Genomic DNA, 230,686 nt, shown 5'->3' with positions numbered 1-230,686 from the left:
GTTCCGTTCGAGCAGGATGCCAGCATCCTGATGATCGGTGAGCGCACCAACTCCAACGGGTCCAAGGCATTTCGCGACGCGATGCTCGCCGAGGACTACGAGAAGTGCCTCGACATCGCCAAGGACCAGACCCGCGACGGCGCGCACATGCTCGACCTCAACGTCGACTACGTCGGCCGCGACGGCGCCGCGGACATGGCCGCGTTGGCCAGCCGACTGGCGACGGCGTCGACCCTGCCGATCATGCTCGACTCCACCGAACCTGCCGTTCTCGAAGCAGGTTTGGAGCACCTCGGTGGCCGCAGCGCGGTCAACTCGGTCAACTACGAGGACGGCGACGGACCCGACTCGCGATTCCAGAAGATCATGCGTCTGGTCAAGGAGCACGGCGCCGCCGTCGTTGCGCTGACCATCGACGAAGAGGGACAGGCACGTACGGCCGAATGGAAGGTGCGCGTCGCAGACCGGTTGATCACCGACATCACCGAGAACTGGGGCCTGCGCCACGAGGACATCATCGTCGACACCCTCACTTTCCCGATCTCGACGGGCCAGGAAGAGGTGCGACGCGACGGCATCGAGACCATCGAGGCGATCCGGCAGCTCAAGGAGAAGTACCCGAAGGTGCACACCACCCTCGGGCTGTCGAACATCTCGTTCGGCCTCAATCCCGCTGCACGCCAGGTGCTGAACTCGGTGTTCCTGCACGAGTGCACACAGGCCGGCCTCGACACCGCCATCGTGCACGCGTCGAAGATCCTGCCGATGAACAAGATTCCCGACGAGCAGCGCGAGACGGCCCTCGATCTGGTGTACGACCGCCGCAGCGAGGGCTACGACCCGCTGCAGAAGCTCATGCAGCTCTTCGAGGGGGTCTCCGCAGCGTCGGCGCGGGAATCTCGCGCGGAAGAACTCGGCCGTTTGCCGCTGTTCGAGCGACTCGAACGACGCATCGTCGACGGCGAACGCAACGGCCTCGACGCCGATCTCGACGCCGCGATGGCCGAGAAGCCGCCGCTGGAAATCATCAACGAGACTTTGCTCTCGGGGATGAAGACCGTGGGCGAGCTGTTCGGCTCAGGTCAGATGCAGCTGCCGTTCGTGCTCGCCTCCGCCGAGGTGATGAAGGCTGCTGTGGCGTATCTCGAACCGCACATGGAAGCAACCGACGACGACGGCAAGGGTCGCATCGTGCTCGGTACCGTCAAGGGCGACGTGCACGACATCGGTAAGAACCTCGTCGACATCATCCTGAGCAACAACGGGTACGAGGTGGTCAATCTCGGTATCAAGCAACCGATTTCGACCATTCTGGAAGCCGCGATCGACAAGCGCGCCGACGTGATCGGCATGTCCGGGCTACTGGTCAAGTCCACCGTGGTCATGAAGGACAACCTCATCGAACTCAACTCGAAGGGTGTCGCCGAGCAATTCCCGGTTCTGCTGGGCGGAGCGGCCCTGACCCGGTCGTATGTCGAGAACGACTTGCAGGACGTCTACGAGGGCGACGTGCACTATGCGCGTGATGCATTCGAGGGCCTTCGCCTGATGGACACCATCATGACCACCAAGCGCGGTGGCGGACCGGCCCCGGACAGCCCCGAGGCACTCGCTGCGAAGGCCAAGACGGCCGAGCGCAAGGAACGCCACGAGCGGTCCAAGCGCATCGCCGAGAAGCGCAAGGCCGCCGAAGCGCCGGTGGTCGTGCCCGAACGATCCGATGTCGCTGCCGACATCGACATCCCGGTGCCGCCGTTCTGGGGCACGCGCATCGTCAAGGGCGTGTCACTGTCGGAGTACTCGGGACTGCTCGACGAGCGGGCCCTGTTCCTGGGGCAATGGGGTCTGCGCGGTGCCCGCAAGGGCGAAGGTGCCACGTACGAGGACCTGGTGGAATCGGAAGGCAAACCGCGCCTGCGGTATTGGCTCGATCGACTGAGCACCGACGGCATCCTCGCACACGCGGCATTGGTGTACGGGTACTTCCCGGCGGTCTCGGAGGGCGACGACGTCGTCGTGCTCACCGAACCCGAACCCGATGCGCCCGAACGCTTTCGGTTCACGTTCCCACGGCAGCACCGCGACCGCTTCCTCTGCATATCGGACTTCGTTCGGTCGCGTTCGGCGGCACGGGAATCGGGCAAGGTCGATGTTCTGCCGATGAACCTGGTGACGATGGGCCAGCCCATCGCGGACTTCGCCAACGAGCTGTTCGCCGCCGACTCGTACCGTGACTACCTCGAGGTCCACGGAATCGGCGTTCAGCTCACCGAAGCCCTGGCCGAGTACTGGCACCGCCGGGTACGCGAGGAACTGAAGCTCTCCGACGGCAATTCCGTCGCCTCCGAGGATCCCACCGAGGCCGAGGGCTTCTTCAAACTCGAATATCGCGGTGCGCGTTACTCGTTCGGTTACGGCGCGTGCCCCGATCTCGAGGACCGCATCAAGCTCGCCGCGCTTCTCGAACCCGAGCGAATCGGCGTGAAGCTCTCCGAGGAACTGCAGCTGCACCCCGAACAGTCGACCGATGCGTTCGTACTTCATCACCCGGAGGCCAAGTACTTCAATGTCTAGAACCCACCTGCAGGGTGTCCTGTGGGACATGGACGGCACACTGCTCGACTCGGAGAAGATCTGGGACGTCGCCATCGGTGAGTACTCCCGCACACTGGGAACCGAACTCAGCGCGGAGGTGCGTGAGAGCACCCTCGGCAACTCGATGTGGGACGCACTGCGCAAGGTCTTGGCGAATGCCGGGGTCGAGGTCACCGACGAGCATCTGGTCCAGGGCCGAGAGTGGCTGACGGCCCGAGTCGGAGACCTGTTCGCGGAGGGCATTCCTTGGCGACCCGGTGCCAAGGACGCTCTTGCGCTCGTGCGCGAGATGGGTCTGTCCACCGGGTTGGTCACCAACACCGAGCGGGGTCTGGTCGAGCGGGCTCTGGACACCCTGGGGCGCGAGTACTTCGACATCACGGTCACCGGCGACGAGGTCGAGGCAGGCAAACCGCACCCGGCCCCGTACCTGCGCGGTGCAGCGTTGCTCGGACTCGACGCCGCTTCGTGCCTTGCGGTCGAGGATTCGCCCACCGGCTCGTTGTCGGCGCACACCGCCGGTTGTCCGGTGCTGGTGGTTCCGTCCGAAATCGCGGTGCAGGCCGCACCGGGGTACACCATCCGCGATGGTCTCGTCGGATTGACCGCCGACGAGGTGCGGCGAGCCTGGGCATCCTGATCTCGACCGATTTATACCCCCGAGCGACGACGTGAAAGAATATCCATCCGTGAAGACTTTCGATTCGCTGTTCGCCGAGCTCACCGACCGCTCGAAGACCCGACCCGAGGGTTCGGGCACCGTAGCAGCGTTGGACGCGGGAGTTCATTTCCAGGGCAAGAAGGTCCTCGAAGAAGCCGGTGAAGTGTGGATCGCCGCCGAGCACGAGAGCGACGAAGCACTCGCCGAGGAGATCTCGCAGCTGCTCTACTGGGTCCAGGTGATGATGGTGGGTAGAGGCCTCGAACTCGAGGACGTCTACAAACATCTGTGAGTTCGATCCGCATGTCGCTCACGAACTCGTCGAACAAGGAAAACTCCATGCTGCGCGTAGCCGTACCCAACAAGGGCGCTCTCTCCGAGTCCGCCGCCGAAATTCTCAGTGAAGCCGGCTACCGACGCCGAAGCGATTCCAAGGACCTGACTGTTCTCGATCCGGCGAACGGCGTCGAATTCTTCTTTCTGCGCCCCAAGGACATCGCGATCTACGTCGGATCCGGGCAACTGGATCTGGGCATCACCGGACGCGACCTGGCTCTCGATTCCGGTGCTGCTGTCGAAGAGCGGTTGGCACTCGGATTCGGCCGATCGACTTTCCGCTATGCCGCACCCGCGGGCAAGGAGTGGGCACCAGAGGATCTGGGCGGATTGCGGATCGCGACGTCCTATCCCAACCTGGTGCGCAAGGATCTGGCCGCACGAGGACTCGAAGCAACGGTCATTCGCCTCGACGGTGCAGTGGAGATCTCCATCCAGCTCGGGGTCGCCGACGCGATCGCCGACGTCGTGGAGTCGGGTCGCTCGCTGCGTCAGAACAACCTCGTGGCATTCGGCGAATCTCTCTGCGATTCCGAGGGCGTCTTGATCGAACGAGCAGGCACACCGGGCACCGACTCCGCACGCAAGCAACTCATCGCCCGCGTACAGGGCGTCGTCTTCGCACAGCAGTACCTGATGCTCGATTACGACTGCCCCAAGTCGATCCTCGACGAGGCCGTCAAGATCACTCCTGGAATCGAATCGCCCACCCTGGCGCCGATGGTCGACGACAACTGGGTTGCCGTGCGCGCCATGGTCTCTCGTAAGGTCCACAACAACGTCATGGACCAGCTCGCCGATCTCGGTGCCAAGGCGATCCTCGCCTCCGACATCAGGTCCTGCCGCGCGTTCTGAATCCGAATTCACGTCGTCACAGCGCTGACGTCTCGATCGGACGAGACGTCAGCTGCGACGTCTAACCAACACCGTCTGAGCGATGCGACCGACAGGTCCTCGTTCGTCGCTGAGGGTGCCCGCGCACATTGCGATTCCGTCCGGCCCGGTGGAGGTCTCGGCGGACACCCCGATCCAATCTCCCTGCGGCACGCGGAACACGTGCACGGTCAGATCGGTGTTCAGGAACGTCCATTCGTCGATCGGGAGCTTGGCTCCGATTCCGTTGGCGATGTCGGCAATAGAGAACAGTCTCTCCAACGGAGTCATCGATTCACCCTGCACCAGAACGGGTCTGGGCCTCGCCCACACCTGGCCCGGCCCCGGCTCGCCGAGTCCGGTGAGAGTCCTGAACTCGACGGCGTCGAGATAACCCGACGACCAGGTGCCACCGAAGGTGTAATCGACTCCGTCGCTCACCGGTCGCATCACCGGATCCCCGGAGTGTGCAACGTCGTCGGTCGGCGTGGTGCGCAATCGCCATGCGCTGCCGCGGGCCACCGCCCGCGCAGTTCCCGACGTGCCGTCCGCCCAGAGTTCCGCGACGACGAGCTCGATATTGGCACCGGGACGCTCCGTCCATGACCGGATCTCGATGTCCCCGACCGGAACCGGTCCGAGGATGTCGACGGCCACGCGACTGATACGGGTGTCCTCCCTGGCGTCGACTCGCTCGAGCGCCCGGACCAACAGGGCCGACGGCGGAGCGCCGTGTTGCATCGTCGGTGCCCACAGACTGACGGTGTGCTCGGTAGCGGTGACCCGCTCGTGGCCTTCGCTGCCGACACCGGCGGGAACGAAGAAGGCGTTCGGCAGTGCCTTCGCGGTGAGGGTCACAGCTCGGCCCCCGCCGGATCGGCAGCGGCCGTGGGCCAACCCGGATACGCCGGGGGAGTACCACCGAATTCCGGACACAGCGCCTGGTGGTCGCACCACTTGCACAACGCGCCCCGTTTGGCGCGGAAATCGCCGGTCTCGCCCGCAGCCAGAATCGCTTTCCAGATGGCCGAGAGCATGCGCTCGAACCTCCGCAACTCGCCCTCGTCCGGGGTGTAGGTCAGCTCCTGCTTGTCGGAGAGGTACATCAACTTCAGTTGTGCCGGAACGACTCCGCGCATCCGCATGATCATCAGCGCGTAGAACTTCATCTGGAACAGCGCCTTGGACTCGGTGAACTCTCGCGGTGCCCGACCGGTCTTGTAATCGACGACGCGGATCATCCCGTTCGGTGCCACGTCGATCCGATCGATGAATCCGCGCAGCGGCGTACCGTCGTCCAGCACTACCTCCACGCGCTGTTCGCAGGACTCGGGCTCGAACCGAGTGGGGTCTTCGAGCTCGTAGTACCCGGCGACCAGCGCGCGAGCCCGGTCGAGAAACGCCGGTCTTTCGTCCGCCGGAACCAGACTCTCGATGTCGGGTGACCGAGCGACCACTCGCTCCCACGCCGGATCGACGAGTTCTCGCGCAGTGGCCGGAACACGATCCTGTGCGGGCAACGCGTACAGGGCCTCCAATGCGGCATGCACCACAGTTCCCTTCACCTGAGCTTCGGTGGAGACCTCGGGAATCCGGTCGACGGCACGCAGGCGATAGAGGAGTGGGCACTGCTTGAAATCACCTGCGCGCGAAGGCGACAACGCCGGTGTACTGCGGGAGCCGGACGTCGCCGGCGACGTCTGCTCGCTGTCGCCGAGATCGAGTAGAGGCAAGTCGACGGGCGTCGACGCGGAAATACTCACGACTGCGACCCTATGCCGTTGGTCCGACATCTTCGGTCAAGGCCGTAGTCTGGCACGTCGAGTCGTCCCAGGTGCCGGACCGCAACAGGTCGGGCACCGAACAGAGCAACGAAAGCAGGTTCCGCTGTGCCGTCCGGTGATGCTGTGTCCTTCGGTGATTCCGCGTCCGCGTCGACCGACGGGCCCGAGGTCGACGCGATCGTCGATGCCCCGGTCATCGGTGCGGACGAAGTGGTCACCGCAACTGTCGACGAAATCGAACTCGACGAAGCTCTCGCGACCGATGACGACGTGCCGGTCGAGCCGGTACCGACCGGACCCGCACGCAGCGGACCGTTCCGCGTCGGAGATCGAGTCCAGCTCACCGACGGTAAGGGCCGCCACTACACGGTGGTGCTCGAGGCGGGCAAGGAGTTCCACACCCACCGGGGCGGAATCACCCACGACAAACTGCTCGGCGCCGACGAGGGCAGCGTCGTCACGTCCGTCAACGGCACCCCTTACCTCGCACTGCGGCCGCTGCTGACCGACTACGTGCTGTCGATGCCGCGTGGCGCGCAGGTCATCTACCCCAAGGACGCAGCCCAGATCGTGCACGAGGGCGACATGTTCCCCGGCGCGCGAGTGCTCGAGGCCGGTGCCGGATCGGGCGCGCTGACGTGCTCGCTGCTGCGTGCCGTCGGTACCGCAGGAACGGTCATCTCCTACGAGATCCGCCAGGACCATGCCGACTACGCGATCAAGAACGTCGAGACGTTCTTCGGCGAGCGGCCGTCCAACTGGCACCTGACGGTGGCCGACGTGGATCAGTTCGGTGTCGATCGTCCCGGCGAGCAGGTCGACCGCGTCGTCCTCGACATGCTCGCGCCATGGGACGCACTGCCTGCCGTATCGAAGGCTCTCGTCCCCGGCGGCGTGCTGCTGGTCTACGTCGCTACGGTGACGCAGTTGTCCAAGGTCGTCGAAGCCCTTCGCGCGCAGGAGTGCTGGACCGAACCCCGCTCGTGGGAGTCGATGGTGCGCGGGTGGCACGTCGTCGGATTGGCGGTTCGTCCCGAGCATCGGATGCAGGGGCACACGGCATTCCTCGTCAGTGTCCGACGCCTCGCCGAGGGCACCGTCACGCCGAAGCCTCAGCGTCGGTCCGGCAAGGGCTGACGATCCCAGCGGCGTCGCCTAGGATTCCCGGCCTCTAGGCGCAGGGTGCCTGCCCCATGGCGAGAATCTGGCAGGTACTGGCATCGGAGAGCTTCCAGTCGCCGTCGATCAGCACCCAGGTCTGCGGGGACGGGGCTGCCGTTCCCCGCGGAGTGGCGATCGCGACGTCGGCGGTGGACGTCTGGCCCTCGACCGTCGGTTCGGCAACCTCGAATGTGATGGCGCCGTAATTCGCCAGAGCCGCGGTCATCGTTTCGAGGTTGGTCAGGCGTGCCTGCCCGTTCTCGACCGAAGCCGCCTTCGTCGCCGCGTCTACGTCCGGTGCCACCAGTTGCAGCAGAGATGCTTCGAGTTCAGCCGCGGTAGGTGCTGCGACGGTGGGTGCATCGGTTGCGGGATCGCTGATTTCGGCGGCCGCCGTCGAATTGTGATCGGTGTGATCGGAATCGTCGGCCGAACTGCAGCCGGCCACCGAAATCATCGCTGCCGCGAGCGCGACACCTGCCGAGAAAATGCGCATCTTCACTGGTGAAGCCCCTGATTCCATGGTTGGTCCGCTGCTTGGTCAGGTGAGGCTAACATGAACTCGACCGACGCTCGGGTGCGGTCGAGACACACTGCTTCTCCGTCCCGATCGTGGTGTCGGTCCGCACATTCGGGCCGGTGCCGGTAGCGTTGATAGATCGTCACTGGGAGGAGTCGCTCATGAGCTCAACAGACAATCCGGATGTGGCCGCGGCCAGAGCCGAACTGGACGCCGTGCGAGCCGAAGCTGCTTCACTGCGCCGTCAACTGGGGGAGTCCCCCGAACAGGTACGCGAACTCGAAGGACGCGTCGATTCTCTGTCGCTGCGCAACGCGAAGTTGATGGACACCCTGAAAGAGGCCAGGCAACAGCTCATCGCACTTCGCGAGGAAGTGGACCGCCTCGGCCAACCGCCGAGCGGCTACGGCGTTCTGCTGAGCGTCTTCGACGACGGCACGGTGGACGTGTTCACCTCCGGACGCAAGATGAGGCTGACGTGTTCACCCAACATCGAGGCGGACTCACTGGCACCGGGACAGACGGTGCGCCTGAACGAAGCGCTCACCATCGTCGAGGCCTGCACCTTCGACCAGGTCGGCGAAATCAGCACTCTGCGTGAGCTTCTGGGCGACGGATCCCGAGCACTCGTCGTCGGTCACGCCGACGAGGAACGAGTGGTGTGGCTGGCCAAGCCGTTGATCGACATGGTCAACGACGAGGGCCCCATCGACCCGGACGAACCGTCCCGCAAACTCCGTCCCGGCGACTCCCTGCTCGTCGACACCAAGGCCGGCTACGCCTTCGAGCGTGTCCCCAAGGCCGAGGTCGAGGACCTGGTCCTCGAGGAGGTGCCCGACGTCGGATACGAGGACATCGGTGGTCTCGGTCGGCAGATCGAGCAGATTCGCGACGCCGTCGAACTCCCGTTCCTGCACAAGGATCTGTTTCGCGAGTACTCCTTGCGTCCGCCCAAGGGTGTGCTGCTCTACGGCCCTCCCGGCTGCGGAAAGACGTTGATCGCCAAGGCGGTTGCCAACTCGTTGGCCAAGAAGATCGCCGAGGCCCGCGGCCAGGACGCCAAGGAAGCGAAGTCGTTCTTCCTCAACATCAAGGGCCCCGAGCTGCTCAACAAGTTCGTCGGCGAGACCGAGCGTCACATCCGCATGATCTTCCAGCGTGCACGGGAGAAGGCGTCCGAGGGCACCCCGGTCATCGTGTTCTTCGACGAGATGGACTCGATCTTCCGCACCCGTGGTTCGGGCGTCTCGTCCGACGTCGAGACGACGGTGGTCCCGCAGCTGCTCGCCGAGATCGACGGCGTGGAGGGGCTGGAGAACGTCATCGTGATCGGTGCCTCCAACCGTGAAGACATGATCGACCCCGCGATCCTGCGGCCCGGTCGCCTGGACGTGAAGATCAAGATCGAGCGGCCGGACGCCGAATCGGCGCAGGACATCTTCTCCAAGTACCTGACCGACTCGCTGCCGGTCAACGCCGACGATGTCGCAGAGTTCGGCGGAGATCGCGCTGCCTGCATCCGAGGGATGATCGACCGCGTCGTCGAGCGCATGTACGCCGAAAGCGACGACAACCGCTTCCTCGAGGTGACGTATGCCAACGGAGACAAGGAAGTTCTGTACTTCAAGGACTTCAATTCCGGTGCCATGATCCAGAACATCGTCGACCGCGCCAAGAAGTACGCCATCAAGTCGGTACTCGAGACCGGCAACGGCGGGCTGCGCATTCAACACCTTTTCGACTCCATCGTCGACGAATTCGCCGAGAACGAGGACCTACCGAACACCACGAATCCGGACGACTGGGCTCGAATCTCCGGCAAGAAGGGCGAGCGGATCGTCTACATCCGCACGCTGGTCACCGGCAAGAACGCCAGCGCGAGCCGGGCGATCGACACCGAGGCCAACACCGGCCAGTATCTGTAGCTTCGTCGAACACCACTTTCGGGGCGCGTCCGCACAGGGCGCGCCCCGAAAGCGCTCTGCGGCCGACGTCTAGGCTCGACATATGCAGCGCATCATCGGTATCGAGGTCGAGTACGGCATATCTTCGCCCACCGAACCCACCGCCAACCCGATCCTGACATCGACCCAGGCAGTGCTCGCCTACGCGGCAGCCGCCGGGGTACCCCGGGCCAAGCGCACACGCTGGGACTACGAGGTCGAGTCGCCGCTGCGTGATGCCCGCGGATTCGACCTCGGGCGCTTCAGCGGCCCGGCACCGGTGATCGACGCCGACGAGATCGGCGCGGCCAACATGATTCTCACCAACGGTGCCCGCCTGTACGTCGACCACGCGCACCCCGAGTACTCCGCCCCGGAGGTACGCGATCCGTTGGACGCAGTGATCTGGGACAAGGCCGGCGAGCGCGTCATGGAGGCCGCCGCTCGCCACGCCTCGAGTGTGCCCGGTGCCCCGCGCCTGCAGCTCTACAAGAACAACGTCGACGGTAAGGGCGCGTCGTACGGCACCCACGAGAACTACCTGATGTCGCGCGAGACGCCGTTCTCGGCGGTCATCGCCGGTCTGTCTCCGTTCTTCGCCTCCAGGCAGGTCATCACCGGATCGGGACGCGTCGGAATCGGCCAGTCCGGTGACGAAGCGGGCTTCCAACTCTCGCAGCGGGCGGATTACATCGAGGTGGAGGTGGGCCTCGAGACCACCCTGAAGCGCGGCATCATCAACACGCGCGACGAACCACACGCGGACGCGGACAAGTACCGCCGCCTGCATTGCATCATCGGCGACGCCAATCTCGCCGAGATGTCGACCTACCTCAAGGTCGGCACCACCGCGCTCGTGCTCGATCTCATCGAAGCAGGGGTCGATCTGTCCGATCTGCAGCTGGCCAGGCCGGTGACCGCAGTCCATCAGATCAGCCACGATCCGACGCTGCGTAAGGCCGTCGCGCTCGCCGACGGCCGCGAGCTGACCGGGCTTGCGCTGCAGCGGATCTACCACCAGCGTGCTGCGAAGTTCGTGGCCGCCGAGGGCAGCGACGACGCGCGCGCTCTGGATGTGCTCGACAAGTGGGCGATGGTCCTCGACCTTCTCGAACGCGATCCGATGGAGTGCGCCCATCTGTTGGACTGGCCCGCGAAATTGCGCCTGCTCGAAGGGTTCCGCCAGCGGGAGGGGCTCGGGTGGTCGGCTCCTCGGCTGCATCTGGTGGACCTGCAGTATTCCGATGTTCGCCTGGACAAAGGCCTGTACAACCGGCTGGTTGCTCGTGGGTCGATGGATCGACTGGTCACCGAGCAGCAGGTGCTCGATGCCGTCGGCACGCCGCCGGATGATACGAGGGCGTACTTCCGCGGTGAGTGCCTGCGCAAGTTCGGTGCCGACATCGCCGCCGCGAGCTGGGACTCGGTCATCTTCGATCTCGGCGGCGACTCCCTTGTCCGCATCCCGACCCTCGAGCCGCTTCGAGGCACGAAATCGCACGTCGGTGCGCTGCTCGAGTCGGTCGACAGTGCCGCCGAACTCGTCGATCAGCTCACCAACTGACGCGCCCGACGACCGGTACCGACTATTCGCGGTGTCTTGCCGACCGACGGAGTCGGTCTGTCGGTAGGGTAAAGGTCCGTGCACTTTCGGCGGAACGTTCGGTTGCACTTGCACATCCACGACGGTGCACCTCGGATCGACCGGTGAGAGTGCAGTAGATCTGTTTTCTCGATACACGGAGGAGGTCGGCGACTATGGCACAGGAGCAGACACGGCGCTCTGGCGGCGGCGACGACGATGAGGTTCCAGGCGACACCGGAGCCGGTGGTCAGGAACGACGCGAGAAGCTGGCCGAGGAGACCGACGACCTTCTCGACGAGATCGACGACGTGCTCGAGGAAAACGCCGAGGACTTCGTGCGCGCCTACGTTCAGAAGGGCGGCCAGTGACGGTGGATCGTTCGGACCCACGGTCGGCCGGCGACGGAACGGCGATTCCGTTCGGGTCGAGCAGCTCGTCGTTCTCCGATTATCTTCGTCAGCACGCCCCTCATCTGTTGCCCGAGAGCGGTATCGCAGCGGACCTGGCGTCCCACACCGCGAACGGCGGGTCGGACAAGTCCGGTATTGCCCCGCACGGGACGACGATCGTCGCGCTGACCTACGCGGGCGGCGTTCTGATCGCGGGTGACCGGCGAGCCACGCAGGGCAATCTGATCGCCAATCGCGACATGCAGAAGGTCTACGTCACCGACGATTACTCCGCAGCGGGTATCGCCGGAACTGCCGGCATAGCGATCGAACTGGTGCGGCTCTTCGCCGTCGAACTCGAGCACTACGAGAAGATCGAGGGCGTGCCGCTCACATTCAACGGCAAGGCCAACAAGCTGTCGTCGATGGTCCGAAGCAATCTCGGTGCCGCGATGCAAGGGCTCGCCGCGGTCCCGCTGTTGGTCGGATTCGACATCGACATCTCGGATCCGGATCGTGCCGGACGAATTGTGTCCTACGACGTGGTCGGCGGGCGATACGAGGAGCGTTCGGGCTACCACGCGGTGGGATCGGGATCGCTGTTCGCCAAGTCCGCGCTCAAGAAGCTCTATCGCCCCGGAATGACCGAGGAGGAGGCGATTCGCGCAGCGGTGGAATCGCTGTACGACGCCGCCGACGACGACTCGGCCACCGGTGGTCCTGACGTCACCCGCGGGATCTACCCGACGGCTGTCGCCATCACCAGCGTCGGTGCGGACGATGTTGCGCACGACAGGATTTCGGCCGCGGCTCGGTCCGTCCTCGCGGAGCGGACCGAGAGCGCCGCACATTCCGGCGGTGCCGAGCATCACACCCGGGCCGGTCAGCAAGTGAGCGAAGGGGGTAGCGCACCATGACGATGCCGTACTACGCATCTGCCGAACAGATCATGCGCGATCGTTCGGAGTTGGCGCGCAAGGGAATCGGCCGCGGCCGCAGCGTCATCGTGCTGACGTACGCGGACGGGGTGCTCTTCGTGGCCGAGAACCGTTCGACCGCGTTGCACAAGGTGAGCGAACTGTACGACCGGATCGGTTTCGCGGCCGTGGGCAAGTACAACGAGTTCGAGAACCTGCGCAAGGCCGGAATTCAGCACGCCGACATCAAGGGATACACCTACGATCGGCGTGACGTGACCGGCCGTTCGCTCGCCAAGACGTACGCCCAAGCACTCGGCACGATCTTCACCGAGCAGCTCAAGCCGTACGAGGTCGAGATCTGTGTCGCGGAGGTCTCGCATCAGGACGAGCCGATCGCGACCCAGCTCTACCGCATCACCTACGACGGATCCATCGTCGACGAGCAGGATTTCGTCGTCATGGGCGGAACGACCGAGCCGATCGTGGCTGCGCTCAAGGACACGTACCGTTCCGGACTCGACCTGGCCGACGCGGTCCGTGTCGCCGTCGACGCACTCACGGCAGGTCCGGCGACGCCGCCTGCGGCGGGCGGTGAGCCGGAGAAGAAGGTTCTCGAAGTATCGGCGCTCGAGGTTGCGGTGCTGGACCAGGGTCGGCCGAGGCGAGCGTTCCGACGCATAGCCGGAGCTGCGCTCGAGGACATGTTGCCGACGCCGTCTGCGGCGGCCGAGGCAGTGACCGATACCGAAGCGGCACCGCCCTCCTGATCGGTGGCCCCGATTTTCCCACGGTCTCGCGCTCTATCGCTTCCGATAGAGCGCGAGACCGTTCTCGTCACTGGTGAACTCGAACCACGTTCCGTCGCCCACCACTTCGCCGTCGGCCGCCAGCGCAACCGGGGTGCCCTCCACCTCGACGGTCAGTTTCTTCACCGCTCGACGGACGTAGGCGGGTGACGAGCCGAGGGTGCCGGTCAACGTTGCCCACAGCAGTCTGGTTCTCGATGCCTTCGGCTCCGACGGTAGAAACCTGACATCGAGGGTTCCGGTGTGAATGCTGCTGCGAGACATAGGAACTTGATCTGCCGGTACGTAGTTGCCGTTGCCCACGAACAGCATCCAGACCGAATGCCTGGTGCCGTCGAGCCCGATGTTCAGTGGTTCCGCAGCCGCCAGCACCCTCGTCATCGCAATGGCGGCGGCCGGCCATTTGCCGATTCGGCGCTGCAACTTCTGACGCAGCCGCACCGAGTCGGGGTAGCCACCGAAAGTAGCGGTGTTGACGAACGACACGCTGCGGCCGTCGACGGACACCTCGGCGATGTCGACCAGTTCCGCGGTGCCCGCTTCCACAGCGGCAGCGGTGTCCTCCACGACGGTCAGCCCGGTGTCGCGAGCGAAGTGGTTGAGGGTGCCGCCCGGAAATGCTGCGAGCGGCAACCCGTTGCGTACCGCCGACGCGGCGACGCTGACCACTGTTCCGTCGCCGCCGCAGACACCGAGCGCACGCGGGGAGGTGCTCCGAATTCGCTGCTCGAGTTGCTCGTTGAAGTCCCGGTCGGGATCGGGGACGAACAGATCTGCGTCGGGAAGTGCTCGACGGATCGAGTCGAGCACGGCTTCCGAGTCGTCGCCCGAACCCGGATTGACGAGCACCAGCAGCCCCCGGCCGCCCGGCAGCGGCTCGACGTCGACCGGCGAGCCCAGATCGGCGGGCTTGCCCGACCGCACGGCCCACCAGCGACGGGTGGACAACGCGATGGCCGAGCCGAGAGCGGCACCGGCGATGACGTCTGTCGGCCAGTGCACCCCGACGTGGACCCGCGAGTAACACACCGCAGCCGCAACGGGCGCCAGCAGCACACCCGCTACCGGGGATTCGATTGCCACCGCCGTGACGAACGCAGCCGCCGACGCCGAATGACCGGAGGGGAACGACGACGACACCGGTGGAGCCAGCACCTGACGCAGGACGGGAACCGACTCGGAATCCGGACGAGTTCGCGGAAACAACGGTTTGAGCAGGCCGTTCGCGACCGAGCTCGCACCTGCCAGAGCGACGAGACCCCGAACGCCCCCGCGTCGGGCCGGGCCACCTGCAGCCACGAGAAGCGCAGCCGCACCGAGCCACAGACGACCGTGATCGGCGGCGTTGCTCAGCGCGCGCAGGCCGCCGTCCGCCCGGCTCTGCCGCAGAGCGGCACTTCGTGCCACCAGGGACAGATCCCACGCGTGAACGGCCGTCGAGATCGAGGTGCGCGTGGAAGTCATGACGCCCAGCCTAAGCACGTGCGACGACATCCTCACCGACAGACGACATCGGGGCGCTCCGACACATCGTTTCGAGGGTTGCGTTGTAGTGTCGAAGTGTGCAGCGACGAATTATGGGCATCGAGACAGAGTTCGGTGTCACATGTACTTTCCACGGACATCGACGCCTGAGTCCGGACGAAGTGGCTCGCTATCTGTTCCGCCGAGTCGTCTCGTGGGGTCGCAGCTCGAATGTGTTCCTTCGCAACGGTGCCCGCCTGTACCTCGATGTGGGCTCGCACCCCGAGTACGCCACCGCCGAGTGCGACAGTCTGCTGCAGTTGGTCACCCACGACCGCGCCGGCGAACGGGTACTGGAAGACCTGCTGATCGATGCCGAGCAGCGCCTGGCAGAGGAGGGCATCGGCGGCGATATCTACCTGTTCAAGAACAACACCGACTCGGCCGGCAACTCGTACGGCTGCCACGAGAACTTCCTGGTCCAGCGAGCGGGGGAGTTCTCCCGAATCTCGGACGTTCTGCTGCCGTTCCTGGTCACGCGTCAATTGATCTGCGGCGCAGGCAAGGTACTGCAGACGCCGAAGGCTGCGACGTTCTGCCTGTCGCAGCGCGCCGAGCACATCTGGGAGGGCGTCTCCTCGGCCACCACTCGTTCGCGGCCGATCATCAACACTCGCGACGAGCCGCACGCCGACGCCGAGAAGTACCGCCGGCTGCACGTCATCGTGGGCGACTCCAACATGGCCGAGACCTCGACGATGCTCAAGGTCGGAACGGCGGCCCTCGTTCTCGAGATGATCGAAGCGGGAGTGTCCTTCCGAGACTTCGCACTGGACAATCCGATTCGCGCCATTCGGGAGGTCAGCCACGATCTCACCGGACGCCGTCCCGTTCGACTCGCCGGCGGACGACAGGCCAGCGCCCTCGACATTCAGCGTGAGTACTACGCGCGAGCCGTCGAGCATCTCAAGACACGCGAGCCGAACACTCAGGTGGAGCAGGTCGTCGATCTGTGGGGACGCACGCTCGACGCCATCGAGACACAGGATTTCGCGAAGGTCGACACCGAGATCGACTGGGTCATCAAGCGCAAGCTGTTCCAGCGTTACCAGGACCGGTACTCGATGGAGCTGTCCGATCCCAAGATCGCACAGTTGGACCTGGCGTACCACGACATCAAGCGTGGCCGGGGGGTCTTCGACCTGTTGCAGCGCAAGGGTCTTGCGAAGAGAGTCACCGAGGACGAGCAGATCGACGAGGCCGTCGATCTACCGCCTCAGACCACCCGAGCCAAGCTGCGCGGAGAATTCATCACGGCCGCCCAGGAGGCAGGTCGCGACTTCACGGTCGACTGGGTGCACCTCAAGCTCAACGATCAGGCTCAGCGAACCGTGCTCTGCAAGGACCCGTTCCGCTCGGTCGACGAGCGGGTCGAGCGGTTGATCGCGTCGATGTAGCCAGGTGGACCTCCGGTAGCTCGGGTCGCTACCGCTCGGTCCTCCGATGAGCAACTAGGCTCGACTGTCGTGGCCACCACCAAAGTCGAACGCCTGATGAACCTGGTCATCTGTCTGTTGTCGACACGTCAGTTCCTGACCGCGGAGTGGATCCGCGAGAGCGTTGCCGGGTACGACGACTCCACCAGCCACGAGGCGTTCAGCCGGATGTTCGAGCGGGACAAGAACGAACTGCGTGACCTCGGAGTCCCGTTGGAGACCGGCACTGCCACCAGGTTCGGGGGCGTCGAGGGCTATCGCATCAACCGCGACGCGTACGAACTGCCCGACATCGACCTCACCAGCGCGGAATCGGCCGCCGTCGCGGTCGCCGTCAAACTGTGGGAATCACCGGAGCTCACCTCCGCGGCGCAGAGCGCGCTGCTCAAACTTCGAGCGGCGGGAATCCAGGTCGACCAGAGCGAGTCCGCTGCGGCGGTGACCGCGGTTCCCGCACGCACCCGGGGCTCGGAACCTGCGCTGGGTGCCTTGCTGGCCGCGATCGACGACGGTAGATCGGTACGTTTCCAACACCGACCCTCGCTGACCGAGCCGTTCACCACCAGAACCGTCCAGCCGTGGGGTGTCGTGACGTTTCGCGGCCGCTGGTATCTGGTGGGACACGACGTGGATCGCAACGACACCCGCACGTTCCGCCTCTCCCGAATCGGCGACGACGTCAAACCGTTCGGCACCGCGCAGAGCGTGCGCAAGCCCGACGGCATCGACCTGCAGGACATCGTCCGCCGAGTGGCGGGCACGTCCTCGGTCTCGGGCACGGCCCGGGTATGGCTGCACGACGGCAAGGCGCTGGAACTACGCAGGATGGGAACGGTGGTGGGTGTGCAGAGTCTCGGTGCCCGCAGCGGCACCGTCGTGGAGGTTCCCGTGCGGTCCTGGGACTGGATCTCGCGGTTGATAGCAGGTCACGGCGCGGATGCGGTGGTACTCGAACCCGCCGAACTGCGCGCCGACGTGATCTCGACACTGCGGACAGCGGCCGATGTGGAGAACGAGCGATGAGCGCGCGACTGTCGGTTCGGCTGGCCAGGTTGCTCAACATGGTGCCGTTCTTCATGGCCAATCCCGGGTTGAGCGCCGAGGAGGCCGCCCAGGAGCTGGGGGTGTCGACGGCGACGCTGATGGCCGATCTCAATCAGCTCTGGATGTGCGGTCTACCCGGCTACGGCCCGGGTGATCTCATCGATCTGTCGTTCTCCGAGGAGAGCATCGACGTGACGTTCTCGGCCGGCATCGATCGACCGCTGCGCCTGACGTCGACCGAGGCGACGGCCCTGCTGGTTGCACTTCGATCTCTGACGTCGATGCCAGGGATGGTCGACCCGTCCGCCGCTCAGCGCGCGATCGCGAAGATCGAGACCGCGGCAGGATCGGCGGCGGCCAACGTGCCACTCTCGTCCGATCACGACGGCACGGATACGGAGGAGGGACCGGTCCCTGCCACCGTCCGATCCGCATTGCGGCACCGGCACGCTCTGGAACTGACGTATTACTCCGCGTCGCGGGACGTCCTGACCGAGCGGACCGTGGACCCGATCAGGACGGTGGTCGTCGACGACAACAGCTATGTCCAGGCGTGGTGCCGAAGCGCCGAGGGTGTTCGGCTGTTCCGGTTCGACCGCATCGACTCGGCAACCGAACTCGACGAACCGTCCGCGCCGCCGGAATCGGTGCAGGACGAGGACGCCTTCGAGATCTTCAACGACGATCCCTCGCTGTCGCAGGCGCGGCTGAAGGTCTCACCTGCATTCACCTGGATCCTGGACTACTACCCGATGACACAGGTCGCGGCGGATGCGGACGGGTCGATCGTGGTCACGATGCGATTCGCCACGCTGCAGTGGATGACACGGTTGACGTTGGGCTTCGGCGGCGGAGTCACGGTACTGGCACCTGAATCCTTGGTGAACTCCGTCCGCGACCGAGCACGTTCGGCCCTGGACGCGTACGCAGAGTTCGACGCGACCAGCGCAGACGGTCCCGTCGCCACATGAACACCTGGCAAACCCGGACCCGCCGCTGCCGAAGTCGGCACCCGTGGTCGGGTACGCTCGATTCATCTGATCTGTAGGAGGTTCACATGGGATTCACCAGTCCCTGGCACTGGGCCATCGTTGCGGTGGTCGTCATCATTCTGTTCGGTTCCAAGAAGCTGCCCGAGGCTGCTCGCGGACTCGGCCGGTCGTTGCGCATCTTCAAGAGCGAGGTGAAGGAGATGCAGAACGACGGCAAGTCCGACACCGACACCGCTCCCGCTCAGCAGCCCGTCGCTCCCGCTCAGCTGCCCTCGCCCGCCCCGGTCGCGCAGCCGAACACCGAGACCCAGCACGACGCGAAGTCTGCCTGAGCGCACGGCCGCTCAGCACACCTTCGGTGCCAGTTCGGCACCGAAGGTTCACTGCTGTCGGTGACGGCTTCTCGCTGTCGTCCGACCGACGAAGGCTGACCGTAGAACACCATGCGCATTCCGTTCGATCCGCGGCGAAGCAAGCGCCGAATCAATCCCGACGGCACCATGTCGTTGGTCGATCATCTGTACGAGCTGCGAACCCGGCTCCTGTGGTCGCTGGTAGCAGTCGCAGTGACGACTGCCTTCGGGTTCTTCTGGTACTCGCACACCATCTTCGGCGTCGAGAGCCTCGGCGACCTCCTACGCGGTCCCTACTGCACGCTCGACCCGAGTCTGCGCGCGAATCTGAGCAACGACGATCAGTGTCGTCTGCTCGCCACCGGACCGTTCGATCAGTTCCTTTTGCGATTCAAGGTCGCGTTCACCGCCGGTGTCGTACTGGCCTGCCCCATCTGGCTGTACCAGATCTGGGCTTTCATCACCCCGGGTCTGTACGCCAACGAACGGCGACATGCGGTCTCGTTCGTCTCCGGAGCGGCTGCGCTGTTCGTCGCCGGAGCCGTCCTGGCCTACTTCGTGGTCGCCAAAGGCCTGCACTTCCTGCTCTCCATCGGCGACAACGTGCAGATCACCGCGCTGAGCGGTGATCAGTACTTCGGATTCCTGATCAACCTCCTCATCATCTTCGGCGTCAGCTTCGAGATTCCGTTGCTGGTCGTTGCCTTGAATTTCGTCGGCGTACTCACCTACGAGCGACTCAAGGCGTGGCGTCGAGGTCTCATCTTCGGATTGTTCGTCTTCGCGGCCATCGCAACTCCTGGCCAGGACCCGTTCTCCATGCTGGCCTTGGCCTTGGCGTTGACGGTGCTCTTCGAGATGGCAGTGCAGATTGCGCGAATTCACGACAAGCGTAAGTTGCGCAAGAGAAGAGACGAATGGGGTGATGTGTCAGATGACGAAGCAACGCGCATCGACGGCGCAAGTTCGATCGAATCACCGGATGCTGTCGCTCCGACACCGCCGTCCAGCGGTCTCGGTACCGCGACCCGAGTACAGGCGCAGTACGACGACACGATCTGACATCGACCGGCCCGTAGGGTCGAAAGCATGACCGAGACGGTTCTCGATACGGGGACGAGCCCCCGACCCACCCAGCTGCAACGATTCTCCGCCGAGCTCGGCTTTCCCCTCGACCGGTTCCAGGTGGATGCCTGCACAGCGCTGGAGAACGGTCACGGGGTACTGGTCTGTGCCCCCACCGGTGCGGGCAAGACGGTCATCGGCGAGTTCGCGGTGCACCTTGCGCTCGCCGCGGGACGTAAGTGCTTCTACACCACCCCGATCAAGGCGCTGAGCAACCAGAAGTTCGCGGAGCTGACCGCACGGTACGGGCGCGACACGGTCGGGCTGCTGACCGGAGATTCGTCGATCAACCCCGACGCGCCCATCGTCATCATGACGACCGAAGTGCTGCGCAACATGCTGTACGCATCCTCGGATGCATTGCGAGGACTCTCGCACGTCGTCATGGACGAGGTGCACTATCTCGCCGACCGTTTCCGCGGGGCGGTGTGGGAAGAAGTCATCCTGCACCTGTCCGACGACGTTCGATTGGTCAGCCTGTCGGCAACGGTGAGCAACGCCGAGGAGTTCGGTGCCTGGATGAGCACGGTTCGCGGTGACACCGCGGTCGTGGTGGACGAGAACCGTCCGGTGCCCCTTTCGCAGCACATCATGGTCGGTCGCCGACTGTTCGATCTGTTCGACACGCGAGCCCAGTCGGCCGACGGCAGTCAGAAGATCGTCGTCGACCGTGAACTCGTCCGACACGTCAAACAACGCCAGTCCCTCGACTCGATGGACCGCTGGCACGCGCCACACAGCAGGGGCCGCGGCGGACGTTCGGGTGGCGGAGGTCGCGGTGGCGGTCAGGGCAGCGGAGCCAACAACAGACCACTGGCCAGACCCGATGTGATCGCCAAACTCGACGAAGAGGGTCTGCTCCCGGCCATCACATTCATCTTCAGCCGTGCCGGGTGCGACGGCGCGCTGACCCAGTGCATGCGTTCGCGGCTGGTGTTGACCACGCCCGAGCAGGCCGAGGAGATCCGGTACATCGTCGAGAAACACACCTCGGAGCTGCCGCGCGAGGACCTCGAAGTTCTGGGCTTCTGGGAGTGGCGCGACGCACTGGAACGGGGATTCGCCGCCCACCACGCCGGGATGTTGCCGGTCTTCCGGCACACCGTCGAGGAATTGTTCGTCAAGGGTCTCGTCCGAGCGGTGTTCGCCACCGAGACCTTGGCTCTCGGGATCAACATGCCGGCCCGAACCGTCGTGCTCGAGAAGTTGGTCAAGTTCAACGGTGAGACACACGCCGAATTGACGCCGGGGGAGTACACCCAGCTGACCGGCCGGGCCGGACGCCGCGGCATCGACGTCGAAGGGCATGCCGTCGTGCTGTGGCAGCCCGGCACGGAGCCGACCGAGGTCGCGGGGCTGGCGTCGACGCGTACGTTCCCGCTGCGCAGTTCGTTCGCGCCGGCATACAACATGTCGATCAACCTCATCGAACAGTTCGGTGCGGCCGATTCGCGTCTGCTGCTCGAGCGGTCGTTCGCGCAGTTCCAGGCGGACCGCTCCGTCGTCGGGATGGTTCGCGGTATCGAGAAGAACATGCAGACGTTGGAGGCACTCGGTGCACGCCTCGGTGGCCCCGAGGGCGAGTACTTCGAGTATGCGCGGCTGCGCGAGCGATTGAAGGATCGGGAGAAGACCCTCGAACGCCAGAGCAGGTCCGATCGGCGGGACAAGGCCGTCGATTCGCTGCGTGCCCTGCGCCGCGGCGACGTGATCTCGGTGCCGACCGGTCGCCGCAGCGGTCTTGCCGTGGTTCTCGAGCCCGACGACGACCGGGCCGATCCGCGTCCGCTGGTGCTCACCGAGGACAAGTGGGCCGGCCGGCTCTCGGCAGCGGACTTCCCATCGCCCGCAACGTCTCTGGGAACGATGCGACTGCCGCGATTCGTCGACCACCGCACCGCGAAGACCCGACGCGATCTCGCGGCGGCCCTGGTCACCCGCGGAATATCGCAGCCGTCGGACCGTATCCGACGCAAGTCGACGGCGGCGGACGACAAGGAGCTCGCCACCCTTCGGCGAGCAATCCGCTCGCATCCGGTGCACGCTCGCCCGGACCGCGACGAGCTCGGTCGCACCGGTAAACGCTACAACCGGTTGGCGCGAGAGACCGAAACGATGCGCCAGAAGGTGTCGGCCACGACGAACTCCCTGGCCCGAACATTCGACCGCATCCTGGCTTTGCTCGCCGACCGCGGTTACGTGACGGCAGGCAAGGATCCGAAGGTCACCGAGGACGGCGCCAGGCTGAGCCGAATCTATTCCGAGTCCGATCTGCTGGTTGCCGAATGCTTGCGCGGCGGCCTGTGGCAGGGGCTTTCTCCGGCAGAGTTGGCGGCGGTGGTCTCGGCGGTGGTCTACGAGTCCAGATCGGAGGGTGACATCACCCCGCACGGACCGACGGGTCCGATTCGGCATGCACTGACCGAGACCGTCCGGGTGTGGCACGAGCTGCGGTCCGACGAAGTGCGACACAAGCTGCCGCCGACAAGAGAACCCGACATGGGCTTCGTGAAGGCGATCTACAAGTGGGCGTCGAACCACTCGTTGGTCGATGCGCTCGTCACCGCGGGTGACAACGGCAAAGCCCTCTCGGGTGGAGACTTCGTGCGCTGGTGTCGGCAGGTGATCGACCTGTTGGACCAGGTTCGGCTCGCGGCCCCGGAGCCGGAACTGTCGCGAACTGCGGCGCGCGCGATCACGGCTCTGCGCCGCGGCGTGGTCGCCGTCGATGCCGCATGACAGCACCGAATCGGACTGCCGGGTCGGTACAGCGGAGAGTCGTACAGCCGGGTTACTGTACCCCCGACGAATCCGAATTTTCAGTGGAGGCGAGATGAGCGGCCCATACGGTCCGACCGATCCGGACAACAGCTGGTCGCGCACGCCCGATCAGCAGGACAGTGCCGCGAACGACACACCGGACACTCAGCCTGCTCCCTCCGCCGAGTCACAGACTCCGACGCCGTCGGCGTGGGGTCAGTACGGACAGCCGCAGGCCACGCCGTACGGCGAACCCGGACAGAGCTACGGGCAGAGCCCGCAACAACCCGGCGGCCAATACCCGCAGGGCCAGTACCCGCACGGGCAATATCCTCAGGGTCAGTACCCACAGGGCCAGTACCCCCAGGCCCAGTACCCCCAAGGTCAGTACCCACCTGCCGGCTATCCGCAGGGGCAGTACCCCTCGGCCCCGAATGCACAGGGCGGCTACCCCCAGGGACAGAACCCCACCGCGCACTACCCCGCCGGTCAGCAGTACGGCGCGCCTGCATCGGGCGATTCGGCGTACCAGAATCCTTACGCACCACAGCAATTCGGTGGTGGGCAATACGGGCCGGGTCCGTACGGCCAGCAACCACAGCAGCCATGGAGTCCCAACCAGCAGTATCCCAACCAGCAGTATCCGAATCAGCAGGGGCCAGGGCAGGCCGGGGCTCGATCGAAGAAGCCCCTGATCATCGCGGGTGCCGTGGTAGCAGTCCTCGCCGTGATCGCTGTGGTGTCGTTCTTCGCTTTCGGTCGAACGACCACCCTCGATACTGCGGCGGCCGAGGAGGGTGTTCGCACGGTCGTCACCGAGTCCTACGGTGCGTCCGACGTCTCCGGTGTGTCCTGTCCCCAGGACATCGAGGTCGTGGCCCAGACCAGTGTCGAGTGCACCCTGACTGTCGACGGTGCGTTCAAGACCGTGACTCTGACCTTCCTCGACGACGACGCCAACTACGAAGTCTCCCTGCCCGAGTAGACCCGCTCAGGTCGCACGATCAGGTCGTCGACGCCGTGGCCGCCATCGCGGCGACGAGGCGTGCCACGGCGTTCTCGATGCCGAGAGTCTCGGCGAGCGAGTTCAGTGCATCGGCATCGGCGGGCTCGGCGGGAATCTCGTCTGACTTCGACAGGACGACGTCGGCGTCGGTGACGACTCGGACAACCGGCAGCGCCGCGTCCAGGTAGTCGCTCGCATTGGCCAGCTTCGCCCGGATGCCCTTGGCCATGTCCGATGCCGGGTCGAGTGCAGCAGCGCGCAACGCAGCGACGGATTCGTACTGCATCATCAGCGTCGACGCTGTCTTCTCCCCGATGCCCTTAACTCCGGGCAGACCGTCCGAGGCATCGCCGCGCAGCAAGGCGAGTTCCGCGTACGCCGCACCCGCTCGATGAAGTGGCACCCCGTAGCGCTCGGAAACCAGTGCGGGATCGAACAATTCGGCTTTGGCCAGCCCACGTCCCACGTACAGAACGCGCACCTCGTTCGGCTCGTCGGCGGCAACCTGAAGCAGGTCTCGGTCTCCACTGACCACGACCACGGGGTCCTGACGCTCACGCGCGGCCAGGGTTCCCAGGACGTCGTCGGCTTCGAGACCGTCTGCGCCTGCGGTCGCGATCCCCAACGCGGCGAGCACATCCATGATCATGTCCACCTGTGGTGTCAGCGTTTCCGGAACTTCTTCGCTCTCGGCGACGTCCGGGGCACCCTCGGCCACACGGTGCGCCTTGTAGGACGGCACGAGGTCGACGCGGAACTGTGGCCGCCAGTCCAGATCGAGACACACGGCCAGTCGGCCGGGTTCGGTGCGCGCGATCAACGCCGAGATCATGTCGAGGAAGCCGCGAACGGCATTGACGGGTCGCCCGTCTGGGGCCGTAATCGACTCGGGCAGTGCGTAGTAAGCCCTGAACCACAGGCTCGCACCGTCGAGGAGCAGCAACGGAGACTTTCCGGGGGCGGTCATGGCGCTCATCTTGCCGTACGGCATTAGCCTGAAGGTATGAGTGTCGATTCTTCGGTCAGTTCCTCACGTTTCTCCAGCGATGTCTATGCGTCCAGGCTCGCCCGCGCGGCTCGCCTGACGTCGGATGCAGGCCTGGATGCCCTGCTGATCACCCCGGGGCCGGATCTGCAGTACCTGATCGGGTCGAAGGCCAGCTCGTTCGAGCGGCTCATCGCGCTGGTCGTTCCGGCGGACGGTAGCACCCCCACGGTCGTCGTTCCGCGGCTCGAGCTCGCCGCACTGGGCGACTCCGCAGCGCAGGAACTGTCTCTGACTCTCGTCGACTGGGTCGACGGTGTGGATCCGTACGCACTGGTGGCAGCAGCGGTTCCCGGCGGAACGAGAACAGCCGTTGCCGACGCCATGCCCGCCCTGCATTTCGTGCCGCTGGCGGGTGTCTTCGGCACGATCCCGGTTCTGGCCACCGACGTGCTTCGCGAACTCCGAATGGTCAAGGATGCGGCCGAGATCGACGCGTTGCGGCGAGCCGGGTATGCCATCGATCGCGTGCACGCCCGGATGGGCGAATGGCTTCGGGTGGGCCGAACGGAAGCGCAGATCGCCGCGGACATCGCTGCCGCGATCGTCGAAGAAGGCCACACTGCACCGGAATTCATCATCGTCGGTTCCGGGCCCCACGGTGCCGATCCACACCACGAGGTATCCGATCGAGTCGTCGAGACAGGAGACATCGTGGTGATCGACATCGGCGGACCCGTCGCACCGGGATACAACTCCGACTCGACCCGCACCTACAGTCTCGGCGAACCGTCGGCGGAGATCGCCGAGCAGTACGCGGTACTCGAGCGGGCGCAGCAGGCGGCTGTCGACGCGGTGGTGCCCGGTGTCACGGCGCAGTCCATCGATGCGGCGGCTCGCGACGTCCTGGTCGACGCCGGTCTCGGCGAGGCGTTCCTGCACCGCACCGGTCACGGGATCGGCCTGTCGGTGCACGAGGAGCCGTACATCGTTGCGGGCAACGACATCACGCTGACCGAAGGGATGGCGTTCAGCATCGAGCCGGGAATCTATTTCCGCGGGCAGTGGGGTGCACGCATCGAGGACATCGTCGTGGTCACCGCAGACGGGTGCGAATCGGTCAACCTCAGGCCTCACGCTCTGGCCGTCCTGCCGGTGTGACGCGTCCGGGCGAGGACGAGTTCGTCTCGGTCGTCAGGTCCAATCCGGCCGTCGCCGAAATACTGGGGCGCGCGCCGCAACTCGGGCTTCCCGGGTGGTATCTGACGGCAGGTGGCCTCTTCCAGACGGTCTGGAACCACCTGGACGGCCGGGACCTGTGTGCCGGCATCCGGGACTACGACTTCTTCTATTTCGACGACTCCGATCTGTCCTACGACGCGGAGAACGAGGTCATCGAGCGCGCGGCCTCGGTGTTCGACGACCTCGGGGTGGACGTCGAAGTGCGCAACGAGGCGCGCGTACACCTGTGGTACGAACAGCATTTCGGCACTCCGATCGCGCCGTACCGAAGTACCGAGGATGCGATCGATCATTTCGTGTCCACCACGTGCTGCTTCGGCATGACCACCGACCAGGGCGGAACCGATGTCGTGTACGCACCGCACGGATTCGACGATCTGTTCGGGGGAATAGTGCGGCCGAACCCACGGCTGCCGATGCGACACGTGTACGAGGCCAAGGCTGCCCGGTGGACGACGGAGTGGCCGGACCTGACGGTTCTGCCGTGGCCGACGGAGCCGACGACGCGCTAGCGGTTCAGCAGGGAACGGCTACCCAGTACACGCTGCACCTGTATCTCGATGACGACTCGGGTCGGGTTCTCTCTGGGTACGCGGTAGCGCTGCGCATAGCGGTTCTCCGCATCGACGACCGATGCACGGTCGTCTCGGACCGACGCGGGCCCTTCCAACGTCAGCCAGCGGGCACCGTCGATCTGAGTGACGGCGGCGTAGGCACCGCGGCCGGCGTTGATCGCCTTCTGCGACACGTCGTTGGTGATGACCCGAGCACACCGGGCCTCGGCGTCGTAGGTGAAGCCGACGGCGACGACGTGCGGGGTTCCGTCGGGTCGCAGTGTCGTCAGAGTGGCGAGGTGTCGCTCGGCAAGGAACTCGAGTGCTTCGTCGGCGAGGGCAGTCGCGTCTGCGGGGATGGCGGCCATGCCCCGACTGTAGTGAATGCGATTTCATCGGCAAGACTGGTCGTCGTGAGCAGACGAGCAGAACCCGCGGCCGGAACGCTGTTGCTGTTGGGCGGGCGCAGCGAGATCGGACTCGAGGTCGCCACCCGACTCGCCTCGGGGCGAACCGTCGTACTGGCAGCTCGGCGCAGTACCGACCTCGATGCTCAGCAACGACGAGTGCAGCAGGCAGGCGCGGACGCCGTTCACACCGTCGAGTTCGACGCGAACGAGATGGACACTCACGCCGAGCTTCTGAGCCGGGTGGCCGAGCGATACGGCCCGATCGGGATCGTGGTGCTGGCGTTCGGGATCCTCGGGGATCAAGGGCGCGCCGAGGACGACGCGCAGCACGCTCTCGACGTCATCACCACCGACTTCCTGGCTCAGGTTTCGGTGCTGACGCACGCATCGAAGATCCTCCGAGCACAGGGGAGCGGCGACCTGGTCGTGTTCTCGTCGGTCGCGGGGATTCGCGTGCGGCGCGCCAACTACGTGTACGGATCCGCGAAGGCCGGTCTCGACGGCTTCGCCAGCGGACTGAGCGACTCACTGCACGGCAGCGGAGTGCACCTCCTGCTCGTTCGTCCCGGATTCGTCATCGGTTCGATGACCGAGGGGATGACCCCGGCACCCATGTCGAGTACGCCGGATCAGGTGGCCGACGGCGTCGTCGCTGCGCTGCGCACGCGTCGGGCCACCGTGTGGATCCCCGGCACACTGCGACCGTTGTTCTTCGCCATGCGTCTACTGCCGCAGTGGCTCTGGCGCAGGATGCCGCGCTGATGGTGGCACCCGTGCCCACTCCGATCGTGGTCGTGGGAATCGGTGCGGACGGCTGGGACGGACTGCCTCTCGCGTCGCGCAGGGCCGTCGAGCAAGCAGATGTGGTGTTCGGCTCCGCCCGCCAGGTCGCTGGAGTACGGGAGCACTGCAGCGAGACCAGGACATGGCCCAGCCCGTTGGTGCCGAATCTGCGGCCGATGATCGACGCCTACGCCGATTCTCGCGTGTGCGTACTGGCCAGCGGCGATCCCATGTTCCACGGCATCGGGGTGACGTTGGCGCGGGAGTTCGGCGCCGAGCGCTTGCGGGTGCACCCGGCCCCGTCTTCGGTGTCGTTGGCATGCGCTCGCTTGGGTTGGGCGCTGCACCACACCACGACGGTGTCGCTGGTGAACAGCCCGGCCGAGACGGTGTTGCCCGAGTTGGCCGACGGTCGTCGGATACTGGTGTTGAGCCAGGGCAGCAGCACTCCTGGTGAGATCGCGGTGGTGTTGTCCGCCAACGGTTTCGGTGCGAGTGAGATGACGGTCCTCGAGCAGCTCGGCGGACCGGCGGAGCGGGTCGTCGGCGGGATTGCGTCGAAGTCGACGTTCGAGGGCGTCGACCCACTCAATGTCGTTGCGCTGCTGTGTGTCCGAGATCCCGACGCTGCCCGCTACACCCGCATTCCCGGCCTGGCCGATTCCGCGTACACCGGAGACGGTCAGATGACCAAGCGGGAGGTTCGCGCACTGACGCTCAGCGCGTTGGCACCGGTGCCAGGAGAGCTGTTGTGGGACATCGGGGGCGGATCGGGAACCATTGCCATCGAATGGATGCGGACCGACGAATCCTGTCGTGCAGTGACGTTCGAGAGTTCGCAGGTGCGCCGTGAGCAGATCGAGACCAATGCACGGCTTCTGGGAGTTCCGAGCCTCGTCGTCCACGGCGGCGCTCCGGAAAGTTTCGCGGCGGTCTCGGACGCCGTACCCGATGCAGTGTTCATCGGTGGCGGGTTGACCGGTGCCGACATGCTCGAGGCCTGCTGGGATGCGGTGCGCACCGGCGGGCGAGTGGTCGCGAATTCGGTGACGGCCGAATCGGATTCGTTGTTGCTGACCGCCGCGGCGAAGTACGGCGGCGAGCTCCGCAGGTTCCAGATCTACCGCGGCGAACCGCTGGGCGCGTTCACGACGTGGAGACCGCAGCTGCCGGTCACACAATGGAGTGCGACCAAACGGTGAAGGTCCTGATTCTCGGTGGTACGACGGAGTCGAGGGCACTCGCGGCCGCTCTGGACACGGTGCAGGGGATCGAGACGATCACCTCGCTAGCCGGCCGGGTCGCCGAGCCGATGTTGCCCGTCGGCGAGACTCGAATCGGCGGATTCGGAGGTCCGGATGCCCTTGCAGTGTGGCTGCGAGACAACGCAATCGACGTGGTGGTGGACGCGACGCACCCGTTCGCCTCCACCATCGCCGCACACGCCGAGCAGGCCACTCAGGCAACGTCGGTCGCGCTCCTGGTGCTGACGCGGCCACCGTGGACCGCGGGCGAGGGTGATCGATGGACCTCGGTTGCCTCACTGCCCGACGCGGCGTCGGCGATCACCCCCGGCAGCCGGGTGTTCCTCACGACAGGCAGGCAGGGTGTTCACCATTTCGCGAGTGTCGATCACTCGTGGTTTCTGGTCCGGGCGATCGACCCTCCGACCGGTGCGGTGCCGCCGCACATGACGCTGCAACTGAGCCGTGGCCCCTTCGACGTCGACCACGAGTCGATGATGCTGGCAGAGAACCGAATAGACCTGCTGATCACCAAGAACAGCGGCGGCGACATGACGCGAGCCAAGCTCGATGCCGCCCGAGCGGCATCGATTCCGGTTCTCATGGTCGACCGTCCCACGCGAACCGGCTCGGCACCGACGGTGTTCGACGTCGCAGCCGCCGTGGACCGGTTGACGGATCGCTAAGAACTGCCTGCCGACGGATAACGCCTGGAGGTGAACACCTTCGGCCCGCTTCCCGTCTCGACCACCGTCGTCATCGACGATCCGATGATGAGCAGGCATCGCATGTCGATCGACTCGGGGTCGAGTTCGCCCAGCGCCACGGTGCGAACGGATTCCTGCGGGCTGCCCACCGCGCGTCCGATGACCACGGGGGTCTGTGGCGAACGATGCTCGAGCAGAATCTCTTTCGTTGCGGCAACCTGCCAGGTCCGCGACTTCGACGCGGGGTTGTAGATCGCGATCGCCATATCGGCTCCGGCGACCGCCGAGAGCCGCGCTGCCACGACGTTCCAGGGCTTGAGGCGGTCGGACAGAGAGATGACGGCGTAGTCGTGTCCGAGCGGTGCGCCCACCCGACTGGCGACGGCGTTGGCTGCCGTCATCCCGGGCACCACCCGCACCGGGACCGAGCTCCACTGCTCCTCGGCCGCGACCTCGATGACCGCGGTTGCCATCGCGAACACACCAGGATCGCCCGAGGAGACCACGGCGACGCGGCGACCCTGTTTGGCGAGATCGAGAGCGAACGCCGCACGTTCCGACTCGACCTTGTTGTCGCTCGCGTGCCGGATCTGACCGGGGCGCTGCGGTACCCGATCGATGTAGGTGACATAGCCGACCAGATCGGTGGCGGCGGCGAGTTCGGCGCGCACTTCGTCGGTCGTCCATGCGTCGTCGCCTGGTCCGAGGCCGACGACCACCACTTCACCGGCGCAAGTTGGTGTTTGGGTTCGATTGGAGGGGCTCGGTACGACGATCATCGAGAAGTAGGGAACGTTGTCTGCGTCGACGGCGTCGAGCACCCGCTGCTCGGGTGTGCTGGCCCGTTCCACGTAGCGCGCTTCACTCAGCCGGCCGGAACGCTCCAGGGCCTCGAGCACCGTCGGGTAGGTCCGGCCCAGTTTCATGATGACGGCCGCGTCGGTGCCGCGCAGTCGGCGCGTGAGTTCGTCTGCCGGCAGTGTGCCGGGAAGCACGGTGAACACTTCGTCTCGCTCCACGAGCGGAGTTGCCAGCGCGGCCGAGGCGGCACTGACCGACGTCACGCCGGGCACGACCTCGACCTCGAACCGGTCGGCCAACCGTTTGTGCATGTGCATGTAGGAGCTGTAGAACAGCGGATCGCCCTCGGCGAGAAGTACTACGGAGCGCCCCGCGTCCAGATGGGTAGCCAGCCGTGCGGCAGCGGACTCGTAGAACTCGTCGATCGCACCCTGATATCCGCCGGGGTGCGCCGTGGCCTCGGTGGTCACCGGGTAGACCAGATGTTCCTCGAGCTGCCCGCTCCGCATGTACCCGGCCGCCAGTCCGCGGGAGATGCTGCGACCGTGCTGTGCACTGTGGAAAGCAACCACATCGGCCTCGGCGATCACGCGAGCGGCCTTGACGGTCAACAACTCCGGATCGCCGGGACCGACTCCAACTCCCCACAGTTTTCCGGTGCCGGTCATTCTTGTTCGCTCGCAATGGCATTGACGGCGGCGACGGTGATGGGGCTGCCACCACGCCTACCGCGAACCACCAGGTACTCGACGCCGAGGCCCGCGGCGATCAGATCTTCCTTCGACTCCGCCGCCCCGATGAATCCGACCGGGCCGCCGACGATCGCTGCGGGTTTCGGTGCCCCTGCCTCCAGCATCTCCATCAGGTGGAACAGAGCGGTCGGAGCGTTTCCGATGGCGACGACGGCACCGCCGAGCTTGTCGCCCCACAACTCCAGGGCGGCAGCGGTTCTCGTGGTGTTCATACTTCGAGCCAAATCCGGTACCCGAGGATCGGACAGGGTGCACAGCACCTCGTTGTCGGCCGGAAGACGGCGACGAGTGATGCCGGCGGCGACCATGTTGGCGTCGCACAGAATCGGCGCGCCCGAGTTCAGTGCCGCGCGAGCGGAGGTCACGACTGCTGGGGTGTAGCCGATGGTCTCGGTCAGATCGATCTCTCCGACCGCGTGAATCATGCGCACGACGACCTGTGCGACGTCCGGTGCGAATCGAGACAGATCTGCTTCGGCTCGGATGGTCGCGAACGATTGTCGGTAGATCTCCGCGCCGTCGCGGACGTAGTCGTGCATGCGTGTCACGATAGGGGAGAGGGGCCCCTCAGCCGGAAGCCGGTCTGGGTCCCCTCACTCGACGCGGTAGCCGATTCCCGTTGCGATGACGTCGGTCACTTCGCCCTTGGGTCGTCCGCAACGCCGTTCGCACCCGGACCAGTGTTGCCGTTCGTCGCGCGGGGTCATCCGGGCATCGACTGCCGCGGAGAGGTCGGCTCGCACGTCGGCCAGCGACTTCTCGCACCCCGGCGATCCGGTGCACGCACTCACCCGAATCCACGGAGATGCTGCGTCGAAGATCAGTCCCATCGGGGCGAGCACGCGGACGACCTGTTCGGCCGGTTCCTCGTCCAGGTCGCACACGATCAGCGATCGCCACGGCGTCATGATCAACGGACGGTCGATGGCGGCGAGGAACTCGGCGAGCCGCGCCCCGAGAACACCGTTGGCCAAGCCCGCGGCCAGCGCCACCAGACCGTCGTCCTGGTCGAGCCATCCGATCGGTGGCACCTCCACGGGTGCGGGCAACGTCAGGGCGGGGCCGGCCGAGAGCCCGAGACGGTCGATGATCTGCGCCGGGCCGTCATCCAGTTCGGCCACCCGCCACTGGGACTGCCGCAGTTCCACGAAGGCACCGGCGCAGTCCAGCAGCGTCGAGACGACCTTGTCGCGGTCCACGCGAACGCCGCTGTCCCGGCCCGCCAGCAGCACAGCGAACGAACCGTCGGGCTGGGCGTAGGCACCGAAGTCCGGTTCCAGTCCGCACAGGTCGCCGCGGCCGTCGTCGAGCGCGAAGAGCGTTCGCCCCGGCAGTTCGGCCAGGTCGGCTCGTGCGCGCAGGCCTTCGTCCAGCGCGCCGATCAGCGCACGCACATCGGTGAGGCGGCCCACCCGGCCCGACAGTGGAGAGGCGAGTATGTTGCGGACCCTCTCGTGCGTCGAGGACGGAAGCAATCCTGCGTCGGCCAGCCTGCTCGCGAAGCCGTCCGGATCCGACACCGCGCGCACCTGGATGTTGCCCCGCGAGGTCAGTTCCAATGTGCCGTCACCCAGCTCTGCAGCGGCCTGCGCCAGCACCTGCATCTGCCCCGGCGACACGACTCCGCCCGGCAGCCGAACTCGTGCCAGCGGCCCGTCAGCGGCCAGATGGGTCGTCAGCGCTCCGGGGCAGCCGTCGGGCACCGACCTCTCTGGCGAACTCATGGTCACCAGGCTACAAGCGCAGCGGGTGGCTCGATTCCATGCTCGCCCCGGTAGCATTCGATGTCCACGGCTAAGGCCGAGAGGAAACCGGCGAGAATCCGGTACGGTCGCGCCACTGTGACGCCCCATCCAGTCCCTCGGGACGGGGCAGGAGTCAGACCCTCTCGCCGACGAGCCGAAGACCGACACACCGATTTCCAGGGGCGCGAAACCCCCGAGGAGGGCGTTACCCGTGTTCTTGCTGCTGTCCACATCGGACACCGATCTGCTCAGTGCCCGTGCCAGTGGAGCCGACTTCACCTGGGGAAACCCTTCTCGCCTTCTCGCCGAGGACATACCGGCGATGGCTGCGACGGCAGAGCTGATCATCGTGCGCATCCTGGGGTCTCGTCGATCCTGGGAGTCGGGGATCGACGCCGTCCTCGCCACCGGACTGCCCGTCGTCGTACTCGGCGGCGAGCAGGCACCCGACGCCGACCTGATGGAGATCTCGACGGTCCCCGCGAACGTCGCCGCGCAGGCGCACAACTATCTGGCCGAAGGTGGGTCCGACAACCTGCGTCAGCTGTACAACTTTCTCTCCGACACCGTGTTGCTGACCGGGCACGGTTTCGACGCCCCACGACACCTCCCGACGTGGGGTCACCTCGAGCGACACTCCGCCGCGAGCTCCGACGGTCCGACGGTGGCCATCCTCTACTACCGCGCCCAACATCTGGCCGGTAACACCACGTACATCGACGCTCTCGCCACCGCGGTCGAGAACGCCGGTGCCACCGCGCTCCCGATCTACTGCGCGTCGCTGCGCACCGCGGAAGCCGACCTGCTCGACACGCTGAAGTCGGCGGATGCCCTGATCGTCACCGTTCTCGCCGCGGGAGGCACCAAACCGGCCGGAGCGTCGGCAGGCGGGGACGACGAGGCCTGGGACGTCGCCGAACTCGCTGCCCTCGACGTCCCGATCCTCCAGGGACTGTGTCTGACGAGTTCGCGCGCGACGTGGTCCGAGAACGACGACGGACTCTCCCCGCTGGACGTGGCCACGCAGGTCGCCGTCCCGGAGTTCGACGGCCGGCTCATCACGGTTCCGTTCTCGTTCAAGGAGATCGACGACGACGGGTTGACCACGTACGTTCCGGACCACGAGCGTGCTGCTCGGGTGGCGGGCATCGCGGTGCGGCACGCCCGGCTGCGGCATATTCCCGCTGCCGACCGCCGCATCGCGCTGATGTTCTCGGCCTATCCCACCAAACATGCGCGGATCGGCAACGCCGTCGGTCTCGACACTCCGGCGAGCGCGATCGCGCTGATGTCGGACATGCGCGCCGCCGGCTACAACCTCGGACCGCTCGACGGCCCGGATTCGGTGCCCGGTCTGGCTGCTCGCGACGGTGACGCACTCATTCACGCGTTGATCGCCCGCGGCGGCCAGGATCCCAACTGGCTCACCGACGCCCAACTCGAGGGCAATCCCATTCGCATCTCGGCCGCGCAGTACGGCCGGTGGTTCGAGCAGCTTCCCGCAGATCTGCGCGACGGCGTGATCGAGCACTGGGGCCCGGCGCCGGGCGATCTCTACGTCGATCGGTCTGCCGATCCGGACGGTGAAATCGTCATTGCAGCAATGCAATTCGGCAACGTGGTGATCATGGTGCAGCCACCTCGGGGATTCGGCGAGAAGCCGGTTGCGATCTATCACGACCCGGACCTGCCGCCGAGCCATCACTATCTGGCGGCCTACCGGTGGATCTCGGCCACCGAGGCCGACGGCGGCTTCGGTGCGGACGCCATGGTCCACCTGGGCAAGCACGGCAACCTGGAATGGCTGCCGGGCAAGACACTCGGTATGTCCGCCTCCTGCGGAACCGATGCGGCGTTGGGCGACCTGCCGTTGATCTACCCGTTCCTCGTCAACGATCCGGGGGAGGGCACGCAGGCCAAGCGTCGCGCGCACGCCACTCTCGTCGATCACCTGATTCCGCCGATGGCGCGTGCGGAGAGCTACGGTGACATCTCCCGGCTCGAGCAATTGCTCGACGAGCACGCGAACATCTCGGCACTCGATCCGGCCAAGCTGCCTGCCATCCGCCAGCAGATCTGGACGCTGATGACCGCGGCGCAGATGCACAAGGACCTCGGACTGGAGGAGCGCCCCGACGAGGAAGTGTTCGACGACATGCTGTTGCACGTCGACGGCTGGCTGTGCGAGATCAAGGATGTGCAGATCCGCGACGGCCTGCACATTCTCGGCCAGGAACCCGTCGGCGATGCCGAAGTCGAGTTGGTTCTGGCCATGCTGCGTGCTCGACAGATGTGGGGCGGGGAGCAGACGGTTCCAGGTCTGCGCGAGGCGCTGGGTCTGAGCGAGGACGGAGACGAGGATCGCACCCGCGTCGACAGTATCGAGGCCGTCGCCCACGGATTGGTCGCGGCCATGCAGGCAACTCAGTGGGATCCCGCAGCGGCCGCGCGAGTGGCGGGCGAGCACGGCGGCGTGGTTGCACAGATTCTCGAGTTCGCCGCAGCCGAGGTCGTTCCGAGACTGCGCGGGACCTCACGCGAGATCGCCCAGGTACTGCACGCGCTCGACGGCGGTTTCATCGCGGCAGGGCCCAGCGGTTCACCGCTGCGCGGGCTGATCAACGTTCTGCCCACCGGCCGCAACTTCTACTCCGTCGATCCGAAGGCCGTGCCGTCGAAGTTGGCGTGGGAGACCGGTCAGGCGATGGCGGAGTCACTGCTCGCTCGCTACCGCCAGGACCACGGCGAGTGGCCGAAATCGGTCGGGCTGTCGGTGTGGGGCACGTCGGCCATGCGGACCTCCGGCGACGACATCGCCGAAGTCTTCGCACTGTTGGGCGTGTCACCGGTGTGGGACGAGGCGTCGCGCCGAGTCACTCGGCTCGAGGTGATCGATCTCGTCGAGCTCGGCCGACCCCGCATCGACGTGACGGTCCGCATCAGCGGGTTCTTCCGTGACGCATTTCCTCATGTGCTCGCATTGCTCGACGATGCGGTTCGGATGGTCGCCGCGTTGGACGAGCCGGCCGATCAGAACTACGTTCGAGCGCATGCGCAGGCCGATCTCGCCGAGCACGGTGACGAAAGGCGTTCCACCACACGCATTTTCGGATCGAAGCCGGGGACGTACGGTGCCGGGTTGCTGCAGCTGATCGACAGCAAGACCTGGCGCAGCGACGACGACCTGGCGCAGGTCTACACCACCTGGGGCGGCTTCGCGTACGGCCGTGGTCTCGACGGCGTTCCCGCCTCGGACGACATGCGCACCGCCTACAAGCGCATTGCCGTTGCCGCCAAGAACACCGATACGCGTGAGCACGACATCGCCGATTCCGACGACTACTTCCAGTACCACGGAGGCATGGTCGCAACCGTGCGTGCGTTGACCGGGAAGTCGCCCGAGGCGTACATCGGTGACAGCACGCGGCCGGAATCGGTTCGCACGCGCACGCTCTCGGAAGAGACCGCGAGAGTGTTCCGCGCCCGGGTGGTGAACCCGCGGTGGCTCGAGGCGATGCGCAGGCACGGGTACAAGGGCGCGTTCGAGATGGCGGCGACCGTGGACTATCTGTTCGGCTACGACGCGACGACCGACGTGGTGCAGGACTGGATGTACGAGAAGCTGGCCGAGACGTACGTGCTCGACGAGCAGAACCAGAAGTTCATGCAACAGTCCAATCCGTGGGCGCTGCACGGTATCGCGGAGCGGCTGCTCGAAGCGGCCGAACGGAAGATGTGGGCCGAGCCGGACAAGCAGGTTCTCGACGGGTTGCGCAAGGTGTATCTGGAAACCGAGGGCGAGCTCGAGGGCGAATAGCGACGTATTCTGAGCAGTATGGCTGCCACCTTCGAAGACATTGCCAAAGGCAAATACGTACTGCTGACGACGTTCAAGAAAGACGGCACAGGGGTTCCGACTCCGCTGTGGGGTGCCCTCGACGGGAATCGGCTGCTGGTCTGGACGGTGGCCGATTCGTGGAAGGTGAAACGGATTCGCCGCAACCCCGCAGTCACGCTGGCACCGTGCGACATGCGCGGTAACCCTCAGGGCGACGCGGTCGACGCACGGGCCGAGATTCTCGACGCGGCCGAGACGGAGAAGGCTCGCTCGGCGATCGCGTCGAAGTACGGACTCATCGGATGGCTCACGGTCAAGGGAAGTGTGCTGCGACGGGGCAAGAGCGGTTCCGTCGGATTGGCGATCACCGCCACCTGAGTTGCGAGCGGTGCCATCGTTCGCATGCGCGGTTCCGAATGCTTCGTGAGGCAGCTTCCCCTGCTGCCGGAATGGAGCACCACGTGCCAATCGCAGTGACCGATTACAACCATGTTCGCCTCACCGTCAGTGACATCGAACGGTCCCGGTCGTTCTACGACTCGGTGTTCGGCTTCGACGTCGCGTACGCCTGGGACCCCGACGCGGACGAAGAGACCAAGAAGGCGCTGTGGTTCCTCTTCGGCGGCGTCATCTACAAATTCGGTGGTGGCCTGCTCGGTCTGCGCCCGGTCGCACCGAGCGACGACACATTCGCCGAGGACCGTTGCGGACTCGATCACCTCAGTTTCACCGTCGACACCCGCGCCGCCCTCGAGGACGCCGTGAAGACACTCGACGAGTTGGGTATCGCGCACGAGGGCATCAAGGACGCCGGGCCCGGACTGTCCATCGTGGAGTTCCGCGACCCCGACAACATCGCACTCGAGCTCTCCGGCCCCGACAAGTAGGTCGCGCTACCGAGCCCTACTGCGCGGCGCTCACCGACGACATGTGAAAGTCGGGGATGCGTAGCGGCGGCATCGCCGTGCGAGTGAACCAGTCCTTCCACTCGCGCGGCAGTGTCGCCTCCGTTGCGCCTGCCTCGGTGACGCGTCGCAACAGATCGAGCGGGCTCTCGTTGAAGCGAAAGTTGTTCACTGCGCCGGTGATCCGACCGTCCTCGATGGCGTAGACCCCGTCTCTGGTCAGCCCGGTGAGCAGCAGCGAGGTGGGATCGACCTCTCGGATGTACCAGAGAGTGGTCAGCAGCAGGCCCCGCTCGGTTGCGGCAACCATCTCGGCCAGCCGAGTATCGGTGCCGCCGGTCATGACGAGATTGTTGCCCGGCACCGCGACGGGTGCGCCGAACTTCTGCGCGGCGGCACGCGGGTAGGACAGGGCCGCGACCGAACCGTCGCGCACCCAGTCGACCCGCTCGATGTCCATGCCGTTGTCGAACACCGATACCGCATCACTCGACGAGCCGGCGATCACGAACGGCGCGTACTCGAGTCCGGATGCGCGTGGGTCGGAGTACAGCGTCAGCGGCAGGTCGGTGAGTTTCTCACCGACTCTCGTTCCCCCGGCCCGCGAGAGAGCGGTGCGGCCTTCCTGCGCTCCACGGCCTTCCATGGTCCACATCAGGTAGATCATCAGGTCTGCCACCGCCGACGGGGGCAGCACAGTCTCATAGCGACCGGCGGGCAGTTCGATGGTGTTCCGGGCCCAGCCGAGCCGGGTGGACAGCTCCGCCAACATCGACTCGGCCGACACGTTCTGGAAGTCGGTGGTTCCGGTGCCCACCCAGGCGCTCGCACCGGATCGCTTTCCATTGATCTCGACCGATCCGGTGGGCTGTGTGAAAGTACGACGCACCCCGGTCGAGGTTCCGAGCCAGACGTTGTCGACGGTGTGCTGCGCGAATCCGTACAGCGCGTCCTCACCATCGAATCCGACGTTCAATTCCGTTGCCAGCGAGCCGAACACGTCGACCGACGTATGTTGTGCTCGGCGGTCCCAGTCGTGCGGGTCCGAGACCGACTCGCGAGGCAGCAAGGGCATCGCGTCCTCGGCGGGCTCTGCCGATCGCGCCGCCGCCTCGCTGGCCCGAACCACTGCCTCGATGTCGTCCGGATCGACACTCGTCGACGACACGGTGCCGACTCGAACGGTCGTTCCGCCGGCTCCACTCCTGCCCCGAACGACGTCGGCCTCTCGCACGATCGAGATCACCTCCCAGCGCCGGGAGGTGGCAATTCCGTTGGTGGTCATGGAGTTTCCGGCCCACCGCAGTGTTGCATCGCTGGAGTCGGTGACGATCACGATGGTGTCGTCGACACTCGCGCAGGCGAGTGCACGTTCGATCACGAGCTGCGGCGCGATCATCGACCTGCCTCCGATCGGGTGTTGAGGACGTTGACGCCGCGGAACAACGCGACGGGGCACCCGTGGCTTACGGCGGCCACCTGCCCGGGTTGGGCCTTGCCGCAGTTGAATGCGCCGCCGAGTCGCCACGTGGACGGTCCGCCGAGCAGTTCCATCGAGCCCCAGAATTCGGTGGTCGTCGCCTGGTACGCCACGTCACGCACCTGGCCGTCGAGCACGCCGTTGCGGATTCGGTAGAAGCGTTGGCCGGTGAACTGAAAGTTGTAGCGCTGCATGTCGATCGACCAGGACTTGTCTCCGACGACGTAGATGCCGTCCTCCACCTCACCGATGACGTCGGCGGTGGAACGATCGACATCGGGGTCGGGCTGCAGCGATACGTTCGCCATCCGCTGGATCGGAACATGATGCGGAGAATCGGCGTACGAACATCCGTTGGACCGCTCCAGACCGAGTTTGGGGGCGAACACTCGATCGAGTTGGTAGCCCACCAGTGTGCCGTCGCGGACCAGGTCCCATCTCTGCGACGCCACTCCGTCGTCGTCCCAACCGATGCTGGCCAGGCCGTTGATCTCGGTCCGGTCGGCGGTGACGTGCATGATGGGCGATCCGTAGCGCAACGTCCCCAACTGGTCCGGGGTCGCGAACGACGTGCCGGCGTAGGCGGCCTCGTAGCCGATGGCACGGTCGTATTCCGTTGCGTGCCCGATCGACTCGTGAATGGTGAGCCACAGGTTGGTCGGATCGATGACGAGATCCGTTGGGCCTGCCACGACGGACGGTGCCTTCACCTTCTCGGCCAGCCATTCGGGGATCCGGGCCAGCTCGTCGGCCCAGTCCCACGTGCTGTGCTCGCCCAGGTACTCCCAGCCTCGTCCGACGGGTGGCGCGAGGGTGCGCATGGTCTCGAATGCACCGGCGGATCGATCCACCGTGGTGGCCTCGAACTGGGGATGCAGTCGCACCCGCTGCTGCGTGATGCCGCTGCCGGCCAGATCCGCGTAGAACGACTGCTCCTTGACCTGCAGAACCGAGGCGGTGACGTGATCGACGCCGTCCGACGCCGCCAGCCGGGACGAATACTCCGCCAGCAGTGCCACCTTCTCGGCGGTGGGTACCTCGAACGGGTCGATGTCGTACTCCGACACCCACGTCGCATTCGAGTACACCGGCTCGGAGGCGAGTTCGACGCGTTCGCGATTGAGCGTGCGCAGCGCTGTGGCCACCTCGACCGCACTGCGGGCCGTGGCTGCGGCTGCGTCGGTGCCGAGTTCGGCGTGCGATGCAAAACCCCAGGTGCCGTCGACCACGACCCGTACGGCGAGGCCGATCTCCCCGGCGTCGATTGCGGATTGGACGGAGCCGTCGCGCAGCGATATCGACTGAGTCGTCAAGCGCTGCACGCGAACATCTGCATGCGTTGCCCCGGCCGAGCGGGCCGCGCTCAGGGCGGCGTCCGCGAGGGCCTGCAGGGGCAGAGCAAGGAAGTCGGCGTCGACCGATCGATCCGATTGTCTCGTCACGCCTGAAGACGCTAGCCGAATTGTTGCCATCCGAGTCGGACCACCATGCCCACGACCACGACGAGCAGGACGATTCTCACGAATCCGGCACCGCGGGCGACCGCCGTTCTTGACCCGAGGACGGCACCGAACACGTTGCACACCGCCATGGCCGCTCCGAGCTGCCAGTAGACACTGCCGGTGATGGCGAAGAAGGTGAGGGCACCGACGTTGGACCCGACGTTGATCACCTTGGCCATCGCGGCGCTGCGCACGAACTCGGTTCCGAGCATCGTGGCGAAGACGATGATCAGGAACGTTCCGGTACCGGGCCCGAGAATGCCGTCGTAGAAGCCGATTCCGGCGGCTGCGCACCCGATGACGACCAGAACTTTGCGATGGGTGGGCGGCGACGATGCCGCGCTCAGACCGATGGTCGGACGGCAGGTGACCAGTACGGCCACACCCACGAGAACGACCATGATGATCGGGATGAACAGCTCGCGATCGATCAACGACACCGCAGCAGCACCGGCTGCCGAGGCCACGGCGGCGAGAACGCCGGCCGGAACCAGCACCGCCCAATTCAGCGAGACCTTCCGCGCGAAGGTGACGACGGCGGCGACCGTACCGAATACGGCAGTCGCCTTGTTCGTCGCCAGCGCTGCCTGCTGCGTGAGCTGAGGTGCCACGAGAAGGATCGCCGGCAGCAGGATGAGGCCACCTCCGCCCACCACGGCGTCGACCCAACCGGCGGCCGTGGCCGCGACCATCAGCAATCCCCAGTCGGCAGCAGTCATACGGCAAACTCAATCACATGCGTCGATTCAGTCTGTGGCTCCGTGGGCAGCCGTTCGTGGCCGATGCCCTGCTGGCCGTCGGGCTGTTCGTCGTCGACATTCTGGTGTTCGTCAGCTCGGTCGACGGTCTGAACGGGCCGTTGTTCCTGGTCTTCTCGGTCGTGCTGACCATTCCCGTCGCGTGGCGGCGGCGTCTGCCCCGCACGATCGCAGCACTGACTCTCGTCACCACGCTCGGCTCCGACATAGCGGGCAGCCTGGTGGGCGATGCGTACAACGGTCACCCGGCAGCGCTCGCCCTGCCGATCATGCTCTACACGCTGGTCGCGTACGTCGGTCGAGTTCAGGGCGGCGTCTATGCCGCCGCACTCGCCGTGTACACCGCCGCGAACCTGCTTCTGTTCGCCCAACCGGTGTTCACGACACTGCTGTTCAGCGCGCTGATGTACGCCCTGTCGTGGGTTGCGGCGGAATTTCTCGGTGCCCGCCGGGCGTACGACGAAGCGACTCAGGCCCGACTCGTCGTGGCCGAGTACGACAGGGACCGACGCGCCGAAGAGGCCGTGCTCACCGAGCGCACTCGCATTGCACGCGAACTGCACGACGTCATCGCCCACAGCGTCAGTGTCATGGTGGTGCAGGCCGACGGCGCCTCGTACGCTATCAGGCGCAATCCCGATCGCGCAGAGCAGGCCGTGGCCAACATCTCCGCAACGGGCCGTTCGGCATTGGCCGAGCTGCGTCGAACGGTCGCGTTGCTGCGGACCTCGCCCGACTCGGACGACATGCCCCAGTACGGCACCGCCGGTCTGGCCCGTGTCGTGGAGATGATGGGTCGCGCCGGATTGAACGTCGAGCTCGAACAGACCGGAAACCTGGACGACATCAGTCCGGCGATCAGCCTGGGAGTGCACCGGTTGGTGCAGGAATCGCTGACCAACGTCCTCCGCCACGCCGGTCACGCGCCACGCGCTGTCGTCAAGGTGGTTCGCGGAGAAGATGCGGTCACCGTCGAGATCTCCGACAACGGCTCCGGCGCACCACCGTCCGAGGACGGTGGTGGACACGGACTTCTCGGAATGCGCGAGCGAGTAGCGGTGCTTCGAGGCACCCTGCACGCCGGGCGGACGCCGCACGGCAATTGGCTCGTGCGGGCAACGCTGCCGATCGAGTGAGGGCTAGGTTGGGTCGGTGCCGATCACCGTTGTCGTCGTGGACGACCAGGAACTCATGCGCATGGGATTGAACATGGTGCTCGAGGCGCAGGACGACATCGAGGTGGTGGGGGAGGCCTCGGACGGGGCGGGTGCCGTCGAGGCCGTCGCCAGACTGGCACCGGCGGTAGTGCTGATGGACGTCCGCATGCCCGGCATCGACGGCGTCGCCGCCACCCGCAGCATCACCGAATCGGGTTCGGACGCCAAGGTTCTGGTGATGACGACCTTCGATCTCGACGAACACGTCCTCGGGGCACTCCGGGCAGGGGCCAGTGGATTCCTGCTCAAGGACACTCCACCCGAGGACCTGGTCTCCGCGATTCGCAGCGTGGCCGCAGGCGATGCCGTCGTCTCGCCGAAGGTCACCAAGCGTTTGCTGTCGAGGTTCGTCGAGCAGTCCGTGTCGACCACCGATGCCGCCGTTCTCGATGCGCTCACCGGACGCGAGCGCGAGGTGCTGGTGCACTTGGCTACCGGCTTGTCCAACGCCGAGATTGCGGCCGCCCTGCATCTGTCCGAGGCGACGATCAAGACTCACATCGGCCGAATCCTGACGAAGTTGGACGTCCGCGATCGAGTCCAGGCCGTCGTCGTGGCGTACGAAACCGGCCTCGTCCGGCCGGGTTCCTGAGAATCTGCCGACAAATACGGCAAGTCGGGAGCTATTTCGATGCCCCGCGCGTTGTACCGGTGAAGCGAAGAAAGGACCGTCATGCTCGCTCTGTTCGTACTCTATATCGTGGTCGAGGTCGCAGCGCTGGTCGCCGTAGGAAGCGCGCTCGGTGTGCTCTGGACCGTCGTGCTGCTGATCGGTGGATCGCTGGTCGGGTCACTCCTCGTGCGATCGCAGGGCAGACGTGTGTTGGACGGTCTGCAGCGGGCATCGCGAGGCGAGCGATCGGCCGGCGGTGCCGTGGCCGACGGCGCTCTCTTCGCCGCAGGGTCGGTCGCGATGTTCGTGCCCGGCCTGGTGACCACGGTGATCGGGTTGCTGCTGTTGATCCCGCCGACCAGGTGGCTACTGCGCCCAGCAGTGATGTGGGCCGCCGCGCGCTGGTTGCCACAGGTCGCTACCGCCACCCGGCGCATGCGCCCCACCGTCATCGACGGTGAGATCCTCGACGACAGCACGCGAGCACCGAATGCATCCGGTTCTGCGCCGATACTCGAGGGACAGGTGATCGAGGCCGACCGCTTCGATCCCGCAGCCGGGGATTTCCGGAAGCCACACCGGTAGGGGCAGACTGGTCGTTCGTGACCACCGAATTGTTCTGCGGCGGACGGATCTACAGTCCGATGGCCTCCGACGCCACCGCCATGGCCGTGACCGATGGAATCGTCAGCTGGATCGGTGAGGACCGCACCGGGCGAGCGCTGCATCCAGGAGTCCGCATCACCGACTTGGCGGGCTCCTTCGTGGCACCGGCGTTCGTCGACACTCACGTGCACGTCACCGATCTGGGTCTGTCGCTGATCGGACTCGATCTGTCCGGCTGCACTTCGCTCGAACACTGCCTGCGGGTGCTTGCCGAACACGCATCATCGTCCTCGGACGCACTGATCTGGGGACACGGCTGGGACGAAACCGGGTGGCCCGAACATCGTGCACCGTCCACAGCCGACCTCGATGCGGCAGCTCCTGGTCGTCCGGTGTACCTCACTCGCATCGATTCGCATTCCGCCGCCGTCTCGACGCCGTTGCGCGTCGCCGCGACCGGTATCGAATCCGTCACCGGCTTCTCGGAGCAGTCCCCGCTCACCGCTGCCGCGCATCACCTCGCGCGGCAGACAGCGCGGTCGATGATCACGCCCGGTACCCGCGCTCTGGCTCGAACAGCTGCGCTCGACAGTGCTGCGGCGCAGGGAATCGTCGCAGTCCACGAATGTGCCGGTCCGATCGTGTCGGGTATCGACGACTTCCGTGAACTGATGGCCGCCGAACACGGGGTGGAGGTTCGCGGATACTGGGGCGAGCTGGTCGAGACGGTCGAGCAGGCGCGGCAGCTGCTCGGCGACACCGGTGCCCACGGACTGGCCGGCGACATCTTCGTCGACGGCTCGCTGGGGTCGCGGACCGCGTGGCTGTCGTCGCCCTACGCCGACGGCGCCGGATCGGGTGCCCCGTACGAGGACGTCGATGCGATCGCCGCACACATCTCGGCGTGCACGACCGCCGGGATACAGGCGGGTTTCCACGTCATCGGCGACGCGGCTGTGTCGGCTGCCGTCACAGCGTTCGAGCGGGTGGTGGCCGAGCTCGGAACTCCTGCCGTCGCCGCGTGCGGGCATCGGCTCGAACATCTGGCGATGGTCGCACCCGAACAGGCCGAAAAATTGGCCTCGTGGGGCACCATAGCCAGCATGCAACCGATGTTCGATGCCCTGTGGGGCGGTTCGGACGGGCTGTACTCGGCGCGACTCGGCGCAGGTCGTGCGTCGGCGCTCCATCCGTTCGCGCGCCTGGCGTCGGCGGGGGTGGCGCTCGCATTCGGTTCGGATGCGCCGGTCACCCGACTCGATCCGTGGGCGACGATCAGAGCCGCGGTCAACCACCGCACGCCGGGCAGTGCCATCTCGCCTCGGGCCGCTTTCTCTGCCGGTACCCGCGGAGCCTGGCGTGCGGGCGGAGTCCGAGACGGATTGGCGGGAACGTTGGTGCCGGGAGCGCCCGCGTCCTTCGCGGTGTGGGAGGTCGACGAACTCGTCGTCCGAGCGCCCAAGGACAGCGTGCAACGCTGGTCGACGGACCCCCGTGCGGGGGTATCTCCGTTGCCGGGTCTCGACCCGTCGTCCACGAGCCCACAGTGCTCGATGACCGTCCATCGTGGGCAGGTCATCCATGAGAACTGAGTCCACCTCGGGTGTCGAGGCCGGGGCCTCGTCGGCGGGGCGACTACGACGAGCCTCGATGTCCACTGCACTCTCCGTTGCCGGTGGTGCCCTGATATTCGCGAGCTTTCCTCCGCGAACCCTGTGGTTTCTGGCACCGCTCGGAATCGCGCTGCTGGCCCTCGTCCTGACCGGCTTCGGCGGCCGACGTCCGTTGTCGCTGAAAGCGGGATTCGGCTACGGCTGTGCCGCCGGACTCGGATTCTTCGTTCCACTGCTCCCGTGGATCGGTGTCTACGTGGGACCGATGCCCTGGCTGGCGCTCGCCGTCGCCGAGTCCGTCTTCGTCGGCTTGTTCGGAGTGCTCGGTGTGGTCGCAGCACGGAGTGCCTGGTGGCCCGTGTCGATGGCATTGGCCTGGAGCCTGACCGAGTGGCTCAGATCCAGTGTTCCTTTCGGCGGTTTCCCGTGGGGCCGGTTGGGGTTCGGACAACCCGAGGGCTGGCTGCTTCCCTTGGCGAGCATCGGGGGTGCACCGTTGCTCAGTTTCGGTGTGGCACTGACCGGAACCGGAACGGCCGCGCTGCTGGTCGCGAGCAGTCGGCGCGACGGAGTGCGTTCGTTCCTCGGGCCGGTCGCCGCCACGACGGTCGCGTCCATAGCGGCCGTGGCGCTGCTACCCACGCTGCACAGCAACGACGCACCGGAAGGCGACGAACGGACCGTGACGATCGCAGCCGTCCAAGGAAGCGTTCCGCGTCTGGGTCTGGACTTCAACGCACAGCGGCGAGCGGTGCTGGACAATCACGTCCGTGAAACGATGAGTTTGGCCGCCGACGTCGAGGCAGGCAGGCAACCTGCCCCGGATCTCGTCGTGTGGCCCGAGAATGCGTCCGACATAGATCCATTGAGAAATGCCGATGCCGCAACTCTCATCACACAGGCGTCCGTGGCTGTGGGGGCTCCGATTCTCGTCGGGACCGTACTCGTCAATGCCGATGGCACGAACACGAATTCGGTAATTGCGTGGAACGGTACGGACGGGCCCGGTGAGCGGCACGACAAGAAGATAATTCAACCGTTCGGCGAATACTTGCCATTCCGAAGTTTTTTTCGATTGTTCTCGGAATATGCCGACCGAGCGGGTTATTTCGTTCCCGGTAACGGAAACGGAGTTGTCCGCACCGGGGGAATAGCAGCCGGAATAGCGACCTGCTACGAAGTCGCATTCGACCGTGCCCTCGAGGAATCGGTCCGATCGGGCGCGGAGTTCATCGCAATTCCAACCAACAACGCGACCTTCGGCGACACCGAAATGACCTACCAACAACTCGCGATGTCCAGGGTGCGCGCCGTCGAGCACGGAAGAACTGTCGTGGTGGCCGCGACGAGTGGTGTGAGCGCGATCGTGGCACCGGACGGAGAGGTTCTGCAGGATTCGCCACTCTTCACTCCCGACGTGCTGGTTTCCAGTGTTGTACTGCGACAATCCCTCACCGTCGCGACACGACTCGGCTTCGGATCGGAACTGGTGTTGTGTCTGGCAGCAGTCGCAGCCCTCGGCGCGACGCTCGTGGTCGGGCGCCGCCGCTCCGCCTCCTGAAACAATCGTCGAGTCGGTAAACGGCGGGTCGATCAGAACGACAGGTCCGATACGGGTCGGACAATGCTGTGCGACGCGGCGTGAGCAGTCATTCGTTCGACCGAATAGCGCCTGTTCGGGTGGCACTCGGGGTCACTTCTGTAACAGGCTGGAGTCGGCGATCGATGGTTCTTATGATTACTGCACAAAAGAATCCTGCCGATGTTGTATCTTTGAAAGCCGCTGGGATGCTCGACGCGGAATTTCGGGTCGGCTTTCGGCGGTTGGCCGACGGTCTCGTGTGTGTATGTGAGTGCAGCACGAACGCCGACGTGGTCGAACGTGTCGTACGCCTGGTGGGGAGGGGAGTTCATGTCGGACAGGACGTCGAATTCGAGAGTCACCACGCACTCGGTTTGCGAACTCGAGGTTGGTTCTCCTCGGTAGAACCGTACCCTTTCCCTGTTTCAATCCAGTGGGCCGTGCGCGACGAATCGATACGACGGCATATCACCACCGAACGTGTGTGAATCGACACGAACGCAGACCAGAACGGAAGCCAGAATTGCTCAATCGCGCGCACAGGCCGCCGCGGCTCGACAGTCCGAACCGAACCGAGGTCTCCGGGTCCACCGACCCGATGTCGGCCATCGTGACCGTGCCGTCGAAGGGCAAGTGAATGCGCGCAGCAATTTCCGGTGGATCTCAGACGCCCCCGACCGGCCCCGGCTTCGAGAACGGTTTCCCGCTGTCGTCCGCTCAGCGTGGCATGTGGTTCGCTCAGCAGCTTGCCCCTGACGTCCCGGTCTGTATCGCACAATATGTCGACCTTCGCGGCAACCTCGACATCGGCGTTCTGCAAGAGGCCTCGGCTCAGGCCGGACACGAGTTCCAGTCCGCATATCTCCGACTGGCCGAGGTGGACGGCGAACCCGTACAGCTGGTCGATCACTCCATCGACCAGTCGGTGCACTACCTCGATCTGCGTGATGCCGAGGACCCGATGGCGTCGGCGCTGAGGTGGATCGACGAGAACTACGTCAAGCCCGTCGACATGGAACACGACCCCCTCGTCGACAGTTGGATCATTCAGGTCGAGGACGATCGCAACCTCTGGTATAGCAAGATTCACCACGTCGCACTCGACGGCTACGGTGCCATGACTCTCGTCAACCGAACCGCCGCGCTGTACACGGCGGCCGTCGAACACGTCGAGCCTGCTCCCAACAAGGCGGCCGAGCTTCGCCGACTCTACGAGCTCGATCAGGAATACCGGACGTCGTCGCGCTTCGAGTCCGACAAGGCGTACTGGACTGCTCGCGCCGCGGACATCCAGGACGGAGCTTCTCTGTCCAACACGGCCGGTCGCACGATCGCTGCCAGCAAGTTGCGCAGCGTCGCTCTCCCCGAGGACGTCGTCGCCGAGCTCGAGGCGTCCGACGCGACCAAGGGTGGAACCGCGGCTGCGGTGTTCATCGCCGCTTTCGGCTGCTACCTCTCGCGAATGACCGGGCGAGAAGACGTCTCGGTCAACATCCCGGTGTCCGCGCGCACCACCGCGTTGCTTCGCCGATCCGGTGGAATGCTCGTCAACGTCGCCCCCATTTCGATCCACGTGCCCCAGGACGCGACCGTCGGCGAGCTGGTTCAGCAGGTGCAGCTCGAACTGATGGGAGCGCTGCGGCACCAGCGCTTCAGCATCGAGGACATTCGGCGCGAGCTGGCGGCCTCGGGTAGTGACAAGCAGCTGTCCGGCCCGATGGTCAACATGATGCTGTTCCATCAGCAGATCGAACTCGGGTCGATCGTCGGCGAGTTCAACATCGTGACCTCGGGTCCGGTCGAGGACCTCCTGGTCAACGTCTATCAAAGCGGATCTCCGGCCCGGACGTTCGTCGATTTCAGGGCCAACCCCAACCGGTACGACGACGACGACCTCACCGCGCACCACTCGAGCTTCGTCGACATGGTGGAAGCCTTCATCGCGGCCGGGCCCGAGACCGCTGTTCTGGACGTCCATCCGGTCAGCGCACGCGAGGGCCAGCGCCGGCGGCGCGCGGCAGCCCAGCTCGCCTACTGGACCGAACGGCTCGCCGACGCCCCCGATCTCCTCGATCTTCCGACCGACCGCTCGCGCGCCTCGCACATCGGACACGTTCGCGCATCCCACGAGGTGACGATCGGATCCGAAACGTGGTCCGGAGTGACTCGATTGGCGGCAGAACGGTCCACGACGCCGTTCGTGGTTCTCGAATCTGCTCTCGCCGTGCTGCTTTCGCGACTGGCGAACACCGACGACCTGGTGATAGCCGTACCCGCGGGTCACGGAAACACCGTCGCGCTACGAAACCGACCCGACGTTCGGCAGTCGTTCACCGAATTCGTCGATGCGTCCGCAGCCGACTTCGATGCGGCGATGGCACACGGTGACACGTCGTTCGACGACGTCGTTCAGGCCTTGAATCTGCCTCGAACGGAATCGCACAGCCCCCTCGCTCAGGTTGCGCTCCGGTTCGGTCCGTCCGCACTGCCGCGTGACGGAGTCGGCATGGATCTGGTCGTCACCGTCGACGAGTCCGATTCTGTCACCGTCGTTTTCGATTACGCCACAGAACTGTTCGATGCCGCGAGCACGGCTCAACTCGCCCGTCGCCTCGTCCGCGTTCTCGACACATCGACCAACGAGCCCGATCTGCCGATAGGCGATGTGGATCTGCTGTCCACCGCCGAGCGAGCGCGCCTGGCTCCGGTTCGTGGTCCGCGGTCTGTGGTGGGTGTGGTGTTGCCGGAGTTGTTGGCCGGTGCGGTGGGTGTTGCTGGTGTCGGTGGAGTTGCGGTGGTGTCGGGGTCGCGGTCTGTTTCGTATGGTGAGTTGGATGCGGCGTCGTCGCGGTTGGCGCGGATGTTGATGTCGTGTGGGGTGGGTCCGGGGTCGTTCGTGGCGTTGGCGTTGTCGCGGTCGGTGGAGTCTGTGGTGGCGGTGTGGGCGGTGGCGAAGGCCGGTGGTGCGTTCTTGCCGGTGGATCCGAATTATCCGGTGGATCGGATCGAGCACATGTTGGTCGATTCGGGTGCTGTGGTGGGTGTGACGTTGGGTGCGGATGTGGGTGCGCTCTCGGGTGTGGGTGGGGTGTCGTGGGTGGTGCTCGATGATCCGGATGTGATGGCGGATCTGGCGTTTCGGTCGTCTGCTCCGGTGTTGGATGTGGAGCGTTCGGGTGTGTTGCGGCTCGATGATGCGGCGTATCTGATTTACACGTCGGGCTCGACGGGTGTGCCCAAGGGTGTGGTGGTCACGCATCGTGGTGTGGGGAACTTGGCTGCCGAGGAGCGGGTTCGGTTCGGTGTGGGTCCGTCGTCGCGGGTGTTGGCGTTCGCGTCGCCGAGTTTCGATGCCTCGATTCTCGAGTTCGTGTTGGCGTTCTCGGGTGGGGCGACGATGGTGATCGCTCCGCCGTTGGTGTTCGGTGGGGTGGAGTTGGCGTCGTTGCTGGCCGAGGAGCGGGTTTCGCATGCGTTCGTCACGCCTGCGGCGTTGGCGTCGGTGGATCCGGTGGGGTTGGAGTCGGTCGAGGTGGTGGTGACCGGTGGTGATGTGTGTGCGCCGGAGTTGGTGGCGCGGTGGGCGCCGGGTCGGCGGATGTTCAATGCGTACGGTCCGACGGAGGCGACGATTTTTTCGTCGATCTCGTCGGCGTTGGTGGTGGGGGAGTCGGTCGATATCGGTTCGCCGACGATCGGTTTCGCCGAGGTGGTGTTGGATTCGCGGTTGAATCCGGTGCCCGTGGGTGTGGTGGGTGAGTTGTATCTGGCGGGTCCGGCGTTGGCTCGTGGGTATCACGCGCGGTTGGGTTTGACGGCGGAGCGGTTCGTGGCCGATCCGTTCGGTGGTGCGGGTTCGCGGATGTATCGCACCGGTGATGTGGTGCGGTGGAATGCCTCGGGTGCGTTGGAGTATGTGGGGCGTAGCGATTTTCAGGTGAAGGTGCGTGGTTTCCGGATCGAGTTGGGTGAGATCGATTCGGTGTTGGCTGCGGTGTCGGGTGTCGATTTCGTGGTCACCATCGGACGTGAGTCTGCTGCCGGGGCAACGGTGTTGGTCTCGTATGTGTTGCCGGTGGCCGGTACGGTCCTCGAGGTCGATGCGTTGCGTGAGCATGCCGGTTCGATGCTGCCTGCGCACATGGTGCCCTCTGCGTTCGTGATGTTGGAGTCCATTCCTCTGACTCCGGCAGGCAAACTCGACCGCACCGCACTCCCCGAACCCGAACTCGGTTCACAGGGTGCATTCGAGGCCGCGGAAACGGAATACGAGGCCGCGGTGGCGTCCGTGTTCTGCGACGTTCTCGAGGTCGATCGAGTCGGTGTCACCGACAGCTTCTTCGATCTCGGCGGAAACTCCCTCGTGGCCACGCGTTTGATCGCACGGGTCAATTCGGCTCTCGGAACCGATCTGAAGGTACTGGATCTGTTCGAGGCGTCGACGGTTCGGACTCTGGCGGAACGTGCCGAAGCCAAGGGCGCGTCGCTGCATCGCCGCCCGGCACTCGTCCCCGTCGACCGCCCCGATTCGATCCCGCTGTCTCTCGCGCAGCAGCGGATGTGGTTCATCAACCAGTTCGACGTGTCCTCGCCCGCGTACAACATCCCGCTCACCGTGCGCCTGACCGGCCGTCTGGACGTGAGTGCGATGGCTGCTGCCGTCGGCGACGTCCTGTCCCGGCACGAGTCGCTCCGCACGGTGTTCCCGACTGTGGGCGATCTGCCGATTCAGGTCATCGCACCCGTCGAGGACGTCACCGGATCGAAGCTCCCCCTCGACGTGGTCGACGTCGACGCCGGTTCGGTCGATGAGCTCGTACGTGCAGCTGCGACAACAGGATTCGACGTCACGGTCGATCTTCCGTTCCGCGCGGTGCTGTACCGGACCGGCCCGGAGAGCTTCGTGCTCTCCATCGTCGTCCACCACATTGCGGCCGACGGTGCCTCGATGGCACCGCTGGCCCGAGACGTGATGGTCGCCTACGGCGCCCGCTCCGCCGGCTCGATTCCGGCGTGGGAGCCACTCACCGTTCAGTACGCGGACTTCGCACTGTGGCAGCACGCCGTTCTCGGCGACGAGAGCGACTCCACCTCGGTGGCGTCGCGGCAGATCGAGTTCTGGCAGACGGCTCTGGCAGACCTGCCGGACGTGCTGCCGATGCCACTCGATCGCCCGCGGCCCACCCGGCAGTCGATGCGTGGCAGCGTCACCCCGTTCACGATTCCCGCCGATGTCGCCGCTCGGTTGAATTCGGTTGCTGCCGAACACGACTCGACGCTGTTCATGGTCGTCCATTCTGCGCTTGCATTGCTGCTCGCGCGCCTGAGCGGCACCCAGGACATCGCTGTCGGTACTCCGATCGCGGGTCGCGGCGACGCGGCCCTCGACGACCTCGTGGGCATGTTCGTCGGGACCCTGGTGCTGCGAACGCAGGTCGAGCCTCGAGCCACCTTCGCCGAACTGCTCGCCGACACTCGTCGCTCCGACCTCGCCGCCTTCGACAACACAGACATCCCGTTCGAGCGACTGGTCGATGTACTCGATCCGGCCAGGTCCACCGACCACTCGCCGCTGTTCCAGGTTCTCCTCGAATTCCAGAACAATGCAGCTGTCACGTTGGAACTACCCGATCTCACCGTCGGTTTCGAGGAGATCAGCACCGACACAGCCAAATTCGATCTGCAGCTGCGCGTGGATCAGGAGCCCGTGGATCCGTCCGGGGCACTGTCGGCCTCGTTCACCTACGCCACAGATCTGTTCGATCCCGAAACCATCGACAGGTTCGTCGATCGCTTCCTGCGGATCGTGTCGACCATCGGGGCGTCGACGGACGTACGCACCGGCGACATAGACATCCTGTCCGCCGCAGAGCGGGAACTCGTCCTGTTCGAGTGGAACGACACTGCACGGCTGATCGAACCTCCGGTCCACCAGCACATCCCGGCCGGCGACGTCGACATGACGCTCAGCAGTCTGTTCGACCGACAGGTGCAGCGCAGCCCGTACTCGACCGCGTTGGTGTTCGAGGACGAGCACGTCACCTATCTCGAACTGGACGAACGTGCGAATCAGCTCGCGCGACATCTCATCTCGCTCGGCGTGACGACCGAATCGCACGTCGGCCTCGCGATCCGACGGTCGATCGACCTGCTCGTCGGCATGTACGCGATCGTCAAGGCCGGTGGTGCCTATGTGCCGATCGACCCGGACCATCCGGTCGAGCGTTCGTCCTACGTCCTCTCCAGCGCCCAGCCTGTGTGCATCCTCACCACGAGCCGCGACTGGATCAACATCCCGGTCGCAACTCCGGTCCTCGCCGTCGATCTGCTCGACGTGTCCGATCGCGACCACACCTCTGTCACCGATTCGGATCGACTGGGAAGACTGCACGGCTCCAACACCGCGTACGTCATCTACACCTCCGGTTCGACCGGTCGACCCAAGGGTGTTGCAGTCACGCACTCGGCCATCGTGAATCGGTTGCTGTGGATGCAGCACGAGTATCACCTCGAGCCTGCGGACACCGTTCTGCAGAAGACACCGGCCACGTTCGACGTCTCGGTGTGGGAATTCTTCTGGCCCCTGCAGGTCGGTGCCAAGCTCGTCGTGGCCGAACCCGACGGACACCGCGATCCGGTCTACCTGTCCCGCATCATCGCGGACGAGCACATCACCACCGCGCACTTCGTACCGTCCATGCTCGCGGTGTTCGCGGCAGGTGGACGAGCTGCGGAATGTGTCTCGCTCCGACTCGTCTTCTGCAGTGGCGAGGCACTTCCGCCTGCCACCGCAGCACAGTTCGCGCAGTTCTCCAACGCAGAACTGCACAACCTCTACGGTCCGACCGAAGCGGCCGTCGACGTCAGCTACTACCACGTGACCGGCCGCGACGCCGTCTCGATCCCCATCGGCGCACCGGTGTGGAACACACGCTTGTACGTGCTCGACGCCTCGTTGCGACCGGCTCCCATCGGTGCTCCCGGCGAGCTGTATCTCGCCGGCGTGCAACTCGCTCGTGGGTACGTCGGTCGCGGCGATCTCACAGCGGATCGCTTCGTCGCGGATCCGTTCGGCGAGCCCGGCGAGAGGCTCTATCGCACAGGCGATCTGGTGCGCTGGCGCGCCGACGGCGAACTCGAGTACATCGGCCGAACGGACTTCCAGGTCAAGCTGCGCGGCCTGCGCATCGAACTGCCCGAGATCGAATCGGTTCTCCTTCGATCCGAGTCGGTCGCACAGGCGGTCGCGTTGGTGCACAAGGACCCGAACACCGGTGAGACCCTCGTGGCCTACGTGGTCGGTGCACCCGGCTCCGCCGTCGACCCCGCACAGCTGACGGCCGAGGCCGCGCGCCGCCTGCCGGGGTACATGGTGCCCTCACACGTGGTCGTACTGGACTCGCTGCCGGTCAACGCCAGTGGCAAACTCGATCGCAAGGCATTGCCTGCGCCGGAATTCACCGTTGCCGCGTCGGAGTTCTTCGGCCCCGAGAACCCGGTCGAAGAGATCGTCGCCGGTGTCTTCGGTGATCTACTCGGTATCGCTCAGGTCAGTGTCACGTCGAGTTTCTTCGAGATCGGTGGCAACTCGCTGATCGCGATGCGTTTGGTCGCGCGCGTCAACGCGGCCCTCGGAACGGACATCGGCATCAGGGATCTGTTCGACGCCCCCACGGTGCGAGCGTTGTCGGCAGGTATCGACATCGGCGAGCACGACGTTGCGGCTGCCCCTCGACTGGTCCCGCAGGAGCGCCCGGATGTGGTGCCGCTGTCGCTCGCGCAGCAGCGAATGTGGTTCATCAATCAGTACGACACCGAGTCGGCTGCCTACAACGTCGCATTCGCCATGCGCCTGAGTGGTGTGCTCGATGTCGACGCGATGCACTCGGCCATCGGTGACGTGTTGAGCCGGCACGAGTCGCTGCGCACGATGTTCCCGCTGACCGACGACGTTCCCGCGCAGTCCATCCTCGACGTGGCATCGGCACTGCCGGATCTGACTCCGATTCACGCGAACGACGAGCGTCACGTCCTCGAGTTGATCGCCGACGTCGCCGGCTCGGGTTTCGACGTCGTGGCGGATGTTCCGCTGCGGGTCCGACTGGTTCGGGTGCGCGAGAACGAACACGTGCTCGTGATGGTGGTGCACCACATCTCCTCCGACGGGTTCTCCAGCGCTCCGCTGGCCCGTGACTTGATGGTGTCCTACAGCGCCCGCGCCGCAGGACACGCACCGAGCCAGGAACCGTTGCCGGTGCAGTACGCCGATTACGCGCTGTGGCAGCGCCGGTTCCTCGGTGCGGAGTCCGATCCCGAGTCGATGATGGCCAAGCAGCTCGCCTACTGGGTCGACACACTGTCCGGTAGCCCCGAGGTCCTGGCGTTGCCGACCGATCGCCCGCGTCCCGCGGTCGCATCCCTGCGCGGCGACAGCGTCTCCTTCGAGATCGACGCCGCAATCCATGCTCGTCTTGGTGCTGTTGCCGCCGAGCACAATTCCAGCGCGTTCATGATCGTGCACGCGGCTCTGGCCGTCCTTCTGGCCCGACTCTCGGGCACCGAGGACATCTCGGTCGGAACGCCGATCTCGGGCCGAGGAGACGCCGCACTCGACGAGCTCGTCGGCATGTTCGTCAACACCCTCGTTCTGCGCACCAAGGTGCCCGGCTCGACACGGTTCGAGGACCTGCTCTCGGACGTTCGCTCGGTCGACCTCGCCGCGTTCACTCATTCGGATGTCCCGTTCGAGCGAGTGGTCGATGCGGTCGATCCCGCGAGGTCGACTGCCCATGCGCCGTTGTTCCAGGTGATGCTCGAGTTCCAGCAGACAGACCGACCGACGGTGACGTTGCCCGGACTGTCGATCGAGAGCATCGAGCTACCCAACGACATTTCCAACTTCGACCTGCAGTTGACGGTCTCGGAAGAATTCGACAGTTCCGGCGCACCGGTCGGCATGGAAGCCGGATTCCGCTACGCCACAGAACTGTTCGATGCAGACACCGTCCGGGTTCTCGCCGATCGCCTCGTACGGATCCTCGACGCCGTGACGGCAACGCCGTCCATCCGAGTCGGTGACATCGAGATTCTCTCTGCCAACGAGTACGACTCGTTGGCTCCGGTTCGTGGTCCGCGGTCTGTGGTGGGTGTGGTGTTGCCGGAGTTGTTGGCTGGTGCGGTGGGTGTTGCTGGTGTCGGTGGTGTTGCGGTGGTGTCGGGGTCGCGGTCTGTTTCGTATGGTGAGTTGGATGCGGCGTCGTCGCGGTTGGCGCGGATGTTGATGTCGTGTGGGGTGGGTCCGGGGTCGTTCGTGGCGTTGGCGTTGTCGCGGTCGGTGGAGTCTGTGGTGGCGGTGTGGGCGGTGGCGAAGGCCGGTGGTGCGTTCTTGCCGGTGGATCCGAATTATCCGGTGGATCGGATCGAGCACATGTTGGTCGATTCGGGTGCTGTGGTGGGTGTGACGTTGGGTGCGGATGTGGGTGCGCTCTCGGGTGTGGGTGGGGTGTCGTGGGTGGTGCTCGATGATCCGGATGTGGTGGCGGATCTGGCGTTTCGGTCGTCTGCTCCGGTGTTGGATGTGGAGCGTTCGGGTGTGTTGCGGCTCGATGATGCGGCGTATCTGATTTACACGTCGGGGTCGACGGGTGTGCCCAAGGGTGTGGTGGTCACTCATCGTGGTGTGGGGAACTTGGCTGCCGAGGAGCGGGTTCGGTTCGGTGTGGGTCCGTCGTCGCGGGTGTTGGCGTTCGCGTCGCCGAGTTTCGATGCGTCGATTCTCGAGTTCGTGTTGGCGTTCTCGGGTGGGGCGACGATGGTGATTGCTCCGCCGTTGGTGTTCGGTGGGGTGGAGTTGGCGTCGTTGCTCGCCGAGGAGCGGGTTTCGCATGCGTTCGTCACGCCTGCGGCGTTGGCGTCGGTGGATCCGGTGGGGTTGGAGTCGGTCGAGGTGGTGGTGACCGGTGGTGATGTGTGTGCGCCGGAGTTGGTGGCGCGGTGGGCGCCGGGTCGGCGGATGTTCAATGCGTACGGTCCGACGGAGGCGACGATTTTCTCGTCGATCTCGTCGGCGTTGGTGGTGGGGGAGTCGGTCGATATCGGTTCGCCGACGATCGGTTTCGCTGAGGTGGTGTTGGATTCGCGGTTGAATCCGGTGCCCGTCGGTGTGGTGGGTGAGTTGTATCTGGCGGGTCCGGCGTTGGCTCGTGGGTATCACGCGCGGTTGGGTTTGACGGCGGAGCGGTTCGTGGCCGATCCGTTCGGTGCTGCGGGTTCGCGGATGTATCGCACCGGTGATGTGGTGCGGTGGAATGCCTCGGGTGCGTTGGAGTATGTGGGGCGTAGCGATTTTCAGGTGAAGGTGCGTGGTTTCCGGATCGAGTTGGGTGAGATCGATTCGGTGTTGGCTGCGGTGTCGGGTGTCGATTTCGTGGTCACCATCGGGCGTGAGAGTGCTGCCGGCAGTACGGTGTTGGTCTCGTATGTGTTGCCGGTGGCCGGTACGGTCCTCGAGGTCGATGCGCTGCGTGAGCATGCCGGTTCGATGCTCCCTGCGCACATGGTGCCCTCTGCGTTCGTGATGTTGGAGTCCATTCCTCTGACTCCGGCAGGCAAACTCGACCGCACCGCACTCCCCGAACCCGATTGGTCCGCTCAGGTCACGTCCGGTCGCGACGCGGACAATGCGGTCGAGAAGACGTTGGCCGGACTGTTCGCCGAGGTGCTTCGACTGGACCGTGTCGGCGTCGACGATTCGTTCTTCGCTCTCGGCGGCGACAGCATCATGTCGATTCAGTTGGTCTCGCGCGCCAAGGCGGCCGGACTGTCTCTGTCGCCACGAGATGTCTTCGAGCACAAGACGGTTGCGGCGCTCGCCGAGGTGGTCGCGTCCTCGGACGGCACCGCACCTCTCGTACTGGACGAGTTGCCCGGCGGCGGCGTGGGCGAGGTACCTCTGACTCCGATCGTGGCGTGGATGCTCGATCGGACGGAGGTTCTCGACAAGCACACGCAGACGGCGGTTCTCACACTTCCGGTCGACATCGAACTCGATGTGCTCGAAGCCACCGTCCAGACGGTCCTCGATCACCACGACATGCTTCGCGGTGTCCTGCACCGGGGTGAGCACCCCGCGATGGAGGTCCTTCCCGTCGGATCGGTCTCGGCGAACTCGGTCGTGCACCGCGTGACCTCGACAACCGTTCGGGGACAGGAGTTCTCGGAGCAGGCAAACGCCGAGGCAGAAGCAGCAGTCGGCCGGCTGGCACCCGATGCCGGTGTCATGATCCAGATGGTGTGGTTCGACGCCGGCTCCGAGGGGAGCCGTCTGCTCGTCGTCGCCCACCACCTGGTCGTCGACGGCGTCTCCTGGAGAATCCTGGTTCCCGACCTGGCGTCGGCGTGGGCTCAGATCATCGGTGGAAGCACCCCCGAGCTTGCTTCGGTCGGCACCTCCATGCGTCGTTGGTCGCACGGTTTGCGTGAGGTCACAGCCACCCGCGGCGACGAACTGGCGATCTGGCGCGACGTTCTGGCACAACCGGATCCACTCATCGGATCACGAGCACTCGATCGCGAGATCGACGTCTACCGAACAGTGGACAAGGTCGAAATGACACTGTCCACCGACGTCACCGAGGGGCTACTGACGGCACTGCCCGACGCATTCCACGGCAGCGTCAACGACGGCCTGCTCGCGGCTCTCGCCCTCGCCACGGCGGTATGGCGACGTGGTCGGGGAGTGGTCGTCGACGACGCTCTCATCTCGCTCGAGGGTCACGGCCGCGAGGACCACGTGGTGCCCGGTGCAGATCTCGGCCGGACCGTCGGTTGGTTCACCACGATCTACCCGCTCAGGCTGACCCTCGCCGATCTGGATCTGGACGACGCACTCGCAGGCGGCGTCGACGCAGCGCGGCTGATCAAGTCGGTCAAGGAGCAGCTGCTGGCCGTTCCGGACCACGGTATCGGCTACGGCATGCTCCGCTACCTGGACGAGGACGGTGCCGCTGCACTGCGTGACTTCCCGGCTCCCCAGATCAGTTTCAACTATCTCGGGCGCTACAGCACCGACGTTCCCGACGAGCTTCGCGGACACGGGTGGCTGCCGGTCGACGACTCCGGTGTCGGCGATTCGCAGGACGAGGATCTGCCGGTCGCAGCCGTTCTCGACATCAATGCCGTCACCACCGCGACGCCGACCGGCCCGCGGCTCGAGGCGACGTTCGCTTTCCCCACCGGCGTGCTCGACGCGGACGAGGTCACCGAGCTGGCGGAGCTGTGGCGTCAGGCTCTCACCGCGCTGACGCAGCTGGCCCAGCGACCGGGGGCCGGTGGCTTCACGCCCTCCGACCTCGATCTGGTGCGGCTCGATCAGAGTTCCATCGACGACCTCGAACGGGTTTATCCCACGCTGGACGACATCTGGTCGATGACGCCGCTGCAGGCCGGATTGCTCTTTCACGCCGAGCTGTCGGATCAGTCCGTCGACGCCTACATCGTCCAACTGGTGCTGGAGTTGCGCGGAAGCGTCGACGAGGCGCGGTTCCGGCGTGCTGCTCGGGGGCTGCTGCGTCGACACGCGAACATGCGGACCGCTTTCGTGCACAACAGCGACGGCGAGTCGATTCAGATCGTCCACCACGACGTGGATGCCCCCTGGTCGTCGATCGACCTGACCGCACTGGATCCGGAGGATCGAGCCCTCGAGCTCGATCGCATCGAACACGAGGACCGTGCCACTCGATTCAACATGGCACAGGCACCTCTGTTGCGCTTCATGCTCATCACCGTGGCACCGGGCGAGTGGCGCCTGGTGATGACCAACCACCACATCCTGCTCGACGGCTGGTCCACGCCGCTGTTGCTCAAGGACCTGCTGACGCTCTACGTGGTCGACGGTGACGAGACCGTGCTCCCACGAGTTCCGGCCTACCGCGACTACCTGTCGTGGCTGGCCAAGCGTGATCGCTCGTCGGCTCTCGAAGCGTGGACGAGCGCTCTCGCCGGTTTGTCCGAGCCGACGCTGTTGACGCCGGTCGAGAGCCGACGCCAGGAATCGACGTTGGCGGGCCGCTCGTTGGTCTCACTCGATGTGGAGCAGACGAACCGCTTGCGCAGCGTCGCTCGCGCCCGTGGCGTGACGATCAACTCCATGGTCCAGGCGTCCTGGGCGCTGGTTCTCGGCACTCTGACCGGACGCTCCGACGTCGTGTTCGGTGCCACCGTGTCCGGACGCCCGCCGGAGGTCTCCGACATCGAGTCGATGGTCGGGTTGTTCATCAACACTCTGCCGGTCCGGATCGTGCTCGATCCGTCGGAGACACTCGGCGAGTACCTCGAACGGGTGCAGTCCGAACAGGCCGCGCTACTCGATCACCACTACCTCGGCCTCACCGACATTCAGCGAGCAGTCGGACCGGCCGTCTCCTTCGACACCCTGACGGTGTTCGAGTCGTACCCGATGGACCGCGCGGGGTTGTCGGCGGAAACCGACCTCGCCGGAATGCGGGTGCACGACGTACACGACGGAAGCGACACGGCGCAGTATCCTCTGACCTTGGTCGCCATGGTCGACGACCGGCTGCACATCGAGGCGAAGTACCTGCCGGAGTTGTTCGAGCACAGCGTCGTTGCGGCGACGGTCGACAGAATCGTGCGTGTTCTCGAGGCCATCGCAACCGACACCGGTCGACGCGTCGGATCGCTCTCGTTGCTGTCCGAGGACGAATTGCGCCAGCTGGCACCGGTTCGTGGACCGGCGTCGTCGGATACTCGACTGCTTCCCGATATCTTCACCGACGCTGCCGCAGTCGACCCGCAGGGCACCGCTCTGTGGAGCGACGGCCGCACCGTGGACTATGCCGAACTGGACGCGCAATCGTCTGCTCTCGCAAGAACTTTGATCGCTCGCGGTGCCGGCCCGGAAACTGTCGTTGCACTGGCTCTGCCACGGTCCGTCGAATCCGTACTCGGTATCTGGGCAGTCGCCAAGACCGGGGCGGCGTTCCTGCCGATCGATCCGAGCTACCCGCGCGATCGCGTCGAACACATGCTCGTCGACTCGAACGCGTCGATCGGTCTGACCCTGTCGGAGCACGAGGCCGATGTCTCCGGTCTCGGCTCTGCTCGGTGGACCGTGCTCGACCACGACGCCACGCGCACCGAACTCGCCGGTCACTCGACCGCCCCGGTTCGCGACGTCGACCGAATTCGCCCGATGCACATCGATCAGCTCGCCTACCTGATCTACACCTCGGGCTCGACGGGTGTTCCCAAGGGCGTCACCGTCACCCACCGCGGGCTGGCCAATCTGGCCGAAGAGGAGCGGACTCGTTTCGAGGTGACCCCGGGCGCTCGGGTTCTCGCGTTCGCGTCCCCGAGCTTCGATGCCTCCATCCTGGAACTGCTGATGGTGTTCTCCGGTGCCGCGACCATGGTCATCGCGCCGACCTCCGTCTACGGCGGCGCCGAGTTGGCCGAACTGCTCGCAGCACAGCACGTCACGCACGCGTTCGTCACGCCCGCCGCGCTGGCATCGGTGGATCCGGACGGCCTGACCGAGTTGGCCGTGGTGGCCACCGGTGGCGACGTGTGTCCGCCCGAGCTCGTGGCTCGCTGGGCACCGGGCCGTCGGATGTTCAACGCGTACGGTCCCACCGAGGCGACGATCTTCTCGTCCATCAGTGATCGACTCGACGTCGACTCCACCATCGACATCGGTTCTCCGACAATCGGTTTCAGCGAGGTGGTCCTCGACGCACGACTGCATCCCGTTCCGGTCGGGGTCGTGGGTGAGCTCTATCTCGCCGGCCCGGCACTGGCTCGTGGCTACCATTGCCGATTCGGTTTGACCGCAGACCGTTTCGTCGCGAATCCCTTCGGCGAGAGCGGCGCCAGGATGTACCGCACCGGCGACGTGGTGCGATGGACCGAGTCGGGAACGCTCGAGTACGTCGGACGCAGCGATTTCCAGGTCAAGGTGCGCGGCTTCCGCATCGAACTGGGCGAGATCGACGCCGTCCTGACCGACCATCCGATGGTCGAGTTCGCCACCACCGTGGGTGTCGACGGTCCGACGGGCAACACCATTCTGGTTGCCTACGTCCTCCCGAGGTCCGGCGAGCAGGTCGATGCAGCAGCTCTGCGCACTCATGTCTCGAGTTCGCTACCGACCCACATGATCCCGACGGCCTTCGTCGCACTGGAGTCGATTCCGCTGACACCGGCAGGCAAGTTGGACCGCAATGCCCTGCCTGCACCCGATCTCCATCTCGGGGGCGACTCGCGTGCACCGCGGAACGACACCGAGCAGGTCATCGCCGATATCTTCGGCGAGGTACTGGGGATCGACGGCGTCGGAATCGATTCGAGCTTCTTCGATCTGGGTGGCGACTCGCTCAGTGCCACCAGACTCACTGCGCGCGTCAACTCCGCCCTCGGCACCACGGTCAGCGTCCGCGCATTGTTCGAGGCTCCCACCGTCGAGTCACTCGCGGTGCGAGTGCTCAGCAACCCGGTCGGTACCCTTCGCCGTCCCGCACTCGTGGCGAAGCCGCGCCCGGATTCGATTCCGTTGTCGCTTGCGCAGCAACGAATGTGGTTCATCAACCAGTTCGACGTGACCTCGGCGGCGTACAACATCCCGCTTGCGGTGAGACTGACGGGTCGACTCGACATCGCCGCGATGAGCGCGGCCGTCGGGGACGTTCTGGAACGTCACGAGTCGCTGCGCACGGTGTTCCCCACCCGCGGGGATCGTCCTGAGCAGAAGATCCTCGACGTGCAGGCGGCGAGAACCGAACTCGCCGTCGTCGAGCTGGACGCCACCGAGGTCGTTGCGGCCATCTCGGCCGCTGCCGCAACAGGATTCGATGTCTCGACCGATCTACCGTTCCGCGCGGTCCTGTACCGGATCGCACCGGACGAGTTCGTGCTCTCGATCGTCGTGCATCACATTGCTGCCGACGGCGCATCCATGGCACCCCTGGCGCGAGATGTCATGGTCGCCTACGGCTCTCGCGCGGCTGCCGGCGCTCCGAAGTGGACACCGCTCGACGTTCAGTACGCGGACTTCGCACTCTGGCAACGCACCGTCCTCGGCGACGAGTCCGATCCCGCGTCCCTCGCCGCGCAGCAGTTGGACTTCTGGAAGACCGCCCTGGCGGATCTTCCCGATGTTCTGCCGCTACCGCTCGATCACCCGCGGCCCGCTCGACAGTCCATGCGCGGCAACAGTGTTCGGTTCGAGATCGACCGCACCACTCATGCCGGACTGGTCGACCTCGCACGTGCCAACGAGGCAACCGTCTTCATGGCCGTCCACGCGGCGTGGTCGATCCTGATGGCGCGCATCAGCGGCACCGAGGACATCGCTGTCGGAACGCCGATCGCCGGACGAGGTGACGCTGCACTCGACGATCTGGTCGGCATGTTCGTCGGCACCCTGGTTCTGCGCACGGAGGTGGCACCGCAGCTTTCGTTCACCGATCTGCTTCGGGCCACGCGTACAGCCGATCTCGCGGCGTTCGAGAACACCGATGTGCCGTTCGAGCGGTTGGTCGACGTTCTCGACCCCGCTCGTTCGACCGACCGCTCGCCGTTGTTCCAGGTGCTTCTCGAGTTCCAGAACAACACGTCCGCGACGCTCGAACTGCCGGACCTCACGGTCGAGGCCGTCGACATCGATGCTCACATCGCGAAGTTCGACCTGCAACTGACCGTCGCCGAGGAGTTCGACGAGGCCGGTGCACCGGCCGGGATGACCGCCGCGATCACCTACGCGACCGACTTGTTCGAGGCATCGTCCGTCGAGGAGTTCTCGGCACGATTCGGTGCCGTGCTCGCCTCCGTGACGAGCGATCCCGAGCGCGCAGTCGGCGATATCGATGTGCTCCTGCCGGGCGAGCTCGACGCCATGACGCATGACTGGAACCACGCTGGCCGGGTGGCATCCGATGCGACGCTGGCCGATCGATTCGCTGCTGCCGCCGCGCGATTCCCCGATTCGCGCGCCGTCGTCTTCGGAGATCACACGCTGACCTACGCCGAGCTCGACGACCGCTCCAGCCGACTCGCACGGCTTCTCGTACAGCGCGGTGTGACGTCGGAATCGCTGGTAGCGGTCGCGATGCCTCGCAACGAGGAGCTGATCGTCGCGCTGCTCGCGGTGATCAAGTCCGGTGGCGGCTACCTTCCGATCGACGTGTCCTACCCAGCGGACCGGCTGGCGTTCATGCTCGAAGACGCTTCGCCCGTCTGCGTGATCTCCACTGTTGCCGACAGTGCGGCGGTGCCCGCCTCGGATCTCGATGTCCTCGAGATCGATTCGCCCGAGCTGATCGCGGAGCTGGCCGGCATGTCGGGTGCCCCGCTGACCGACGCGGACCGTTCGGGTGGCACCAGCGCCGATTCCATCGCGTACGTGATCTACACCTCGGGCAGCACCGGTCGCCCCAAGGGCGTGCAGATCGCGCACCGCAACGTGGCGACGCTGTTCGCGAACACCGCTGATCTCTTCGACTTCGACGATCGTGACGTCTGGACGATGTTCCACTCGTACGCGTTCGACTTCTCGGTGTGGGAGCTGTGGGGACCGCTGCTGCACGGTGGAACACTCGTGGTCGTCGACTACTACACGGCACGCTCTCCGGAGCTGTTCCGCGAGTTGCTCGTTCGCGAGCGGGTCACGGTGCTCAACCAGACACCGACGGCGTTCTACCAGTTCGCGGAAGCCGATCGTGTGGCCACCGGAAACCTCGCCGGCACCACGGACTCCGATCTCTCGCTGCGCTACGTGATCTTCGGCGGCGAGGCACTCGATCTCGGGCAGTTGGCTCGCTGGTACGCCCGGCACGACGAGTCCGCCCCGACTCTGGTCAACATGTACGGCATCACCGAGACGACAGTCCACGTGAGCCACCTGGCCTTGACCGAGCAGTTCGCGGCATCGGCCTCGGCCAGCGTCATCGGTCAGGCCATCCCCGCACTGCGCGTCGCCGTTCTCGACACGCGTCTCAATCCGGTACCACCCGGCGTCACCGGTGAAATGTACGTCTCCGGGGCACAGCTCTCTCGCGGATACCTGGGCCGGGCCGGCCTGTCGGCCACCCGTTTCGTGGCAGATCCGGCCGGAGACGCCGGTGCCCGGATGTACCGCACCGGTGACACCGCACGGTGGAATCGTGACGGCGCGCTCGAGTACCTGGGCCGCAGCGACATGCAGGTGCAGCTGCACGGCTTCCGTATCGAACTCGGCGAGATCGAAAGCGCGCTGTTGGCGTTCGACGGCGTCGCGGCGTCCGTGGTCTCGGTTCGAGACGACGGATTCGGTGATCGACTGATCGGATACGTCGTCGCCGAGGCGGGCCGAACACTCGACCACTCCGCCGTTCTCGAATTCGTCGGACACTCACTGACGTCGTACATGGTTCCGGCCGCTTTGATCGTGCTGGACGAGCTGCCGCTCACCGCCAACGGAAAGCTCGACCGCCGGGCTTTGCCGGCTCCGGACTTCTCCGCCAATGTCACCGAGAGCCGTTTGCCGGCAACCGAAGTCGAGTCCATTCTCGCCGGATTGTTCGCCGACGTCCTCGGCCTCGACACCGTCGGCGTCGACGACTCGTTCTTCGCGCTCGGCGGCGACAGCATCATGTCCATCCAGCTGGTCTCACGCGCCAAGGCGGCCGGTCTGGTTCTGGCTCCGCGCGACATCTTCGAGCGCAAGACCGTCGCAGCGTTGGCCGAGGTCGTGGTCCTCGGAGGCGACGTCGTCGTACTGGAAGAACTCGACGGTGGGGGAGTCGGCCCGCTGCCCCTCACTCCGGTCGTGCGTTGGATGTTGGAGCGCAGCACCGACTTCGGGCGCTACACCCAGACGGCACTGCTTCAGCTCCCGGTCGGCATCGAGAGCGTCACGCTCGAGCGCACCGTGCAGGCCGTGCTCGATCGTCACGACATGCTGCGATCGCGACTGTTCCAGGACGCGGACGGAATCTGGCACGAGGAAGTAGCTCCGATCGGCACTGTGTCCGCCGCGTCGGTGATCCACGCGGTCTCGGTCGATTCCGTGGACGGTCCCGAATTCTCCTCCCGTGCCGCAACGGAACTCGACGCTGCAGCAGATCGACTGGTCCCCGCCGACGGGGTCATGGTGCAGATGGTGTGGTTCCAGGCCCCGAACGGGTCCGGCCGACTGCTCGTCGTCGCACATCACCTCGTGATCGACGGCGTGTCGTGGCGCATCCTCGTCCCGGATCTGGCGACGGCCTGGAGCCAGATAGTCGCGGGCGACACACCTGCGCTGGCACCGATCGGCACATCGATGCGACGGTGGTCCACCGGTTTGACCGAGGTCACCGCGAGCCGCGCCGACGAAATCGGCCTGTGGCAGCGCATTCTGAACGGTGACGATCCGACGATGGGTTCGCGACCACTGGACAAGCGCGTCGATGTAGACGCGACCGTGCAGCGCATCCGTACATCGCTCCCGGTCCAGGTGACCGAGCGACTGCTGACAGCGGTGCCGAATGCCTTCCGCGGCAGCGTCAACGACGGTCTCCTGGCCGGGCTTGCATTGGCACTGACGGCGTGGCGTCGCGAACGGGGAGCCTCGGTTCGCAGTGCGTTGATCACACTCGAAGGCCATGGCCGTGAAGACGCCGTGGTGCCCGGAGCCGATCTCGGCAGAACCGTCGGCTGGTTCACCACGATCTTCCCGGTTCGACTCGATCTCGGCTCGCTGGACATCGCCGACGCGTTGTCCGGTGGCGACTCCGCCGGAGCCTTGATCAAGGCCGTGAAGGAGCAGCTGCTCGAGATCCCCGATCACGGAATCGGCTACGGCATGCTGCGGTACCTGGACTCCGACGGGACCGAGGCACTGTCCGGTTACGCCGCCCCGCAGGTCAGCTTCAACTACCTCGGGCGCTTCTCGACCGGATCGTCCGAGGGCATGGAAGACGTGGGCTGGATTCCTGTGGCCGACGCCGAACTGGGCGACGCACAGAACCCGGACATGCCGGTACCGGCCGCGCTGGACATCAACGCCGTCACCACCTCGACACCCGACGGGCCCCAGCTCGACGCCACCTTCGCGTTCCCGGCCGGCATCCTGGATGCGGACGAGGTCGATCGGTTGATCGAACTGTGGACGCAGGCACTGACCGCGATCACCGAGCACGCCTCGACCGAGGGCGCGGGCGGCTTCACCCCGTCCGACCTCGAGCTCGTGGACATCGATCAGCGTTCCATCGAGGTGCTCGAGAAGCAGTTCCCCGATCTCGACGATGTGTGGTCGATGTCGCCGCTGCAGGCCGGACTGCTCTTCCACGCCCGTCTCGCAGGCGAGGTCGGCAGCGACAGTGCGGGAGTCGACGCCTACATGGTGCAGCTCGGTCTGGAGCTGCGCGGCGTCGTCGATGCCGAGCGGATGCATTCCGCCGTGAACAAGCTAGTCTCTCGTCATCCGAACTTGCGAGCAGCGTTCGTGCACAACAGCACCGGCGAATCTCTGCAGATCGTGCAGAGTTCGGTCACGGTGCCGTGGTCCGAGGTCGATCTCCGCGGTGAAGCCGATGTCGAGGCAGCACTGGAAGCCGTACTCGAGGCCGATCGCGGCGTGCGATTCGAGATGGACTCGGCACCGCTGCTTCGGTTCACGCTGATCACCCTCGCCGACGATCACTGGCGACTGCTGCTGACCAATCACCACATCCTGCTCGACGGCTGGTCGACGCCGCTGGTGGTCAAGGAACTGATCACCCTCTACGTCACCGAGTCCGACGATTCGATGCTGCCGCGAGTTCCCGCGTATCGGGACTACCTCGCGTGGATGCGGCAACGCGACGTCGCCATCTCCACCGCGCAGTGGGTCAGTGCGATGGCCGGCGTCGAGGAGCCGACACTGCTCGTCACCGGTGACCGGGGTCGTCAGTTGTCCACTGTCTCGAGCGAGACCGAGCGGTCGTTGTCGATCGAGACCACAGCGGCGTTGCGCGATTTCGCGGCGCGCCGCGGGTCCACTCTGAACACACTCGTTCAGACTGCGTGGGGCATCGTGCTCGCCACTCTGACCGGTCGCGAGGACGTCGTCTTCGGTGCCACGGTGTCGGGTCGTCCGCCCGAGGTTCCGGGCATCGAAGGCATGATCGGGCTCTTCATCAACACGCTTCCCGTTCGGGTCACGCTCGATCGGGCCGAGACACTCGGCGCACTGGTCGATCGTGTGCAGGCCGAACAGGCAGCGCTGCTCGATCACCATTACCTCGGTCTGACCGACATCCAGCGCGCGGCCGGAGCCGGCGTCGCATTCGACACGCTGACGGTGTTCGAGTCCTACCCGGTCGATCGCGCCGGAGCCTCTGCTGCAACGGATTTCGCAGGTATGCAGGTGACGGACATCCTCGGCACCGACGCGGCGCACTATCCGCTGACACTGGTGTCTTCGGTCGACGAGCGCCTGAACCTCAAGGCCAAGTACCTGCCCGAACTCTTCGAGCTCCAAGACGTGCACGCCATCGTCGATCGGGTCGAGCGGGTGCTCGACGCAGTGCTGGCCGACGAGCAGCAGCCACTGGCTCGGCTGCGATTGCTGGCCGACACCGAATTCGCTTCTCTGGCTCCGGTATTCGGCCTCGAAGGCCGATCGACTCGGCTGCTACCGGAGATCTTCTCAGACGCAGCTGCCGTCGACCCGGACGCCATCGCGGTGCGCAGCGTCGACGGCGAGTTGACGTACCGAGAGCTGGATCGACAGTCGAACCGGCTCGCTCGCATTCTGATCGGCCGCGGTGTCCGCACCGAGACGTTCGTCGCACTCGGGATCGCACGATCCATCGAGTCGGTGCTGACCGTCTGGGCCGTCGCGAAGTCCGGTGCCGCCTTCGTACCGGTCGATCCGAACTACCCGGCCGATCGCATCGAGCACATGCTGGCCGACTCCGGAGCAACCTTCGGTGTCACCACCCGCACTCACCTCGACGACCTGCCGTCGACCGTGCCGTGGATCGTCCTGGACGACCTCGCCACCGACGGTCCGAACGCGGTGAGCGACGAGCCCGTCGCCGACGACGAACGCCGTGGTCGCGTCACCCTGTCGAGTGCGGCGTACACGATCTACACGTCGGGTTCGACGGGTGTACCGAAGGGGGTCGTGGTCACCCACTCCGGCCTCGACAACTTCGCGACCGAGCAGCGCGAGCGCTATCGAGTCACGAAGGACTCACGCACGCTTCATGTTTCGTCACCCAGCTTCGACGCGTCCGTACTCGAGTACCTGCTCGCGTTCGGCGTCGGTGCCACGATGGTGATCGTTCCACCCACGGTGTACGGCGGAGCCGAGCTGGCGTCGTTGCTGGCCGAGGAATCGGTCACTCACGGCTTCATCACCCCGTCCGCCCTCGCCTCGGTCGATCCGGCCGGTCTCGACACGTTCGCCGATGTCGTGGTCGGCGGCGAGGCCGTTCCGTCCGAGTTGGTCACCAAGTGGGCTCCCGGTCGCAACCTGTTCAACGGGTACGGACCGACCGAGGCCACGATCATGTCCAACATCAGTGCACCGATGGTCGCCGGCGAGCCGGTGTCGATCGGTGGGCCGGTGCGGGGTGTGTACGAGGTGGTTCTCGACTCGCGACTGCAGCCGGTTCCCGTCGGGGTCGCGGGTGAGCTCTATCTCGCAGGCGTCGGCCTGGCCCGCGGCTACCACGATCGGATGGGGCTGACGGCCGAACGATTCGTCGCCGACCCGTTCGGTGCTCCCGGTGCCCGCATGTACCGCACCGGAGATGTGGTGCGCTGGTCGCCGGATCTGGCCATCGAATATGTCGGTCGCAGCGACTCGCAGGTCAAGGTCCGCGGCTTCCGCATCGAACTCGGCGAGATCGACGCCGCGCTCTCGGCACATCCCGCGGTGGATTTCGCAGCCACCTTCGGAACTCCCGGGCCGTCCGGTGCCACTGTTCTCGTGGCGTACGTGCGCCTGACGGGGGACAACCCGGCACACGCGGTCGACACCTTCGACACTGCGGTTCTGCGTGACCATCTTGCCGCCGCGCTGCCGTCGCACATGGTGCCCAGCGCCATCGTCGTGGTCGAGTCGATTCCTCTCACTCCGGTGGGCAAGCTCGATCGCGCCGCACTGCCCGTACCGGCGTTCGGCTCGGCCACCTCGTACCGAGAGCCGAGCACGCCGGCCGAGCTGACGGTCGCGGCGGTCTTCGCCGAGATCCTCGAGGTGGATCGAGTCGGTGCCGACGACGGATTCTTCGAGCTCGGTGGTGACTCGCTCAGCGCAACGCGGGTGATCGCTCGCGTCAACGCCGAGTTCGGTACCTCGATCGGTGTCCGCACGATCTTCGAGACCCCGACGGTGTCGGGACTGGCGAGCGCAGTCGGCACTGCCGACACTCGCGCGCAGCGCCCGGCTCTCGTTGCGGCGGCACGTCCAGAGAACATTCCGCTCTCGCTCGCTCAGCAGCGGATGTGGTTCATCAACCAGTTCGACACCTCGTCGGCCGCGTACAACGTGCCGCTGGTCGTCAAACTGACCGGGCGGCTCGACACCGCTGCTCTGGCCGCCGCGGTGGTCGATGTTCTGGGACGCCACGAATCTCTGCGCACGACCTTCCCCGACGGTCCGGAATTCCCGGTGCAGCTCGTGCACCCGGCTGCCGAGGTCGCACCTGCGGTCGAATCCGAACGGATCGATGCCGCTGTTCTGGCCGATCGCGTCGCTCTGTTGGCCGGTCGAGGATTCGACGTGACCACCGAGATCCCGGTGCACGTCGAGCTGTTCGAGGTGCTCGATGCCGGCGTCGACGCGTCCGAGGATCCTGTCTTCGTACTCGCCATGGTGGTGCACCACATCGCCGCCGACGGCGCGTCGATGGCACCGCTCGCTCGCGACGTCGTGCTCGCGTACTCGGCGCGCAGTGTAGGTCAGGCACCGAACTGGCAGCCGCTGCCCGTCCAGTACGCCGACTACACGATCTGGCAGCGTTCGCTGCTCGGAGACGAGCAGGACCCGTCGAGCGTGGCCGCGGCCCAGCTCGAGCACTGGTCCACCGCGCTCGCGGGTCTTCCCGACCTGCTGCCGTTGCCGACGGACCGACCGAGGCCGACCACGCAGGACTTCCACGGTGGCCGAGTTCGCTTCACGGTCGATGTCGACATCCATCGGACGCTCGTCGACATCACTCGGGAACAGAACGTCAGCATGTTCATGGTGCTGCACGCGGCGTTCGCGGTCGTTCTGGCTCGTTTGAGCGGCACCGACGACATCGCGATCACCACTCCGGTGGCCGGGCGCGGGGACGCGGCGCTCGACGACCTCGTGGGTATGTTCGTCAACACGCTCGTGCTGCGCAGCCGAGTCGACGAGTCCGCGACGTTCGACGATCTGCTGAACCAGGTCAAGGCACACGATCTCGACGCGTTCGATCACACCGAGATGCCCTTCGAGAGAATCGTCGAGGTTCTCAATCCCACCCGTTCGACGGCATACGCTCCGCTGTCACAGGTCGCGCTGTCGTTCCAGAACAACGAGAAGGCCTCGCTCGAGCTTCCGAACCTCCGCGTCGAAGGCTTCGACTTCGACGTTCCGGTAGCCAAGCAGGATCTTCAGCTGCTGCTGTCCGAGACCTTCGACGAGGCGGGACGTCCGTCCGGCTTCGAGGCCGCATTCGACTACGCCACCTCGCTGTTCGACGCGGCCAGCGTCGAGGCCATCGCGGCGCGACTGATTCGAGTTCTCGACGCCGTCGGACGCGACCGGCACGCGGTGGTCGGAGACATCGAAATTCTGGGCGCCGACGAGCAGCGCGCGTTGGCGCCGGCGCGAGGAAACCCGGACGCAGCAGTCCGGACGTGGCCGGAGTTGCTCGCGGCGGCGGTCGCGCTCGACCCGTACGCAGTGGCCGTCACCTACCGAGGCATCAGCCTTTCCTACGCCGATCTGGACAGCTGGTCCAACCGAATCGCTCGAATGCTGATCGACTACGGCGTCGGGCCCGAGACGTTCGTCGCGTTGGCGCTGCCTCGATCGATCGAGTCGGTGCTGTCGGTGTGGGCCGTGGCCAAGACCGGTGCTGCATTCCTGCCCGTCGATCCGAACTACCCGGCGGACCGAATCGCGCACATGCTCGAAGATTCCCATGCCGCAATGGGTCTGACCGACATCGACAGCAGGGGATCGCTGCCCGACACCGTCCCGTGGCTGGTTCTGGACGATCCGGAAATTTCCGCGGAGTTGTCTCGCTACCCGGCGGACGCGGTGACCGACGTCGAGCGTACGGCGACCCTGCACATCGACCACCCCGCCTACCTGATCTACACATCGGGTTCGACCGGTCGCCCGAAGGGCGTTGCAGTGCGGCACCGTGGCTTGGCCAACCTCCAGGCCGAGGTGCTCGAGCGATTCCGCCCCACTCGGGATTCGCGTGTTTCGCACATCGCGTCACCGAGTTTCGACGCATCGATCTACGAGCTGACGATGGCGTTCGGCGTCGGTGCCACCGTCGTGATCGTGCCGCCGGGAGTCTTCGGCGGCGGCGACTTGGCCGACCTGCTCGAATCCGAACACGTCACGCACGCGTTCCTGACGCCCGCGGCGCTGTCGTCGATCGACGAGACACGTCTGGGCAACGTTCGGGTCCTCGCCGTCGGAGGTGAGGCCTGTACTCCGGAGTTGGTGGCGAAATGGGCACCGGGCCGCCAGATGTTCAACGGCTACGGTCCGACCGAGACCACCATCCAGGCGAGTGTCGGTGGTCCGCTGGTGCCCGGTGGCACGGTGGACGTCGGCAGGCCTGGAACCGGATTCCGGTTCCAGGTGCTCGACGCACGACTGCGGCCGGTTCCGGCCGGAGTGTCGGGCGAGCTCTACATCGCCGGTCCCGGTACCGCCCGTGGATACCTCGGGCGTTTCGGGCTGACATCCGAGCGCTTCGTCGCCGATCCGTTCGGTACTCCTGGCGACCGGATGTATCGAACCGGTGACGTCGTGCGCTGGGGAAGTGCCGGAGCCGTCGAGTTCGTCGGACGCAGTGACTTCCAGGTCAAGGTGCGCGGTTTCCGCATCGAACTCGGCGAGATCGACTCCGCACTCACCGAGAACGAGCAGGTCGGATTCGCCGCCACGATCGGGCACACGGCGGCGTCGGGTGACACCGTTCTCGTGTCCTACGTTCTCGCGGCCGACGGCGAATCGGTCGACACCGAAGCACTTCGAGACCGAGTCGCCAAAGTGCTTCCGCGTCATATGGTTCCGTCGGCGATCATCGAGCTGGACGACATTCCGCTGACGCCTGTGGGCAAGCTCGATCGGCGGGCCCTGCCGGTTCCGGAGCTGACGACGTCGACCACTCCGTACCGGGCACCGGCCACCGACGTGGAAGCTGCGATCGCCGATGCGTTCGCGCAGGTTCTCGGAGTCGATCGGGTCGGCATGGACGACAACTTCTTCGAGCTGGGCGGGACGTCGCTGGTGGCCACGAAGATCGTGCCTGCCATCGAGAACGCCATCGGAGTGCGGGTGCCGCTGCAAGCGCTGTTCGTCGATCCGACACCGTCGGGGTTGGCAGCGCGGGTCGCCGCGGATGCCGACGCTGGGGGCGCGGATCTCGATTCGGTGTTCGGAGTCGTGATTCCGCTGCGCGGCAGCGGGTCCAAGGCACCGTTGTTCTGCGTCCACCCGGGAATCGGGTTGTCGTGGGGCTACGCCGGTCTCGTCTCGCATCTGAGCGACGACCGTCCCGTGTACGGCCTACAGCTGCCGAGCATCGTCGAAGGGTCGACGTTCGGGTCCATTCGCGATCTCGCGCACCGCTACGCCGACGAGATTCGCGCTGTTCAGCCGGTGGGTCCGTACCACCTGCTCGGGTGGTCGCTCGGCGGCTCGCTCGCTCATGCGATAGCGGTGGAACTGCGCAGCACCGGCAGCGATGTTCGCACCCTCGCACTGTTGGACAGCTACGTCGACGGGCACGACGGCGAAGCGGTCGAGGGAGCGTTGAGCGTCGAGAACCTGCTTGCGGGATTGGGGCTCGATCTGACTGCTCAGCCCTCGACCGAGCCGTTGACCTACGAACGGGGCGTCGAACTACTCGACGAGTCGTTGGGACAGACGACCGGCGTTTCCGCCGATCATCTGCGACGTATCAATGCGGGATTCGAGAACTCGACTCGAATAATGGCCGAGTTCATCCCGGACGTGTTCGACGGAGATGTTTTGTTCTTCTCCGCAACGAAGGGTGCGAGCGATGGAATTGTTCGATCTCCGCAGGAATGGCGGCCGTATGTGACAGGAGATATCGTCATCCACGATGTCGACGTTTTCCACAACGAGATGACCAATGCAGATGCGGCCACTGTGATCGGGCCGGTCGTCGATTCTCATCTCGGGAATACACCTGAATAACAATTGATGTGTTCTTCACATCGCAGGGCACATCTACGAATACCATCGGCACTCGAGACGAATGCCGTCGAATACGAATCACTACCACCAGGGGACAGAAGTGAAACTGATCAGAACAGCAACGGTAGCGGTGGCGTTGACCGCTGCGGTGGCCACCGGAGCAGGCCATGCTGTGGCAGACCCGTCGTCGGACCCGGTGAATTACGAGACTTCGGTCAACCCGGACGGCACGGTCACCACCATCCTCGATGCCGGGCTGTTCCGGGTCGACGCCACGAGCGAGAACGTGTCCGTCATCGACCAGGCCGGTGCCACGCTCGCAACCGTTCCGCTGGAATACACCATCAACGGCACCGTCTACTCGATCGCACCGCTGATCGGTGCCGAGGGTCGCGAACTGACGTTGACTCCGCAGACGGTTCCCGTCGCCGAGGTCGCAGGTCCGCGGACCAAGCAGCAGGCATTCGACAACATGGTCAACCAGCTCGCAATCGGCTGGAACAACGGTGGCGGTGTCGGCACGGCGATCGGCGCAGGCCTCGGCTTCGCCATCGGCTGTGTATCGATCTTCCCGAACTTCATCTCCGGGTGCATCATCGGAACCGTCATCGGTACGGTTGCCGGCGCGGTCATCGGTACGTCCAACGGAAACCCGCAGGCTCAGCCTGCCGTGTTCGAGTACTTCACCACTCCGTAAGGCAGAACGGCCCCGAGCCGACGGAGGTCCGAACAGCGGGTGGAGCGCGTGCGCTCTACCCGCTGTTCGCTGTCCGCCCGGTCAACGCCCGGCGCATCGACACGGCTTTGACCATCGTCTCCTCGAACTCCTCGTCGGGATCCGACAGTGCCACGATTGCACCACCCACTCCGTACGTCACTTCGTGCTCGGTGGCCACGATCGTGCGAATGACGATCGAGAAGTCTGCGGTGCCGGTGATCGAGAAGTAACCGATGGCACCCGAGTACACCCCGCGCGGTCCGTCTTCGAGCTTGTCGATGATCGCCATCGTGCGGATCTTCGGGGCTCCTGTCATCGAACCACCGGGAAACGCGGCACGGATACAGTCCGCCGCGGATGCGTCCTCGCGCAGGCGGCCACGAACGGTCGAGACCAATTGGTGCACGGGAGCATAGGTTTCGACATCGAACAGCTTCGGTACGTGAACCGACCCCGGCACGCAGACCTGGGCGAGGTCGTTGCGCACCAGATCCACGATCATCAGATTCTCGGCCTTGTCCTTCTCGTTCGCGACGAGATCGGCCTTGAGCGCGTTGTCTTCTTCCGCCGTGGCTCCGCGGGGACGCGTCCCCTTGATCGGCTTGGACTCGACTACGCGGTCGGCGTCGATGCGCAAGAAGCGTTCCGGAGACGCACTCAACACCGACAGCTCGGGAAACTTCAGCAGCGCACTGTACGGAGTGGGGTTGATTTCACGCATGTACGAGTAGGTGGCGGTCGCGTCGATGGAACCGGCTACGGTCGCCGTGTTGGTCAAACAGACCTCGTACGTCTCACCGGAGCGAATCTCGGCGAGGCACTGGGAAATCAGATCGAGGTAGTGGGCACGGTCGTGGCGTAGACGGGGCTCGAGCGATCGATCTGCTCCGAGCAGGGGAGTGCCCGACGCTGGCGCATCCGCGTGGTCGTTCGGGACTGCCTTTCGAGACAAGCCACGCAGGGTCTCGGTGACAGAGTCGAACCACTGCGCCAACACAGGATCCCCGGGGGTGGTGGCCAACCCCATCAGATACAGGGTGCCGGCTTCATGGTCGAACACCAGCGCGCGATCTGCGAAGACCATCGACGCGTCGGGAGTCGAGGCCGTGTGAACCAGTTGGCCACCGGTATCGGCCTTGAGCTCGTATCCCAGATACCCCACGTAGCCGAGTCCGAATGCAAACGGTAGGTCGTGTCGAGGGGGAGTGGACCGCTCTCGCAATCGCTCGTCGATGTAGTCGAAGAATGTCGAGTGGATGCGCTCGGTCGTACCGTCGGCACCTTGCACGGTCACCGTGGTCTCGGCAACCGAGTAGGTCACGTACTCCGCATGAGGACCCGAGCAGTCGCCCATGACGGTGAATCTGCAGTCGGGTTCGAGAGCCGCGCTACCGTCCAGCCAGAAACTCTTCGAGCCGTCCGCGAAAAGAGCGTCGAATACCTGCTCGGAGTCGAAAGCCTCGTCGAGCGAACGTGTTTCGATGGTGAAGATCGAATCCTGAGTCCGTGCGGCGCTCGATGCGGCCGATTGAGCCAGTGTCAGATCGCGGAAGTTGGCGAGTAGTTCGCGGCCGTATTCGGTACTGATCGACTCGGGATGGAACTGAACGCCCCACATGGGCTTGCTCCGGTGCCGCACGGCCATGACCAGTCCGTCGGGCGTCCATGCGACTTCCTCGAAGTCGGCAGGGGTGCGGGTCACCACGAGCGAGTGATACCGCACCACCGAGTAGGGCGAGGGGATTCCGGCGAACAGGTCCACGCCGGAATGAGTGATGTCGGTGATCCTGCCGTGCATCGGCGCGGGCGCGAGATCGACACTGCCACCGAACAGATGGCACAGACCCTGATGCCCGAGGCACACGCCGAGTATCGGTAGACCGGACTCGAGTATCACGCGAGAACTGATCCCGAAGTCCTGCTCCACATCGGGCCGCCCTGGACCGGGTGAGATCACGACGTTGTCGAAAGCCTCGAAATCCAAAGACGTCCACTCGACGTCGTTCTTGACCACCGTCGGCGGCCGTCCGTTCACCTCGGTGAGAAGGCTGTACAGGTTGTAGGTGAACGAATCGTAATTGTCCACCAGGAGCGTATGAATCGTCATCGGCGTGCTTCTACCGTTTCCTGTCGAGGCCCGGCCCGGGCGTCGGAGAATCGATGATCGAATCCTCGACGCGACATGCCTCTGCAATCATCGTTCGGTACAGATCTTCGAGAAAGTCGGGGGACATCCCATTGGCCGACGCGAATTCTCTCGCTCGCTCTGTCACCAATCCGACACGGCCTGGTTGCATCATCGGAATGGCGTGTTCTCGTTTTACGTGTGCAACACGTACACACACATCGATGCGGTCTCGAATTGCAGCGCGCAGAACTTCGTCGATTCCGTCCAACTCGCGCCTCAACTCCGCAAGCTTCTGCTCGCCGACTGCGCGATGGCCTTCCGATTCCGCTTCGGAGGCCGCCGTGCGCAAAGCGTCGGTCGAGCGCTGATCAGAATCCTGGCTCACGAGTTATTGCCCCCTGATTTTTCGAGTGCGATGCCGCTGTTTATCGGTATTGTCCGACAACTGTTACGGCGACCGTTCACGAATCGTCCACTTGTGTGACAACCGATACTCGATGATGGCACCTCGGACAGCCACCTCGCCACTCGATCGTATTGGAATAGCTGGTCAGGCGACAATGAATGCAACAAAGGTCCGCGAAAACATCCGATAAGTTCGATATAAATAAAAAAAACTGCACCGCCGGATTGTTTCCAATCAGGCGGTGCAGAGTGCGGCGAACGTCATGCGCCGCGGCGCTTGACCTTCAGCAGGTCCAAACGCTCTTTGAGAAGCTCCTCGAGCTCGTCGACCGAACGACGCTCGAGCAGCATGTCCCAGTGCGTACGGGGAGGCTTGACTTTCTTGGCCTCCGGCGCGGTTCCCTCGATCAGCGACCCTTCCAGACCGTTGCGGCAAGCCCAGGTTCCGGGAATCTCGGCATCGTCGGCGAACGGTACCTCGAACTCCTCGCCGTTGTCGCACCGGTAGCGCGCAACGCGGCGGGGCGCCAGGTCGTGATCACGGTCGGTCTCGTAGCTGACCGCTCCCAGTCGGCTACCTCGAAGTACACGATCTGCCATGGTGAAGTCCTCTCCATCGATAGTAGGTACGTGCGTCGAAGCCATCCGTCGACATCGAACTACACCGTCTACCCACTGATCTACAACGTCGCCGCGCGTCGGTTCGTTCCCGGGCCGATGAGTCCCGGTGCGATCCCATCGGCGCAGCTTATCGGGCGATCTTACCTCGCGGCCGCAGTAGGCTGAACGACCATGTCCGCCAGAACCCGCCGCGACCAGACATGCGCCTGGTGCGGGCGCCCGGTCGCCGATACAGGAACCGGCCGTAAGCGGCGGTACTGCCGTCAATCGTGCCGTCAGCGAGCCTACGAGCAGCGCAGCGCGACGAAAGGGACGTCGATTCCCGACGACGCCGTCGTGCTGACCGCGGAGGAGGTGTCGGCCGTGGCAGACAGAGCGTTCGAGGTTCGGTGTGCCGCCGAGGACGTCAGCACGGCGGTGGCGGAAGGTGCCGACGCTGCGGAACTGCACCGACTGTGCGCCGAGCTGTTGGCCAAAGCTCATGACGCAGAGCGACTGCGCTGAACTGCGGTTCCTTACTCGTTCACCGACTCCATGGACAATGGTCGTACCGCCCGCGCGACTGCGCAGGCGGTACGACCTAGTGAGGAGCTCCATGGCGTTCTGGGATCAACTCAAATCCAAGGCACAGGAATTGAACGGCCAGCTGCAGACCAAGACCAGCCAGTTCAAGAACAAGGAATTCGCCAACGGCAGCATGGCCATGTGTGCCCTGATCGCGGCGGCGGACGGCACCATCGATCCTGCCGAGCGCCAGAAGACGGCATCACTGATCGCCGGCAACGAGGCTCTGAGAGTGTTCGAGCCCGACGAGCTTCGGCAGAAGTTCGACTGGTACTGCGACAAGCTGCAGGGAGACTTCGACTTCGGGAAGGTCGAGGCGACAGCCACGATCGGCAAGCTGAAGTCGAAGCCCGACCAGGCACGGGCCGTCATCCAGATCGGCATCATCATCGGCGGCGCGGACGGCCACTTCGACGATCACGAGAAGGCTGCCGTGCGCAATGCGTGCTTCGCTGTCGGAATCGATCCGGCCGAGTTCGAGCTCTGAGTCCTTCCGTACGAAAGGACTGCGGTAGTCGATCGTGCTGACGGCGATCGACGAAGTCATCAGGCGACTTCGTCGATCGCCGTTCTCGTCGGCAGTCGTCCGCTGTGAAATGTGGCGTATGCCGGGATACTAGGGGCACTCCGACGGCTTGTGCCGACGTCGAAAGATCCGTTGGAGATCCGGTTGCAGCCCACCAGCAAAGGGACCGTGCATGACAGTTGCCGCGATCTACCTCGTCATCGCCTTCGGTCTGGGCGGACTCGCCATGGTGGTACGGCTAGCTCCCTTGGTCGGGTTTCTCGCTGCCGGTTTCGTCATCAATGCGCTCGATGTCGGTGAGGTGCCCCAGCTCGAGCTGATCGCCGACCTGGGCGTGACACTGCTGTTGTTCGCAATCGGTCTCAAGCTCGACGTTCGTATTCTTCTGCGCCGGGAGGTGTGGCTGACGACATCGGTGCATCTGGTGGCGAGCATCGTGGTCGGTACCACCGTGCTGTGGCTCGCCGCCGTCGCCGGGTTGGCCATGTTGTCCGGCCAAAGTCTGACGACGATAGCGTTGCTCGCATTCGCGATGTCGTTCTCGAGCACAGTGTTCGTGGTCAAGGTTCTGGAAGAGCGAGGGGAGTCGCACGCCCTCTACGGACGGGTGGCGATCGGTGTCCTGGTCATGCAGGACATCGTTGCCGTGGTTTTCCTCACCATAACCAGCGGCTCGCTACCGAGCCCATGGGCGGTGACGCTCGTACTGCTGTGGCCGGTGACGCGGATCCTTCGGAAGATCTGGAGCGGACTCGGCCACGGCGAGATGCAGTCGCTGTTCGGCATCGTGATGGCGCTGGTCCCGGGTTACGCCCTGTTCTCCGCCCTGGGGCTCAAGGGGGATCTGGGCGCACTGGTCATCGGCGTGTTGCTGGCATCGCATCCGGCCTCGTCGGAACTGTCACGATCGCTGTTCCACATCAAGGAACTGCTCCTGGTGGGCTTTTTCGTCTCGATCGGTTTGTCCGGGCTGCCGGACCTACCCAGTCTCGGTGTCGCCCTCCTCATGGTGCTTCTGCTGCCACTCAAATCCGTCCTGTACTTGGCGCTGTTCGCCCTGATGAAGTTGCGATATCGGACCGCGCTCCTGGCCGGACTGAGCCTGATGAACTACTCCGAATTCGGCCTGATCGTCGTGTCGGTAGGAGTGACGACCGGCCTACTCGCACCGGCCTGGCTGGTCGAGATGTCGATCGCCGTGGCTTTGAGTTTCGTCGCGTCGGCTCTGGTGAACGGTCGTGGCCACCTGATGGTCGAGAAGATCGCGACCCGTCTACCCGAGCAGGACGAGTCGAGCTTGCATCCCGAGGAACGCTCCGGCGATGCCGGCGACGCCGAGGTGGTCGTGATCGGAATGGGGCGTGTCGGGTTCGCGGCATATCAGCGGCTCACCGATCACTACGGCCTCGATGCCGTAGGAGTCGACTACGACGGGCCTCGCATTCGTCGCCTGGCCGATCAGGGACTACGAGTCATCGAAGGGGACGCAACCGATCTCGATTTCTGGCATCAACTACGGCATTCCGAGTCGGTACGCATTGCCGTGCTCGCGATGCCGCGTCACGGTGCCAATGTCACAGCACTCGCCTGTCTGCGCGAATCCGGATTCAGTGGAACAGTTGCCGCAGTGGCCCGCTACGACGACGAAGTGCAGTGGGCCAAGGAGCACGGCGTCGACATCGCGTTCAATGTCTACGCAGGTGCGGGGTTGGAATTGGCGGATCAGGTGGCCACCACTTCGCCCGATCCCGTCGGCGACGAAAGCGACTCCGACCTCGATACCTCACAGTCCGAGAAGGTCCATCGGCCGACCACGAAACCGGTACCGCTCGACGAGCATCCGTGACCGACCCCGCCTGGAGCATACGAAGGCCAGGGGAGGTACACCGACTCGGCCACTGGACCGCGGCCTACTCGTCCCAACTCCACCCTTGCAAAACGTCACTGTGACGATTCGTAGGGTTGAAGATGGGCGAGGGGAATGCAAGAGAGTGGCGCAAGCTCCATCGGAATCGCATATTTCGTTCAACCGTCGCAAGGAGCTGCCCGTTGGACAACAGCGCCGAGTGTCCGCCGCAGCGCTCGAGTGGGACGTGCACACAGCGTTCGACGCGGAAGCGTTGTGAATGGGTCGGCCACAGGAACCGAAGTCGCGCGGCGTCCGTCGAGACACCCCTGAACTGCGGCTCTTTTTTGCCGATAATCAACATTATGTCAACTAGTCGGAACCCGCAGCTATACGTCAGTTACAGCGCAATACCTCTCTATTTCAGCGGGCCTGGCTAGCCGGGGAAATCCGCGCTGCGAGATAGTATTTCGTTCGACCGGATGTCGCTCAGGTTTTCTTCCAGCGCGTCGATCACGGCATCGTATCCGCTGTTGCCCAGGATCAGCCGGTGTGGCGGTGGGTCCTGGGCCATCGCTGCGACCACCGCACGGGCACCGCGATGCGGGTCTCCCGGTTGCACCCCGTTCATGTCGACGAAGGCGGCCCGCACCTGTTCCAGCATCTCGCGGTATTCCGGAATGGCCTCCCCGATGGGCTCGTCGGCGAATCCGGCGTACGCGTTCGTGCGGAAAGCGCCCGGTTCGACTGCCAACACGGAGATGCCGTGCTCGGCGACTTCCTGGCGCAGCGCGTCGGTGATGGCCTCGATCGCGTATTTTGTGGCGCTGTAGTAGCCGAATCCGACCGCCGCCAGAAGCCCGGCCACCGAGGACACGTTGACGATCCACCCGCTTCCGCGAGTGCGCATACCTGGTAGCACTGCGCGCGTGACGGACAGCACGGCGAAGAAGTTCAGCTCGAACATCGCCCGTATCGAAGACTCGTCCATTCCCTCGATCGATCCGTACCAGCCTCGACCGGCGTTGTTGACCAGCACGTCGATACTGCCGAAATGCTCCTCGGCCGTGTGCACCGCGCGGAGCACCTGTGCCGCGTCGGTGACATCCATGGGCACGACGAGAACGCGGTCACCGTAACGATCGGCCCACGACACCAATTCCTCCGGACGCCGGGCGGTGAGTACCACGCGGTCCCCCGCCTCCAGCGCCACCTCGGCGTACGCCATGCCGAAACCGCCGGGTGTGCCACCGGTGATGAACCATCGCTTGCTCATGGCTCGATCACCAGCCGCTGAATCAGCGCGCCGTCGAGCGTGAAGCGGTAGTGCAGGTCGACGACTCCCCCGGGGAAGTTGCCTTCCAGATGCTGCTCGACGTCGACAGTCGTACCGGTCGTGGTCGCTCCGGTGAACTCGCTCGTGTAGGTGTACTCACTCTCACTGACCGAGGCGATCAGCCAGGCCTCGATCTCGTCTCGGCCCGAGTAGTCGTGGCCCTCGTCGGTTACCACGGCATCCGCGGTGAATACGGTGAGCCCGCGAGCGCCTTGCTTGGAGTCGAGTGCGGTCATGAACTTCTTCACGTTGTCCGGGAGTCCATCCCATTGTGTGGTCATGACCTCACGGTGATGCCTCCCCCAAGGGGAGTGTCAACACCAGGTCCACCCCGGTAAAACACTGCTCACAAATATTCAGACGGATCGTAGAAAACAGCGAGCAGAATCGAGCCGATCGGCGTCGTAGTCCTCCCACTTCGCTACAGGCACATCCTGACGCCCGACCTCGACGAAACTGCGTTTGGCGAAGAACTCCGCGGCCTCACTGCTGACGGTGACCGCGAACAGGGTCGAGATGCCCTTCGTGCGGCAGACCTCCAACAATCCGTCCATCAACAAGCCGCCTGCTCCCAGTCCGGAGAACTCGGCGACTGTGATCAAACCGGACACTTCGCCGAATCCGGTTCCGGCGTAACGGTCCACCTCCAGTCCGACGATGCCGGCGAGGTGCCCCGTGCGCAGTACCCGAGCTCCGAGCCCACCAACAGCCATCCTGGCAATCTCGATCCGACTGCGCTGCTTGAGAACCCCCTCTCGCACTCCCTGTGCCACCAAAGCCTCGATTGCCGGGAAATCGTCCACCTGTAGCGAGGCCAAGTGCAGGTAGCGGCCTTGGGTCAGGACGGTCCCTCGGCCGTCGAATGTGAACAGCTCGAATTCGAGATCCTCAGCACGACAGAGGTTTACGCTGTATGCACCACCGGCAAGTGCTGCCTCGGCGGCTGGGGGGAAATCGTCGAGCCCCCGTTCGGCCAGGTGGGCGACCAGGCGCTCGCGGTGCAGGTCGATGTCGGCGAAGCTACGAGGAGGATTACCCCAGCCCCCGCCCGGATCGGTCAGGACCATCTTCGATGCCCGCACGCTCGCAGACACGGTGCCGGCAGTACGCGCGACAGCGTCCGCCTCCGCCCCGATCACGACGCATTCCGAGTCCGCGATTGCGAGCCACAGGCGGGCGACGGACTCGTCGTTCCAGACAGTCGCACCGGTCATTTCCACACCACCGACTGCAGCAGTGACTTCCGGAACATGGTCGGCCGGAACCACGAATATGAATCGCGTGTCGCCAGTGCCGAACTCGCCGACCGTCCGTTCCACTGCCTCCAGAGCCGCGACGCTCACCATGGGCAGGGCGATCACGATCGTGACCCCGCGGAACTCCTCGACGAAGAAGTCTCGCTCGGCAACAGGCACCCCGCTGGACGTCAGCTCTACCGCCGCCTCGCGCGGGACCGCTGGTCGCGGCCGCAATTTTCGTGGGTTCGCGCGCAGATCGTGGTTCGTCATGATGGGTCCCAGTGTGGACTGTCGACTCACACCCCGCAACGTCCGAATCAGTAGGTGTAGTTGATATCTCGGGAGAACGTGAATCCGCCCGTGGGTGCGGTACACCCGATTATGTCGTCGGGCCCGGACCGGCACACCACGTCCTCGACCGACAGCACCTGGCCGAACTCGAGTATTGGGGCGTTCGCATCCACGTAGATGCCCTGTGTCGTGCACATGCTTTCCGAGCCCGCCGCGGTTACGCGAACAGCGACCTTGTCGTTCTCTGCGTTCGAGCATTGCGGTCCGTCGAAATGATTTCTGCCGTCCACGGCCTGACATCCCACTCGCCCCTCGGGCCCGTCGGCGTCCCAGATGCCGCAGTGAATGTTGCCCGTCGGCGACGTGAAGTTGTATTTGTCACTCCCCGTCCGGAACGTCACGGGATCGACGTTGCCTGGTTCGTCTCCCGACGGCTGCAAGATCGCACCACCACCCGGCACCAGGTCCGCTGCTTCCTCCGGCGTTCGCGTCGGCGGAGCGACTGCCGATTCCTGTGGGGATTCGGCCTCGAGCCGAGTCGGCGGCTCGGCCACAACCGACGACTCGGTATTCGTCCTCGCGGGCGACGTCGTCGTCTCAGCGGGCACACGCGTCGTGTCCGGCGCGGCACTGGTGTCCGAATCGCCACTTGCACAACCACCTAGGGCCAATCCGCACACAGTCGCGACCAGAACAACTGACTTCCTAGCAATTGTCACGTTTTCTCTTTTCTCTTTCGAGTCGACATGAAGACGTCACGGCTCTCGCCCGCCGGGAGCCGGTTCGGCGCTGTTCAGCGGGCCGGCACCTCGAAGGTGGGGCTAGGTGTATGCGCGGCACTCGTTCTGAAGGTGACCGTGAGCGGACCCTCCCCTGTCTCGATGTCCACGTAAGGGTTTGCCACATTGGGGCCCTGGAACCGCCAGCTCGCCACCCGCTGCTCGGCGGTTCCACTGAGTCCGGTGTCGTGGTTACGCCAATCCGCATAGATGCTCAGATAGCACTCGTAGTCGGCTGATCCTGCCCATGCCGGGCTGTACAGGTGGGTGGTGAAATTCGCACGAATCTCGTTGGGCGCGTAGCCGCTCTGGACATTCACATCGACGGTACCGCCGAGACATTGGGGAACCTCGGCGAGCGTGTAAATCCGTTGTTGCGGCGAGAAGTATCTCTCCTGGGCACCGGCTTGCGCGGCGCTGGTACCGATCACGGCTGTGAGCGCGCTGGCGAGGACGAGTGAACGAGTGACGACCGGATGCTTCTTCATGACCCTCCATGGATGTGCGCGGTGTACTTTCAGGAGTCAACGTAACACTTGCCTAGACGGAAAGTGTTAGAGTTGCCAACATGGAAAGCAATCAGTCGCCGGACGACGTGCGCGATCTGCTGGGTGCGCTCCACGCCGATCGCGTCTGCCTCGCAGATCGTCTCGCTGCACCGTCCTGGTTCTACCCGGTCTTCGCCGCCGTGACCGCTCTGCACATAGGAACGCCGGTATTGCCGGACAGCAAAGTGGGTGCCGCATTCGCCGCCCTCCCGGTGGCAGCAGCCGCGACATTGGCTCTGCTCTACCCCCGGATATCCGGGGTGCGACCGGCGGCAGTAGGCATGGTGGGATGGGGTGTTCTCATCGGGCTCCTGGTGAGTGTGCTCGGCTTGTTGAGCGTGTCCTACGGTGTGGTGGCGTCGCGGTCTGCGTGGTGGGTACTTCTGCCGCAGGCCGTGTGCTTTGTCGTCGTGCTGTTCGGCGGTCGTCTGTTCGACGGCGTGTACCGAACCCATCTGCACGCTGGAGGCATCCGGCAGCTCACCGGCCGCCGGTCCAGGAGTAACTGATCGTGACCGAAGATCCCGGTGTCGGACCGAAATTCGATTCCGTCATCCATGCTCCAATCCGCTTGCGCGTCTGCGGAATTCTGCGGCGAATCGACGAAATCGACTTCGCGGTCATACGCGACACACTCGAGATCAGCGACGCGTCGCTGTCGAAACATCTCAAAGCGCTCTCCGACGCGGGCTACGTCTCGATGAAGAAGACTGCGTCGCTGTCACGTTCGGACTCGAGGAGAGTGACGTGGGTGAAGCTGACAGGTGCCGGACGGGAAGCGTTCGATTCTCATATCGCCGAGCTTCTTGTCATCGCCCACGGCCACCCGGAACCATCGCCGTCGCGACCACCCCTCGTGACGTGGAGTCCGACCTTCGGTGCCACCCCCGAATTGGGCTGAACTGCATGTCACCGGGTGCAATTTCCACCACCCAGCATCCGAACGAACCGCCGCTGGTACCGTCGACGCCGAGCCTGAATCCGATCACCGCCATCGGCGACGACAGACTGCCCGTTGTCCGACCGGCACAGCCATCAGCTGGGGTCGGCCGCACAACGACGAATCGCCCCACTCCCCTGCACTCTGTGCTCACGTCGATCGGCTGACCGTGATCATCAACGGCGACAACCACTTCGGGGACGAGGTCGCACATCCATTCGTCGCTCGCATTCGTGTCGGGCAGCGTTCGTGCCGAACAGCGGACGGTCGTGCGGTGCTCGGGGTCGTTCGGATCGACAGTGATCGGCGTCGAACAGACGTACAAGGTGTGCGGTGAACGGCGCGACGACCTGCCTGGCTTACGACAAGTCCTGGCCGACAGATTCGAGCAGGTAGAGGTCACGATGGTGGGAAATGTGGCGTTCTTCGTCGCTCGACATCCCATCGAGGCACGACAACGGACAGACTGATACCCGGCGCGGACTGTTCGGGCACACTGACCACGAACGACGAATAACATGGACCCGGAGCCGCACGTATCCCGGCCCACACGGATCGGAGGGCCGATGTTCGATCTCCCGGGCGATCCGGTGAGTCTTCGATCCTTCCTGGAACGCTCCCCTGATTTCGTTGCGCTGTCCGATTTCACGGGGAAGATTCTGTACATCAATCCGGCGGGTTCGGAGCTGATCGGGGTCACGGACGTGGCCGATATCGGCCAGCTGTCGGCTTTGGATCTGCTGACTTCCAACGGACTCGATCTCACCGACGACATCGCCGCCGGTCTGCTCTCCGAAGGCAAGTGGGAGGGCTACTGCGAGCTGCGCCATCACGTGACCGGTACCGGCATGCCGGTCGTGGTGTCTTCCTATGTGATCAGTCGTGACGACGGTGGCCCCGACGTGGTCGTATCCACCATCAGGCACCGACACACGGTGGAACAGCGCAGTGCCAGGATGGCGGCCGACGCGGTGATCGCCGGTCGTCACGCGCTGGAGCAGAAGGCTCTCGCCGATCTGAGCCGATTCGCCGTCATCGCCGAGCTACCCAGGTTGCTCACCGCAGCAACCGACACGGCCGCCACCTTGATCGGCGTGGGCAACTCCGCCATCGCCCATCTCGAGCACCCGACCGATCCGTACTTGACCATGGACGCGGCCAGCGGTGCACTCGGCTTGCGTCAGAACGTTCCGTCCGGGAACGGTTCGTTGGTGGGATTCGTCCTGACGCTCTCGGAGCCTGTCGTGTGCAACGACAGTCACGCCGAGAAGCGTTTCCGTACCGACACGATGCTCTCTCTCGGCCTCCGCAGCGGCGTCGGAGTCCCCATCTTCACCGCCGCCGGAAAAGCATGGGGAGTTCTTTCCATCCACAGCGCCGAGGCCCGCCTCTATCGTGACGAAGAAGTGTCGTTTCTCAGTTCGGTGGCCGGCATCGTATCCGCGGCGATCCGACGGATCGACCTCGAACTCCAACTGCGACGACGTAGCACGCACGACGCCCTGACCGGTCTGCCGAACCGTACCCTCGCGTACGAGGTCATAGATTCGGCGTTGGACCGCGCCAGACAACAGTCAGGCACCGTAGCACTGCTTCTACTCGACATCGACGACTTCAAGATCATCAACGACAGCCTGGGACACGACGCCGGGGACAGAGCGTTGGTCAAGTTCGTCGAACGGCTCGCCTCGGCCATCAGAGACGCCGACACCATCGCGCGCCTGGGCGGAGACGAATTCTTGATCGTCTGCGAAGGCGTCGACAGCGTTGCTCACGCGGAGGAACTCGCTCGAAACATCTCGAGTTCCATCGCCGTTCCTTTCTCCGCCGAAGACGTGCCCATCCCCTTGAGCGCCAGCATCGGTATCGCGGTGTCCGAACCTAATTCGAGTCGGCACGAGCTTATCCACCGCGCCGACTTGGCCATGTACCGCGCAAAAGACAGTGGTACCGGTGGGCACGCAGTGTTCGATCCCACCGATCTCTACGATGCGGATCGCATCAGGTCGCTGTCGATCGATCTCCGAGCGGCGCTGCTCGCCGATGAACTCACTCTCGCCTACCAACCGTTGGTGGACATCGCCACCCGGAAGATCGTTGCCGTGGAGGCGCTCGCCCGCTGGAATCACCGCGAACTCGGGCCCATCGAACCGAGCGAGTTCGTCGGAGTCGCCGAAAGAACTGGTCTTGCAACTCCTTTGGGCGCGTGGGCGCTGCGTACTGCATGCACCGCCGCGGCGCGGTGGCGAACGTTCTCCGACATCGTGGTCCGCGTCAACGTCAGCGCGCTTCAACTCCGCGATCCCGATTTTCCCACCGAGGTCGCCTCGGTACTGGAAGAGACGGGACTGCCTGCCTTCGCTCTCGGCCTCGAGGTGACCGAAACCGTGTGGGTCGCCGACACCGAACGGGTCGCCGACACCGTCTCCGCCCTGCACGCCATGGGGGTGGCTCTCTTGCTCGACGATATGGGCAAAGGCCACAGCTCCATGTCGTATCTCGACCGCTACCCCATGTTCGAGTGCTTCAAGATCGACAAGTCGTACATAGCCCGGCTGCCGGCCCCTCGGGCACGTGCGATCGTCTCGGCAATCGTCTCGCTCGCCCGCGCATTCGACGTCACCGTCGTCGGCGAGGGAGTCGAAACCGAGGAGCAACTCGACGCACTGGCCGCCACCGGCTGCGACTTCGCGCAAGGATACCTCTTGGGTCGGCCGGTCGGTGCCGGAGCCATCGCCGATCTGCTTCTCGGCGATCGATGAACCCCCACCACGAGGGCAAGTTCGTGGGCCGCGCACCTGTGGCCTGATCCTGACTTCGAATCATTCGATGCACAGCCGGTTTCGTCGGCATTGGTGTCTGGGGACTGGATCGAAAGGGACCGTTACTTCCTGGCCCCTTTCAATGTATAGCGCACCCAGGGGCTTGCGGCAAGACCCCGTACAGGGCTCAGAATTGCACGCTGCAGCCACGTAGCAATCGATCGGAGTCCTGTGAAACATGCGTACCCGAGTGTTTTCGACCTACCCGACAATCTCGCGCGCAAGCGTGACTCGGCATTGATCGGCCAAGACGAGCAACACTTTTCAGCTATTCGCTCGAGTATCGAGAAGTCTCGTCTCGACACGTCGGCACGGCTGGAGGCAGCACAGAAGTCGTCGGGCCGAATGGGCCGAGAAGTGATGGAACGCGACTTCGAGATACACCGCTTGGGCGGCCGCCTCCGTTCACTGCGTCGGTACGGAGTCGATCTGTGCCTGGGTCGCGTCGTGACCACCGACGCGGACGAGCCGGTATACATCGGACGACTCGGACTGCTGGGAACCGCGGGCGAGCAACTCCTCGTCGACTGGCGCTCCCCCGCAGCCGAACCGTTCTTCGGTGCTACTCACGCCAATCCCATGGGGCTGCGAAGTCGTCGTCGATACAGGTGGACGAACGGCACCATCACCGACTACTGGGACGAGGTGTTCGATCTGACCGGACCGATCTCCGATGCTGCGCTGGACGATCAGTCCGCCTTCATCGCCAGTCTGGGTGCGGCGCGTTCACCTCGGATGCGCGACGTGCTGGGCACCGTCCAGGCAGATCAGGATGCGATCATTCGGTCGGACGCCCGCGGCGCGCTGGTCGTCGACAGTGGTCCTGGAACCGGGAAAACCGTCGTCGCCCTGCATCGCACCGCGTATCTGCTGTACACGGAGACGCGTCTCGGACACAGCCGCGGCGGCGTGCTGTTCGTCGGCCCACACGAGCCGTACCTCGCTTACGTTTCCGACGTCCTACCGAGTCTGGGCGAGGACGGTGTGCAGACCTGTACTCTTCGAGATCTCGTCGCCGAAGGAACGAACGCGATCGACGAGACGAATCCTTCTGTCGCGCAATTGAAGGCGACCGAGAGCATGAGCGTGGCGATCGAAGCGGGCGTTGCGTTCTACGAGCAGCCACCGACTCGGACCATGATCGTGGAGACCGAATGGGCCGATCTGACATTGACTGCGGCCGATTGGGCCGAGGCCTTCGAGGCACCCGACCCCGGCACTCCACACAACGAGGCTCGTGAACAGGTTTGGGAATTGCTGCTGACGATTCTGATGGACCGCTACGACGGCGACGAGGCCCCGACCGACATACGAAAGTCACTGCAGAACAACGAGTCTCTGCGCGCGGAGCTGGAACGATCCTGGACGATCATCGATGCTCCCGACCTCGTCGCAGACCTGTGGAGCGTGCCGGCGTACCTTCGTTCGTGCGCACCATGGCTCGCCCCCGAGGACGTCCGCGCACTACAACGACCCGATCCGACGCGATGGACGGTGGCCGATCTCCCGCTGCTCGACGCCGCACGAATGCGGCTGGGAGATCCTGAACATGCACGGCGCATTCGGCGTCGGGAGCTGGCAGCTGTACACGAGCGCGCGCGAATGGACCGCGTCGTCGATGAACTCATGGCCGCCGACGACGACGAGATGATGGCTGCGCAGTTGCGGCAGGATGGGATTCGCGATGCGCTCGTCGATTCGGCGGGCTTCGAGGAGATCCCGTCGGATCCGTTGTCGGGGCCGTTCGCACACATCGTCGTCGACGAGGCGCAAGAATTGACCGACGCCCAGTGGCAGATGGTCCTGCGCCGGTGCCCGTCGGGCAGCATCACCATCGTCGGAGACCGCGCGCAAGCGCGTCTGGGATTCGCCGAGTCCTGGCGCGAACGACTTCGACGGGTCGGACTCGACCGGGTCAGGATTGCCACCCTCGGCGTCAATTACCGCACCCCGCAGGAAGTCATGGCCGAAGCCGAGCCGGTGATCCGCGCGGCGCTGCCGGACGCGAATGTCCCGGTCTCCATCCGCAGTACCGGAGTGCCCGTCGAGTACGGAGACACGGCAGAGCTGGCGTCGATACTCGATCGCTGGCTGCAGTCGAACAACGACGGAATCGCCTGCGTCATCGGCGATCCCACGTTTGTCCCGTCGGAGCGCATCCGCTCGCTGACACCACAGTCGTCGAAGGGCCTCGAATTCGACCTGGTCGTACTCATCGACCCGGATTCGTTCGGCTCAGGAACAGCCGGTGCCGTCGACAGGTACGTGGCCATGACACGAGCGACCGGACATCTGGTCGTTCTGACCACTCAGCGCGAGGCCGCACCGAGGACGCCCAGCACGGCATGAATTGCCGGGCTGGCATCAGCGCTGCGCCGCCACGCGGCCTGCACCTCACGAGCGGGAGCGCGCTCGAGCGGAACCGCGACTAGACCGGCACCGAGCACCGGACGCGCGAGGCGAGGAACGAGAGCGAGCACGTCGTCCGCTTCGACCAGCGCGAGTTGCGTGGAGAAATCATCGACGAGATGGCGAACATCGATCTCGGCGGATGTCTCGGCGAACAGCCGCCGAAACCACTGGTGACAGACCGTCCCGGCCGGGCTCGTCACCCACGGGTACCGGGCGAGTTCCGCATGGGTCAACGCGGTCTCGCGTCGGGCGAGAGGGTGGGTTCGCTTCATGATCACGTCGCCGAAGTCCAGGTGAATCGGTTGGCGAACGACCGAGGGAGGAGCGGGTGCCGATACCCCGTCTGCATCGTGCACCAGCGCCAAATCTGCGGTCCCGGCATAGACGCTGTGCAGTGCACGATCCGGATCCTCCTCGCTGATGTGCACCGTCAGATCGGGATACCGTTGGTCCAGCTCGATCAGCGCGGGAGCCACCAATCCACGCACCGCGGTCGAGAAGCCGACCAACCGAACGACCCCACGAGCGACGCCCCCGTCGGCGGATCGAGCGGCCTCGACGCAGCGTTCCAGAGCGTCGAACACCTCCCCCGCGGACTCGACCACCGCCCGACCTGCGGGGGTGAGCACCACGCCTCTGCCTGCCTGTGCCAGTACCGGGGTGCCGATCTGCCGTTCGAGTCGTTTGATCTGCTGGGAGATCGCCGAGGAGGTGTAGCCGAGCTCGTCGGCGGCCCGCGCAAGAGTGCCGAGTGCAGCCACAGCGCGCAGTGCGTGCAGGGCGCTGGTATCGATCATGAAGGAACAGTACGCAGTAATGCCGAAAATGCATCGCTGGACCTCAGGTATCGAGCGGTCCACACTCGGACCATGAACACCAATCGGTCGCTCGCCTCGACGATCTTCGGTACGAACCTCGTCGCCATGGCGACCCCGATGCACCCCGATGGTTCACTCGACCGAGCCGGCGTCGATGCCCTTCTCACGCACCTGTCGGCGAGACGATGCGATGGCGTGGTCATCGCCGGAACAACAGGCGAGGCACCGACCTTGACGGGCCACGAGACCTCGCAGCTGATCGCTTGCGCCTGCAGGCATCGCGATCACGCTCTTCGCGTGATCGCTGGAGTGGGCACCAACGACACCTCCACGGGGATGGAGATGGCTCGGTCCGCAGCAGCAGCCGGTGCCGACGCACTGCTGATCACCGCTCCCTACTATTCGCGCCCCACCCAGGCCGGCATCGCGGAACACATCGTCGCCATCGCCGAAGCAGGTGGGCTACCCGTCATGGTGTACGACGTCCCGGCGCGCACAGGTGTGGCGATCGAGGCGTCGACGCTCGTCGAGCTCTCTCACCACCCGCTCATCGGTGCTGTCAAGGATGCCAAGGGTGATCTGTACGAGGCAATGACCGTCATGTCCTCGACGGACCTCGCCTACTACTGCGGAATCGACGAACTCGCACTGCCCTACCTCGCCTCCGGTGCAACAGGTTTGGTCAGCGTCACCGGAAACGTCGTGGCAGACCGCTATGCCGAGCTGATCGCGGCAATCCGCGTCGGCGACCTGGACCGAGCGAACGCAGTACAGCGATCGCTCCTGCCGTTGACCGACGCCGTCATGCGCACGACGCAGGGGGCCATCATGGCCAAGGCCGCGCTCGCCAGGATCGGCGTCATCTCCGACGCGACCGTGCGACGCCCACTTCTCGCATCCTCGGCCGCCGACCTGAGCCGACTCGACGTGGCCCTGTCCGCCACCGGATTCGATCAGGAATCGAGAAGCGAGCAGGTTTCGGTACGACTAGCGTGACTGCTCATGGCGACGAAGAAGGTCTCGGAGGGCTCGGCACGGCATGCTGCCGACAGTCACGATTCGATTCGTGTTCAGGGGGCGCGGCAGAACAATCTCCAGGACATCGATGTGGAGCTGCCCAAGCGGCGACTGACCGTGTTCACCGGGGTCTCCGGCTCCGGAAAGAGCTCGCTGGTCTTCAGTACGATTGCGGCCGAATCGCAACGCATGATCAACGAGACCTACAGTGCCTTCGTACAAGGATTCATGCCCACGCTCGGCCGCCCGGATGTCGACGTCATGGACGGACTCACCACGGCCATCATCGTCGATCAACAGCGCATGGGCGCCAATCCTCACTCCACCGTCGGCACCGCAACCGACGCGAACGCCATGCTGCGGATTCTGTTCAGCCGAATCGGAAAGCCGTACATCGGCTCTGCACAGGCCTTTTCGTTCAATGTCGCGTCGGTGTCCGGCGCAGGCGCGTACAAGGTGGACAAGGGCGGCAGGCAGACCACAGAGAAGAAGTCCTTCACCGTGACCGGTGGCATGTGCCCACGCTGTGAGGGCAGAGGCTCCGTCAGCGACTTCGATCTCACCGCTCTCTACGACGCGAGCAAGTCGCTCAACGAGAGCGCCATCACGATCCCCGGCTACAGCATGGAGGGCTGGTACGGCCGAATATTCCGCGGCTGCGGGTATTTCGACCCGGACAAGCCCATCTCGAAGTACACCAAGAAGGAACTCGACGACCTGCTCTATCGCGAACCGACGAAGATCAAGGTCGACGGAATCAATCTGACCTACTCAGGGCTCGTGCCGCAGATTCAGAAGTCGTTCCTGTCCAAGGACGTCGACGCCATGCAGCCCCACATCCGCGCCTTCGTCGAACGCGCGATCACCTTCACCACCTGCCCGGACTGCCTCGGAACCAGGCTCAACGAAGGTGCTCGGTCGTCGAAGATCAAGGGCATCAACATCGCCGACGCATGTTCGATGCAGATCAGCGACCTGGCGAAGTGGGTGAGCGGCCTGAAGGAACCGTCGGTGGCACCACTGCTGACCACACTGGGCGAGACTCTCGACTCGTTCGTCGAGATCGGGCTCGGCTACCTGAGCCTGGATCGTCCGTCGGGAACGTTGTCCGGTGGAGAGGCTCAGCGCACCAAGATGATTCGCCACCTCGGATCCTCGTTGACCGACGTGACATACGTGTTCGACGAGCCGACCACCGGTCTGCATCCCCACGACATCGAGCGGATGAACAACCTGCTGCTTCAGTTGCGCGACAAGGGAAACACCGTACTCGTGGTCGAGCACAAGCCCGAGACGATCTCCATCGCAGACCACGTCGTCGATCTGGGTCCCGGTGCGGGAAGCGCGGGCGGGCACGTCTGTTTCGAGGGCACCGTCGACGGATTGCGGCAGAGCGACACCGTCACCGGTCGGCATTTCGACGATCGGGCATCACTGAAGGAATCGGTGCGGGAGTTCTCCGAAGTACTCGAAATCCGCGGCGCGGACTCCCACAATCTGCGCGACGTGGACGTCGACGTTCCACTCGGAGTACTGGTCGTCGTCACCGGCGTCGCAGGCTCGGGCAAGAGTTCGCTCATTCACGGATCACTTTCCGGGACAGACGATGTGGTGTCGGTCGATCAGGGGGCGATCCGTGGCTCGCGGCGAAGCAACCCCGCGACGTACACCGGGTTGCTCGAACCGATCCGCAAGGCGTTCGCCAAGGAGAACGCCGTCAAACCCGCATTGTTCAGCTCGAACTCCGAAGGCGCGTGCCCGACGTGCAACGGCGCTGGCGTCCTCTACAGCGACCTCGCGATGATGGCCGGGGTGGCCACGGTGTGCGAGGAGTGCGAGGGCAAGCGATTCCAGGCATCGGTACTCGAGTACCACTACGGCGGGCGCAACATCGACGAGGTGTTGTCGATGTCGGTCGCCGAGGCCGAGGAGTTCTTCTCCGACGGGCCGGCAAAACTGCTCCCGGCACACAGGATTCTGCAACGATTGAACGACGTCGGACTGGGCTACCTGAAGATCGGCCAGCCGTTGACCACGCTGTCGGGTGGAGAACGCCAACGCCTCAAGCTGGCGACGCACATGGCCGACAAGGGCGGGATCTACGTGCTGGACGAGCCCACCACTGGATTGCACCTCGCCGATGTCGACAAGCTCCTCGGGCTGTTGGACCGGCTGGTCGATTCGGGCAAGTCCGTGATCGTCATCGAGCATCATCAGGCCGTCATGGCCCACGCCGATTGGATCATCGATCTCGGCCCCGGTGCCGGGCACGACGGCGGACTGGTCGTGTTCGAGGGCACGCCGTCCGACCTGGTGGCGGACGGTTCGACCCTGACGGGCAAGCACTTGGCCACGTATGTCGGGAGTTGACGTGCAACCGAACACGAAAACAAGGGAGATGCCGTGACCATCCTGCCCGACCGGACCGCAACCGCACTGGTGATCGTCGACGTGCAGAACGACGTGATGGTGGGCGTGCACGAGCGAGAACGCGTGGTCGAGAACATCGTCAGGCTGGTGACGCGCGCACGGCAGACGGGTACTCCGGTGATCTGGGTGCAGCATTCCTCGGAGAAGGAGCTGGCCATCGGAACGGAAGGTTGGGAACTCCTCGAGGAGTTGCCGATGGATCCGCGCGATCCGATCGTCCACAAGAAGCACGGCGATGCCTTCGAGGACACCGGTCTCGAAGCCGAGCTCGCCGCCTCCGGTGTAGGGCATGTCGTCATCGCCGGAGCGCACACGGATTTCTGCATCAGGTCCACGCTGCACGGTGCCCTCGTCCGCGGATACGACGTGACGCTGGTGAGCGACGCACACACTGCCGAGGATCTGACCGAGTGGGGCGCGCCGCCACCTGCGCAGGTCATCGCGCACACGAATATTTACTGGGGCAACCAGACCGCTCCCGGCCGGACCGCCGAGGCCGTCGTCACCGAGAAGGTCACCTTCGACTGACCGATATCCTGGACCCTCCATGGTGACCTTGCTGCTTGCGCTTGTCGGATTTGCACTACTCGATTCACTCGACGTGCTGCTGATCGGCGTGACCGCTGCCATCGCTGTGCATTCGAGAACCACCCGCCGGTCTCCTTTCCGAGCCGGGCTGGCGTTCGTCGGCGGAGTGTTCACGGCCACGACCACGTTCGGCATCCTCACCGTTCTCGGCATCGACTTCTTCACCGATCTGTTCGACATCACCATCACTGCCACGCTCCGGTATCGCACGGAACTGGTTGTGGGGCTGGTGCTGATCGGTCTCGGTGCACTGCGCACCACCGAACGTCGCCCGCCGGCGTGGGCAGCCCGAGCCGGCTCGAGCATTCCCGTCGTTGCCCTGACCGGACTGACGATCGGTCTGGTGCAGGGCCCGACGGCAGTGCCGTATCTCGCCGGGTTGACGATGCTCTCGACCTACGATCCCCGTCCGCCGTGGTGGCCGGCCATCGTCGTCGTGTACTGCCTGATCGGGCTGCTACCGCCCATCCTCGTTCTGATACTGGCTTCGAGGAAGAGTCGCCGTTCCCGGCGGGCGTTCACCGCGACCGTGCGGGCTCTGACGCGGTACGGCCCGCCGACGGTCCGCGTCATCTTCGTCGTACTCGGTGTCGCACTCGTCGCCGACGCGCTCGTTCATGCCCGAGACCTCCTGTAGGTCGTCGCCGTAAGCTTCTGCGCATGGCACTCGATCATGGCGATCCCGGTGACGCCCCGTCCGTTCCCCCTCCCCTGGCCCCCGTCGTCGACGACCGTCGGCCGTCCGCGGCCGAGGAAGCACGCACGATCGCTGCGTCCACCAACACCGCAACTCTTGCGAGCCTGACCGCGGACGGCGATCCCTGGGCTTCGTTCGTCACGTACGGATTGCTCGACGGCGCTCCGGTTCTGTGTGTCTCGCGAATGGCCGAACATGGACGCAATCTCACCGGCGATCAACGGATGAGCCTGTCGATCGTGGCACCGCAATCGCAGACCGATCCGCTGGCGTCGGGCCGAATCACGCTGGCAGGTGTGGTCGAGCGGCCGGAGGGCGACGAGCTGGCCGCAGCACGCGCGGCGCACCTCGACGGCGTACCGGCGGCGAAGTACTACCTCGACTACAGCGACTTCACGCTCTGGGTCATGCGCGTGCATCGGGTCCGGTGGGTCGGCGGATACGGCCGGATGGATTCGGCAACTGCCGAAGCGTATTCCCAGGCCGCGCCCGATCCGGTGTCGCCGACCTCCGCGTACGCGGTCGAGCACTTGAACGCCGACCATTCGAGTTCGCTGACTGCGATGGCCCGCGAACTGGGCGGCTTTCCCGATGCGACGTCCGCGGAGTGCACGGCAGCGGACCGCTACGGACTGGATCTGAAGGTGCTCACGCCGCGCGGAATCGCGTACACCAGGGTCGGTTATGCAACTCCGATCGACTCGGCTGCCGAACTGCGAGCCGCGACCGTGGAACTGGCGAAGCGCGCAGCAGCCGGCCGATAGGTGTGCGCTGCCACCACAGACACGACGACCTTGTCGAGACGTCGCGATCGATGGCGACTACCGTTGACCTCACACCGCAATCGTTAGGGAGCAGGTAATGAGCATCCAACCGCTCGAATCGAAGCGTCACCGCGTCGTCGTCATCGGTTCCGGGTTCGGAGGTCTGTTCGGCGTCAAGGCGCTCAAGAAAGCCGACGTCGACATCACCCTCGTCGCCAAGACGACACACCACCTTTTCCAGCCTCTCCTCTATCAGGTCGCGACAGGCATTCTGTCCGTCGGCGAGATCGCTCCCACCACCCGCGTCATTCTGCGCAAGCAGAAGAACGCCGAGGTGCTGCTCGGAGACGTGCTGAACATCGATCTCGAGGCCAAGACGGTCACGTCCAAGCTCCTCGAACGCATCACCGTCACTCCGTTCGACAGCCTGATCGTCGCTGCAGGCGCACAGCAGTCCTACTTCGGCAACGACCACTTCGCCGAGTTCGCGCCCGGCATGAAGACCATCGACGATGCACTCGAACTGCGCGGACGCATCCTCGGTGCATTCGAGCAGGCCGAACTCTCCGACGATCAGGAGGAGAAGGACCGCCTCATGACCTTCGTGGTCGTCGGCGCGGGTCCCACCGGCGTCGAGCTCGCCGGGCAGATCGCCGAGCTCGCCGATCGCACCCTCGACGGAGCATTCCGCAACATCGATCCGCGTGACGCCCGCGTCATCCTGCTCGACGCCGCTCCGGCCGTGCTGCCGCCGATGGGTGAGAAGCTCGGCCGCAAGGCTGCCGAGCGGCTCGAGAAGCTCGGCGTGGAAATCCAGCTCAACGCGATGGTCACCGACGTCGACAACGACGGCCTGACCGTCAAGGAGAAGGACGGCACGACGCGTCGCATCGAGGCGCAGTGCAAGGTCTGGTCCGCAGGCGTGCAGGGCAGCCCACTCGGCAAGCAGCTCGCCGACCAGTCCGGATCCGAGACCGATCGCGCCGGACGCGTGCTGGTCGAACCGGACCTCACCGTCAAGGGTCACCCGAACGTGTTCGTGGTCGGCGACCTGATGTCGGTCAAGGACGTTCCGGGCATGGCGCAGGGTGCCATTCAGGGAGCGACCTACGCTGCCAAGCTGATCAAGGCGTCGGTCAAGGGCCAGGACGATCCCGCCCAGCGGGCCCCGTTCAAGTACTTCGACAAGGGTTCGATGGCGACGGTGTCGCGATTCAACGCCGTCGCCAAGGTCGGCAAGCTCGAGTTCGGTGGATTCATCGCCTGGCTCATGTGGCTCGCTCTGCACCTGTACTACCTCGTGGGCTACCGCAGCCGCATCACGACCGTCATCTCGTGGTTCGTGACGTTCCTCGGCAAGGGGCGCGCGCAGATGGCGTCGACCGAACAGCAGGTGTTCGCGCGATTGGCCATCGAGCAACTCAACTCCCTCGAACGTGCGGGTGCCGTCAACACGGACGCAGCCGATCAGGAGCAGGAACGCGAGAAGGCCGCAGGCTGATCAGCAGCTGACCCGCCGCTACGACTACGACGCACGGGCCGACGACATACCGTCGGCCCGTGCGTCGTTCGTTTGTCGGGGCTGTCTCAGCCGAGCGAATCGATGGGCTGTAGACGACGCCCCACCGACGTACTCAGCGAACCGCCTCCGGCCAGCGCCAGCCGGACGGAACCGTCGGCCAGATCGACCTCGGACGCCCGGGTATCGGGATACCTCAGCGTGCTGGACATCGACAGCGGTGCCGACAATGCGTCGTGCGCAACAGATCCCGCGCCCAGTTCCACTCGATGGCGCAGCAGCGGGCTGCCTCCGACGTCGCATCGCATCGCACTGCTCCACTGTCCCGACGCTTCCTCGAAGCGGCCGATCTGCGTCCGCTCTCGCAACCACAACGTCGAATCCTGTTCCAGCACAACGGTGTTGATCACCGAGTGCGAGGCGTCGGAGACGACGACCATCGGTTCCGGGTCGAAGACCAGCGACGCACCTGCACCGACCTCGAAATGCCACTTCGCCGACGAGTGACGGTGCAGCCCACCGGGCATCGCCAACGACGCCGCGACACTGCGCACCTCCAGGTGCGCGCCGGCCGCCACCGAAATTCTGACCACGATGGTGTCACCGCCGAGAGGCGTTGCCGCCGTTCCGATCAGGTGAACTGTGTCCAGTCCCGTCTGTCGGCCGGCGAGTCCACCCACCGAGGTGATGCGTGGGCTCCGGCTGCGGCTCGCCTCGATGCAGAGCTCTGTGTGCATCGACGCTCAGTGTGTGTGGGCGTGCGCGTCGGCGTCGGCGATCACCTTCAGCTGCTCCCGCACCCACTCGAGCACCATGGTCGCGGCCGGATCGTCGGTGAGGGAGATCAGCGCAGTCGGGCGCCCCTCGCGTACCTGAGCCGCGTCCCGTTCCATGACACCGAGATCGGCTCCGACGTACGGAGCGAGATCGGTCTTGTTCACGACCAGCAGGTCGGAGAACGTCACACCGGGACCGCCCTTACGCGGCACCTTGTCTCCCCCGGCAACGTCGACGACGAATATCTGTACGTCGATCAGACCTGACGAGAACGTCGCCGTCAGATTGTCGCCGCCGGATTCCACGAGAATCAGATCCAGGGGTGGGTTGTTCTCGATCAGATCGTCGATGGCGTCGAGATTGGCCGTGATGTCGTCTCGGATCGCGGTGTGTGGGCAGCCACCGGTCTGCACCGCCGTGATGCGCTCGTCGGGCAACACGGCGTGCCGACGAAGGAAGTCCGCATCCTCGGTGGTGTAGATGTCGTTGGTGAGCACGGCAAGCGAAAGTTCGTCGCGCAGTTCGCGGCACAGTGCCGCCACCAACGCCGTCTTCCCGGAACCGACCGGTCCACCGATGCCGACGCGCAGCGCGTCACCTGCCACCCGTGCGCGCTTGGGCCGATCCAAACCGTGGTCGTGGGGCTCACCGTCGATCAGGTGCGGGGGCATGTCGAACTCCTTGTCGCTAGAGAAAAAATGGATCCGTACTCAGGATACGAACAACGGCCGATCGCGGACGGCGTGGGCTTCGGCGAACATGTCCAGCAACGGATCCGACAACTCCATCAGCTCCGGTAGGCACTCGCACACCGCCGCGGTCACGTCGTCGCAGAAGTCGCCCAACCGAATGGTGCACGCCGCGACCTCGGCAGGATCGAGCGCGAGCAGACGCTGGGCGGCAATCGCCGACCCGGTCATGGTGATGTACACCTGGACGGCGGCCGTGTCGGCAACCGACAGGCCCGCCGCGAGTCCGACGTGTCCGGCGGCAACGGCCAGATGCGGCTTGCGGCCGATGGCCGCCCAATCATGATGCGGCCAGGCAGATTTGGCCAACCGAAGCAGTCCACGGCCCTGAGCACGGGAGGCAGACCTGGCAGCCGGGGACGGGGTTCGGGCGTCGGACTCGGCATCGGCCTCGTCCGTGCTCGACGACCCGTGCACCAGTGATGCGGCAATGGACGCCGTCGTGGCCCCGGAGGTTCGGATACGGCGTCGCAGAAACGCCTCGAGCGTCGCGATGTCTCGGACGAAGCCCGAGGCGATCGCTTCTTCCACTCCACCGGAGTGCACGTGGCCACCGGTGGGCAAGCGTGAATCTGCAAGCGAGAGCAGCGTCGTCACCTGTAGTCGGGCATCGGGCATCAGAAGAGGAAGTATCGCTGCGCCATCGGCAGTTCGGTTGCCGGCTGCTCCGTCCACACGTCCCCGTCGATACGCACGGTGAACGTGTCGGGATCCACCCGGATATCGGGCAGCGCATCGTTGAGTGCCATGTCGGACTTTCTGACACCGCGCACGTTCTTGACCGGAACCAACCGACGATCACAGTTCAGACGTCCGGCAAGTCCGTCCTCGATCGCCTGCGGGGCAACGAAATGCAGCGACGTCGCAGCAGCAGCCTTCGGTGACGCCCCGAACATCGGACGTGGTAGTTCGGGTTGCGGGGTCGGGATGGACGCGTTTGCATCGCCCATGGCAGCCCAGGCGATCATCCCGCCCTTGATGACCATGTGGGGACGCACCCCGAAGAAGGCCGGGTCCCACAGCACCAGGTCGGCGAGTTTGCCCGGCTCGATCGAACCGATCTCGTCGTCGAGGCCGTGTGCGACGGCCGGGCAGATGGTGTACTTCGCGACGTAGCGCATCACTCGGTTGTTGTCGGCTCCGTTGTCACCGGCCAGAAAGCCGCGACGAGACTTCATCACGTGGGCCGTCTGCCAGGTGCGCAGAACCACCTCACCTATACGGCCCATCGCCTGAGCGTCGCTGCCGATCATCGAGATCGCACCCATGTCGTGCAGCAGATCCTCGGCCGCGATGGTCGACGGCCGAATTCGACTCTCGGCGAAGGCCAGATCCTCCGGAATCGATGGACTGAGGTGGTGGCACACCATCAGCATGTCGAGATGTTCGTCCAAAGTGTTGACGGTGTGCGGACGCGTCGGGTTGGTCGAGCTGGGGAGGACGTGTGGCTGCGCCGCCACGGTGATGATGTCGGGTGCGTGCCCGCCGCCCGCCCCCTCGGTGTGATACGCGTGAATTCCGCGTCCCCTGATCGCATCGAGGGTGGTCTCGACGAATCCGGCCTCGTTGAGGGTGTCCGAGTGCAGTGCTGCCTGAACGCCTGCGTCCTCGCACACTCGCAGGCACGCGTCGATGGCGGCCGGGGTCGATCCCCAGTCCTCGTGCAGTTTGAATCCCGATGCGCCGGCGCGCAATTGCTCCCACATCGAGTCGGGATTGACCGTGTTGCCCTTGCCGAGGAGCACGATGTTCATCGGCCAGTCGTCCAGCGACTCGAGCATTCGAGACAGGTGCCATGCGCCCGGGGTGACGGTGGTGGCCTTGCTGCCTTCGGCAGGGCCGGTACCGCCGGCGATGACGGTGGTGATGCCACCACCGAGAGCCTCCTCCTTGATCTGCGGGCAGATCAAGTGGACGTGACAGTCGATACCGCCTGCCGTGACGATCTTCCCGTTGCCCGCGATGATCTCGGTGGACGGGCCGATGACGAGATCGGGATGCACCCCGGTCATCGTGTCGGGATTGCCCGCCTTGCCCAGCGCCACGATGCGTCCGTCGCGAATACCGAGATCGGCCTTGATGATTCCCCAGTAGTCGACGACGACAACCCCGGTGATGACCGTATCGGGAGCACCGTCGGCGCGGGTGGCTCGGGACTGACCCATCGATTCACGGATGACCTTGCCGCCGCCGAAGACGGCCTCCTCACCGGCGTTGCCGGGTCCGCCGCTGCGGTCCTCGGTGACCTCGATCAGAAGATCGGTGTCTGCCAAGCGAATTCGATCACCCGTGGTGGGGCCGAACAACTGGGCGTATCGACTGCGACTCATACGCGCCATCAGCTGTCCAACTTTCCGGGAGGTGTCATGCTCAATCCGTGTACCTCGCGCGTGCCGCCGAGGGGCACGAGCCGAATCGTCTGTTCTATGCCGGGCTCGAAACGCACCGCCGTGCCCGCAGGGATGTCGAGGCGGCAGCCGTGCGCCCGTTCGCGGTCGAACTGCAGAGCTGCGTTCGACTGCGGGAAATGCACGTGGCTGCCCACCTGTACCGGTCGATCTCCCGCGTTGACGACGGCCATGAAGATCACCTCGGCGCCGTCGTTGATCTCGATGTCGCCTGCGACGGTGATGATCTCGCCCGGAATCAGGTGGCCGTCACCGCGCTTGGGTGAGATCGGCTCGTGCACCGTGATCAGCTTCGTACCGTCGGGGAAGGTCGCCTCGACCATGACCTCGGGGAGCAACTCGGGCACCCCGTCGAGCACGTCGTCGGCACCGAGAATCTCGCGACCCGAGGACATCAGGTCTGCGACCGAACGGCCATCACGGGCACCCTCGAGGAGATGATCGGTGATGACCGCGATCGCCTCGGGGTGATTGAGTTTGAGGCCGCGTGCCTGGCGACGCCGAGCGAGCTCGGCCGCGTAGCTGACGAGCAGTCGATCCTGCTCGTGCGGAGACAACCGCATTGGAGTTCTCCGTCCCGATCGGTGATGGTGCCCGGCAATTCTGACACGCCTACGACCCGCCGGCAGCGGAGCGCGCCGACGCATCTCATCCGAGCGGCACGGTCACCGATCGATCGAGCAGTCCCCGCAGCACGTTTCGGTCGATGCCGGCAGCCACGTTCTGCAACTCGGCGATGCCGAACGCGCCCGAATCCAGGCCCCGCACCAGAACGCCTGCCAACGCCTGCGCTGTCGCCGGCTCGTCCATCACCTCACCACCCTGGCGGTCGAGGTAGCTGCCCAGCCGAGCAGCAGCGACCGGCATGGCCTGACGGAAGAAGCCGAATGTCGCCGACCACCGCGTCACCAGGTGGCCGGGATGCATGTCCCAACCCTGATAGAAGCCGCGCTCGAGGGATCTGGTCACCAGCTCGAAATGTCGACGCGCCGATGCTGCCACCTGCGCGGAATCGCCCGTCGGCACCACCTGAGTCGAACCGTCGCACACCCATACCCCGGTTTGCGCCGCCGCCGCCAGCATGACGTTCTTCGCATGGTCCGCCACCGGATGGGCCAGTGACTGCTGCGCAGAGGTGATTCCGCAGGCGGCGCTGTAGTCGTAGGTCCCGTAGTGCAGGGCGGTACAGCGGCCGTCCGCCCTGGTGATCGCCTTCGCGAGGGTTGCCGTTCCGTCGGCCCCGATCACCGCCTGTGGGCTCTCGATCTGCAGCTCGAATCGAAGGGCGCGCTCGGGCAGGCCGTGCGCACGCTCGAGTTCCTCGCACAGGGCGACCACGGCGGCTACCTGCGAGGCGGCACGGAGCTTGGGTACGGTGAACACGAAGCCGTCGGGCACTCCCCCGGCGCCGTCCAGGACCAGCTCGAGGGTCCGAATCCCACGCCGACGCTCATGTGCGGCAAGCCCTTTGGCACGGATCCCGAGCCACGTCGGACCGGCCGGATCTTCGGCCAAAGTGGACAGAGCTGCCCCGACTGCGGTCGCGTGGCGGTCCTCGACGGCGTCGGATCGCCATCCGTAACCGTCCTCGAAATCGAATCTGAGGTCCTGGATGGGCGCACTTCCGAGTCGGTCGCGTACGAGAGGTAAGGCGTTCTGGGTGTCGAGTCCGGCGAACGCCTCGGGGTGGGCGTCCAGGATTGCCAGAGCGGCACCACCCCATTCGGCGGGCACAGCCGCCGACGCATCCGAGGCCGATACGTAGACGGTGTGAGAGGGCTGGCCACCGACTCGGTCACCCGGATAATGCTGCGCGAGTTCGTCGTCGATGGGACCGAACAGTGATTCGAGGCGATCGAAGGCGTCGGCAGTCAGTGAAGTTGCGCCCGGCCGGATGGAAGAGTCGGCGCTGTCGCTGTGTCCCGTCATGGGCATCACTGTCCCAGATGCGCCGTGTTTTCGATATTCGCCAGCCGGACCTTGCCTTGAGCAACCAGGCGTCCACTCTCGTCCGTCATGTCGACCTGCCAGAGCTGCTGGGTGCGGCCCCGATGAATCGGATGTCCGTGCGCGGCCAGGGTTCCCGATCGAGTCGCGCGCAGGAAGTCGGTGTTGTTGTTGGTTCCGACCACGTGCCCCCGGGAGCCGAACCAGGCCGATCCGCCGATACTCGCCACCGACTCGACCACCGAGCACAAAACCCCACCGTGCATGATTCCGGCCGGCTGATGGAGCTGCGGAGTGACGGTCCATTCCGCGCGCACCTCATCGCCGGACACCTCGAGGTACCGCAGGCCCACGACCCCGTCGAATCCCCGTGCACACAATTCGGTGAGCTGTTCCGGCGTCATGGTGTCGAAGGAGGTCGCCCCCGTGGTGCCGTTCGAGTCCGTCATTGCTGTGCCTTCCGGTTGCGTCGAGAGGGTGGCCGACTCGGCAGTCGGCTCCCGTTCAGAGATACACGACGATGGACCCACAAAAATCGGTGGGCCTCTCGTTCGCGAAGAACGAGAGGCCCACCGTGGCAAGGACCGGGAGTCACTGCAGCCCTCAGGACTCCGGCGCGGTCCGGTGGTACGAAGTCAGCATAGGCAAACCTTAGTTATGGCGCAAGGCCTTCACGATGCCCGCAGTCTCGCGCGGCCAGGAACGCCGACGCGTGACCGCACGGGTGCCCCGGCCGCGACCATGGCGTCGAGCAGCATCTGACCCCGGCGCGCACCTGCCGATGCGCTCGCCCCAGCCAGAATCGGTACATACGTCGAGGCCCCCAGTATTGCGTCGCCGACCAGAGCCCAGAAGACACGCGCATCCAGCGGTGCGCGGTCGGCGATCGCGCGGAACACCGCGCCGAGCGACGTCGTGCATCGATGTGCAGTCCAGACCAACAGAGCCTGCTCGCACGGAAGTGTGACCGTGCCGGGCTCACCCGCGGCGGGATCCTCGGCTAGCACGCGCAGGATCGGCGATGTCACTCCTGCCCAATCGATCCCGCCGTCACTGTCCATGTGGATCCACAGATTGTCGATGCCCGGATCCCAGGCTCGCGCCTCCAACACCAGCAGCGCGGCCACGCGCCCGACGACGGCATGGATCAGAGCCGTAGCGACCTGCACTGCCGCAGCTTCGGGAACATCGAGATCCTCGAGCGATCGTCGGTACATCTGCTCGACGCGACCGTCGTCGAGACCCACCGCCAACTGCCACCAACGGCGCTTGCCCTCGTTCGCCATCGCTGCCACCGCGTACATCCGCGGGTAATCGGGGTTGAGTGCACGCAGGGTCGCACACGAGTCGGCCAACAGCGCCGCCCCGCCGGATCGACTCGAGAATCGATGCACATCGGCCCAACCCGTATACGACGCTGCTGCAACTGACACCTGATCGCTCCTCACTTTCCCGGCGGGTGCACGCGTCACACCCCTACCCACTCAAAGTAGGTTAGCCTAACCAGATCATATAACGGTCAGGCACCGCTACCCTTACCTCACCTCACGCGCCGAGGAAGGGTTCCGTAACCTAAACCGTGTCCCTTCGAAACAGCGAGGAGTCACGAGCACTGTGACAACAGCTCCGCTACTCGGCCCCCACGGCGCACGCCGGTCTTCCGACGAGCCGTACGGGACCGAGGACGTGCCCACCGGGCCGCCGCCGCGTAGCTCTCGCCTCGCTGCAGCCGCGATCGACGCACTGATCGTGCTGATCCCCCTGTTCGTCGGCTGGTCGATCGTCGACGCGCTTCGTGACGACAACGGTGGCGGCCAGGCGGACCGATTCGTGTTCGGCACCATCGCGGTGTGCGTCGCGGCGGCTCTGTTCGTCTGGAACCGCGGATACCGCGACGGCAACGAAGGCCAGAGCACCGGCAAGCGCTGGCTGGGGCTCACGCTGCGAGACACCTCGACCCACGGCCCCATCGGCGCACGCCGGGCTCTGCGTCGTCAGTTCGGGATCGACACGTCGTCGTCGGAAGTGGTCCGCGACAAGACCGCGGCAGCAGAAGGATTCGAGCCCGTTCCCAAGGACGGCTCGGTCGCCGCGATCCGAAGGCGCAGGTTGCTCGGCCTGGCAGTCCTGGTCGTCGCGCTCGTGGCGGGCATCCTCGCCAGCATCGCCATCGGCGCGCGGCCACTGACGTTCGCCGAAATCGCCCATGCGCTGCTGAATTCGACGGGCACCGACACCGACATCATCGTGCGCACGTTGCGGATCCCACGCACGGTGCTCGCACTGGTCGTCGGCATCGCACTCGGCATCGCAGGCGCTCTCATCCAGGGGCACACCCGTAACCCGTTGGCAGACGCCAGCCTGCTCGGCCTCAATTCCGGGGCGGCGTTCTTCGTCGTCATGGCCATCTATCTGTTTCGGTTCACCTCGCCGAGTCAGTACCTGTGGTTCGCGTTCGCCGGTTCGGCGGTGGCGAGCATCGTCGTCTTCGGACTGTCGTCGATCGGGTCGGGCAGATCGAGCCCGGTCAATCTCGCCCTGGCCGGAGCCGGCGTCGCATTCTTTCTCTCGGCGATGACCAACGCCGTCGTGTTGCTCGATCAGACCAGCTTGGACGGCTACCGCTTCTGGGTGGTCGGATCCGTTGCCGGACGCGGCCTCGACGTACTGTGGCAGGTCCTGCCGTTCCTGGTGATCGGCGTCCTCATCGCACTGGCGAGCACCCCCGGCCTGAACGTCATGAGCCTCGGCGAGGACGTCGCACGATCGCTCGGGACCAACATCGCGATCACCCGAACCGTCGGCATCCTCGCCATCACGCTGCTCACCGGTGCAGCGACCGCAGCATGCGGGCCCATCGCGTTCGTCGGCCTCGTCGTCCCGCACATCGCCCGCGCGGTGACCGGACCCGACTACCGCTGGCTCGTCCCGTACGCAGGCCTCATGGGCGGAGTGATGCTCATGATCGCCGACGTCATCGGCCGGGTCGTGGTGCGCCCGGGCGAGCTTCAGGTGGGCATCGTTCTGGCACTGATCGGAGCGCCGTTCTTCATCGCTCTCGTCCGACGCCGGAAGTTGGTCGGCCTGTGACCGCCGACCTGCAGTCCCCCACACCGACGCCCGGCGAAGGCGGCGTTCGCACCCGGCCTGCGTTCCGCCTCGGTCCGATCTCGATGGTTCGACGGCCACTGATGGTCCTGACGACCGTCCTACTGGCTGCGGCGCTGGTGCTGGTCATGTGCGTGAACATCGGCCGAGGCGACTTCCCGCTGTCGATCGTGCAGGTCCTCGACGTTCTGCTCGGCGGCGGTTCGAGGATCGAACGATTCATCGTGATGGACCTGCGGCTGCCCCGATCACTGACCGGGCTCCTGGTCGGGGCCGCTCTCGGTATATCCGGCGCGATCACGCAGTCGATCTCCCGCAACGCCCTCGCCAGCCCCGACATCCTGGGCATCACGGCCGGTTCCAGTGCCGCGGCCGTCGCGTTGATCGTGCTCGGCGGTGGCAGCAGCTTCAGCGGGCTGCTCGCCACCCTCGGTCTTCCTCTGGCGGCATTGATCGGCGGGCTGCTCACCGCCATCGCGATCTACACCCTCGCCTGGCGCAAGGGCGTCGACGGATTCCGCCTCATTCTGGTCGGCATCGCCGTCAACGCCATGCTCACCGCGGTGATCGGCTGGCTGCTGATCAGCGCCGACATCAACGACGTCTCCCGTGCTCAGGTCTGGCTCAACGGGTCACTCAACGGAGCGGACTGGTCCGCGGTCTGGCCGGTGGCCATCGCGGTCGTCCTCGTCGGCGGCGGCACCGTCGTCGCGACGTTCACGCTGGGTGCCCTGAGACTCGGCGACGACAACGCACGATCGCTCGGGGTTCGTCTGCAACACAGTCAGGCCATGATGCTGCTCGCGGCCGTCGCACTCGCCGCGATCGCCACCGCCGCCGCGGGACCCATCGGATTCGTGGCGCTCGCCGCTCCCCAAATAGCGCTGAGGGTGCTGCGAACGCCCGGCCCGCCGATCATCGCGTCGGCACTTCTCGGGGGACTGCTGGTCGTGGCAAGCGATCTGATCGCGCGCACGATTCTGCCGGTGGAACTCCCGGTCGGCATCGTCACCTCGGCCCTCGGTGGACCGTTCCTGCTCTACCTACTCGTTCGCAGTAACCGAAAGGCCTCCGTATGACCACCAGCCACACCTCGCGTCTGATCGCGAACGATCTGAGCCTCGGGTACGGCGACCGCACCATCGTCGAACACCTCGATCTCGAGATTCACACCGGTGTCATCACCACGGTCATCGGACCCAACGGCTGCGGAAAGTCGACGCTGTTGCGTTCGCTCGGCCGTCTGCTCAAGCCCAAGGCCGGCAGCGTGATGCTCGACGGTCGGGCGATCTCGTCGATGAAGACCAAAGAGGTGGCCCGCACCCTCGGAATGCTGCCTCAGGCGCCCACTGCTCCCGAAGGACTGACCGTCGCAGATCTCGTGTCACGCGGTCGTCACCCCCACCAATCGTGGATCCGGCAGTGGAGCTCGGACGACGAGGCAGAGGTGGCGAACGCACTCGAACTGACCGGAATCAGCGACCTCGCCGACAGACCCGTCGACGAATTGTCCGGTGGCCAAAGACAACGCGCCTGGATCTCGATGGCACTGGCCCAGGGCACCGACATCCTGCTGCTCGACGAGCCGACCACCTATCTCGATCTGGCGCACTCCATCGAGGTCCTGGATCTCGTCGACCGCCTGCACGACGAACTCGGCCGCACCATCGTCATGGTCCTGCACGATCTGAACCTGGCAATCAGGTACAGCGACCGGTTGATCGTGATGAAGCAGGGCCGGATCGTCACCTCGGGCAGGCCACAGGACGTCATCTCCGAGCAGCTGCTGCTCGACGTGTTCGGCCTCGAAGCCGCCGTGATAGACGACCCGATGTCCGATCGTCCGCTCATCGTTCCGATCGGCACCCGCCACGTGTACGGGTCGGTCGGTGGACCCGTCCGGGCCGAGAGTCGCGCCGCCGCAGGGGCTTCCACCGAGCGGTAGCGCGGGCTCTCACCGCTCGATCATCGTGCGTACCAGCTTGACACCCTGACCGATCGACACGTCGGGCAGATACGCCCGGCCGATCGCATTTCCGATGCTGGGCAAAGCGGCCGGATCCGCGAAGGTCATGTGCATCGGTTCGTAGCGAGGCTGGAACTTCGACTTGAACGCCAGTAGGGAACGGAATCCGTAGACGGGTTCGAGGGTGCGTCCGAGGACGTCGAGCAACCGCTCGAGCAGCCCCGACAGCGTGGACTGCTCGGCGCTGGAGACGTGTTCGGGTTGCTTCTCGTCGACCTTGGCCAGGGGTGCGCCCGAGAGGCTGAGGAATCGGGCGCCTTCCTGTTCGAGCAGCAGGGCCGCCGATGCGATGAGGAATTCCATCGTGGGCCGGAAGCCCTCGGATCTGCGTCTCATGAAGTCGAGCGTCCATCCGACGATGACGCCGTCCTCGTACACCGGCATCCACGAGGTCACGCCGTGCACGGTCTGGTTCTCGTCGACGGCGATCAGGCACCGCACGTTCTCGTCGTCGACCTCCTCGAGACCGCCGAGAGTGAAGCCCATCTCGGGCATACCCTTGTCCGCGACCCATTCCTCCGAGATCGCAGTGATCTGGTCCGTGATCGCCAGCGGGGCAGAAGGAAAGCGGATCCACTCGGCGACGACGCCGGCTTTCTTCGCTCTGTTCAGCGCAGTCCGCACGTCCTGGAATCGCTTGCCGGTGAACGCAATGCCGTCGAGGTCCAGAACCGTTTCCTCACCGACCTGGATTCCTCCCCAACCGAGAGAGTCGGTGATGCGGCGGACGTCGGGGGTGACGGAGTAGAAGCACGGGATCCACCCGTTCTCGGACGCGAACTCGGCGAACTCGACGACGTTGTCCCGCAGGGACTCCCGCGGACCGACGGGATCCCCGGTGGTCAGTGCGACGCCGTAGATGACGCGGTAGGCGACGTAGCTGCGACCGTCGGAACCGAACCAGTACTTGTTGCCGCGCCACGTCGTCATCCACGACAGAGCGGACCCGCTGCTCGACATCAGCAAAGCGCGCGCACGTTCGGCGGCGTCGGTCTCGGTGCCGTACACCGGGGTGAGGAAGGTACTCGCAGCGAGCACGCAGACCACCACCCAGAACACCACGCCGGTCCACTCGAAGAGCAGGGTCGTCGGCGTGCTCTGCGGGAGCAGGGCAGGTTCGAGCCATTGCAGGTAGACCGGGGGAACCAAGCGTTGCGGGAAGTCCACCAGCAGTCCGCCGAAGGACGGCGAATCGGCGAAGCCACCGCGGGCCAGATACCCACCGATCGAGTAGATCAGGGCGAGTCCTGCCGCCACCCCGACCACCGAGGCCGCCCATCGACGGTAGGTACCCGAAGGCGCCGACACGTCGAAGAACTTGCGGGTGACGATCAGAACGAGCAACACGATCAGGGGCAGCAGAAACGGTACCGCAGTGCGGTACGCCGTCGGCGATTCCAAGCCGTAGAACAGCGACTGGTCGTCACCGGACTCGAGAAACCGAATCGCGAAGTTGGCCACCGACAGCGCGAGCAGAATTCCCTGCGAGACCACCGCCATGGCCCACGCGAAACGCCTGCCTCGACGCAGGCCGTCACTGACCACCAGCAGGAACAACGACGGCATGATGCTCAGGATGGTCGGGCCGACTCCCCCGAGTCTGAGATCGAGCAGACCACGACGGCATTCGACCGGGTCGGTGGTCGCGTCGGCGCAGATTTCGCGCACCTCCGCCGCCGTGTACGGAACCCCCCGCACCACATCACGAAGTACCGCGAACGGCCCGACAGCGTTGGGGCTCAGGGCCGCAAGTACCGGACCGAGGGCGCTCGCAGCGACGATCAACGCAACCAGCACCCGTCCTTCGCGTCGGGTACCCGCCAGTCGAGGGCCACGTGCGGATCGACCGACGATCCACGGGCCCACGACCAGGCCGATCACCGCCGCAGCGAGCCGAACGACGTCCTGCAGGTGTCCGCCGAACAATGCCAACGTCACCAGCAAGGCCAGCACGCCGACGCGGATTCGCCTGCGCCACAACGTATCCATTCGCGAGGTCGCGACCAGGACCACACCGAAGATCCAGGTCGTCGGGCCCACAGCGGTTCCGACGTGCAACCGGAATCCCCAGTCCGCGTCGAAGGTCTTGGCCAGAACCGCGAGACCGAGGCCGAACAAGGAACCGGCCACCTGCGTCACGAACGCAGCGACGGCGAAGCGACGGGATCCGATACGGCGCTCGATCGGTGCGGCGGCCAGCAGCACCCCGACCGTGGCCACCACACAACCGGCGATGTTGGGCGCCGCCAGACCCGAGGTGAGCGGGGTCCACAGGTGCCAGTGCTCGAACGGCATGATGCCCACGGCGAAGTACTTGTCCATCTCGCCGCGGTTGTCCACGACCGCGGCGACGATGCCCATCACCCAGACGACGGCGAGCAAAGTGAAACTGACCGGTGCTCCCACGGCACCGAACACGATGAGCGCCCACACCCGCCGAAGCTGGCGCATCACTGCAGACGCACCGGACCTCAGGGATTCGGTGCGCGCGGACATCCACGACGGTTCGGCGGGTGTGGATACTTCGGCGTCCGCCGCTGACGGTCGTTCCGGATCGGTCACGTTCACGAAATCAACCCTGTTCTCGTTGCCAGCCATGGGAGCTCGCGCCGGAGGCCTTCCGACCACACCGCGAAGCTGTGTCCGCCCGGTACTTCCACGTACTGCACGTCCATTCCGGCGGCCTTCGCCGCGTCGTACATCTCCTGTTGGCCCGGTTTGTAGTCGTTGTCGTCGGACCCCACGACGAAAATACCGGCGGAGTCGGGGTACTGACGTGATTTCAGCAGGTCGAGTGGGTTGATGGCGGTGAACGCCGCGGAGTTTCCTCCGAAGGCCTGCTGCACCGTGCGGTCTCGATCGCCGAGAGTCGGCTCGCGCTGGCCGGAGAGGTCGAGGAACGTGGGATAGACATCGGGGTGATTGGTCGCCATCTGAATCGAGCACGTACCGCCGTAGGACAATCCGCCGATCGCCCAGTGTGCGCGATTGCGGTCCACCTGCAGCGCCGAGTCGATCCAGTCGGGAACGTCGCGGGAGAGATACGTGTCCACGTTGCCCAGCGGCGAGTCGACACAGAGCGGATTCGCCATCGACGACCCGGTTCCGTCCGCGACGACGACAACCGGCGCGAGACCGGCATGATCGCGAGCGAAATCGTCCATCGTCTCGGCGAGTTTTCCGCCGTTGAGCCAGTCCTCGGGTGCTCCCGGCTGGCCGGCGAGCAGCACGAGAACCGGAAGGAGCGGGCGAGGATCGGCGAAGTAGGCGGGCGGCAGGTAGATCTCCGCATCTCGTGCGGTGAAGTTCGACGCGGTGGCCGGAATGGATGCCGAGGTGATCTTCCCGGCGGTCGCCAGATCTGCCGGTGCTGTCCACACCGAGTCCAGAGGCGTGCCCGTAACAGTCTGTTCCACCGCAGCGGGCACATCCGAGAACTGAATGCGCGCCGCCGACTCGGCACCGAGAGCATTGCCCACGGTGGGATACGCATCGAACTCGAGGTTGACGTGCAGGGCCGACGCCGCCACCACGAACACCATCGCCAGCACCGACGCCAGCGTGCCCAGCACCCCTCGGGCGTTCACCGCCCTGGGAATCACCGCGAACAGCGCAGCGAGGCCCACTCCGATCCACACGTAGATCGAGGTCTCTATCGGATCCGGGAACGGTCGCCACACCTTCTCGACCACCGCGTAGCCGATCGCCGTGACGACGATCGCTGCCGTGACGACGATCGGCACTGCACGTGTGGCGTATCGCCGCGATCTCGAGACGAGCAGCCACAGACCACCGAGGGCACCGAGAACGGACACGATCACCGGTACCGGACCATCGATCAACGACAGGGAATCGAACCACTCCACGCTTTCGTCTCCGCTCACTTCTCGAAAGTCGGGCCGAAAGGCGGCACGATCACAGCACAGATTATTCGCCCCGGGAGTCCTGCGGTCGAGACCCGCCGATTCGTCGCGACTGCGACTATGACCGATCCCACATCAGTTGAACGGTCGGTACTACCACGAGTAGTACGCATCCGCGTCGGACTAGCCGTAGACTCGGACGAATGGCTGGTCTTGGTGAACTAGAGCGCGCAGTGATGGACCATCTGTGGGAGTCGTCGGATCCCCAGACCGTTCGACAGGTCCACGAGGCACTCGCGACGCATCGCGAACTCGCGTACACGACGGTGATGACGGTGCTGCAGCGGCTGGCGAAGAAGAAGTTGGTCGTCCAGCAACGCGACGACAGAGCGCACCGCTACGCACCGTTGCACGGCCGCGACGAGCTGGTCGCGAGCCTCATGGTCGACGCGCTGTCGCAGGCACCGGCGTCGGGTGGACGCGCAGCGGCACTCGTGCACTTCGTCGGTCAGGTGGGGGCCGACGAAGCCGACGCCCTCCGTGAGGCGCTTGCCGCGTTGGAAGTGGCACAATCGACATCAAAGTCCCCTTCGGCTGGAGATCGCCGTCCGACGGACTGACGCTCGCGGCAGTAGGTGAGGACATGAACTCGACGACTGCGCTGGTATTCGCAGTACTCGCGCTGATCCTGGCTGGGCCGGTTCCGGCAGTGCTCGCGCGCGCGAGTTGGCCGTACCGGTCACCGCGCGCCGCCCTGGTGCTGTGGCAGGCAATTGCTCTCGCCGCGGTGCTCTCGGCTTTCAGCTCCGGCCTCGCGATCGGCGGACTGCTGCTCGTCCCCGGACCTGACGGTCGTCCCACGACGGCACCGACCGACGAGATCGACGCGCTCGGTTTACCCCTGTGGACTCTGTACGTCGTCGTCCTCGCCATCACGCTCGGCATCGGCGCCAAGCTCATGTTCTCTGTCGTTCGGGTAGCGGTCAGAACCCGTCGCCGGCGTTCGAGGCATCGCGTGCTCGTCGATCTGCTGGATCGAACAGACTTGGGAGAGAACCCTTTTCGCGGCCTTCGCGACGCAGACATCCGGGTACTCGACGCGGCCGAACCGATCGCGTACTGCCTACCCGGTCTGCGTCAGCGGGTGGTCCTGAGTCGAGGTACGTTGGCCAGCCTGTCCGAGGCCGAGGTCACTGCGATCCTCAGCCACGAGCGGTCACATCTACGCGCCCGCCACGATCTGGTTCTCGAAGCGTTCACCGCCGTCAACGAAGCCTTCCCGCGGATCGTCCGTAGCAAGTCGGCGCTCGGCAGCGTACAGCTGCTGGTCGAGCTGCTCGCAGACGACTCGGCGGTCAAGGTCACCGGTCCCACTCCGTTGGCCAGGGCACTGGTCACGTGCGCGGGGTCCACCGCCCCGCGTGGTGCAATGGCCGCCGGAGGGCCGCACACCCTCATCCGTGTGCAGCGCTTGAGCGGCCCGGGTAGCGATGTGCGCATCGCGGCGGCGGCCTACGCGGCGGCCGTGGTGATCCTGGTTCTTCCGACGATCTACGTCGCCATGCCGTGGCTGGAGGAACTGAGCAAGCTCATCGGGTGAGCTCGCACGCGGTCGGGGTCGCACAGGTCACATCGACTCGAGTCGAACAATTGGCGGTACGTCCCGTACAGTAGAGACCGGTCGCCATCGCGACCTAGCAATCGAAATGGCACAAACAGCCCCACTTTATGCAGTTCTCATCTGCATTCTGATGGCCAGGTGACAGTGCCCTGGCTCGTATCAATGTGTTCTGGCTGTTTTTCGTGTTTCCCGGTTCTTCGGGTGCTCTCAGCTTCGGGCTTATTGGCGTGCCCGTAATCCGGAGAGGCTTTACTGCGTGACCCACGCTGTTTCCAACACACCCGTTTCCACCACTTCCGACACCACGGCAGTCCCGACGCCCGTAGCGGCACCGGCCTTCACCTTTGCCGATCTCGGACTGCCCGAGGCTGTCGTCGCCGCATTGGCGCGCAACTCGATCACCGTGCCCTCCCCCATCCAGGAGAAGGCGCTTCCCGACGCGATCGCCGGTAAGAATGTCCTCGGTCGTGCGCAGACCGGCTCGGGTAAGACCCTGGCCTTCGGCCTGCCGATCCTGCAGCGCCTGTCGCTGCACACCGATCGCCCGGCCGCCAAGCGCCCGCGTTCGCTCGTGCTGGTCCCCACCCGCGAGCTCGCCTTCCAGGTCGTCGAATCCCTCGCTCCCTACGCCAACGCTCAGGGCCTGCGAGTCATGCCCGCCGTCGGCGGTACCCCGTTCAACAAGCAGGTCGAGCAGCTCCGCCGCGGAGTCGACGTCCTCGTCGCCACTCCCGGCCGCCTCGCCGATCACCTCCGCCAGGGCACCTGCATCCTGGACTCCATCGAGATCACCGCGCTCGACGAGGCCGATCAGATGGCCGACATGGGCTTCCTGCCCGAGGTGCGTGCAGTGCTCGCCGATACCCCGGCAGACGGACAGCGCATGCTGTTCTCGGCCACTCTCGACCGTGAGGTTCAGTCACTGGTACGCCAGTTCCTGCCCGATCACGTCGAGCACTCCACCCAGGACGGCAAAGCCAGCGTCCGGACCATGGATCACTACGTCCTCATGGTCGACCGGGGTCAGAAGGATCTCGTTCTCTCCGAGATCGGTGCTCGCGAAGGCGGTCGCACCATCATGTTCGCGCGTACCAAGCTGGGCTGCGACGGGATCACCGATCGCCTCCGTGCGCTCGGTATCGCCGCGGAGTCGCTGCACGGCGGCAAGGCTCAGAACCAGCGCACCCGCGTTCTCGAGCGTTTCAAGAACGGCCGCACCCCCGTCCTCGTCGCTACCGACGTTGCTGCTCGCGGAATCCACGTCGACGGTATCGACCTGGTCGTCCACGTCGATCCGCCCGCAGACCACAAGGACTACCTGCACCGCGCAGGACGCACGGCACGCGCAGGCGAGAAGGGCACCGTCGTCGCGATCGTGCTCCCCAACCAGCGTCGTCAGGTTCTGCGTCTGACCGGTATGGCCGGCGTCAAGGCCACTGCCGTCAACGTCTCGCCCGGTTCGGCCGAGCTGAACAGCATCACCGGGGCGAAGAAGCCGACCGGTGAGCCTCTGCGCGCCGAGTCCGCTCCTCGTGACCGGAACAGCCGTCCCGGCTACCAGGGCTCCAACCCCCGTAGCGGCGGCGGATACCAGGGCTCCAACCCCCGCAGTGGCGGCGGATACCAGGGCTCCAACCCCCGCAGTGGCGGCGGATACCAGGGCTCGAACCCGCGCAGCAGTGAGGGCTACCAGGGTGACCGTCCCCGCACCGGATACCAGGGCTCGAACCCGCGCAGCAGCGAGGGCTACCAGGGCTCCAACCCCCGCAGTGGCGGCGGATACCAGGGCTCCAACCCCCGCAGCAGCGAGGGCTACCAGGGCGACCGCCCGCGTCGCTCCGAGGGCCGCGGCTACGAGGGTCGTGGCTCCGACACCCGTCGTCCCGCGTCCGGCCCCCGCCAGGACGAGCACCGCTCCGGAGGCTTCCGCAGCCGCACGGAACGCCGTTCGTACGACGGTTTCGACGGTCCGGCTCGCAGCCACTGATCGGTTCGTCACCGTGAGGTCGTGACCCGACCGGCACAGCACCACTCGAACACAACGGGTGCCGCATTCTTCGCGAATGCGGCACCCGTTGTCGTTGCCGGTGGTCGGGTTCGGCACCGGCCGGGGGGTTGGCTCGCGCGAAATCTCTCGGCAGGGAAAGCTGTCTGTATGACCTCAGCAGCAGAACCGACAGAACTGGCTCAGATCGGAGTCACCGGACTCGCCGTCATGGGCTCCAACATCGCCCGCAACTTCGCCCATCACGGCCACACCGTCGCATTGCACAACCGCAGTGTCGCCAAGACCGATGCCCTGATCGCCGAGCACGGCACCGAGGGCAACTTCGTTCGCACCGAAACCATCGAGGAGTTCGTCGCCGCTCTCGCGAAGCCGCGCCGAGTGCTCATCATGGTCAAGGCAGGCGACCCGACCGACGCGGTGATCGAGGAGCTCGCAGGCGCGATGGAGGAGGGCGACATCATCATCGACGGTGGTAATGCCCTCTACACCGACACCATTCGTCGCGAGGCGGCCATGAAGGAGCGCGGACTGCTCTTCGTCGGTGCCGGCATCTCCGGCGGCGAAGAAGGCGCGCTCAACGGACCGTCGATCATGCCGGGTGGTCCGGCCGAGTCCTACAAGGCACTGGGTCCGCTATTGGAATCGATCGCAGCTCAGGTCGACGGCACGCCGTGCTGCACCCATATCGGCCCCGACGGCTCCGGACACTTCGTCAAGATGGTCCACAACGGCATCGAATATGCCGATATGCAACTCATCGGTGAGGCGTACAACCTGTTCCGCGACGCTCTCGGCTACACGCCGGCTCAGGTAGCGGACGTGTTCACCGAATGGAACAACGGTGATCTGGAGAGCTACCTCGTCGAGATCACCGCCGAGGTTCTTCGGCAGGTCGACGCCAAGACCGGTCAGCCTCTCGTCGACGTGATCGTCGATGCTGCCGAACAGAAGGGCACCGGTCGCTGGACGGTCAAGGCGGCCCTGGACCTCGGGGTTCCCGTCACCGGTATCGCCGAGGCGGTGTTCGCTCGGGCTCTGTCGGGGTCACGCGCTCAGCGCAAGGCAGCCGTAGGACTCGCCTCGGGAACACTGGCCGACAAGCCGACCGACGCGGAGCAGTTCACACACGACATCAGTCGGGCTCTGTACGCGTCGAAGATCGTCGCCTACGCACAGGGCTTCGACCAGATCGCCGCGGGCAGTGCCGAATACGACTGGAATCTGCATCCCGGTGACCTCGCCACGATCTGGCGCGGTGGCTGCATCATTCGCGCGCGGTTCCTCGATCGCATCAAGGACGCGTACGACGACAACGCCGAACTGCCGAGCTTGATCCTGGCCCCGTACTTCCGTGATGCCATCGAGAACGCCATCGACAGCTGGCGTCGGGTCGTCATCACCGCGGCTTCGTTGGGCATTCCGGTCCCCGCGTTCGCGTCCTCGCTCTCCTACTACGACGCGTTGCGGGCAGAGCGTCTACCTGCCGCTCTGACACAGGGACAGCGAGATTTCTTCGGGGCACACACCTACGAGCGAACCGACTCGGAAGGAAAGTTCCACACTCTGTGGAGCGGCGATCGTTCCGAGATCGAAGCCTGACCGACGACCGCCCGCCGGTGGCGCTGCGTGCATCACGCAGCGCCACCGGTGGTACGTATCGAGAACAAGGTCAGACGGGCACCGGCCCGAGTATCGGTTGGACCACCGTCGACGGGATGCCCTCCCACGGCAGTGCACCTTCCAGGTCCTTCCACACCGCCTGCACCGCACTGAAGCACCCTTGGCCGTACACGTCGGATGCGGTGTACAGAATATCCGCACAGTCCGGTACGTCGATGGTGAACAGCTCGAATCCTGCTGCAGTGCAACCGATTCCGGATTCGAGCTCCAGCATTCCCGAGACCACCGATGCGCCGAGCGAATTGAGAATTCTCGAGGACTCGTGCGGCCCGCGCCCCGTCAGGACGATCTCCGGGCTGCCGAAATTCGTGAGACCGACCGTGTAGCAGAACGCCGGATGGATACCGTCGGGATCGACTTCCGATTCGACGTACTGCAGGGCCCAGCCACACCTGTCGATGGTGCGTATCACGCCCTCGATGTACTCGTCGACGCTGTGGCCCTGACACATCTTGCACATAGCTCCCCCACACTCTGCGTGCGATCGCCCCCTCGGCAATCACGGTGTCGAACGCCGATCGAACATGCGTTCTGCCCCGAGTATGGCGCGGGGCACCGACAAGAAGATTCCGACGCACGGCCGACGCAGCGGTATGGTCACAGCCATGCCGGGTCAATCCGTTCGATCGTTCGCAGAACTGGGACTGCCCGTGGTTCTCGTGCACTCGCTCAGGAAAGCGGGTGTCTCCGAGCCGTTTCCGATCCAGTCCGCCGCCCTGCCCGATGCGCTCGCGGGCCGCGATGTGCTGGGCCGTGCTCCGACCGGATCCGGCAAGACTCTCGCGTTCGGGCTTCCGCTGCTCGTGCGGCTTGCCGGCCGACGCAGCGAGCCCGGTGCACCGCGTGGACTCGTGCTGGCTCCCACTCGCGAACTCGCGCTCCAGATCCAGGAAGTGCTCGACATCCATGGTGCGACGTTCGGCCTGCGCAGCGTCGGCGTGGTCGGCGGCGTTCCGCTCGAGCGCAATGTCCGAGAGATACAGCGCGGAATCGACATCGTGGTGGCCACACCCGGTCGCCTCAACGATCTCCTCGAGCGTCGTTCGATCACGTTGAATCGGGTGGAGGTCACCGTGATAGACGAGGCAGATCGCATGGTGGACATGGGCTTTCTGCCCCAGGTCGATTCACTTCTCGCTGCGACACCGACCGGCGGCCAGCGGTTGCTGTTCTCGGCGACCCTGGACGGAGACGTCGACCGCCTGGTCGAGAAGTTCCTCAGCGATCCGGCCGAACATTCCACCGCGGAGTCGGTGAGCGAACCCGACATCGCGCATTACGTGTTTCGAGTCGATGCTGCCCGCAAGACAGAAGTAGCTGCGGCACTTGCCAACAGGGACGGTCGCACGTTGCTGTTCGTCCGCACCACTCACGCGGTCGACCGGCTCACCGACGACTGTCGCCGGCTGGGTGTATCGGTATCGTCGTTGCACGGCAACAAGACTCAGGCGCACCGCACACGTTCGCTGGCCGCCTTCGGCGACGGCGCATCGACTGCGCTGATCGCGACCGATGTCGCGGCACGTGGGGTTCACGTCGACGACGTCAGCCTCGTGGTCCACGTGGACCCACCACTGGATTCCAAGGACTACGTGCATCGCGCAGGTCGCACCGCCCGCGCCGGATCCAGCGGAACCGTCGTGACGTTGGCTACGGCCGAACAGGTGGATCACGTGTGCGCGATGGCGGGCGATGCCGGTGTCTCGGCAACGGTGGTCGACACCGAGAGCGATCCCACCTCGTGGCGTCGATTGACCGGGGCGCGTACACCCATCGGCAGGCCGCTCCCGGCCGAAGCGGTCGAAGCACCGGCACAACGTGGATCGCGGCGCGGTGCTGCGCCCGTCCGACACGAGCGAGGCGAGCGGACCGGGGGCAGGCGGGGCGGCAACAGAGGACGACGCGGGTGACCGCCTCGTGGTTGTCGATCGCGCTCGCCCTGGTTTCGGCATTCCTGTTCGCCTGTGCGTCGGTGGCACAGCAGAGCGCCGCGGCGTCGGTCCCCGAGGGAACGTCACTGCTCTCGGCTCTGATCCGAAGCCCCAGATGGTGGGTGGGCGTACTCGGCGACGGGGGCGGCTACGCCGTTCAGATCGCTGCACTGTGGGTCGGTTCGGTCCTGGTCGTGCAGCCGTTGCTCGTCACCGCCCTGCTGTTCGCACTCCCGATGTCGGCGAAATTGGCGGGCCGGGTTCTCCCTGCTTCGACGTGGGTGCTCGCATTCCTGCTTGCCGCCGCCCTCGCGGTGTTCATCGTGGTCGGCGACCCCAGCGAAGGTGACACCGACGCCCCTCTGTCCGACTGGATCGTTCCTCTGTTCGTCGCCGCGGTCGTGATCGGCGGCGCAGCAGTGGGAGGTCTGCTCCTGACCGCCCCCGGTGTGCGGGCCCTGTTGCTCGGAGCCGCAGGAGGGTTGCTGTTCGGTCTGGCCGCGGCTCTGACGAAGTTGGTCACCGACCTCGTGGAGAACGAGAGGTTCGGCGCGTTGACGGCCTGGCAGACCTACGCCCTCGTCGGATCGGGAGTTCTCGGCTTCTACCTCCAACAACGCGCGTTTCAAGTCGGTCCGCTGTCCGCGTCCATGCCTGCCGTCACGATCGGCGAGCCCCTCGGCGCTGCGTTCATCGGCATCACGGTCCTGGACGAGCGAATCAGAACCGACGGGGCTTCCCTCGCCGTCATCGCCGTAGCGGTGTCCGTCATGATCGCCGCGACGATTCGACTGTCTCAGACCCAGGCGTCGACTCGCATCGAAAGGGAGACGGTGGACGGGGCGTCGACCCCGCCGATCGCGCCCGACCGGTAGTCTCGATCAACGTGCAGTTCCTCGATGGTCATCAGCCGCCCTACGATCTCACCTACGACGATGTCTTCCTCGTCCCCAACCGAACCGACGTCACGTCGCGATTCGATGTCGACCTCAGTACGGTCGACGGCTCGGGAACGACCATTCCGATCGTCGTGTCGAACATGACCGCGGTGTCGGGTCGGCGTATGGCCGAAACCGTCGCACGTCGCGGAGCGATCGCAGTGATCCCGCAGGATCTCCCCACCGAAGCCGTCGCCGAAACCGTCGCATTCGTCAAGAGTCGCGACCTGATCGCGGACACACCGGTCGTCCTCGGCCCCAACGCATCCGTGTCCGACGCCTTGGCGCTGATGCACAAGCGTGCACACGGGTCGGTCGTGATCGTCGAACACGGCAAGCCGATCGGAGTCGTGTCCGAGGGTGCCTGCGCCGACGTCGACCGATTCGCGCGGCTCAGTTCCGTGGCGTCGGCCGATTTCGTGCGAGCCCCTCGCCACGCGTCGCCCAAGGAAGTTTTCGAGCTGATGGAGGCGGCACACGCCCACCTCGCTGTCGTCGTCGAGAACGACGGCTCCCTGGCAGGTGTGGTCACCAGGACCGGCGCGATCAGAACCGGCATCTACGCGCCTGCAGTCGACGCGTCGGGTCGCCTCCGTATCGCTGCTGCGGTCGGCATCAACGGCAACGTGGCCGAGAAGGCGACCGCACTGGTCGAGGCCGGGGCCGATGTGCTCGTGATGGACACCGCTCACGGGCATCAGCAGAAGATGCTCGAAGCCCTCGCTGCCGTGCGCTCCCTCGATCTCGGCGTTCCCCTGGCGGCCGGCAATGTGGTGTCCGCCCAAGGGACGCGCGATCTGGTGGAGGCGGGCGCGGACATCGTCAAGGTCGGTGTCGGGCCGGGAGCGATGTGCACGACACGCATGATGACCGGCGTCGGACGCCCCCAGTTCTCGGCTGTCGCCGATTGTTCGGCTGCGGCAGCCGAACTCGGGGCTTCGGTGTGGGCCGACGGCGGTGTGCGCCACCCACGTGACGTTGCTCTCGCACTGGCTGCCGGCGCTGCGAACGTCATGATCGGCTCGTGGTTCGCCGGCACGTACGAGTCGCCGGGCGACCTGCGCGTGGACGCATCCGGCAATCGGTACAAGGAGAGCTTCGGTATGGCGTCCAAGCGAGCCGTTGCCGCCCGTACCGCCACCGATGGGGCGTTCGACCGGGCTCGCAAGGCCTTGTTCGAGGAGGGCATTTCCAGTTCGCGGATGCGCCTCGATCCCGATCGGCCCGGTGTCGAGGACCTGATCGATCACATCTGTGCCGGAGTTCGCAGTACCTGCACGTATGCGGGAGCCCGTTCGCTTGCGGAGTTGGCCGAACGAGCTGTTCTGGGAGTCCAGTCCGCTGCCGGATTCGCCGAAGGACGGCCCCTGCCCTCCGGGTGGTGATGGTCGGGCACGGTTAGACTCACCCACAGCAAACACAGTTGTTCGCGCTCGTCACTCGTCGGACATTCGAGCATTCGATTCCCGACGTGTGGCGGAACGGTCGGCTCCTCACGGGGTGGGACCACATCGCGAACCGGACAGAAGGGAATCAGGTGCCCGAGGCACCCACTATCTCGGTTGCCGTAGCGGCAACTGCGGAACAACACGACGACGGTTCCACTTCGGAGGGATCCTCTATCGAGCCGGGAGAGAGACCCGGCGACTCAGATTTCGGCAACCACGTGCATTCCGGCGGCGCGATGCTCCTGTCCCAGCTTCGACGGTCCCGGCTCAGGCGGAGCTGACGCGTGGCGCTTCTTCTGACCATCGTCAGCCTGCTCGGTTTCGTCGCTCTGACGGCCGGCACCGCACTGTTCGTTGCGGCCGAGTTCTCTCTGACCGCTCTCGAACGCAGTGCGGTCGAGTCACAGGCCGACAACGGCGACCTGCGCTCACGCCAGGTGCTGCACGCCCACAAGACACTGTCGTTTCAGCTGTCCGGTGCCCAACTCGGCATCACCATCACGACACTGATCACCGGTTACCTGGCCGAACCTGTGCTGGCCGGCTTCATTCGGCCGCTGGCCGACGCGCTGGGCGCATCCGAGACCCTCTCCGCAGGAATCTCGCTCGCCGTGGCGCTGATCCTGGCCACGTCGTTCTCGATGATCTTCGGTGAGCTGGTTCCCAAGAACATCGCCATTGCGAAACCGATGTCGACCGCTCGTGTCACCGCCGGTGCGATGGCCGGGTTCTCACTGGTCTTCAAATGGGCCATCAACGGGCTCAACGGCTCGGCGAACTGGCTGGTACGCCGGCTCGGCATCGAACCGGCGGAAGAACTGAGATCCGCGCGGTCGCCGCAGGAACTGGGTTCGCTGGTCCGCACGTCGGCGCGGCAGGGATCGATCGACGAGAACACTGCACGACTGGTCGATCGGTCGTTGCAGTTCGGTGATCGCACGGCCGAGGAACTGATGACTCCACGAGTCAAGATCGAAACGCTCGCCACCGACGCCACAGTGGCCGATTTGATCGAAACGGCGGCGCGGACCGGTTTCTCGCGCTTTCCGGTGGTCGACGGCGATCTGGACGACACCATCGGCGTCGTTCATATCAAGCATGCGTTCACCGTCGCCGGAGCGCACCGTCGCTCGACGACGGTCGAGTCCCTGGCACGCGACGTTCCTGTCGTACCGTCCAGCCTCGACGGCGACGCGGTGATGGAACGGGTACGCGCCGACGGTATGCAGGTCGCGCTCGTCGTCGACGAGTACGGCGGCACCGCGGGCATGGTCACGATGGAGGATCTGATCGAGGAGATCGTCGGTGACGTGCGCGACGAACACGACGAGCCGGAGCTTGACGTCTCCAGGTCGGGCGACGGATGGGATTGCGCAGGCCTGCTGCGTATCGACGAGGTCGCGTCGGCCACGGGGTATTCCGCGCCGGAGGGCGAGTACGAAACCATCGGCGGTCTGGTACTGACCGAGTTGGGTCGCATTCCGACCGAGGGGGACGCAGTTCTGTTGCCTCCCCCGGCCAACGAGGATCCGCTCGAACGAGACGGCGGTTGGGTGGCACGGGTGATTCGTATGGACGGCCGCCGCATCGACCGGGTGGTGCTCCTGCCCGTCGACGCGGCAGCGGTGGCTCGGATGAGATCGGACGGTGAGATCGATGGGTGATTTCCTCGGAGTCGGTCTCGCTGTTCTGCTGCTCGCCGGCAACGCATTCTTCGTCGGTGCCGAGTTCGCACTGATCTCGGCTCGGCGGGATCGCCTCGAAGCTCTGCTCGCGCAAGGCAAGAAGCGCGCCCAGAGCGTGATCGAGGCCGGTCAGAACCTGTCGCAGATGCTCGCCGCCGCACAGCTCGGCATCACGATCTGCTCGATCCTTCTCGGTCGCGTGGCGGAGCCCGCGGTGGCACACCTGATCGAGGTTCCGCTCGAGGCAGTCGGCATTCCCGAGTCCTTCCTGCATCCGATCGCCTTCGCCATCGCGCTGACGCTCGTGGTCGTGCTGCACATTCTCGTCGGCGAGATGGTGCCCAAGAACATCGCCATCGCGGGCCCGGAGAGCACCGCCATGATTCTGGTGCCCATCCATCTGCTGTTCATCAAGGTGGCACTGCCGCTGATCTCGTTCTACAACATGTGCGCCAACCTCACCCTTCGACTGCTGCGGATCGAACCCAAGGACGAGCTGAGTTCGTCGGTGTCGGCGGTCGAGTTGTCGCAGATGATCGGCGAATCACGATCCGAGGGATTGATCGACGCCGAGGAGCATCGACGATTGCGGCAGGCGCTCGAGACGTCCGGCCGAACGGTGGGTGAGGTTCTGATTCCCTCGCACCAGGTTCGCAGTATCGAGTTGTCCGGTCCCGATCACACCCTCGGACCCACCCTGGGCTCGGTCGAACGAGCCGTCATCGAAACGGGATTCTCGCGCTATCCGGTTCGCGACGCCTCGGGTGCACTTGTGGGCTACCTGCACCTCAAGGACGTACTCGACGACATGGCCGACGAGTCGGCAGGACCGGACACGGTCATTCCCCGCACTGAAGTGCGAGCACTGCCGGTGGTCTCCATCGACACGGTGCTCGACGACGCGTTGACCAAGTTGCGTCGGGCCAGCAGCCACCTCGGTGCCGTGCACGACGCGACCGGTGCCACGGTCGGTATCGTCGCGCTCGAGGACCTGGTCGAGGAGTTCGTCGGTACGGTTCGGGACGGCACACACCGGGTGGCCGGTCCCCGTCCGGGTCAATCGTCGTCCAACTTCAAGCCTGCGACCACTCCCCCACGGAACGCGTGAATGCCCAATTCGACGTTGGTGAGCGAAGGGCAGTGGACCGCTCGTCGTGCTGCGCATACGGCGCGGGTGGAGAACCTCGTCGGTGATTATCTGACCGACCGGGGCCACGGCGGCGTCCATCCGGTGCTCGATTTTCTGTTCACCTACTACAGTCACCGCCCGGGTCAGCTACGCCGATGGAATCCAGGTCACGGCGTCGTACTCACCGGCGATCGTGCGCGTGACTACGCGGAGTTCGCGTCCTACGAGCAGGTGGACACCGCCGACGGCCCGGGTTTTCGGGTGCGGTCGGATCTGGTCGAGCGTCGACGATCGAGCATCGAATTCACCCTCGGCCTGCTCTCCGCCACCCGAGACAGGCCGCCGGTGCTCGGATGTTTCGGACTGCACGAGTGGGCGATGGTTTACCGCGGGGGAACGTCGGCGCAGCGTCACGAGCAGGTGCCACTGCGTCTGGGACACGACGGAACCGATGCCGTGGTCGATTCGATGACGTTGCGGTGCACTCACTACGACGCCTTCCGCTTCTTCACTCCCGATGCTGCGCCGCGCAATGCTCTTACGCTGTCGGCGGAGTCGCGTCTGACATCCGAGCAACCCGGGTGCATTCACGCCTCGATGGATCTGTACAAGTGGTGCTACAAGCTCGGACCGCTGATCGATTCCGAGTTTCTCACCGACTGCTTCGAGCTGGCTCTGCACGCGCGAACGATCGACATGCGCGCGAGCCCGTACGACCTGAGTGACTACGATCTCGAACCCATTCGAATAGAGACCGCGGCCGGACGAGCGGAATATGTGCGCGCGCAGGGAGAGTTGTCGAGCGAAGCGGCACCTCTGCGCTCGGCGTTGATCGCTCGATGCCAGAATTTACTGATCGGCGGCGAGTTCGGCGTCGGACCTACCGCCGAGTAACATCGACAGCGTTGTCGTGGGGACACCGGTCACCGGTGTCCATGACCGGAAAGAGTGAGGAATTCATGACCGATCGTGTGCAGGCTGGTGGACTTCAGGTCGCCAAGGTCCTATTCGATTTCGTCGAGAAGGAGGCGCTGCCGGGTACCGACGTGGATTCGGATGCCTTCTGGACCGGTGCCGCGTCGCTGATCGCCGATCTCGCTCCCAAGAACAAGTCGTTGCTCGCTGTCCGCGACGAGATCCAGGGCAAGGTCGACGCCTGGCACGGTGAGCACGCGGGGCCGAACTACGACCGCGCCGCGTACAAGGCATTCCTGAAGGAGATCGGCTACCTGCTCGACGAGCCGGCCGACTTCCAGATCAGCACCTCCGGTGTCGACACCGAGATCACCACCACGGCCGGACCGCAGCTCGTGGTGCCGGTGCTCAATGCCCGGTTCGCGATCAACGCGTCCAACGCACGGTGGGGCTCGCTGTACGACGCTCTCTACGGAACCGATGCCATTCCCGAGACCGACGGTGCCGAGAAGGGCACCAGCTACAACAGGGTCCGCGGCGACAAGGTCATCGCCTTCGCGCGGGACTTCCTCGACGAAGCGTTGCCCCTGAGTTCCGGTTCGCACGTCGGTACCACCGGATACGTCGTCGACGCAGCGTCTCTGACGGTGACTCTCGCCGACGGAAGCACCGTCGGGCTGAAGGATCCGTCACAGCTGCTCGGCTACCAGGGCACCCCGGATGCGCCGTCGGCGATCCTGTTCGTCCACAACGGCTTGCACTTCGAGATCCAGATCGACCCCGAGAGCCCGATCGGCAAGACCGACGGCGCGGGAGTCAAGGACGTTCTGCTCGAGTCCGCTGTCACCACCATCATGGACTTCGAGGACTCCGTCGCTGCAGTCGATGCGGACGACAAGGTCCTCGGCTACCGCAACTGGCTCGGTCTGATGAAGGGCGACCTGACCGAGGAAGTCTCCAAGGGTGGCAAGAGCTTCACTCGTGCGATGAACAAGGACCGCACCTACACCTCGGTCGACGGTTCGGAACTGACACTGCACGGTCGCTCGCTGCTGTTCGTCCGCAACGTCGGTCACCTGATGACTTCGGATGCGATCCTCGATGCCGACGGCAACGAGGTGCCCGAGGGAATTCTCGACGCGCTGTTCACCTCGCTGGCCGGTATGCACTCGCTGACCTCGGACAACGTGCTGTCCAACTCACGCACCGGTTCGCTGTACATCGTCAAGCCCAAGATGCACGGACCGGACGAGGTCGCGTTCACCGCGGAGCTGTTCGGCCGTGTCGAGCAGGTCCTCGGCCTTCCGACCAACACACTCAAGGTCGGCATCATGGACGAGGAACGCCGCACGACGGTCAACCTCAAAGCGTGCATCCAGGCCGCATCCGAGCGGGTCGTGTTCATCAACACCGGCTTCCTCGACCGCACCGGCGACGAGATCCACACCTCGATGGAGGCGGGTCCCGTCGTACGCAAGGGCGCGATGAAGGGCGAGAAGTGGATCGCGGCCTACGAGGACTTCAACGTCGACACCGGTCTGGCCGCAGGCCTCGAAGGCAAGGCGCAGATCGGTAAGGGCATGTGGGCCATGCCCGATCTGATGCACGACATGCTCGAGCAGAAGATCGGCCACCCCAAGGCCGGAGCCAACACCGCGTGGGTTCCCTCACCTACCGCTGCGACCTTGCATGCCCTGCACTATCACAAGGTCGATGTTTTCGCCCGCCAGCACGAGATCGCACAGGCCAAGCGGGCCAGCGTCGACGACATTCTCGAAATTCCTCTCGCGCCGTCCACGGACTGGACCGACGAGGAGAAGCAGAACGAGCTCGACAACAACTCGCAATCGATCCTGGGCTACGTGGTGCGGTGGATCGACCACGGCGTCGGCTGCTCGAAGGTGCCCGACATCAACGACATCGCACTCATGGAAGACCGTGCAACGCTGCGTATTTCGAGTCAGTTCATCGCGAACTGGCTGCGCCACGGCATCGTCACCGAAGACCAGGTGCGCGAGTCGCTGAAGCGGATGGCACCGGTGGTGGACCGCCAGAACGAAGCCGATCCGACGTACAAGCCGTTGGCTCCCGACTTCGACACCAACATCGCTTTCCAGGCTGCCAGTGACCTGATCTTCCAGGGCACCAGCCAGCCCAACGGCTACACCGAGCCGATCCTGCATCGTCGCCGACGGGAGTACAAGGCCGTCAACGCCTGACGGACTTGTCGATCAGGTGGGTGAACATCGGAACACAGGGCGCGGGCGTTCGATAGCCGCCGGACCCGTGATCGTCGTGATCACGATCGCGGTGCTGGTCGCGGCCGTCTTCGGATGGTTTCAACTGCGGGATCGTATCTTCGACCAAGGGGTCGAAGCTGCCGACACATGTGTGGAGGGATCGGCGGTGCTCACTGTCGCCGCCGATCCCGACATCTCCGGACCCGTCGAACAACTGGCTTCCCGGTTCAACGACACCACACCGGTGGTGCGAGATCACTGTGTGACGGTGCGGGTTCGAGCTACCGCCTCCGATGCTGTGCGGACGGCATTGAACGCCGGTATCGACAACTGGGACGTCGGCGCACTCGGTGCTCGGCCGGGCCTGTGGATACCTCGATCGTCGGGTGACGTGGAGGCCGTGACCGACCGCGGGGCAGTCGACGGCACCCCGCGGCCACTGGCGTCGAGTCCGGTAGTGCTCGCAGTGCCGTCTGCCGTGGCCGACGCTCTGGCCACGGCAAGTTGGGCCGACCTGGTCCGCCTGCAACGTGATCCGCAGGCATTCGGCCTCGGCGAGTGGGGCGCACTCCGTCTCGCACTACCGACCGGATCCGATTCCGGCGCAACCACACTGGCGCTCGCCGCAATCGCTGCCGGGATACGCGAAGATCCGACCAGCGAATTGACCCTGGAACAGGCCTCGTCCAGAGAAGTGGTCTCGGCCGTGTCGGAGCTGGCCGTCACCGACACCGGAGCCTCCGCGACGTCCGAATCCACCACCTACGACGCGCTCGCGGCACTGGAGAACGCGCCCGGCTCCGATGCCCCCGTCCACGCGGTCCCGGTCACCGAGCAGCAACTGGCATCGACCGATTCGTCGACGTTGACCGCCGTCGAACCTCAGGGCCCCACTCCCGTTGCCGATCATCCCGCGGCCGTACTCTCCGGCGACGAGACATCGACTCGGGCGGCCGCCGCGTTCGTCGATTTCGTCCGGCAGCCGGACGGTGCGCAATTGCTCACGGATGCGGGCTTCGGCGTCGGCGAGACCCAGGACGCCGATGCCCTCGCTGCTCCTTCCGGATCGGTGGCCGACGCACTGCTGGCCGTGCTGCGAAGCCCGGTCCTGCCGCGCCGCGCCACGGTGCTGCTCGACGTATCCGAGTCGATGGGCACGTCCGAAGGCAGCGCGACTCGGCTGCAGAACACGGTTCGCGCTCTCGGCGAGCAGTTCCAGCGAGTGCCCGACGCCACCGAGCTGGGGCTGTGGAGCTTCGGCGAGGATCTGGACAATTCACTCCCCTTCCGGGTCGACGTTCCGACCGGGCCGATGTCGGCTGCGATCGGGCCGACGTCCAGGCGGGCTGCTCTGGAATCCAGCGCGGCCGCGTCGACGCCCGCGGGTGCGTCGTTCACGTTCGCATCCGTGCTGGTCGCGTACGCCGATGCTGTGGCCGGATACGTTCCGGGCCGGGTGAATTCGGTGGTCCTCGTCACCGATGGACCGGACGATTCGCCCATGTCCCCCGAGGAACTGCTCACCGACCTGAACTCGGTGTCCGATGCCGCGCGTCCGGTCGCAGTGAACGTGGTGATGATCGGCGACAACCCCGACGCGACTGCGTTCACCGACATCGCGGCCCGTTCCGGCGGCACTGCCACGACCGTACCGACGTCCGATTCACCGGAATTCATCGATCTACTCGGAAAGTTGCTGTACTAGAACATGTCTCGTGTAATTTTTGTCGGCGTTTTTCTACTCCTCATCACCCTGTTCCTGCACTGGCGGTTTCTCTCCTTGACCAGGATGCCGACACGTCCCAAACGAGCTGTCGATGCTGCACTGGCACTGCTGTGGCTGGGTGCGGTGATCGGTTTCGGCAGCGGCGTGGAGTTCGATCCGTCCTGGGCACGAGGACCCGCCTTCGTCGGCCTCAGTTGGCTCGCCGTGGTGCTGTACCTGTTCCTGGGAACGATTCTGGTGGCCGTGGTCTGCACCGTCGTGAGAGTGGTGTTCGCGGCTCGTAAACGCGATTCGTCCGCTGTTCGACTGCGGGTGTCGCGGATCGGATCGGCGGCGGTGGCACTCGTCAGCGTGGTTGCAGTGGGATACGGACTCGTCGAGGCGGCGACTCCGCGTGCGACGAACACCGACGTCGTGCTCGACAGGCTACCGGCCGAATTCGACGGCGTCCGAGTGGCGTTGGTGTCGGATCTCCATGTCGGCCCCTCCCGCGGCGCGGATTTCGTGCAGAAGGTCGTCGATTCGATCAACGCCCAGAATCCCGATGTCGTGCTCCTCGACGGCGATCTCATCGATGGGACGGTTGCTCTGGTGGGAGAAGATCTCGAGCCGCTGCGCGATCTCGAAGCGCCGCTGGGAGTGTTCGCCGTCAGCGGCAATCACGAGTTCTACGCGGGCGACGGCGGCGAGTGGCTCGACTTCTGGTCGACGCTCGGCATCGACGTGCTGCGAAACGAGCGTACGACGATCACTCGTGGCGACGCTGCCATCGATATCGCCGGCATCAACGACGCCACCGCACCGGCTCCGTACGAACCCGATCTGGCCGCGGCATTGGACGGGATCGATCCTGATCGTTTCGTACTGTTGATGGCACATCAGCCGTTGCAGGCGGTGGAGGCATCGGACTTCGGAGTGGACATGCAAGTGTCCGGTCACACTCATGGGGGTCAGATCTGGCCGATCCGTTATCTGGTGCCGCTGCAGCAGCCCAGTGTCCAAGGGCTGGACACGATCGGCAACACCACGCTCTACACCACCCGCGGTGCCGGCGCGTGGGGTCCACCGGTGCGGGTGGCCGCTCCGCCCGAGATCGCAATGCTCGAACTCACTCGGGGCTAGAAGCCTCCGACTCCACCACGCCAGAGCCCGCCACGTCGCTGTGGCGGGCTCTGTTCTCGGCTCAGGCGAACGCCTCGATCGGTGGGCACGAGCACACCAGATTGCGGTCTCCGTGGGCACCGTCGATGCGACGCACCGCCGGCCACACCTTCGGACGGTCGTAGCCCGCCGGGTAGGCAGCGAGTTCCCGTGAGTACGGGTGATCCCACTCGGTAACCAGACTCCGAGCGGTGTGCGGTGCACCTCGAAGTGGGTTGTCGTCGACCGTCCATTCGCCCGATCCGACGCGATCGATCTCTCCCCTGATGGCGATCATCGCATCGCAGAACGCGTCGATCTCCTCGAGGTTCTCGCTCTCGGTCGGCTCGACCATCAGAGTTCCCGGCACCGGGAAGCTCATCGTGGGCGCGTGGAAGCCGTAGTCCGCCAACCTCTTCGCTACGTCGTCGACGGTGACTCCGGTGTCCTTGGTCAAGCCCCGCAGATCGAGAATGCACTCGTGGGCAACCATGCCGTTGTCGCCGGTGTACAGAACCGGGAAGTACTCGTCGAGGCGACGGGCGATGTAGTTGGCCGACGCGATCGCCGTCAGCGTCGCCTGCCGGAGCCCCGTCGCACCCATCATCGCGATGTAGGCCCACGTGATCGTCAGGATCGAGGCGCTGCCGTAGGGGGCACCGGACACCGTCGGTCCCGAACCGAGCTGCGGGGCCAGTGGGTGACCCGGCAGGTACGGCTGCAGGTGCGACCGCACACCGATGGGTCCGACACCGGGCCCGCCGCCTCCGTGGGGGATGCAGAACGTCTTGTGCAGGTTCAGGTGGCTGACGTCGCCGCCGAATCGGCCCGGGCGCGCCAGACCGACGAGAGCGTTGAGGTTGGCACCGTCGACGTACACCTGACCGCCCGCGTCGTGGACCGCAGCACAGATCTCGGAGATCTCGTGCTCGTAGACGCCGTGGGTGGAGGGATAGGTGATCATGATCGCCGCGAGGGTGTCGGCGTGCTCGGCGATCTTGGCGCGCAGGTCATCGACGTCGACGTCACCGTTGGGACGGCAGGCCACCACCACCACGCGCATCCCGACCATCACGGCCGAGGCTGCGTTGGTGCCGTGGGCGCTCGACGGGATCAAGCAGACGGTGCGTTCGGGATCGCCGTTGCCGAGGTGGTAGCGGCGAATTGCGAGCAGCCCCGCGTATTCACCCTGGCTTCCCGCATTGGGCTGCAGGCTGACCGCGTCGTAGCCGGTGATGTCGACGAGCCACCGTTCCAGATCGGCGATCACCTTCAGCAGACCGGGCACATCCGAGGACGGAGCGAAGGGGTGCTGACGGGCGAACTGCGGCCAGGTGATGGACTCCATCTCCGCGGTGGCGTTCAGCTTCATCGTGCACGAACCCAGCGGAATCATGCTGCGATCGAGTGCAATGTCTTTGTCGGACAACGCGCGCAGGTAGCGCAACATTGCCGTCTCGGTCCGGTACCTGGTGAATGCCGGGTGCGTGAGGTACTCCGAGGTTCGAGTCATGTTCGCCGGCAACGACTCGGCCCCGGAACCTGCGGTTTCTGCACCGAACGCGGCGAGCACGTTCGCGATGTGCTCGGGCGTCGTCGCCTCGTCGCACGCGACGGCCACGTGGTCGGCGTCGACAAGCCGCAGATTGATCCCGCGTTGCTTGGCAGCGCCGACGACGGCCTGAGCCTTACCCGGGACGGCCGCCAGGACGGTGTCGAAGAAGTCCGTGTGCACCACCTCGATACCTGCTTCCCGCAGGCCTGCCGCCACGGTTCGAGCACGCGCATTCACCCGAGTTGCTATGGCACGCAATCCGTCTGCGCCGTGGTAGCTGGCGTACATCGCGGCGACGATGGCCAGCAGGACCTGAGCGGTGCAGATGTTGGAGGTCGCCTTCTCGCGGCGGATGTGCTGCTCGCGGGTCTGCAGCGCCAGCCGGTAGGCGCGGTGGCCGTCGGCATCGAGCGAGACCCCGACCAGTCGGCCGGGCAGCTGACGGGAATGACCCGACCGCACTGCGAGGTAGCCGGCGTGCGGTCCGCCGTATCCCATCGGAACACCGAACCGCTGGGTGGTTCCGAAGCAGACGTCTGCGCCGATCTCACCGGGCGGGGTCACCACGGTGGCAGCGAGCAGGTCCACTCCCACTGCAACCAGGGCCCCCCTCTCGTGCGCGGCCTCGATGATCGCCGTGTGATCGACTAGACGGCCCGATGCTCCGGCCAGCTGCGCGAGCACACCGAAGAATTCTCCGTCGGGTAGTCCGTCGGTCAGATCGGCGTAGACCAGTTCGATGCCCAGCGGCTCGGCGCGGGTGGCCAACACGGCCTCGGTTTGCGGGAAGACATCGGAATCGACCAGTAGCCGAGGCGACTTCGACGCCCTGTTCGCGCGCCGCATCAAGGTCATGGATTCGGCGGCCGCCGTCGACTCGTCGAGCATCGACGCATTGGCCACGTCCATGCCGGTGAGGTCGGCAACCATGGTCTGGAAGTTGAGCAACGCTTCGAGTCGCCCCTGGCTGATCTCCGGCTGATACGGCGTGTACGCGGTGTACCAGGCCGGGTTCTCCAGAATGCCTCGGGTCAGCACCGGCGGGGTGAGCGTGTCGTAGTAGCCTAGGCCGATCATTGACGTCGCCACGGTGTTCTGCCCGGCGAGGTCGGCCAGTGCTGAGAGCACCTCGTGCTCGCTCAGCGCGGGCGGTAGCGTCGCCAAGCCGTCGGGAACGCCGTCGACCACGGTATCGAGGATCGACGAAGGAACGGCCTTGCGGGCCAGCTCGTCGAGACTGTCGACGCCGATGGTGTCGAGGATGCGGACCAACTCGGTGGCGTCGGGGCCGATGTGACGGTCGACGAAAGTGTGTGCGGGCGAGCCGGTTCGGTCGGTCACGATGTGCTCCCAGGACGAGGCGTCGGACGGCCGAGGCATGCGCTCCGGCCGCTCCTCCCCCTCTGTCGTGTGCCCGCTGACGCGTGCGCCTGAGAGATTCGGTCGGACACGGCGCACCAGTGAAGCGCGCCGGCACCTTTCCCCTTGGGCGGGTGGGTGCTCCCACCACTTTCCAGAGTTGTCGAAGCCCACACGGTCCGTGTGCCTGAGAGATTGACGGGGAGGTATTGCTCCTTCGGCGTCCGAGACTGGATGCCTCGGAACTCTCCCGCGCGGGCGCGACGAAAGAAAGTCTAGCCGGTCTTGCGGCTCGCGCGATTCTTGCGGCGCGACGCCAACTCGTCCTCGGGGCTCGGCTGGCTTTCACCGCCGTCGGCTCGTTCGGCCGGGAAGTCGGCGATGGTACCGGTGAGCTCGCGCATCGCACCGTTCACGGCAATACCGAACACGCCCTGCCCACCCTGGAGCAGATCGACCACTTCTTCTGCCGACGTGCACTCGTAGACGGTGGTGCCGTCGGAGAACAGCGTGATGTTGGCGAGATCGCCCACCCCGCGCTGGCGTAGGTGATCGACGGCGACGCGGATGTTCTGCAGTGAGATACCTGTATCGAGCAGCCGCTTGACGATCTTGAGGACGAGCATGTCCTTGAACGAGTACAGCCGCTGGCTTCCCGATCCCGCTGCGCCGCGGATGGACGGGACGACGAGCCCGGTGCGGGCCCAGTAATCGAGCTGACGGTAGGTGATGCCGGCGATCTGGCACGCACTCGGCACGCGGTAGCCCACGAGTTCGTCGGGCACGGAGTCGTCGGGGAACAATCCCGGTTGAATGTCCTGGGGCGATTCGATTCGGGCGCTCGACGCCTGGTCGGGGGTGTCGACCCGAGCATCGGCACCGACCGGCGTGTCCTCGGTCCGGCCTGCGGCTTCGGACTCTCGACGGCCGTGATGCTGCTGCGGCTGATCTCCCACTGACTGCTCCCTCTCGGATGTCTCACTGCGTTCGGATCGAGTCAGTACTGCGATCCGTCCGGGACACTGGAAATGCCTCGGTGTACTCGCGTGAAGTCATACCGTGTACCAGGCCAGAGTACGCCTCGGCAGGTATCGAAGAGGCGTGAACCGAACCCGGATGGGTAGCGACGGCGATGAACTTCACTGGCACGAACGTTATGGGGACGTTCGTGCAGATTCAACGCAACGCGCCGTAAACCTGAACCTAAAGTTGAGGTTGAGACTCTTCTGTTACCCGTCGGTGGCTTTGAAGTCGTCCGGCGATACCGAGTCGAGGAACTCCTTGAACTTCTCGACCTCGTCCTCACGCTCGTCGGGCATGATCAATCCGGCTTCGGCGAGCACGGGCTCGTCGGCGAAGATCGGTACCCCGGCCCGCAGTGCGATGGCTACGGAGTCCGACGGCCGAGCGGAGACCCTGATGTCCTTGTCGAACACCAGATCGGCGTAGAAGGTGCCCTCCTGCAGGTCGACGATGCGCACCTCCTTGAGCTGGTGCCCGAGCGCCGAGATCAGATTCTTGACGAGATCGTGGGTGAGCGGACGGGCCGGCTGCACACCCTGCTGCTCCAAAGCAATTGCGGCAGCCTCGGTTTGGCCGATCCAGATCGGGAGGTACCGGTCGCCGTCAGCCTCACGCAGCAGCAACACGGGCTGGTTCTGCGGCTGTTCGACACGAATACCGACCACACGCATCTCACTCATCGTGTCTACCTCTCACCTCGAGAAATTCCGGGCTGCACTGAAAACTTGCTCAGCTCGTCGCTGCCGAGTCTATTGGAAGTCGAAACGACGCGAGCGAGCGTCACCGGTCGAGTGCACCGCGCACCGCGGCTTTGACCAGGCAGGTGTGCAAGGTCAAGGACAGTGCAGCCAATTCGCGAATCATTTCTTCTGCGCGATCGCGTGCACCGGCGTCTCGGCCCTTGGCCACGGGTCCAGCAATCTGCGCTACCAGACCGGCCTCGCGGTCCGCCGCGAGCTTGAAGGCGCGAAGGTGGCGCACCTCGAGACCGAATTGCAACATCGCGTGCGCCGTCCGGGCGAGAGTCACCGCTCCGTCGTCGTAGAAACCGGCCTGCCCCGGGGTGATCAAACCGGCTCGCAACAGCTCGGTCAGAAACGCATCGTCGATCCCCGCCTGAGCGAGTAGATCTGCCTTGGCGATGCGAACCTCACGATCGGGAAGGAACTCCTCGGGAGAGACCTCACCCGCGGCAACCGTCAGCGACCGCGGACGCTTGACCGACGCATCGGCCCGTTCGACGGTCGCGACCCCGTGGTCGATGGCTTCGAGTTGTTCCTTGATGACCTTGAGCGGCAGGTACTGATCGCGCTGCGCGGTCAGCACGAAGCGCAGACGCTCGCAATCGGCGATGGAGAACCGCCGGTACCCCGACGGTGTGCGTTCCGGCGAGATCAGCCCCTCGGCTTCGAGGAATCTGATCTTCGAGATGGTGACATCAGGAAAGTCGGGCCGAAGTCGATCGAGGACGGAGCCAATCGACATCCCCCCGTTGGACTGCTGCCCGACGGCGGTCACTGGCTTCCTGCACCCGCAGACGCGTCGCCGACCTGAGATCCGTTGCCGCCCCGCGGTCCGGTGAGGAACACCAGCCGGAACTTGCCGATCTGGACCTCGTCGCCGTTGGCCAGCACAGCGGAGTCGACCGGCTCCCGGTTGACGTACGTGCCGTTGAGGCTGCCGACGTCGACGACCTGGAAGTCGTCCTCGTCCTGCCGGAACTCGGCATGCCGACGGCTGACGGTGACATCGTCGAGGAAGATGTCACTGTCGGGGTGCCGACCGGCCGAGGTGGTGGGCTGGTCGAGCAGGAACCGTGATCCGGCGTTGGGTCCTCGCTTGACGACGAGCAGCGCGGCACCGACAGGCAACCCCTCGACACCCGATACCGGAGCTTCGGTGCTCTGGGCGGCCGCGGAGTTGTCCAGCTCCTGCAGGAAATCTGCACGGAAGACCGAGGTGGTCTCTGCCGGTGACTCCCCGTAGTTGCTGTCGTTGTCGTTCTGGCTCACCGTTACTCCTTCTCAGTCCGTTCACCCGAGGCAGAGAACGCCGCGGGTAACGCAGTACATGGTCTTCACATCAGGTGTTGCTTGGCGTTCGGTGTTGCGTAGCGTCGTACAGCTTGCTGGACCTTCGCCCCGACAGGGTATTCGCTCGGTGTCGACCGTACCCTGCGCAGTGGTGGCCGTGTGGCCTGTTGGCTGGTGTCGACAGCCGGCCGATCACTCGGCCGTGATGAGAGCATATCCGGCGGCATCGAGCATCTGCGCCAGTGCCGCGTCCAACTCCTCCGGTGTCGAAACCTCGAGGTCGATCAGCCAGCCTCCGGTGTAGGGTCCCGAGTTCACCTTCTCCGGTTCACCGTCCAGATCCTCGTTCACGGCAACCACTTTCGCGGTCAGAGGGCTGAACACGTCGGACACGCTCTTGGTGGATTCGACCTCGCCGAGAGACGCGCCCGCGGTCACGGTGTCGCCGATCGAGGGAAGCTGAACGAACACCACGTCGCCCAACTGCGCCTGCGCGAAATCGGTGATACCGATTCGCACCGTTGCAGGCCCCGTCCGCTGCACCCACTCGTGCTCGGGGGTGTAGTACAGATCAGCTGGTGTGTCGATGTCGCTCAACGCGGCATTCCCTTCGATCGTGGCCCGGGGCGAGCGGGCGGTCAGTTACCGGGCTGAGCGTATTGACGCGGGCGCGGATCCCGCAAGGCGGACACCGTGACCTGGTCCGACTGCGCGATGTTCGACGTCGCACCGTTGCGAGTCACCGTGTCGACGACCCCGCCGGGAATGTTCAGTGCCGACGCGAGAGTCGGCGAATCCCCGATGGCAGTGAAGGTGTAAGGGGCCCGCAGTTCTCGACCGTCGACCACGATCCGACCCGCGGAACCGGCGATCCACGAATCGACGCCGATGCGCACGGCATTTCCGCCGCCCTCGAGCTGGAGCGCTTCGGCACCTGCTGCGCGCAACTCTTGCATGGCGTCGAGCAGCACCTCCGATCCCACGCCCGAGTTCGGATCCTCGATCACCAGTGTCACCCCCGGCCCCTGTGCCGCGACGGTACCGACTTGAATCGACAACGCGGACAATCGTTCCTGAGCTTCCGCCACCGCCGCCTCCGATCCCGATCCGGACTGACGCAGCGTCGCCAGAGTGGCCTGCAGGGTGCTGATCTCGTCCCGGATCGACGCCTCGCGTCGGGTCAGGGTGTCCAGCACGACCAGCAGGTCCTCGGGCCGAGAGTTCTCCAGGCCATCAGCGGTGCTCGTCTCTCGTACCTGCGTGGCCAGGCCGATTCCCAGGACGCACAACAGCGCGAGCGCGAGAACACCGAATGCCGCTCCGCGCCTTCGTCCCTCTGCACCAGTACGTCGCGCGCGCCATCCGTGCCGACCGCCGCCTGCCGTCATGATCTAGGCACCGAACAGACGCCTGCGCAGGGCGGCGGCGTTGCCGAAGATGCGGATGCCGAGGACGACGACGATTGCCGTGGACAGCTGAGTTCCCACTCCGAGCTGATCGCCGAGCCACACGATCAGAGCCGCGACGAGGACGTTGAAGACGAACGAGATCACGAACACCTTGGCGTCGAAGATGCCGTCGAGGAAAGCCCGTACACCGCCGAACACCGCGTCGATCGCCGCGACGACGGCAATCGGCAGATAGGGAGCAACCACGGCGGGAACCTGCGGGCCTGCAACCGTCCCGATGACGACGCCGACGATCAGTGCGGCGATCGCGGCAACAGCGTAGACCCCGTGGGTGGGGGTGATCGGCGAATCGGACGGTTCGTGCACGTCGGACTCCGCCGGGTGGGCACTCGGTGGATCGTGCTCCGTCATCGTCGGCCTACCTCCTCTGCCACGAACGACTCTCTCACAGCGGCGGGACCGAGTTCGAGATCGGTTGCCGGGCGTACCGTGAATCCGACGTCGTACAACTGCGCCACCGTACTCATTCGCAGATAGGCGTCGCTGACGACGAACTGGACCTGGATGCGTTGGGGCGGCCCTATCGCCTCGATGGCGTAGGGCGAGTCGATCGGGCGATTGTCCAGCAGCATTGCCCCGCCTGCCTGCCGGATGGTCACGTTGGGTCCGACGCGAATACCGTCCACCGACACCGCCTCGGCCCCGCTCGCCCACAACGAATTGACGATTGCAGCGATGTCTCGATCCAGCACGGCTGCGCCCGAACCCCCACGAATCGACCGATCCGACGCGGCGTCCTCGGCCACCGGCTCGGTGACGACGACAGAGAGCCCAGGGCCGGTCACCGAATCGATGCCGGCGGCGGATTCGACAGCACTCAACCGGTCCAGCAGGGCACTTCCCGTGACATCGGACTGCAGAGCTCTGTCACGCTCCGAGGACACCTGCTCGACCAGTGCCTGTTGTGTCGCTTCCAATTCGGCGCTGCGATCCTGCGCGGCGCGCACAGCAGCCGACGCATCGGAGCCCGCACGGTCCACATCGGCACCGCCGGAAGCCAGCTGCGAGAACGCGATACCGAAAATCACCCCGATGACGACGGCACCGGCCAACAACCAGAGCGCCGCAGGTACTCGCGGCTTGCGGGTGTGCTGCGCCGTACGTTCGGCAGCCGCGCCGTATCCCGGGTCCAGATGGTCGGTCAACAAGGACGTCAGCAAAGACGGAACGGGATTCCTCTTGACCTGCTTTTCCGGTCGTTCCGCAGGCTCCACTCCTGACCGTCCCGGTCGTTCCGCAGGCTCCACCGTCAGGTGCCGGCCACTGTCGGATCGACTGCCCTGGCGACAGCGATCGCCTTGCCGAGGTACAGCAGACCGGTCCAGATGTACAACGCGGTGCCCCAGATCAGCAACGCGTATCCGAGCGGTCCTGCGGCATCGGCCACCGAATTGCTGCCGGCAGAGACCAGGAGGACCGGCAGCGCGATCATCACCACGAAGGTCGCGGCCTTACCGAGATAGATGACGTCCGGAGGCGGGAGGGATCTGCGGCGATAGACGAACATCGTCAATCCGAGTACGGCATCGCGACCGATGAGTATCGCGGCAACCCACCACGGAATGATGCCGCGCAGCACGAACGCCACCAGGGTGCTGACCACGTAGAGCCGATCGACCAACGGATCGAGAACTGCACCCAGCTTCGATGCCTGACCGAGCATGCGAGCCAGTTTGCCGTCGAGCCAATCGGTTCCACCGCTGACCAGCAGGAGCACCAGCGCCCACCCGTCGGCCTCGGGGCCGAGCATGAGGTAGAGAAACAGCGGAACACCCAACAGCCGGATTGCGCTGAGAAGGTTGGGAACGGTCGCGATGCGATCCGATACCTCGAGCTCACGGTCGTTCGTCATCGGCGATCACCTCCTTCTCGTGCTGCTCGTCGCGGCCTGCCCGCTCGGGCTTGCGGCCACGTTAGCGCCACGCGAACACCGGCTGCTCGAAGTCCGCGACTCGGGTGTGTCGACCATGCAGTGCCACTTCACGGAACTGATGGACGATCGCGCCGGTCGGAGCATGGATGGCACCCGTTCGGTACGGCCACCGAATGACCGGACGCGTCGATTCGGGTATCGACACGAATTGGGCGTCGACGTCGAGTTCGTCGACTGTCACCTCGAACACTTCGGCCACCTCGTCCTCGCTGGGCAGCAACGTGGACGAGTAGTCGCCGACCCACACCACGAACGGAGTGATGACGTATCCGGATCGGGTGACGTAGTCGTCCAACCTACCGAGCACGTCGGTCTCGTCGGCACGAATTCCCAACTCCTCGGCCAATTCCCGCAGACAGGCCTGCATCCGAGACTCGCCCGGGTCCACACCTCCGCCGGGCAACGCGTATTGGCCCGGATGTGCGCGCAACCGATCCGGCCTCCTCGTCAGCAGCATGCGCCTGTCCCCCGGCGGTCCACCGACCGCAACGGCAACGGCGGCGGCGCGGAGTCCGTCCGTTTCGGCGGTGCGGTGGGAGAAGCGGGCGAGTTCGCGCGCGACGGAGGCACGATCGAGCAGGTCCTCGTTCGGCCTGTCGGAATTGTCGACGGTCACAGCACGAACCCTAGAGGCCGGGCAGGATCAGCGGGTGTCGGCAGGACGGGCAGCAGGGGGAAGCATCTCGTCCGGCGATGCCGGCCAGCCGAGTGGCTCGTCGGCCAGAGCGGTCAACTGTTCCACCTGCGTTCGGCACCAGGGTGATACGTCGATGGTGCCGCCCCGCACCCCCGCGGAGAACTCACGCCACGACACCCATCGAGTCTCCTCCACCTCGTCCGGATCGGGATCGAGTGTCGCGTGCTCGTCGACTCTCACGCGGTACACCGGGCATATCTCGTTCTCCACGATTCCGTTGTCCATGACGGCCCGGTACCGGAAGTGCGGCAGTACCAACTCGGCGGATTCCGCATGCAGGCCCAATTCTTCGCCGATTCGGCGCAGTACGGCGTCGTCGAGTTTCTCACCGGGTGCCGGGTGGCCACAGCACGTGTTGGTCAGCACCCCTGGCCACGTCGTCTTGCTCGACGCTCTGCGTGTGAGAAGAACTGCGCCGTCCGATCTCACCACGTAGCTGGAAAATGCCAGGTGCAGTTGCGTGTCCAGCGTGTGGACGGTGGTCTTGTCGTGCGTGCCGACGGCGCGGCCTTCGTCGTCCAGCAGCACCACGTGCTGCGCTCGGGATCGATCCATCGTTCCATCGTCCCACGGCCTGCGCGGCGGTCTACTGTCGAACCATGGGACGTGACGAGAACACCGACAACGAGAACCCGACAGACGCCGAGAAGGCATCGGACACGCCGAAGGGCGGCCGACCAGGACCCGTGGACGGCGGCGGCGGAGGCGGAATGGCGACGCGGGAGAACGCGCCCGAGATCGCCGACGACTCTGTCTGAGATTCGCCACACCACCGCTGTTTGAGAAACAGAGTTTGCGTCAATACCTCCGATGTTCTCGCGCTGCGCGGGCACACGAACCTCCACGACCGGAAGGACCTCGATGAGCATCAACGACGACGACATCACCACCACGGGCGGAGCCGCAGGCGAAGGACCCGCCGACGGCGGATCGAACCCCGGTGGCCATGACGGCGGAGCAGACGGCCCCGCCGGAGCCGGTGAAGGACCCGCCGACGGCGGATCCAACCCCGACGGTCACGACGGCGGAGCAGACGGCCCCGCCGGAGCGGGCGAGGGCCCGGCCGACGGTGGATCGAACCCCAACGGACACGACGGCGGTGCGGACGGTACCGCTTGAGCACTGAGTCGAGCGGCGAGCGCGGATCGGATCATCGGTCCGCGCTTCGTCGTCTCACCGGTACCGACTTCAGGACGTTCGCGGACCGGTTCTGGGGTACAGCTCCCAAACTGACCCGATCCGCCGAGCTGTCGGACTCGTTCGACGATCTGATGACACTCGACGCGGTCGACGAGCTGATCTCCGAACGCGGAGTACGCACTCCCTTCGTGCGGATGGCCAAAGACGGTCGATTGCTGGACAAGTCGCAGTTCACGTCGTCCGGCGGGTTCGGTGCCGAGGTAACGGACCAGGTCGACTCCGCAGCGGTGCTGGCAGCCTTCGCGGCCGGAAACACGCTGGTACTTCAGGGCCTGCATCGGCTGTGGCCGCCGCTGATTCGTTTCGTCGGTGATCTCGTTCGCGAGCTGGGCCACCCCGTGCAGGTGAACTCGTATGTGACACCGGCTGCATCGCAAGGCTTTTCACCGCATTACGACGTACACGATGTGTTCGTCGTGCAGATCGCGGGCACCAAGCGGTGGAGCATTCACTCCCCGGTGCACGTGCATCCGCTCAACAATCAACCGTGGTCGGACCGACGGTCGGCCGTCGAAGACCACGCATCGAACACTCCCGAACTGGACGTTGTCCTCGAGCCCGGCGATGTGCTCTACCTGCCGCGCGGGTGGATCCACTCGGCGCAAGCGCTCGGTGACACAACCGTGCACCTGACCATCGGCGTGGCGTCGTACAACGACTACGACCTCGCCCACCACGTGCTGAAGTCGCTGGGCGACGTCGAGAGTCTGCGCGCTCCCCTTCCCGCCGGCCTCGACCACTCCGACCCGGAGTCCATCGCTGCGCATGTACACAGAGTCTTGGACGCCATGCGCGCCGCGCTCGACGAGATCGACCGAGACCCCGACGCGATACGTCGACTGGCCGAACGCGTCGCTGATCGTCACGACGAGCTCGTCCGACCGGAAACGGTGCGCCCACTGGCAAGCGTCGCTGCAATGGGAGCGTTGCGGGGCGAGGATTCGATCCGACTACGGCCCGGCGTGTTCGCCCGTGTCGTGCGATCGGCCCACGCAGTGTCCGTGGTCGTGCGCACCAAGACCGTGACGATGCCGCCCCAGTGCGCAGACGCTCTCGACCTGCTGAACCAGGGCGCACCGTGCCGCCTCGATGCCCTGCCCGGACTCGACACCGACGACGCGTTGGTGGTTGCGCGCAGACTGATCCGCGAGGGCATCGCCGTGCCGGCCGAACGATAGCCGTCAGGTGATCGTGATTCCACCGTCGACCGCGATGGTCTGACCCGTCACGTATCCCCCGGCGTCCGAGGCGAGCCAGATCGCGGTTGCAGCCAGTTCTTCGGCATCGCCCTTGCGTCCGAGAATCATTCGCGGAGCCATCGAGTCGAGGTATCCCGGCTGGTACGAGTCCGTCATCTCGCTCTGGAAGAAACCTGGCGCAATAGCGTTGACTCTGATGCCTTTTCGCGCGCCCCACTGCTGCGCCAGATCGCGGGTGAGGCCGATGATCGCTGCCTTGCTCGCGCTGTAGGCCGCCTGCGGAAGGCCTGCGGTGGTCAGCCCCAGAATGCTGGAGATGTTCACGATCGAACTGCCGGGCGCCATCACCCGTCCGCAGGCCTGCGCTGCCCAGTACGACCCGTTCAAGTTGATGTCGATCACCGAGCGGAACTGCTCGGGTGTCTCACGGGTTGCGGGGTAGGCCGTGCCTACCCCGGCATTGTTGATGAGAATGTCGACCTTACCGAACTCCTTCACCGCGGCCTCGACCATCGCGGTGCACTGGTCCGGGTCGACCACGTCGGTGGCGACCGTGATCGAACGCCCTCCTACGCTGTCGATCAACTCTGCGGTCTGCGCCAACTTGTCCACTCGTCGTGCGGCGAGCACCACGTCCGCTCCCGCCTCGGCGGCTGCCTTGGCGAATGCCACGCCCAGTCCGGAGGAGGCACCGGTGACGATGACGACGCGTCCGTCCAGGCGAAATTTGTCCAAGATCGACATGTTCGATGAATCTCCTTGTTTTCGACTCAGAACCAAGCGGGTGACATATCGAGGGTGGTGCGGTCCAGTCTCGCCAACAGATCGAGCTGAACGTCCACCTTCGGCAATTCGTAGACGTAGAAGTATTTCGCTGCAGAACGCTTTCCGTCGTAGAAGTCTCCGGACTTCGTGCCGACCGCCAGCAACTGCTCGAGCCACATCCAGGCGATGACGGTGTGCCCCATCGCTTCGAGGTAGGCCGTGGAGTTCGCCAGCGCCACGGCGGCGTCGCCGGTACCCCACACTGCCGCGGTGACCTCGACGATTCTGTCCAAGCGTGCGTGCAGTTCGGCGGCGTACCGAGCAGCGTCACCGCCTGCTGATTCGGCCCGCGCCACCGTCTCCGCGATGTGTTCGGCCAGCAGAGCCAATCCCGCGCCGCCCTGCATGATCACCTTGCGCCCGAGCAGATCCAATCCCTGAATACCGTGTGTGCCTTCGTGAATCGGGTTGAGGCGATTGTCGCGGTAGTGCTGCTCGACGTCGTAGTCGCGGGTGTATCCGTAGCCGCCGTGCACCTGAATGGCCAGGCTGTTGGCTTCGAGGCACCACTGAGACGGCCAGCTCTTGGCGATGGGCGTCAGTACGTCGAGCAACAGTGTCGATCGTGCTGCTTCGGCATCGTCGGATGCCGAATCCTGATGGTCGACCAGACGCGAACAATAGAGTCCGAGGGCCAACGCGCCTTCGACGTACGACTTCTGCGCCAACAACATTCGACGAACGTCGGCGTGTTCGATGAGCGCGACAGGGGGTGCTGCCGGATCTTTCGCACCGAGCGGTCGTCCCTGAGTACGCGTCTTCGCGTACTCGACCGACTTCAGGTAACCGACGTACCCGAGCGCGATGGCCAGGAATCCGACACCGATACGGGCCTCGTTCATCATGTGGAACATGTACGACAAACCACGGTTCTCCTCGGCGACGAGGTAGCCGACAGCTCCGGATTGCCCACCGGGAGAGTGGGTTCCGTCGCCGAACGCCAGCAGGGTATTGGTGGTACCGCGGTTGCCCATCTTGTGATTGAGTCCGGTCAACACGATGTCGTTGCGTTCGCCCGTACCGCCGTCGCCGTTCGGGAGGAACTTGGGAACGATGAACAGGGAGATTCCCTTGACTCCTGGCGGTCCTCCCGGGGTCTTGGCGAGCACCAGGTGGACGATGTTCTCGGTGAGTTCGTGATCTCCACCCGAAATCCACATCTTGGTACCGGTGATGCGGAAGCTACCGTCGTCCTGCGGCACTGCCTTCGTCGTGATGTCCGCCAGTGACGATCCGGCCTGCGGTTCCGACAGACACATGGTTCCGAACCAGCGCCCGTCCAGCATCGGCCGGACGTAATCACGGACTTGATCCGGCGTGCCGTACGTCGCGATCAGGTTGGCGTTGGCCATGGTGAGGAACGGGTACGAGGAGGTCCCGGCGTTGGCGGCCTGGAAGAACGCCATCGCTGCCCGAGAGACGGTCGCAGGCAGTTGCATCCCGCCTATCGACTCGTCGAACTGCCCGGCGATCAGACCCGCGGACGCATAGACAACGAGCGCTTCCTTGACTTCGGGTATCAGCTCGACCGAACCGTCCGCATTCATCGTCGGCTCCTGCGCGTCCGCCTTCTTGTTGTGCGGCGCGAAGTGCTTGCGGGCGATGTCCGCACTGAGGTCGAGGACCGCGTCGAAGGTCTCCTTCGAGTGCTCCGCGAAGCGCGGTCGAGCTGTCAGTGCCGCCACGTCCAGCCATTCGTACAGCAGAAAATCCAGGTCGCGTCGCGAGAGGACGTCCGACATTCACTTCTCCGATCGCGAGGGGTGACAGGTGCGCGACGGTGACGAGCACTGTGACGCACATGACTGTGGTTTCACCATACAAGTCTCGATCTCCCGCTTTCACCGAGTACCCACGGGAGCTGCCACCCCCCATGAGAGTCCGCGATCCGGGCCCCAAAAGTGCAGTGAGCCAGACTTTTACGACTTATCGGACTATGAGGAGCGTCACGATTGGCGAGATGCCCGACGGCATATACTTACCTTTGATAACGATATTGAGCGACAATCGCGAGGTCCCCGAACGATCGGCGGGCTTCGTCGGAGGGAGTCGAGCATGACGCACACACTGGACGTCGACAGCCGACAGGATCGACAGAGCAGGCAACGCAGTCGGTTCCAGGAGCTGCACGAGACCGACCGGGAGTTTCGAGCCGCGGAACCGGACAGCGCCGTGGCCGATGCCGCCCAGGAGTTGTCGCCCAACCTGGCCCGAGTGGTTGCCGAGATCATGACGCGTTACTCCGATCGGCCGGCCCTCGGCCGCCGAGCTCGAGAGATCATGAAGATCGACGACGTCGACACGTTTCACCTTCTCCCCCGGTTCGACACCATCACCTACGGCCGAGCCTGGAGCGATGCCGGCGCACTGGCCTCGGCGCTGACGCACGACGCATTCGGTATCGCGCGAGGAGACTTCTTCGCAACCCTGGGATTCGCGAGCGCCGACTATGTCGTCGCGGAACTGGCCACGATCCGACTCGGTGCGATTGCCGTTCCGTTGCAAGCCGGTGCCACTGCAGGCCAGCTCTCGGCCATCGCCGACGAGGTCGAACCCGTCGTTCTCGCAGCAGATGTCGACAACTTGTCCGTTGCGGTCCAGGTTGCCACGCATTGTCGGTCCATTCGGCGAATCGTCGTCCTCGACTACGACGCTGCGATAGACGCGCACGCACGGACCATGAAGTCCGCGCTGGTCGATGCCGAGCAGGTGGGAGTCTTCGTCCGGCCGCTCACCGACCTGGTTCGCGACGGCGCGCAACTGCCGGAAATCCCGCTCCCCGACGACGAGGATCCCGACCGACTCGCGACGCTGATCTACACCTCCGGCAGCACCGGAACGCCCAAGGGAGCGATGCACACCGAACGAATCGTGTGCGGAGCCTGGACCGGTGCCTGGCACCACACCGGAGCTTCCTCCGAATCCACGGACCAGCCGGCTTTCCCTGTCATCACTGTCGACTATCTCCCGATGAGTCACCTGGCCGGGCGTGGTCTTGTCTTCTCGACGCTGGCGGCCGGCGGCACCGTCCACTTCGCAGCGGCGAGCGACCTGTCCACCCTGTTCGAGGATTTCGCGCTCGCTCGGCCCACGATGGCCCTGTTGATCCCGCGGGTGTGCGAGATGATTCGGCACAACGTCCTCGCCGAGATCGACCGAGAGGTCGAACGCTCTGCAGGTGGCGATGCCGACAGGACGCGTCGAGAGATTCTGGAGCGCAACAGGATCGAGCAATTTGGTGGACGTGTCCTGGCAGCGATGGTCGGCACCGCACCGATTGCTCCCGAGGTCAAGGACTTCGTCACGGAGCTGCTCGATATCGAGGTCCGCGACAACTACGGCTCCACCGAAGCCGGGATGGTGTTGCACGACGGCGTCGTGCAACGTCCACCGGTGATCGAATACAAGCTCGACGATGTGCCCGAACTCGGTTACTTCTCCACCGACACACCGCATCCGCGCGGTGAGCTCCTGCTCAAGACGGCGTCCATCATTCCCGGTTATTACAAGCGTCCGGACGTCACGGCCGACGTCTTCGACTCCGGGGGCTTCTATCGCACCGGTGACGTCGTCGCCGAGATCGAGCCGGACCGACTCGCCTACGTCGACCGACGCAAGAACGTTCTGAAACTGGCTCAGGGCGAGTTCGTCGCACTGGCGCGCCTCGAATCCCTGTTCGGTACCAGTGAGCTGGTCGATCAGATATTTCTCTACGGCAACGGCCAACGGGCGTATCTGTTGGCGGTCGTCGTTCCGGCCCAACCGGATACCACCGCGGGTTCGGTCATCGAATCGCTGCAACGGATCGCACGCACGGAAGCGCTGAACTCGTACGAGATTCCGCGTGAGGTCATCATCGAACACGAGCCGTTCACACAGGAGAACGGACTGCTGTCCGGTGCGGGCAAGCAACTGCGTCCCAAACTCGCCGAACGTTACCGAGACGAACTCGAGCGTCGCTACGCAGAACTCGAATCGGGTCAGAACGACCGGCTGCGCGAGCTCAGGCGCAGTGGTGCCGATGCCCCGGTCCTGGCCACGGTCGGCGATGCCGCCCAAGCCCTGCTGGGATGCGCCGGGTCCGATGTTCGCCCCGATGCCCACTTCAGCGACCTGGGCGGAGATTCGTTGTCGGCGTTGACGTTCTCGACGCTGCTCCGTGAGATCTACGACGTCGATGTTCCGGTCGGTGTGATCACTGGGCCCGCCATGGACCTGGCATCGCTGGCCGAGTACATCACCTCGGCCCGCGACACCGATTCCGACACGGCCACTTTCGAATCGATCCACGGCCGCGGCGCAACCATCGCCGAGGCGTCCGACCTGCGACTGTCGGCATTTCTGGACGACACCCTCCTCGACGCAGCGCACCACATTCCGGGCCCGCGGGACCAGACCAGCACAGTGCTGCTGACCGGGGCCAACGGATACCTCGGTCGCTTCCTCTGCCTGGAATGGTTGGAGCGCATGGCCGAGGTCGGCGGAAAGGTGATCTGTCTGGTGCGCGGACGCTCCGATACCGACGCGCGAGCTCGACTCGATGCGGCCTTCGACAGCGGCGACGCAGACCTGTCGGAACGCTATCGAACCTTGGCCGACGCTGCGCTCGAGGTCGTGGCAGGCGATCTCGGGACACCTCGGTTCGGCGTGGACCCTGACGCGTTCGAGGCGCTGGCCCAACGGGTGGATCGCATCGTGCACCCTGCAGCGCTGGTCAACCACGCACTGCCGTACGAGCACCTCTTCGGCCCCAACGTCGTCGGCACCGCCGAGGTGATTCGGCTGGCGCTCACCGACCACGTCAAGCCGGTGACCTACCTGTCGACGGTGGCCGTCGCAGCGGGCGTCGAGAACTTCCGGGAGAACGGCGACATCCGTGTGGACAGCCCGTCGCGAGCTGTGGGCGATTCCTACGCCAACGGCTACGGAAACTCCAAGTGGGCCGGTGAAGTGCTGTTGCGCAACGCGTTCGACGAGTTCGGCCTGCCGGTGTCGGTCTTTCGCTCGGACATGATCCTGGCGCACAGCAGATGGACCGGTCAGCTCAACGTGCCGGACGTGTTCACGCGTCTGATCCTCTCGGTCGTCGCAACCGGCCTGGCTCCTCACACGTTCTACGCCACCGACACCGGGGCACCGACCGACGAGAAAGGGCGACCGCTGGCCCACTACGACGGTCTGCCTGCCGATTTCAGTGCTTCGGCCATCACGTCGATCGCGGGCGGGGATACCTCTGGCTACCGAACGTTCGACATCCTCAACCCACACGACGACGACATCTCGCTGGACACGTTCGTCGATTGGATGCGTGACGCAGGTCGCGACATCGAGATCGTCGAGAACTACGACGAGTGGTTCGAACGGTTCGGTGCCGCAGTCGAGGCATTGCCGGAGAAGCAGCGTTCGCACTCGCTGCTCCCCCTGATCGACTCGTACGCACACCCGCAACACCCGTCGTCCGGGGCGATGCTGCCCGCCGACGAGTTCGCCTCGGCCGTCGGGGACATTCCGCACCTCGGGCGCGAGTTGATCGAGAAGTACCTCTCCGATCTCGTGGCGCTCGAGCTCGTGAGCACGCGCTAGAGCAGTTCCCGATGCGGGCCACGCGGCCCGCATCGGGAAGCCCTACTCCCCGACCGGTTGTGGTTCGCCCGTCTGCTTCGGGGCGGGAATCAGCCGCGAGTACGCCAGACACACGAGCCCGAAGAACAGATAACCCAGGGCCACTTGCGGGTTGGCTGCCCACCCCACCTCGTGTGAGTGGATCAGACCGACCCACGACAGTGCCGCGGCCACCCCACCCGCTGCTGCGGCGGCGAGAAACCGTTTGTCGAGAACGAACGTGACGATGGTGCCCAACATCAGTCCGGCGAGTACCGCTCCCGATCCGAACGTCTTCAGCCCGTCGTAGACGACACCCGCCTGACCCAGTGCCTCACTGCCCACTTCGGTAGCCGATGTACCTGCCGCGCTGAGTGCGTTGTCGATCAGACCCACCGCCCACTCCGCGAGGTTGGGAAGCAGCGCCACCACCACCGCGATAGCGTGCAGCTTCGGCACCGACTGGAATGCCTGGGCACCGATCAGCAGTCCGATGTACAGCAGAATCGGAACGATCGCGGGAATCGGCAGCAACGTCGCCAGCAATCCGAACAACCCGAGAAAACACATCAACCCGATCGCGACGCCCGATGCGACCGAGTATCCGGTGCGGCCACCTGCGTCCTTCCAGCCGGGATGGCCGATGTAGACCGCGGGCGGGAACGGCGATCCGAACGCCGAGCCGACGACCGCACCGAAGCCGTCCGCGAGCAGCACACTGCGCAGGTTGTAGTTGTCTCCGGCAGCGGACGCGCTTTCGACGTTGCTCATCGCCTCGGTGAAGTTGTAGACCCCCAACGGAATTGCGGTGGCGAGCAGGGGTGCCAGGTTACCGAGACCGTCGAGCAGGAGATCGAGGCGCAGATCCGGAAGGCCGAGCGCGATATTGCTCGCCGCCTCGGTCACGTCCGGCACGGACATGTATCCGCCGATCCAGCCGATCGCCGTGCCCACCAGAAGCGCCGCGAGACCCACCGGAATGTTGCCGGGCAACTTCACGTCTGTGAAGAAGCCGATGAGAATGATTGCGAGAACGGGCAACCCGATCCAGGCGGCCTCCCACATCTGCGCGGCCGGGCGCATCGCGATGAACGTGATGGAGATGCCGGCCAACGTACCGAGCATTGCCGCGCGCGGGGTGATCCTGCGAATGTAGGGCCCGACGAACGCTCCGATCATGACGATGATGCCGATCATGAAGGCCCAGGCGAGTCCCGCCGCCCACGCCTGAACCGCGTCGCCCGTCGCCAGGTAGACCGGGAGCATGACCACGAACACGACGATGAACATGTGCGGCACGCTCGGACCGTAGGGTAGCGCAGTCACGTCGGTTCGGTTCTCGCGCTTGGCAAGTCGACGAGCGAGAACCATGTAGTACAAGTTTCCCAGGATCAGTGCGATTCCGAGAGCAGGCAGCAGCGTCCCGAGGACGTCGCTTCCTGGAATACCGACCACTGCGATGCTCAAGGTGGTCAGAGTGAGAACGTTGACGAGGATGTTGAAGCCGAGTCCGAAGAATGCGTTGGTGTCGCCTTTCGTCCACCACGAGAGGGTCAACGAGGGCGACGAGCCTGCAGCGGGTGAGTCTTTGACGTCCATGGTCATGTTCTGGTCCTATCGGCTCGCAGAAGTGGGAACGAACGCGACCAACGCGGCAACGACGTCCTCCGACGGCGCGGTCCACCCGAAAATCCCGCCTTGAGCCGAGATCATCTCGAGGCCCACTCGCTGGAACTCCGGGAAATACGAACCGACACAGTCCGTCACCACGAGGCATTCGTATCCTCGATCGTTGGCCTCCCGCACCGTGGTGTGCACACACACCTCCGTCGTCACACCGGTGACGAGCAGGGTGGTGATTCCGGCGCTCGTGAGAACCTCGGAGAGCTCGGTGGCGTAGAACGCCCCTTTGCCGGGCTTGTCGATGACGGTCTCGCCTTCGAGTGGTGCCAATTCGTCGACGATGTCGTGGCCGTACTCACCGCGAACGAGTATGCGGCCGAACGCTCCCCGATCTCCGATGCGCCGAGAGGGCGCGCCGCGGCGCAACTTGGCCGGCGGGCAGTCCGACAGGTCCGGCAGATGCCCCTCCCTGGTGTGGATCACCGGTATCCCGGCCTCCCTGGCCACCGCGATGAGACCCACGAGTGGTTCGATCACGGTTCGGAGCTGGCCTACATCGTTGCCGAGGCTCTCACCGAATCCCCCTGGAAGCAGAAAGTCCCTCTGCATGTCGATGACGAGCAGTGCCGTCGTCGACGCGTCGAGGGTGAACTCCGATGGCGACGCCGACGGTATCGAAACTGTCGGTGTATGTGTTGAGGTCATGAGATCTCCTGTGCTGCAATGGAAGTATCGTGAGCAGAATTGATCGCCCGGGAATATGCCCGCCAGCCACCGAACTCGCTGATGTCGTCGACGATGTGTCCCTCCGCGCCGGTCTGCACAGTGGCATCGCAGACGTAGCCGAGAACGTCGGAACCGTCGGCCAACAGCACTCGTCCCAGAGCGAGCACCGCTGGCATTCTGCCCGCGAGTACCGCAAGAGAAGTAGCGGGCAGACGCCACTTCTCCACGTCGATTGCGCTGCCGCCGAATGGAACTCGCAACAGACCGGGTGTCGGATCGGCGGTTCCGATCCGAAGCAGTGTGTACGTCGGCGCGGTGCACGTGGCCTCGACCAGGGACCCGCCCAGCTCGACGAGCTGCGGGTTGGCGCGCTCTCCTGACAGATGGTGCCCGGCAACGACGATGTCGATGGTCCCGACCGCCGGCTCTCCGCCAGCGAGAGGCGGTGAGACGGTGCGCCCCTCTCCGAGCAACCGGGCCGCGACTGCGAGAATCGTATCGTCGGCCAGCGCAGGCCCGATCACCATGAGGCTGACCGGTCGACCGTCCTCGGTGAGCCCGGAGGGAACCGCTACGGCGGTCAGGTCGAGAAGGTTCCCGAAGTGGGTGTAGTGGCCGAGCTTCGTGTTGCACGCGATGGGGTCCGCGAGTACCTCGGGCACGGTGAAGGTGGTACCGATGGTCGGCACGATCATCACGTCCATCGATGTCCAGAGCTGCGCGACGCGAGCGCGAAGGTCTTGCAGCGTCTGCAAGGCACGGAAGGCGTCGACGGCGTTGTACCGCCGTCCACCCAGGAATATCTCGCGGACGACCGGAACGATGGAATCGGGCTTGTCGGTGAGGAATTCGTCGAACTCGACCAGCCGCTCGGCAACCCACGGTCCCTGATACAGCAGCGATCCGGCATCGAGAAACGGGGTGAGATCGACTGCGGTGGTCCGTAATCCATGCTCGGGAAGCGACCGGCGCGCGACCGAATGTGCATCGAACATGGCTGCGTCGCCGAAAAAATCCAACTGCTGCAGGTCCGGTAGACCCACAGTGACCTCGTGCCCGTCGAACTTCTCTCCGCGGCGACGCGACCAGCCGTCCGCTGGATCCTCGGCGCACATGACGTCGAAGACGAGATCGAGATCCTCGACCGTCGTCGCCATCAGGGTGATGCAGTCCAGCGACTTGCACGCGGGGACGAGTCCGACGGTGCTGATCAGGCCGCGTGACGGTTTGTACCCGACGATGCCGTTGAGCGCGGCGGGCACTCGCCCCGATCCTGCGGTGTCGGTGGCCACGCAGAACGGCACCTGCCCGAGGGCGACGGCCAGTGCCGAACCGGAGCTGGACCCGCCCGAGATCATGTCGTTGCCGTAGACGCTCCGCGGAATCGGGTGCGGCGTGCGCGTTCCGTTCAGCCCGGTCGCGAACTGGTCGAGGCTGGTCTTGCCGACGAAGATGGCTCCGGCGTCGACCAACGCCTGCACTGCCGGGGCCGTCGAATCCGGCGTGTACGCGTAGTCGGGACAGGCGAGAGTGGTCGGGTATCCGGCCACGTCGATGCTGTCCTTGACGCCGAAGGGAATTCCGTACAGGGGTAGCGACACCGCATCGGGTCGCGCTTCCAGAGCCGCGGCGGCCGCGAGCAGTTCCGCACGGGCCACGACGGTGATCCACGTTCCGTCGTCGCCGCGCGCAGCCACGGCGGTCGAGAAGGCCTCCACCGTTGCCGTGGGAGTCGAGGCACCGGTTCGGTACGCCGCGAGCATCTCGGCAACGGTCGGGCCGAGTACCGGTCCAAGGTCTGAATTCATACCGTCGATTGTCGACAGTTTTCTGTTACTGCAGGTTGTTGCCGTGTTTCGAGTCTGTTAGGAAGTACTCTCGAGATGCAGGTAGGTCAGCTCGCCGTGCTGCTTCAACGCAGCGAGCGCCACCGACAGATCGTTCGATTCGATGGCGTCGAGCAACCATTCGTGACGCCGGATCCCGTCGACCGGATTGGCTACTCGGGCTTCTTCCCTGAGATTGCGGGCCATCGGTAGCTGCAACTTCAGCAGGATCGGTGCATACGCCACATCGAGTTGGCGACTGCCTGCCAACGCCACGATGGCTTCGTGGAAACGCCGGTGGGCGTCGTCCTTGCCGAGGGTGTCGCCCCGCGCATCGGCGTCGCGCATCTCGTCGAGCGCCGTTCGTACCGGCGCGAACGCACCGTCGCGAGACGACGCGAGCGGGAGCGCGCGCTCGAGCGCATGCCGTTCGAGAACCTGACGCAGCTCGAAGAGTTCGAGAATGTCCACTGTCGACCACACCGTCACTCGAAACCCGCGACGTGGAAGATGTTCGACGAGACCCTGCTGAGCCAACAGGCGCAACGCCTCACGTACCGGTGCTCGGCTGATCCCGAGGCGCGCGCACAGGGTTTCCTCGACCACTCGGGATCCGGGCTCGAGCGCACCGCTGAGCACCTCGGATCGGACCTGGCGAGTCGCCATTTCGACAAGGCTGGGCGGCAAGGAGCCGTGTTCCGCCGGTGCAGCCATGCCGCCAGTGTACGAACATGTTCGGCGAATGGTGCGCATCCGAAGCATCGCCGAGTCGAATCCCGAGTGCTCGGGTATCCCCCAGCGTTAGGATGGTCGGTATATGTGGATTGGATGGATAGAATTCGACTTCCTTCTCGGAGATGTTCACTCACTCAAAGAGAAGCGCTCCGTGATCCGGCCGGTGATCTCCGAATTGCAACGTAAGTTCGCGGTGTCGGCCGCGGAGACCGATCATCGAGAGTTGCACAGACGAGCAGGTGTCGGCGCGTCAGTCGTAGCAGGCGATCGCGACCACGTCACCGAAGTTCTCGACCGAATCGAGCGCGTGGCGGCCTCACGTCCCGAGCTGCAACTCGTCTCCGTGCGGCGGCGCACCATCCGAAGCGACGACATCTGAGGCCTGCCCCGCCCGGTCATCGTCGTACGTCGAACACCTGCTTCTGAATTCTGTTGCCGTAGACCTCGTGTTCGACCAGTTCGAGATGCGTGGTGTCCTTGTCGGCCTCACTGAACAATCGTTTTCCCGCCCCGAGCAGGAGTGGAAAGACGAGCAGGTGGTACCGATCGACGAGTCCGGCGTCGGCGAGACTTCGCCCCAGAGTGGCGCTGCCGTGGATCGAGATCGGCCCACCATCGGAGTCCCTGAGCTCGGCAACGTCGTCGATACCGCGCAGAATGGTTGCCGGCCAGCGTGAGTCGTCCTGTTCGAGCGTTGTCGACACCACGTACCTCGGCATCGCGTTGTACCCGGCGAAATCGTCCATGGTGGGCCAGATCTGCGCAAATGCCTCGTACGAGGTGCGGCCCAACAGCAGCGCCGTGGCCTCTTCCTGCTCACGTCCTTTGATCTCGTACGCGGCCGGGTCGAACTCGATGCCCTGAAACGTCCACCCCGAGTTGCGATAACCCACCTCGCCGCCCGGTCCCTCCATGACGCCGTCGAGCGAAACGAACGCGGTCACGATCACAGTGCGCATGGACGGTCCTTACCGGTGCTGGGATGCGGGTGCCGGAATCGTAAACCATCCGCCCGCCGAATCCGTCGATACCATCGACCGATGATTGCCAGCGACATGTCCCGCCCGGCGTGGGACGACGACCCGGCCGTGTCCGGCTGGCCGGGCCTGCCCGCACTGGAGCGTGACGGCACCGCGGACGTCTGCGTCGTCGGCCTGGGAGGCTCGGGTCTGGCCGCTGTAACCGACCTCGTGGACCGTGGTCTCGATGTGGTCGGTATCGACGCAGGACGGATCGCTGCCGGTGCCGCGGGCCGCAACGGCGGATTCCTGCTCGGTGGTCCGGCGACTTTTCTGCACGCTGCGCTCGCAACCTGGGGCCCGTGTGCGGTGGATCTGTATCGAGCGACTCTGGCCGAGATCGACTCTCTGGAAGAGATTCTCGGATCCGACGTCGTCCGCCGTACCGGATCCATCAGGCTCGCGGGAGTGCCCGGCGCGCCGGTCGAGCTCGCCGATTCGGAGGATTGCGATGCGCTGGCACAGTGCCTGCGCGAGAACGACATTGCCGTCGAGCAGTATTCCGGCGAGTTGGGGCGCGGGATCTTCCTACCGGACGACGCGGTGATGAATCCTGCGCGTCGCGCGCTGGGGTTGGCGTCGATCCTCGCGGGCCGCGCCCGGTTGTACGAGAACACGCCCGCAACCGCCATCGAGCCAGGAGCAGTCACGACGCCGAGTGGGGTGATTCGGTGCGGCCTGGTTCTCGTTGCCGTCGACGGTCGGCTCGAACAGGTACTCCCCCAGCTCGACGGCCGGGTTCGGACCGCGCGTCTGCAGATGCTCGCCACCTCGCCCGTGACGCCGAGACGACTGCCCTGCCCCGTGTACGGACGATGGGGATACGACTACGCGCAGCAGGACGCGTCGGGACGGCTGTATGTCGGGGGCGGTCGTGACCTCTTCGTAGACGACGAGTGGACACCGTCCGACGAACCGACCGCCCAGGTGCAGGACTACATCGAATCTGTCGCGACATCGTTTGCAGGAGAATCTTTTTCGGTTTTTGCGCGTTGGGCTGCATCCGTGGGATTCACCGCGGACGGGCGCCCGCTGTGCACAGTCGTCGACGACACCGTGGTCGCATTCGGCGGCTACAACGGGACAGGGAATCTGGTCGGCCCGGTCACCGCTCGTGCCGCCGTTGCGCTCGGGCTCGACGGGATTGCAGTGCCGCAGTATCTGAGCAGCTGACGCATGGCAGTGTGGACCCATGGCCGAAGAACCGGAACGCACCGAGGACGGTCGCTACATCGTCATCAAGGGTCGACGTTGGCGCGCAACGGATCCTGACATCCCCGAGGATCGCAATGCCGAACTGCGGTCGATCCTGATGGCGTGGCGCAGGGAGGTCAAACGGACGTCGGGCGCACCGGAATCTCGGGCAGGGGTGCACGCCACCAAAGTCGCCCTCGGCGAGCGTGGAACGCCGTGGTGGGAACAGTCCGACGACGAACGACGAGCCCGCTGGGAATCGGAAGTATCGCGGCCTGCCGACACCTGACCCTCGCCAGATGGTTGCCATGATGGAAACTATCCAATACAGTTTCCACCATGGAAAGCATCGGAAGACCCACACCTGCCGAAGCACGGACAGCCCTCGACGACATCGACCGAGTTCAGCGCGCGGTACGAGACACTCCGTGGCCGATATGGCTGTACCCGGTCAACGCGGTACTGCTTGCCGTTTTCGCACTGACCGCCCTTCTCGACAGCCAGGCCGCGCCCCTGGGGGTCGCCGCGGTGATCATCGCGGTCAACGTCATCACCGGATATCGGATGGGGACGCCGTGGGCCCTACCCACCAACAGAGGCTTCCTCAGCTGCGTGGCGCTCTCGGCGCTCTGCGTCGCACTGGCGCAGGCTGTCGGGAATCCCGGCGGACCGGCCTGGCCTGTGCTTCTGCTCGCCATCGCAGCTGCGTCGATCTACTCGATCGGATCGATCTTGCACTACCGCAGCACACGTCGATGACGAGCGATCTCGATCCCATCATTCATCCCGCACACCGGCTCCGAATCTGTGCCCTTCTGGCCGCGGCCACGACGGTGGAACTCTCGATCGTCAAGGAACACAGCGGGTTGAGCGCATCGGCGCTGAGCAAGCAGGTCGCCGCTCTGGTCGATGCGGGATACGTCGAGCAGCAGCGATCACGCACGGACTCGCGTCGACTGTGGTTGTCGTTGACGAAGGACGGTAGAACGGCGTATCGACGCCATGTGACTGCACTGCGCACTATTCTGGCCGATACCGACGCCTCCATCTGATCTTCTGCGGTGACTTTCCGTCGCGGTGCGTGTCTACTGTTTCGACGGATGCCGTCGACGTAGTTCAGCCCGCTCGTTCAGCGAAGAAGGAGACTTCGATCATGTCCATTCTCAATCCCTACCTGTCGTTCCGAGACAATGCCCGCGAGGCGATGGAGTTCTATCGGTCGGTCTTCGGTGGCGAGCTCACCGTCACCACGCTCGGCGAGGCCAACGCCAGCGAGGATCCCGCCGACCAGGACAAGCTCATGCACGGCCAGCTGACAACCTCGAACGGCTTCACTCTGATGGGAGCCGACACGCCGTCGTCGATGGAGCACACCCCCGGCAACACCATGAGCGTCTCGCTCAGCGGCGACGAGGAGGACGAACTGACGGGCTACTGGAACAAGTTGGCCGTCGACGCGCAGTTCACCATGGGTCTCGAGAAAGCTCCGTGGGGCGACACGTTCGGAATGTTGACCGACAAGTTCGGTGTCCAGTGGATGGTCAACATCGCAGGATCCAACACTGGGAGCTGAGCGCCGACGCGGCCGCTCCTACACGACGACGGTCTTCGGCGGGATCACCTGTCGGAGACCTTCGGGCCCCCAGCCCCGATCGAGTGCCACCAGCAACAGTGCACAGCCGATACCGGACAGGACGAGCGCGGAACCGAACATCGCGGTGTAGCCGAACAGGTCTCCGACCACACCGGCGGCAATCCCGGCGGCACCCTGCGCGAAGACGATCGCGCACGCCATCAGCGTGTAATCGCTTCCCGCGAAGCGCTTCTCGGACGCGTCCATCATCAGCGCGAACACCGCCACGGTGGCCGCACCACCGAGCACATGTTCGGTGATGTTGGCGGTGACCAGAAGCGGAAAGCCGCCTACGCCCAGGGACGCAACGACATACAGGGTAAGGCTCAGCGTTTGGCTCACTCCGCCCACCAGCAGTGCCCGACGACGTCCGTACCGAAACGCCAGCCATGCCCCGAGTACGGCTCCCCCGACCGCAGCCACCGAAGACAGACCGCCCTCGACCAGCGCTATCTGGGGCAGCGACAGTCCGCTGTCCGATAGAAACGGACCCACGAGGGCCGATCCCATCGAGTTGCCGAACTTGAACCCGATGATCAGCAGAATGAATGCCACCATTCCGGGTCTGCGAAGCCGCGACCACCAGGCACCGGCCAGCCGCCCCGGCCTCGGTCGCTCGGCGTGCGGATCGGAGTCCGCGTCGGCCGCGTCGAGTTGTCTGCGCATCCACCACACGGGGAGCGTCGTCAGCACGATCAGCAGTGCCATCGCAACGAACAGCGCCCGCCATCCGGCGAAGGTGAACAGCCACAACAGCAGTCCGCCACCGCACACCATGCCGATGCGGTAGGCACCGACCTGGAGTCCGTTGCCCAACCCGCGCTGCGCCGCGGTGAGCGTACGCACCGCGATGCCGTCGGTCGCGATGTCCTGCGTCGCCGACAGAGCATTCATGACGAAGATGCCGACGAACAGCCAGCGCAACGTCGAGGACAGATCGAGGAACGACAACGCCAGTGCCACCGCTGCGGCCGAACACTGCAGCGACAGCAGCCACCGCCTCCTGGATCCGTACCGATCGACGTACGGTGCCCAGAGAAACTTGAGCGCCCACGGCAGGAACAACACACCGGTTGCGCTGATCTTCACCAAGGAGAACCCCGACTCCCGGAGCACCACCGGCAAGGCCTGGGTGAAAACCCCGAACGGCACTCCCTGCGCGAAGTAGAGCGCCCCCAGGAGAGTGAGGGTCCCGGCTGTGAACGACGCCGGGCGCACCGCGTTGGTCATGACGGCCATCGTGTCAGAGCGACGCCGACTCCGCTGAATGCGCTACCGGCTGGCGAAGGATGGTGCGCAGCTTCGCAGGTTCGACCCGGCGCGGATCGCTCAGATAGATCTCGTGATGTCTGCCCGTCATCGTCAATCCAGAACTGGGGATGTATCGATGATGGAGCTCGTCGAGTACCGGTGTCTCGTCGTCGTAGGACCCGACGTGCAGCGTCTGTACGCACAGTCCCTCGTCGAGAGTCTCCAACCGAACCCTGCTCGACGCATCCGAGTTGCTCTTCGAGGCGGCGGTCGCCACTGCCGCCTCGAACATCGGACGGTCGATCCAGTCGGGCACCATGATCATGGCGGTCCAGCTCCACTCGCTCTTGTCCCTCTCGGTGGTGAACGACGTCATGTTCTCGGCCCACCACAGAGCCTCGAGCGGCGGGACGACGTAGTCCCGTTCGAGATCGTTCTTGCTCGCGAACTTGAGGGCATAGGCCACGGGGTAGAGCGCCCCGATTGCTTCGGCATACTCCGGCGCGGTGTTCGGATCGCCGTGTCCGTCGATCATCAGGTAGGTCATTGGCGGAACGACGAGGGTACGAAAGATGTTGTGCCGTGCCGAATATGCGTCGAGCGTCTTCTTGAAATCGACCTTCATGACACCCGCTCCGGCACCGCTGTTCAGACGAGCCACGCGCGTTCGTCGTCGCTGAATCGGTTGACGGTGCCGCGGGTCGCGATCGCTCTGTCGTACATGGCCGCCAGCGCATCCAGCAGGGGCTTGTTCAGCGAATCGAGTGCATTCTGGCGTGCCACGATCTCGTCGAGGCGCTCGGCGAGTTCGGCCAGCACCGCCGACCGGTCGACCGTGGTGACGCGTCCGCCCTGGACGACGACCCGGCCCGCCACGATCACGACATCGATCGAGGAACCGTTCTCGGAATACACCAGTTGCCGGTCGAGCTTCTGCCGAGGCGTGAAAGCCATGGTGTCGAGGTCGAAGATCACCAGGTCGGCCTGCATCCCCACCTCCACGGTGCCCACGGTGTCCTGCAGGAGCGCACTGCGGGCCCCGCCGACGGTGCCTGCGAGTAGTACCTCGTCCACCGTGGGCCAGGTGGTGAAGTCCGGGTTGGTCACCTTGTGCAGCAGCGCAGCAGCTTTCACGACGTCGAGCATCCGGGGAGAATCACTGCTCGAGCATCCGTCGGTTCCCAATCCGAGGTTCACGCCCGCGCTACGCAGGGCATGCCACGGGGCGATTCCCGATCCGAGCTTGAGATTCGAGATCGGATTGTGCGAAATCGACGTACCCGCCGCGGCGATCATCGACATATCGTCTTCGGTCAGCCAAATGCCATGCGCCAGCGTGGTGTTGGGTGACAGTGCGCCGATCCGACCCATGTATTCCACCAGGGAGCCGCCGTACATCTCCGTTCCCGTGACCAACTGAGTCTTGGTCTCGAGGACGTGAATATGGCATTCGGCGTCGAATTCGGTCGCCAACTGCGTGGCACCGACCAGAAGTTCCGCACCGCACCGTTGCGGTGCGGACGGCGCGACCATGTATCGCAGACGCCCGTTGCCTCGACCGTGATACTGCTCGAATGCTTTCCTGCTGAATGCGAGGTACTCCTGCGTGGTGGGAACCGGATGCGACCGAATCTCGGCCGTGACCTCCGGCGACAGATGATCGACGATGAACGGAACGGTATCGACGAACGGTTTGCTGATCACGTGTCCGGAAATGTTCGCTCGGATGCCGATCTCTTCGTAGGCGTCGAACACCGCCGACAGTTGCGCCCAATCCTGAGTCGGGTTCTCGAGAACGTCGTCGACGATCGTCGTCACGCCCGCTTCGAGGGACTCGATTGCGAACAATGTGCTGCGCAGACGAACCAGATCCGGTTCGACGCGACTGTCGCCGAGGATCGGATACGCCATGGCCATCCACATCTCGAGGGGCATGTTGTCGTATTTGCCCTTGTAGAACGTCTCCCAGGAATGGGTGTGTGCGTTCACGAATCCCGGTGTCACCAGCCTGTCGCGGCCGTCGATGATCGTATCGCCGTCGCCGGGTTCGAGATCGGCGGCGATTGCAGTGACGACGTCGTTCTCGATCCGGATGCTGCGAACGATCGGTTCGGATCCGGTGGATGCGTCCATGGTGATGACGCGTGCGTTCCTGATGAAGATTCCCATGTTTCCTTCCTTGACTGCGCGGTGCGATGACGGCGAGGAGCTATTCGACCGGCTGTGGTGTCGGAGCCTGCTCTTCGGGCTGTTGCTGACGAATCATCCACTGCCGATGCGATTTTCGGGCGAGAAGGTAGTACGTCGATGCTGCAGCACTACCGCCGACGAGCCACGAGATGTCGAGACCGCCGAGTGCCTGCGAACCGAACCCCTGCAATGCCGGGACCATGCCGTTGAGAAACATCCAGGTGCCGAAAATTCCCACGGCGAACGCCGCGAGTGCACGCCAGTTGACGTCCTGCATCCTCGTCGAGCCCACCTCGTCGAACAGATGGCCGTAGCGGGTGCTGGCGCGCTCGAAGATGTAGTAGTGCACCAGCATGATCGCGCCCCACGTCGCCACCCAGCCCACCACACCGACGAGCCAGGCGTCGAGGGTCTGCGCCGCATCTTCCTGGAAGACGAAGAACACGCTCGCGGCCAGTGCGAGAACGCCGACGACAAGGTTCAGCGTGCGCCGACTCAACTTGATGTCGAGGGCCTGCGCCGTCACACCGAAGCTGTAGACGTTGAGGACGTTCGTGGCGATGGGGCCGTGCAGAACCAACAGCAGCACCGGGATGGCGAGCGCACCGAAGTTCTCCACGATCAGCTTGCCCGGATCGACGGAACCGTTGGTGGTGGCCAACGTCGCGCCGAGCACACCGAGCCACACGACGGGGATCAACTGTCCCAGTGCACTGACCAGGTACAGCTTGCGTCGCGGAACACGCGTACTCACGAAGCGGGAGTAGTCGGCGGCGTAGGTCAACCACGTCAGTCCCCAGCCGATTCCGATGGCCGTCATCACCGCGGACATGGCGACGATGCGTTCGGTGCCGGCCAGCGCAACTCCGTCCGGACCGGAGTAACTCCAGTCGATGTCGAGGTGGAACCAGGCGACGATCGACATCAGAACCAGCACCACGACGGTCGGCGGAACGGTCCAGCGCTCGAATGCCGCGATCGCCCGGTATCCGGCCATGGAGATACCGACCTGAATCGCCATGATGACTGTGGCCACCGCGACCTTCCATCCGACGTTCGCGGCGTCCGGGTCGACCCAGCCGAGTTCGCCGAACAGGGCCATCACCAGGTCGAGGACGATCCAGGTGTTCACCGCGCACCAGCCGACGACCACCACGGCCTGGACGGCGGAGGGAACGTAGTTGCCTCGACGACCGAAGACCGAACGGCCCAACAGCATTCCGGTCGTTCCCGTTCGTTGTCCGAGTAGAACGAAGAATCCGAAGATCGCCATTCCGATGACGTTTCCGAGGACGAGCACCGTCAGGGTATCCGCCAGGCCGAGGCCCATGCTGATGCCGAGCGCGCCGAGCACCCAGTTGATCGGCGCGATGTTCGCACCCGCCCATATCCAGAACTGACCGGACAGCGCGGTGGTTCTCTGGCTCTCGGGAATCGGCTGGAGCGAATCCTCGACGTCGTGGGAATGTGTGGTCACCGTGAACTCCTCGGTATGCGGTCGACCGGCGGTTCGGTCGGCCTCGTGAGAAGCCTGCTGCCCGTGTGTTTCCCGAACCCTTACGCAATGTAAGCCACTCGTAACGGCGGGTGGACAGAATGTCACCTATGAATGTGCTCGACGCCTTCGATGACGTCTATCTTTCCGCGGCGCGACCCGAGCTCGTCGCGGGAAGGCGTTCTGCGTCGCGGTCTCTGCGGTGGGTTCATGCCAGCGAGCAACTCGACATCGCACCGCTCTTGCGCGGTGGGGAGCTGATTCTGATGGAGGGTGTGTACTTCGGCGGGTGTTCCGACGCCGATCTGGTGACGTACCTCGAGTCGATGAATGCCGCGGGAGTCGTCGGTATCGCGGTGGAGACGGGGGGAATTCTCGACGTCGTTCCGCCGCTTCTGGTCGAGCATGCCGAACGGATCGGCTTTCCGGTGGTGCATCTCCGACGCCGTGTGCCGTTCGTACAGGTATGCGAGAGCATCAACAGTCAACTTGCCGACTCCGCTCTGCGTCGGCTGCAGATGGCAAACCGTATGTCTCGGTTGTTGTCGGCCTCGATCGAAACGGACGGGGCGGTGGACGCCGTTCTCGATGTGCTCGGTGCCGAGACTCGGTCGTCGGTGACGCTGCATTCGGCGTCGGGAGATCTGATCGGGCAATCCGGACTCGTCACCGAGCCATCCGATTTCACCTCGTTCGAGGTGCCCGTCACCAGTGGTGGTCGGGACGTCGCGGTGTTGACCGTGGCTCCTGGACCCGATGCCGACATCTATTCGATAAACGCCGGACTGGAGAGAGCTCCGGAAATTCTGTCGATCGCGTTGCTCAGTTCACGCCCGGCCAGGGTGGAAGACCGACTGCGTACCCGCTTCTTCTCACTGTTGTCGGCGACGAATTACCCCGCCTCCGATGTCACCGATCACCTCGACGGCGTCGCCGAGCGCATGGGCATGCCCGAACACGACGCCTACCTGACGGTGTCGGTCGAATTCGACCACGACCCGGCTGCCGGCACGTGGCAGCGCACAGTGGGTTCGGTGTCGCCGCACAACTGGTGCGAGAAGATCGGCGACCGACACGTCGCGGTTCTCGGTTTCGCCGGTCAGGAGATGCTCGATGCCCGACGGCCGGTTCTGCTGTCGACGTTGCAGGCGACGCAGTTGCGTATCAGGCGAGCCGGTGTCGGTCCGGGAGCCTCCGATCGCCACGGTCTACGCCGGTGTTTCGACACCGCCACAGCAGTGCTCGCGCTGGACCTCGGCCCTCACGACCGCATCCGCGATGCCCGCAATTTCGCACTTGCCCTACTGGTGGAGTCGATGTCGGGGAAATCCACGGTCGAGAAGTTCGTCCACGATCAGATCGGACCGTTGCTCGCACACGATCGGGAGCGGCACGGAGAGTTGTACGTGACCCTGCTGGCCTACATCACCCATTGGGGTAGCAAGACCGAGACTGCGAAAAGCCTTCGGATACAGAGGCAGACGCTCTATCAACGGCTCGACCGGCTGTTCGACGTTCTCGGTCCACTACCGGCAGGCTCCCCCCGATTCCCGGGGATCGCCACTGCGGTGTTTCTCGAACAGGCCCGCCGCCAGGGCTGTACCGTCCCCGGCGGCTGACCCGTCGACCGATCCTTCTCACACCTCGGCGTCGACCTTGTCCGGCTCGCCTCGACGCATAGCCAGGTACTCGGAGAGTTCGCGTTTGACCACGGGCAACAGCAGGTACAGGCCGGTGATGTTCACCAATGCCAGCAGGAACAAGGTGGCGTCGGCGAAATCGAGCACCGAGCCGAGGGACAGTACGGTTCCGATGACGGTGAACATGCAGAACATCACGTTGAAGAAGGTCCGCGAGAAGCGGCTGCGTCCGAACAACGACGTCCACGCCTGCAGTCCGTAGTAGGCCCAGGTGATTGCGGTCGAGAGCGCGAACAGAGCCACCGCGAGAGTCAACACGTACGGGAACCACGGGAGCACGGTCTCGAAGGCGTCGGAGGTGAGGGTGACACCGCCGGCGGGAAGCTCACCGGTTTCGGCGACGATCGCGCGCTGATCCTGCCAGGTGACGGTGTTGGCGATCACGATGGTCAGTGCGGTCGCGGTACAGATGACAACCGTGTCGATGAAGGGCTCGAGCATGGCCACGAAGCCCTCGGTGACCGGATGCCTGGTCTTGACGGCCGAGTGCGCGATGGCCGCCGAACCCAGTCCTGCCTCGTTCGAGAACGCGGCGCGCTGGAATCCGATGATCATGACGCCGAGTACGCCGCCGGCCACACCCTCGGGCGAGAACGCACCTTCGAAGATCGCCGTGAACGCCGTGGGGACGGAACGGAAGTTGACGGCGATGACGACGCCGCACGCGACGATGTAGATCAGCGCCATCGTCGGCACGAGCTTGGCGGTCACCGCCGAGATCGACTTCATGCCGCCGATGATGACCAGTCCGATGATCAGCGCGACGACTATGCCGAACACTGCTTTGGCTCCGTCGGAAGCGAGGAATCCATCGTCACCGCCGGTGACGGAGCGGACCTGTGCGTACGTCTGGTTGGCCTGGAACATGTTGCCGCCGCTGATGGCGAAGAACGTGATGACGATGGCGTAGAAGACGGCCATGACCTTGCCGACCTTGGCCAGTCCTCGCTCTGCGAGACCCTTGGTCAGGTATTTCATGGGTCCGCCGGAGACGGTGCCGTCCTCGTTGATGTCTCGGTACTTCACGCCGAGCGTGCACTCGACGAACTTCGATGCCATGCCCAGCAAGCCGGCGAGGATCATCCAGAGGGTGGCACCGGGTCCACCGAGTGTCACGGCGACCGCGACACCGGCGATGTTGCCGAGACCGACTGTTCCGGACACCGCGGCGGTGAGAGCTCTGAAGTGGCTGACTTCGCCGGGCGCGTCCGCCTCGTCCTCCTTGCCGCTGACGAGAATCAACGCACGCTTGATTCCGCGGACCTGGATGAACTTGAACGCCACTGTGAAGACGACGGCACCGACGATGAGCCAGAGGACGATCAGTGGAACAGCGGCTCCGCCGATGTTCACGGTGAAGAAGACGAGATTCGACACGGCAGCGGAGATCGGATCGAAGGCATTGTTGATCGCCGTCTCGATGGAGCTGATCGTGCCTCCGTCCGCGGCCAGTTCATCGGTTGCGAGGGGGTGAGAGCTCATGGCTTCGAGTGAACAGCACGTTGACCGCAGAAGACGCCATTTACCGAATTTCGAGCAATAATTTACGCGATCTTGACGAGACGCCCGCGGGCTCAGACCGCAGATCTGGCCGGTATTCGTCTCAAAAGCACTGTTGCAGCATCCAGTACGACATGACGGTCGTAGGTCAGGCGGTAGTCGTACATGGGGGTGCCGTCCTCGGCCGTGCCTCGCTCCACCGCAATGAGCGCCACACTCGACATCGGAGCAAGAATCACGATCGAACGCTCCAGCGCCAACGGTTCGTCCGCGCCCACCACCACAGCACGGAAGCTGGGCGCAGGCGGCGCGGCATGCGAGTCGAAGACAGCCGTCAGCGCGGTCCGGGTGGCGAGGTCCTCGAACATCGCCTCGCGTGCAGGCGTCAGGCCGGTGGACGCGCTCACCGTCGCCAGTACGACGGTCGAGGAACCGGTGCCGTATGCACTGTGCAGCAAACTGTTCTCGATGGCGTCGAGCAGTGTGGAATCCGCGTGCCTGCGGGCACCGAGCGAATGGGTGAGCCCGTACGGCGTGACCGCCACCGGGGCGCGCACGGTGACCGTTCCATCCAGGTCGAGCGAACGGACGGGTTCGGGTACCTCACCGAAATCCGGGAGAGGGGCCGGTGTGCCGTAGAGGTATCCTTGCCCCAGAACGGCCCCCATCGCGCGCGCATAGCTCTCGTGCCGCTCGGTTTCGATCCCCTCGGCCAGGACCAGGGCACCGGTACGTTCGGCCTCGGCGGCAACGGCAGCGACGATGGCGGCGGTCTCGTTGCTCGAACGCCCCTGCACCAGAGCCATGTCGAGCTTGATCACGTCGGGACGCAGCAGCGGGATCAGCGCCAGGCTGGAGGAATCTGCCCCGACATCGTCGATGGCGACTCGCCACCCCAGGTTTCTGGCGTGCTCGGCCGCCCTCAGCAGACCCGCCGGATCACCCATCAGATCACGCTCGGTGATCTCGACGATGATCGACAGCCGCGACGCGTCGGCGAGCATCGGTAGGTAGTCCCGAGGAGGAGGTGCATCGAGGGCAACAGGTTCGGCATTGACGAACAGCGCGAGCTGATCGGGATAGCCGGACTCGACGGCACCGCGGAGCGCGCTGAGTCTGCACCGCCAATCGAAATCGGCGGTGACGCCCTGCGCGCGTGCCACCCCCAACAGTTCCGGTGGCGGGATCGGCGGACCTTCTCCGCAGGTCCGCACCAACGCTTCGTACCCTACGACGGCGCGCCCGTCGAGCAAGACGATCGGCTGATAGACCGACGTGATGTCGATCGACACCGGCGAAATTGCGGCACTCGTCGAGCCTCGACACATGGGTGGACCCTCCCTCGATACTGATCGATCGGTCCCCACCCGGGTCATCATCTTGCCCGACTGCACCGTGATGTCCACAGCCGACTGCGGTCTGCACGTCGATCGACTGGTTATAAGGTGCTCGAAGGACTCGACGAACGGCGGTGACGACAGTGGGAGCGGACTCTCGCCCTCGTGCCCCTCACGACCGCCTCTTCGCGGATCGATACCGACTGGGCACCGTGTTGGGACGCGGCGCAATGGCCGACGTCGTGCACGCCGACGACGACGTTCTCGGCCGGTCCGTAGCGGTGAAGATATTTCGCCACGGTGAGCCGCCGGACTCTGCACAGCGCATCGATGCAGAAATTCGTACTCTCGCGTCGCTGTCGCACCCGGGTCTGGTGACGCTGTACGACGCGGGCACTGCACTCGACGACAGCGGGATGCCGGTTCCGTACCTGGTGATGGAGCTGATCGACGGTCCGACTCTGAGTGCGTATCGCCGGAGCCGATCGATGAACGCCGCACACGTCGCGCGGATCGGTTACGAGTTGGCGGAAGCTCTCGCCTACATTCACGACCGGGGTGTGGTCCATCGGGACATCAAGCCGGCCAACATTCTCGTCGCGCAGGCACCGGACGTGGGCGTGGGGCAATGCGCCAAACTTGCCGATTTCGGCATCGCCCGTATCGTCGACGCCGAACGACTCACCGAGCACGGCACCACAGTCGGTACTGCGCACTACCTCAGCCCGGAGCAGGCAACGGGTACGTCTGCCGGCCCGCCGACGGACATCTATACGCTGGGTCTCGTTCTCATCGAATGCCTGAGCGGCACAATGGCATTCGAGGGAAGCGCCGTGGCAGCAGCGGTGGCGCGCCTGCACCGCGATCCCGACGTCCCCGAGGGGCTCGGACCGGACTGGCACGCGCTGTTGACGGAGATGACAGCCAGACGCCCGGAGGATCGACCGGACGCAGCTGCAGTTGCCCACCGACTGCGCGCGCTCTCGCGCAGCACGACACCTCTTGCTCACACTGCCGTGATGCCCGTCGAACCCATCGACAGGGCTGCGCCCACAACATTTCCAGCGTCGGCTACGGCCGAATCTCACCGCCGACGATGGATGATCCCGGCGGCAGCGGCTCTGTTCGTTTCGCTGGGCGCGGCGATCGTCTGGGTCGCAGTGGGCACGGGTGATGAGCCGGAGCCCATGTCACCTGCGACACCGGCTCCGACACTCGTGGAGTCGCCGACCGTTGCGGCCACAACACCTGCACCTGAGCCCGCACCGGCGACCTCGATCCCGGTTTTCTCGAACCCTCCCGAGCCTGCACCCGTCCCCACGTCGAATCCGGATCCGATCGAACCGGCCGCGCCTGCGCCGCTACCGCCGGGAAACGGCAACGGAAATCCAGGGAACGGCAATTCGGGAAGCGGCAACGGCACCAGTGGGAACGGCAATTCAGGAAATGGCAACAGCGGGAACGGAAACGGCAATTCCGGCCGAGGGAACTGACCCCACGGCCGTCGGCGGACAGGAGTGACGGTGACACACGTCGATACCCTCGTGGTCGGGGCAGGTATTTCCGGCTTGGTCGTTGCGAGACTCCTCCATCGTGCCGGTCAGCGAGTCGTCGTTCTCGAGGCCAGAGACCGCGTGGGCGGTCGGGTCTGGACGATGCGCACCGCCGACGGCATCCTCGACGTCGGCGCGTCCTGGATTCACGGAACGGACGACAACCCTCTCGCCGATGCCGTACACGCCTTCGGAATGCGGACCGTCGAGTTCACCGTCGGTAGCTACCAACCCGACGGCAGGCCCATCGCGTACTACTCCCCCACCGGGACCAGGTTGAGCGACGAGTCCGCCGCGCAGTTCGGCGCCGACGTTCACCACTTCGACGAACTGTTCGCCGCAACGGTTGCGACGTCGTCCCCGGGAACGTCGTTCGGAGACGCAGTGGAAGCAACTCTGACGCAACTGGATTGGAACATCGACCGACTCGAACGAGTTCGCGAGTTCCTCGGACATCGAGCCGAGGAACAGTTGGGAGTAGGAAAAGACCTCCTCGACGCGCACGGTTTGGACGACGACGCCATCGAGGGCGACGAAGTCGTGTTCCCCGACGGTTACGACGAGCTGGCGGTTCGATTGGCCGTGGGGCTCGACGTCCGGCTCGAACACGTGGTGAGGCAGGTCCGTTGGGGTCGAGACGGAGTTGGGGTCGACACCGGATCCGGGACGTTCTCGGCCGAGCGCGCTGTGGTGACGGTGCCGATCGGAGTACTGAAGTCGCCGACGTTCACCGTGGAACCGCCTCTACCGGAACCTGTTTCGGGTGCACTCGAACGACTCGAGATGAATGCCTTCGAGAAAGTGTTCCTGCGGTTCCCCACCAAGTTCTGGGACGAGAACGTCTATGCCGTTCGGCAGCAGGGCGAAGCCGGGCGCTGGTGGCACTCCTGGTACGACGTGACCATGCCCCAGGGACGTCCGACGCTTCTGACGTTCGCAGCGGGTACCTGTGCGCAGCAGACTCGGCACTGGTCGGACGCGCGCATCGCGGACTCGGTTCTCGAGGCGCTGCGTGGCCTGTACGGCGACCGGGTCGTTGCACCAGACCGCGTGTATGTCACTCGCTGGCAGGACGATCCGTTCTCGTACGGTTCGTACTCGTACATGACGGTGGGTTCACGTACGCGCGATCACGACGACCTCGCCACTCCGATCGCAAACGTGCTTCACCTCGCCGGTGAGGCGACATGGACCGAAGATCCGGCAACGGTCACAGCGGCGTTGAAGTCGGGACACCGTGCAGCAGAACGTATTCTGGGGCGTTCGATACCGTTCGGCGACATCTGGAGTCCTACGAAGCGCTGACAGCACGCGCCGAACCCCACCACGCGCGTCTGTGTTCGGTGCAAACTTTCGACCATCTGCGAGTAATGTGCTGTCGACGCACCCACACACCGAGCACTCCAGGATGGCACCGTGGATACCGTCAGTTCGATAATCGACTTCTTGGCAGATCGTCTCTACAGCGTCTTCCTGATCTACTTGTTGATCGGCGTCGGACTGTACTTCACCGTTCGCACCAAATTCGTTCAGATTCGACTTCTTCCGTCGATGTTCAAGGCAATCGGCGGATCTCGGTCGAATGCCGAGGGCGGCATCTCGGCGTTCCAGGCCTTCTGTGTCGGCCTGGCGTCCCGGGTGGGTACGGGAAACATCGCAGGTGTTGCCATCGCGATCACTCTCGGCGGACCGGGTGCAATCTTCTGGATGTGGCTGGTCGCGGTGGTCGGCATGGCGACGGCGTTCATCGAGGCGACTCTGGCGCAGATGTACAAGGTGCGCAATCCCGACGGCAGCTTCCGGGGCGGTCCTGCCTACTACATCCAATTGGGTCTGGGTTCGCGTCGATGGGGAATCGTCTTCGCGTGCCTGCTGATCTTCGCTTTCGGCTTCGCATTCAACATGGTTCAGGCGAACACCATCACCGAATCGTTCTCGTCCACGATGAACATCGATGCCGGGTGGATCGCGGTGTTCCTGGTGGTGCTGTCTGCGCCGATTCTCTTCGGTGGTGTCCGGCGAATCGCGCGGGTGGCCGAGTACCTGCTCCCCGTCATGGCTCTGGTGTACGTCTTGCTCGCACTGGTGATCGTGGCGATGAACATCGGGGAGATCCCGACGGTCTTCGGTCAGATCGTCTCCAGCGCATTCGGTTTGAACGAGGCGATCGGCGGCACGACGGGCGGAATCCTGGCCGCCATGCTCAACGGTGTCAAGCGCGGACTGTTCTCCAACGAGGCAGGTATGGGCAGCGCGCCCAACGCCGCAGCGACCGCGACGGTGTCCCATCCGGTGAAGCAGGGTCTGATCCAGTCGCTCGGAGTCTTCTTCGACACCATCGTCATCTGCAGTGCGACAGCGTTCATCATCCTGGTCTCGGGCGTGTACGACATCAGCAACCCGAGCGGAGTGGCGGGCGCGGTTCTGACTCAGGACTCGATCTCCGCTCAGCTGGGCACGTGGACCACGATTCCGATGACACTGTTGATCTTCACGTTCGCGTTCTCCTCGATCCTGGGCAACTATTCGTATGCCGAGATCAACCTCAATTTCCTCGGAGTCGAGGGCAAACTGCTGAACCTGTTGCGCACCATCGTCCTTGCAGCCATCGGCTTCGGCTCCCTGTCCGCGCTGACGACGGTATGGGCACTCGCGGACGTCGCCATGGCGGCAATGGCAACTGTGAACCTGGTAGCCATTGCGCTGCTGGGCAAATGGGCCTTCGGTGCGCTGGCGGACTTCGAGGCGATGCGTCGCGAAGGTCGCGACGACAAATTCGTCGGACGCGGAAACAGTCATCTGCCGGGCGACCTACCCGGCGACGTGTGGGATCCGGTGCTCGACAACGATCCGGCGGCGAACAAGCCCGACGTCGCGCGGTAAGCGAGGCGGCTGTCGCCGCTGTTCGATTCGGACCTTCCGGACAATTCACACGTTAGGGTGATGAAACGTCCACACCGAGGAGGTTCCATGACGCAGGTCGGCGACGAAGAGAAGGCCGGGCGCGCATCCGAAGGCCACGAGTTCGACGAAGTGGATCGGAAATCGGCCGGAGAACGCGAAGACGAAGTGCAGCCCGGTCGCCGCAAGCGGCAATGGGTCGGACTCGGCGCAGGCGTTCTGTTGGCACTTGTCGTCTATCTGGTTCTCCCGGAGGACGTGGCGCACCCGGCACGGCTGACCGCAGCCACCGCGGTATTGATGGGCATCTGGTGGATGACCGAGGCGGTGCCCATCCCGGCGACCGCACTGCTACCCCTCGTCATCTTTCCGGTATTCGATTCCGGCGTCGTCGTCAACGACGTCGGTGCCTCGTACGGCAACAACATCATCTTTCTGTTCATGGGCGGCTTCCTCCTGGCGCTGGCCATGCAACGGTGGAATCTGCATCGCCGTATCGCGCTGCTGACGGTCAACGCCATGGGCACCAAACCGACCATGGTGATCGCCGGGTTCATGATCGCGACCGGCATTCTGTCGATGTGGGTTTCCAACACGGCCACCGCTGTGATGATGATTCCGATCGGTGTCTCGGTCCTCGTTCTGGTTCTCGACATCGGCAGGAAGGCCGGAGCTGTACCCGGCTCCGACGGTGAAACGAGCCCGGACGCCGAGACCATCACGCAGGCCGTCATCAAGAGCAACTTCGGCACCGCTCTGATGCTCGGTATCGCCTATGCGGCATCGATCGGCTCACTCGGAACGATCATCGGCACCCCGCCCAACACCTTGCTGGTCGGGTACCTGGAGGGTCAGGGAATCACCATCGGATTCCTGCAGTGGATGATCGCCGGCGTTCCGCTCGCCGTGATCCTGCTCGTGATCGCCTGGTTCCTGCTGACCCACGTGATGTTCAAGCCGGAGATCGACGACATACCCGGCGGCAAACAGCTGATCAGAGGTGAACTGGACGCCCTGGGCAGGATGTCGCAGGGAGAGATTCGGGTCGCGATCATCTTCTGCCTGGCGGCCGCTTCCTGGGTGGGGGTTCCGCTGCTCTTCGACAGCCCGCCGATATCCGACACCGGAATCGCCATGACCGCAGCTCTCCTGCTGTTCCTGCTTCCCAGCGGCAGCAAGAAGGGTGTGCGTCTGATCGATTGGGAGACCGCCGTCAAACTCCCGTGGGGCGTGCTGTTGTTGTTCGGCGGCGGGCTCGCCCTGTCGGCACAGTTCGAGTCCAGCGGCCTGACGGAGTGGATAGGTAGCGTCGCGGGCGGTCTCGACACGATTCCAGTGGTCATGTTGGTCGTCGTCGCCACGGCCGCGATCATCTTCCTGACCGAGATCACCAGCAATACCGCGACGGCGGCGACTTTCCTCCCGGTAGCAGGGGGCGTCGCGATGGGCATGAACATCGACATTCTGGTCCTGACCGTCCCCGTAGCGCTGGCAGCGACCTGTGCGTTCATGCTGCCGGTCGCGACTCCACCGAATGCGGTGTCCTATGCCAGTGGATACATCACGATCGGCCAGATGATGCGTGGTGGTTTCTGGCTCAATCTGATCGCCATCTCGTTGATCACCATTGCCGCGTACACGGTGTTCGCGTGGTCGCTGGGCATCCAGTTCTGACGCGCTGGACAGGAAAAATCCACGATCGAAGACCGACTTCGGCTGATTTCGCCCAGACAAGCGTGCTTCGGGTTTACGATGGCGACTTCATCCAGGCGGATGACCCGTTCCAGGTGCGCGCCGCCATCCCCTGGTCGGTGTCGAGTCGGCGTCCCTGCCGGCTCGGCAAGGTACGGGGGGTGGGGCATGGTCTCGGACGTCATCGACTGCAGCACGGTCTTCGCACACGACATCGAGCAGGTCTGCGGGGTCTTGAGCGCGGTCGAGCTGTTCCCACGCTACTTCCCCGGGCTCGACTACTGCGTGCTCCGTGAATCCACGGCCGGCTACCGGTGCGGAGTCGGCGGTGTCGAGCACGCCCTCGACCTGGTGGTGAACAGACGAAACCGGCCGATCATCACCATCGAGCACGTCGAGTCCGGCGGATTCATCAGATTCACCCTCACTGCGCGCTCGGTAGGCGAGACGAAGATCGATGTCACCGTGTTCAGAGCGGGCCTCGGCGGGTCGTACTCGCCCCAACCCGAGCACAACCGCGCGGTGGTCGACTGGGTGATGGGTGGTCTACGCCGACTGGACAACTGCCTCTCCGGCACCTCGACCTCGATCGTGTCCAATACCGGGGATTCTCGGTCACTCCCGTTGGCAATCATGAAGACGATGGTGGGAACCGGCGTCATTCGTGCTGCACGTCCCGACCGCGCGTACAAGCAGCTGAACTCACTGGCGAAATGGGGCTTCACTCTGGGCGGAGGCTTCGCGGCTGCAGCAGCGAAGTCGCCGAACGCGATTGCCTTGATCGACGACCGAGGGACTCGCACTTTCGCAGAGATCCACCAGCGATCGCACCGCATCGCCGCAGGTCTCGATGCGGCTGGAATCAGTCCTGGTAGCACCGTCGGCATTCTGGCCCGAAACCACTCCGGCATGATCGAGTGCACCGTCGCGTGCGGCATGCTCGGGGTCGAGGTGGTCCTTCTCAACACCGGTCTCGCTGCCCGCCAGATCGAGACCATTTCCGCCCGACACCAGCTCCGAGTGCTGTTCGTCGACGACGAGTTCGACTCGATGGTTCGCTACCTGCCCGACGACGTCACTCGTGTGAGCCTGTCGTCTCATACCGCCGTTCCGCGTCGACGCACCCTCGAACACTTCGTCGCAGCACCGTCCGCGACGTTCACGAGGCCGGACAGACCCGGTTCGGTGGTCGTGTTGACCTCGGGAACCAGCGGGTCACCGAAGGGTGCGGTTCGTCCCACACCGAAGGGCTTCGGAACTGTTGCAGCCATGCTCTCTCGCATGCCCCTCCGGATGAACGAGACGATGTTGATCGCGGCACCGATGTTCCACAGCTGGGGGTTGGCGGCACTGCAGATCAGTACGCCGCTGCGCGCCACGGTGGTTCTTCAGGATCGATTCGATCCGGAGGACTGCTTGCGGGCTATCGAGGCGCACCGTTGCACCTCGCTGATCGCAGTTCCGATCATGCTGCAGCGGATACTCGACCTGCCCGACGAGGTCCGATCACGCTACGACACTTCGAGCCTGCGCGTCGTCGCATGCAGTGGGTCGGCATTGACCGGATCGACCGTGAGCCGCTTCATGGACGTCTTCGGTGACGTCCTCTACAACTTCTACGGTTCCACCGAGGTCTCGTGGGCAACGATCGCCACCCCCGAAGACTTGCGCGCCGCCCCCGCCACTGCCGGGCGCCCTCCGCTGGGTACGACGGTCGCGGTACTCGACGCGGACGGTACTGCCGTTCCGGTGGGAACCCTCGGTCGAATATTCGTCGGCAACGACATGCTCTTCGACGGGTACACCAACGCCCAACCGCCGTCGACGGCGTCCGCCCGCGGAGCTGCGCTGATGGATACCGGCGACCTGGGGTACATCGACTGCAACGGGCGGCTGTTCGTCTGCGGCAGGGACGACGAGATGATCATTTCCGGAGGCGAGAACGTCTTTCCCGGCCCCGTCGAGGATGCCATCGCCAATCTTCCTCAGGTCGGCGAGGTCGCGGTCGTCGGTGTGCCCGACAGCGAATACGGGCAGCGTTTGGCCGCATTCGTCGTCGGCCGCGGATCAGCGGGCCTCGATGCGGACATGGTGCGCGCCTACATCCGAAACCGTTTGAGCCGCTTCTGCGTTCCCCGTGACATCACATTCCTCGACGAACTGCCCCGAACCGCGACCGGCAAAGTGATGAAGAGGATGCTGATCGAGCCGCCTACCGCCGCTGGGATGTAATCGTCATTCGACGGCACGGGCAGCAATGGCCCAGAGCCGTTCGGCGACATCGAGATCGAGGGCGTACGAGGCCACGGAGTTCGCCAGTTCGGTGATGTCGGTAGGTCTGTGATCGACGGCGATCGCTTCCCGATTGTCGTTGAAGTAGCGGCCACCGATGCCATCCAGTTGTCCACTGGTAGCGACCATCACGGATGTCGACGCGCCTTGCGCCGGGGTCTTCTGCAGTTCGATGGGAGTGGCGAGCGTGCCACCGACATGGCGTTGCAGAGAGGTCGCGATTGCTCCCGGGTTCACGGAGTTGACCGTGATTCCGTCGTCCGCCCACCGTGAGGTCGCGGCCACTCCGAACAGAACGACGGCAGTCTTGGACTGACCGTAGGCCTGCAGCGGGTCGTAGGGCCGGAAGCGAAAGTCGATGTCGTCGAACACTACCGGCGAGAACAGGTGAGCCGAGGAAGACACCGACACCACGCGCGCACCGTCGGCGAGCCGCAGGGCGTCGTGAAGGCCTGTCGTGAGGGCGAAGTGGCCGAGGAAATTGGTCGCGAACTGCCTTTCCCACGAGTTCTCGACCAGGGTCAGCTCTTGGATGGCCATGACACCCGCGTTGTTGACGAGCAGATCCAGGGGCTCGTCCCACGCGTCGACGAAGGCTCTCACCGATGCGGTGTCGGTGAGGTCGAGCTCGCGTACGTCCATCTCGGAATTTTCGGTGTCGGCGACGATCTCCGCGGCGACTCTCCTGGCGGCGACGACGTCGCGGACAGCGAGGGTGACCCGTGCTCCGCGGCGAGCGAGCGTCCGAGCGGTTTCGATTCCGATGCCCGACGCGCCCCCGGTGACGATGGCGCGATTGCCTGACAGATCGATGCCTTCGCTGACTTCGTCGGCGGTGGCGTCGGCACCGAACGGTGTGACGATTCTCGTCATTTCGCACTCCTTCTCGTGAATCCGCTGTGTGCGGCACTCCCAGAGTGAGGTACTCCCAGGAACCATCACGAGCCCGCGGCATCCTGGGTTCGTGCGGGCTACTCATCACCCGGGTTCCGGATCTACGGTGGAGCGATGGACAACCACGAGGCGCTCGGTGGGTACCTTCGAGCGCGCCGCGAGCAGCTCGACCCCGAGGATGTGGGCCTCATCGGTGGTGGGCGGCGTCGCGTTCGCGGTCTGCGCCGCGAGGAGGTCGCAATGCTTGCGGGAATCAGCACCGATTACTACGTTCGGCTCGAGCAGGGCCGCAACCAGACTCCGTCGACGCAGGTGCTCGACGCCCTGGCCGCGGTGTTGCGTCTCGACGCCGACAGCACTGCGTACCTGCACGCTCTGGCCACTCCCCCTACTTCGGCCCGCCGTCCAGCGAGGAGGACGGAGCGAGTGTCGGCCGGAACTCTTCGCTTTCTCGACGCGTTGCCGATGCCGGCGTTGATTCACGATCGCCGCTTCACGGTGCTGGCCGCGAATCGAATGGCAACGGCGTTGTCTCCCAACAACTCCCCCGGGGTCAACCTGCTCCGTGCGGTATTTCTCGATGCCGACGAGCGAGAGTTGCACCGCGACTGGAGCCGCGTCACCACCGACGCCGTGGCTGGAATTCGGGCTGTCTCGGCGACGCATCTCGACGACGAGGTTCTCACCGCCCTGGTCGGCGAACTGTCGATCGCGAGCGCGGTGTTCAGGCAGCTGTGGGCGCGCCACGACGTACACCTGAGAACGGGCGGCACCAGCCTTCTCGATCACCCCGAGGTCGGCCCCCTCGACCTTCGGCACGAGAAACTGACCGTTGCGGGTACCGATGGCCAGACCCTGGTTGCCTATCACGCCGAACCGAACACCCCCTCGGCCGATGCGTTGCAGCTCTTGGGCACCCTCGCCGCCCACGCACACCGTTAGGAGTCGCTCGGTCGCCGCATGTCGCCGATCGTTCACTCAGTACCGCGCTTTGTATCTACTATCTCAGTTGCTTGACTATTCAGAATCTGAGATTGTTGATCGCAGACACGGGAGGAACGCGAATCGATATGTCGAAGGCATCGGAAGGCCCCCGAGTGGGAAGGCCCTCGCAGGAACGGGGCGAGCATTCTTCCTTTCTTCAGCTGTTCCTCGAAGCAACTCGTACAGAACAAGTCTCCGACGACACACAACCTGCTCGCGACGACCGTGACGGAGGGACAGTGTCTCTGCGCTGAGCGGAGCGAAACACACCTACGTCCCGGTTCCACCACCCGAGCAGGTCCCGGGTCTCATAATCGACAGAGGCCGGTCGGGATTCGAGGATGAGGATCGGAGACATCATGGACACATCGTTGGCAGTCTTTGCCGTGGTCGCAGGCTTCGCAGTCGTTCTGGGTGCCTTCGTATCGATCGCACGCTTACTTCGCTCGCGCATGCGGCGCGGCAGTTTTCACGGAATCGAAAGCGCTGTCGGAGGATCGGCCTTCATGGGCTCGCCGCGCGAGCGTGGCATCACTCCCCCTGATCACGGTGATCCACGCACGCACACCGAACAGAGCGAGCCGTGACCGACTTCGCTTCGGCCTAGGGTTCCGCTGGAACCCCGGCCATGATCTGTCGACACGCAGACGAAGGAGAGAAACCACCATGATCGACGACGAGGCCACGAGTCGGAACAGGGGTCCGCGCTTCGAGGACGGGCTCGAGGTCCGTCGAAACGTGATGGGCCACGAGTACGTCGAGAAGGCGTTTGCCAGTGCCGCCGACACCGACTCCGCTGCCCTGCAGGACTTCGTCACCGACACCGTGTGGGGCGGCGTGTGGACGCGGCCCGGCCTCGACAACCGCAGTCGGAGCCTGCTCAACCTCGGCATCCTCATCGCGCTACGCGCCCACGAGGAACTCGCAGGACACGTACGCGGAGCTCTCCGCAACGGCCTCACCCGAACTGAAATCACCGAAACTGTCGTCCACACGGCGGGGTACTGCGGTGCGCCTGCTGCGCTGGCTGCGATGCGCGTCGTGCAGAAGGTGCTCGATGCCGAACTGGGTCCGCTGGTGCCCGCGAAGGACGACGAACGAGCCGAATGACCGACGGCGGAACCCGCGCATAGTGTCGACGAAGTGGGTACACCGGATGCATGCCGGAACTACCCGAAGTCGAAAACGCCCGACAGGTCGTCGAGAAAGCTCTCGGTCGCGTCATCGTCGACATCGATGACACCGACACTTTCGAGTGCCGACCTCATATGCCGGGCGACATTGCCGGCGCACTGATCGGCGGGAAACTCACCGAGGCTCGTCGACGCGGTAAGGCGATGTGGTGCGAGACCGTCACGGCCGACGGCTCGAGCGGGCCGACCCTCGGCATACACCTGGGCATGGGTGGGCGCGTCATCGTCACCGCTCCCGACGGCGAGCGGACGTCGCAGTACGGAGGCGGCGATCCCCATGTCGGCGAGCGCCCGACCGACAAGCCGGAGTGGACTCGGTTCTCCATGACGTTCGACGACGGTGGACAGCTCCGACTCTTCGACAAGCGCCGACTCGGTCGGGTTCGACTCGAACCCGACATCGACGCTCTCGGTCCGGATGCCGCGGAGATCACGCGCGATGATTTTCGCCACCGAATCGGTTCCAGCGGTGCACCTCTCAAGGCACGCCTGCTCGATCAAGCGGCGATAGCGGGGGTCGGCAATCTACTGGCCGACGAGGTGCTGTGGCAGAGCGAGCAATCCCCGTCCAGGCGGGCCAACACGCTCACGACGGAGGAGCTCGACGAGCTTCGCGTTGTTCTGCGTCGCGCTGTTCGATCGGCCACGACGAAAGGTGGAGTGCACACCGGGGAGATCATTCCGTTCCGAAAGACGGATGCGGCGTGCCCGCGATGTGGTGCCCCGATGGCACGCGGAACGGTGGGCGGCCGCACAACCTGGTGGTGTTCTCGTGAACAATCCTGATCCGATCCATCGCGCGGGACGAGCTCGATAATGCTGTAAGACAGCATTTTTCGAAATTGTCACACGAGATCGCATTCAGCGGAGACTCACCGGACGCCGACCTCCCGACGAGGCGCGCACCGAACTCGTAGCGAACAAGCTGCCGCCGGTTCCCGCGAGCTTCGCCGTGGAGTCGACCGCACGGCCACCTTCACGTCGACGGACTCCCGGCGGCGTTGGATGCCGATAGAGAGTGTCGACGCCACAGCGTTGTACGGCTGAGCTGAGGCTGTGCGTCCCAGAAGAGTCGTTGGGTCAGGACGTCGCTTCGACCGCGAGGCGACCCAGTGTGTCGTTCAGCTGATCCTCGGTGACCAGAGGGAACTTGATCTGCTCGAGCAACTTCTTGTCCGTGACCTTGGACCAGTCGTAGGTATGACGGACCAGCGTCTCGTTCGGGCCCTGAGACTCGAGCTCCCACAGCCACTCCCAGCCGGGAGGCTCGTTGCCTGCGGGTGCCGTCGTCCATGCGACCAGCTTGTCCTTGATGTAGCCCGTCACATGATTGTCGGTCTGGTACTCGCCGCCCATGTGATCGCCCTGCATGTTCATCGTGAACTTCTCGCCGACCTTCTGAATTCGGTCGGCGTGGTCGACGCTTCGTACGAAGCCTGATCCATCGAGCGCCTGATGCCGCTCGGGGTTGGTCAGCACGTCGAAAACAGCGTCGACGGGAGCTTCTATGGTTCGTTCGACTGTGACTTTCGTGTTGTCGGTCATTCTTCCTTTGTGCCCAGAGTTCGACACGTTCAATCGCGGCACCGCCGGAAGATTCGATCGAACCGTCGTCACACCTCGTCCCAGCTGGGCTTTTTCGTCGACGGCTCTGCAGTTCGGGGCCACTTCGCCCACCCACCTGACTCTGCAGTTGATGGTAGGCTAGCCTAACTATCGGCCCGGGGTGATCGATTGCGTACGACGTGAATCCCCGGTGGCCACGTACAAGGCGAGGCACTGTGCCACTTCGTCGGAGCAGAAACATGGAGATAAGCCAATGCGGGTAGTGCTGTTCGGTTTCCAGACTTGGGGTCACAAGACGTTGCAGACGCTCGTGGATTCACGCCACGACGTCGTCGCGGTAGTGACGCATCCGGTCAGCGAGCAAGCGTACGAGAGCATTTGGTCCGATTCCGTCGAAGATCTCGCACGCAATCACGGCATCGAGGTGTACTTGGCGAAGCGCCCCGACAAAGCCTTGGAGGAACGTCTGCAGCTGTGGGCACCGGACATCATCGTGGCGAACAACTGGCGGACCTGGTTGCCTCCCGAGATTTTCGCGATGCCTCCGCACGGCACGGTCAACCTGCACGACTCATTGCTTCCCGCCTTCACCGGATTCTCTCCGGTGATCTGGGCGCTGATCAGTGGTGCCGCCGAGACCGGACTGACGGCGCACCGAATGGACGGCGAACTCGACACCGGCGATGTCATCACCCAACGAGCGGTTCCGATCGGACCGAGGGACACCTCCACCGATCTCGTCGAGGCGACGATCGACTTGATCCCCGAGGTGCTGCTGGACGCACTCGAGAGTATCGAGAACGGCACGGCCACATGGACTCCGCAGGATCTGACGAAACGAACGTTCTTCCACAAACGACACGAGTCGGACAGCTGCATCGACTGGACCTGGCCCGCCGAGGACCTGGACAGATTGGTTCGTGCGATGTCCGATCCCTATCCCAACGCCTACACCTTCCACAAAGGCCGAAAGCTTCGAATCATCACTGCTCACGTCTCGGACGGTATCTACGGCGGAACACCCGGTCGGATATTCATCAGGGAGGGCGCGGGAATGGTGATCGTGTCCGGCCCCGAAGCCCACCGCGGCACCAACCACGGACTCGTCATAGATCGCGTGCGCACCGAAAGTGGGGACGATGTCGATGCGCTCGACTATTTCGTGACCGGCGGCGGCTACCTCACGCCCACGGCATGAAGGACGAGGTGACAGGCGGGCGAATCGTCCGTCGAACACTGACGCGCAACAAGCGCAGAGTGAGCATCGGAACACTGCTCATCTGCATCCACCAGCTTGCCGAGACTGCAGTTCCGATCGCGTTGGGGTGGATCATCGACTCGGCGATTTCCTCGGGCGACGTCCCCTGGTTCGTCCTCTCGATCGTCGGACTTGCAGCGTTGTTTCTTTGTCTGACAACGGCTTATCAGTTCGGTATGCGGTTCCTCAACGTCGCTCTGCAGCACGAGGCGCACCGCATACGAATGGAGGTCACCGGTCGAATTCTCGATCCGCGTGGCCTGGACACAACCCTGCGGGGTGGTGAGCTACTGACCATTTCCAGTACCGACGCCGAACAGTCGGCATGGTTCCTGGATCTGTTCCCGCGCATCGCGGCTGCTGCCACCGCCGTCGTCGCCACGGCCATTGCGTTGATGGTCATCGACGTGCCGTTGGGACTCGCCATCTTCATCGGCACCCCGATCTTCGTCGCCGTGCTTCAGCTCGTCGCACCGCGGGTGACCAGGCGGGCAGCCGAGCAGCAGCGAACGGTCGCCGAGGCGACTGCGCTGGCCACCGACCTCGTCAGCGGGCATCGGTCGATCGAAGGTATCGGCGCGGAAACCGTAGCGGCGACGCGCTATCGACAAGCCAGCGCGAAAGCCCTCGGTGCAGCACTGCTCACGGCGAGATCGCTGGCGACGCAATCGGGGATCACCACCGGCGTGAGCGCGGTGGTTGCTGCATCCGTCGCGGGGCTAGCCGGCTACTTCGCTCTCATCGGACGCATCACCGTCGGAGAATTGATTGCCGTCGTCGGTCTGGCGCAATTCCTCATCGAACCACTGGGTGTGTTGTCCTCCACCCCGGCGATCATCGCCCGGGCGCGGGCGTCGGCCGATCGCGTCGCCCTGGTACTGGGAGCGGATCGAATTCTGCACCACGGCAACCAGCACATCACCGGCAAGCGGCTCGATCTCGGACTCCGCGGCGTCACGCACCGGTCATTGCAGAAGATCGACCTCGACATCGCGGCTGGGGAGACAGTCGGAATCCTGGCGTACGGGTCCGAGGACGCCGAGTCGATCGTGGCCGTTCTGTCCGGGCAGGTTTCGGCTGCCGACGTCAGCGGCGATGTTCTGCTCGCAGGCACGCCCACCCGCGACATCGAACTCGCGCAGGTCCGAGCAGCAATCGTGGTCGAACCACACGTCTCCGACCTGTTCGCCGACACGGTGAAGAACAACATCACCGCCGGACGCGGATACACCGACCGACAGCTCGACGGAGCGCTTCGCGCCTCGGGTGCAGACCAGATCGTCGACAGTCATACCGACGGTCTCGAACAGCGGCTGACCGAGAGGGGTGCCAATCTGTCCGGGGGACAACGACAGCGCATCGCGCTGGCACGGGCCCTGTTCGCCGAGCCTCCCGTACTGGTGCTGCACGAACCGACCACCGCAGTCGATTCGGTCACCGAACACACCATCGCTCGGGGTATCGCGACTCTTCGTCACGGGCCGAACGTACGGACCCCGAAAACGACGATCATCGTGACCAGCAGTCCTGCATTGCTGTCCGTGGCTCACCGGGTAGTGGTGATACGTGACGGCCGAATCGCGGCGGACGCACCCCATTCAGTTCTCCTCGAACGGGCCGAGGGCTATGCGGAGGCGGTGCTGCGATGACCGACGACACCCGTCTGCCCGTCGCAACCGCCGGACGATCGTGGTCGTGGCTACGCGGACAACTCGCGGCCAGGCCAGGGCTCGTTGCCCTGACTCCATTTGTCGGTATCGTCTCCGCCGTCTCGGCTCTGGCACCGATCCTGATTCTCGGTCGCCTCGTCGACGAGGTCGTCGCGGGCGGGCCGCCGGGCCGGATCGTGATGGTGGTGGTTCTGGTCATGATCGCCGCAGGCGTCAACGGGGTGTTCGCCGGACTGATGGCTTACCTCGTGGCGAAACTGGGCGAAGGCGTGGTGGCACAGCTGCGCGAGCAGGTGGTGACCCGAGTTCTCGCGCTCCCCACCCGCACGGTGGAACGGGCGGGACGCGGAGATGTGCTCTCGCGCATCAGCGATGACGTGTCCCAGGTGACCCGCGCCGTCAACGGCGTACTCCCTGCCGTGGTGAACGCGGTGTTGTTGATCGGGGTGTCCGTCGTGACGATGTACGGCATCGACTGGCGTCTCGGGCTGGCCGGCAGTTTGGCACTACCGTTGTACGTCACCGCTCTTCGGTGGTATCTGCCGCGCAGCGGCCCTCTCTACGCTGCCGAACGGGCCGCGATGGGCGATCGTTCGCAGGCGCTGATCAGCAACATCCAAGGCGCGCGCACGGTGCGCGCGTACCGCCGCGAAGACACTGCTGTCGCGTCCGTGGAGACGGAATCCGAACGCGCCAGGGACTTCTCCATCGCCACGTTCACACTGCTGACTCGCTTCGTCGGCAAGGAGAACCGCGCGGAACTGGTGGGTCTCACCATCATCCTGAGTACTGGGTTCTTATTGGTCAGAGGCGATCTCGTGACTCTGGGCGCAGTCACCGCTGCAACGTTGATGTTCCATCGACTGTTCAACCCGCTCGGTACGGTGCTGTTCCTGTTCGACGATATCCAATCCGCCGGTGCCAGCCTCGATCGTCTCGTCGGCGTGGTCGACATGGCATCGACTCGAACGACAGGGATCGACGCCGAACCTGTCGACGCGACGTTGGAACTATCCGACGTCACGTACGCCTACTCCACCGGGGGCGACGTTCTGCACGGAATTTCGCTCAGCGTTCCCGCCGGAAGTACGGTGGCAGTGGTCGGCTCGACCGGTGCCGGAAAGACGACTGCCGCGCTTCTCGCAGCCGGGTCCCTCGAGCCCGACCGCGGCTCGGTCACGTTGGGCGGCATCCCGTTACGTGATCTCGGTACCGACCGACTCAGGCGGCACATCTCGATCCTCTCGCAGGACGTCCACGTCAGTGCCGGCCCTCTCGCCGACGATCTGAGGCTCGCGGACGCGGATGCCGACGACGCCGCTCTGTGGGACGCCCTCGATCGGGTCCGAGCTGCCGACTGGGTCCGGGCTCTGCCGGAGGGCCTCGACACACGCATCGGGGAGAACGGGCATCCGCTCAGTGCATCCCAAGGGCAGCAGCTCGCACTGGCGAGACTGATCCTGTCCGATCCCCCGGTCGCAATACTCGACGAAGCGACCGCGGAGGCCGGCAGTAGCGGAGCCCGCCTGCTCGAAGAAGCCGCATCGGCGGCGACCGAGGGCCGGACCACGGTGATCGTGGCGCACCGGCTGACGCAGGCCGTGGCAGCAGACACGGTCGTGGTGCTCGAGCACGGCCGTGTCGTGGAATCCGGCACCCACGCCGATCTCGTGACAGCAGACGGCCGATATGCGCGTCTCTGGTCGGCATGGTCGGGCAGAACAGATGTCGAGTAGACGCACCCACGACGAGGAGACCCGGATGACCATGCTCGACGCACCTCGAATCACCCCCGCACAGAGAGCCGTCTGGACCGCCGCGCAGATCGACGCAGGCGAGGGCACGTACTCGCTGGCGTGGCGACTCGAGCTCCCCACGACCACCGACCCCGTGCGTCTTCACAGTGCGGTGTCAGCCACGCTCGCCGGGTTGCCGCATCTCGATCGCGCATTCACGCCGTCCTCGGACGGTGACCTCGACATCGTCGACGCGGTGCCCGGACGCATCGAGACACGTGCGACGTCCGGATCGGACACGCACATCGATTCCCTCGTCACCGAGGCTCGGTCCAGGATCGGGTCGTCGGACACCGGCCCGATGCATCACCACATCGTCGCCGCCGCAGAAGACGGGCGGCTGTGGTGGATCCAGGCTTACCACCACATCGTGATCGACGGCCTTTCGGTCACCGCACTCACAGAACGGGTCGCCGACGTCTACAACGATGTTCGGAGCGACCGATCCACGCGTCCTCGCACCGACACCGCCTCACCGAACGACGACCGCGACTACTGGGATGCGGTGGTCACGAGCCTGCCCGAAGATCAGGGTCTGCTCGAGCACACAGGACTGACGGTGTCGCACATCGCGGTCGAGCTACCGGAGAACTTCGTCGACCGCGTGCTCGCGTTGGCCGATCGCTCGCGCACGTCGCCGCGCCGCACCCTCGTCGGTCTCCTCGGCGCATACGCCGCAACGACGAGACCCGCAGGGCGGCAACCCATCCGCTTGGCAATCGCCGGCCACGCCCCGGCGGAATCTCCGATCGCGATGACCTCGACCGTCGTGCCGTTCGTGCTCGAACACGAGGGCAGGACCGTCGTCGACGTGCTGGCGGACGTCGATTCCACCTTGACGCGGATGCGACCTCATACCGCCGTCGCACCCGATGTGGTGACCGAGCTGCTCCGGCTGCGGCGAGGAGACTCTGCGCTGATCGCTCCGGGAATCAATGTTCTGGTGGCCGAACGTGACTCGATGTTCGGAGGCGAGCGCGCGCGACTGCGTCAGAACTGGCTCGGCCCTGTGACGGACCTCGAGTTCGTGGTCGAGGGCACCATCGACCGTGCGAACCCTCGAAGTTCCTGGCTGGCAATGGAACTACGAGGTGCCGGCGCAGAGACGGAGATCCGAGCCCATGCGCACGCGCTGGCGGTCTTTATCGATGCCGCGACCACCGCACCCGATGCTCCGATCGACTCGTTGCCCCTCGCATCCTCGCAGCAGCTGCAGACGCTCGTCACCGACGTCAACGAGACCGGTCACTGCCTCGCCGAGCAGGACGTCGTGCAGATGTTCGAGGAGTGGGCGGCGCGGACAGGTGACGCGACCGCCGTCGTTGCCGGCCCAACCCGTCTGACCTACGCCGAGTTGAGCCACCGCTCGAGCCAACTCGCGCACTCGTTGGTGGCGGCGGGAGTCGGACCGGAAGCACGTGTGGCCATCGACATGACTCGGTCCGCCGAGATGGTCGTCTCCGTCATGGCCGTTCTCGCGGCAGGAGCAGCGTTCGTCCCGTTCGACCCGCAATGGCCCCAGGCCCGCAGGGCTGCGGTGGTCCGTGACGCGAACATCGGCGTGGCATTGCGCGGCCCAGGAAGCTCGGAGTCGAACGAGGACACGGAGGTGCTGTCGATAGCGGTGGCCCTCGACCGATGGGAGCACGAGAGCCGACCGGTCACCCCGCCGTCGGGAGTGGTCCGTCACGCAGCCGGCCTGGCATACGTCATCTTCACCTCGGGCTCGACGGGTCGGCCGAAAGGTGCCATGATCCGGCACGAGGCCATCGCCAGCCGGATGAAGTGGCAGATCGAGCACATCCTGAAGGTGGGCCCGGGTGATGCCAGCCTCTTCAAAGCTCCACTCGCATTCGATATTTCGATCAACGAGCTACTGCTCCCGCTGTGCTCGGGAGGAACCGTCGTCGTAGCGGGACCGGGAGAGGATCGGGACCCGCAGCGATTGCTGGAGTTGATATCCCGTGAGCGAGTGACCTTCGTGTATCTCGTCGCCTCCATGCTCGACGTGCTCCTCGAGACCAGCGCTGGGACCGACGCGATGGCAGGGGTTCGTCACGTCTGGTGCGGCGGCGAAGTTCTCACTCCGGAGTTGTTCTCGCGGTTCCGGTCTCGCATGACCGGGACCCTGTACCACGGGTACGGGCCGGCCGAGGCGACGATCGGGGTCTCCCACGTGGTGTACGACGGGACCGGATCGGACCGAATCTCCACCTCGATCGGACAACCGAATCCGGGTTGCCGGTTGTATGTGCTCGACGACCGCCTGCGACCACTCCCCGTGGGCATGGGCGGCGAGCTCTACGCGGCGGGTGACCTGCTCGGACGCGGCTACGTCGGCGCGTCGGACATGACTGCCGCGAGATTCGTCGCAGACCCCTTTGCCCGCGAGATCGGCGACCGCGCCTATCGAACGGGTGACCGCGCTCGCTGGACGGAAGGCGGAACACTCGACTTCCTCGGCCGAGCGGACAACCAGGTCAAGATCCGCGGCATGCGGGTCGAACTCGAAGAGATCGAAGCCGCCGCAGCCACTCATCCCCAGGTTCGCGCTGCCGTCGTGCTCGTGCACGCAACGGCAACACCCGTTCTGTGCGGCTATGTGATCCCCACGGACGACGCGAACCCGAACTCGGACAACCTTTCTCGCAGTGTTCTCGCGCATCTGACGACGCTGCTGCCCCAGCACATGATTCCCGCACATCTGATGGTGCTCGAGGCGTTTCCCACGACCGTCAACGGCAAGGTCGACCGCCGCGCCCTGCCGGTCCCGGATGTCGGAGGTGCGCCGGCGGGCCCGCTGACCGACGGTCAACGGCGATTGGCCGAACACATCGCGGCCTTGCTCGGTCGCGAAGCCGGCTCGCAGGCGCTCTTGGATTCCATCGGACCCGACAGCGACTTCTTCGCCCTCGGCGGAGATTCGCTGGCCGCGATGCGTCTGGTGACCCGGGTCAATCGGGATCTGAACCTACGGATATCGGTGCGAGCGGTGTTCGATCACCCGACGGTCGCGACTCTGTCTGACTACATCGACGCAGCGGAACAGCCGCCGTGCGCCGACAGTGAAACGAATATCGACGAGACGGTCAACATCGACACGCGCACCCGGCCGATGAACGCCGGAGAGCGACGAATGTGGTTGGCGGACAGACTCAGCGGACACGGCGGAACCTACACGGTACCGCTGGTGTTCAGGGTCGCCGGTCCCCTCGACCTCTCCGCTCTCGAACAGGCACTCACCGACGCCACCGCACGTCATCGATCTCTGCGGTCGTTGTACGTCGAGAACGACGGAGCACTGACGGTCGAGATCCTCGACCCGAGTGACGAACGTTCGGCCCCTGCCCTGCGACGTCACGCCTTGCAGTCTACGAAGGTGGCGCAGGCGATCGAGCAGTTCCTGCAGGAACGATTCGATCCCTCGGAGTCGATTGCGCTGCGCGCCGGCGTGTTCGTTCACGACGACGAGCAGGACTGCGCGACACTCGTTCTCGCCGTGCATCACATCGCGACGGACGAATGGTCGGAGCCGGCGTTACTGCGCACCCTCTCGCGCGCTTACGCTGCGCGCGGTGCCGGCCGGACACCGCTGGACCTGGGCACAGCACCGCCCCCGACGGCGGTGTTCGAGGAGGATCACGAGTCCGAGATCGCCTCGTGGCGAGCACATCTGACTCCAATACCGCCGGTCCTGGACGTACCGGGCTGGCGCGCTGCCCGCCATACCGGTGCACGGACCGGGCGGACGATCAGACGCGTCGTTGCCGACGACGTCGCAGCGGCTGTGCGGTCCACGGCGCGCGAGTGCGGGGCGAGCATGTACATGGCCACTCAGGTTGCGACGGCGATCGCACTGCGCGCGTGCGGATCGGGTGAGCAGTTCCTCACGGCGTCGCCGATGTCGATCAGGTCCCCGGAAACAGGCCACGACGACGCGAGCGACGAAGTGGGTTTCCACCTGAACACCGTGCTGCTGCGAGCAGATCTACGCGGAAACCCCACGGTACGAGAAGTGTTCGCGCGTACCCGGGACCAGACGCTGCACGCGCTCGCGCATTCCAGGGCGCCGTACGAGGAGGTCGTGGCTGCGGTGCCGGCGCTGCGCGAGCAGCCTCCGGTGCGCGTGATGGTGGTCCACCAACCACACCGGGACGGCGGGGGCACTCTCGCTCTCGGCGATCTGGTCACCGAACGGCTGCCCGTCGACACCGGTACGGCCAAGTACGACGTGAGTGTCACTCTGTACGAGAACGATTCGGCCGTCGGTCTTGCTGTCGAGTACGCAACCGACGTCGTCGACACCGACGCCGCCGACGCACTGCTGCGGCGACTCGAAACGGTGTTGCAGCGTATGCCTGCGTCGCTGGACCTGCAGGTCGACGCGGTGGATCTGCTCGACGCTCAGGACCGCGCCACGCTGTCGCGACTCTCCGGCGCTCGACGAGACATCGAACCCGGCCTGACGCTCGACCGAATCATCACTCGCGCATCCCCGGTGGACGGCGCGGCGCTGATATTCGAAAATCGTCGCCGAGACCTGAAATCCGTTCTCGGCGAGGCGTCCGCCTTGGCACGGTTGATCATCGACTCCGGTCATGGACCCGAGGACGTCGTGGCGGTCGCACTCGATCGGTCACCCGAGCTGATCGTCACGATCCTCGCCGTGACCTTCTCGGGAGCCGCCTACGTGCCACTCGATCCAGCACTGCCCCAAGCACGGCTTCGCTACCTGCTCGAAGACTCCGGTGCCGCCACGATCGTCACCACCGCCGATATCGCGGCACGTTTTTCCGATTCGGATGTGCCCCTGATCGATCTCGCCGACCCAGCGGTGGCCACTCGGCTGGCCGCACTTCCTACACATCCGGTCGTCGACAACGAACGCCGACGCCCGCTACGCGGTGATCATCCGGCGTACGTTCTCTACACCTCGGGTTCGACCGGACGACCGAAGGGCGTCGCGGTGTCCCATTCGGCCATCGTGAACCGTGTCCTCTGGGCCGCAGAACATCACGAGATCACCGATACGGACGTGTTCCTGCAGAAGACCCCCGCGTCGTTCGACGTCTCGGGCTGGGAGATCTTTCTGCCGTTCGTCACTGGAACGTCGGTCGTCGTGGTGGAAGACGGCGGCCACCGAGATCCACGGCGGCTGGCGGACCTCATCACGACGCAAGGAGTGAGCATCGTCCACTTCGTTCCCTCGATGCTCGGCGAATTCCTCACCACTGTGACGTCCGAACCTGCGAACCCTGTCCTCGACGCCAGTGCGCTGCGGCTGATCGTCTGCAGCGGCGAGCCGTTGACCGCGCAGCACGCGCAGTCGGTGGCCACGGTCTTCCCGCGGGCGACCCTGCTGAACCTGTACGGCCCCACCGAAGCGGCAATCGACGTGACCGCCGAGAACGTCTCGGCGCGCGGACCGGTCGCAGGGCTGTCCGTCGCGATCGGCACGCCGGTGTGGAACACCCACTGCCGCATACTCGATCACACGCTCGCCGAGGTGCTGCCCGGTGCCGAGGGAGATCTCTACCTCGGCGGAACGCAACTGGCCCGCGGGTACCACGACAAGGCCGCGCTGACCGCGAGCAGGTTCGTGGCCGACCCCCGGGCCGACGTCCCCGGTGCCCGCCTCTACCACTCCGGCGACCGTGCGCGGCAACGACGTGACGGCAGTATCGAGTATCTCGGCCGCACCGACGGCCAGATCAAGCTGGCCGGCCAACGTATCGAATTGGCCGAGGTGGAGGCCGCGCTTCGCGCCCATCCCGGCGTCCGGTCGAGCGCCGCGGCCCAACAGATCACGGCAGCCGGGCCGCGACTCGTCGGATACGTCGTCGCAGATGCCGGAACGACTCTGCTCGAGAACGATATTCGCCTCACGGCCACCCGTATCCTCCCCGCGTCGTGGGTTCCGGCTCGCATCGCAGTCCTGGACGAGATCCCGCTGACCTCGAGCGGAAAGCTCGACCGCAACGGCCTTCCCCCCATCGAATTCCATGTCTCGGCGTCGAGTGATCGAGTACCGACAACCGACAGCGAGATCGCGATCCGTGCCTCCATCGCCGAAGCCCTGGGACTCGAGGCCCACGACATGGGAATCGACGACGACTTCTTTCGGGTCGGCGGCGACAGCATCAGCGCAATTCGCACGGTCACCCTCGCGCGCAGACGCGGCTGGCGCATCACCGAGATGCAGATCTTCGATCTCCGCACAGTCGCCGCACTCGCCGAGGCCGCGGTACCCGACGGCGCGACGAAAGATGCTCCACACGAATATGTTTCCCGTGCCGATGTCGCTGTGCCACTGCCCGATCTCGCCAGGACCGCGGTGAAATCCGGCCTGGACATCGACGATCGTATCGAGACGGTTCGGGTCGAGATCGACGTCCGCGCCGAGCTGACCGCGGTCGAGCTCGACAGGGAGGTGCGCCGGGCGACAACAGCGCTGATGGAGACGTTCCCGGCACTGCGCACCCGCATCGACCGCTCCCGGCGCAGGTTGTGGAAGGCCTTCGAGGTACATCCCGACTCGGTGAACCTCGAGACCGTCGTGCACATCGCAGGTGAAGAGGACACGGCGAGCGTCGTGAACGGGATCGATGTCGACACCGGCCCGTTGCTCCACATCCACGTCGAAAAACACGAGAGCGACGGGTGGTCCGCCTTGCTGTCCGTGCATCACCTCGCGCTCTCGGACACTCTCACCGCGTCGACAGTGGCGGAACACTTTCTCGGCACCCTCGCATCAGGAGTCCACCGATGACGAACACCCACGCGTCCGCACGTACCGGGCCGGCGTCGAGTGCACAGCAGCGAATGCTGTTCCTCGATCAGATGGAAACGGACCGCCATGCGTACACCATGCCGGTTCACCTCGATCTGACGTCGGATCCGGATCTGGACGTCCTGGCCGACGCTCTGGCCGATGTGACAACACGCCATGCGTCGCTGCGCAGTGTGTACTCGAACGACGACGGCAGGGTGCTGCGCCACCTGAAACCCACTGCCGCAGTGAAGGTAGCGGACCGTCGAGGTGAGCCGTACAGCCCCCGCACATTCGACCTCGGTGCCGAGATCCCCTTCGCCGCAGATCTCTACGACCGGTCTCGATTGGTCCTGACGGTGCACCACATCGCCGCCGACGGCGGTTCGGTGCCGATCCTGTTGGAAGACATCCGGATCGCGTACGACGCGCGTGCGCGAGGCGAGGAACCGATCTGGCCGGAGTCGGCGGTGGACTACGCGCAGTATGCGGAGGACGAAGGCTCCATCGACGTCACGGCAGATCGACCGTTCTGGACGTCCACTCTTGCACCGTACGTCGATCCCGTTGATCTCCCGCTCGATCACTCCCGTAGCGAGGTGCCGTCCACCGCGGGGCGGATGATCGAAACGGCGCTGCCCACGTTCCTCGCCGCCGACATCGAGCAGTTCTGCACGACGAACCGCATCAGCCGACTGGTCTTTCTCCAGATCGTCACAGCTCTCGCACTGCGTGCCCACGGCGGCGGCGACCTGATCCCGATGGGCACGGCCGTCGATACTCGGCCATCCGACGCGCTGACCGATGCGGTGGGGCTCTACGTCAACACCATCGTGCTGCCCACCGACCTCACCGGCGACCCCACCGTGACCGAATTGACCGCGCGGACCAGGAGTTCGACGCTCGACTGTGTCGACCGTCGCGCCACCCCGTTCCACGAGGTCGTCGAGTGGCTCCGGCCCGCGAGGACGCCGGGAGTGCATCCACTGTTCCAGGTGATGATCGCCGAGGTGGACACGCGGCCGAAACCGGTGTCGCTGGGGCCCGTAGACGGAGTCCTCCGCCCACCGGACGACGCGTCGGCAAAGTTCGATCTGATTGTCGCCATCGGTCCACGAGGTGAATCGGGTCGACTCGGACTCGACATCCTCTACCGCCGGGAACTGTTCGAGGACAGAACTATTCGATCGATTCTGGACGACATGACACTGATCGCAGCTCAGGCCGTCGCAGATCCGAACCGGCGGATCTCCGAACTGGCCACCAGTCCGAACGACTCGGCCCCGCAACGGACCCCGATACTCGCTCGGCCGCGCCCCGGCCGGTGGTCACGCACACTCACCCTGTCCGAGCGGCAGATCCGCCGTGCCCAGGCAACGCTCATCGGCCTCCACCTTCGGCACGACATGCTCTCCACCGGACTCGACACCGACGGTGACATGCCGGTGCGTACCTCTCTGACGGCAACGGAGATTCTCGAGCGGTCTCGGATCCACAGTGCAGAAACGGAATTCGGGGCTGTCGCGAACGGGGGTCTTCGAGCCGGTTGGACGGGCGAAGGTGTACTGCGAGTGGAGATGACGCACGCGGCGGTCGACGAGGAGTCGTGGCCGTCCGTTCTCGATGCGTTGACGAGTGATCGATCGGTGGTCGACGTGGCGGTCGGCTCCTCGGCACGATGGACACGCAACGATCAGGAACTGGCAGAGGACCTTTCGATCGTCGACCACGCCGAGACATGGCTCGATGTCGTGGATGCGGCCGTGGACGTGATCGACCGGCGAGAAACAGCGTCGCCCCTCTTCTCCGTCCCGACAGCACCCGCGAGTAGTGGTGCCGAGAGTTCTGCACCACTGACCACGACCGGACTTCCCGGCATCGTCGAGACTAGGACGGCTGTCCTCGAGTCGGTGCGCGAGGTGATGACGGAGGTCGCCGGACACGAGTCGATGGTGGTGTGGGTCGACGAATCCGACCGAGACCGAAACGTCGAACACGGTTCCCGAACAGTGGGTTGCCTGCGCCGCGGGCTACCCGTCGTGATCGACGCGGGCACCCTGTTCGGCGGAGAGGCCGACCCCGAGCACGCCGCATCCTTCGGGGTGGCCGCGCACCTCAGCGAACACACCCCTGGCGTGTTCGACGACCTACCGCCTGCCGATCTGCAGGTCCGCATCCACATTTCGAGTGCCGAAGGGCAGCACCTCGTACAGAGCGCCTCCGCGCCCGAGATCGACGTCAGGTTCCTCCGAACCGAGACCGGATCGTGGTCGTGCGCGTGTTCGGTGTCCGCCCTCGCCGACACCGACGTCGCCCACGTCGCCGCACGCCTGGCGACGGCTGTCGCGACCAGGGTGAACGCAGTGGGTTCCGGAGTCAATCCAGTGGTGGACAGCGCGTTCGCGGACGGCATCGATCGCAGTACCGACATGGCCGGACTCGACCCGCGGGAGCGTCGATCAGTGGAGTCGATTCTCGGCCCACTGCGAGCGATCTACCCGACGACGTCGTTGCAGGACGGGCTTCTCTTCCATCAGCAGCTGGGCGGACAGGGCGAGGGGATCTACCTGTCGCAGACGGTGATGCGACTCTCCGGCTCACTCGACACGGATCTGTTGCGACGTGGCGCGGACGCCGTGCTCGCCGCGCACCCGCAGGTCGGTGCTGGATACGTCCAGCTCGGTGAGCGCACCGTTGCCGCAGTGCCGCGGACGGTTCGGATGCCCTGGGCGACGACGGATCTGCGACATCTCGACGCCGATGCGGCTCAGGTGGAGCTGTCACGCTTCGGAAGGCGCGAGGCTGCACAGGGGTTCGATCCTGTTCAGCCGCCGCTCGTCCGACTGGGCGTGGCGCTGCTCCCCGAGGGCCGGAGTGCACTGGTGTTCACCATCGAACATCTCGTTCTCGACGGGTGGTCCATCTGGAGATTCCTACGGGCCGTTCTCGACGAATACACCCGGCCCGGCCGCACCGAATCGAGTCACCGTGCGTCGTACGACGACTACGTGATGTGGCTGAGAACTCGTGATCGTGATGCGGGCCTACAGATGTGGCGACGCCAGCTCGCAGGCACGCCGGGGCCGACTCTGCTCGCTCCCCGGCGCACCGCGGCGTCGGTCGATCCGGCCGGTTCGGCGGAGACGGTCTTCCATCTCGATCGCTCACTCACCCGAGACGTGAAAGAACTCGCTGCGCAGACCGGCGTCACGACGAGCATCGTGTACGAACTTGCGTGGGCGCTGACTCTGCAGAAGTTCACCGGCCAGGACGATGTGGTGTTCGGCACCGTGGTGTCCGGCCGGCCCGCCGAGATCCCCGGTATCGACGAGCTTCTGGGGTTGCTGTTCAACACGGTCCCGCTACGAGTGCGCATCGATCCCGCTCTCGCCGTTCGTGACCATCTGGCCCGTATTCAGGACGAGCGACGCCCCCTGCTGACCCATCCGTATCTCGCGCTGTCCGACCTGGAGGAGTGCGCCGGACACCGTGGGTTGTTCGATACGCTGTTCGTCTTCCAGAACATCCCGGTCGTTCCGCCCGACGAGCGTCTGGGTCCCGATGGCGCACTTCGGGTGATCGACCAGAAACTCAGTGATGCAACGCATTACGCACTGACGGTGGTGGTCGCGCCGGTGGAGTCCGGTGCCCGGGTGCGAATGATGCATCGACGGGACGCTCTCGACGATGCCCGGGCAGAAGCGATTGTCGACACCTATCGGGCGGCGTTGGCCGCGCTGACTGCGGCACCGGACGAGGCGGCGGCGAGCATCGCTCTGCTCACTCCGCGTGAGCTCGCGTGGACGCGGCAACACTCGGGCGCACTCGAGTCGGCTGTACCCGAGCACACGGTGTGGGATCTGTTCGCTGCACGCGCTGCAGACCGACCGAACGACCTGGCACTGGTGGCCGGGGATGTTCGGTGGAGCTTTGCCGATCTGCATTCACGCGCGCTGAATCTCGGTGCGCTGCTGCGATCGAACGGTGTCGTCGGGGAATCGCGGGTCATGCTCTTCCTCCCCCGCACCGAGCTCATGGTCGAGGCGCTGTTCGGTGTCTTCGCTGCAGGAGCTGCCTACGTTCCGGTCGATACCGAGATGCCCGCCGACCGCATCGAGTACATCGTGCGCGAATCGCGCCCGCACGTCGTTCTGACGACGAGCACGCTGGCAGAACAGCTCCAGAGCATCACGACCGAACAGCCCGCTGTCGTCATCGAACTCGACATCGACGGTGTCGGAAACGGACTGCCGGCACCCGGCGATGTCGCTCGGCGACTCGACCAGCTTGCCTACATCATCTACACGTCGGGATCGACCGGGCGCCCCAAAGGGGTTGCAGTCCCGTACAGCGGGTTGACGAACATGTTCGTCAACCACCGCAGGGAAATTTTCGAGCCCGTCGTCGCTCGGGCCGGGCACAGACAGTTGGCGATCGCGCACACCACGTCGTTCTCGTTCGACGCATCGTGGGAGCAGTTGTTCTGGCTGTTGGAGGGCCACACGGTGCACGTGATCGACGAGCAGACGCGACGCGATCCGGCGATTCTCCTCGACTACTTCGATGCGGAGAGAATCGATGCCTTCGACGTCACACCGACCTACGGTGAACATCTCGTCGACGCCGGTCTGCTGGCCCGCCCGCGGTGCCTGAACACGTCCCTGCAGGACGACGACTCCGCGGGTCTGGTGTTCGTCTCGCTCGGCGGCGAAGCGGTGGGAGACCGTCTGTGGTCCGACCTGCGAGACGCACCAGGAACGGGAGGGTACAACCTCTACGGGCCCACCGAGTACACGATCAACGCGCTCGGTGCCGACGTGCAGGACCGATCGACGCCGACACTGGGTCGGCCCATTCTGAACACCACCGCGCATGTACTCGACACCGCATTGCGGCTGTCGGCACCCGGCGTCATCGGCGAGCTCTACCTGTCGGGTGCGGGCCTCGCGCGTGGATACGACGGACGGCCTGGGTTGACTGCGGAACGTTTCGTGGCAAACCCGTTCACGGACAACGGTTCTCGAATGTATCGAACCGGTGACCTGGTATCACGCGACCCGGACGGGTTGATCTCCTATCACGGCCGCGCCGACAATCAGGTGAAGATCAGGGGCCACCGCGTCGAGACCGGGGAGATACAGGACGCGCTGCAGCGGCTCCCCGGCATCGTGCGCGCCGCGGTGACCGTGTTCGAACGGGCCGGCAGTACGGAACTGGCCGCGTACGTCCTCGTCGACGGCCCGGAAGCGTCGGACATCACCGCGTCATCGGTCAAAGACGGGCTACGGGAACTGATTCCGAGCTACATGGTCCCGGCATCGGTGCAGGTGGTCGACAGCCTGCCGCTGACGGTCAACGGCAAGCTCGACGTCGCGGCGCTGCCTGCACCGTCGGAGAGTGCCGAGCCGGTGGACCGTCCGCGGGGCGATGTCGAATCGCTGATCGCCGATGCGGTCCACGACGTGTTGGGCGTGACCGAGATCGGCAGAGACGACGACTTCTTCGCGTTGGGTGGGCATTCACTGGCCGCTGTCCGGTTGGCGTCTCGTCTGCGCGCGGTGGATCTCGAGCTCGGTGTGCGCGACATCTACGCGCAACCGACAGTCGCGGGTCTGGCACGTGCGGTCATCGACGGTGGCGGAGACGGCATGCTCGCACCGTTGGTGGAGTTGCGTCGAGCCGGCGATCCCGCTGTGTTCTGTCTGCAGCCTGCCGGCGGTCTCAGTTGGTCCTACATCGGAGCCTTGCGGTTCCTCGATCCCTCGATATCGGTGTACGCCATCCAGGACCCGGCGCTGCAGAGCGGCGACGACGCGATCGAGTTGGCGTCGATCGAGGCCTTGGTCGACGACCATGTCGAGCGGATCCGAGCCGTCCGACCACATGGTCCGTATCACCTGCTCGGATGGTCTTTCGGCGGGCAGCTCGCACACGCGATCGCGGCGCGTCTGCACGAGCGGGGCGAAGAAGTGGCGTCGCTGGTATTGCTCGATTCCTACGCAGACGTCGCCGCCGCAGACACGGCCGAACGTGAGGATCTGTCGCAGAACGGCATAGAGGAGGCGCAGAACAATTTTCGGCGCCACATGCAGACGGATCCGCTGCTGTCGAGCTTCGCTTCCGAGGTACAGGACCGGTTGGTGCGCACCCTCGGTCGGCACCTCGCTCTGTCGATTCCACCGACGGTCGGCCGCCACGCGGGCGACGCGTTGCTGATCGGAGCTTCTCGTGGAACGCCCCTGGAAATGCAGCGTCGCCGAGACCGCCAGTGGCAGGACAGAATCACCGGGACCGTGCACGTGCACTCCGTCGATCTCGCGCATGCACAGCTCGGTCAGGCGCACAACTGGTCGGTGTTCGGGCAACGAGTGGCCGACTACATCTGGGCTCGCATCCAATGACGTACCCCCACCTCGGGGTTGCCGAGGTGGGGGCGCTCGGATCGGATTTCGATCCGAAGTGGTGGATCTAGACGGTCGTCTTGTCGATCGCCGCCGTCAGGTCGACGATCTGCGCGGTGTAGCTCGCGTAGTTGTTGGTCGCGTCGGTGGTCCAGTCGGCGATGTTTCCGGCCTCCGCAGCCTTCACCAGGGCCCAGGTCGGACGGTCGGCTTCCAGTTCGGCCAGCGGGGTCGAGTACGAACGAGTGTCCAGCAGAATGAGATTCGGCTGATACTGGCCGACATTCTCCCAACTCACGGGCGTGAAGGATCCCGAGTCGGCGGCGCGGGGAACGTCGGACTCGAGAAGCGTCAGACCCCAGTTCTGGTAGTCACGCAGTTCGGGGAACTCGTCGTTGATCGCGACGTAGTACTGGTCCGACGGGGAGATGGCCATCGCGGTCAGACCCGGCTTGGCAGCAATTGCTTCCTTCAGGTCGGCGACAGCGGAGTCGTAGGCCTCACGGTCGGCCCGGTTCGCGTCGGTATCGACGTCGGCACCGAGTTCGGTGGCCAGTGTCTCGTAGTCCTTCAGGGTCTCGGAGGAGGGCTTCTGCGCGGAGACAGCAAGGAACGGTGCGACCTGCTCGAGTTGGTTGGCGAGGTCGGATGTTTCCAGACCGAGGCCGCCGTAGGCGTCCCCGGCGTACCAGCCGGTGATGAGCACATCGGGATCGAGGGCCGCGACCTGTTCGACGTCGATGTCGCCGTATGCCTGTCCCACGCTTTCGATGCCGTCGAGATCGAGTCCGCGCAGCGGGATCGACGACTCGAAGGAGCTTCCTCCCCAGATGCCGACCGGCTTGATGCCCAGCGGGATCAACGCTGCGGCAGCCTGTTCGCTGGCCACGATGCGTGACGGCACCGCGTCGAGTTCGACGGTTTCGCCGCGGCCGTCCATGTAGCTGAAGCCGGACTCCGAAGTGGTCGTGTTCGACTCCCCCGGCTCGTTGTCCGAAGAGGAACATCCGCTCAACGCGGTGACGCCCACCATCGAGAGCACTGCGAATGTCGCCGCCAGTGTGCGCCGAGATCCCCGCGTTCGAGTCGTTGAAATTCTGAAGGTCCGCATTCTTTCCCCATCATCCAAGTTAGGCAAACGTTGCCTATGTTGGGATAGACTAACCAACACGACGGGGGTTCGGTGTGGTTGGTCCGGTCAGTCGACCACGGTGTCGACCGAGGACGTTCCCGGTGCCGACGGGACCCATGGCTTCAGAGGTTGAACGACATCGCGATAGAAGGCGTCTAGACCATCGGTCACGCTACCGATGAAGCTGGCCGCGGATCCCGAGCGCTTGCTGCCCATCTTGGTCGGTGACGTCAGCGTGAAATACTGCAATTCGCTGGATCGGCCTGCGGTCAACGATTTGGCATCCGCTCGCACGGTCGCCAGGTTCTCGCACGATATTTCGCTTGCGTCTGCGAACACGGCTTCGACCAAGATATCGGCGGGAGCGTTCTTCAGTTGCTTGAGTAGCCACGACGCTCGCCGGAGCGCGGTTCCGTCGGTCGGCGCGTCGACTGCGGTACTGCACTGAATCTTGTTGGTACGCATATCCGCTTCGACAGTGACATCTCCGGCGGCATCCGGAATGCGCAATGTGGCCGAGAGACACCCGGAGACAACGAGCTGCTCGACGATGTACTCGTTGCGCGCCTGGGGATCTCCGCTGAATTTCCTCGGGAGGTGGTGCTTCACCGGAACGCCGAGATCGGCGGTCATCCGCAGGGCCAGGTGCCTGGACAGCGACGCCCACGTGTTCGCGACCGACAACGCTTTGACATCACTCGCGCGGAGGGTTCCGGCGGTGACGGAGTCACGAACTGCCACCCAATGGCGACCCATGTCGACGAACTCCGTCGCGCCGGACTTAGGGTGCGTCAGGTACCGGACGAATTCGCTCAGAATCCATACCTGAAGAGAATCGGCAAGGTCGCCGTGTGACAACAACATGCGAGCCTCGTGAATGACCTCGGACCATGAAATATGCCGCAGCGATACCTTGTTCAGCTTGGTCTTGTTCACCTGGACCGGAAGCTCACCGGCGGAGGCAGGTATGTCGTTGGACAAACTCAGAACGGTCTCGTACCTGTGCCTCTTCGCGACATCGAGGTAATTCTCGAGCTGCTCTTTCTGCAGCTTGCCGGTGCCGGTCTTCACTTCCAGCAACGCGGTCCACACTTGGCCCGCGCGCGATACCCGGAACACACCGTCGGGGATGACTTTGCCCTCGCCCTTGGCGAACTGCACTTCGAGATAGCCCTCGAAGGGACCGGATGGCGCTCCGGCATGTGCGCAGATTGCGCGAGCGAACGGACGAACCGCCTGCATCGTCGCGATCAGTGCCGAGGTGGCCCTCTTCTCCTGCTCCTCACCGGATCCGACACCGGAAACAGAGAACAGGCGAGCCGTCTGCCACGATTCTCCTCCGGCCAGGGTGAACCGAGGCGGCGTGACCTTCTTGGCAATGGGCTTCTTGGTGCGAACGCCACGTTTCGGCAGTTCGACATCGACGACCGAGACGTCGACGATCTCACCGGTCGTGTCCACGGCCTGAACATGCGAGTCAGCGACCTCGACCACGACCACGTCGTTCTCCGAGGTTTCGGGCTCGCTGTCGTCGACGTCGACTCCGAAGTCCTGCGCAAGACCGCCGAGACCGGTTTCCCAGCCCTGTCCGACCGCCCGCAGTTTCCATGCGCCGTTCCGCCGATACACCTCGCCGAACACCAACGCACGTTCCGACGACGCATCGGCGGTGAGGAACTCCCCGAGCACAGAACCGGTTTGATCCCGCACCTGCATCGACAGTTTCCCGAACTCACCCAACGGAACGTCGTCGGAGCTACCCGCGATGACCACCTTGTCGACTTCGGCTGCGAGAGAATCGAGGTGAATCGACACTCGTTCCTGTTTGCCTTCGTCGGTGCTACTGCTCCCGCGGTATCGTACGGTCGCGTCCTCGGACTCCGGCTGGTTGTAGAAGACGAAGTCTGCGTCGGACCGAACGTGCCCGCTCGAATTCACCAGCAGCGCAGACGCATCGAGATCTCGCTCCGGATCGACCCACGACACGATGACATCCAGCTCGGTCACCTCGTCCGGCAGGGAAATGTTCTGGCCCTTGGCGAGGATGGGTGAACTCACGCTGACACGCTCCTGTCGGACAAAACGGACTCCGACTGCTCACCCTATGCACCGGGTGGCAATGTGAGTCGTCCTCGCTCGACATTCATTCATTCGACCTACGGCACGCATGGTCGGTGCCACTTACGCCCGTCAGAGAATACGACTCAAGAATTGTTGTGTACGAGCGCTTTTGGGATTGTCGAAGAACTCACCGGGAGGTGCCTCTTCCACGATCTTCCCGTCGCTCATGAAGACGACCCTGTCTGCGGCCGCTTTCGCGAAGCCCATTTCGTGGCTGACCACCACCATCGTCATGCCCTCGTCGCGCAGTCGAAGCATGACGTCGAGGACCTCGTTGACCATCTCGGGATCGAGGGCTGACGTGGGCTCGTCGAACAGCATCACTTCGGGCTTCATCGCCAACGCTCGGGCGATCGCCACGCGTTGCTGCTGACCACCGGACAGTTGTGACGGGTAGTTCTCCCCCTTGTCCGACAGGCCGACGAGGTCGAGCAGTTCCTGAGCTTGCCTGCGCGCCTTGTCCTTCTGCGTACCGAGGACATGACGTGGACCCGATGCGACGTTATCCAGCGCCGTCATCATCGGAAACAGGTTGAAGCTCTGGAACACCATTCCTGTGTGGTGCCGCTGCTTGGCGATCTGCGCCTCCGACAGCGGCGTTCGCTTGGCGCCTTCCGAGAAGCCCATCATCTCGCCGCACACTCGGACGGTCCCGGATTCGATCGTCTCGAGGCAGTTGAGCGTGCGCAGCAGGGTGCTCTTTCCACTTCCCGACGGCCCGAGGAGCAGGACCACTTCCCCTTTGTCCACCGTGAAATCGATGTCGTCGAGGACGACGAGATCGTTGTAGGCCTTCGTCATATTCCTGACCTCGACCATCGTCGTGGCCTTCGTGGTCGCAGACGTCGCACTCGTCATCGGTTCACAGCCTCGGCTTTCATCGCGCTGTCGTCGAGCTTCGGACTCGACGGGCCGCCCTTACGGCGGTAATTGCGGTCGTATCCACGTCCTACTCGTACTTCGATCATCTTCTGAATCAACCCCCACAGAGTTGTCAGCACCAGGAAGTACAACGCTGCCGCGCAGAGCCCCTCCAGCACTCGAAAATTCACCTGCACCAAGAACTGTGTCCGTCGCAGCAACTCCTGTACTGAGATGACCGACACCAGCGTTGTGGTCTTGAGCAGCCCGTTGAAGCTGTTGCCGAGTGGAGGAATCATCACCCGCAGTGCCTGAGGGAGAACCACCACGCGGAAGACCTTCGTGGGTGACATACCGAGGGCCCGTGCCGCTTCCGTTTGTCCGGTGGGAACCGACAGCAATCCGGAACGCACTATTTCCGACAGGTATGCGGCTTCGTTGAGAACCAGGCCGACGAGTGCCGCCTCGATCACGCCCAGTTTGATGCCGACCTGAGGCAGTCCGGTGTAGATGATCACCAACTGCACCAGTAGAGGCGTGCCGCGCATCAGCCACACGTAGAACCCGGCGACTATCCGCAGGGGTACGAGCTTGGACGATCGCGCGGAGGCCACCACCACTGCGAGAGCGAGTCCGAAAATCATGCTGACTACGGTGAGCCAGATAGTGACCCATGCGCCTTCGAGCAGCTGGGTGCTCGTCAGGATGGAGAAGAATGCGTCCCAGGACCACATGGGGGTGCCTTTCGACTTGCGTTGGTCGGATCAGCTGTCGAGAGGACCGGTGCTGACGGCGATATCGCCCTCGTATCCGGTGACGTCGTACTGCTCGAACAGATCGGGCAGATAACCATCGCTCCTCATCTCCGAGAGCACACGCGCCACCTCAGCGGACGATTTGCTGCCCTTGGCGAATCCCATGGCAAGGGGTGCCTCGTTGATTCCACCGACGGCTGTCTCGAAGCGTCCGTCTTCCTGGTAGAACGACGTGACCGACTCGACGATGGAGGTGCCGTCGAGCTGTCCCGCCGAAAGCGCTTGATAGGCATCGGCATTGGTCTTGAACGTCTGCACCGTCAGCGCCGGCTTTCCTTCGGCTGCAAATTCCTCGGCCATGGCGGTCAACGTGTCGAACTCGTATCCGGGCGCTTCGACCCCGATGGTCTTGCCCGCCAGATCGTCCAAGCTCGAGATCGATTCGGGGTTGCCCGAGGGCACCGAGATCGAGACTGCCTGCACCTCGTACGGAACGAGATCGATGGTCTCGGCCCGTGCGGGCGTGTAGAACATGCCGGTGTCGATCATGTCCCAGCGGCCGGCCTGCACACCGGGAATCTGTGCCTCGAACTCGATGTTGACGAACTTCGGCGTCAGACACAGGCGCTTGGCGATCTCCTTACCGAGGTCGACGCGCATGCCGATCACGTCGCCGTTCGGATCGACGTACTGCATCGGCGGAAGAGTCGCGTTGGTGGCCATCGTCAGTACGCCTTCTTCGGCGAGGTCCGAAGCACCGAGCGTGGGTGTGCAATCCGTCGGCGCGGCCGCGGAATCGTCCGAGGAACTACAGGCAGTGAGGCCGGCCACCACAACAGCGATAGCGGCGAGTCCTGTTAACTTGCGCATTGAGCGAGCCTTTCGATATCGACTGCAGCACTACACGTTCGAGGACGGGGCGGCAGCGACGATGATGGAGTGGTTCGAGAAGAGTCGATCCTTTGGGATCGATTGCATCAAGCGTCGCAGACGAATTCGGAGGCGTCAACGCGGTTAACACTGCCGACACGCGGTACATCAACTGTTAACCGTTCGCACGTGATCGCGCTCCTCATTCCTGCGATCCGAGAACGTCGATCACAGTTCGGCACACGACGCCCGCTCCACCAGACGAGCGCCGATTCGATACGTACGCCCGTCGGGTTCGACCGAGTCCTTGATCTGCTGGAACAACAGGTCCATGGCCACGTTGGCCAATTGGGCCGCGCCGTTGTCGACGACTGTGATTGCCGGCTGCCACATCGCGAGCCACGGCATGTCCTCGTGGCAGATCAGCGACAACTCGTCCGGCACCGAGACACCCCTGCCGACGAGCGTGGGCAGGATGCCGAAGACAGCCTCGTGATTGGCTGCGTACAGAGCAGTCATCGCCTGGGGTGCATCCAGTAGCGAGTTGATCGCTTCGGCACCGAATTCGGTGGTGAACGGCCCTTTTCGGACGATCGTCTCGTCGACCGGAATACCTGCGTCGGCCAACGCCAGTCGATAGCCCTCGTAGCGCTCACGCCCGGACGTCGCATCCTCGTTTCCACCGATGTAGCCGATCCGACTGTGCCCGAGCTCGACCAGGTGCGCCGTCGCGTCGCGAGCACCCGTGACGTCGTCTGCCAGCACCGTCGACGCCGAACTCCCCTTGACCGAACGGATCAGGTTGACCACCGCGCGGCCCTGTTCCAGAAGCGCATTCGACGCCGCCGCACTTCGACCGCTGCCGATCACGATCGTGCCGTCCACGCCGTGCTCGCCGAGCATGGCCAGGACGTCGTTCTCACGCGCCGGATCGGCATCGGTGATGCAGAGCAGGACTTGAAATCCGCTGGCTGCCGCTCTCTTCTGGACCACCTCGGCGACGGTGTGAAAGGTCGCGTTGAGCAGGTTGTTCATGACCAGACCGATCAAGTGCGATCTGTTCGAGCGCAGCGCACTCGCAGCCCTGTTCGGCCGATATCCGAGAACCCGAGCCGCATCCTCGACCGCTGCCCGTGTCTCCGCGGAGATCAGTGACGATCCACTCAATGCGCGTGATGCCGTGCTGCGCGAAACCCCAGCAGCGCTCGCAACGTCGATCAAGGTGACCGCCATCGGTTCTCCGTTCTCTTGCTTCACGCCTCGGACAAACATATTCGACCGTGGTCGCGTTACAAGTACGTTTCCGGCTTGACGACTCGACCACCCCGAAGGCAGTCTATGCAATCGATCCCACAAATGCGGGTACGACGCGTCGTCGATCGTCCCGAGCCCGAAAGGCACTCCCATGAATCGCGATGATGTCGCGTGGTCCGGTTACTGGCCCGCTGCCCCCACACCGTTCACGCAGTCGGGTGACGTCGACACCGAGGCAATTTTCGACTTGATGAATCTCTACGCGCAGACGGGTGTTCACGGTGTGCTCGTGAACGGCAGCACAGGCGAATGGTTCAGCCAGAGCGACCACGAACGAAAGACCGTCGCGGAAGCGTCGATCGATGCAGTCGCAGGCCGCTTCCCTGTTGTGATCGGTGTCAGTGCGTACACAGCTGCGCAGTCCTCCGCGCTCGCGAAGCACGCTGCTTCCGCCGGCGCGGACGGCATACTGGCGACGCCTCCGCCCTACGTACACACCTCGGCGGAAGAGACCTATCAGTACTACCGAAGCGTCAGCACCGCAACATCGTTGCCGTTCATGGCCTACAACTGGCCACGAGGCGTTGCGGTCGACATGGGGACCTCACCCGACCTGTTCTCTCGACTGGCCGACCTGGAGAACGTCGTCGCGATCAAAGACAGCACCGGTGATTGGCTCGCCATGCTCGATACCGTCGAGGCCGTGTCCGATCGCGTCCGTGTATTCGGGAGTTTCCTGCATCGACGCGGCCTTGCCACGCTGCTCGAACTGGGCGGGGACGGCAACATCGACGGCGGCGGGGTAGGCGCTCCCTTCGCGGTGCCGTTCTACGAGGCCGTCGCTGCACGTGACGCCGACACCGCACGCATGTGGGTCGATCGTTATCGCGCGTTCTCGGGCCGGCTCATCGCCTCGGACTACAGCGGCGTGTACGCCTCCCCCATCCCCCAACTGAAGGCCGTGATGAACCTTCTCGGCCAGCCGGGAGGCACCGTGCGCGAACCGTTACTGCCGGTCACCGACGCCGACACGCTTGCCGCCCTGCAATCGGTCATCGTCGAATCGGGTATCGACGATGCCTACGCGACCGTAGGAGCCGTTCATGCGGTCTGAGGTCGACGTCGTTGTCATCGGAGCCGGAATCGTCGGTGCAGCAACGGCTCTCGCCCTCACCCGCGCGGGATCCCGCGTTGCTGTGCTCGATCGCACCCTACCCAACACCGCCGGCTCCGGTACGACTGCAGGCAACCTGCACATCCAGACCATCCATACGCGCAGGCCCGGGCAGGGCACAGCCGTCGATGTAGAACAGCTGCTTCCACTGCAGAAATCGACGAGCTCGCTGTGGAACACACTGGACGAGACGGTGCCCGGTCTCGGGCTGAACCGGTGCGGCGGGTTCATGGTGGCCGAAACCGAGGAGCAGGTCCACGCCCTCATCGCGAAGCACCGATGGGAACGAGCTGCGGGGATCCCGACGGAGGTACTGAGCGGCGACGAGGCTCGACAGGCGCTACCGCTGCTCGGCCCGAGCGTTCAGGCCGCAACCTGGTGTCCGTGGGACGGATTCGCAGAACCCGACCTCGCCGGTCCTGCCCTGTTACGTCAGGCCGTGGCCGAAGGAGCGTCTGTACATCCGTCGACACCGGTCACCGGATTGGCCCGCGACGGTGATGTCTGGACAGTGAGCACCAACGGTGGAACGTGGATTGCACCCGTAGTGATGGACGTTGCAGGTCCGTGGATGGCTCCGATCGCGGCTATGGCGGGGGTATCGCTCGATCTCGTCCCGACCTCGTTGCAGATGCACTCGCTCGATGCCGCACCTCTGACACTCGAAGTGCTGGTGCAACACGTCGGTGAGGGAATGTCGATCAAACAGGACCGAACGGGACGCCTCGTCCTCGGCGGCGGTTGGCCAGCAGGTGCGTTCCACGACAGCGAGACGGCCCCGAGCAGATCCGACAGCACCACAGGAAATCTGGAGCAGGTTCGACGGCTTCTGCCTGCGCTCGCCCGGAATGCGCTACTCGATACCTGGACCGGCCCCGTGGTCACCACCCCCGACGAGATGCCGGTCATCGGCGAACTCGCCGCAGCCCCAGGCCTCTTCGTGGCCGGCGGCACCTACTCCTTCACCTTCGCGCCACTGTGGGGGCAGGTTCTCTCGGCCCTGGCGCGAGGCACCGAACCCGAGGTCGACGTATCCGCGTTCTCCCCGGACCGTCTCGTCCGTCTTCACACTCACTGAAAGAGGGCTTCACATGGCACTGGTCACGATGTTCGTCAACGGACAAGCGATGTCCGGCGGCACCCTGAACGACGCATTGCACAAGGCGCGATTGGTCGGGAAAGTCGACACCGCCCCGAAATACCGCTTCTTCTCCGTGCGCGACGAATTCCCCGGTTTGCACCCGGTCCCTACCGATGGATTCGTGGTACCGGGCGAGCTGTACGAGGTCGAGTACGACGTACTACGCGACGAGCTCCTTCCCAGGGAACCGAAGGAACTCGAACTCGGCGTCATCGAGTTGGCCGACGGCTCGGGCTCCCTGTCGATGCGCATGCGTGAGAGCTATCTGACGGCCACGGGCGTCACCGACATCAGTGATCGCGGAGGATGGCTGACCTACCTCGCGAGCACACGATGAAGGTCGTGCGCGGCGGAACGATCGTCGAATCCCATTGGGCCGCTGCGGCAGATCTGCTCATCGACGACGGCAGAGTCGTTGCGGTGCTCAACCCAGGGAGCGAGGTCGACGCGGCAGCGGAGGTCATCGACGCAACCGGGAAACTGGTCATGCCGGGTGGAGTCGATCCGCACTGCCACGTCGGGTTCACCTCCGGCGAATTCACCTCTCTCGACTCGTACCTGGAGTGCACGACGGCGGCCGTCTTCGGCGGCACCACCACGATCATCGACTTCGCTATCCCGCGTCCCGGTCAACAGCCGCTCAACGCTGCCGAGGTGCAGCGAGCGAAAGCGTCGAGCGGACTGTGCGATTCGGCTCTGCACGCCTGCGTCGTCGAGTGGACCGACACCACCGCCGACCAACTGAAAACACTGGCAGACGGCGGTATTCGGACGGTCAAGATGTTCACCACCTACGCCGGTGAGACGATGGCGAACGAACACACCATCCTCAACACGATGCAGGCCACTCGCGATCTCGGCGGAATGGTCATCATCCACTGCGAGTCCGACGCGATCGTCACCGACGCGCAGAACCTCGCAGCCGTATCGGACGGAGTCGATGCCGCACACATGTCGCAGACGCGGCCGGAGCTCGCCGAGACTGCCTCGGTCGCCGCCATTCTCGCGATCGCCGAATCACAGAATGCGCCGGTCTATTTCGTGCATCAGTCGACTCCGGCTGCCGTCGAACTGGTCGCGGACGCTCGTAAGCGAGGGCTCGTCGCCTTCACCGAATCGGTCGCCCACCATCTGATCCTCGACGACTCGGCCTACGAGGGTGAACAACCCGAACGATTTGTCTGCTGCCCACCGCTGCGCTCGGCCGAGGTGGTCGAGGAACTCGGGCGACACCTGTTCACCGGGCACATCACCACCATCGGTTCCGACCATTGCTGCTACGACACCGCACAGAAGCAGGTGCACAGCCACGACGTGCGGCACATGCCCAACGGACTGCCCGGAGTCGAGACGCGTCTTCCGGTGATCTACTCGCACTATGTGGACGGATTGGGTCTGACTGCAAGCAGATTCGTGGAGTTGACCTCGTCGAATCCAGCGCGCACCAACGGCTTGTATCCCCGCAAGGGATCACTGATGCCGGGGTCCGACGCCGACATCGCCATCTGGGATCCCGAACTGGAATGGACGGTGACCACCGAAACACAGCACATGGCGACCGACTACACCCCCTACGAGGGACACCGACTTCGAGGAAAGCCGGTCACCGTGATCGTGGGCGGCGAGATTGTCGTCCACGACGGCGAACTCGTCGACGCCACTCCCCGCGGCCGACATCTCGAAGCGGCACCCCTCGACTTCAGCGGGGCATTCAGCATGTGAGGCCCGGACTTCTACCGTCGACGGGTTCGGCTGCCTCGACGTGGTGCTACTTCGGACTACTTATCGGCGAGAGCTACTGCCGCCGCCAGGTATTCACGTGCGTCGCGAAACGTCTGTGCGACCCCACGTCCCGCGATGGCGTGATACCGACTGATTCGGTCGTCATCGAGAGCCTCGAGGACGGTGCTGGAATCCGCGTGCATCCACCCGCCGTCCCGGACCAGTTCGTGGGCACGCTTGCCGTGCAGGGCAGAAATTCCCTCGACCCTGATCCCCTTCGGATCGGTCGACGCCGCGAGGTAATAGGCCTTCTTGCCGGAGTAGCCGGCCTTGACCTTCTCGCGCAACCGGAAGACGGCATCGGCGGCATCGTCGATCGCCGATGCGTATTCGTCGGAGCCCGATTCGGCGGCGGAGATTCGCGCGATCTCCCCATCGATCGCAGAAAGCAAAGTGGCGAGGTATTCGGGATCGCTCATAGGCCCATGATGCCCTAGAGCAGTGATCTCTAGAACCAGCACCCGACGGAGAAGATATCGACACCTGTACAGCTCGGGGATCGACCTGACCGACTGCACAGTTCAGATGCCTGCCGGCAATGTCATGGGCCACTGACGAGGCGGAGCTGACCGAACGGTTGCCCGCACCACCTGCAGCTTCCACCGACGTAGTCGTGGCCGTCTTCACGTTCGCATTCGGCCACTGCACATCCGCTGCCGCACGAGAGTATCTGGCCACATCGGCACCGCTCACCGTCACACCCGGGGTGATGAAGTGCTCCCGGCGGCCCAGCGCAGTCGTGGCACTTTTTCCGTCCATTGGGTATTCGACTGGGTCGTCACGTGCAACCCACCGAATCGAGCATTTCCAGTTCACACGCCATGCAGATCGCCATGCCGTCGAGAATCGCACAGGGCACCGACATCGGAATTTCTCGAAGTTCACGCGTCGATGCGCCTCGGCAACGCAGACAAAAAGACGGCTCCGGATTACTCCGAAACCGTCTTCGACCTGCAATGTGTCGGGCTGACAGGATTTGAACCTGCGACCACTTGACCCCCAGTCAAGTGCGCTACCAAGCTGCGCCACAGCCCGCCGCGCCTCGAAAGGCGCTTGCTGAGATTACCCCAGCCCTACCCCTGAGAGGAAATCGCCTGCTCAGGGGCGGGGTCGGACTACATCAGCGGTTGTTGCCCTTGCCCGGCCGTTCCCGCTTCTCGCGGATACGTACCGAAACGCGGACGGGGCTGCCGTCGAAGTTGAACTCCTCACGCAGACGCCGCTCGATGAATCGGCGGTAACCGGCCTCGAGGAAGCCGGTGGTGAACAGCACGAACGTCGGCGGCCGGGTGCTGGCCTGCGTCGCGAACATGATGCGCGGCAGACGTCCGCCTCGCATCGGCGGCGGAGTGGCCGCCACGACCTCCTTGAGCCACGTGTTCAACCTGCCGGTGGGGACGCGCTTGTCCCACGACTCCAGAGCCGTCTCCAGAGCGGGCACGAGCTTCTGCACCGCACGGCCCGTCTGCGCCGAGATGTTCACTCGCTGTGCCCACGGCACCCGAGCGAGATCGCGATCGATCTCCTTCTCGAGCTGCTGACGACGATCGTCGTCCACCAGATCCCACTTGTTGAACGCCAGCACCAACGCGCGGCCGGCATCGGCGACCATGCTGAGCACACGCATGTCCTGCTCCGAGATCACCTCGGACGCATCGAGAAGCAGAATCGCGACCTCAGCGGCCTCGATCGCGGACTTGGTGCGCAGCGACGCGTAGAACTCGGCACCACTGGCATGACTGACGCGCTTGCGCAGTCCGGCGGTGTCGACGAATCGCCATGTCTTGCCGCCCAATTCGACCAACGAGTCGACGGGATCGACGGTGGTTCCGGCAACATCGTGCACCACCGAGCGCTCGTCACCCGAGAGCTTGTTGATCAGCGAGGACTTGCCCACGTTCGGCTTACCGACCAGAGCGACACGCCTGGGTCCCCCGCCGGGGATCCCTTCGCGCGGGGTCTCGGGCAACGCCTCGAGCACCCGGTCCAGCAGATCACCCGTTCCGCGGCCGTGAGTGGCCGAGACCGACAACGGCTCCCCCAGACCCAGCGACCACAGTGCGGCCACCTCGGACTCGGTGCGTCCGTCGTCGACCTTGTTGGCCACCAACAGAACCGGAGTCTTCGACCGGCGCAGTACTCGTGCTACAGCCTCGTCCGTCGTCGTCGAGCCGACTCGCGCGTCGACGACCAACAGGATCGCATCGGCGGTGTGCATGGCCAACTCGGCTTGGCGCGCAACGGATGCCTGCAGACCCTTGGCGTCGGGTTCCCAACCGCCGGTGTCCTGCACCAGGAAGCGTCGACCACTCCAGTTGGCCTCGTACGACACCCGGTCGCGGGTGACGCCGGGTACGTCCTCGACGACGGCTTCACGTCGTCCGATGATGCGGTTGACGAGCGTCGACTTACCGACGTTCGGACGCCCCACCACGGCGAGAGTCGGTACGGCAACGGCGTCTTCGCCGTCTTCGCCCTCGTTGAGGTCGACGTACTCCCACTCGCCCTCGTCACTCCATATTCCGTCGCCCGCGGTTTCCGCTGCGCCGGAGAAGAATTCTTCACTCACTGCACTGCTCCACTTCTGTCGTTCACCACGAGCAGCAAACGCTCGATCACGCCGTCGAGATCCAGCTCGCTGGTATCGACGATCACCGAATCCTCGGCGGGACGAAGCGGTGACACTGCTCTCGTCGAATCTGCGTGATCGCGGCGTTGCACATCTGCGAGCACGGATTCGTAGTCGTCGTCGCGACCCTGTTCGATGTTCTGTTTGTTGCGACGCTCTGCCCGCGCCTCCGGTGAGGCAGTCAGGAACACCTTCACGTCGGCGTCGGGAAGAACGACGGTGCCGATGTCGCGGCCCTCCACGACGATTCGCGTCGACGAGCTCGCGAGGTCGCGCTGCATCTGCACCAACAACTCGCGCACCGCAGGCACTGCGGACACCGCCGAGACGGCCTTGGTGACTGCGTCGCCGCGGATTTCGTCGCTGACATCTTCACCGTCGAGCAACACGGTCTCGGACAGCGGGTCTTTGCCGATCTCGAGGGGAAGCGCCGCAACAGCTTTCGCGACCGCATCCGCATCGGTGGGCTCGACGCCCGAACGGAGAACCCATACCGTCGCGACGCGGTACATCGCACCGGTGTCGAGGTAGCTGGCTTCCAGTGCCGACGCGAGTCTGCGCGATACCGACGACTTACCGGTGCCCGAGGGACCGTCCATCGCCACGACGAGCGCACTCATCACAGGCCTACGGATTCGTAGAGCTTGCCGATCTCGCCGCGACCCAGAACACGCAGTGTTCCTGGACGCTGATCGCCGAGCACGATGTTGCCGACATCGGTGCGCACGAGGCGCCCGACCGGGAATCCGACCTTGTCGAACAACCGACGCACGATGTGCTTGCGGCCCTCGTGCAGGGTCACCTTGACGAGCGACTTGCCGTCCGAGATGTCGAGTAGCTGGAAGCCGTCGACCTTCACCGGTCCGTCGTCGAGGGTGACGCCCTCACGCAGCTGCTTGCCGAGCGTGCGGGGAATGGTGCCCGACAACGTCGCGAGGTAGGTCTTCGAAACCTCGAACGACGGGTGCATCAGGCGGTGAGCAAGATCACCGTCGTTGGTGAAGAGCAACAGTCCCTCGGTGTCGGCGTCGAGGCGGCCGACATGGAACAGTCGCTGCCCCGCCTGAACCCGCTCGGAGACGATGTCGCCGACGCACGGGCGTCCCAGATCGTCGGACATGGTGCACTGCCATCCACGCGGCTTGTTCATCGCGAGATGAACCAGCTCTTCCTTCACCACAACGCGGGTGCCGTCGACACGGACCACGGCGATGTTGGGATCGATGCGGATTCCCTGTTCGGTGACGATGCGTCCGTCCACCTCGACGCGGCCGTCGGCGATCAGTTCCTCGGCGGCGCGACGCGATGCGACGCCGGCCTGTGCGAGGACCTTCTGCAACCGAACACCTTCACCGGCGGGTACGTGCTTGCGCGGTGAGGAATCGGTGTGCTGATGCTTCGCCGGCTTGGCGTTGCTGATCGTGGTCGACGGAACCTGCTTCTTCTGCGGCTTCGGCGGCTTGGGACGCGAGGGCTTCTTGCGAGGAACGGCGTCGTTGCTGCGGTCGTTGACGCCGGTCTCGACGGGCGTGTAATCGGTCGTTTCGTCCTGCTCGATGCCACGGCGAGGGGCAGGTCGAGCTCCTGTTCGAGGAGCTCCGGTACGGGGCGCGCCTGCGCGAGGTCCTCCAGTGCGAGGAGCTCCTGCGCGAGGTCCTCCGGTACGAGGAGCGCCGTCACGGGGCGCAGCGTCGCGGGTGCGATCTCCGCGGCGCGCGTCACGCGGAGTGTCCGACCTACCTGCGGTCGGCTTCCTGCGTGGGTCTTGTCTCTTGTTACGGTCCGGTGTGCCATCACGGCGAGCGGGCTTGTTCACTTGTCTTACCTATCAGTCGTCCGAGTCGAGCTCGGCTGCCGGATCGGGTTTCGATCCGCGGTTCTTGGTGGAGCGGGTCATCCTCGGGTCGGTGTCCATGCTGTCACTGATCTCGTCGATCAGGTCCACACCCGGCAACAGCGGTGCCAGTTCGGGTAGATCACCGAGCGATGCGAGCCCGAGCCGTTCGAGGAACAGCTCGGTGGTGCAGTACATCGTGCCGTTCGTCTCCGGGTCCGTTCCTGCTTCTGAGATCAGTCCACGGGCGAGCAACGTACGCATCACTCCATCGACGTTGACTCCTCGCACGGCGCTGACTCGTGCGCGGGTCAACGGTTGACGATATGCGATCACGGCCAGGGTTTCCAATGCCGCGCGTGTGAGCTTGGACCGAGCGCCGTCCAGAAGCAGCCGTTCGACGTACGGCGCATAGGCGGTTCGGGTGTAGAAACGCCATCCGTCGCCGGCGTAGCGAAGGTCGATTCCGCTGGTTCGTTCGGTCAGTTCGGCGGCCATCGCCGTCAAGGTCGCGCGCACGCGGGCCACCGAGGCACCCACGGCCGAGGCGAGCTGCTCGTCCGAGGCCGGTGTATCGACGATCAGCAACACAGCTTCGAGCGCCGACGCGAGAGTGGTGTCGTCGAGTTCCTCGGAATCGTCGACGTCCTCGAGCTCGAGTTCGGGGTCGGCACTCATGCGTAGTCCTCCTCCGTGACCACGATGGGTCCTTCGTCCTTACCGGTCCAACTCACTCGAAGATCGCCGAGCGGCTCGGGCTGCTCGAACGCGATCACCTGTTGCCGGAACAGCTCCAGCAACGCCAGGAATCGAGCGATTATTTCCACCTGCACCTCGCAGTCCTGCACCAACTCCGAGAACGACGCCCACTCGTTCAGACCTCGGCCTTGCAGATTCTCCAGCAACCATGCCGCCTGCTCGGGAATCGAGACCGCGTGCTGATGAATGTGATCGAGTCCCACCTGGGGAATCGGCTTGGGTCTGAAGGCCGCTGCGGCGATGTCGGCGAACGTGGCCGGGTCGACGCCCAGCAGCACCTCCGGAATCAGATCGGCGTACCTGTCCTCCACCGACACCGACCGCGGATAACGCCGAAGCGCAGCAGCTTCCAGCTCACCGAACAACAGAGCGACCTGCTTGTAGGCGCGGTACTGAAGTAGTCGAGCGAAGAGGAGATCTCGCACTTCGAGCAGCGCCAGGTCCTCGGCGTCCTCCACATCACCCGAGGGCAGCAACCGCGCCGCCTTGAGATCGAGCAGAGTCGCGGCTACGACGAGGAATTCCGTCGTCTGGTCGAGGCCGACATCGGCACCGAGTGACTTGGTGAACGAGATGAAGTCGTCGGTGACGGTGTGCAACGCCACTTCGGTGACGTCCATGCGGTGCTGACTGATCAGCGACAGCAGCAGATCGAACGGACCCTCGAAGTTGAGCAACCGCACCCTGAATTTCGACGGATCCGCGTCGGCGGGAACCTCGATCGGGGCCTCGTCGGCAGCGTCGACGGTCACGGACCCGACCGGTAGATCACCTCGCGCGCCAGGGCGCGGTACGCCTGTGCGCCGCCGGATTTCGGAGCCCACGTGGTGATCGGCTCACCGGCGACACTGGTTTCGGGGAAACGAACCGTTCTGGTGATCACCGTGTCGTAAACGACGTCGCCGAACACCTCGACCACTCGCGTCATCACCTCACGCGAATGCAGTGTGCGGGCGTCGAACATCGTCACCACGATGCCGGCCAACTTCAGCCGCGGATTGAGACGATCACGCACCTTCTCGACGGTATCGTTGAGCAGCGCCAAGCCACGAAGGCTGAAGTACTCGCACTCCATCGGGATCAACACTTCGTCGGCACACGTGAGCGCATTGACCGTCAACAGACCGAGCGACGGCTGGCAATCGATGAGCACGTAGTCGTAGCGGTCGAGAATGGGATGCAGCACTCGACCGAGCGTCTGCTCGCGGCCCACCTCGGTGACCAGCTGAATCTCAGCGGCCGAGAGGTCGATGTTGCTGGGCATCAGATCGAGATTCTCGACGCGAGTCCGCATGATGATGTCGTCGGCGGAGACCTTCGCCTCGACGAGGAGGTTGTAGACCGTCAGATCGAGCTCGTGATGTGCGACGCCCAGTCCCGCGGACAGTGCGCCCTGTGGGTCGAGGTCCACAAGTAGTACGCGACGGCCGTAGCCGGCCAACGAGGCACCGAGATTGATGGTCGACGTCGTTTTGCCGACGCCACCCTTCTGGTTGCACATCGCGATGATCTTGGCCGGGCCGTGATTGGCCAACGGTTGCGGATCCGGGACGGTCCGAGTCATCCGACCGGTGGGCCCGAGCTCGTTCGGAGCAGGAATGATGTCGCGTGTCTCCCGACTGGATTCCGGTTGACGCGTCTGGAACAGGCCACCGTCGAGATGTGGATGATCCAAAGCTGACTCCGCCGCTGGCGGCTGCGGTGTCGACACGTTCCAGCGCTCCCCTGTCCCGTTCGTCTTCGAGTAGTTCTGAGAACGCTACCGCTTGGTGCGCCGGCAACGTCATCGGACACGCTGACGCACGGCCGCCGGCCTCGTGCTATCTCGCCCGCGGATGCGCGCCGGCCCACACTTCGCGCATCGTGTTCACGGTGACGAGGGTGTAGATCTGCGTCGTCGTCACCGACGCATGTCCCAACAGCTCCTGCACGACGCGGACGTCGGCACCACCGTCCAGCAGATGCGTAGCGAAAGAATGCCGAAGAACGTGCGGTGAGACCCCCGCGGTGATCCCGGCCCGCACGGCCGAATCCTGCAACACCTGCCACGCACTCTGCCGAGACAACCTGCCGCCTCGGACGTTGAGGAACAGCGCAGGATTCGAGCGCGAGACCAGCCCCGGCCGACCACGCACCAGGTAGGCGTCGACTGCCTCGATCGCGGGTCGACCGACCGGGACGATGCGATGCTTGCCGCCTTTGCCGCGCAGTAGCACCGAGCGAGCTTCGGTGTCGATGTCGTCGACGTCGAGCCCCACTGCCTCGGAAATTCGAGCCCCGGTGGAATACAGCAGCTCCAACAACGCTCGATCCCGCAGTCCGCGCGGAGCATCGGGACCGGCAACCGAGGCCGATTCGAGTAGCGCCACCACCTGATCGACGGGCAGCGACTTCGGCAACCGCTTCGCCGGCTGGGGCGGCTTGACCTCGCTCGCGACGTTGCGCTCGACCATCCCTTCCGCGAGCGCGAACCGGTGCAGACCGCGCACAGCAATCAGCGTCCGAGCCGCCGAACTTGCTGCGAGAGCTGGGAATTCGTCATCACCCCGCCGCAGATAGAGCACGAACTCGGTGATGTCGTTCTCCGAGACCTTCGCCAGATCGGCGATGCCGTAGCCGCCGAGGAACCGCTCGTACCGCACCAGATCGCGACGGTAGGACGACACCGTGTTCGGTGCCGACCCACGCTCGACCACGAGATGGTCGAGGTACGTCCGAATCTGCTGGCCGATCACGGTGACTACTTTCGTGAACTCTTCCGCTTCTCGAATGCTGTCGGCAGATCGGGCCACGGGGCGTCGGCGGGGCGTAATTCGGTGCCGGCGGCGCGGGCGGCAGCGAATGCGAGCACGCCCGCCACGGCGGACGCGTTCACGATCTCTCCTGCCAGTGCGCGACGGACGGCCTCGTCCATCGGCACGAAGGAGAGTTCGATGTCTGCTTCCTCGTCGTGTGCCTCCGGCCGATCCACTTCCGTCAGGTCTCGTGCCAGGAAGATCCGCACGGCTTCGTCGGTGAACCCGGGCGAGGCCAGCACGTCGACCAGCACCGACCATGTGCCGGCAGCTAGCCCGGTTTCCTCGGCGAGCTCGCGCTGAGCTGCCAGCACCGGCTGCTCCCCCGGCTCGTCCAGCAGACCGGCGGGCAACTCCCACAGTCGACGACCGACGGGATGCCGGTACTGCTCGATCATCGCCACACGGTCCTGATCGTCGACGGCCAGAATCCCGACCGCGCCGTGATGCTCGATCACCTCACGCTCGGCCTTGCGACCGTTGGGCATAGCGACCTGATCGAGCCGGAGGGCGAGGATGGCACCCGAGTACGGCACCGACGATTCGAGAGTGGTGAACTCGTGCCGAGGCTCGCTCATCCGACGGTCTCGGCCGCGTCCGATTCCTCTGCCGCCACGGTGTCACCGTGAATGTCGACGGGCAGACGCTCCGCAGCCTTGTACTTCAGCGCCGCATTGATCAACGACGCGAACAGCGGATGCGGACGGGTCGGCCGGCTCTTGAGCTCCGGATGCGCCTGAGTGGCGACGAAGAACGGGTGCACCGAGGCAGGCAGCTCGACGAACTCGACCAGGTGCCCGTCCGGAGAAGTACCGCTGAACACCAAGCCGCTCTTGGCAATTCGGTCACGGTAGTCGTTGTTGACCTCGTAGCGGTGACGGTGCCGCTCCGACACGTTCTCGGTGCCGTACGACGCCGCGACGACCGAGCCCTTCTGCAGCGTGGCCGGGTAGGCACCGAGGCGCATCGTGCCGCCGAGATCGGCGTCACCGGCGACGGCGTCTTCCTGATCGGCCATCGTGGAGATCACCGGATCCTTGGTCTCCGGGTCGAACTCGGCGGAATTGGCATCGGTCAGACCGACCGAACGAGCCGCCTCGATGACCACACACTGCAAGCCGAGGCACAACCCCAGTAGCGGAATCTTGCGCGTACGGGCGAATTCGATGGCCCCGAGCTTGCCCTCGATACCGCGGATACCGAAACCACCGGGAATGAGCACGGCATCGACGTCGCCCAACGCGGCCTGCGCCCCCGCAGGCGTAGAGCACTCGTCGGATGGAACCCACTTGATCTCGACTTTCGCGCGATGGGCGAATCCTCCGGCACGCAGCGCCTCGGTGACCGAGAGATACGCGTCGGGCAGGTCCACGTACTTGCCGACCAGGCCCACGCGCACGGTTTCGCGCGGCTGGTGGACGCGCTCGAGCAGGCCACCCCAGATGGTCCAGTCGACATCACGGAACGGGAGACCGAGCTGACGGACGACGTACGCGTCCAGGCCTTCCTTGTGCAGCACCTTGGGAATGTCGTAGATCGACGGCGCATCGGGCGTGGAGATGCAGCCGTCGACGTCGACGTCGCACATGAGCGCGATCTTGTTCTTGAGCCCCGGCGGCACATCGCGATCGCAACGCAGGATCAACGCGTCGGGCTGGATACCGATGCTGCGCAGTGCTGCGACGGAGTGCTGGGTGGGCTTGGTCTTGAGTTCACCGGACGGAGCCAGGAACGGAACCAACGACACGTGCAGGAAGAACACGTTGTTGCGGCCGACGTCGTGGCGCACCTGACGCGCTGCTTCGAGGAACGGCTGCGACTCGATATCGCCGACGGTGCCGCCGATTTCGGTGATCACGACGTCCGGCTGATGACCCTGCAGGTCCGGGCCGTTCATCGCGAGAATGCGACGCTTGATCTCGTCGGTGATGTGCGGGATGACCTGAACGGTGTCGCCCAGGTATTCACCGCGGCGTTCCTTGGCGATGACCGTCGAGTAGACCTGGCCGGTGGTGACATTGGCGAACCCGGACAGATCGCGGTCGAGGAATCGCTCGTAGTGTCCGACGTCGAGGTCGGTCTCGGAGCCGTCCTCGGTGACGAAGACCTCACCGTGTTGGAACGGGTTCATCGTGCCGGGATCGACATTGAGGTAGGGATCGAGCTTCTGCATGGTCACGCGCAATCCGCGTGCGGTCAGTAGCTGGCCGAGGCTGGATGCCGTCAGGCCTTTTCCGAGTGAGGACGCAACGCCCCCACTGACGAAAATGTGCTTGGTGTCGGAACGCGACTGAAGGCGTGACAATGAGGCTCCCGTGACGAGTCTGCAGGGCTTGCTCCTATCAGGGGGCTGATAAGAGAGGTGAAGCGTGGAAATTGGGCCTGCTACCCACGGGACTTCACGGTAACACCAGTACCTACCTCACCGCCAACGACACGCTCGTTCCCACGACGATCAGCTCGCCGGCGCTCCGACGGTCACGGCGTTCGCGTTCGCTCCGGTGCCGTAGCGGCCCGACGCACCGTCCAGTTGCTCCGCCAAGGCGAGAACCGTGGTGATTCGTCCCGCTTCACGGTCGACGTTGTCGACTGTGCTGAGAGCGGACGACAGCGCCGAATCGGCTCGCACGACGGCGATGGAACCGTTACCCTCTGCCGCGCCGGATCGGCCGGCCAGTACCGCGCCTGCACCACGTGAATCCAGAGCGCCTGCGAACCGCGCAACGATGGCACCGCGATTGCCGTCCTCCACGTCCGAGGTGCCGGAACCGGTGACGACCACTGCCAACTGAGCGGGCGCGACGGCACCGTTGTCGTATGCGATGAAGCCGCCACTGCGCAGCGTCTCCAGCGCCAGTGAGAGCTCCTCGGGAGTCGACTGCGGCTGGGCGGTCTCCGCGTTGAGCAGCAGTACCGAACCCAGAAGGTCTCCTGCCAAGCTGCCCTGGTCCACTGCTCCGGTACGCAACTGAACACCGGCGGGAATGACGTTGGTCAGGCGGGTACGAAGATCGTCGCCGTTCGCAGCGGAGACGAAGGAATCGTTCAGCGACACCCGGCCGGTGACGGTGGCACCCGAAGACCCGATCGACCGCGTGACTCCGTCCACGTCACCGGGATCTGCATCCGGAGTGGTGATGACCACGACGCTGCGATCGAGCAACGTGTCTCGCAACACCCGGCCCGATACCGCAGCGTCGAATCCGTCGGCCGAGTTGAGCTGCTCACCGAGCTGGTTGTTGGTCGCCTGCAGATCATCCACCTGAGTTTCGAGACCGGTCTTGTCGTCTCGGAGGCCCGATACCAGCCCGCTCGAGAGCAGACCCGAACCGAGCACGATGCCGATGGCCAGTGCCACGAAAACCGCGGCCAGCGAAATGGCATGTTGGCGAAGCGAAATCACGAAAGCAACCCCTGGAACCACAGAGCGAACCGGTTCCACAGATCGATTGCCCAATCCAACGCTTCACCGCCGATGTTGGACACGGCCAGTGCCACGATCACGGCAACGAGCGCAGCCAGAATCAACAGCGCGATCGCACCACCGGACACACGGCTGCGATACAGCGTCGCAACAGCTTTGGCGTCGACCAGCTTGGCACCGACCTTCAGACGCGTCATGAACGCAGCCGGATTGGTGTTGCGTCGACCGCGATCGAAGAACTCGTCCAGGCTGGCCGGGCTACCGACCGACACGATGAGAGAAGCCCCGTGATGATCGGCCAACAACAGCGCGAGATCGGCAGCGGCACCGGTGGCCGGGAACGTCATGGCACCGATACCGAGATCCTGAATGCGCTCGAGTCCTTGCGCGTGGCCGTCGGAATCCGCCGGAAGCACTACCTCCGCACCGCATTTGAGCGTCTGCGCAGTGACGTCCTCGGGATCGCCGACGATCAGATCGGGGCGATGACCTGCCTTCATGGCGGTGTCGGCACCCGCGCCGACACCGATGATGACGGGCGAGTACTCCTTGATGAACGGCTTGAGGTTCTTCAGATCCTCGGCGTGCCCGGGACCGTCGGCGACGATCACGACATGGCGACCCTCGAGATCGATGTCGATGTCCGGCACACCGACGCCGTCGATGAGCAGCGGACTCTCGGTTCGGATGAACTCGATCGTGTTGCCCGAGAACGCTTCCAGATGGTCGACCAGACCCGTCTTGGCCTCGATCATCTTGTCCGAGATCTCGGCTTCGCTCTGCTCGTCGCCCTTCGCGAGGCGCCGATCACCGGTGTAGACACCGCCGTCGTTGAGACGAACCTTGGTTCCGTCCTTGATCTTCTTGAAGACCTCGGTGCCGGCCGAGTCGATCAAGATGATCCCGTTGGCCACGATGGCCTCGGGCCCCAGGTTCGGGTAGCGCCCGGAGATCGAGGGCGACGCGTTGACGACCGCGAGCACCCCTGCCTCGACGAGAGCATCAGCGGTCAGGCGGTCCAGGTCGAGCTCGTCGAGCACGACGATGTCACCGGGGCCGACCCGTTTCAGCAGCTTGGCCGTGTTGCGATCGACTCGCGCGATCCCGGTGATTCCGGGCAGCGAATCCTGACTACGTGACAGCAGAGCCGGCATCTTCATGAGAACCATGATGACCCGATCGACACGCCCGACGACGGAGGCGCGCCGAAACAACTACCACACTGATCACATCAGCACCAAAAGTTACAACGCTGCCCGATCGGCGTTTGCGGTGGCCAGCAGCTCCTCGGCATGCGCGCGACCGGTTTCCGTGTCGTCCAGACCCGCGAGCATTCTCGCGAGCTCGACGACGCGCTCCGACGACGACAGCGTCCGAACCCCGCTGTTCGCCGCACCCTTCTTCGCATCGGTCTTGTCGACCACCAGGTGGGTGTCGGCGAATGCTGCGACCTGAGGCAAGTGGGTGACCACGATGACCTGGTGCGTGCGCGCCAACCGGCCGAGTCGACGCCCGACCTCGACGGCCGCGCGACCACCCACTCCGGCGTCGACCTCGTCGAACACCATCGTCGCGCCCTTGTCCGAACCCGCCAGCACCACTTCGAGTGCCAACATCACCCGCGAAAGCTCACCGCCCGACGCACTCTTGCTGATCGGAAGAGCCTGGGCACCGTCGTGCGCGGACAGCCTGAACTCGACCTCGTCGACGCCATTGCTGCCCGCATGCAGTTCGGCCCCGTCCACGACGATCGGAGCCGTGTCGGACGGACCGGCGGGAAGTGCGCGAACATCGATCTGCAGCTTGGCTTTTCCCATGGCCAAACCCGCCAGCTCGACGCTGACCGCCTTCGAGAGCTTCACGGCGGCCTTGGCCCGAGCCGCACTGAGCTTCGAAGCAGCTGCCGCGACGTCGACCGCAGCCGCGTCGACCTTGGCGCTCAACTCGGCGAGCGCATCGGCCGAGGTGTCGATGTGCGAGAGCCGCTCACGGGCCTCCTCCGCCCAGGCGATGACGCCGTCGACATCGGCGGCGTACTTGCGTGTCAACGACTTCAGCTCGGCCTGCCGGTTCAGGATCGAGTCGAGCGCGCCCGGATCGGACGGCAGATCCGTCAGGTACGAAGTGAGGTCTGCCCCGATGTCGCCCACGATCGCCATCGCGTCGTTCAGACGCGGCAGCAGCTCGGTCAGTGCTGCGTCCTCGGCATGTTCGAGGCGAGAGCGAGCCTCGCCCAGTAGATACAGCGCGGACGTCGTGTCCGACGCCTCCTCGGTACTCCCGACCAGCGCCGCCGAGGCACCTTCCGCGGTCTCACGCAGCGAATCGAGATCCCCCAGCCGACGCACATCCTCGGCCACGGAGCGATCCTCACCCGGCTCGGGCGCCAGGGAGTCGATCTCCTGCAGGCCGAACTGCAGCCGATCGGCTTCCTGCGCCAGCTCCCGACTGCGTTCGGTGCGGTCGATCAGCTCGTTGCGCGCGTCGAGCCACGTCTTGCGCGCGGTGCGGTATTTCGAGACGAGGGACGCCACCGCGTCCCCGGCAAATCTGTCCAGCGCGCCGAGTTGCTGATCGGGACGCAGCAGACGCAGCTGATCGTTCTGACCGTGCACCGTCAACAAGGAGTCGGTGAAGTTCGACAACACCGATGCCGGCACACTGCGCCCACCGAGGTGCGCACGAGAACGACCGTCCGAGTTGACGGTACGCACGGCGATGATCGAATTGTCCTCGTCCCGTTGACCTCCCGAGGACTCGAGCACCTTGTCGACGTCGTCGATCACCTGCTCCGACGCGGTGTCGGTACTGAATCGCCCCTCGACCACAGCACGCTGTGCGCCGAGTCGAACCCGGCCCGCGTCGGCGCGGGCACCCGACAACAGGTGCAGACTCGTGACCACCATGGTCTTTCCGGCACCCGTTTCGCCGGTGAGTACGGTCAGCCCCTCGTGAAACTGTGCGCTGGCACCGGATATGACTCCGAGGCTGTCGATCCGAATCTCTTCGAGCATCCCTACCTCGCTCTCCCCCGCCACCCGGTCACGGGCAGTTCGAATTTCTTGACCATGCGATCGGCGAACGGTGCCGAATCGAGCCGAACCCACTTGATCGGTGACGCTCCCCGCACCACCTCCACGCGAGCGCCGGCAGGCAGGCTCAACGTGCGCCTGCCATCGCAGAACACGAATCCCGCGTGTCCGCCGGCATCGATCTCGACCGCAACGATCGACTCGGGACTGGTGACGAGCGGGCGCGCGAACAAAGCGTGGGCATTGCTCGGAATGACCAGTATCGCTTCGAGTTCCGGCCAGACCACAGGTCCACCGGCCGAGAACGCGTAGGCCGTCGAGCCCGTCGGTGTGGAGACCAAGACGCCGTCGCACCCGAAAGCCGACACCGGTCGACCGTCGACTTCGAGGACCACCTCGAGCACTCCGAGCCGCGACCCGTTCTCGATGCTCGCCTCGTTCAACGCCCAGCCGCGATCGACCACCTGGTCGCCGACGCGAATCGCGATGTCCAGTGTCATGCGTTGCTCGATGCGGTAGTCCCCGGCGATGACGCGGGCCAGGGCATCTTCGAGATGGTCGGCTTCGGCCTCCGCCAGGAACCCGACATGGCCGAGGTTGATGCCGAGCACCGGTATGGACGCTCCTCGCGCGAGTTCGGCTGCGCGCAGGAAGGTCCCGTCACCGCCGAGAACCAGGACCATTTCGCAACCGGCGGCTGCGTCCGGTCCGAACTCGACGACGTTCAGTTTCATGTCCGCGACGAACACGTGATCGTGTTCCTCGGTATCGGAGGCTTCGATCTTCGACGGCTCGACCTCGTCCACGAGCACGCGAAGGCAGATGCCCGCCTCGTCGAACACCTTGCCCACGCGGCGCGCGGTTTCGGCGATGTCCGGTCGACCAGGATGGGCGACGAGAAGAATCTCTCGAGTCGACTCCCGTTCCGGCGCTGCGTGGGACGGAGTCACTGTGGTCCTTCCTCGATCGCGAGCCGGACGAGTTCCGTGATGTCTGCGCGAGGCGAGTCCTCGTCTGCACCTGCCCTCAGCCACAAAAAGTACTCGACGTTGCCCGACGGCCCCGGCAGCGGGCTCGCCGCCACCGCGCGAACACTCAGATCCAAGCCGACGGCCGCGTTCGCAACATCCTCCACTGCCTCGGCTCGCAGAGCTGGATCTCGCACCACGCCACCGGAACCCACGCGATCCTTGCCGACCTCGAACTGCGGTTTGACCATCAACACCATGTCGGTACCCGGCTTCGAGCATGCGACGAACGCGGGAAGAACCAGCTTCAACGAGATGAACGACAGATCCGCGACGATGACGTCGACAGGTCCACCGATCGTGTCGGCGTCGATCGACCGGACGTTGGTGCGGTCGATGACGTGAACGCGGTCGTCGGATTGCAGACGCCACACCAGCTGCCCGTATCCCACATCAACGGCAACGACCTCGCGCACTCCACGGCTGAGAAGAACATCGGTGAACCCACCGGTGGACGCCCCGGCGTCCAGACAACGAGCCTGCTCGACGGTCAACCCGAGCGGCTCGAAGGCGTCGAGGGCACCGAGCAACTTGTGCGCCCCGCGGGAGGCCCACGAGATCTCGTTGTCTTCTTCGGCCACCAACAGCGGTGTGCCCGGCTCCACCGCGGTAGCGGGCTTCGAGGCCACCGTCCCGGCGATCTTCACCCGGCCCGCTTCGATCAACTCCGAAGCGTGCTCGCGAGATCGGGCGAGTCCACGACGAACCAGTTCGGCGTCGACACGTGCGCGACGAGCCATGTCAGGTCTTGTCGACGGTGTTCAGGGCACGAACGAGTACTTCGTGCGCTCGGTCGAGCAGACTCGCGTCGCGCGCCAAGGCCTCGGAGTCCACGGCCTCGGATCCCTCGTCGTCCGCCGACTCGATGGTGAGCTGATTCAACAGCGAACCGACCTCGGTGCGAATAGTGTCCGGATCTGCCGACGACTCGTCGACGACACCGCTCGGCCGGTGCTGTCCTGGTAGTGGAATAGGCGCGCTCATCGCCTCTCACGCTATCGGATGGGTCCGACGAACGCCCGATCGCCGCCGCTCGCCGAACGCTGCTGTCGAACGCAGCGTCAACAGCCGAGTAGCGAACGCAGATCGCCGAGTCGATCTCCCTCGAAGCGAACATCCGAGAACGTCGAACCGGACCAGGCGACGTGCAGTGTGGCGAGCGCCCCCTCGAACGCATCCGGCTCACCGTCCCCGCTGTACCGCACGGACAGCACCTCGTTCTCGATGCCGACCGTCCAATCGGTCTTGCTGCCGACGCTCGACGACATCTCGTCCTTGTTGAGGACTCCGAGATCGGGGCCGATGTGAGTGGGGCGCAAATGCCGAGGAGCATGCAACAACTCCGCAGCGGTACTCACGCCGGTCAATACCAGCAGCGACGGTAGATCGATTTCGTTCGCTCCGGCGATGTCGGTGTCGAGCCTGTCTCCGACGACCAGTGCCGAACGTGCTCCGCTGCGCTCGATGGCGTCGTGCATGATCGGGGCGGCGGGCTTGCCTGCCACGATCGGCTCGATCTCGGTGGCGTTGCGCACCGCTGCGACCATCGAGCCGTTCCCCAGAACGAGTCCCCGCTCGGTCGGCAGGGTTGCGTCGATGTTCGTTGCCACCCACAGTGCACCTGCACGGATGACGAGGACAGCCTCGGCAAGAATCTTCCAGCCCGTATCGACCGAATGCCCCTGCACCACCGCGACCGGATGGTCGTCGGCAGATCTGACCGGTTCGAGACCTACCTTGGTGATCTCGTTCGCCAACGCGTCGGTACCGACGACGAGCACGCGGGAACCTGGGTCCAACTTGTCAGCCAACACACGGGCACCGGCCTCGGAACTGGTGACGACGAACTCTGCCGTGGTGTCGAACCCGAGACCACGCAGATGTTCGGCAACGTCCTCGGGGGCACGACTGGCATTGTTGGTGACAAAGTACTGCTTTTCCGCACCACCCGACAGCGCTTCCACTGCACCGGGAACGGGGTCCTTGCCTGCGTACACGGTGCCGTCGAGGTCGAGTAGCAGAACGTCATGGAGGTCGCGCAGCGCGGTCACTGACCGCCTCCGGACAGCTCCTCGACCCGCTCTTCTGCGTCGGTCTCACCATCGACGTCGGCTGCAGCGGCATTGAGGAACCACTTCACACCTTCGTCGACGCGACCCGCCGCAACCAGCGCATCGGCGTAGACGTAGAACAAGCGAGCGGCAGCCGTGCCGGAGCGCGACGCGTCGAGGTCAGGGGTCTGCAGCGTGACGACGGCCTGGTCGTACTGGTTCAGATCCATTCGGGCACCTGCCACGACGATCCGAAGCTCCGACGCTTCCTCGCCGGTCAACTCACGAGCCTCGTCACTGCGACCGAGTTCGATAGCGCGCTCGGGGCGTCCGAGTCCGCGCTCGCAGTCGGCCATCACCGCGATGAGGCCCGGTCCGCCTGCCATCCGTCGGGCAGCGCGAAGCTCGGACAGTGCTTCGGCCCACTCACCGGCGTGGTACGCCGCGATACCTGCGGTTTCACGCACTACGGCAATGCGGCCGGCGCGCTGACGAGCAGCGCGCGCATGCAGCAGCGCCAACTGCGGATCGTCGTCGAGCAGTCTGCTGGTCATCACGAGGTGACGTGCGACGGCGGTGGCGTTGTTCTTGTCCAGGCTCAACAGGTCTCGACGCACCGCTGGTTCGAGCTGTCCGGCTTCGACCTCGTCGGGCAGATCCGGCTCCTCGGGACGCGGCGGTCGACGGTCGGACGGTGAGCTGTTTCCGCGCCGGTCTCCGGAGAATCCGCCCTCACCGCCACGCCTGCGGGGAGGACCGTCCGAACGACGCGGGTCGCCGCGGCGGTCCTGAGCGCGGGGGTTGCGGTCTCGGGACTCGCTCGGGCGGTTGCCGCCGTCCCCTCGGGAGGGGCGACGATCGTTGTTGTCTTCCGACACGGGCGTCCTTTCGGATTTCGGTACAAACGCAAAAAGGGGACCCACCAAGTGGGTCCCCTTCTTACAACGGGTGTTCGGCGGTGTCCTACTCTCCCACACCCTGTCGAGTGCAGTACCATCGGCGCTGGAGGGCTTAGCTTCCGGGTTCGGAATGGGACCGGGCGTTTCC

The 230,686-nt window shown here is 64.8% G+C and carries 173 protein-coding genes, 1 tRNA gene, 1 rRNA gene and 1 riboswitch (1 of these 176 cut by a window edge); of the genes, 90 read left to right on the top strand and 85 right to left on the bottom strand.

Translation table 11 applies throughout. The features are described from left to right. The 4 genes in view from metH to hisG are tightly spaced (at most 49 nt apart) and all read left to right on the top strand, a layout consistent with a single transcriptional unit that may run on beyond the window. On the top strand, positions 1–2,574 hold the 3' portion of the coding sequence (metH, locus tag CH291_RS22045; RefSeq protein WP_068050786.1) for a methionine synthase. It extends 996 nt beyond the left edge of the window; only the last 2,574 of its 3,570 coding nucleotides appear in the window; the start codon falls outside the window, past its left edge; it ends in the stop codon at positions 2,572–2,574. Next, positions 2,567–3,235, top strand: a complete 669-nt coding sequence (locus CH291_RS22040) for an HAD family hydrolase (protein ID WP_094688668.1) — start codon at positions 2,567–2,569, stop codon at positions 3,233–3,235. The genes metH and CH291_RS22040 overlap by 8 nt, the downstream gene beginning before the upstream one ends. Positions 3,236–3,284: 49 nt before the next feature. Then, positions 3,285–3,548: a phosphoribosyl-ATP diphosphatase gene (locus CH291_RS22035; RefSeq protein ID WP_032398466.1), complete on the top strand. Its 264-nt coding sequence runs from the start codon at positions 3,285–3,287 to the stop codon at positions 3,546–3,548. Between the two features lie 47 nt (positions 3,549–3,595). Continuing rightward, positions 3,596–4,447 carry an ATP phosphoribosyltransferase gene (gene hisG / locus CH291_RS22030; RefSeq protein WP_094642360.1) on the top strand — a complete coding sequence of 284 codons (852 nt, stop codon included), beginning with the start codon at positions 3,596–3,598 and terminating at the stop codon, positions 4,445–4,447. Between the two features lie 48 nt (positions 4,448–4,495). Here hisG and CH291_RS22025 read toward each other — a convergent pair whose 3' ends face one another. Both CH291_RS22025 and CH291_RS22020 read right to left on the bottom strand, forming a co-directional pair. Further along, positions 4,496–5,302: a thioesterase family protein gene (locus CH291_RS22025; protein ID WP_068050784.1), complete on the bottom strand. Its 807-nt coding sequence runs from the start codon at positions 5,300–5,302 to the stop codon at positions 4,496–4,498. Between the two features lie 17 nt (positions 5,303–5,319). After that, positions 5,320–6,198, bottom strand: a complete 879-nt coding sequence (locus CH291_RS22020; protein ID WP_373454840.1) for a RecB family exonuclease — start codon at positions 6,196–6,198, stop codon at positions 5,320–5,322. Positions 6,199–6,519: 321 nt separating this feature from the next. Between CH291_RS22020 and CH291_RS22015 the strand changes: the two genes are divergently transcribed. After that, positions 6,520–7,386, top strand: coding sequence for a tRNA (adenine-N1)-methyltransferase (locus CH291_RS22015; RefSeq protein WP_052047554.1), 867 nt, complete (start codon positions 6,520–6,522; stop codon positions 7,384–7,386). 34 nt (positions 7,387–7,420) lie between these two features. Here CH291_RS22015 and CH291_RS22010 read toward each other — a convergent pair whose 3' ends face one another. After that, on the bottom strand, positions 7,421–7,906 hold the full coding sequence (locus tag CH291_RS22010) for a hypothetical protein (protein ID WP_068050782.1): 486 nt from the start codon (positions 7,904–7,906) through the stop codon (positions 7,421–7,423). Positions 7,907–8,091: 185 nt separating this feature from the next. On the opposite strand from CH291_RS22010, the gene arc reads away from it, so the two are divergent. The 5 genes from arc (at position 8,092) to prcA (ending at position 13,534) form a co-directional block, all read left to right on the top strand. Then, complete coding sequence (gene arc / locus CH291_RS22005; protein ID WP_068050781.1) at positions 8,092–9,855, top strand: proteasome ATPase; 1,764 nt, start codon at positions 8,092–8,094, stop codon at positions 9,853–9,855. A gap of 82 nt (positions 9,856–9,937) precedes the next feature. Continuing rightward, positions 9,938–11,437, top strand: a complete 1,500-nt coding sequence (gene dop, locus CH291_RS22000; RefSeq protein ID WP_068050780.1) for a depupylase/deamidase Dop — start codon at positions 9,938–9,940, stop codon at positions 11,435–11,437. A 194-nt stretch (positions 11,438–11,631) separates the two neighbouring features. Beyond that, positions 11,632–11,826 (top strand): ubiquitin-like protein Pup, encoded by a 195-nt coding sequence (locus CH291_RS21995; protein ID WP_008716348.1) that lies wholly within the window; start codon positions 11,632–11,634, stop codon positions 11,824–11,826. Continuing rightward, the gene (prcB, locus tag CH291_RS21990) at positions 11,823–12,764 is read left to right on the top strand and encodes a proteasome subunit beta (RefSeq protein WP_068050779.1); all 942 of its coding nucleotides are present in this window, start codon (positions 11,823–11,825) and stop codon (positions 12,762–12,764) included. The genes CH291_RS21995 and prcB overlap by 4 nt, the downstream gene beginning before the upstream one ends. Then, the gene (gene prcA / locus CH291_RS21985) at positions 12,761–13,534 is read left to right on the top strand and encodes a proteasome subunit alpha (protein ID WP_068050778.1); all 774 of its coding nucleotides are present in this window, start codon (positions 12,761–12,763) and stop codon (positions 13,532–13,534) included. Before prcB ends, prcA begins: the two co-directional genes overlap by 4 nt. A 33-nt stretch (positions 13,535–13,567) precedes the next feature. Here the strand turns inward: prcA and CH291_RS21980 are convergent, their stop codons facing one another. After that, positions 13,568–15,037 carry a bifunctional phosphatase PAP2/diacylglycerol kinase family protein gene (locus CH291_RS21980; RefSeq protein ID WP_094688667.1) on the bottom strand — a complete coding sequence of 490 codons (1,470 nt, stop codon included), beginning with the start codon at positions 15,035–15,037 and terminating at the stop codon, positions 13,568–13,570. 98 nt (positions 15,038–15,135) lie between these two features. Between CH291_RS21980 and pafA the strand changes: the two genes are divergently transcribed. The 7 genes from pafA (at position 15,136) to CH291_RS21945 (ending at position 23,792) form a co-directional block, all read left to right on the top strand. Continuing rightward, entirely contained in the window at positions 15,136–16,494 is a 1,359-nt protein-coding gene (gene pafA / locus CH291_RS21975) for a Pup--protein ligase (protein ID WP_170944814.1), read from the top strand. A 69-nt stretch (positions 16,495–16,563) separates the two neighbouring features. After that, on the top strand, positions 16,564–17,556 hold the full coding sequence (locus tag CH291_RS21970) for a helix-turn-helix transcriptional regulator (RefSeq protein WP_094688665.1): 993 nt from the start codon (positions 16,564–16,566) through the stop codon (positions 17,554–17,556). Next, positions 17,553–18,548 carry a helix-turn-helix transcriptional regulator gene (locus CH291_RS21965; protein ID WP_094688663.1) on the top strand — a complete coding sequence of 332 codons (996 nt, stop codon included), beginning with the start codon at positions 17,553–17,555 and terminating at the stop codon, positions 18,546–18,548. The genes CH291_RS21970 and CH291_RS21965 overlap by 4 nt, the downstream gene beginning before the upstream one ends. An 86-nt stretch (positions 18,549–18,634) precedes the next feature. Further along, complete coding sequence (gene tatA / locus CH291_RS21960) at positions 18,635–18,901, top strand: Sec-independent protein translocase subunit TatA (protein ID WP_068050773.1); 267 nt, start codon at positions 18,635–18,637, stop codon at positions 18,899–18,901. Between the two features lie 111 nt (positions 18,902–19,012). Then, on the top strand, positions 19,013–19,984 hold the full coding sequence (tatC, locus tag CH291_RS21955; protein WP_068050772.1) for a twin-arginine translocase subunit TatC: 972 nt from the start codon (positions 19,013–19,015) through the stop codon (positions 19,982–19,984). Between the two features lie 27 nt (positions 19,985–20,011). After that, positions 20,012–22,786, top strand: a complete 2,775-nt coding sequence (locus CH291_RS21950) for a DEAD/DEAH box helicase (protein ID WP_094688661.1) — start codon at positions 20,012–20,014, stop codon at positions 22,784–22,786. Positions 22,787–22,880: 94 nt separating this feature from the next. After that, positions 22,881–23,792: a DUF4333 domain-containing protein gene (locus CH291_RS21945; protein ID WP_094688659.1), complete on the top strand. Its 912-nt coding sequence runs from the start codon at positions 22,881–22,883 to the stop codon at positions 23,790–23,792. A gap of 19 nt (positions 23,793–23,811) precedes the next feature. On the opposite strand, the gene CH291_RS21940 is transcribed toward CH291_RS21945, so the two are convergent. Next, complete coding sequence (locus CH291_RS21940) at positions 23,812–24,789, bottom strand: 5'-3' exonuclease (RefSeq protein WP_094688880.1); 978 nt, start codon at positions 24,787–24,789, stop codon at positions 23,812–23,814. A gap of 27 nt (positions 24,790–24,816) precedes the next feature. On the opposite strand from CH291_RS21940, the gene CH291_RS21935 reads away from it, so the two are divergent. Both CH291_RS21935 and CH291_RS21930 read left to right on the top strand, forming a co-directional pair. Next, positions 24,817–25,959, top strand: a complete 1,143-nt coding sequence (locus CH291_RS21935; protein WP_094688658.1) for a M24 family metallopeptidase — start codon at positions 24,817–24,819, stop codon at positions 25,957–25,959. Continuing rightward, on the top strand, positions 25,956–26,552 hold the full coding sequence (locus CH291_RS21930) for a nucleotidyltransferase family protein (protein WP_094688656.1): 597 nt from the start codon (positions 25,956–25,958) through the stop codon (positions 26,550–26,552). The genes CH291_RS21935 and CH291_RS21930 overlap by 4 nt, the downstream gene beginning before the upstream one ends. Here CH291_RS21930 and CH291_RS21925 read toward each other — a convergent pair. Further along, positions 26,549–26,962, bottom strand: a complete 414-nt coding sequence (locus CH291_RS21925; RefSeq protein WP_094688655.1) for a TIGR03618 family F420-dependent PPOX class oxidoreductase — start codon at positions 26,960–26,962, stop codon at positions 26,549–26,551. The genes CH291_RS21930 and CH291_RS21925 overlap by 4 nt on opposite strands. Before the next feature lie 45 nt (positions 26,963–27,007). On the opposite strand from CH291_RS21925, the gene CH291_RS21920 reads away from it, so the two are divergent. The 3 genes from CH291_RS21920 to CH291_RS21910 are packed head-to-tail and all read left to right on the top strand — an operon-like array spanning position 27,008 to position 29,717. Further along, entirely contained in the window at positions 27,008–27,766 is a 759-nt protein-coding gene (locus tag CH291_RS21920; protein ID WP_094688653.1) for an SDR family NAD(P)-dependent oxidoreductase, read from the top strand. Then, on the top strand, positions 27,766–28,989 hold the full coding sequence (cbiE, locus tag CH291_RS21915) for a precorrin-6y C5,15-methyltransferase (decarboxylating) subunit CbiE (protein WP_094688879.1): 1,224 nt from the start codon (positions 27,766–27,768) through the stop codon (positions 28,987–28,989). Before CH291_RS21920 ends, cbiE begins: the two co-directional genes overlap by 1 nt. Then, entirely contained in the window at positions 28,968–29,717 is a 750-nt protein-coding gene (locus CH291_RS21910) for a cobalt-precorrin-6A reductase (RefSeq protein WP_094688652.1), read from the top strand. Before cbiE ends, CH291_RS21910 begins: the two co-directional genes overlap by 22 nt. Here CH291_RS21910 and cobJ read toward each other — a convergent pair. From cobJ to cobG, 3 genes are read right to left on the bottom strand one after another with little or no spacing between them, the layout of a single operon-like run. Next, positions 29,714–31,207 (bottom strand): precorrin-3B C(17)-methyltransferase, encoded by a 1,494-nt coding sequence (gene cobJ, locus CH291_RS21905; protein WP_094688651.1) that lies wholly within the window; start codon positions 31,205–31,207, stop codon positions 29,714–29,716. The two genes, CH291_RS21910 and cobJ, sit on opposite strands and share 4 nt — an antisense overlap. After that, positions 31,204–31,830, bottom strand: coding sequence for a precorrin-8X methylmutase (locus tag CH291_RS21900; RefSeq protein ID WP_068050694.1), 627 nt, complete (start codon positions 31,828–31,830; stop codon positions 31,204–31,206). The genes cobJ and CH291_RS21900 overlap by 4 nt, the downstream gene beginning before the upstream one ends. A gap of 54 nt (positions 31,831–31,884) precedes the next feature. Further along, positions 31,885–33,015, bottom strand: a complete 1,131-nt coding sequence (cobG, locus tag CH291_RS21895) for a precorrin-3B synthase (protein WP_094688878.1) — start codon at positions 33,013–33,015, stop codon at positions 31,885–31,887. A gap of 232 nt (positions 33,016–33,247) precedes the next feature. On the opposite strand from cobG, the gene cobN reads away from it, so the two are divergent. The 3 genes from cobN (at position 33,248) to CH291_RS21880 (ending at position 37,761) form a co-directional block, all read left to right on the top strand. Further along, positions 33,248–36,853, top strand: a complete 3,606-nt coding sequence (gene cobN, locus CH291_RS21890; protein WP_094688650.1) for a cobaltochelatase subunit CobN — start codon at positions 33,248–33,250, stop codon at positions 36,851–36,853. Between the two features lie 18 nt (positions 36,854–36,871). Further along, positions 36,872–37,252 carry a PPOX class F420-dependent oxidoreductase gene (locus CH291_RS21885; RefSeq protein WP_094682774.1) on the top strand — a complete coding sequence of 127 codons (381 nt, stop codon included), beginning with the start codon at positions 36,872–36,874 and terminating at the stop codon, positions 37,250–37,252. A gap of 83 nt (positions 37,253–37,335) precedes the next feature. Continuing rightward, positions 37,336–37,761, top strand: coding sequence for a VOC family protein (locus tag CH291_RS21880; RefSeq protein ID WP_032398478.1), 426 nt, complete (start codon positions 37,336–37,338; stop codon positions 37,759–37,761). A 16-nt stretch (positions 37,762–37,777) separates the two neighbouring features. On the opposite strand, the gene CH291_RS21875 is transcribed toward CH291_RS21880, so the two are convergent. Genes CH291_RS21875 through CH291_RS21865 form a run of 3 tightly spaced genes read right to left on the bottom strand, consistent with a single transcriptional unit; the run spans position 37,778 to position 41,480 of the window. Then, positions 37,778–39,178, bottom strand: a complete 1,401-nt coding sequence (locus CH291_RS21875; RefSeq protein WP_094688648.1) for a metallopeptidase TldD-related protein — start codon at positions 39,176–39,178, stop codon at positions 37,778–37,780. Then, a complete protein-coding gene (locus CH291_RS21870; RefSeq protein WP_094688646.1) occupies positions 39,175–40,731 on the bottom strand; it encodes a TldD/PmbA family protein in 1,557 nt (518 codons plus the stop codon). The genes CH291_RS21875 and CH291_RS21870 overlap by 4 nt, the downstream gene beginning before the upstream one ends. Further along, positions 40,713–41,480: a TSUP family transporter gene (locus tag CH291_RS21865; RefSeq protein ID WP_094688644.1), complete on the bottom strand. Its 768-nt coding sequence runs from the start codon at positions 41,478–41,480 to the stop codon at positions 40,713–40,715. Before CH291_RS21865 ends, CH291_RS21870 begins: the two co-directional genes overlap by 19 nt. Before the next feature lie 17 nt (positions 41,481–41,497). On the opposite strand from CH291_RS21865, the gene CH291_RS21860 reads away from it, so the two are divergent. The 7 genes from CH291_RS21860 to CH291_RS21825 all read left to right on the top strand — a co-directional run bounded on the left by CH291_RS21860 (position 41,498) and on the right by CH291_RS21825 (position 75,256). Next, positions 41,498–42,655 carry a sensor histidine kinase gene (locus tag CH291_RS21860; protein WP_068050546.1) on the top strand — a complete coding sequence of 386 codons (1,158 nt, stop codon included), beginning with the start codon at positions 41,498–41,500 and terminating at the stop codon, positions 42,653–42,655. Between the two features lie 16 nt (positions 42,656–42,671). Further along, on the top strand, positions 42,672–43,328 hold the full coding sequence (locus CH291_RS21855; protein WP_094641786.1) for a response regulator: 657 nt from the start codon (positions 42,672–42,674) through the stop codon (positions 43,326–43,328). Between the two features lie 81 nt (positions 43,329–43,409). Then, positions 43,410–43,934: an FxsA family protein gene (locus CH291_RS21850; protein WP_094688642.1), complete on the top strand. Its 525-nt coding sequence runs from the start codon at positions 43,410–43,412 to the stop codon at positions 43,932–43,934. A 17-nt stretch (positions 43,935–43,951) separates the two neighbouring features. Continuing rightward, entirely contained in the window at positions 43,952–45,547 is a 1,596-nt protein-coding gene (locus tag CH291_RS21845; protein ID WP_256980940.1) for an amidohydrolase, read from the top strand. 58 nt (positions 45,548–45,605) lie between these two features. Further along, positions 45,606–47,129 (top strand): apolipoprotein N-acyltransferase, encoded by a 1,524-nt coding sequence (gene lnt / locus CH291_RS21840; protein WP_094688640.1) that lies wholly within the window; start codon positions 45,606–45,608, stop codon positions 47,127–47,129. A gap of 658 nt (positions 47,130–47,787) precedes the next feature. Then, positions 47,788–74,559 (top strand): non-ribosomal peptide synthetase, encoded by a 26,772-nt coding sequence (locus CH291_RS21830; RefSeq protein ID WP_094688638.1) that lies wholly within the window; start codon positions 47,788–47,790, stop codon positions 74,557–74,559. 100 nt (positions 74,560–74,659) lie between these two features. Next, on the top strand, positions 74,660–75,256 hold the full coding sequence (locus CH291_RS21825; RefSeq protein ID WP_094641778.1) for a hypothetical protein: 597 nt from the start codon (positions 74,660–74,662) through the stop codon (positions 75,254–75,256). A 55-nt stretch (positions 75,257–75,311) separates the two neighbouring features. On the opposite strand, the gene pabB is transcribed toward CH291_RS21825, so the two are convergent. From pabB to CH291_RS21810, 3 genes are all read right to left on the bottom strand, one after another. Continuing rightward, positions 75,312–77,384 (bottom strand): aminodeoxychorismate synthase component I, encoded by a 2,073-nt coding sequence (gene pabB, locus CH291_RS21820; protein ID WP_094641776.1) that lies wholly within the window; start codon positions 77,382–77,384, stop codon positions 75,312–75,314. A 10-nt stretch (positions 77,385–77,394) separates the two neighbouring features. Next, positions 77,395–77,790, bottom strand: coding sequence for a chorismate mutase family protein (locus tag CH291_RS21815; protein ID WP_082898863.1), 396 nt, complete (start codon positions 77,788–77,790; stop codon positions 77,395–77,397). A 281-nt stretch (positions 77,791–78,071) separates the two neighbouring features. Beyond that, a complete protein-coding gene (locus CH291_RS21810; protein WP_094688636.1) occupies positions 78,072–78,410 on the bottom strand; it encodes an RNA polymerase-binding protein RbpA in 339 nt (112 codons plus the stop codon). Between the two features lie 192 nt (positions 78,411–78,602). On the opposite strand from CH291_RS21810, the gene CH291_RS21805 reads away from it, so the two are divergent. From CH291_RS21805 to CH291_RS21795, 3 genes are all read left to right on the top strand, one after another. Then, the gene (locus CH291_RS21805) at positions 78,603–78,935 is read left to right on the top strand and encodes a hypothetical protein (RefSeq protein ID WP_068051195.1); all 333 of its coding nucleotides are present in this window, start codon (positions 78,603–78,605) and stop codon (positions 78,933–78,935) included. A 91-nt stretch (positions 78,936–79,026) separates the two neighbouring features. Continuing rightward, positions 79,027–79,482, top strand: coding sequence for a tellurite resistance TerB family protein (locus CH291_RS21800; RefSeq protein WP_032398482.1), 456 nt, complete (start codon positions 79,027–79,029; stop codon positions 79,480–79,482). A 211-nt stretch (positions 79,483–79,693) separates the two neighbouring features. After that, on the top strand, positions 79,694–81,367 hold the full coding sequence (locus CH291_RS21795) for a cation:proton antiporter family protein (RefSeq protein WP_094688635.1): 1,674 nt from the start codon (positions 79,694–79,696) through the stop codon (positions 81,365–81,367). A 436-nt stretch (positions 81,368–81,803) separates the two neighbouring features. Here CH291_RS21795 and CH291_RS21790 read toward each other — a convergent pair whose 3' ends face one another. From CH291_RS21790 to CH291_RS21770, 5 genes are all read right to left on the bottom strand, one after another. Next, the gene (locus tag CH291_RS21790; protein WP_094688633.1) at positions 81,804–82,643 is read right to left on the bottom strand and encodes an SDR family NAD(P)-dependent oxidoreductase; all 840 of its coding nucleotides are present in this window, start codon (positions 82,641–82,643) and stop codon (positions 81,804–81,806) included. Then, positions 82,640–82,984: a nuclear transport factor 2 family protein gene (locus tag CH291_RS21785; RefSeq protein ID WP_255183147.1), complete on the bottom strand. Its 345-nt coding sequence runs from the start codon at positions 82,982–82,984 to the stop codon at positions 82,640–82,642. The genes CH291_RS21790 and CH291_RS21785 overlap by 4 nt, the downstream gene beginning before the upstream one ends. A 75-nt stretch (positions 82,985–83,059) precedes the next feature. Continuing rightward, complete coding sequence (locus tag CH291_RS21780; protein ID WP_094688632.1) at positions 83,060–84,211, bottom strand: GNAT family N-acetyltransferase; 1,152 nt, start codon at positions 84,209–84,211, stop codon at positions 83,060–83,062. A 47-nt stretch (positions 84,212–84,258) separates the two neighbouring features. Then, a complete protein-coding gene (locus CH291_RS21775; RefSeq protein WP_082899477.1) occupies positions 84,259–84,786 on the bottom strand; it encodes a hypothetical protein in 528 nt (175 codons plus the stop codon). Positions 84,787–85,025: 239 nt separating this feature from the next. Next, complete coding sequence (locus CH291_RS21770; RefSeq protein ID WP_068047269.1) at positions 85,026–85,499, bottom strand: hypothetical protein; 474 nt, start codon at positions 85,497–85,499, stop codon at positions 85,026–85,028. 80 nt (positions 85,500–85,579) lie between these two features. Between CH291_RS21770 and CH291_RS21765 the strand changes: the two genes are divergently transcribed. The 4 genes from CH291_RS21765 (at position 85,580) to helR (ending at position 91,670) form a co-directional block, all read left to right on the top strand. Beyond that, positions 85,580–86,068, top strand: a complete 489-nt coding sequence (locus CH291_RS21765; RefSeq protein WP_094688630.1) for a hypothetical protein — start codon at positions 85,580–85,582, stop codon at positions 86,066–86,068. Positions 86,069–86,070: 2 nt separating this feature from the next. Further along, positions 86,071–86,460 (top strand): transcriptional regulator, encoded by a 390-nt coding sequence (locus tag CH291_RS21760; RefSeq protein WP_068047274.1) that lies wholly within the window; start codon positions 86,071–86,073, stop codon positions 86,458–86,460. A 605-nt stretch (positions 86,461–87,065) separates the two neighbouring features. Then, positions 87,066–89,261, top strand: a complete 2,196-nt coding sequence (locus CH291_RS21750) for a sensor domain-containing protein (protein WP_094688629.1) — start codon at positions 87,066–87,068, stop codon at positions 89,259–89,261. Positions 89,262–89,492: 231 nt separating this feature from the next. Continuing rightward, positions 89,493–91,670, top strand: a complete 2,178-nt coding sequence (gene helR, locus CH291_RS21745) for an RNA polymerase recycling motor ATPase HelR (protein WP_094688627.1) — start codon at positions 89,493–89,495, stop codon at positions 91,668–91,670. On the opposite strand, the gene CH291_RS21740 is transcribed toward helR, so the two are convergent. Then, positions 91,631–92,530: a LysR family transcriptional regulator gene (locus tag CH291_RS21740; protein ID WP_094688625.1), complete on the bottom strand. Its 900-nt coding sequence runs from the start codon at positions 92,528–92,530 to the stop codon at positions 91,631–91,633. The genes helR and CH291_RS21740 overlap by 40 nt on opposite strands. Before the next feature lie 72 nt (positions 92,531–92,602). Between CH291_RS21740 and dapA the strand changes: the two genes are divergently transcribed. The 6 genes from dapA (at position 92,603) to CH291_RS21710 (ending at position 99,548) form a co-directional block, all read left to right on the top strand. Beyond that, entirely contained in the window at positions 92,603–93,547 is a 945-nt protein-coding gene (dapA, locus tag CH291_RS21735; RefSeq protein WP_094641758.1) for a 4-hydroxy-tetrahydrodipicolinate synthase, read from the top strand. A gap of 6 nt (positions 93,548–93,553) precedes the next feature. Further along, on the top strand, positions 93,554–95,938 hold the full coding sequence (locus tag CH291_RS21730; protein ID WP_094641757.1) for an ATP-binding cassette domain-containing protein: 2,385 nt from the start codon (positions 93,554–93,556) through the stop codon (positions 95,936–95,938). Positions 95,939–95,971: 33 nt separating this feature from the next. Then, entirely contained in the window at positions 95,972–96,526 is a 555-nt protein-coding gene (locus CH291_RS21725) for an isochorismatase family protein (protein WP_094688624.1), read from the top strand. 19 nt (positions 96,527–96,545) lie between these two features. Continuing rightward, entirely contained in the window at positions 96,546–97,223 is a 678-nt protein-coding gene (locus CH291_RS21720) for a GAP family protein (RefSeq protein WP_094641753.1), read from the top strand. Between the two features lie 23 nt (positions 97,224–97,246). After that, the gene (locus CH291_RS21715; protein ID WP_094688623.1) at positions 97,247–98,047 is read left to right on the top strand and encodes a HugZ family pyridoxamine 5'-phosphate oxidase; all 801 of its coding nucleotides are present in this window, start codon (positions 97,247–97,249) and stop codon (positions 98,045–98,047) included. Positions 98,048–98,144: 97 nt separating this feature from the next. After that, on the top strand, positions 98,145–99,548 hold the full coding sequence (locus CH291_RS21710) for an NAD(P)/FAD-dependent oxidoreductase (protein WP_068047296.1): 1,404 nt from the start codon (positions 98,145–98,147) through the stop codon (positions 99,546–99,548). Positions 99,549–99,634: 86 nt separating this feature from the next. On the opposite strand, the gene CH291_RS21705 is transcribed toward CH291_RS21710, so the two are convergent. The 8 genes from CH291_RS21705 to CH291_RS21670 all read right to left on the bottom strand — a co-directional run bounded on the left by CH291_RS21705 (position 99,635) and on the right by CH291_RS21670 (position 106,880). After that, positions 99,635–100,303, bottom strand: a complete 669-nt coding sequence (locus tag CH291_RS21705; RefSeq protein ID WP_094641749.1) for an urease accessory protein UreD — start codon at positions 100,301–100,303, stop codon at positions 99,635–99,637. 6 nt (positions 100,304–100,309) lie between these two features. Then, entirely contained in the window at positions 100,310–101,014 is a 705-nt protein-coding gene (ureG, locus tag CH291_RS21700) for an urease accessory protein UreG (protein WP_094641747.1), read from the bottom strand. Between the two features lie 39 nt (positions 101,015–101,053). Further along, positions 101,054–101,710 carry an urease accessory protein UreF gene (locus CH291_RS21695; RefSeq protein ID WP_068047353.1) on the bottom strand — a complete coding sequence of 219 codons (657 nt, stop codon included), beginning with the start codon at positions 101,708–101,710 and terminating at the stop codon, positions 101,054–101,056. Beyond that, entirely contained in the window at positions 101,710–103,431 is a 1,722-nt protein-coding gene (locus CH291_RS21690) for an urease subunit alpha (RefSeq protein WP_094641743.1), read from the bottom strand. Before CH291_RS21690 ends, CH291_RS21695 begins: the two co-directional genes overlap by 1 nt. Continuing rightward, positions 103,431–104,063: an urease subunit gamma gene (locus CH291_RS21685; RefSeq protein ID WP_094641741.1), complete on the bottom strand. Its 633-nt coding sequence runs from the start codon at positions 104,061–104,063 to the stop codon at positions 103,431–103,433. Before CH291_RS21685 ends, CH291_RS21690 begins: the two co-directional genes overlap by 1 nt. Positions 104,064–104,148: 85 nt before the next feature. After that, on the bottom strand, positions 104,149–105,429 hold the full coding sequence (locus CH291_RS21680; protein WP_094688876.1) for a DUF6986 family protein: 1,281 nt from the start codon (positions 105,427–105,429) through the stop codon (positions 104,149–104,151). A 5-nt stretch (positions 105,430–105,434) separates the two neighbouring features. Continuing rightward, positions 105,435–105,851 (bottom strand): PaaI family thioesterase, encoded by a 417-nt coding sequence (locus tag CH291_RS21675; protein WP_255183164.1) that lies wholly within the window; start codon positions 105,849–105,851, stop codon positions 105,435–105,437. 267 nt (positions 105,852–106,118) lie between these two features. Beyond that, the gene (locus tag CH291_RS21670) at positions 106,119–106,880 is read right to left on the bottom strand and encodes a hypothetical protein (protein ID WP_068047364.1); all 762 of its coding nucleotides are present in this window, start codon (positions 106,878–106,880) and stop codon (positions 106,119–106,121) included. Positions 106,881–107,061: 181 nt separating this feature from the next. Here CH291_RS21670 and CH291_RS21665 point away from each other — a divergent pair, with 181 nt between their 5' ends. The 3 genes from CH291_RS21665 to CH291_RS21655 all read left to right on the top strand — a co-directional run bounded on the left by CH291_RS21665 (position 107,062) and on the right by CH291_RS21655 (position 110,500). After that, entirely contained in the window at positions 107,062–108,537 is a 1,476-nt protein-coding gene (locus CH291_RS21665) for a FecCD family ABC transporter permease (RefSeq protein WP_082898623.1), read from the top strand. Positions 108,538–108,620: 83 nt separating this feature from the next. Further along, entirely contained in the window at positions 108,621–109,634 is a 1,014-nt protein-coding gene (locus CH291_RS21660; protein ID WP_231893713.1) for a FecCD family ABC transporter permease, read from the top strand. Beyond that, entirely contained in the window at positions 109,631–110,500 is an 870-nt protein-coding gene (locus tag CH291_RS21655) for an ABC transporter ATP-binding protein (RefSeq protein WP_094641737.1), read from the top strand. Before CH291_RS21660 ends, CH291_RS21655 begins: the two co-directional genes overlap by 4 nt. Positions 110,501–110,509: 9 nt before the next feature. Here the strand turns inward: CH291_RS21655 and CH291_RS21650 are convergent, their stop codons facing one another. Beyond that, entirely contained in the window at positions 110,510–113,077 is a 2,568-nt protein-coding gene (locus CH291_RS21650) for a bifunctional lysylphosphatidylglycerol flippase/synthetase MprF (protein WP_373455158.1), read from the bottom strand. A gap of 68 nt (positions 113,078–113,145) precedes the next feature. Further along, the gene (locus CH291_RS21645; protein WP_094688874.1) at positions 113,146–114,447 is read right to left on the bottom strand and encodes an alpha/beta hydrolase; all 1,302 of its coding nucleotides are present in this window, start codon (positions 114,445–114,447) and stop codon (positions 113,146–113,148) included. Between the two features lie 200 nt (positions 114,448–114,647). Between CH291_RS21645 and CH291_RS21640 the strand changes: the two genes are divergently transcribed. The 4 genes from CH291_RS21640 (at position 114,648) to gndA (ending at position 119,672) form a co-directional block, all read left to right on the top strand. Next, positions 114,648–115,064 carry a BlaI/MecI/CopY family transcriptional regulator gene (locus CH291_RS21640; RefSeq protein WP_094641733.1) on the top strand — a complete coding sequence of 139 codons (417 nt, stop codon included), beginning with the start codon at positions 114,648–114,650 and terminating at the stop codon, positions 115,062–115,064. Between the two features lie 23 nt (positions 115,065–115,087). Continuing rightward, positions 115,088–116,044, top strand: coding sequence for a M56 family metallopeptidase (locus CH291_RS21635; RefSeq protein ID WP_094641731.1), 957 nt, complete (start codon positions 115,088–115,090; stop codon positions 116,042–116,044). A 277-nt stretch (positions 116,045–116,321) separates the two neighbouring features. Beyond that, positions 116,322–118,052 carry a DEAD/DEAH box helicase gene (locus CH291_RS21630; RefSeq protein ID WP_094688621.1) on the top strand — a complete coding sequence of 577 codons (1,731 nt, stop codon included), beginning with the start codon at positions 116,322–116,324 and terminating at the stop codon, positions 118,050–118,052. Between the two features lie 168 nt (positions 118,053–118,220). Continuing rightward, positions 118,221–119,672, top strand: coding sequence for an NADP-dependent phosphogluconate dehydrogenase (gndA, locus tag CH291_RS21625; RefSeq protein ID WP_094615060.1), 1,452 nt, complete (start codon positions 118,221–118,223; stop codon positions 119,670–119,672). A gap of 70 nt (positions 119,673–119,742) precedes the next feature. Here the strand turns inward: gndA and CH291_RS21620 are convergent, their stop codons facing one another. Beyond that, positions 119,743–120,204, bottom strand: a complete 462-nt coding sequence (locus CH291_RS21620; protein ID WP_256980939.1) for a DUF4262 domain-containing protein — start codon at positions 120,202–120,204, stop codon at positions 119,743–119,745. 73 nt (positions 120,205–120,277) lie between these two features. Between CH291_RS21620 and CH291_RS21615 the strand changes: the two genes are divergently transcribed. The 9 genes from CH291_RS21615 to CH291_RS21575 all read left to right on the top strand — a co-directional run bounded on the left by CH291_RS21615 (position 120,278) and on the right by CH291_RS21575 (position 132,887). Continuing rightward, positions 120,278–121,663, top strand: a complete 1,386-nt coding sequence (locus CH291_RS21615; RefSeq protein ID WP_256980938.1) for a DEAD/DEAH box helicase — start codon at positions 120,278–120,280, stop codon at positions 121,661–121,663. After that, positions 121,660–122,559 carry a DMT family transporter gene (locus tag CH291_RS21610; protein ID WP_094688617.1) on the top strand — a complete coding sequence of 300 codons (900 nt, stop codon included), beginning with the start codon at positions 121,660–121,662 and terminating at the stop codon, positions 122,557–122,559. The genes CH291_RS21615 and CH291_RS21610 overlap by 4 nt, the downstream gene beginning before the upstream one ends. A gap of 11 nt (positions 122,560–122,570) precedes the next feature. Then, complete coding sequence (locus tag CH291_RS21605; RefSeq protein ID WP_094641723.1) at positions 122,571–124,007, top strand: GuaB1 family IMP dehydrogenase-related protein; 1,437 nt, start codon at positions 122,571–122,573, stop codon at positions 124,005–124,007. Positions 124,008–124,354: 347 nt separating this feature from the next. Next, positions 124,355–125,734, top strand: coding sequence for a hemolysin family protein (locus tag CH291_RS21600; protein ID WP_068047389.1), 1,380 nt, complete (start codon positions 124,355–124,357; stop codon positions 125,732–125,734). Further along, a complete protein-coding gene (locus CH291_RS21595; RefSeq protein ID WP_068047390.1) occupies positions 125,727–126,863 on the top strand; it encodes a hemolysin family protein in 1,137 nt (378 codons plus the stop codon). Before CH291_RS21600 ends, CH291_RS21595 begins: the two co-directional genes overlap by 8 nt. After that, positions 126,864–127,778, top strand: coding sequence for a 3-methyladenine DNA glycosylase (locus CH291_RS21590; protein WP_068047392.1), 915 nt, complete (start codon positions 126,864–126,866; stop codon positions 127,776–127,778). It begins immediately after the preceding gene. A 65-nt stretch (positions 127,779–127,843) separates the two neighbouring features. Beyond that, positions 127,844–130,018 (top strand): malate synthase G, encoded by a 2,175-nt coding sequence (locus tag CH291_RS21585; RefSeq protein ID WP_094671521.1) that lies wholly within the window; start codon positions 127,844–127,846, stop codon positions 130,016–130,018. Positions 130,019–130,085: 67 nt separating this feature from the next. After that, positions 130,086–131,744 (top strand): substrate-binding and VWA domain-containing protein, encoded by a 1,659-nt coding sequence (locus tag CH291_RS21580; protein WP_256980936.1) that lies wholly within the window; start codon positions 130,086–130,088, stop codon positions 131,742–131,744. 3 nt (positions 131,745–131,747) lie between these two features. Next, on the top strand, positions 131,748–132,887 hold the full coding sequence (locus CH291_RS21575; protein ID WP_094688616.1) for a metallophosphoesterase: 1,140 nt from the start codon (positions 131,748–131,750) through the stop codon (positions 132,885–132,887). Between the two features lie 61 nt (positions 132,888–132,948). Here the strand turns inward: CH291_RS21575 and gcvP are convergent, their stop codons facing one another. The 12 genes from gcvP to idi form a co-directional block, all read right to left on the bottom strand. Then, positions 132,949–135,840 carry an aminomethyl-transferring glycine dehydrogenase gene (gene gcvP / locus CH291_RS21570; protein ID WP_256980935.1) on the bottom strand — a complete coding sequence of 964 codons (2,892 nt, stop codon included), beginning with the start codon at positions 135,838–135,840 and terminating at the stop codon, positions 132,949–132,951. A 144-nt stretch (positions 135,841–135,984) separates the two neighbouring features. Beyond that, positions 135,985–136,082: riboswitch (glycine riboswitch) on the bottom strand. 12 nt (positions 136,083–136,094) lie between these two features. Beyond that, complete coding sequence (locus CH291_RS21565) at positions 136,095–136,652, bottom strand: MerR family transcriptional regulator (protein WP_094642346.1); 558 nt, start codon at positions 136,650–136,652, stop codon at positions 136,095–136,097. Positions 136,653–137,048: 396 nt separating this feature from the next. Continuing rightward, positions 137,049–137,522, bottom strand: a complete 474-nt coding sequence (locus tag CH291_RS21560; protein WP_068047418.1) for a bifunctional nuclease family protein — start codon at positions 137,520–137,522, stop codon at positions 137,049–137,051. A gap of 100 nt (positions 137,523–137,622) precedes the next feature. Beyond that, complete coding sequence (gene ftsR, locus CH291_RS21555; RefSeq protein ID WP_037189245.1) at positions 137,623–138,360, bottom strand: transcriptional regulator FtsR; 738 nt, start codon at positions 138,358–138,360, stop codon at positions 137,623–137,625. After that, a complete protein-coding gene (odhI, locus tag CH291_RS21550) occupies positions 138,357–138,854 on the bottom strand; it encodes an oxoglutarate dehydrogenase inhibitor Odhl (RefSeq protein WP_032377955.1) in 498 nt (165 codons plus the stop codon). The genes ftsR and odhI overlap by 4 nt, the downstream gene beginning before the upstream one ends. Positions 138,855–139,067: 213 nt before the next feature. Beyond that, complete coding sequence (gcvH, locus tag CH291_RS21545) at positions 139,068–139,472, bottom strand: glycine cleavage system protein GcvH (RefSeq protein WP_068047421.1); 405 nt, start codon at positions 139,470–139,472, stop codon at positions 139,068–139,070. Between the two features lie 41 nt (positions 139,473–139,513). Continuing rightward, positions 139,514–140,263, bottom strand: coding sequence for a DUF881 domain-containing protein (locus CH291_RS21540; RefSeq protein ID WP_094688614.1), 750 nt, complete (start codon positions 140,261–140,263; stop codon positions 139,514–139,516). 3 nt (positions 140,264–140,266) lie between these two features. After that, complete coding sequence (locus CH291_RS21535; RefSeq protein WP_082898627.1) at positions 140,267–140,695, bottom strand: small basic family protein; 429 nt, start codon at positions 140,693–140,695, stop codon at positions 140,267–140,269. Next, entirely contained in the window at positions 140,692–141,558 is an 867-nt protein-coding gene (locus tag CH291_RS21530) for a DUF881 domain-containing protein (protein ID WP_094688613.1), read from the bottom strand. Before CH291_RS21530 ends, CH291_RS21535 begins: the two co-directional genes overlap by 4 nt. 35 nt (positions 141,559–141,593) lie before the next feature. After that, positions 141,594–142,196, bottom strand: a complete 603-nt coding sequence (locus CH291_RS21525; protein ID WP_068047429.1) for a CDP-alcohol phosphatidyltransferase family protein — start codon at positions 142,194–142,196, stop codon at positions 141,594–141,596. 61 nt (positions 142,197–142,257) lie between these two features. Continuing rightward, positions 142,258–142,893 (bottom strand): NUDIX hydrolase, encoded by a 636-nt coding sequence (locus CH291_RS21520; RefSeq protein ID WP_179271980.1) that lies wholly within the window; start codon positions 142,891–142,893, stop codon positions 142,258–142,260. Between the two features lie 27 nt (positions 142,894–142,920). Next, positions 142,921–143,529 (bottom strand): isopentenyl-diphosphate Delta-isomerase, encoded by a 609-nt coding sequence (idi, locus tag CH291_RS21515; protein ID WP_094668842.1) that lies wholly within the window; start codon positions 143,527–143,529, stop codon positions 142,921–142,923. A gap of 44 nt (positions 143,530–143,573) precedes the next feature. Between idi and CH291_RS26920 the strand changes: the two genes are divergently transcribed. The 3 genes from CH291_RS26920 to CH291_RS21505 all read left to right on the top strand — a co-directional run bounded on the left by CH291_RS26920 (position 143,574) and on the right by CH291_RS21505 (position 145,352). Beyond that, on the top strand, positions 143,574–143,732 hold the full coding sequence (locus CH291_RS26920) for a hypothetical protein (protein ID WP_179271979.1): 159 nt from the start codon (positions 143,574–143,576) through the stop codon (positions 143,730–143,732). Positions 143,733–143,835: 103 nt separating this feature from the next. Beyond that, complete coding sequence (locus CH291_RS21510) at positions 143,836–144,093, top strand: hypothetical protein (RefSeq protein ID WP_032398144.1); 258 nt, start codon at positions 143,836–143,838, stop codon at positions 144,091–144,093. Further along, positions 144,090–145,352, top strand: a complete 1,263-nt coding sequence (locus CH291_RS21505) for a cupin domain-containing protein (protein ID WP_094688612.1) — start codon at positions 144,090–144,092, stop codon at positions 145,350–145,352. Before CH291_RS21510 ends, CH291_RS21505 begins: the two co-directional genes overlap by 4 nt. 3 nt (positions 145,353–145,355) lie before the next feature. Here CH291_RS21505 and CH291_RS21500 read toward each other — a convergent pair whose 3' ends face one another. Together CH291_RS21500 and CH291_RS21495 are read right to left on the bottom strand one after the other, a co-directional pair. Beyond that, the gene (locus CH291_RS21500) at positions 145,356–146,117 is read right to left on the bottom strand and encodes an SDR family NAD(P)-dependent oxidoreductase (RefSeq protein ID WP_068047438.1); all 762 of its coding nucleotides are present in this window, start codon (positions 146,115–146,117) and stop codon (positions 145,356–145,358) included. A 26-nt stretch (positions 146,118–146,143) separates the two neighbouring features. Further along, a complete protein-coding gene (locus CH291_RS21495; RefSeq protein ID WP_094688610.1) occupies positions 146,144–147,940 on the bottom strand; it encodes an acyl-CoA dehydrogenase in 1,797 nt (598 codons plus the stop codon). A 313-nt stretch (positions 147,941–148,253) separates the two neighbouring features. Between CH291_RS21495 and car the strand changes: the two genes are divergently transcribed. Beyond that, complete coding sequence (gene car, locus CH291_RS21490; RefSeq protein WP_094688609.1) at positions 148,254–151,781, top strand: carboxylic acid reductase; 3,528 nt, start codon at positions 148,254–148,256, stop codon at positions 151,779–151,781. Positions 151,782–151,823: 42 nt separating this feature from the next. Here the strand turns inward: car and CH291_RS21485 are convergent, their stop codons facing one another. From CH291_RS21485 to CH291_RS21470, 4 genes are read right to left on the bottom strand one after another with little or no spacing between them, the layout of a single operon-like run. Continuing rightward, positions 151,824–153,404, bottom strand: coding sequence for a regulator (locus CH291_RS21485; RefSeq protein WP_094688608.1), 1,581 nt, complete (start codon positions 153,402–153,404; stop codon positions 151,824–151,826). A gap of 9 nt (positions 153,405–153,413) precedes the next feature. Next, positions 153,414–154,127 (bottom strand): cysteine hydrolase family protein, encoded by a 714-nt coding sequence (locus CH291_RS21480; RefSeq protein WP_094688607.1) that lies wholly within the window; start codon positions 154,125–154,127, stop codon positions 153,414–153,416. Next, positions 154,124–155,956 carry an allophanate hydrolase gene (atzF, locus tag CH291_RS21475; protein ID WP_094688605.1) on the bottom strand — a complete coding sequence of 611 codons (1,833 nt, stop codon included), beginning with the start codon at positions 155,954–155,956 and terminating at the stop codon, positions 154,124–154,126. Before atzF ends, CH291_RS21480 begins: the two co-directional genes overlap by 4 nt. 57 nt (positions 155,957–156,013) lie before the next feature. Further along, positions 156,014–156,688 carry a GntR family transcriptional regulator gene (locus CH291_RS21470; protein ID WP_094642344.1) on the bottom strand — a complete coding sequence of 225 codons (675 nt, stop codon included), beginning with the start codon at positions 156,686–156,688 and terminating at the stop codon, positions 156,014–156,016. 103 nt (positions 156,689–156,791) lie between these two features. Between CH291_RS21470 and CH291_RS21465 the strand changes: the two genes are divergently transcribed. Further along, positions 156,792–157,088 (top strand): DUF503 domain-containing protein, encoded by a 297-nt coding sequence (locus tag CH291_RS21465; RefSeq protein WP_068047452.1) that lies wholly within the window; start codon positions 156,792–156,794, stop codon positions 157,086–157,088. Between the two features lie 16 nt (positions 157,089–157,104). Here CH291_RS21465 and CH291_RS21460 read toward each other — a convergent pair whose 3' ends face one another. After that, a complete protein-coding gene (locus CH291_RS21460; protein ID WP_094688603.1) occupies positions 157,105–157,668 on the bottom strand; it encodes a dihydrofolate reductase family protein in 564 nt (187 codons plus the stop codon). Positions 157,669–157,749: 81 nt separating this feature from the next. Between CH291_RS21460 and CH291_RS21455 the strand changes: the two genes are divergently transcribed. From CH291_RS21455 to CH291_RS21435, 5 genes are all read left to right on the top strand, one after another. Next, positions 157,750–158,901 carry an NAD(P)/FAD-dependent oxidoreductase gene (locus CH291_RS21455; protein WP_094688602.1) on the top strand — a complete coding sequence of 384 codons (1,152 nt, stop codon included), beginning with the start codon at positions 157,750–157,752 and terminating at the stop codon, positions 158,899–158,901. Positions 158,902–158,920: 19 nt separating this feature from the next. Beyond that, entirely contained in the window at positions 158,921–159,211 is a 291-nt protein-coding gene (locus CH291_RS21450) for a hypothetical protein (RefSeq protein ID WP_068047475.1), read from the top strand. Between the two features lie 50 nt (positions 159,212–159,261). After that, on the top strand, positions 159,262–159,681 hold the full coding sequence (locus CH291_RS21445) for a hypothetical protein (RefSeq protein WP_094688601.1): 420 nt from the start codon (positions 159,262–159,264) through the stop codon (positions 159,679–159,681). Further along, a complete protein-coding gene (locus tag CH291_RS21440; protein WP_094688599.1) occupies positions 159,678–159,974 on the top strand; it encodes a transcriptional regulator in 297 nt (98 codons plus the stop codon). The genes CH291_RS21445 and CH291_RS21440 overlap by 4 nt, the downstream gene beginning before the upstream one ends. Before the next feature lie 98 nt (positions 159,975–160,072). Continuing rightward, positions 160,073–160,495 carry a VOC family protein gene (locus tag CH291_RS21435; protein ID WP_094688871.1) on the top strand — a complete coding sequence of 141 codons (423 nt, stop codon included), beginning with the start codon at positions 160,073–160,075 and terminating at the stop codon, positions 160,493–160,495. 18 nt (positions 160,496–160,513) lie between these two features. Here CH291_RS21435 and CH291_RS21430 read toward each other — a convergent pair whose 3' ends face one another. The 4 genes from CH291_RS21430 to CH291_RS21415 are packed head-to-tail and all read right to left on the bottom strand — an operon-like array spanning position 160,514 to position 165,473. Further along, complete coding sequence (locus CH291_RS21430; protein WP_094688870.1) at positions 160,514–161,785, bottom strand: MFS transporter; 1,272 nt, start codon at positions 161,783–161,785, stop codon at positions 160,514–160,516. A 13-nt stretch (positions 161,786–161,798) separates the two neighbouring features. After that, positions 161,799–162,431, bottom strand: a complete 633-nt coding sequence (locus CH291_RS21425) for a GyrI-like domain-containing protein (protein WP_094688869.1) — start codon at positions 162,429–162,431, stop codon at positions 161,799–161,801. A 23-nt stretch (positions 162,432–162,454) separates the two neighbouring features. Next, a complete protein-coding gene (locus CH291_RS21420; RefSeq protein ID WP_094688598.1) occupies positions 162,455–163,975 on the bottom strand; it encodes an amidohydrolase family protein in 1,521 nt (506 codons plus the stop codon). Positions 163,976–164,015: 40 nt separating this feature from the next. After that, positions 164,016–165,473, bottom strand: a complete 1,458-nt coding sequence (locus tag CH291_RS21415; protein ID WP_094688595.1) for a purine-cytosine permease family protein — start codon at positions 165,471–165,473, stop codon at positions 164,016–164,018. Positions 165,474–165,601: 128 nt separating this feature from the next. On the opposite strand from CH291_RS21415, the gene CH291_RS21410 reads away from it, so the two are divergent. After that, on the top strand, positions 165,602–167,110 hold the full coding sequence (locus tag CH291_RS21410; protein ID WP_068047313.1) for a PucR family transcriptional regulator: 1,509 nt from the start codon (positions 165,602–165,604) through the stop codon (positions 167,108–167,110). Between the two features lie 18 nt (positions 167,111–167,128). Here the strand turns inward: CH291_RS21410 and CH291_RS21405 are convergent, their stop codons facing one another. Together CH291_RS21405 and CH291_RS21400 are read right to left on the bottom strand one after the other, a co-directional pair. Further along, on the bottom strand, positions 167,129–168,673 hold the full coding sequence (locus tag CH291_RS21405; RefSeq protein ID WP_094688594.1) for an alanine/glycine:cation symporter family protein: 1,545 nt from the start codon (positions 168,671–168,673) through the stop codon (positions 167,129–167,131). Between the two features lie 92 nt (positions 168,674–168,765). After that, a complete protein-coding gene (locus CH291_RS21400; protein ID WP_255183152.1) occupies positions 168,766–169,983 on the bottom strand; it encodes an EAL domain-containing protein in 1,218 nt (405 codons plus the stop codon). 179 nt (positions 169,984–170,162) lie between these two features. Here CH291_RS21400 and CH291_RS27345 point away from each other — a divergent pair, with 179 nt between their 5' ends. From CH291_RS27345 to CH291_RS21375, 5 genes are all read left to right on the top strand, one after another. Next, positions 170,163–171,521 carry a serine/threonine-protein kinase gene (locus CH291_RS27345; protein WP_306437691.1) on the top strand — a complete coding sequence of 453 codons (1,359 nt, stop codon included), beginning with the start codon at positions 170,163–170,165 and terminating at the stop codon, positions 171,519–171,521. Positions 171,522–171,551: 30 nt separating this feature from the next. Beyond that, positions 171,552–172,886 (top strand): flavin monoamine oxidase family protein, encoded by a 1,335-nt coding sequence (locus tag CH291_RS21390; RefSeq protein ID WP_094688868.1) that lies wholly within the window; start codon positions 171,552–171,554, stop codon positions 172,884–172,886. A gap of 111 nt (positions 172,887–172,997) precedes the next feature. Then, positions 172,998–174,464: an alanine/glycine:cation symporter family protein gene (locus CH291_RS21385; RefSeq protein ID WP_094688591.1), complete on the top strand. Its 1,467-nt coding sequence runs from the start codon at positions 172,998–173,000 to the stop codon at positions 174,462–174,464. 87 nt (positions 174,465–174,551) lie between these two features. Continuing rightward, positions 174,552–176,156: an SLC13 family permease gene (locus CH291_RS21380; RefSeq protein WP_094688590.1), complete on the top strand. Its 1,605-nt coding sequence runs from the start codon at positions 174,552–174,554 to the stop codon at positions 176,154–176,156. 186 nt (positions 176,157–176,342) lie between these two features. After that, positions 176,343–178,406 (top strand): AMP-binding protein, encoded by a 2,064-nt coding sequence (locus CH291_RS21375; protein WP_068282475.1) that lies wholly within the window; start codon positions 176,343–176,345, stop codon positions 178,404–178,406. A 3-nt stretch (positions 178,407–178,409) separates the two neighbouring features. On the opposite strand, the gene CH291_RS21370 is transcribed toward CH291_RS21375, so the two are convergent. Beyond that, the gene (locus tag CH291_RS21370) at positions 178,410–179,339 is read right to left on the bottom strand and encodes an SDR family NAD(P)-dependent oxidoreductase (protein ID WP_094688589.1); all 930 of its coding nucleotides are present in this window, start codon (positions 179,337–179,339) and stop codon (positions 178,410–178,412) included. A gap of 135 nt (positions 179,340–179,474) precedes the next feature. Here CH291_RS21370 and CH291_RS21365 point away from each other — a divergent pair, with 135 nt between their 5' ends. The 4 genes from CH291_RS21365 (at position 179,475) to CH291_RS21350 (ending at position 182,323) form a co-directional block, all read left to right on the top strand. Then, on the top strand, positions 179,475–180,302 hold the full coding sequence (locus tag CH291_RS21365; RefSeq protein ID WP_094688588.1) for a helix-turn-helix domain-containing protein: 828 nt from the start codon (positions 179,475–179,477) through the stop codon (positions 180,300–180,302). A gap of 401 nt (positions 180,303–180,703) precedes the next feature. Further along, the gene (locus CH291_RS21360; RefSeq protein WP_143536503.1) at positions 180,704–180,931 is read left to right on the top strand and encodes a hypothetical protein; all 228 of its coding nucleotides are present in this window, start codon (positions 180,704–180,706) and stop codon (positions 180,929–180,931) included. A gap of 79 nt (positions 180,932–181,010) precedes the next feature. Further along, on the top strand, positions 181,011–181,454 hold the full coding sequence (locus CH291_RS21355) for a carboxymuconolactone decarboxylase family protein (RefSeq protein ID WP_068047341.1): 444 nt from the start codon (positions 181,011–181,013) through the stop codon (positions 181,452–181,454). A 50-nt stretch (positions 181,455–181,504) separates the two neighbouring features. Further along, positions 181,505–182,323, top strand: a complete 819-nt coding sequence (locus CH291_RS21350) for an Fpg/Nei family DNA glycosylase (RefSeq protein WP_094688587.1) — start codon at positions 181,505–181,507, stop codon at positions 182,321–182,323. Positions 182,324–182,617: 294 nt separating this feature from the next. On the opposite strand, the gene CH291_RS21345 is transcribed toward CH291_RS21350, so the two are convergent. Beyond that, positions 182,618–183,082 carry an SRPBCC family protein gene (locus CH291_RS21345; protein WP_068047344.1) on the bottom strand — a complete coding sequence of 155 codons (465 nt, stop codon included), beginning with the start codon at positions 183,080–183,082 and terminating at the stop codon, positions 182,618–182,620. A 274-nt stretch (positions 183,083–183,356) separates the two neighbouring features. On the opposite strand from CH291_RS21345, the gene CH291_RS21340 reads away from it, so the two are divergent. Genes CH291_RS21340 through CH291_RS21320 form a run of 5 tightly spaced genes read left to right on the top strand, consistent with a single transcriptional unit; the run spans position 183,357 to position 200,997 of the window. Next, the gene (locus tag CH291_RS21340; RefSeq protein ID WP_068047345.1) at positions 183,357–184,301 is read left to right on the top strand and encodes a methionyl-tRNA formyltransferase; all 945 of its coding nucleotides are present in this window, start codon (positions 183,357–183,359) and stop codon (positions 184,299–184,301) included. Then, positions 184,298–186,010: an ABC transporter ATP-binding protein gene (locus CH291_RS21335; protein WP_176460524.1), complete on the top strand. Its 1,713-nt coding sequence runs from the start codon at positions 184,298–184,300 to the stop codon at positions 186,008–186,010. The genes CH291_RS21340 and CH291_RS21335 overlap by 4 nt, the downstream gene beginning before the upstream one ends. Then, a complete protein-coding gene (locus CH291_RS21330; RefSeq protein ID WP_094668751.1) occupies positions 186,007–187,767 on the top strand; it encodes an ABC transporter ATP-binding protein in 1,761 nt (586 codons plus the stop codon). Before CH291_RS21335 ends, CH291_RS21330 begins: the two co-directional genes overlap by 4 nt. A gap of 25 nt (positions 187,768–187,792) precedes the next feature. Then, positions 187,793–194,596, top strand: a complete 6,804-nt coding sequence (locus tag CH291_RS21325; RefSeq protein ID WP_179276628.1) for a non-ribosomal peptide synthetase — start codon at positions 187,793–187,795, stop codon at positions 194,594–194,596. Beyond that, the gene (locus CH291_RS21320; protein ID WP_094688585.1) at positions 194,593–200,997 is read left to right on the top strand and encodes a non-ribosomal peptide synthetase; all 6,405 of its coding nucleotides are present in this window, start codon (positions 194,593–194,595) and stop codon (positions 200,995–200,997) included. Before CH291_RS21325 ends, CH291_RS21320 begins: the two co-directional genes overlap by 4 nt. A 67-nt stretch (positions 200,998–201,064) precedes the next feature. Here CH291_RS21320 and CH291_RS21315 read toward each other — a convergent pair whose 3' ends face one another. The 6 genes from CH291_RS21315 to CH291_RS21290 form a co-directional block, all read right to left on the bottom strand. Next, on the bottom strand, positions 201,065–202,108 hold the full coding sequence (locus tag CH291_RS21315) for an ABC transporter substrate-binding protein (protein WP_094688584.1): 1,044 nt from the start codon (positions 202,106–202,108) through the stop codon (positions 201,065–201,067). 87 nt (positions 202,109–202,195) lie between these two features. Beyond that, on the bottom strand, positions 202,196–204,187 hold the full coding sequence (locus CH291_RS21310; protein ID WP_094688583.1) for a TerD family protein: 1,992 nt from the start codon (positions 204,185–204,187) through the stop codon (positions 202,196–202,198). Positions 204,188–204,319: 132 nt separating this feature from the next. Beyond that, positions 204,320–205,108: an amino acid ABC transporter ATP-binding protein gene (locus CH291_RS21305; protein WP_306437690.1), complete on the bottom strand. Its 789-nt coding sequence runs from the start codon at positions 205,106–205,108 to the stop codon at positions 204,320–204,322. After that, complete coding sequence (locus CH291_RS21300) at positions 205,105–205,845, bottom strand: amino acid ABC transporter permease (protein WP_094688582.1); 741 nt, start codon at positions 205,843–205,845, stop codon at positions 205,105–205,107. Before CH291_RS21300 ends, CH291_RS21305 begins: the two co-directional genes overlap by 4 nt. A 30-nt stretch (positions 205,846–205,875) precedes the next feature. After that, complete coding sequence (locus tag CH291_RS21295) at positions 205,876–206,736, bottom strand: ABC transporter substrate-binding protein (RefSeq protein WP_094688581.1); 861 nt, start codon at positions 206,734–206,736, stop codon at positions 205,876–205,878. Positions 206,737–206,964: 228 nt separating this feature from the next. Continuing rightward, positions 206,965–207,969 (bottom strand): LacI family DNA-binding transcriptional regulator, encoded by a 1,005-nt coding sequence (locus CH291_RS21290; protein ID WP_094688866.1) that lies wholly within the window; start codon positions 207,967–207,969, stop codon positions 206,965–206,967. A gap of 172 nt (positions 207,970–208,141) precedes the next feature. On the opposite strand from CH291_RS21290, the gene CH291_RS21285 reads away from it, so the two are divergent. The 4 genes from CH291_RS21285 to hydA are packed head-to-tail and all read left to right on the top strand — an operon-like array spanning position 208,142 to position 212,027. Next, complete coding sequence (locus CH291_RS21285; RefSeq protein ID WP_094688580.1) at positions 208,142–209,104, top strand: dihydrodipicolinate synthase family protein; 963 nt, start codon at positions 208,142–208,144, stop codon at positions 209,102–209,104. After that, complete coding sequence (locus CH291_RS21280) at positions 209,094–210,242, top strand: NAD(P)/FAD-dependent oxidoreductase (protein WP_068051025.1); 1,149 nt, start codon at positions 209,094–209,096, stop codon at positions 210,240–210,242. The genes CH291_RS21285 and CH291_RS21280 overlap by 11 nt, the downstream gene beginning before the upstream one ends. A 13-nt stretch (positions 210,243–210,255) precedes the next feature. Continuing rightward, positions 210,256–210,642, top strand: coding sequence for an allophanate hydrolase-related protein (locus CH291_RS21275; protein ID WP_094688579.1), 387 nt, complete (start codon positions 210,256–210,258; stop codon positions 210,640–210,642). Continuing rightward, on the top strand, positions 210,612–212,027 hold the full coding sequence (gene hydA / locus CH291_RS21270; RefSeq protein ID WP_231893865.1) for a dihydropyrimidinase: 1,416 nt from the start codon (positions 210,612–210,614) through the stop codon (positions 212,025–212,027). Before CH291_RS21275 ends, hydA begins: the two co-directional genes overlap by 31 nt. Before the next feature lie 56 nt (positions 212,028–212,083). On the opposite strand, the gene CH291_RS21265 is transcribed toward hydA, so the two are convergent. From CH291_RS21265 to rrf, 20 genes are all read right to left on the bottom strand, one after another. Next, on the bottom strand, positions 212,084–212,506 hold the full coding sequence (locus CH291_RS21265) for a phosphate acetyltransferase (RefSeq protein WP_094688578.1): 423 nt from the start codon (positions 212,504–212,506) through the stop codon (positions 212,084–212,086). 542 nt (positions 212,507–213,048) lie between these two features. Further along, positions 213,049–213,122: transfer RNA gene (locus CH291_RS21260), tRNA-Pro, on the bottom strand. Between the two features lie 85 nt (positions 213,123–213,207). After that, positions 213,208–214,656: a ribosome biogenesis GTPase Der gene (gene der, locus CH291_RS21255; RefSeq protein ID WP_037189204.1), complete on the bottom strand. Its 1,449-nt coding sequence runs from the start codon at positions 214,654–214,656 to the stop codon at positions 213,208–213,210. Next, positions 214,653–215,336, bottom strand: coding sequence for a (d)CMP kinase (gene cmk, locus CH291_RS21250; protein ID WP_094641581.1), 684 nt, complete (start codon positions 215,334–215,336; stop codon positions 214,653–214,655). The genes der and cmk overlap by 4 nt, the downstream gene beginning before the upstream one ends. Beyond that, a complete protein-coding gene (locus CH291_RS21245; protein ID WP_082898852.1) occupies positions 215,336–216,532 on the bottom strand; it encodes a pseudouridine synthase in 1,197 nt (398 codons plus the stop codon). Before CH291_RS21245 ends, cmk begins: the two co-directional genes overlap by 1 nt. 12 nt (positions 216,533–216,544) lie before the next feature. Continuing rightward, positions 216,545–217,228 carry an SMC-Scp complex subunit ScpB gene (gene scpB, locus CH291_RS21240; protein ID WP_094668762.1) on the bottom strand — a complete coding sequence of 228 codons (684 nt, stop codon included), beginning with the start codon at positions 217,226–217,228 and terminating at the stop codon, positions 216,545–216,547. Beyond that, positions 217,225–218,061: a segregation and condensation protein A gene (locus tag CH291_RS21235; RefSeq protein WP_037189201.1), complete on the bottom strand. Its 837-nt coding sequence runs from the start codon at positions 218,059–218,061 to the stop codon at positions 217,225–217,227. Before CH291_RS21235 ends, scpB begins: the two co-directional genes overlap by 4 nt. After that, entirely contained in the window at positions 218,058–219,020 is a 963-nt protein-coding gene (locus CH291_RS21230; RefSeq protein ID WP_068051009.1) for a ParA family protein, read from the bottom strand. Before CH291_RS21230 ends, CH291_RS21235 begins: the two co-directional genes overlap by 4 nt. A 109-nt stretch (positions 219,021–219,129) precedes the next feature. Then, entirely contained in the window at positions 219,130–220,044 is a 915-nt protein-coding gene (xerD, locus tag CH291_RS21225; RefSeq protein WP_094688577.1) for a site-specific tyrosine recombinase XerD, read from the bottom strand. Positions 220,045–220,049: 5 nt separating this feature from the next. Continuing rightward, a complete protein-coding gene (locus CH291_RS21220; protein ID WP_094688576.1) occupies positions 220,050–220,682 on the bottom strand; it encodes an NUDIX domain-containing protein in 633 nt (210 codons plus the stop codon). Next, positions 220,679–222,409 carry a CTP synthase gene (locus CH291_RS21215; RefSeq protein ID WP_094688575.1) on the bottom strand — a complete coding sequence of 577 codons (1,731 nt, stop codon included), beginning with the start codon at positions 222,407–222,409 and terminating at the stop codon, positions 220,679–220,681. The genes CH291_RS21220 and CH291_RS21215 overlap by 4 nt, the downstream gene beginning before the upstream one ends. Positions 222,410–222,559: 150 nt before the next feature. Further along, positions 222,560–223,507, bottom strand: coding sequence for a copper transporter (locus CH291_RS21210; RefSeq protein ID WP_094688865.1), 948 nt, complete (start codon positions 223,505–223,507; stop codon positions 222,560–222,562). Continuing rightward, positions 223,504–224,688: a putative cytokinetic ring protein SteA gene (gene steA, locus CH291_RS21205; protein ID WP_068051018.1), complete on the bottom strand. Its 1,185-nt coding sequence runs from the start codon at positions 224,686–224,688 to the stop codon at positions 223,504–223,506. The genes CH291_RS21210 and steA overlap by 4 nt, the downstream gene beginning before the upstream one ends. An 84-nt stretch (positions 224,689–224,772) precedes the next feature. Continuing rightward, positions 224,773–226,542, bottom strand: a complete 1,770-nt coding sequence (recN, locus tag CH291_RS21200; RefSeq protein ID WP_068051017.1) for a DNA repair protein RecN — start codon at positions 226,540–226,542, stop codon at positions 224,773–224,775. Between the two features lie 2 nt (positions 226,543–226,544). Beyond that, the gene (locus CH291_RS21195) at positions 226,545–227,510 is read right to left on the bottom strand and encodes an NAD kinase (protein ID WP_094688574.1); all 966 of its coding nucleotides are present in this window, start codon (positions 227,508–227,510) and stop codon (positions 226,545–226,547) included. Next, on the bottom strand, positions 227,507–228,328 hold the full coding sequence (locus CH291_RS21190; RefSeq protein ID WP_068051000.1) for a TlyA family RNA methyltransferase: 822 nt from the start codon (positions 228,326–228,328) through the stop codon (positions 227,507–227,509). Before CH291_RS21190 ends, CH291_RS21195 begins: the two co-directional genes overlap by 4 nt. A gap of 1 nt (position 228,329) precedes the next feature. Continuing rightward, positions 228,330–228,572 carry a hypothetical protein gene (locus CH291_RS21185; RefSeq protein ID WP_068050998.1) on the bottom strand — a complete coding sequence of 81 codons (243 nt, stop codon included), beginning with the start codon at positions 228,570–228,572 and terminating at the stop codon, positions 228,330–228,332. Positions 228,573–228,649: 77 nt separating this feature from the next. After that, positions 228,650–229,639 carry an HAD-IIA family hydrolase gene (locus tag CH291_RS21180; RefSeq protein ID WP_094688573.1) on the bottom strand — a complete coding sequence of 330 codons (990 nt, stop codon included), beginning with the start codon at positions 229,637–229,639 and terminating at the stop codon, positions 228,650–228,652. After that, positions 229,636–230,517 carry a tetratricopeptide repeat protein gene (locus CH291_RS21175; protein ID WP_094688572.1) on the bottom strand — a complete coding sequence of 294 codons (882 nt, stop codon included), beginning with the start codon at positions 230,515–230,517 and terminating at the stop codon, positions 229,636–229,638. The genes CH291_RS21180 and CH291_RS21175 overlap by 4 nt, the downstream gene beginning before the upstream one ends. Before the next feature lie 72 nt (positions 230,518–230,589). After that, a 5S ribosomal RNA gene (gene rrf / locus CH291_RS21170) occupies positions 230,590–230,686 on the bottom strand; the annotation flags it as partial.

Origin of the sequence: Rhodococcus sp. 14-1411-2a, assembly GCF_002259485.1 — a bacterium.
Classification (GTDB): domain Bacteria; phylum Actinomycetota; class Actinomycetes; order Mycobacteriales; family Mycobacteriaceae; genus Rhodococcoides.
Note: the sequence above shows the minus strand (reverse complement) of the source record. Positions and strands in the feature narration are given on the sequence as shown.

Excerpts from the sequence above, each read along its gene's own strand:
- CH291_RS22040 (WP_094688668.1), top strand. The coding sequence starts at position 2,567 with ATGTCTAGAACCCACCTGCAGGGTGTCCTGTGGGACATGGACGGCACA.
- hisG (WP_094642360.1), top strand. The coding sequence starts at position 3,596 with ATGCTGCGCGTAGCCGTACCCAACAAGGGCGCTCTCTCCGAGTCCGCC.
- CH291_RS22010 (WP_068050782.1), bottom strand. The coding sequence starts at position 7,906 with ATGCGCATTTTCTCGGCAGGTGTCGCGCTCGCGGCAGCGATGATTTCG.
- arc (WP_068050781.1), top strand. The coding sequence starts at position 8,092 with ATGAGCTCAACAGACAATCCGGATGTGGCCGCGGCCAGAGCCGAACTG.
- dop (WP_068050780.1), top strand. The coding sequence starts at position 9,938 with ATGCAGCGCATCATCGGTATCGAGGTCGAGTACGGCATATCTTCGCCC.
- CH291_RS21995 (WP_008716348.1), top strand. The coding sequence starts at position 11,632 with ATGGCACAGGAGCAGACACGGCGCTCTGGCGGCGGCGACGACGATGAG.
- prcA (WP_068050778.1), top strand. The coding sequence starts at position 12,761 with ATGACGATGCCGTACTACGCATCTGCCGAACAGATCATGCGCGATCGT.
- CH291_RS21980 (WP_094688667.1), bottom strand. The coding sequence starts at position 15,037 with ATGACTTCCACGCGCACCTCGATCTCGACGGCCGTTCACGCGTGGGAT.
- CH291_RS21965 (WP_094688663.1), top strand. The coding sequence starts at position 17,553 with ATGAGCGCGCGACTGTCGGTTCGGCTGGCCAGGTTGCTCAACATGGTG.
- tatA (WP_068050773.1), top strand. The coding sequence starts at position 18,635 with ATGGGATTCACCAGTCCCTGGCACTGGGCCATCGTTGCGGTGGTCGTC.
- tatC (WP_068050772.1), top strand. The coding sequence starts at position 19,013 with ATGCGCATTCCGTTCGATCCGCGGCGAAGCAAGCGCCGAATCAATCCC.
- CH291_RS21950 (WP_094688661.1), top strand. The coding sequence starts at position 20,012 with ATGACCGAGACGGTTCTCGATACGGGGACGAGCCCCCGACCCACCCAG.
- CH291_RS21945 (WP_094688659.1), top strand. The coding sequence starts at position 22,881 with ATGAGCGGCCCATACGGTCCGACCGATCCGGACAACAGCTGGTCGCGC.
- CH291_RS21940 (WP_094688880.1), bottom strand. The coding sequence starts at position 24,789 with ATGAGCGCCATGACCGCCCCCGGAAAGTCTCCGTTGCTGCTCCTCGAC.
- CH291_RS21935 (WP_094688658.1), top strand. The coding sequence starts at position 24,817 with ATGAGTGTCGATTCTTCGGTCAGTTCCTCACGTTTCTCCAGCGATGTC.
- CH291_RS21925 (WP_094688655.1), bottom strand. The coding sequence starts at position 26,962 with ATGGCCGCCATCCCCGCAGACGCGACTGCCCTCGCCGACGAAGCACTC.
- cbiE (WP_094688879.1), top strand. The coding sequence starts at position 27,766 with ATGGTGGCACCCGTGCCCACTCCGATCGTGGTCGTGGGAATCGGTGCG.
- CH291_RS21910 (WP_094688652.1), top strand. The coding sequence starts at position 28,968 with ATGGAGTGCGACCAAACGGTGAAGGTCCTGATTCTCGGTGGTACGACG.
- cobJ (WP_094688651.1), bottom strand. The coding sequence starts at position 31,207 with ATGACCGGCACCGGAAAACTGTGGGGAGTTGGAGTCGGTCCCGGCGAT.
- CH291_RS21900 (WP_068050694.1), bottom strand. The coding sequence starts at position 31,830 with ATGCACGACTACGTCCGCGACGGCGCGGAGATCTACCGACAATCGTTC.
- cobG (WP_094688878.1), bottom strand. The coding sequence starts at position 33,015 with ATGAGTTCGCCAGAGAGGTCGGTGCCCGACGGCTGCCCCGGAGCGCTG.
- CH291_RS21885 (WP_094682774.1), top strand. The coding sequence starts at position 36,872 with ATGGCTGCCACCTTCGAAGACATTGCCAAAGGCAAATACGTACTGCTG.
- CH291_RS21875 (WP_094688648.1), bottom strand. The coding sequence starts at position 39,178 with ATGATCGCGCCGCAGCTCGTGATCGAACGTGCACTCGCCTGCGCGAGT.
- CH291_RS21870 (WP_094688646.1), bottom strand. The coding sequence starts at position 40,731 with ATGGCAACAATTCGGCTAGCGTCTTCAGGCGTGACGAGACAATCGGAT.
- CH291_RS21865 (WP_094688644.1), bottom strand. The coding sequence starts at position 41,480 with ATGACTGCTGCCGACTGGGGATTGCTGATGGTCGCGGCCACGGCCGCC.
- CH291_RS21860 (WP_068050546.1), top strand. The coding sequence starts at position 41,498 with ATGCGTCGATTCAGTCTGTGGCTCCGTGGGCAGCCGTTCGTGGCCGAT.
- CH291_RS21850 (WP_094688642.1), top strand. The coding sequence starts at position 43,410 with ATGCTCGCTCTGTTCGTACTCTATATCGTGGTCGAGGTCGCAGCGCTG.
- lnt (WP_094688640.1), top strand. The coding sequence starts at position 45,606 with ATGTCCACTGCACTCTCCGTTGCCGGTGGTGCCCTGATATTCGCGAGC.
- CH291_RS21830 (WP_094688638.1), top strand. The coding sequence starts at position 47,788 with ATGCGCGCAGCAATTTCCGGTGGATCTCAGACGCCCCCGACCGGCCCC.
- pabB (WP_094641776.1), bottom strand. The coding sequence starts at position 77,384 with ATGACGATTCATACGCTCCTGGTGGACAATTACGATTCGTTCACCTAC.
- CH291_RS21810 (WP_094688636.1), bottom strand. The coding sequence starts at position 78,410 with ATGGCAGATCGTGTACTTCGAGGTAGCCGACTGGGAGCGGTCAGCTAC.
- CH291_RS21805 (WP_068051195.1), top strand. The coding sequence starts at position 78,603 with ATGTCCGCCAGAACCCGCCGCGACCAGACATGCGCCTGGTGCGGGCGC.
- CH291_RS21800 (WP_032398482.1), top strand. The coding sequence starts at position 79,027 with ATGGCGTTCTGGGATCAACTCAAATCCAAGGCACAGGAATTGAACGGC.
- CH291_RS21795 (WP_094688635.1), top strand. The coding sequence starts at position 79,694 with ATGACAGTTGCCGCGATCTACCTCGTCATCGCCTTCGGTCTGGGCGGA.
- CH291_RS21790 (WP_094688633.1), bottom strand. The coding sequence starts at position 82,643 with ATGAGCAAGCGATGGTTCATCACCGGTGGCACACCCGGCGGTTTCGGC.
- CH291_RS21785 (WP_255183147.1), bottom strand. The coding sequence starts at position 82,984 with ATGACCACACAATGGGATGGACTCCCGGACAACGTGAAGAAGTTCATG.
- CH291_RS21780 (WP_094688632.1), bottom strand. The coding sequence starts at position 84,211 with ATGACGAACCACGATCTGCGCGCGAACCCACGAAAATTGCGGCCGCGA.
- CH291_RS21770 (WP_068047269.1), bottom strand. The coding sequence starts at position 85,499 with ATGAAGAAGCATCCGGTCGTCACTCGTTCACTCGTCCTCGCCAGCGCG.
- CH291_RS21765 (WP_094688630.1), top strand. The coding sequence starts at position 85,580 with ATGGAAAGCAATCAGTCGCCGGACGACGTGCGCGATCTGCTGGGTGCG.
- CH291_RS21750 (WP_094688629.1), top strand. The coding sequence starts at position 87,066 with ATGTTCGATCTCCCGGGCGATCCGGTGAGTCTTCGATCCTTCCTGGAA.
- CH291_RS21740 (WP_094688625.1), bottom strand. The coding sequence starts at position 92,530 with ATGATCGATACCAGCGCCCTGCACGCACTGCGCGCTGTGGCTGCACTC.
- dapA (WP_094641758.1), top strand. The coding sequence starts at position 92,603 with ATGAACACCAATCGGTCGCTCGCCTCGACGATCTTCGGTACGAACCTC.
- CH291_RS21730 (WP_094641757.1), top strand. The coding sequence starts at position 93,554 with ATGGCGACGAAGAAGGTCTCGGAGGGCTCGGCACGGCATGCTGCCGAC.
- CH291_RS21720 (WP_094641753.1), top strand. The coding sequence starts at position 96,546 with ATGGTGACCTTGCTGCTTGCGCTTGTCGGATTTGCACTACTCGATTCA.
- CH291_RS21715 (WP_094688623.1), top strand. The coding sequence starts at position 97,247 with ATGGCACTCGATCATGGCGATCCCGGTGACGCCCCGTCCGTTCCCCCT.
- CH291_RS21710 (WP_068047296.1), top strand. The coding sequence starts at position 98,145 with ATGAGCATCCAACCGCTCGAATCGAAGCGTCACCGCGTCGTCGTCATC.
- CH291_RS21705 (WP_094641749.1), bottom strand. The coding sequence starts at position 100,303 with ATGCACACAGAGCTCTGCATCGAGGCGAGCCGCAGCCGGAGCCCACGC.
- ureG (WP_094641747.1), bottom strand. The coding sequence starts at position 101,014 with ATGCCCCCGCACCTGATCGACGGTGAGCCCCACGACCACGGTTTGGAT.
- CH291_RS21695 (WP_068047353.1), bottom strand. The coding sequence starts at position 101,710 with ATGCCCGATGCCCGACTACAGGTGACGACGCTGCTCTCGCTTGCAGAT.
- CH291_RS21690 (WP_094641743.1), bottom strand. The coding sequence starts at position 103,431 with ATGGCGCGTATGAGTCGCAGTCGATACGCCCAGTTGTTCGGCCCCACC.
- CH291_RS21685 (WP_094641741.1), bottom strand. The coding sequence starts at position 104,063 with ATGCGGTTGTCTCCGCACGAGCAGGATCGACTGCTCGTCAGCTACGCG.
- CH291_RS21680 (WP_094688876.1), bottom strand. The coding sequence starts at position 105,429 with ATGACGGGACACAGCGACAGCGCCGACTCTTCCATCCGGCCGGGCGCA.
- CH291_RS21675 (WP_255183164.1), bottom strand. The coding sequence starts at position 105,851 with ATGACGCCGGAACAGCTCACCGAATTGTGTGCACGGGGATTCGACGGG.
- CH291_RS21660 (WP_231893713.1), top strand. The coding sequence starts at position 108,621 with ATGGTTCGACGGCCACTGATGGTCCTGACGACCGTCCTACTGGCTGCG.
- CH291_RS21655 (WP_094641737.1), top strand. The coding sequence starts at position 109,631 with ATGACCACCAGCCACACCTCGCGTCTGATCGCGAACGATCTGAGCCTC.
- CH291_RS21650 (WP_373455158.1), bottom strand. The coding sequence starts at position 113,077 with ATGTCCGCGCGCACCGAATCCCTGAGGTCCGGTGCGTCTGCAGTGATG.
- CH291_RS21640 (WP_094641733.1), top strand. The coding sequence starts at position 114,648 with ATGGCTGGTCTTGGTGAACTAGAGCGCGCAGTGATGGACCATCTGTGG.
- CH291_RS21635 (WP_094641731.1), top strand. The coding sequence starts at position 115,088 with ATGAACTCGACGACTGCGCTGGTATTCGCAGTACTCGCGCTGATCCTG.
- gndA (WP_094615060.1), top strand. The coding sequence starts at position 118,221 with ATGACCTCAGCAGCAGAACCGACAGAACTGGCTCAGATCGGAGTCACC.
- CH291_RS21620 (WP_256980939.1), bottom strand. The coding sequence starts at position 120,204 with ATGTGTCAGGGCCACAGCGTCGACGAGTACATCGAGGGCGTGATACGC.
- CH291_RS21615 (WP_256980938.1), top strand. The coding sequence starts at position 120,278 with ATGCGTTCTGCCCCGAGTATGGCGCGGGGCACCGACAAGAAGATTCCG.
- CH291_RS21595 (WP_068047390.1), top strand. The coding sequence starts at position 125,727 with ATGGGTGATTTCCTCGGAGTCGGTCTCGCTGTTCTGCTGCTCGCCGGC.
- CH291_RS21590 (WP_068047392.1), top strand. The coding sequence starts at position 126,864 with ATGCCCAATTCGACGTTGGTGAGCGAAGGGCAGTGGACCGCTCGTCGT.
- CH291_RS21585 (WP_094671521.1), top strand. The coding sequence starts at position 127,844 with ATGACCGATCGTGTGCAGGCTGGTGGACTTCAGGTCGCCAAGGTCCTA.
- CH291_RS21575 (WP_094688616.1), top strand. The coding sequence starts at position 131,748 with ATGTCTCGTGTAATTTTTGTCGGCGTTTTTCTACTCCTCATCACCCTG.
- gcvP (WP_256980935.1), bottom strand. The coding sequence starts at position 135,840 with ATGCCTCGGCCGTCCGACGCCTCGTCCTGGGAGCACATCGTGACCGAC.
- CH291_RS21560 (WP_068047418.1), bottom strand. The coding sequence starts at position 137,522 with ATGAGTGAGATGCGTGTGGTCGGTATTCGTGTCGAACAGCCGCAGAAC.
- CH291_RS21540 (WP_094688614.1), bottom strand. The coding sequence starts at position 140,263 with ATGACGGCAGGCGGCGGTCGGCACGGATGGCGCGCGCGACGTACTGGT.
- CH291_RS21535 (WP_082898627.1), bottom strand. The coding sequence starts at position 140,695 with ATGACGGAGCACGATCCACCGAGTGCCCACCCGGCGGAGTCCGACGTG.
- CH291_RS21525 (WP_068047429.1), bottom strand. The coding sequence starts at position 142,196 with ATGACGAACGACCGTGAGCTCGAGGTATCGGATCGCATCGCGACCGTT.
- idi (WP_094668842.1), bottom strand. The coding sequence starts at position 143,529 with ATGGATCGATCCCGAGCGCAGCACGTGGTGCTGCTGGACGACGAAGGC.
- CH291_RS26920 (WP_179271979.1), top strand. The coding sequence starts at position 143,574 with ATGGGACGTGACGAGAACACCGACAACGAGAACCCGACAGACGCCGAG.
- CH291_RS21510 (WP_032398144.1), top strand. The coding sequence starts at position 143,836 with ATGAGCATCAACGACGACGACATCACCACCACGGGCGGAGCCGCAGGC.
- CH291_RS21500 (WP_068047438.1), bottom strand. The coding sequence starts at position 146,117 with ATGTCGATCTTGGACAAATTTCGCCTGGACGGACGCGTCGTCATCGTC.
- CH291_RS21495 (WP_094688610.1), bottom strand. The coding sequence starts at position 147,940 with ATGTCGGACGTCCTCTCGCGACGCGACCTGGATTTTCTGCTGTACGAA.
- car (WP_094688609.1), top strand. The coding sequence starts at position 148,254 with ATGACGCACACACTGGACGTCGACAGCCGACAGGATCGACAGAGCAGG.
- CH291_RS21485 (WP_094688608.1), bottom strand. The coding sequence starts at position 153,404 with ATGACCATGGACGTCAAAGACTCACCCGCTGCAGGCTCGTCGCCCTCG.
- CH291_RS21480 (WP_094688607.1), bottom strand. The coding sequence starts at position 154,127 with ATGACCTCAACACATACACCGACAGTTTCGATACCGTCGGCGTCGCCA.
- atzF (WP_094688605.1), bottom strand. The coding sequence starts at position 155,956 with ATGAATTCAGACCTTGGACCGGTACTCGGCCCGACCGTTGCCGAGATG.
- CH291_RS21470 (WP_094642344.1), bottom strand. The coding sequence starts at position 156,688 with ATGGCTGCACCGGCGGAACACGGCTCCTTGCCGCCCAGCCTTGTCGAA.
- CH291_RS21465 (WP_068047452.1), top strand. The coding sequence starts at position 156,792 with ATGTGGATTGGATGGATAGAATTCGACTTCCTTCTCGGAGATGTTCAC.
- CH291_RS21460 (WP_094688603.1), bottom strand. The coding sequence starts at position 157,668 with ATGCGCACTGTGATCGTGACCGCGTTCGTTTCGCTCGACGGCGTCATG.
- CH291_RS21455 (WP_094688602.1), top strand. The coding sequence starts at position 157,750 with ATGATTGCCAGCGACATGTCCCGCCCGGCGTGGGACGACGACCCGGCC.
- CH291_RS21450 (WP_068047475.1), top strand. The coding sequence starts at position 158,921 with ATGGCCGAAGAACCGGAACGCACCGAGGACGGTCGCTACATCGTCATC.
- CH291_RS21445 (WP_094688601.1), top strand. The coding sequence starts at position 159,262 with ATGGAAAGCATCGGAAGACCCACACCTGCCGAAGCACGGACAGCCCTC.
- CH291_RS21440 (WP_094688599.1), top strand. The coding sequence starts at position 159,678 with ATGACGAGCGATCTCGATCCCATCATTCATCCCGCACACCGGCTCCGA.
- CH291_RS21430 (WP_094688870.1), bottom strand. The coding sequence starts at position 161,785 with ATGACCAACGCGGTGCGCCCGGCGTCGTTCACAGCCGGGACCCTCACT.
- CH291_RS21425 (WP_094688869.1), bottom strand. The coding sequence starts at position 162,431 with ATGAAGGTCGATTTCAAGAAGACGCTCGACGCATATTCGGCACGGCAC.
- CH291_RS21420 (WP_094688598.1), bottom strand. The coding sequence starts at position 163,975 with ATGGGAATCTTCATCAGGAACGCACGCGTCATCACCATGGACGCATCC.
- CH291_RS21410 (WP_068047313.1), top strand. The coding sequence starts at position 165,602 with ATGAATGTGCTCGACGCCTTCGATGACGTCTATCTTTCCGCGGCGCGA.
- CH291_RS21405 (WP_094688594.1), bottom strand. The coding sequence starts at position 168,673 with ATGAGCTCTCACCCCCTCGCAACCGATGAACTGGCCGCGGACGGAGGC.
- CH291_RS21380 (WP_094688590.1), top strand. The coding sequence starts at position 174,552 with ATGACGCAGGTCGGCGACGAAGAGAAGGCCGGGCGCGCATCCGAAGGC.
- CH291_RS21375 (WP_068282475.1), top strand. The coding sequence starts at position 176,343 with ATGGTCTCGGACGTCATCGACTGCAGCACGGTCTTCGCACACGACATC.
- CH291_RS21370 (WP_094688589.1), bottom strand. The coding sequence starts at position 179,339 with ATGACGAGAATCGTCACACCGTTCGGTGCCGACGCCACCGCCGACGAA.
- CH291_RS21365 (WP_094688588.1), top strand. The coding sequence starts at position 179,475 with ATGGACAACCACGAGGCGCTCGGTGGGTACCTTCGAGCGCGCCGCGAG.
- CH291_RS21360 (WP_143536503.1), top strand. The coding sequence starts at position 180,704 with ATGGACACATCGTTGGCAGTCTTTGCCGTGGTCGCAGGCTTCGCAGTC.
- CH291_RS21355 (WP_068047341.1), top strand. The coding sequence starts at position 181,011 with ATGATCGACGACGAGGCCACGAGTCGGAACAGGGGTCCGCGCTTCGAG.
- CH291_RS21350 (WP_094688587.1), top strand. The coding sequence starts at position 181,505 with ATGCCGGAACTACCCGAAGTCGAAAACGCCCGACAGGTCGTCGAGAAA.
- CH291_RS21345 (WP_068047344.1), bottom strand. The coding sequence starts at position 183,082 with ATGACCGACAACACGAAAGTCACAGTCGAACGAACCATAGAAGCTCCC.
- CH291_RS21340 (WP_068047345.1), top strand. The coding sequence starts at position 183,357 with ATGCGGGTAGTGCTGTTCGGTTTCCAGACTTGGGGTCACAAGACGTTG.
- CH291_RS21335 (WP_176460524.1), top strand. The coding sequence starts at position 184,298 with ATGAAGGACGAGGTGACAGGCGGGCGAATCGTCCGTCGAACACTGACG.
- CH291_RS21330 (WP_094668751.1), top strand. The coding sequence starts at position 186,007 with ATGACCGACGACACCCGTCTGCCCGTCGCAACCGCCGGACGATCGTGG.
- CH291_RS21325 (WP_179276628.1), top strand. The coding sequence starts at position 187,793 with ATGACCATGCTCGACGCACCTCGAATCACCCCCGCACAGAGAGCCGTC.
- CH291_RS21320 (WP_094688585.1), top strand. The coding sequence starts at position 194,593 with ATGACGAACACCCACGCGTCCGCACGTACCGGGCCGGCGTCGAGTGCA.
- CH291_RS21315 (WP_094688584.1), bottom strand. The coding sequence starts at position 202,108 with ATGCGGACCTTCAGAATTTCAACGACTCGAACGCGGGGATCTCGGCGC.
- CH291_RS21305 (WP_306437690.1), bottom strand. The coding sequence starts at position 205,108 with ATGACGAGTGCGACGTCTGCGACCACGAAGGCCACGACGATGGTCGAG.
- CH291_RS21300 (WP_094688582.1), bottom strand. The coding sequence starts at position 205,845 with ATGTGGTCCTGGGACGCATTCTTCTCCATCCTGACGAGCACCCAGCTG.
- CH291_RS21295 (WP_094688581.1), bottom strand. The coding sequence starts at position 206,736 with ATGCGCAAGTTAACAGGACTCGCCGCTATCGCTGTTGTGGTGGCCGGC.
- CH291_RS21290 (WP_094688866.1), bottom strand. The coding sequence starts at position 207,969 with ATGGCGGTCACCTTGATCGACGTTGCGAGCGCTGCTGGGGTTTCGCGC.
- CH291_RS21285 (WP_094688580.1), top strand. The coding sequence starts at position 208,142 with ATGAATCGCGATGATGTCGCGTGGTCCGGTTACTGGCCCGCTGCCCCC.
- CH291_RS21280 (WP_068051025.1), top strand. The coding sequence starts at position 209,094 with ATGCGGTCTGAGGTCGACGTCGTTGTCATCGGAGCCGGAATCGTCGGT.
- CH291_RS21275 (WP_094688579.1), top strand. The coding sequence starts at position 210,256 with ATGGCACTGGTCACGATGTTCGTCAACGGACAAGCGATGTCCGGCGGC.
- hydA (WP_231893865.1), top strand. The coding sequence starts at position 210,612 with ATGGCTGACCTACCTCGCGAGCACACGATGAAGGTCGTGCGCGGCGGA.
- CH291_RS21265 (WP_094688578.1), bottom strand. The coding sequence starts at position 212,506 with ATGAGCGATCCCGAATACCTCGCCACTTTGCTTTCTGCGATCGATGGG.
- cmk (WP_094641581.1), bottom strand. The coding sequence starts at position 215,336 with ATGAGTGCGCTCGTCGTGGCGATGGACGGTCCCTCGGGCACCGGTAAG.
- scpB (WP_094668762.1), bottom strand. The coding sequence starts at position 217,228 with ATGAGTGCCGACCCCGAACTCGAGCTCGAGGACGTCGACGATTCCGAG.
- CH291_RS21220 (WP_094688576.1), bottom strand. The coding sequence starts at position 220,682 with ATGAGCGAGCCTCGGCACGAGTTCACCACTCTCGAATCGTCGGTGCCG.
- steA (WP_068051018.1), bottom strand. The coding sequence starts at position 224,688 with ATGAAGATGCCGGCTCTGCTGTCACGTAGTCAGGATTCGCTGCCCGGA.
- recN (WP_068051017.1), bottom strand. The coding sequence starts at position 226,542 with ATGCTCGAAGAGATTCGGATCGACAGCCTCGGAGTCATATCCGGTGCC.
- CH291_RS21190 (WP_068051000.1), bottom strand. The coding sequence starts at position 228,328 with ATGGCTCGTCGCGCACGTGTCGACGCCGAACTGGTTCGTCGTGGACTC.
- CH291_RS21185 (WP_068050998.1), bottom strand. The coding sequence starts at position 228,572 with ATGAGCGCGCCTATTCCACTACCAGGACAGCACCGGCCGAGCGGTGTC.